This window comes from Acidaminobacter sp. (assembly GCF_030247605.1).
Taxonomy (GTDB): Bacteria; Bacillota; Clostridia; order Peptostreptococcales; family Acidaminobacteraceae; genus Acidaminobacter.
The window spans coordinates 57,672-288,357 of record NZ_JAOTSB010000002.1 but is presented as its reverse complement, the minus strand read 5'-3'; the positions used below and the strand labels follow the sequence as shown (position 1 = coordinate 288,357).

Here is a 230,686-nt window from a genome sequence, read left to right as displayed (position 1 = left end):
TTTTTCCGCCGCTCTGGAGAAACTCTTTAATTTTGCGATCATAACGAAGCTTTCCAATTGTTTGAAATCCATATTACCACTCCTCGACAGCTGCTGCGGTTGGATCTGTTTCGGGACGGGTTAAGAATGATCAATGCCCGTCATTTGCCACTCCGGAGCGCCATATTCCATTCTATTCTATCATATGAACAGGATTATGAAAGCCAAATTGAGGTATGTATACTATTGAAATGAACTGATTGTCAGCAAAAGTAACTGATGGGCGGGGGAGCTTCATGAAGAAAAAAATTATGGTGGTTGATGATGACCCCAATATCTTGAATTTGATGAAGATTTATCTTGAACAAGAGCGTTATCACGTCATCCCCATTATTGACAGCACAAAGGCAATTCAACTCTTTAAAATGGAAATGCCGGATGTGGTGCTCCTGGATATTATGATGCCTCAACTTAATGGCTTTGAATTGCTCGCGGAACTGAGAAAGCTCAGCAACGCGCCAATTATAATGCTCTCCGCCAAAGGAGAGACCGTTGACAAAGTCACGGGACTTGAACTTGGCGCTGATGATTATCTCGTCAAGCCGGTTGACCCTACCGAATTGATGGCCAGAATTAAAGCGGTGTTTCGTCGATACAGCGGAAACTCAGAAGACAGCAAAATTTTGGAGCTTCCTGATCTGATTATTGATTTGGGACGTTTTACGGTTACCTGCAAAGGCAAGCCGGTCGTTATGCCGCCTAAGGAACTGGAGCTGCTTTATCTTCTCGCTTCTCATCCAAATCAGGTTTTTACGAGAGAGCAGCTTCTGGACAGGGTTTGGGGCTTTGACTATGTTGGTGAGAGTCGAACCGTGGATGTCCATATCAAACGTCTCAGAGAAAAACTGCCTGAGCATGAAGCCTGGGAGATCAAAACCGTTTGGGGCGTGGGGTATAAGTTTTCAATCTGATCAGGTGGTGATTTTTTGAGGACCATATATTATCGACTGTCCATGCTCTATGTTCTTATACTTTTGATTTCTTTTGCTTTTATTGTTATTGGTGTCAATATTGCCATCAACAATCTGATGATCAGTCAGAAGCAGGAAATTTTGCTGGACAAAGCCATGACCTTTCAGCAGATTTATTCTGATGCTGCCTCGAGCGGCATCCTGGATGTGCAGAGACTGGAAATTGAAGTGCAGTCACTTGAAAATTACCTGGGCGCTCAAGTACTGCTGGTAGACCGTCAAGGCCGCGTGTTCATGTCAGATGCCAACGTGACGGATCTTATTGAGGAAGCTGAAATCAGCAGCTATGACCTGGAAATGATGTATTCCGGAGACGTCATCACAAAGCGCACTCAGCTCAGTCAGTTTGGACAGGATCAATACCTGTTGATTGGATATCCAATTTTTATAAATTTTGAAGTTGAATATGTTTTGTTTCTAATGGCATCCATCCCGGAAATCAGCATGACTGCGCAAGATGTTAATACTGCGGTTGCCATGGGTCTCGGATTAAGTGCCATTGTGGCGCTAGTCATGCTGTTTACTTTTTCCAGAGCTATGAGCAGAGAAATTAATGACTTAAACGAAATTGCCAGACATGTGACCAGCGGTAATTTTGACAAGCGCATTCAAAGTAAACGGCAGGATGAGATTGGTGAACTTGCACTTAGTTTGAACACCATGGCGGAAGCTCTAATGAAACTGGAGCATACGAAACAAAATTTCATTTCGAACCTGAGTCATGATCTGCGCTCTCCGCTGCAGTCCATTATTGGTTACACCAAAATATTGCTGGAGGGCAATTCAGAGCCTGACAAACAAGAAAAATATCTCACCATTGTTTTAAATGAGAGTGAACGATTGACAAAGCTGGTTAACGATATATTGGACTTGTCAAAAATGCAGAGTGGGCATTTGGAATTGGAACGAACCTATTTTGATCTGCATGCTTTAATTCTCAATGAACTTGATAAATTCGAAGGAAGAATTGAAAGTAAAAAGCTTCATGTCAATATAGAATTTATGGAGTCTGGCTGCCAGACCTATGCGGATTACGCCGGGATCCAAAGCGTGTTTCAAAACTTAATTGATAACGCAGTCAAGTTTGTGGACGTTAACGGGTCCTTGGAAATAAAAACAGAATTCCAGGAACATAAGGTCCTGGTCAGCATAAGAAATACCGGTGTCTTTTTATTGCCTGAAGAACTGAATGAAATTTGGCAGCGCTTCTCAAAACTCGACCGGGCAAGGAGCGAGCACAGAGATTCCTCCGGGTTGGGACTGGCTATCGTTCGTGAAATCATTAAAGTTCATGAGGAACGCATTGAAGTCTTCAGCACACCGGAGCTGGGTGTCGTTTTTCAGCTGACACTCCCGTTTGTGAGCTGGCAAATATAGCGTTTGCACCCGGCGAAATATAGAAAAATTAATCGTTTTGAAAATATTTTTTTAGAAACTGTTCATAAAATCTTCACAAATTTTGTCTAAACTTGAGCTATCAATAAGATTACTAGTGGTATAAGCAGCGTCAAAGCAATATTTTATCAAACAGGAAGGTGATAGTATGGATCAACAGGAATTTCAACCAACGTCTTCTGAACCTGAAACGCAGAACAATAAACGACCATCGGCAGAAACAAAGTCAAACAGCTTTGCAAAACTGCTGGTCATCATACTGATCATGGCGGTCGTCGGCGGCTTTTCCGCAGGTGCGGGAGCCATGTTTTTCAAGAATTATATTATGCCGGACGAGACGCAAACGCCTGTCCTGACCACACAGCCTGCGACTGAAAGTACAATTGCAGCGAGCGCGGGAGACAGCGCGGATATCGCGGGCATTGTCGAGGCGGTTGGTCCAAGTGTTATCAGTATTACAAGCACGGTAACCTACACGGATTTCTTCAACACGGAGCGCACAGCGCAATCTTCGGGCTCAGGCGTCATCTTTGCTGTGACGGCTGATTCCGTGGACATTTTGACCAATGAGCACGTGGTCTCGGATGCAAAAGAGGTCATGGTTCAACTGAAGCCGGACCAGTATTTCAAGGCTGAGATTATTGGCAAGGATAAATCCACGGATTTGGCGATCATCAGAATTCCTGCGGCGGACATTCCGGCTGAGGTTCTCAGCACAGTCAAAGCGGCCAAGTTTGGGGACTCTGATAATCTTAAAGTCGGTGAAGTTGCGATTGCCATAGGCAACCCGCTCGGTTATAACAGCACTGTCACTGTGGGGGTAATCAGCGCGGTTGACAGAGAGATCAAGGATAAAAATTCACTTAAACTCATTCAGACAGATGCCGCCATTAATCCCGGAAACAGCGGCGGCGCACTGGTCAATTCCAGGGGAGAAGTCATAGGAATCAACACGATCAAAATCGCGAACACTGAAGTTGAGGGCATTGGGTTTGCCATCCCAAGCAACTCGGCGGTACCAATTGTCAACGAACTGGCTTCCAAGGGATTTGTATCAAGACCTTATCTGGGCATTTATGGAATGGAAATCAACGCTGAAACGTCGAAGGCTTATGACATTCCAGTCGGGATTTATGTGCGGGGCGTTATTGAAAGCTCAGGCGCTGAATCTGCCGGGATCGCGGCTGAAGACGTCATCATTTCCGTGGATGACACGAGGATTGAGACCATGACGCAGCTCTCGGAGCTTCTGGCGCAGCATAAGGTTGGAGATAGGGTGACCGTCAGAGTCGTACGTGGCGGCAACACACTGGAGCTCGAAGTGACTTTGACGGATGCCAATTCCTGATAGACAATCCCAACCTGAACAGGCAAACAATTTCAGAACCGGACGAGACATCCTTGAGAGGTGTCTCGTTGTTTTTTGAAAATGACTGAGCAGTCAGGCAAACTCGTCAGTTTTTTTGAATTTTGCGGGCTTCAATTGGGTATGATATTTCACAAGTGAAAAAGTTTGAGTTTGGAGAGGATGCCACTTGAGGATTACATTGCTCGTCGACAATCAGACCCTGGTGGATCAGTATTTTCTTGCTGAGCCTGCCTTCTCAGCATGGATCGAGTCTGGCGACACTAAGCTGATGTTTGATACAGGCTATTCGGATGTGTTTCTGGAGAACGCGAGACGACTGAGGCTTGAAATTTCTGAATTGGATACTTTAGTGTTGTCACATGGCCATAGTGATCATACCTGGGGACTCCCGGCGCTGGCTGAGCATTTGCGGCTGAATAGGCGCAGGCCGGACCGCGTCAGGCTGATCGCTCATCCGGAGGCCTTTTATGAAAAAGGCCTGGACGGTGAGGTCTATGGCGTCAATTTTAATATTGAGGATTACAAGGATGTTTTCGACGTTGTTCTGACGAAGACAGCCGTCAGTTTGGGGGGCGGTCTGATGTATCTGGGTGAAATTCCAAGAAAAAATGAGTTTGAAGGCAAACTCGCCATTGGACAAACACGTCGCGGGCAAAGCTGGGAAAAGGATTATATTTTGGATGACACAGGATTATCCTATTTGGGAAAAGACGGACTTGTCATAATATCAGGTTGTTCCCACAGCGGAATTGTCAATATTGTCGAGCATGCCATGACTCTGAATGAAACGAGAAAAGTCATTGATGTGGTGGGCGGACTGCATCTTCAGAAGCCAACTACAGAGCAGCTGGAGGGCACTATGAGATTTTTTGAATCACTTGATCTGAAACAGCTTCATGCCAGTCATTGCACAGATCTCGCCTCAAAATGCAGATTGATGCAGACGCTTCCTTTAACGGAGATTGGTTCTGGAAGCGTACTGGAGTATTGCTGAGATTTTTGCGGAGTTTTAATGATGAATACAATCAGTGATTAAAAAGCCTGAAGGAGGTCTACGAAAATGAAAGGGTATCGGTACAGGTTTAACGGACATGGTTTTAATTTGATCAAGGTAATCTACCGAATAATAGGAACAGGTTTCGATCCCGTCTTTTTTGAAGACCGCGTCGATTTTGTGGACAAGGACAATGCGATCTTTGTGACTCTTTTCAACGATCCGGACTATATAAGGCTGGTGTTCAGATTTTCGGTGCCAAAGCTTGAAGGCGTGACGGAGGGTCAGCTTGAGACTCCGGAGGGTCATGTCAACATATGGACTTATCTGGGTGATAAAGTGGAAGATGCGGTTTTTCTATCAGAGATTGGTTTAGCCAACTATAACAGCCATCATAAGCTCTAGCCGGAATGTGAGTGCAGTGACACTTTAATGACCAAAAGAATAAAGCCCCTGAAGCATCTGCTTCAGGGGCTTTATTCTTTTGGTGCCCGAAGGCGGATTCGAACCGCCACGCCTCGCGGCGGCTGATTTTGAGTCAGCTATGTCTGCCGTTCCATCACTCGGGCGCAATCAGGTATAAATCATGACCTGCAAGACTTATAATAGCACAGAGTATACACTGAGTTCAAGGGTTAATTTTGAACAATTTAAATATTAAAAAACGGTACCCTATGGAATGTAGGGGGGTGTTTGTAATATAATCATCAAGTGAAGAAAGGATCTGGTGAAGGGTTTGAAGAAGATATTATTTTTGCTGATTGCGCTCGTCGCTCTGATGAGCCTTAAATGGCACTTTTATTATGAGATGATCCAGATGTCAGAAGGCAGTCTGCTGACCGTCATTCTGACTGTGATGATGACCTTATGGATATTTTTCGCCCTGGAAAAGGCGGGAAAACATAAAGGGGCATGGAGCTTTGTAGTGATCTATAGCGTCGTATCGGTCATATTTTTGGTTGATGTTGTCTACTTTAAACAATTCAACGCCAGAGCCACTGTCAAGATCCTCCAGAATGTTGGAGTGATTGGAGATATTGGTGACAGTATACTGGCCATTTTATCACCAAAGCATTTTATAGCTTTGATAGATATACCGCTCTGGGTTCTATTAACAGCCTTACTCCACAAACAAGGGGAACGCTTTTCGATTCGCTGGCGGCTGCTCGTGATATTGCCTGCAGTCATGGGTGTTCTGTTTTCGGTGCCGCAGCTCAGGATTGCTTATACAGAAAATATTGGTGCCAGAGAGTTTTTTACTTTTCATGTCGAGGATTTGGTCACCAGTGTCAGTGGAAAAGTGATGAATTTGCAGACGGACCAACTGGAGATTTTGAGCATGGTCGGGCAAAAAAACGCGATCTATCAAGATCTTGAAGCCCTGAAGGCACAAAAGCACTGGGGGATAGGGGAAGGCAGGAACTTAATCGTCATCCAGATTGAGTCCTTCCAAAATTTTGTAGTCAATAGAGACTATGAGGGGCAGGCATTAACGCCTTTTTTAAATTCGTTAATTGGAAATGATACGCTCTATTTTGATAATTATTACCAACAGCTTGGCATGGGAAATACTTCAGATGCTGAGTTCGCGACCAACAACGCCATTTATCCAACTGTTTATGGACAATCTTACGCGCTCTATCAGGAAAACACCTTCAGAGGTTTGCCATGGCAGCTCAGGGATCAGGGTTATACCGCGCTTGCGTTTCATGGGTACAAAGGTGATTTTTGGGGAAGGGATCTCGCATATCCAGGCCAGGGCTTCGAGAGGTTTTACAGTGAGAAGGACTTTACCATTACTGAACCACTTGGCTTCGGCTTGAATGATTTTGAGTTTTATGAGCAGTCCGTCGAACTTTTAAAGACTTATCAGCAGCCTTTTTACGGATTTTTTATCACTCTCAGCAACCATCATCCTTATCAGCTGCCTGCTGATCTTCAGGAAATTACGCTGAAGCCTGAGCACCAGGGCACTCTTTTTGGAGATTATCTTCAATCTGTGCGCTATACAGATAATGCGCTGGCTTATTTCTTTGAGATGCTAAAAGAAGCCGGCATGTACGAGAATTCTGTCATTGCGCTCTATGGCGATCACCACGGCCTGGTTATAACAGATCTGGAGTCCAAGACAATTTTGGATGATTATCTTGGAAAGCCTTATGAGTTTGACGAAATGCTTCATATTCCGCTGATTATCCATACGCCGGAATCAGGCGTCAGTGAAACGGTGAGCAACATTGGCACGCAAGTCGATTTTCTGCCTACAATCATGAACCTCATGGGGATCCCTAATGACAACTATCTGATTTTTGGCCAGGATCTCGTGAATACAACCGGGGGCATTGCGGCATTCCAGGCTTATACTGCTTATGGTTCCTTTATCAGCGAAGACTATGTCTTCGAAATGTCCAGGGATTACATCTTCAATAACTCGAGGGCGTGGAACCGTCAAACCGGGGAGCCGGTTGACATCAATCTTTGCTATTTGCAGTACAATAAGGTCAAGGAGGAATTTGAGGCATCCAAGTATATTCTGGACAATAACCTTCTCGCGGACGCGACAACCTACTTTGGTCATTTGGCTAAGTCTGACGGATCTGAAAATAAGGGCGGTGTTGAAACCATCGGCCAGGAAGTGGTCTTTGTGGGCGGTCCACCGGTAAACGGCGTTGAAGGGACCAATACAAAGGAAGCGCTGGACATGGCTTATGAGGCAGGAGATCGCGTGTTAGCGCTTGATTATTCATGGACTGAGGATGGAGAAATCGTCGCTATGGATAACCTCGGACAGTTTTCCTCACTTCTGGAACAGCCTCTTAAGGATGCCAGCAAGAAATCGTTCCTGGATGCAAAAATGAGCGGCGGTCTGACGCAGCTGGATCTTAAACGCTCTTTGAGCTGGCTCAGCCGGCATAAAGATGCCATGATGATCTCATTTTCTGATGACCGGTCCATTGATTTTTCAAAATATCTTTACGACAATTATCGCGATGCTTTAGGGCGTTTTGTCATTGTCGTGGACTCCTTTGAGAAGTATTATAGATTGGGTTATTTGAAAGTCGATAAGATCGCAATAGATGCTGATGCGCTTAAGAATGATCCGGAGGACTTGCTGCAGTTTGTCGAGAATAATCCTGTCTATATGGTCATTACCAGTGACGGCAGAATGAGTGAGGATAAGAAACAGGACATAGCGATCAGGACCAACCTCTTTGTGAGGGAGGGCAAGTCGCTGGTGCGTTACACGCCATCAAAATGATTAAACCAATGGGGGTGCGCTTTAAAGCGCATCCTTTTTATTGGTCCATAACCTTGCGACTGGGGGGGAGATGTGGTATTATGTTTGCATAATGTTATGAGGAGCGGTGAAATGGATCCAATAACCCATGGTGTCATTGGTCTCGCAATTTCCACTTTTTCAGGGACCACCCCAAGCCTGGACAATCCTGTTGCGATTGGCGCTGCAATTGGTGCTATGATTCCTGACTCAGACGTGGTCATTCGACTGTTTTCTGACGAAATGACTTATTTGAAGCATCATCGCGGATGGTCACATTCGCTGCCGGCGCTCACTATTTTCTCCGGTTTGATCACTTTAGGGCTTTCGGTCATGATGCCGGGTTCGCTGTCCTTTGAAGTGTTTTTCTGGACTCTGATGGGGGCATTATCCCACACGATTTTTGACATTCTCAATTCCTACGGCGCAATGCTGTTTAAGAAAAAGCGCAAGTTGAACTTACTGACGCTTTATGATCCGTTTATTACCTTGTTGGCGATTTATCTGATTTTCTCTGGGGAGAAATCACTTCTGCAGTACGCAGCGGTTGTGCTTTTGTTTGCAGTTTACCTCGCAATGCGGTGGAAGATGAAGCAGAGGGCACACCATCATGTGGCGACAGCAATCTCCCGGCAGTACGCTTTCAAGCGCGTTACAATTCTCCCGTCCTTGAAAGCGTTTTATAAATGGGATTTTGTCGCAGATACGAAGAGTCATCATATCGTTGGAAAATATAATCTCTTTACGAGAAAGCTTCAGATTATAGCAAAATACTATAAAAAGGACTCACAGCATCTCGGGACGTTCGATCAGTCGAATCTTGGACGCTATTTCAGAAGATTCAGCCCCAATATTCATCTTGAAGTGGTGGAGCATGACAACCATATAGAGTTGAAGGCAATTGATCTGAGATATTATATGAAGAACAGCTTTCTCCATCATGGCACGCTGTACCTCGACAGAAACGGCGAGATTGTGGAGTCCTATTTCCACCCGTATAAGCAAAACAAATGGATCCCGGTACTCGAGGGATAGTGGTAATGTTGACCGCAGCTTCGGCTGCGGTTTTTTATTTTGGCGGATGTAACGACTCTGCTTTAATTTTCACATTTGGATGTGAATCTTTTGGCGTCTTGGGTATGAATGCTTGGAACCAATTGAGGCAGTGTGGCGTCTAAAGCACTGAAAGCCTCGATCGAGGGAGGGATTCAAGTTGACATCCAATGACGCAGTATTGATCCAAAAGAGTAAGCAGGGCGACGTGCACAGCTTTGAACTGCTCATCTCCAAATATCAAGTCTACGCTTATAACATTGCCTGGAGAATGCTTGGCAATGAGGAAGACGCCAAGGACGCGACACAAGAGACGCTGATCAAGGTCTTCAAAGGTCTGGACAAATTTAAGGAAAACTCAGAGTTTTCAACCTGGCTTTACACCATTACCGTCAACACGTGCCGTGATCAGCTGAGAAAGCGCAAAAAGGTAATGACTTTATCCGTAGATGATACTGAAGAAAAAGTTTCAATTCAACTTGTTGCTGAAGAATCTGCTGATCCTGCCGTACGACTTGAGCAAAAAGAAGTGGCCGGTCAGCTGCTTTCTGCACTTGGAAAAATACCGGAGTTTCAAAAAACCGCAGTACTGCTCCGAGACGTTTACGGTTTTTCCTATGAAGAGATTGGTGCCATTGAGAATTGTTCTGTGGGTACCGTCAAATCAAGAATAAGCCGAGGGCGCCACGGTCTGCGTTCCATAATACTCAATGAACGAAGCAACAAGATTCAGGAAGGAGGGACGATCTGATGCTTAACACCTGTTCAATAGACCATTTGCACGATTATTTGGAAAGAGAAAACTATGAGATGGAACCCCGTGCTCTGGCTGAGGTCGAAGCCCATCTTGAACAGTGTTCGGATTGCCGTTCCTATCTTGAAGACTTAACGCTTCTTAAGGGGGAGCTGGCTGCCATGCCACTCAAAGCGCTGCCTGATGGATTTGAAGAAGAACTTCACGCCAGATTAGTTGAAGAAGCCAATGTGAAATTGGTTTCAAAGAGTTCAAGGATTTCTAACTTTACACACTCAACGTCATTCAAAGTACTTAGCGGGATCGCCGCTGTGCTGATCATTGCCATCGTCGTCGTAGGAACAGCCGGTAATCCGTTGAGAAATTTGCTTTCAAAAGCTAAATCTGAGGAAGCCTCCATTGATATGGCCATGGGCGGTGCCCCTGCACCCGCAGAAATGCCCGCTGCTTCCATGGACAGAGATGGGACGGTTGTCTTTGAAGAAAGCATGAATAACGCCAAAGGTTTTGGGGAAACCCAGTCAGCACCAGTGGAGCCCGGCGCTGCGCCCGGTTCATCGGACGTGTTTGATCCTTCGCTCTTTGGCAAAATGATCATTCGAAATGGTTCGGTGAGCCTGGAGGTCGAGGAGTTCGACACAGCCTACACCCAAATCGAAGAGATCGTGAAGGCCCTTGAGGGCTATATAGAGAGCGCAGATACCTACTCGACGCCTATTTATGACAACAACGGCCGTCGCGGCGATCTTCAGGGCGGAACCGTCAGCCTTCGAATTCCAAGCACCCGCTTTGACGCCGCCATGCAGCAGATCAAGACTTTGGGAACTGTAACACATTCCAATATTTCATCCTATGATGTGACAGAAAACTATGTGGATACCCAGAGCAGGATCAAGAACCTGGAAGCCAGAGAGCTCAGACTCAGAGAGCTGCTCCAGCGCGCGGAAGTCATTGAGGATATTATGGAAATTGATCTGCAGCTCGCCAACGTTCGCACAGAGATTGACAGTTTGAATGCGATTATCAAGAGTTATGACAAATCCCTCCAAATGTCGTCTATTCAGGTCAGTCTGAATGAGAAGCCGCTGAGCGAGAGTACCATTACAACGCTGGACGACAATCTGTTTGATAGAATGAGAGCCAACTTCATCCGCAGCATCAACGCGGTGGTTCAAATGTTTCAGACAATCCTGGTCGGTCTGGTGGCTATTCTGCCGTTTCTTTTGATCTTTGGTGCAGTGCTTTATCTGGTACTGAGATTTGTCAGGAAGTTTCTCAGAAATAGAAAGCAAAGTTTGTAAATGGTGATTATGCCCCCTTCGAAGGAAGGGGGTTTTTGTTTGGGATTTTATTAGCCGATGGTCATTTGTCCGGCAAAGAAGGGTGGAAGATTATGAAACCATCGGCTAAAGTTCTTTGAAAAGGCTTTTTGACGAATTTTCTGATACAATAGACTTTACAAGGCACTAAAGCAGGTTAAATGTTTCAAAAGCCATTGTGAAAAACGTTTCAGAGGAGTGGAAAGAATTTGAAAAAAATTATGATCATAGACGGGAATAGTCTGTTGAACCGCGCTTTTTTTGCGCTGCCGCCATTGACCAACAAAGACGGTGTTCCAACGAATGCGATCCATGGATTTTTATCCATGATTTATAAAATGTTTGAAACCTATGAACCGGAATACATGACCGTGGCCTTCGACCTCAAGGGGCCGACTTTCAGACATATTGCCTATGACCAGTACAAGGGAACGCGAAAAGGGATGCCTGAGGAACTCAGAGTTCAGGTGCCCATTTTGAAGGAAATCCTCGATGCCCTGAACATTCATAGAATGGAACTCGAAGGCTTCGAAGCGGACGATTTGATTGGCACGGTATCAAAGCGCTGCGGTGAGCGTGGCTTGAAGGTTCTGATTGTCACTGGGGACAAGGATGCTTTGCAGTTGGTGGACGACCAGATTGAGGTGCTGATTACGAAAAAGGGGATCAGTCAGATTGAGACTTATGACGCGGACGCGATCCTTAAAGAGTACAGTCTCACACCGCTGCAGCTCATTGATTTCAAAGGGCTTAGCGGGGACACGTCTGACAACATTCCCGGGATTCCGGGCGTTGGGCCAAAGACAGCCATAAAGTTGCTGGAGACCTATAAAAGTGTAGAAGCGGTTGTACAAAACTTTGAAGATATTGAAAACAAACGCCTTCGAGGGTTAGTTGAGACTTATGCGAACCAGGCGCTCATGAGCAAGTCGCTGGCGAGAATTGAGACTAATGTGCCGCTGGAATTTGAGGTGGACGAATTTGCACTGAGAGAGCCTAAACTCGAAGCTGCCAGAGCTTTGTTTTCCCTTTATGAACTGAAGTCGCTCATGGGCAGGCTGAAGACGGAATCTGACCATGTGGACAGTGCTTCACCTGCAATGGACTCAGAGGATGTCTCCTGGATTGAGGATTCCACGGCTTTAAGGGATCTCATGGATGAAGCGGCGAGGTCAGGCCAAGCTGCGATCTACAGTCTGATTGAGAAGATTCACGTCAGGGATCTGCGCTTCAGAGGCGTAGGTGTTGCGCTGAAGGATCGAGCTTGTTTTATTCCTGAAGAAGAAGGAAAAAATCTTGCATCTGAATTTCTGATGACAATGGGACCTCGCGGAGATATTGAAAAGTGGAGCTATGACTTGAAGAGAGAGTATTTATTGTCTTATCAGCTGGACTATGTGCTGGAAAATGGATGTATGGATATCGCCATTGCCCGTTATTTGATTGATCCATCCAGGACTAATGAAAGACTCTCTGCCATGGCATTCGAACGGTTAAAAATGAATATTCCAGATGACGAGTCCGTTTTTGGAAAAGGCGCCAAGTCTGTTGCCTTGTTTGAGGTTGAACTGCACCAGGCCGCGAAACTCGCTCAGAGTAATGCCAGAGCTATTTTTGATTTAGCAGTCCAAATGAGAGAAGAAATTTCAAGTGAAAATATGACACAGCTGTTTCACGAGGTCGAAATGCCTTTGGTTGAGGTTTTGGCCAGTATGGAATATGAAGGCTTCAATGTTGACCTAAAAGAGATTGAGGATATGGATCTGCTCATCACTGCAAAACTTGGACAGCTTGAGGCAGAGATCTATGAACTGGCCGGTGGCCCATTTAATATTCAGTCGCCTAAGCAGCTTGGCGAAATTTTGTTCGACCGCCTGGGTCTGCCAACGCAGAAAAAGACAAAGACGGGTTATTCGACGAGCCATGATGTATTGGAAAAACTAGAAAAGCATCATCCTATTATTGCCTTAATTATGGAATACAGAACTTACAGCAAGCTGAAAAGTACTTATATTGATGGACTGCGTCAAGTTATCAATCCAGAGACGGGAAGAATTCACTCCAGCCTGAATCAAACTGTGGCTATTACCGGGCGTCTCAGTTCCACAGAGCCTAATCTGCAAAATATTCCGGTTCGACTGCCACTTGGCAGACGTCTCAGAAAAGTTTTCCTGCCAAGCGCAGACCATATACTGGTAGACGCGGACTATTCGCAAATTGAGCTCAGGATTCTTGCACATTTTGCAAAGGATGCGCAGTTGATTCACGCTTTCAAAAACAATCTGGACATTCATACGCAGACTGCGGCTCAAGTTTTTGATTTAAAGCCGGAAGAGGTCACTAGTCTTGAGCGAAGCCGTGCAAAAGAAGTCAACTTTGGCATAGTCTATGGCATGAGTGATTACGGACTCTCGGAGAATCTCGGGATCACGAGAAAAGAAGCGCGACTGTATATTGATCAATATTTCGCCAAGTACCCCAATGTCAAAAAATATTTGGATGAGACCATTGAACAATGCAGAACCCATGGTTATGTGACGACCATTCTGAACAGGAAACGGTATATTCCTGACATTCACTCAAAGAACTTTAATCTGCGTTCTTTTGCAGAACGTACAGCCATGAATACACCTATTCAGGGAAGCGCTGCAGATATCATAAAGATCGCAATGGTTAAGGTTTATCAGGACCTGAAAAAAGGCGGGTACAAGTCCAGGCTGATCCTTCAGGTTCATGACGAACTTCTGATTGATTGTGTTCCTGAGGAGTTGGAAGCTGTTAAGGCTTTGTTGAAAAGTGATATGGAGTCAGCGGTCCAGCTTGAAGTTCCAATTGAAGTGGATATGAATTCGGGTTCAAACTGGTATGAAACAAAATAGTAATCCGGACTGAGAATATATGGGAAATTAGTGGCGCTTGAGGTGATGACCGTGAGAAAAATTGCGCTGACCGGTGGCATTGCCAGCGGAAAATCAACCGTAACCGTCAAACTGCGTGCTCGAGGGTATGTGGTTATTGACGCGGATGACATAGTCAGACAGCTGTATGGAAAAGGGAAGCCAATTTATAACGCCATAGTCGGCACGTTTGGCAATGAGATTCTGGATCCGTCAGGTGAAATTGACCGGAAGAAGCTCGGCGCTCTGGTTTTTTCGGATTCAAAGGCTCGCGAACTTCTGAACAGCGTGACGCATCCCATTGTGGAAGCAGAAATATCCAAAGACCTCCAGGAAAAGCGGCTTCAGGGTGAGAACATGATATTTGTAGATTCGCCGCTTTTGGTAGAAACGGGAAACTGTGAGCGATATGATACGGTGGTCCTTGTGTATGTGGATCCCCAAACACAGCTTCAGCGTCTGCAGTCCAGAAATCAACTCAGTCATGATGAAGCCGTTCTAAGGATTAAAAGTCAAATGTCTTTAGAGGAAAAGAAAGCATATGCGGACTATATTATAGATAACAATGGTACGCTCGAAATGCTGGATCAGCAGGTTGATCAGCTTCTCATGTGGCTGAGGCAGCCAGATTAGCTCATTTCAGAAGTAAATTATTTTCGGGAAATTCTGGTTGACTTTAATGTTTCATGGAGGTATAATAAATTTCGTCGGGTAAACTGGCGAATACGTGCGAGAGTGGCGAAACTGGCAGACGCACTATCTTGAGGGGGTAGCGGGCTAATGCTCGTGCGGGTTCAAATCCCGCCTCTCGCACCAAACGGACGATTTCGAATCGTCCTTTTTTTTACATTTTTTGCTGATAGTACAGCATGCCTCCCAGGCAGCCAAGCTTTGTCACCATCTTATAATTAGTCTAGTAGTACATTCTCAAAATAATTGTGCAAAGGTAAATGGATTATAAGCCTGAATTTTGCCAGCAGGTTTTACATTCTTTTGCACAGATATTTCAAATTTGATTAGATATCCGCGCACACCCGTGACTTCAGTCATGGGTAGTTCAATAGATCAGGTCAGGAGGACTTTTGATTATGAAGCACACTAAGATACTGCTGGTTATGCTGCTTTTAGGACTTATGATTTCAACAGCAGGCTGCACAAATCAGTCCGCCCAGACAAATCCTGAAGACCAGCAGAACACCTCTGAAAATGCAGCAACCGGCAGTGAATCGTCTGAAGAAGCAGAGACAGAGGCTGCACCGGGGACACAGTCAGAAAGTGAAGAGATTCATGATGATTTAGAAGCTTTCAATGATTTCAGTAATACTCTCGCTAAATCCGTGGGCATCAAAAATTTATATTATGAATATGAACTGCGTGTGGAAGGCGTCTCCAGGGAGTACTATTCTGCTTGGAAAAGCGACGATCAGGTTAGAATTGACACGTTTGATCATAAGCACAGCATATATGCGAATCTAAAGGATCAGTCCGCCTTTGTACTGGATCGGACATCTGGTATTTTATCACCTTCAGACTATGATGAGACGTTCTTCAGCGGCATGATGTCACCGGTGGCATTCAACGAGGCTTTGGAGCAGGATATGTTTGAACATGTTCACTATGAAGGCTCGGCACTGATGGACGGCAAACCGTGTGATGTTTATGAGGTTCATACAGCGGACCTGAACGTGACTTATTACTTGTGGAAAGACAACGGACTGACTGTGAAGATGATCGCCCAGATCACAGGATTTCCCAAATACGAGTATTATTTCAGAAGTCTGCAGCCGGAAGGCGCATCTGTCGAAGATCTGACACCTCCGAATGACGTGACATCAGCCAAAGAAACCGTTATACTTCCAACTCTGAAAGTCGGACAGTAGTATAGGACATCACAGACAAAGGGAAGACAACGCCTCAGACGTTGTCTTCCCTTTGCTTATTCAGTCGTAAGGCTAGGCGGTGGATCAAGGCATTTTCTTAAAGACGCAAAGGACTTGACCACATTTCAGAATCAACTTTCATTTTTCTTTATGACAACAACGTTATTATTTTATCAAAAATCACTGGTTCTATTCTATCACACCAAGATAATTTTGAATAAAGATGGCCAATATGCGACCTTTTGTTGTTAACTAATTAACGCTTGAAACGTTGAAAAATATTGAATTCAAGGACTTTCAGTTGACAGCGGCGCGAGATGTAGTAAAATTGTTTAGAGTACTAATTTTATTGATTGTATACTGTATATTTAACTCAAGGGGTGAAACCATGGGCATTTTTTCTTTCAAAGGCGGCATACATCCGCCACACGCAAAGAAATACACTGAACACAAGGCTGTTGAGCTCGCTGTCGAACCAACAACCGTTGCAATACCACTCAGACAGCATATAGGCGCACCTTGTGATGCGCTCGTACAAAAGGGCGACTATGTCAAAGTTGGTCAGAAAATTGGCGAACCAGCGTCATTTGTTTCCGCTGCAATTCATTCAAGTGTCTCCGGTACTGTGAAGGAATTGAAAGTCATGGACACACTCGGAGGAAAAGATTTATGTGTGGTCATTGAATCAGATGGCTTAAATGCAGTAGACGAAAGTATCAAGCCATATCCGCCGCTTGAATCACTGGAAGCCAAAGAGGTCATGGACATTATCAAGGGTGCCGGCATTGTCGGTATGGGTGGCGCAGGCTTTCCTACTCATGTCAAATTGTCGCCACCAAAAGAAAAAACAATCGATTACGTCATTTTGAATGGTGCGGAATGTGAGCCATTTTTGACGGCTGACCACAGACTGATGCTTGAGACGCCTGAGAAAGTTGTACTTGGACTGAGAGCGCTGATGAAGGTATTGGGCGTACCAAAAGGTTACATAGGCATTGAAGACAATAAGACGGATGCAATCGATTCCATCAAAAAGGCCGCAGCGTCTTATCCGGAAATTGAAATTGCTTCGCTCAAAACGAAATATCCTCAAGGCGCTGAAAAACAGTTGATCTTTGCCGTCACGGGAAGAGAAGTGCCTTCCGGCGGATTGCCAATGGATGCCGGCGCAGTGGTCAACAACGTCGCCACAGCGGCAGCGATTGCTGAAGCATTGACGACTGGCATGCCTTTGATAGACCGGATCTGTACTATTACCGGTTCTTGCATCAAAGAGCCAAAGAACCTCCGCATTAAAGTAGGCACTATGTTGACGGAAATTGTCGAGCAATGTGGCGGCTTCAGTGAAACGCCAGGGAAAATTGTTTTAGGCGGACCTATGATGGGAATCGCGACATCGACGCTCTCTATTCCCTCCACAAAGACAACCTCCGGTATATTGACCTTTAATGAAGCAGATTCGAAGACACCTGATCCATCAGCCTGCATAAAGTGCGGCAAGTGTGTCACCATTTGTCCTTCCTATCTCGAACCGGTTTACATTAGCGCCTACGCGCTGCTGGATCAATTTGACATGGCAGAGAAGTATGCTGCGCTCGATTGTATTGAGTGTGGTTCCTGCTCGTTCATTTGTCCGTCCAAAAGACCACTTCTCCAGTCCATCCGCTTGGCAAAGCGTGAGATACTGGCTAGAAGAAGAAAAGCATAGGGGGATCGGCAGATGGAACAACAATATAGAGTATCATCATCGCCGCACTTCAGAAGCAATGAATCTGTCAGCGGCATTATGCGGGATGTTGTCATAGCACTTTTGCCTGCGACAGCTGCGGGGATTTACTTCTTTGGTTTTAATGCGTTGATAACTGTGCTGCTGTCCGTTGGCGCGGCAGTAGCTACCGAGTTTTTTGTACAGCGTTACATGAGAAAAGTTCCAACCACAATTGGAGATTTCAGCGCAGTTGTCACAGGACTCCTGCTTGCACTGAACTTGCCTGCGTCTGTGCCTTGGTTCATACCGGTGGTTGGCTCAATTTTTGCGATTGCTATAGTTAAACAGGCATTTGGCGGTCTCGGTTTCAATTTCATGAACCCTGCACTGGCTGCGCGCGCCTTCCTGATGGCGAGCTGGCCAACGGACATGACGACTTGGGCAGTCCCAAGAGCGGCAGATGGCGTCACCGGACCTACGGCGCTCGGAATTTTGAAGGAAGCGCTTCCTGATCAGCTGCCATCCGTTATGAATGCATTGATCGGAAACATTGGCGGCTGTATTGGAGAGACCTCTGCGCTGCTTCTGATCTTGGGCGGACTCTACCTCGTATGGCGCGGTGTCATTGATATCAGAATTCCTGCAGTCTACATAGCAACGACGTTTGTTCTTCTGTTCATTTTCAACGGCTTTAATTTTCAGATCGCATTTCTTCACGTTTTGATTGGCGGACTCATGCTTGGCGCATTCTTCATGGCGACAGATTATTCCTCAACGCCTGTCAACTTTCGAGGGCAGATGATTTTTGCAGTTGGCGCAGGCCTTCTGACCGCTTTGATTCGTCAGTTTGGAGGCTATCCTGAGGGCGTTTCCTATTCAATTCTATTGATGAACGTTGCAACGCCACTGATCGAAAAATATTCGAAATCACGTGTATTCGGAGGTGGCAAGAAATGAAGGAAATAATGAAACTCGGCGCAATATTGCTGGCGATTTGCCTGGTTGCCGCCGTGGCGCTTGGTGTGACAAATGAAATGACCATCGGCAAAATTCTCGAGCAAAGAGAACTGACAAACCAGCTGGCACGTCAGGCTGTTTTGCCGGAAGCAACCAGTTTTGAACCGGTTGAAGCTGATCAACTGGCGGCTGTTCAAGGCAATGAACCAATGATTATGGAAGTTTTCACGGGATTAAAAGATGGCAATCTTGTGGGTTACGTGATTAAGACTGCGCCAACCGGTTTTGGCGGTACTGTTGAAGTAACCACCGGCATAAGTGCAGAGGGTACGGTGTCGGGCGTCAGAATAGGCACACACGCTGAAACGCCGGGTCTAGGCGCTAACGCGACACTTCCGTCTTTCTACGAACAATACAATGGCATGTCAGCCGCTCAAGAACTCGGAGTGTCTAAAACCGCTAAAAGCGATACGGAGATTATGGCGATCACCGGTTCGACGATTACATCGCGCGCAGTGACAGATGGCGTCAATTCATCTATCCGTGCGGCACTTACATTTGATCGGTAGAGGGGGGCGCATAAGATGAATCTTAAACATTTGACTAACGGGCTCATAAAAGAGAACCCCACATTTTATCAGCTTTTAGGTATGTGTCCAACACTGGCTGTAACCACAAGCGCTCAGAACGGACTTGGTATGGGCCTTGCGACCACCGCAGTTTTGGTTGGCTCCAACGCAATGATTTCAATCCTTAGAAAGATTATTCCCAATAAAATAAGGATTCCTGCTTTTGTCGTCGTCATTGCAGCCTTTGTAACCATTGTTGGTATGGTAATGGAGGGCTTTGTACCTGCGCTCTACAAATCCCTGGGACTATTTATTCCACTCATCGTTGTCAACTGTATCATTTTGGCGCGTGCAGAGTCTTTTGCCTTCAAGAACGGTGTCGGACCGTCTGTGTTGGACGGTGTGGGCATGGGTTTAGGTTTTACTTGGGCACTTGTCTTGCTGGGCATGATTCGAGAGTTGCTGGGAACTGGAATGATCTTTGGCATTTCTGTTTTGGGAGCGGCTTATAAACCTGCGATTATTATGATCCTGCCTCCCGGCGGGTTCCTGACGCTTGGCCTGGTACTTGCTGTCTACAGCGTCATCAAATCCAAAAAAGCGGCCGCAGGCCAATAGGAGGTGAAACGACATGGAAAATGCTAGTTTGTTTGTAATTCTAGTCAGCTCAATTCTCGTCAACAACTTTGTATTGTCTCGATTTTTGGGGATCTGCCCATTCCTTGGCGTTTCGAAGCAGGTAGACACTGCCATAGGCATGGGTCTAGCTGTTACCTTCGTTATGACCTTGTCGGGCATTTTCACCTATTTCATTCAGTATTTCGTATTGGTCCCATTGCATTTGGAATATCTTCAAACCATCGCGTTCATACTCGTCATTGCGTCGTTGGTTCAGTTCGTTGAAATTGTGCTTCAAAAAACAAGTCCGACCCTCTACCAGGCACTGGGTGTTTTTCTTCCATTGATTACGACAAACTGCGCTGTTCTGGGTCTTGCGCTGCTCAACATCCAGTACAAGCTGAACCTGATTCAAACCGTTGTTCACTCCGTTGGTGGAGCGCTGGGTTTCTCACTGGCGATTATACTCTTTGCCGGAATACGTGAAAAACAGGTCATTGCAGACGTGCCGCTTCCTTTCCAAGGATTCCCGATCGCTCTGATCACCGCAAGTCTGATGTCAATTGCTTTCCTGGGCTTCACGGGTCTGGTATAGAAAAGGGGTGTAGACTTTGAATGTAACCAACATAATAACTTCCGGCGCAACGCTGAGTGTTATGGGGCTGGCTTTTGGCGCCGCGCTCGCTTTTGCGTCTCAGAAATTCGCAGTTGAAGTGGATCCAAAGACAGTCCTGATCAGGGAAGCACTTCCTGGCGCAAACTGCGGCGGCTGTGGCTTTCCAGGCTGTGACCAGTTTGCCAATGCGGTCGCTTCCGGAAATGCTCCGGTCAATGGCTGCCCTGTCGGCGGCGCAAATTGCGCTTCAGCACTCGCTGAAATCATGGGCGTCAATGCTGAGGTCGGCGTGAAAAAAGTCGCTCATGTAATTTGTAAGGGCGGAGATGATAAGTGCCGTACGACCTTTAAATACGAGGGCATAACGGATTGCCGCGCTGCTGCCATGGTGGCCGGCGGTGGAAAATCCTGTGCTTTTGGATGTTTGGGTTATGGTACCTGTGAGCGGGTGTGTCCGTTTGATGCCATTCATATCATGAAGGATGGCTTAGCCGTGGTAGATCCTGAGAAGTGTACTGCCTGCGGCAAGTGCGTCGAAGCATGTCCAAAGACGGTAATTACTTATGTGCCATACGGGCAGCAAGTTATTGTCAATTGCAATAACAAGGAAAAGGGACCACAAGTTAAAAAGAATTGTGATGTGTCCTGCATTGCCTGCGGCATTTGTGAAAAGAATTGTCCGTTTGATGCAATCCACGTGACAAACAATCTGGCTTCCATTGACTACGAAAAGTGCACCAGCTGTATGATCTGTACGGAAAAGTGCCCGACCAAGTGTATTTCAGGTGATCTCTCTCAGCGCAAGAAGGCTGTGATTGAGCCGGAAAAATGTATTGGCTGTACGCTGTGCAAACGGGTATGTCCAACAGAAGCGATCACTGGCGAACTCAAAGAAGTTCATGTCGTGGATCCGGAAAAGTGCATAGGCTGTGGAGAATGTGTCAAAAAGTGTCCTAAGGATGCCATCAGAATGGTATAACTTTAATATTGCATAAAGCGCATAGAATGGTGTCTATGCGCTTTATTTTTTGTCATATTGAAAATGACCTTCAGCTTCAAAAGAGCCGTATCAATACTTTATGGAGAACCGGATCCCGGGTCTCACTTTTTGTCACTTCCTGCGCCTTGAATGGCCATGGATTAAATGCTAAACTGTAAAAAGCACGTGTGAGTTAGCACTGTGCATTGATGATGGTAAAATATGTAAAAACGTGATATGCTTTATTTGAGAGAATGTCGGAGGGAGTTACCTTGAAAAAAACTACACCCTTGCTCCTGATCTTTATACTCGTAGGTGTCATAGCAGGCGGGTTGATCGGAGACCTGTTCGGTAGGAGTATACCTTTACTTTCATACGGAAGGTCAATTGGTTTCGAACCCTTCACAGTGGATTTGGCAATTTTGAAATGGACAATGGGTTTGACCCTTCAGCTTAACGTCGCAGGCATTTTGGGGCTGCTGCTAGCCATGTTTTTGTTCAAGAGGTTTTAAGGATGAGAAGACTATTATTGGCATCAGAATCACCAAGAAGACGTGAATTGATTGGTTTGCTCGGGCGGGAAGTCGTCTGTGAGGGCGTGTCATTACCTGAACCAATGGGTGATTTTGAGACGCCGGAAGAAATCGTCATGGCGCTGTCCTTTGAGAAAGCCTGGAAAGCGTCTCAAAACTCAAAGTGGCACGACTATGTCATTATTGGCTCGGATACCATTGTCTGCCTGGACGGTAGAAAGCTTGGCAAGCCTGAAAATGAGGCAGAAGCTCATCAAATGCTGATGCTTCTCAGCGGGAGAACCCACCAGGTCTTTACCGGTCTCTGCCTGATCTGTCCGGAACTTGACTTTAAGATTGTCGATTATTCGGTGACTGAGGTTGAAATGGGACCATTCAGCGCCAAGAAGGCATGGTCCTATGTACATTCCGGTGAGGTTTTTGGAAAAGCCGGTGCTTATGCAATTCAAGGACTAGGGTCTTCCATGGTTAAAGCAATACATGGAGATTTTTTCACAGTTGTAGGTTTACCTGTTTATCTGCTGGGGCAGCTTCTCGAACATCATTCTCTCTAAATTATGGAGAGGAGCCGGTCCACGTGGTTATGAAGATTACCATGAAATCGATGCCAGAATGTGAACGTCCCAGAGAGAAAATGATCAAATCAGGAACAGCTGCCCTATCGAATGCAGAACTGATCGCAGCAGTCATTGGAAGTGGCAGCAGTCAGGATTCGGCGCTGACTCTGGCGCAGAGAATTTTATCTTTGGACCCAAAAGGGCTCAGTCATCTTGCAGCTGTAAATGTTGAAGAATTGTGCAGCTTACGCGGTATAGGCATTTCAAAGGCCAGTCAGATTATGGCCGCAGTTGAACTGGGAAAAAGAATTTATTCTGAGAAAGCGGCTGTCAAGGTGAAAATTGCAGGCCCTTCTGAACTCGCTGAGAAAATGATGGTGGATATGCGCCATCTGACTAAGGAAGTATTTAAAGTTGTCCTTTTAGATACAAAGAATCAAATTGTCTCAATTGAGGATATTTCTATAGGCAGTTTAAACGCTTCAATTGTTCACCCCAGGGAAGTATTTCAGCCCGCAATCAGAAAAAGCGCCAATGCGGTGGTTTTGATTCACAACCATCCCAGTGGTCATCCAGAACCAAGTCCTGAGGATAAACGGGTTACTGAACGTCTGATTGAAGCCGGACAGCTCATGGGGATTCAAGTTTTGGATCACATTGTCATAGGCGATTTGAATTACTACAGTTTTAAGGAGCACGATTTGATGTAGCATCTGGAAACTAACTGCATCAGACTTGGTGTCCTGTAAATACTAAAATGATTTTGGGAATTTACAGGACAAACAGGAAAATTAAGACATAACGGCGCCTGATCTCAGACGCTAAAATTAACCGACAGACAGGAGGAAGATCCGGGAAGACTTGTACCGTAATCCAGGCGGAGGTACCCGGATTCAAAGATTATGAAGTGGTTTGGTTTTATGACAAAAGATATTGGAATCGATTTAGGCACAGCTAATACACTGGTCTATGTGAAGGGTAAGGGCATTGTCCTGAGAGAGCCTTCTGTGGTAGCTATCCATTTGGACACGGGTGAAGTTTTGAGCGTTGGTCTCGAAGCTAAACAGATGATCGGCCGTACACCCGGGAGAATTGTGGCCATAAGGCCGTTAAGAGATGGCGTTATTGCTGATTTTGAAGTCACCCAGAAGATGATCCGCTACTTCATTCAGCAAGCCTATCCCAACAAGTCTATGCTTGCTGCGCCACGCATAATTATTGGTGTGCCGTGTGATGTGACTGAAGTTGAAAAACGCGCGGTCATTGAAGCGGCATTGGCAGCAGGGGCTAAAGACGCATTGATTATTGAAGAGCCCATGGCAGCTGCGATTGGGGCAGGTATGCCTGTCTCGGAGGCGACGGGGAGCCTGGTTGTCGACATTGGAGGAGGCACTACGGAAATCGCCGTTATTTCACTGGGTGGAATTGTTACCAGCCGTTCTATAAGAGTCGCTGGCGATGCCATGGATGAGTCGATTGCCCAGTACATCAGGAAGCATTATTCACTTATGATTGGAGAAAGAACGGCAGAAGAAATCAAAGTGGCCATAGGCTCGGTGGAACCGGTAGATGAAGAAGCGGTATTTGAAGTGACTGGCCGCAATCTCATGACTGGCCTTCCGCGCAGTATTTTTGTCAAGGGCTCTGAAATCAGAGAAGCCCTCAGGGAACCAACGAACGCCATTATGGATGCCATTAAATCAACACTTGAAAAAACACCGCCTGAGCTGTCGTCGGACATCATGCTCCAAGGGATCATGGTCACCGGTGGGGGCGCGCTGCTTAAAGGCATGGCACAAAGAATCAGACGGGAGACAGGCATGCCGGTTCATATCGCAGAAGAACCGCTTGACTGCGTCGCCAAAGGAACGGGAATGGCACTGGATCATTTTGACGAATTGAAATCAATCATGGTAAACGCAAAGAAATATCGCTGAATGGGTGACTCGGATGCATGCTTATCCAAAATGGAAGAAAATAATTATCATAATAGTCTCCATTCTGCTTCTGACCTTTATGGGTATTTCGGCCGGCGGGCGTTCCAGCGTCTCAGTTGTCGAGAATCTTGTGGCGGAAGTCGTCTATCCTATTCAAAAATTCTTTTATGGTATTAATCAGTCAATAGGCGACCGCATAGAGCCTATCGCCGAACTTTACAAAAATGCGCGTGAAAATGAAGCTTTGAAAGAAGAGGTTGAGTCACTGCGAGCACAAGTCGTCTCCTTGACACTGGATCAGAGAGAACTGATCGAGCTTAGGGAATTGAAGGGTGCCTTGAGGTACGTGGAGACAGAATCCATACAAAACTTCGTGTCCGCATCTGTATTGTCAAAGGATCCGGGTAACTGGTATGAAAATTTTGTCATTGACGCAGGTTCTGAGGATGGCGTCACAAAAAACAGCGCAGTGATCAATGGGAGTGGCCTGGTGGGTATGGTGTACGACGTTGGAACGAATTGGTCCAAAGTCGTGACACTTATCGACAAAAGAAGCACGATCAGCTTTTCCTCAGTGGGCATCATAGCGCCCTATGACGGACAAATTATTGGGAGTGCGGACCATATCCTTAGAGGGCAGATTTTTGATCCAACCGCGAAAATGTCACCGGGGGATTTGCTGGTTACCTCTGGGTTGGGAATCTTTCCAAAGGGCATCGTCATTGGCGAAATTAAAGAGCTGATTGATAATCGTGACGCCCTCCTGCCCGAAGTGGTCGTCGAACCGTTTGTTGACTTTCAATCCATAAAAAAAGTAATGGTAATTCCGTCTGTAACGGTTGATACGGAGGCGGAGAGCGAATGAAGGCGTTTTGGCTGGTCCTGTCCTCTCTCTTGGTTTATCTGATTCAAACGACCTTCATTCTCAACTTCAGGTTTTATGGTGTGACGGCGAATCTGCCGTTGATCTATGTCGTCATGGTAGCGCTGCTTTTTGGCAATCGCGCCGGCCTGGTTGCCGCTGCCTTGTCAGGTCTCTTTCTCGATGTACTATACGCCCATGCGGTTGGTGTCAATATCTTTATATTTTGCACCATTGCGATTCTGATCGATCTCTTTGATGAGGCGCTGTTCAAGGACAATTCTCTGACGCCGCTCATGCTGATCGTACTGGGAACCGTGGTATATCACGTGCTGTTTTTAGCGCATGCCTATTTTTTCAATTTGCCAATTTTTGTAGGCAAAGTCTTTGCTGTCATAGCAATTGAATCGGTCTTTAATGCTCTGATAGGTTTGCTTCTGTACAAATACGTCATTCGCCGATGGTTTGGCTACGAACTGAGATAAGGAGCTTTACATTATGAACAAACGTCTGGCTGACAGAAAAAACCACATAGGACTCTTCTTTCTGATTGTCTTTGGTCTGATGATTTTTAGACTTGCGACCATAACGATCGTTGAAGGAGACAGCTATCTTGAGAAGTCGGTCAACAATCGGCTGAAGAAAATCCCGGTTTATGCCAAGCGCGGCGAAATTTACGACAGAAACGATGTTTTGCTAGCCGGAAACGTACCTGCCTTTACTTTGGATATCATGGCAAGCAGCCTTGAAAAAACCGAATTGAATCGCGTTAGTGTCGATTTGATGACTATGCTGGATTCCAGAGGAGAAAGCCATCTTGAGTTTCCAATTCGAATTGAACAGGGAAACTACACTTTCCGCTATGATGATGACAGAGTCAAGTGGCTGCTGGACCGCGGTTATCCTGACTATTTCACAGCGAAAGCTGTCCTGGACGACTACAGGGTCAAGGAGCAGCTTTCAGAGACACTCAACGACCAAGAAGCTTATTCCATCATGATCCAGAAGGGGATCATTTTACCCATCTCCATTAGTAAGATGAAATTTTGGAATGAGATTGAAAAAGAAAATTTTTTGAAGATGTATAGCCTCGAGCAGGAGGTTACGGCTGAAGAAGCATTCAAACTCATCAGAGCCCGGAGAGAATTTGGCATTGATGAGTCTTACAGTGATGATGAAGCGTATAAGATCCTGATCGTCAGCCATGCGCTTAAGGAAAAAGGTTATCTCAAATACGAGCCTATCAAGATTGCCTCGAATATATCCAAGGCTTCTGCCATTCAGATCAGCGAGCGTGCCATGGATCTCCCTGGCGTGAATGTCGGCGTCGAGCCAATACGGTCGTATCCCTACAAGAATGTGGCCGCTCATATTCTGGGCTACATAGGCAAAATCTCAAGTGAAGCTGAAATTTCAAAGTATGTCAACGAAAACGCCTATGACAAAAATCAACTGATTGGAAAAGTAGGTATCGAGGGCAGGTATGAGCTTGACCTCCATGGACAAAACGGATACAGATACATTGAAGTGGACGCTCTCGGGAAAATGGTGCGTGAGCTGGATGATGGCTACTACGGCTTAAATGTTGAAAATTCAAGTGCAGGCAAGGACATTCATCTGTCCGCGGACATTGAACTGCAGCAAGTTCTTGAAACTGCTTTAAAACATGGCATTGAGCAGATCAAAATAGGCGGTACGTTTACCAGTCAATACGGCAATTACAATTACAGCGAGGCTTTTCCAAATGCCAAGACAGGGGCTGCCATTGCGGTAGATGTGACAAACGGAGAGGTTCTTGCCATGGCGAGCTATCCGGACTATGACCTCAATCTCTTCTCAACCGGGATCACGTATGACGACTGGGATCAACTCTCTCCCGAGAATCCAAATGATCCGTTATCACCCAGACCGCTGTTTAACATTGCGACCATGACAGGTGTTCAGCCTGGATCCGTTTACAAGATGTCGACCGGTTTCGCCGCCATTGAATATGGTTTGAATCCTTATCAGAAGCTTTACAGTGATGGGTATATTGAAATTGGCGGGACGAGTTTTGGCTGTTGGTATTGGAACGGTTATAGGGGAAAGCACGGCCTGACAGACTTTTTCAGAGGTCTTGAAACCTCCTGCAACTATTATTTCTATAATATTTCCAGTGCCTATGACCACAGAAATCAAACGCCGTTGAATTACACCATGTCGACATCGGATTTTCTCGAAAAGTCCAAGCTGCTCGGTTTTGATGAAAAGACCGGTCTTGAAATTGAAGAGGTCAGCTACGGGATTCCAAATCCGGAGCAAAAGAGAATCAGTTTGGAACGGACTTTGAAATCCAGGCTGAGAATGCTTTTGCCGGAGTATTTCCCTGCAACGCTGATCAATTCGGAGGAAAAAACCGAAACCATTTTAACAACTATTATTGGATGGTCACAGGAAAATCCTGGTCGCGGGACCATTATCACAAGATTAAAGGAAATGGGCGTTGATGGCAGTCTGGGGTCACCGGACCGGCTCGCTGACATAGTCAAGTTTGATTATTTCAATCAGATGAAATGGCATCAGGGTGATACCTTCAACCTTTCTATCGGTCAGGGTGACCATAAGTATACGGTTGCTCAGTTGGCAAGGTATATCATGATCATTGCAAATGATGGCTATCCTTACGAATTGTCCCTGGTTAAAAGTGTAGGGGACGAGGCGGTTGATAAAAATTCAGAGGTTGAGCGGATTGCGCTTAACAATCCAAAGACCTTTGAATATCTCAGAACGGCAATGCTGAAGGTCACACAGGGCGAAAACGGGACAGCCAAATCGATTTTCAGGGGTTTTCCTGTTGGCGTTGGCGCCAAAACCGGAACGGCACAAAACCAGGGTAAAATTCCACCGGTTGACGAAGTCGCCTATTTCAAGACTTATCTTAAGCGGATCGATTCATCTTTGTCGCAGTCCAGTGTAGGCGAGAAAACGGCAGCCATTTTGTCGGACCGAAATGAAGAAGTTGCCCAGCTCAGAAAGCAGATTACAGGCGCTTCAAAAGAGGATGCTCCCGAACTTGAGAGCAAACTCAGCAACCTGATCAGTCAGGGGTATCTGACGGAAGCCAGTGCCATGCGCGCTGCAATTAAAGCTTTGAGTGCTCGTGGGCTCACAGACGCTAAAATCAATGAGTTCCGCCAAGACTATGACAACTTTGCCTGGTTTGTGTCTTTCGCTCCTTATGACAATCCAAAAATCGCAGTCGTCGTCATGGTGCCTCAGGGTGGCCACGGGGGATATGCGGGACCAATTGCCAGGGAAGTCATTGGTGAGTACCTCGATATTGGACCTTTGAATGTTGGCACAACCTCTTCAGGCGGCGCGGAGCTGAATTCAAACTGATGGTCCTGTGAAGAATGAGAATGGATAATTGGTGATACTTCAACGAAAGAAGGTGGTTCAGTGAAGAAAAAAGTTGAATTCAAAGGCACCAGAGAAGGGATAATTCTCCAACTGGATTCTGAGTGCGATTTCGAAGAGTTGTTGGATGGACTTAAAGATAAGATCGAACAGGGAAAAAGTTTTTTTTCCGGCGCAACCGTCATTGGGATCGAAGGCAGAACATTAAACCGCAGAGAAAAAGAAGAAGCGGAAAAGGTTTTCAGCACCTCCGGGATTCAAGTTGCCCGTCTTGACTTTATAGAGCGATTGGGACATAATTCAAGTAGTGAAAAAGTCAAAACGGTCAGGGAAACCATTGAAAAATCTGAGCATCGATCTGATTCAGCAGTGAAGGAAAGCGTTGAAAAAGCGGTTGAAGCACCTTCTTCAGGCGGCAGTTCGGAAGGAGTGGCCCAGAGAAGTGATGATCAGGCTAAAATCGTTTTTGGAACCATGAGATCCGGCAGAAGCATTATTTATCCGGGACATGTGATCGTGGTTGGTGATGTCAATCCAGGCGCTGAGATCGTGGCGGAAGGGCATATAGTGGTGATGGGAACGCTGCGGGGTGTTGCTCACGCAGGCTCTGCAGGAGACAGCACAGCTACTATAACTGCTTTTAGGCTAAATCCTACGCAGCTGAGAATCAGCACGCTGATCACAAGACCGCCTGAAGGCGGACAGGCACCGGAACTGCCAGAAATAGCTAGAATCAGAGACGGCAATATTATGATTGAGCCGTATCTTTAAAAATTGGGGGACTGTTGAGATGGGTGAATGCATTGTAATAACATCCGGTAAGGGCGGTGTTGGCAAAACAACGACGACTGCCAATATTGGCGCCGGGTTATCATTGAGAGGAAAGAAAGTCGCGGTTATCGACGCGGATATTGGGCTTCGAAATCTTGACGTTGTTCTGGGCCTCGAAAACCGGATCGTTTATGATCTGGTGGATGTCGTTTCAGGCAATTGCAAGACGCGTCAGGCACTGATCAAAGATAAGCGATTTGAAAATCTCTATTTGTTGCCGGCAGCGCAGACCAAAGACAAGGATGCAGTTTCTCAGGCTCAGATGAAGGTTCTCTGTGAAGAACTTAAACAGGAATTTGACTACGTTCTGGTCGATTGTCCGGCAGGGATCGAGCAAGGCTTCAAGAACGCCATTGCCGGTGCGGATCGTGCCGTCGTGGTTACGACACCGGAGGTGTCTGCTGTAAGAGACGCGGACAGAATCATTGGCCTGTTGGAAGCGGCTGAATTAAGAAATCCAAAGCTGATTGTCAACCGGGTTCGCCATGACATGGTGAAGCGTGGAGACATGATGAATATTGAGGACATCACAGATATTCTGGCCATTGAGATTATCGGCGTCGTTCCGGATGATGAAAAGATTATCATCAGCACAAATCGGGGCGAGCCGGCAGTCGCTACACAGTCACTTTCCGGTCAGGCGTTCAGGAACATCTCAGCGCGCATAGACGGCGAAGAGGTTGCGTTTATCAATTTTGACCAGAATAACGGAATTTTTGACAAGTTGATCAAGTTGTTCAACTTCAGCAAGTAGAGGAGGGCTACTATGTTTGATCTTTTAAAATTCCTCAGTCGGCAGGAGTCGAGCAAAAATGTCGCAAAAGAGAGACTAAGACTTGTTTTGGTTCACGATCGCGCAAACTGTTCGCCGGAACTGCTCGATTTGATTAAAGAGGATTTAATCACCGCGCTGTCCAAACACATTGAAATTGACCAGGATGGCTTTGATATTCAAATAACTAAAACGGACGCCAGTACTAATGGACTGCCGGCACTTGTGGCGAATATTCCAATCAGGAGTATGAAGCGCAGCTGATCGGCAAAGTCGAGTGAAACAGCGTTGTCCGTAAACTGAGAGGAACTTTGACGGGCTGTATCTAAGCTTATGCTTAAGACTCAGCCTTTCTTTGCGAGGTGCGCCATGTTTAATCTAAAACTGTTTAAAAATATTGACTTTGGTCTCATCGCGGTGGTGCTCATGATTTTCGCGATTGGTTTGATCATGGTTGCCAGTGCTACGGATTTTCATCTGGATGGCATGAACCGCAATGTGTTGATCCAAAGTGCCGCCTTTTTCATTGGGATTATTCTGGCAGTTGTCGTGATGATGGTGGATTATAGGATCATGGGCGATTTGCAGCGGGTGTTTTATGTATTGTCCATTCTGATCATGCTCACGGTCTACATTCCGGGGCTGGGTGTCAGGCAGTACGGCGCACTCAGCTGGATTGACCTGAAGATCATGTATTTTCAGCCGGCTGAAATTGCGAAGCTGGGGTTTATACTTTCCTTTGCGAAATTTCTCGAAAAAAAAGGTGGCAGGATTTCCAGCGTCAAAGATATACTGGGGATCATTGTGTTCGTTCTGCCCTTTTTAGGCATTCTGTTAGTTCAGCCGGATTTGGGAATGGCTTTGGTGTTTGTATTTATCACCATCGGCATGGTCTATGTCGCTGGGATAGACTTTAAACTGGTGCTTGCGGGACTCGGTGCTATGATAGTCGGCGCGCCGCTGGCCTATCAGGTTATGAAACCCCATCAGCGCATTCGGATTGATGCCTATCTGCATCCTGAGGACCTGTCACTGCCCGGGAATTACCACGTCATGCAGTCAAAAATTACAATTGGTTCAGGGCAAATGTTTGGCAAAGGCCTGTTTGAAGGCGTTTATCATCGCTCGGACTATCTGCCGGTCAAGGAATCTGACTTTATCTTTGCTGTGCTTGGGGAAGAGCTCGGATTTGTCGGCGGCGGTATTGTCATTGGGCTCTATTTTGTTTTTTTGAACCGGCTTATGAAAATGGCCAAGAAATCCAAAGATTTTTATGGTGAGCTGGTGATCGTTGGCATCACGTTTATGTTTGCGTTCCAGATTATTGAGAACATAGGCATGACGATTGGTTTGATGCCGGTCACAGGGATTACGCTCCCCTTCTTGAGTTATGGAGGCAGTTCAGTTATGACCTCCATGATTGCGGTAGGTCTGGCTTTGAACGTCTACATGCGCAGAAAGCGCAGCAGCTTTAATCAATAGAAATCAGTCATTAACCATTATGAAATAACCAAGAGTTAAACGGAGGAATTATGATAATAGAAAAACTTGACGCCATTCTGGACCTTGTGGAAAAGCCCGCACGCTATATTGGCATGGAGATGCACAGCGTCATCAAACCTGACAATGAGGTAAACGTTCGATTTGCCTTTGCCTTTCCGGACACTTATGAGGTGGGGATGTCTCATCTGGGCCTTCATATTCTGTATCAATTAATTAATAAAGAGGCAGGATTGCAGTGTGAGCGTGTGTTCGCGCCTTGGCCGGACATGGAGGCCGTTATGCGCTCGGCTGACATCCCGCTGTATACCCTTGAGAGTTACCGGCCGCTTTCTGAAATGGATGTGGTGGGCTTTACCCTGCAATACGAATTGTCCTATACCAACATTCTCAATATGCTTGAACTGGGTGGCATCCCGGTTTTGAGCGCAGACCGGGGCAATCATGATCCTGTGGTGATTGCAGGTGGGCCTTGCGCCTTCAATCCCGAGCCGCTGGCGGACATCATAGACCTCTTTGTTATTGGAGAGGGCGAGGAAGTCACCCTTGAACTTCTCAGACTTTATGAATCCATAAAGCCGAACTTTGACCGCAATGCCTTCCTGAAGCAGGCGGCTCAAATTGAAGGCATTTATGTGCCATCCTTTTATCAGGTTCGTTATAACGAAGACGGTACACTGGCAGCGTTTGAGCCATTGGAACCTGGGGTACCTGCAAAAATCAGGAAGCGTCTGATGAAGGATCTGAATCAGTCTTATTTTCCGGATAAATTTATTGTGCCGTTTATTGATACCGTCCACGACCGGGCTATGGTAGAGCTGTTTCGTGGGTGTACCCGGGGCTGCAGATTCTGTCAGGCGGGCATGATTTACAGACCTATACGGGAGAGATCCGCGGATGAGGTTGTGCGCCTGTCTGAGACGCTGCTGTCGACGACGGGGTATGAGGAGCTTTCTCTGACGTCACTCAGTACGCTGGACCACAGTGAGATTCGTCCGACCATTGAAGCACTTTCCAAGTTGAACGAAGACGCTAAAATAGGCTTATCGCTGCCGTCTTTGAGACTGGATTCGTTTTCGGTTGAGGTCCTCAAAGAAATTCAAAAGGTTCGCAAAACAGGTCTGACCTTTGCACCGGAAGCCGGTTCACAGCGCATGCGCGACATCATCAACAAAAATGTAGACGAACAGGATCTCACTGAGACCATGCGTCAGATTTTCGAGCTTGGGTGGGATAAAGTCAAACTGTACTTTATGATAGGGCTTCCTTTCGAAACCATGGAGGATGTAGATGGCATAGCTGGTCTGGGCGATCTTGTGACATATGTTCACAAGCGCGTTTCCTCCGTTCATAAGAGTAAGGGCCTTTCAGTGACTGTATCTGCCTCTTGCTTCGTGCCCAAGCCGTTAACACCGTTCCAGTGGGAGCCCCAGGACAGCCTGGAGCAGTTTAAGGAGAAGCAGCGTTATCTGAAACAGCGCATCACAAATAAGAAAATTAAATTCAGCTACCACGACGCAGAGACGTCACGGGTCGAGGCTGTATTTGCAAGGGGTGACAGGAGAATTTCCAAAGGTTTGATCGAAGCCTGGAAAAACGGCGCGCGCTTTGATGGCTGGAATGACTATTTCAGTTATGAGCGCTGGACAGAAGCCTTTGAAAAGACCGGCATAGATATGGACTTCTATGCCACCCGAAAACGAAGCTATTCTGAGCTTCTGCCATGGGATCATATTGACGCTGGCGTTGACAAGCATTTTCTCGTTGCGGAGAATGAAAACGCCAAATCCGGAACGACCACACAGGATTGCCGTGATGGCTGCATAGGCTGCGGCGTCAACGTCTGCTGGGGAGGGCTTTGCTAATGGCGCTTTTGAGAATCGAATATACAAAAACAGGACTTCTCAGATACCTCGGTCATCTGGATATGGTTCGCCTATTTGAACGCGGATTGAGACGCGGCAAAGTACCTCTCTTATTTTCCCAAGGGTTTAATCCGCATCCCAAAATTGCATTTGCAGCGCCTCTCTCAGTAGGTTACAGCAGTGAGGCCGAGCTTGTGGAAATAGAGGTTGAAGAGGGCTGGGATGATCAGCAGCTCGAGACCGTGTTCCAAACGTGCTTCCCTGCAGAGGTCGCATACCGCAGACACCGTTTGGTGGCGCAGTCCAAGTCCCTGATGAGCTTGATGCGCCTTTCGGATTATCAGCTGACCTGGTCAGTGCCTGAAGCCTCTTGCCAAAGCGCCGTAGAGGCCATTGAAGGCCTTCCCGGCCTGGTCAGTTTGACGGCCATAAAAAAATCCAAAGGAAAAAAAGACAAAGAAATTGAGCTTAAGCCGATGGTTCACCAACTCAAACTCCTTGAAAAGGGTCAAACGACTGTCCGAAAAACTGTGACCGCTGCGGCAGCAGTGGAAGTCGCAGTTTGTGAACTTCGTCTGTTTGCCACTTTGGATGCCGGTTCAGAGTCCAACCTCAAGCCAGATCTGCTCATGGCGGCAATTGCCTCAAGTATTGGCCTCGAGGGCGAGGCGCCACTCCGTGTACACAGAACCGCGCTCTATGGAGAAGGCGGCAAAGCGCTGTTTGAAATGGAATAGGGCAACGAGATGAGAGAGGTTTATGTGGATTCTCATTTCTTGTTCAAGCGAACGGCTTTTGTAGAAGACGGCATCTTGCAGGCACTAGCTGTTGAGCCGCTGATCGCAGAGCCTCTTGAAGGTGCGATTTTTCTTGGGCGCATAACCGCCATAGTCGAATCCCTCGACGCTGCTTTCGTGGATCTTGGATTGGCACAGGATGCCTTTTTGCCGCTTCAGGACCTTCCGGAGCGACTGGACAGAAAGAGCCTGAAAAATGGATCCGAACTTCTGGTTCAGCTAAAAGCCGAGGGCGGGCGTTATAAAGGCCCCAAGATCACCGGAAAAATAGAGATTCAAGGGCGTTACCTGGTCTTGATGCCGGAATCCAAACAAAAATCAATTTCACGCAAACTTAAAGACAGCGTAAAGCGCGAGATCCTCATGGCGCAGGTGGACGCGGCAGTTGGTGAGCTTGGCTACATTGTCAGAACAGAAGGCGCGCTGACTCAGCCTGAATGGGTCGCCGAGGAAGCCGCACGACTCAGAAAAGACTGGGACAGACTGCAGCGATCCTATGTCACAGTGCGCAGTCCCAGATGTGTCGATCCGGGTCTAAGCGCTTCTCAAAAACTGCTTTTGAAGCATCTGTCCACACCGGATACAGCGCTCGTGTTTTCGAATCCGGAGGACGCGTTTGAGATGGAAGATTTTATGAAGAACTACAATCTTCAGGTAGACCTCGCTGCTTCTATCAAAGGGAAAAAACGCAATCCTTTCCTGTTCGAGGCGGCCCACCAGCTTGAAAGACAGATCCAGGCCCTTCTGGACAAGAAAGTAGAGCTGGGCGGCGCCTATATGATCCTTGAGGCCACAGAAGCATTTCACGCTGTAGATGTGAATGCGGGCAGCGCTGCAGGTGGGGCGCGGCAAACCATCGGCATCAAAAAGAAAATCAATCAGGAGGCTATTCTGGAATGTCTGAGGCAGCTTGAGCTCAGGAACATTGGCGGCATGGTGTTGATGGACCTGATTGACGCCGAGAGCGAAGCTGAGCGTCAATTCTACAACGCCTTCTTAAAAAAGACATTGCAGTCTGGATTTTCGGGCATTTTCGCAGCGGAAGTCAGTTCATTAGGTGTGTTGAGCATGACGCGGCGAAGAATGGGCAGTTCTCTGTCTGAACTGATTACGGCGCCTTGTGGCTGCTGTGGCCAGGGACGGGTTTTGTCTGCGCCGGCTCAGCTGGACTTGATGCTGAAAGAGGCTGTGAGAACAGGTGAGCGAAGTCCGGCGTTTAGAGTCAGTTCGGGTTTGGCAAAGTTGATTGTAACGCTGGAGCCGTTGATCGCTAAGGCAGAACGGGACTTCCAATTTGAGCTTCGATGGACGCTTGATGAGAGTCTGGATTTTTTATTAATTCAGTACAAAAAAGCCTTGTGAAATGAGTCAAGGTCGTATATAATTAGAACGATGTTCAGGCATCTAAGTTTCGTTGCCTGAAAACCGCACGGGAAAGGCTTGGAAATGCACTGGCTGAGTCTTCGCAAACACTGAGTTGTTGACGCGAATGCATAGCTTGGGCTGCCCGGTCCGGCGAGTTCTCTAAGAGGAGGTGCAAGTTCATGTACGCAATTATTGTAACTGGTGGCAAGCAATACAAAGTTCAGGAAGGTGATGTTTTCAACATCGAGAAACTGAACGTGGAAGCAGGCGAAACTGTTGAATTCAACGAAGTACTCGCGGTTTCCGGAGACGAAGGCGTTACAGTTGGCAACCCGGTTGTCGCTGGCGCAGTCGTTAAAGCGTCTGTCGTTGGAAATGGCAAAGGCAAGAAGATTACTATTTTCAAATACAAGCGCAAAAAAGACTACCGTAAGAAGCAAGGACATCGTCAGCCATATACGCGCGTTCTGATCGAAAAGATCAGTTTATAGGCCTTTAATTATGGTCACCGCACGTGTAGTCTGGTCAGGCAGCAGGCCGGTCTTGTTTGAGATCGAAGGGCATGCCGGACAGGCGGATTATGGACAGGACGTGGTTTGTGCTGCTGTTTCAGTTTTGGGTCAGACAGCGCTTGTCTCCCTGGATGAAATCGCCGGAATTCACGATCTGGATTTTACGGTGGATGAAGGGTATCTGCTTTGCCGTCTGCCGCTTCATTTATCAAAAGCGCAGATGAGCACAGCCCGAATTCTGATTGAAAGTATGGTTCTGGGGCTTCGCGGCGTCGCGGAAAGCGCCCCGGATTTTGTTAAGTTGTTCACTGAGGAGGTGGAATCTGATGCTTATTAAGTTTAATTTGCAATTGTTCGCGAGCAAAAAGGGTGTTGGTAGCTCGAAAAACGGTCGTGACAGTGCGTCCAAGAGACTCGGCGTCAAGAGAGCGGACGGCCAGACCGTGACAGCGGGCAGCATTCTCGTTCGTCAGCGCGGCACAAAAATTCACCCGGGCAACAATGTTGGCCGTGGTGGGGATGACACACTTTTCGCGAAAGTTGAAGGTGTCGTTAGATTCGAAAGAAAAGGCAAAGACAGAAAGCAAGTCAGCGTCTACGAGGCGTAATACATCAAGCGCATGTTCAATGTCCATCTCACTTTTGTAGATGGACATTTTTCATCTAAATGGTTCATTGTGAAAGCAGGGGTTTTAAATGTTTGTAGATAAGGCAGAAATATTCGTCAAAGCTGGAAAAGGCGGAGACGGCAGAGTAAGTTTCAGGAAAGAGAAGTATGTGCCTGCGGGCGGTCCTGACGGTGGAGACGGCGGGCGCGGTGGCAGTGTCATAGCCATTGTGGATGAAGGCATGCGCACCTTGATGGACTTTCGCTATCTGAAAAAATATATCGCGGAAAACGGCGAGAACGGCATGAAAAAGAAGATGTTTGGCAAAGATGCCAAGGATCTCGTTTTTAAAGTACCCCCCGGCACCGTTATTCGCGATGCTGAGACAGGCAGAGTCCTCGCTGATCTTTTGAAGGCGGGAGATAGTGCAGTCATTGCGCGCGCAGGACGCGGCGGAAGAGGCAACGTGCATTTTAAGACGGCAACGCGCCAGGCGCCAACGTTTGCTGAACAAGGGACGTACGGTGAAGAGCGTTCGGTGATTCTGGAGCTTAAGATGCTGGCAGACGTCGGTTTGGTTGGTTATCCAAACGTTGGGAAATCAACTTTCTTATCCGCGACGACCATGGCTAAGCCCAAAATTGCCAACTATCATTTTACAACCTTGACGCCAAATCTGGGTGTGGTTGAGGTCATCAAAGGCAAGAGCTTTGTTCTCGCTGATATTCCGGGCTTGATTGAAGGCGCCAGTGAAGGTGTCGGTCTTGGCCATGAATTTTTGCGCCATGTAGAGCGGACACGTCTCATCATTCATGTTGTGGATGTCTCCGGCACAGAAGGACGTGATCCGGTCGAGGACTTTGACAAGATCAATCTCGAACTCGAGCGTTACAGTAAACTTCTTACCGAGCGCATACAAGTAATCGCTGCTAACAAGATTGACCTTTTGTATGAGCGGGAGGGACTGGATGCGTTTGTCGAGGCAATGTCGTCCCGCGGCTATAAGGTGTTTCCAATCTCGGCTGCAACGGGCGAGGGCATCGACGCGCTGATGCATTATGTGACAGAGCAGCTGGACACCATTGAGCCGCCGGTGATCCACGAAATGGTGGATTCTCTTGCGGATGAGGCGGAGCTGGATCAAACCATCAGGTATAGAAGACACAATGAACTCTATGTGGTTGAAGGCCTGCCTATGGAAAGACTGGTCTATTCCACAGATTTTACTGATGTTGAATCACTTAGACGGTTCCAGGAAATTCTAAGGAAATCTGGTGTTATCGATGAACTTAGGAAAATGGGCGTTCAAGATGGCGACACGGTTCGTATCGAAACCGTAGAATTTGAATTCTATGACTAAGGCGGACAGAGCCTGTCCGAAAAACCTAGTTTGAAATGGAAAAGAGGAATATCATGTTAAAACCAAAACAGCGAAGCTATCTTAAAAGTCTTGCGAATCCTTTGAAACCGCTAGTGCACATTGGAAAGGAAGGCCTTTCCGAAAGCTTGCTCGCACAACTTGACGAGTGTCTGACCTCTCACGAACTCGTCAAGGTATCGGTACTTGAAAACAGCCAGCTTAGTGCAAAAGAAATTGCTTCAGAGGTCTGCGAAAAAACGCGTTCTGAATTTGTTCAGGCAATTGGAAACCGGTTTACACTTTACCGTAAGAATCATGAAGAACCGAAAATCCAATTGCCGAAATAAGGAGCTGTAGGCAATGGAGACGAAGGGCAAACGCATTGGACTTATGGGCGGGAGCTTTGATCCGATTCATTATGGGCATCTGGTACTCGCTGAAGAAATGAGGACCCGCTTATCACTGGATCAGGTGATATTTATTCCCGTGGGCCGAGCGCCCCATAAGCATGCTGATAAAATGACAATGCCGAGACAGCGCTATGAAATGGTGATGCTGGCAACTCTTGATCATCCCGATTTCGAAGTCTCTTCGATTGAGACTGACCGGGAAGGTGTCACCTACTCTCATGAAACAGTCTCTCAAATTGTCAGGGAAAGTTCGCCTGAGGATAAATTCTTCTTCATAGCAGGTGCAGATACCCTCATGGAGCTTGAGTCTTGGCGATCCGTTGAAACACTTTTAAAAATGGTGACATTCGTTGGCGCGGCGAGGCCAGGTACGGATCAGGCTGTACTTCTCCAGAAAATGGAACAGCTGCAGCAGCGGTATAGCGCCAGTGTAAAGATTGAAGAACTTCCTGAGCTTGACATATCCTCCACAGACCTGAGAAAGCGCATTGCTTTAGGGCAAAGTGTGAAATACCTGATGCCTGAAACCGTAGCACAATATATTGTTAAGCATCAATTATATCTCAAGGAGTCTTCACATGAAACCCTGTCAGATTGAGAGCCTGAGTCTCAGATTTCCAGAACTCCAGGAGGATTACACTTTCATCTGTGGAAAAATCAAGCAAAAGCGACTTGCTCATACTCTAGGTGTTTTGGAAACTGCCTGTGAATTGTCCCAGCTTTACGGCGGCAATCTATTGGCCGTTTCAAGAGCTGCGATCTATCATGATCTGTTCAAAGGCGTTCAAAAATCCGAACTATTAGAATTAGGGCGCAGTCTAGGGTATTCAGCATCAGACAGTGTGGATGAACTTCCGGAAATTGCACATGGGCCAATCGCGGCTCTTTGGCTTGACCGTGAAGGGATCATTTCCGATCCTGTCATTTTAGATGCAGTCCGCTATCATACTGTTGGACGGCGTGATATGACATTGGAAGAAAAAATAGTCTACCTGGCGGATGCCATTGAACCGGGACGCGATTATCCGGGCGTGTCGGCACTTCGCATGCTGTCAAAGGAATCATTGGATAAAGCGCTGCTAATGTCAGTCAGCCAGACTCTTGCATTTATTCTCGAATCCGGCAGCCCAATACATTTCCAAAGTGTGGAAATGAGAAACGCGTTATTGTTAACGCTGGAAAAGTGAGGTCATAGAATGGGATCCAATCTAAGCTTGGCGGAGGAAATTGGAAAGCTGATCGACGCCAAAAAAGGCGACGATATAGTGATTTTGGACCTTCGCGGCATCTCGTCAGTTGCGGATTACTTTGTAATCGCTTCAGGCAATTCAGACCGGCAAGTGGTGGCAATTGCAGACCATGTTGAAGATGAATTGGCCAAGAACGGGATCTATACAAAATATAAGGATGGCATGAAAACCGGACGCTGGGTCGTCATGGATTATCATGATATCCTGGTGCATATTTTTCACAAAGAAGAGAGAGAATATTATAATCTCGAACGTTTGTGGAATGATGCCAAAAAAATTGTATTGAAGGTTGACAGCCAAGGGTCAATTCATTACAATTAATCGTAATAACATATTAGAAGCTGTCAAAATCAGTAAGCATAACCTCTTTTTCAGAGAGCCGGTGGAAGGTGTGAATCGGCATAGAGCGCGCTGAACTCATTTGACGTTAATTGCTTCAGGCTGATCTGCCAAATATGGATCAATGAGTGGACATGAATGTCAATTAGGGTGGTACCGCGGGCGATAGCCCGTCCCTAAAGATCAAAGCAATGTCCACTTTTTATTTTTTGTTGAGGGAGGGTTATTGTTGAAGTATCAATTCGCTGAAATTGAAGAAAAATGGCAGCGCCAATGGGATCAAGATGATGCATTTAAAGTGGTCAACAATCCGGAGGCCAAAAAGTACTATGCGCTCGAAATGTTTCCCTATCCGTCCGGAAAACTTCACATGGGACACGTGCGCAACTATTCCATTGGTGATGTTGTCGCCAGATTCAAAAAAATGCAGGGGTATAACGTTCTGCATCCAATTGGCTGGGACGCTTTTGGTTTGCCTGCTGAGAACGCGGCGATCGCAAATCAGATTCACCCTGATATCTGGACGAAGAGCAACATAGCTGAAATGAAAAAGCAGCTCAAGCGCCTTGGACTCAGTTATGACTGGGACCGTGAAGTGACGACTTGTATGGAGGATTACTACAAGTGGACACAATGGCTTTTCGTCAAGTTTTTCGAACAGGATCTTGTTTATAAGAAGAAGTCGCCGGTTAACTGGTGTACCTCTTGTGAGACCGTTCTCGCAAACGAGCAGGTCGTAGGCGGCTTCTGCGAGCGCTGTGACAGTCCGGTCGTCAAGAAAAATCTGTCACAATGGTTCTACAGAATTACTAATTATGCAGACCGTCTTCTTGAGGATATTGAGACCCTTCACGGCTGGCCTGAAAAAGTTAAAACCATGCAAAAGAACTGGATTGGCAAGAGCATCGGCGCTGAAATTGATTTTGCAATTGATGGGTTTGATCAAAAACTCAAAGTTTTCACGACCCGACCGGACACGCTCTATGGATGTACTTATATGGTACTTGCACCTGAGCATCCCTATGTCGCTGAATTGACAGCCGGTACTGAATTTGAGACACCTATCCGGGAATTTGTCGATCGTCTGGCGCGCATATCAGAAATTGAAAGGACTTCGACTGAGGCGGTCAAGGAAGGCCTGTTTACAGGCCGATACGCGATTCATCCATTGACAGGCAGCCTGATTCCTATTTACGTTGCCAACTATGTTTTGGTGGAGTATGGCACAGGCGCAATCATGGCTGTTCCTGCCCATGATGAGCGGGATTACGACTTCGCAAAGAAATATGGTCTGGAGATCATCGAAGTCATACGTCCGACAGATGCTGAAGGGGAATACCAACAGACACTCTTTACCGGTAAGGGCGTAATGGTTAATTCAGGACCATTTGATGGCCTGACCATTGAGGAGGGGACTCAGAAAATTGTTGAGCGTTTGGTAGCTGAAGGCTCCGGCAATGCAACGACTAATTTTAGAATCAGGGACTGGCTCGTGTCGCGCCAGCGGTATTGGGGTTGTCCAATTCCTATGGTCAATTGTCCTGATTGCGGCATCGTTCCGGTTCCGGTTGAAGAACTTCCGGTCGTATTGCCAAGAGATGTCAAGTTTTCAGGGAAAGGTGAATCGCCTCTCTTAACGAGTGACACCTTCATGAATACCACTTGTCCAAAATGCGGCGGCCATGCGGTTCGCGAAACGGATACCATGGATACCTTCGTAGACTCTTCCTGGTATTTCTTGAGATATACAGATCCTCATAATGAGTCACTGCCTTTCTCCAAAGATGCTGCCAGCTACTGGATGGAAGTAGACCAGTATATTGGCGGCGTTGAGCACGCGATACTGCACTTGCTCTATTCCCGTTTCTTTACAAAAGTTATGTATGATCTGGGTTTGTCGCCTGTCGGTGAACCTTTCAAGAATCTGCTGACTCAAGGCATGGTTCTGAAAGATGGCGCTAAAATGTCAAAATCCAAAGGGAACGTCGTCAGTCCGGACGAAATTATAGCCAAATATGGCGCTGACACGGCACGACTCTTTATTCTCTTTGCTTCACCACCAGAAAAGGATCTTGAGTGGTCTGATGATGGTGTGGACGGCGCACACCGCTTCCTGAACAGGGTTTTCAGGGCGGTAACTGACGAAGAGGCAGTCAAGGGCAGCGGTGAAATCGTTCTGACCCATGAGGATGAAAAGACGCTCAATTATGTCATGAACCGCACCATCAAAAAAGTCTCTGAGGACATTGAAGATCGCTTCAATTTCAATACGGCAATCAGTGCTGTCATGGAGCTCGTCAATGAGATGTACCGCTACCGTGAAAGTGCCAAAGATCGCTGGAATGCGCCGCTTTATGGCGCTGCTGCTGAATCGCTGATCAAACTTTTGGCACCGTTTGCACCGCATCTCATGGAAGAGCTTTGGAATGGGCTGGGTAAAACTGGAAGTGTCCACGAAGTGTCCTGGCCAACCTATGATGCTAAAGCTTTGATTCTGGATGAGATAGAATTTGCTGTTCAGATTAATGGAAAAGTCAGGGAGCACTTGGTGGTTTCGAAAGACGCCACACAAGAAGAGATTCAAACAGCCGCCTTAGCTCTGGAAAAAATTTCAGAGGCACTTAGCGGAAAACAAATTGTTAAAGTTGTAGTCGTCCCTAAGAAACTTGTCAATATTGTGGTACGGTGATGACGATGAGTACAAAAATTAACCCAATCATACAGTCTTATATTCCACTGGTAAAAGGCATAGCTGCAACCTTTGGAAGCCGCTGCGAAGTGGTCCTGCACGATTTTACAGATCTGCAGCACTCCATAGTCGCTATTGAGAACGGCCATGTGACTGGCAGGAGCTCAGGCAGCCCTATGACTGAAGCATCACTCAAACTGGTTCAGAATGGTAAAGTTGATGAAGATATTGTCAACTACACCGGAAAGAGCGCAGATGGGCGTGTACTAAAGTCGACGACAGTATTTATCAAAGATGAGCATCTAAAAGTGATTGGTTGTTTCTGCATCAATTTTGACATTACTGAGCTCGTCGGAGCGCGTTCCGTTTTAAATGACATCATGAAAATATCTGAGGATTTTCAGGAGCGACAGAGTGATCCAAAGAACCTCAATGTGGTTAGTGTCGTCTTGACGGATCTGGTAAAAGAAACTTTAGACGAGGTTGGAAAACCTATTATCTACTTGTCCAAGGATGACAAGGTTATGATGGTGGATCGCCTGGATCAAAAGGGCGCATTTCTGATAAAAGGCGCAATTGATTATGTCGCCAACGTCCTGTGTGTTTCAAGATACACCATATATAATTACCTGGATGAAATCCGGGAAACAAAATAGGAGGCGTTATTATGAGCACAGTCATGAAACCCAAAGTTATTTCAACAGATAAAGCGCCAGGTGCAGTCGGACCTTATTCCCAAGGCATGAATGCAGGTCCGTTCATCTATGTTTCAGGCCAGCTGCCAATCAATCCGGCTACGGGTGAGCATTACAAGGAAATCGAGCAGGCTGCAAGACAGTCCCTTGAAAATTGCAAGGCTATCGTTGAAGCCGGTGGCGGTTCCCTCGAAACAATTGTAAAAGTTGAGATTTTTATCCGTGACATTTCGCTGTTCGCAAGAATGAATGCGGTATACGCAGAATTCTTTGGCGATCATAAACCGGCGAGAGCCGCAGTTGAAGTTTCCAAGCTGCCGCTTGACGCCGTGATTGAAATTCAAATGGTCGCCTTTACGGGGACTCACTCATAACAAATAGAGAATATTGAGCGTGAAAAGGCAGTGTCCGTAATACAGGACACTGCCTTTATTTTGGCTCTAAGTCAATAGTTGGGGTGGGGATTCTTCGAATCCCTGCTCCTTCGTTGTTTTGAGGGTATTATAGTTATGAAGTTAGATTTTAAGAATTCATGGCATGACAAAAAGAACCAGTGGTTACCGGAATGAGATTCAAGCTAAGAGCAAATGTGCAGAATCCTATTTCTAAAGCGGTCAAAGTCTCTCACACCATAGCTCACACGTTTCAGAACCTTGATCTTGTTGTTGAAACCTTCTGTGCAGCCATTTGTGTATCCATATTTGAAGGCGTTCAGAATCTCTTTGCTCCAGTTCCGAAAAGCAGTGATACAGGCGTTGAATTCTGGCAATTGCACTTGTTCGGCATATTGGATCCAGTCATAGAAGGCTTTTCTCTGGACAGAGTAACGTTCATGTTGGCAAATAGCGTAAAAGGCTTCCTTGAGCTTGTAGGCCTGTCTTAGGTCATCGCTATACAGCAGCATGATATCCAGTTGCTCTTTTTCATGGGGCTTCAACTTTTCAGTCCGCTTTAAAATCAGACTTCGGCTTCGCTTGAAGTATTTTCTCAATGCCGGGATCATCGTCTTTTGGATGCGCTTACGCACATTTTCAATGGCCCAGGAGACTTGTCTGATGAAGTGATACTTGTCGACAACAATGGAGGCATTGGGAAAAAACGTTCTGGCGAGATCCGCATAAGGTTTCCACATGTCACACACAAAGAAATGCACCTTCAAACGCTCATGCTTGGAATAACTCTTAAAATAGTCAATCAGGTGATTCTGCCTTCGGTCTGGAAGGATGTCCAGGATGGCTCTCTTTTTCGGATCCACAAGAATGCACTGGTACTTTTCGCTTCCGGCGTTGCCCTTGAATTCATCAATGGCCAGCACTTTGGGAAGGGAGCTTGGTCTGTCATACTGAATCATACGGAAGACCCTTGAAACGGTGTGTGCCGAGACATTTGCCTTGTCAGCAACAGCGGCCATTGGAGTGGCATTTCTAAGCTCGTGGACAATGTAAGCCGCTAGACGATTGGTCATTCTTCTGTACTTGGGAAGGAACTCGTAGGACTCATAGAACCGCTTGCCGCAGGAGCAGACATACCGACGCTTTCGAAGGAGCAGGATCGTGTTCTTGGTCATAAGGGGTAGGTCTTTTAGGACCTGGTTTCGATAGTCGTGTACCTTGGTGGTCACCTTGCCGCAGATGGGACAGGTAGACGGTCTGGGCTTTGTGGAGATTGATATTTTCACAGCGGTTTCAGAATGAGATATCTTATGGACAAAGCAATCTTTTAAATTCAAGAGTTTGCTGGTAAAATGAGAGTGCACTTATATCCAAGCCCCTTTCTAAATGATTGTCTCAGCAACAACATTTTAAGGAGCAAAAGATATAAGTGCATTATTTTTTTGAAAAAAATAATGCTGGGGAGGAATTACCCACCCCAACATTTATTATAGAGCCTTTATTTTATTTGCGTAAAAATGGAAAAATCTACTATTAACGTGGTTTAAAGGTCGACGCAGGACGGCGGGCGCGTGTTGTTTGGGTTAAAGCCGGATGGGTCGTAGCCTTCGAAGAGGGTCTGCGTTTGGTTTTCTTGTTTAACTTCGACATAATCAGACGCCATAGCATCAAAGAAAGAATCACTTTAATGCCGAGGAGGACCAGTGCTTTGGGAGATGTATCAAATCTGAACCAGCTGTTGTTAAAAAGTGTTGTTTCCCCCAACGCGGATTTGTCACTGATTTCATTCAAAGTGATCAGCGGCGCTTCAGTCAGCAATATGCCGTTTATAAAATATCTGATTGTGCCAATACGCTGGCCTTCCTTGACAGGCAATTCGAAATCCGGCATCATCTCAGTTTCGAAGGTGATCTCTTCAGGATTCAGCGTATTTGGAATCAACGCCTTTATATCATCCTCTGAATAAAGGGGAATTTTAACTTTCTTATTGCCGTTATATTCAAAGTAGCTGATCAACTCATTTTTGCTCGCAAAAGTGTGTGGGTTAAAATTTTCAAATCCGTAGTCGATTAAAGTTCTGGTGTCTAGATATAAAAAATTACCTTGTGCTTTGAGAATGACGGAGATTAAATTTTTGCCGTCTTTGGTGGCGCTGCTGATGAAGCATTGTTGCGCTGCATTTGTGTAGCCGGTTTTTAAACCTGTTACGGCATCATATTTGATGTTGATGGTCTGTCCGCGATAATCAATTTTATTGCCGGAACCGGTACCATATAAAAATCTGTTGCTGTTGGTAACATGCCTTTTCTCAGGCTGTTTATTGGTAGGTGGAATATCATAGCTTACTGTTTTCACAATCTCTCGAAGCTTTTCGTGTTTTATAGCTTCCAGTGCTATTCTCGACAGGTCATAAGCCGTTGTGACATGTTCCGGATCAGGGAGGCCATGCGGATTTGTAAAATGCGTATTCAGCGCACCAAGCTCTACTGCGCGTTGGTTCATTTTTTCAGCGAAAGCCTCAATGCTGCCTGAATCATAAATAGCGAGGGCCTCCGCAACATCATTCGCTGAAGCCAGCAATAGGGCGTATAGCAATTGTTCAACGGTCAGGGTCTCTCCCTCGATTATGTAAATGCGGCTGCCAGTGGCCATGGGTGATTTTGCATCTATGGTCACGGTCTCATTCAGCTCGTGATTTTCCAGAATCAGCAGCGCAGTCATCAATTTTGTGGTGCTGGCTGGAAACATCAATTCATGACCGTTTTTCTCAAACAGCGTCTGATGACTGTCACTGTCTATGAGGATTGCAGATTGAGCGTTAATTTCTCCAGGGGATAAGGCAAAAGCTGCAGTGCTGGCGAAGAGTACAGTCAAACTGCAAAATAAGGTCAACACAGTAATTTTAAGTTTTTTAATGGTCATAGGACACCGTCCCTTGTGTTTTCTTAAAAAGTATTATAACATGGATTTGCTCATAGAAAAATAACAAAATATACCATATAAAGAAAATGGAGGGTTAAATGAGATCGATCACAGGTTTATTTTTATTGACTGTCCTTGCGGTACCTGCAGCAGTTTACCAGATCGGAGAGCTGACTTCCTTTGAACTGAAATCTCTGGCGGCCGACACAACTGCCAATAGTGTCACTGAGACCACTAAGGACGGGGTTATAGGCTTCTCAGAGAGACATGATCCTTCGAGGTTAACCCTCCAACCAATAAATAATCAGCAAGAAATGGAGGCTGAGAAGAATTACGTCCGGGGTGAACAAAAAGTTGAAAAATTAAGCCCGTTGGAATCTGCTGACAAGAACAACTTGGCACTAACGCCGCTTCAGAGAATTAATACAATGTCTTTGGAGACATGGATGGAGATCAAAGGTATTGGCCAGGTCACCGCTGAAAGGATCCTCAAGTTCAAAAATGAAAATAAGGGTTTTGCATCACTGGATACACTGCTTGAAGTCAAAGGGATTGGACCATCAAAATATGCGGCGATTCTGGAATGGCTTGAGCGACAAAATGAAACACCGGATTGACTCTGCTTTTGGTTTGGTTCAATTGTCTATTATGGTCAGACAACTTGAATACATCGAGAAATTGAATGTGTATTGTAGCCGTTAGTTTGATATAATTAACAGGATAACGCAATAAATGACTGGAGGTGGCTGCCATGGAAGCCAAACGTTTAACACAACTCAGCAACAGCTCTGGCTGAGCGGCCAAAATTGGGCCGGAAACCCTGGCACAAGTTTTGTGCCATTTACCAAAATTCGAAAGCGACCGCCTGCTTGTCGGTCTTGATACGTCAGATGACGCTGCTGTTTACAAGTTGAATGAGGAAACGGCATTAATTCAGACACTTGATTTTTTCACACCAATAGTGGATGATCCCTATCAATTTGGTCAGATCGCGGCTGCAAATGCGCTCAGTGATGTCTACGCCATGGGCGGCGTACCGCTGATCGCGCTAAATATCGTGGCCTTCCCCAATTGTCTGCCTATTGAAGTGCTCGGTGAGATCCTTCGAGGTGGTGCAGATAAGGTTAAAGAAGCAGGTGCTTTACTTGTAGGGGGACACTCCATAGAGGACAACGAGCCCAAATACGGCCTGTCTGTGACTGGGACTGTCCATCCTGAAAAGGTACTCGCCAATTCTACAGCCAAACCTGGAGATGTTCTCATACTGACCAAACCTGTTGGATTGGGGATATTAAATACATGCATTAAGGAAGAATTGCTGGATCAGTATTTGGTGGAAGAGGCCATCCGTGTCATGGCGAATCTCAACAAAGTCGCTGCAGAATTGATGATTGAGACAGGTGCAAATGCCTGTACGGATATTACCGGATTTGGATTGATAGGTCATGCGCTTGAAATGGCGGAGGGCAGCAAAGTCAGTATTGAACTTGACAGCCATATTGTCCCCGTCATGGAAGGTGCTCTTGAAAATGCCCGAATGGGTCTTGTTCCGGCGGGTACCTACAAAAATAGGGACTATGCCGGCAAACGAGTCAGGATTGATCCTACCATTTCAGAAGCTATGATAGACGTGCTTTTTGACCCTCAGACCTCAGGCGGACTTTTAATATCTCTGGAGCCTGAACGCGCTCAAATTTTGGAAACTCTGTACGGCGAAAAGCTTCAAACGGCCTTTGCAAGAGTAGGCAGGGTTACAGAACGTCAAGACGTCGCACTCATTGTCCGACCGTAAGTTATTGAGAAAATTGGCCGACCGGGCCATAGTTGAGGTGTCTGTTGTGAGAAAGAATTTATTGCGTGCAATTCCGAAAGTGGATGAACTTATAGCGAACGAGCAGGTTCAAGAGCTGCTTGAGTTTGTGCCTCGCAATCTGGTACTGGAGGTAATCCGGGAGGCTCTGTCAGAGCTCAGACAATTGCTTGTCAGCGTCGAGGAAGATGCGCTGCCGGAGAGTCTGGATTTGTCTGCTCTGATTAAAACCATATCAGAGGAAGTAGACAAGCGAAATGGCTATCATTTAAAACGCGTCATCAACGCCACAGGGGTTGTCATTCATACCAACCTTGGAAGATCCCTGCTGGCCCCTTCTATTGCTCAGCACTTAACAGAGGTGAGCTGCTATTACTCTACTCTGGAATACGATCTGGAGACCGGGAAACGCGGCACGCGCTATTCACATGTCGAGTCGCTGCTGTGCGAACTGACTGGTGCGGAGGCGGCTCTCGTCGTCAACAATAACGCAGCTGCCGTCATGCTGGTGCTGTCGACATTATGTGCCGGCAAAGAAGTTGTAGTATCCAGAGGACAGCTTGTCGAGATTGGCGGGGCCTTTAGAGTTCCAGATGTCATGAGGGCCAGCGGGGCTGAACTGATTGAAGTCGGGACAACCAACAAGACCCATCTGAGAGATTATGCCGCAGCCATTGGAGAGCGAACGGCAGCGGTATTAAAAGTGCATACCAGCAATTACAGAATTCTCGGATTTACTAGTGAAGTTGAGATGGAGGCACTTTCCGGTTTATGTCACGAAAAGAACATCCCGCTGATCGAAGATCTTGGAAGCGGTTCATTGATCGATTTTTCACAATTTGGGTTGATGAAAGAGCCTACCGTCATAGAAAGTATGAGCGCTGGCGCGGATGTAGTAACCTTCAGCGGTGATAAAATGCTCGGAGGTCCACAAGCAGGCATTATTCTCGGGCGAAAGAACTGGATTGACGCCATGAAGAAAAACCAATTGACCAGAGCTTTGCGCGTGGATAAAATGACACTCTGCGCGTTGGAAGCGACATTAAAACTTTATAGAGATCCGGAAGCTGTCCGCCGTGAAATTCCTACTGTTCGCATGCTGACGGAACAGCAGGCAGATATTTTACCAAGAGCAACTGAATTGCAGATGCAGATTGAAGCGCTGGGAACAGCCTATGAGGCGGCCTTGTATGAAACCGCCAGTGAAGTGGGCGGTGGTTCGCTGCCCCTTGAAAAGCTCCCAACCTGGGCTGTTTCTGTCAAGCATGCAGAACAGTCCACCCAGCGGCTGACTGAGGCGCTAAGGGCCAGACGTCTGCCGATTGTTGCACGTGTTACGGAGGATCGATTGATCTTCGATCTCAGAACCGTTCAAGTCGGCGAGGCAGAAGAAATTGTTAGGGCGCTTCGAGAGCTGATGTAAAGGAGAATCATAATGGCACATGTCATCATAGGCACCGCCGGTCATATTGACCATGGGAAAACGAGTCTGATCAGAGCTTTGACAGGTATTGAAACAGACCGTTTTGAAGAAGAAAAGAGAAGAGGCATCACTATAGATCTTGGTTTCGCCTATTTTGACCTGCCAAGTGGCCGCCGCGCAGGCATCGTGGATGTGCCGGGCCATGAGCGATTTATACGCAACATGCTGGCAGGTGCCAGCGGCGTGGATTTGGTCCTGCTCGTTATTTCCGCGGAAGAAGGTGTGATGCCGCAGACTCAGGAGCATTTGGACATCCTGTCCTTACTGGATGTCAAAAAAGGTATTGTTGTTTTGACCAAATCAGATCTTGTGGATCCGGATTGGCTTGATATGGTCCGGGAGGAAATCAGAGAGAAACTGAAGGGCAGTTTTCTGGAAAAGGCGCCTATGATGAGCGTCTCATCAGTTACCCGTCAAGGGCTGCCCGAATTGGTTGACTTGATTGATCAGATGCTTGAGCAGATAGAACCAAAAAAAATTCAGGAAACCTTGAGGCTGCCTATTGATCGCGTGTTTACCATGACCGGATTTGGCACGGTGGTCACTGGAACTCTGGTAGAGGGTATTCTCAAGGAAGGAGATCCGGTCGAAATTTATCCTAACGGAAAAATGAGCCGGGTTCGAATGATTCAGGTGCATGGTGAAGCTGTCAAGGAAGCTTTTGCAGGACAACGTGTCGCTGTGAATCTGGCGGGGCTGACCAAGGCGGAAATTCACAGAGGTGATGTGCTGGCTAAGCCGGGCAGCCTTAGAACAACTCACATCATTGACGCAGCAATGAAGCTGCTGGAATCAACAGAGCGCACTGTTCATCACTGGATGCGCGTGAGACTGTATCAGGGGACTAAGGAAGTCTTGTGCAGAGTGGCTCTCCTCGACAGAGAAGTGTTGAATCCCGGAGAATCGTGCTTTGTTCAGCTGCACCTCGAGGAAGAAGTTGCATTTAAGTATGGCGATCATGTGGTGATCAGATTCTATTCCCCGCTGGAGACTATCGGCGGGGGCATTATTTTGGATCCTAACGCGCACAGGCACAAGCGATTCAAAGAGGAAGTCCTGGATCAGCTGGCGCTGAGGAGTCTTGGGGACAGCCGCCAGATTATTTCGGACCTCATTTTCAGAGAAAGCGCTTTGTGTCCGGATATGGCGGGGCTGACAGTCTCATCTGGCCTGCCGCCCGCGGAGGTGGCCTCATTAATCGAAACGCTGCTGAGTGAGGCAGAGATCCTTCAAGTGGGGGATTCTAAATTCGTTCACGCTGCGTTTATCGAAGAACGTGGAGAGGCGCTGATACGATTATTGAACGAGTACCACCTGAAAAATCCGCTTAGAGCCGGGATTTCCAAGGAAGAAATTCGAAGCAAGCTTTTTGCCGGCATGAAAGGCCGCTTGTTTGATGACATCTTGAATCTTTATCTTCAAAAAGAGATGATCAAGGTCAATGGAAGTACGGTTATGCTGACAGGCTTTGAAATTGAACTTTCGGGTGCGCAAAATGCCAAAGCTGAAGCGCTGCTCAGACTCTATAAAGAAAGTGGCTATAATGTGCCAAATTTACCGGACGCCCTTGCGCAGTGTCAGTTCAACAATAAGGACAAGGATTTGGTAGAACTGATCTTTGAACAAGGCAAGTTGGTGAAAATCAATGATGCGATTGTACTGGAACGCGCGTATTTTGACGAGGCCAAAGATCGCCTGGAGTCACATTTTAAAAGTAATGAAACGTTGAATTTAGGCGATTTCAGGGATTTGCTGCAAACATCGAGAAAAGTTGCCGTTCCGCTGCTTGAATATTTTGATGCGAACAGAATTACGGTTCGGGATGGCGATGTGCGTCGTCTGCGCAGGACAAACGGGTAGAGATCATGAATACCAAAACGGGGATGGTGGCATATGGACGAAAAATTACTGGTCGTGGATGATGAGCCAATTCTTTTGAAAGGTTTGAAATTCAGCCTTGAACAGGATGGTTACCAGGTGGAAGTAGCCGTAGATGGAAACGAAGCCTATGATAAGATTTTGGAGAACGACTACGATCTGATCGTGCTTGATCTGATGCTTCCAGGCATAGATGGACTCGAAGTTTGTAAACGCGTCAGAGAGACTTCCATGGTGCCTATCATAATGTTGACAGCGAAGGGCGAAGATTCAAGCAAGGTTTTGGGACTTGAGTACGGCGCAGATGATTATCTGACAAAGCCATTCAATATTCTTGAACTTAAGGCGAGAATCAGGGCGATCCTTCGCCGCGCCAGCTTTGCAGATCAAAATGTTACGACGAGCCAGCTGAATGTCGGGGATTTCAGCATTAATACCCTGGGCAGAAAAGTGTCCATTCAAGGCAGAGAGATTAATCTGACTGCCAAGGAATTCGATCTGCTGCTGTTGTTAATCCTTCAAAGGGATAAAATTTTCTCGAGAGAAGAGCTCCTCGAAAAAATTTGGGGCTATGAGTACTTCGGGGATGTTCGTACGGTGGATGTTCATATTAGAAGACTCAGAGAGAAGATCGAGGACAATTCCTCTGCACCTCGTTATATTATGACGAAATGGGGAGTCGGCTATTATTTTAACGAAGACTAGACGCTTTATCAGCATCCGGTGGAAGCTCGTCTTCACTTACCTGATTCTGATGTTCATAACTATGCTTCTGGCCATTTCCTTCATTGGGAGCACACTCCGGACCACCTATATACGCGACAGGAACATTAGTCTGCTGACACAAGTGAACATTCTGTCCAACCAAATAACACCAAATTTCTATGGCATACAATTGGAAAATACCCGTACTTACTTGCAGGATCTGATCAAGGGCTATAGTCTCGACATCAATGCGAGAATTTTGCTTCTGGATAATAATGGAACGGTTTTGATTGACTCTTATGACGCCATGCTGGGTCAAAATTTTAATGCCTTGACCGAGGTTAAATCAGCGCTGGAAGGTTACGATTCAAATCAAGTCTATAGTCTGCCAAGTGGTGAAAACGTCATGTATGTCGGTGTGCCAATCTCTGACCGGAATGAAGTGATGGGGGTTGTTCTGGCATCGTCGTCTATTGATGATTTGCTTCAAAATGTCAATTTGACACTCAAGCGCGTCGCGCTTCTGTCCGGCATTGGACTCCTGTTTACGGGAATGGTGGCGTTTCTGTTTGCCCAGGTCATTGCGTCGCCAATCGAAAAGATGATTCAATTGGTACGTTCATTTTCCAGGGGCAATTTTGGCGTCTCTATCAAAATTGAAGCCAACGACGAGATTGGGCAGCTGGCTGAATCGTTCAATGACATGGCATCAAAAATCAATCAGGTGGATGAGCAGCGCAGAAAATTTGTATCCAACGTCTCTCACGAACTGAGAACGCCGTTGACCTCAATGAAAATCATTTCTGAAACATTGCTGCATCAACCTTCCTGGGATGAAAGCGTGTATAGGGAATTTATGCAGGATATTGATGGCGAGGTATCCCGTCTCAACCGAATTGTGGACAGTTTGCTCTATCTGGTGGATCTCGAACGGGATGAGCTAGTGCTGGAAACTCAGATCACCTATCTGAATTATGTGGTTCAAAATGTGGTCAGAAATTTAAAGCCTCTGGCGGATCAAAAGCATATTCACATTGACGTTGAGGAACGGGATCGCCTGCAGTTTCACATGGACCAGGGGAAGATTCAGCAGTGTCTGATCAACCTTGTAAGTAATGCCATCAAATACACACCGGAGAATGGAAAAATCAGGATTTCTATTTACAGAGAAACCACCGATGCCTGCATTACAATTACAGATACGGGTATAGGCATTCCTGAAAAAGATCTCAGTCACATCTTTGACAGATTTTACAGGGTAGATAGAGCAAGGGCGAGAACGACTGGCGGAAGCGGTCTTGGCCTTTCTATTGCCAAGCAGATCGTGACGCTTCATGGTGGAGATATTCAGGTCTCAAGCGCCATCAATACCGGTTCAACCTTTACGGTTCGGCTTCCTATCAGGTATTCGGGGGTAGGCGCATGAAAAAAATAATGATTTTAACCCTGCTGATCTTTGCTGGTCTGGCTGGCGTCTTCAGCTTATATCAGTTTTTTTCCAACTCAGCTATTGCACAAACGGAATTGCCGCCTGAACTCGCTATTGACCCGAAACCGACAGACATGAAAGTCAGGGTAAACCTCTATTTTCCATTTGATAACAAACTGAGAATTGAGGAGCGCATTGTAACGGTGACACAAGAACGGCTTGAAGAGGCCATAGCAAAAGAGCTACAGAAAGGACCCAAAAATCTCGCCTATACCAATCTGTTCAGCGGAGAGGTTCGCATTTTGGATGTTCGCGTCAGCAACAACATTGCTTACGTTAATTTATCCGAAGCGTTTCTGGAACAAAGCTATGTTGGCAATGAGAAAAGCGAACTTTTTGTCTGGTCCATTGTCAACTCGTTCTCAGACGTTGATGAAGTCTACCGCGTCCAAATCTTGATTGAAGGCAGACGCAGGGATGTCCAGGTTGGGAACTCAAACCTTTATCAGCTGCTGACAAGGAATACTTCATTTATATATGAGGATCGCAGATATCCGTCCAACAGTGTTATAGAATTCATTGAAGCAGTGTCTGACCGCCGCTATGATCTGGCATATACCTATTTAACTGAGGAGAGTCAGGAAACTTATAACTACGAAGACTTCAAGTTGGCTGTAGAAAGCCATTTCGAGACCTTCAGCGGATTCAGGAGGACGATCCATTTTACACAGGGATTTTCGGATTCCTGGATTGTCTATGTCAAGTATGACAGCGCAGACAGAACAGACGAGGAAAACACCACCAGCAGATTTGACCTTTGGGAGGTCGTTCAAGTTGGTGAGGATTGGAAGATTATCTTTAATAAATAGACTGGCTCGCGGACGACTTTGACGAGCGGTTACAATAAAGCCTTGCTTTAATGAATAAAAAGAAGAGGAAGTCAGTGCGTTAGGCCTAAAGGCCAAGCACCGACTTCCTCTTCTTTTAAAAAAATTTTTGGCGGGAGTACGTGGGAATCGAACCCACCCGAGAAGCTCTGAACTCCTCACACTGGTTTTGAAGACCAGAGGACACACCAGCACCCATCTACTCCCAGGATAGGCACGAAATAAATTATATCACAGGGATCATATCCCGGCAAGGTTAATTATGGCTTTTTCTTCTTGCTTGTCATCTTGGACTCTTCGCCCTTCAGAAGCTTGCGAATGTTTGAATGATGTCTGAAGACGACCAAGATCCCCATCAAAAGAGAGGCAATTTGGTAAACCGGTGAAGGTTCAGTGAAATAGACCAGGATAGGGAATAAAACAGCCGAAATAATGGAAGCCAGTGACATGTAGCGTGATATAAAAAGAATGGTGAATTGAAGTGTGATTAAAATGATGCCGATCAAAGGCGCTGTGCCAAAGATCATACCTGCAGACGTTGCGACACCCTTGCCGCCCTTAAACTTAAGTGTGGCGGGGTAGCAGTGGCCAATGACAGCAAATAGTGATGCGACTGCGGCAGCTTCCTGGCCGGCGAGAGCGTTTCCGATTAATGCAGGAACAAGCCCTTTCAAGAAATCCCCTATAAAGGCGACGATACCAGCTTTTTTTCCGAGGACGCGGTAGACGTTTGTAGCGCCTGTATTGCCGCTGCCATAGTTTCGAATGTCGATATGCCCCATCATTTTGCTGGCAAGATAGGAGCAAGGTATGCAGCCGAACGCATAACCGAGTAATGCAAACCCTATGAGTGATATTCCCGATAGGGTAAATAGGCTTTCTGTAGCCATAGGACACCTCCTGACTCCGTCAATTTTAACACATTCAGCTCCTGTACTCCAGATGAAAATGTGAAGGAACACCATTATTATCCGGCAAAATTTAAGTTGGGATTCAGTGCTTCAAAGTAAGCAAGTGAATGAGGCAACAGGATTAGGGTATCATTATTTTATCCGGCGATCAGGCTGGATCTTCATTTAAAAGAGGGCGGGCGTGAGAATATGGAATTCATCATGGAGAGAAAATTAAGAATTGGCATCAGTGCCTGTATGTATGGTTCAAAAGTGCGTTACAACAACAAGGGCTGGGATATGCTGGAACCTCTTGGGAGAGAACGCAGCGATTTCATCTGGCACCCCGTTTGTCCGGAAGTGCTGGCGGGACTGGGTGTGCCAAGAGATGCCATCCGCATCTCCGGTCCTAGCGGAAGTGATGTTTGGACCCACCAGGCCAAAGTGGTTTCCTCAGGTGGGAAAGAAATCAGCAAAGCACTGATGAACAGCAGTGAATTTTGTATAAAGCTTCTGAAAGAGGCTAAAGTGGATGCGTTCATTTACATGGAAGGCAGTCCGTCCTGCGGGGTTTACAGAACCACACTCAGGGATAAACGATTGGGCAAGCCGCCGGGTGTGTTTGGTCACAAACTGCTCGAGGAAGCTTTTTTCCTGATTCCTGCAGCGGATCTGCAAAGTCCTCTGAGGTGGTGGGACTGGCGCAGGCGTCTGTATGCTTTTGCATGGTTGAAAGATGCTCCGCTGGAAAACAAAGCGGATTTATATGCGATCTGGCACAGAATGAAATTTGTATGCCAAGAGGTCGATCAGGTCAATGCGAGGGCATTCGGACACCAAATTGCGAAGTTGGAAGATTCACTATCCAAGGAGAGATTGGAAGGCCTTCGCTTTGATATTCTCATGATGCTGCGCAAGCCATCTACACCAGCCAGAATTAAGAACATGTTATGGAAAAACTATACCCATGTCCGTAAGAAACTTGGATATGACATTGAGGGAATTTTGAAGCCGGAGGATGAGCGTGGGATAACCAAACTGGCAGAGGAGTTAATTCTCATGGAGCGGATCGCTTATGAAAATGATGTTCTCATGGGAACGACGCCAATCAGCAATCGTGGCCGCAAAGGACGCTGATTGGATAACCGAGATTTGTTTTGACTTAAGTTGCAAGGTATTCAAGGAAAAGTGAAGGTGAAAGGGGGGAAGGCTGGTGCCGCTGTGAGCGTAAACTCATTGGAGGGTGTCGGCCTGACGCTTTGAAAGGATTACTTCTGCTTTACAGAGATTTTCGTTTGGAAGATCAAACCGCCCTTTTCAAGGCGCTTGAGGAAACTGATGAATTGGCGATTTTGTGGATCTATGATGAAAAGGAAGAAGGAATCCCGTGGGCGCTGAGGGCGACCAGTCATGGTTTGCGGACCAGGCTGACGGCGTTTTGGCATTTTAATGAGTTGCTGAAGACCATAGGCCATCAAGCGTTTCTGGTTGTGGGTACCTATAAAGAAGTGCTGGCGGCTCTGAGGCAGCAGGTGTATCCTTATGACGCCATCTATTTCAACCGTTTCTATGATCACGCAGGAAAAGCAATCGAGGCAGAAGCTGCAGCGACTGGCGCAAGGGTGTGCCCACACGAGGATATCATGATCTTTCGTCCCTCAGAGATTTTAAAAAAGGATGGGACCTCATATCAGATGTTTACGCCTTACTACAGACAATGGCTGGATCGGTTTATCCGTACTCCGGTTTCAGGTGAGAAACCCGAACTGCAGATTCGGGCAAAATCTGCCGGCGTGACGAGTGCGTCGTTGACTCATGTCTTGGAACCGGTGTCGGAAATTGATCTGGAACCTGAACATCCAGTTCTAAAGGGCGGGTACAGCCTCATGAAATCGAAGTGGCGCACTTTTCTGGAGGATCGCCTGATAAAGTATTCTGAACACCGCGATTTTCCGACGCTGCAGGGAACCTCCGGCATGTCGGTTTACCTCAATACAGGCATGCTCTCCCCCCGTCAATTTGTGTCTGAGCTCATTCAGTACCCGGGGCACGAACCTCTGCTCAGGCAGTATGTTTGGCGTGAGTTTTATATGCAGCTTTTAAGTCACCACCCTCATGTGCTGGATTCAGCTATGAGACCGGAATATGCCGGGGTACGCTGGGAAACGAACCCTGATTATTTTGAGGCATGGCGTCAGGGGCAAACCGGGGTGCCTATTGTGGATGCCGCAATGCGCTGTCTGAATCATGAAGGCAGGATGCATAACCGTTTGAGGATGGTGGCTGCCTCTTATCTCGTCAAAGATCTTCACGTCAATTGGCAGCTTGGGGAGCAGTACTTTTTCGAACAACTGGCAGACTCTGAACCAGCACTGAATAATGGCGGATGGCAGTGGAGCGCTTCAACCGGGACTGACGCCCAACCCTATTTCAGGGTATTCAACCCATGGCAGCAGTCCTTGCGTTATGATGAAGCCGCGACGTTCATGAAAATGTGGCTGCCTGAGGTTCGGAGCGCACCTGCGGCACTGTTTCACAAACCTGATGGTCTTGCGGTTTTTGGCTATCCCAGGGTGATTGCAGATCACGGGGCATCGGTGAGAATGACGAAAGCCCTCTATCAGGAGGCCAGGCAAGGGTATTTTAGTAATAAGGAAGATAAATAGCAGAGGAAGCACATGGAGATTACGACAATTGGGAATAATGCCAATTGTCGTAATCTCCATTTCGTTTCGCTGCAAACGCGCTGTATTGATGACAAACCAAAATTTTAAAGCCTGAAACACCTCCGGTGTTCACAAATTGTTTACATTTGAGTTGTTGCAAGGCTTCAGAGGACAGGATATAATTCATCTGAGTATTACCAATTAGAGGTGGATTATATGAACGCATTATGGATTGCGGGGCTAGACGTGGGATCAACGACCTGTAAGATGGTTGTGATGGATGAGAACCGTAAGATCCGATATCAAGAGTACAGACGCCACATGTCTGATATTAAAGGCACGGTTAAAACTATGGTCACTGAGGTGTTTGACACCTTTGGAGATCTGGAGTTAAAGTTCAAGGTCACGGGTTCCAGCGGATTGCTGATCAGTGACCTTCTTGGCATTCCCTTCGTTCAGGAAGTCATTGCCGGCACCAAAGCAATTGAGGTGCTGTATCCTAAGACGGACGTCGCAATTGAACTCGGCGGAGAAGACGCCAAAATTACTTATTTTGGCACATCCTTGGAACAGCGCATGAATGGCGTATGCGCCGGCGGAACCGGTGCCTTTGTAGATCAGATGGCCTCGCTGCTGAGTACGGATGCATCAGGCCTGAATGATTTGGCGAAAAAGTACAAGGTCATTTATCCTATAGCCTCACGTTGTGGCGTTTTTGCTAAAACGGACATACAGCCTTTGCTCAACGAAGGGACACCAAAGGAAGACATTGCGGTTTCGGTGCTTCAGGCGGTGGTCAACCAAACCATAAGCGGACTGGCGTGCGGCAAGCCTATCAGGGGGAATGTCGCTTTTCTTGGTGGCCCGCTCTATTTCCTTTCCGAACTTAGACGCCGGTTTGTGGAAACTCTGGGCCTTAAGCCTCACGAGATTATCTTTCCGGATCATGCCCATTATATGGTGGCTATTGGTGCCGCTTTGGAAGCGGAAGCGGTTGAATCGACGCTGCATATGGGCGCGTTGATTAATAAACTCCCGGAATTCGAAATGAAGGACGAGGAGCAGATCCCTGAACTTGAGCCTTTATTTAAAGACACTTCGGACCTCGAAGCCTTTAGGGCGAGACACAGACAGGCTACCGTGGAAAGAGCCGACCTCAGCGCAGCCAGAGGACCAATTTTCCTTGGCATTGACGCCGGATCCACCACGACAAAAGTCGTTGCAATAGATGACGATCACAGGCTTCTGTTCACACATTATGGTTCAAATGGCGGCAGCCCTCTTAAATCCACCATCAGCGCACTTAAAACCCTTTACAGCAAGATGCCGGCAGCTGCCTATATAGGCGCTGCCACCGTCACGGGCTATGGAGAGCACCTGATTCGAGAAGCAATCAGGGTGGACCATGGCGAGATCGAAACTGTGGCACATTATAAAGCAGCGGATCATTTTCTGCCAGGGGTTCAGTTTGTCATTGACATAGGCGGACAGGATATGAAAAGCATGCGGATCAAAGATGGCTTTATTGAGAGCATCATGCTGAACGAGGCTTGTTCTTCGGGCTGCGGTTCGTTCATTGAAACTTTCGCAGGCTCTTTGGGACATCCTGTAACCGAGTTTTCTGTCGCAGGCATGCAAGCCTCTCATCCGGTGGACCTTGGGACACGCTGCACGGTCTTCATGAACTCCAGAGTCAAGCAGGCTCAAAAAGAGGGTGCAAGCGTGGGTGATATCTCGGCGGGCATTTCCTATTCCGTCGTCAAAAACGCGCTTTATAAAGTGATCCGTCTCAGAAATCCGGAAGAGATGGGTGAGAAAGTTGTCGTTCAAGGTGGTACCTTCTACAACGAAGCGGTACTAAGAGCCTTTGAAAGAATTGTGGGCAGAGAGGTTATTCGTCCAGATATCAGCGGAATGATGGGCGCTTTTGGTGCGGCGCTGATCAGCGCAAGGAATTATATTCCCGAAACGGTCTCCTCGCTTCTGCCACTTGAGAAACTGGAGAACTTTACCTTCAAAACATCTACAGCGCGCTGCCAGACCTGCGGCAACCATTGCCTTCTCACTATAAATCAGTTTGAAGGCGGCAACCGCTTTGTCTCCGGCAACCGCTGCGAGAGAGGCCTTGGCGAACACAAGAAACTTCAAGCGCCGCCGAATATTTATCAGTATAAATATGACCGAGTGTTTGATTATAAATCGCTTCCGGCTGAGTCTGCGGTTAGGGGAACCATCGGCATACCCAGAGTATTGAATATGTATGAGGACTACCCATTTTGGCACACCTTCTTCACGAAGCTTGGCTTCCGGGTGGTCATCTCCGGGCGTTCCTCACATGATTTGTTCCAAAAGGGCATGGAGACCATACCTTCTGAGTCTGTGTGTTATCCGGCGAAGCTGGTTCACGGCCACATTGCCGACTTGATCAATAAGGGTGTGGATCATATCTTCTATCCGTCGATTCCTTACGATATCAAGGAAGTAGACGCAGCGGAGAATCACTTCAATTGTCCTATTGTCACCTCATATCCTGAGACCATTCGCGTCAACATGGATGAGATTCGGCAAAATAAAATCCATTACATGAATCCGTTCCTGCCGTTAAATGATGAAGCCAGGCTGAAGAAGATTATGGCGCCGTATATGGCCAAACAGTTTTCTTTAAAGAGCGGGGAGGTCCACAAGGCGATCGGCGCGGCTTATGAAGCGCTTGGGGCGTACAAGGCAGACGTCCGCGCGATGGGTGAGGAAATCCTGGCCTACCTCAAGTCCACAGGGACAAAAGGGGTTGTTCTCGCCGGGCGGCCATATCACATTGACCCGGAGGTCAACCACGGTATTCCAAACGTGTTTGCCAATTATGGCCTCGCAGTGCTTTCTGAGGACGCAATAGCCCATCTCCACGAGGGAGACCGGACGCTGCGGGTGCTGGATCAGTGGCGCTATCACAGCCGTCTCTACAATGCCGCTCACTTCGTGGCAGGGCAGAAGAATCTTGAACTCGTTCAGCTCAATTCCTTTGGGTGCGGTCTGGATGCGGTAACGACAGATCAGGTTCAGGAGATTCTCAAACGTCACGACAAACTGTATACGTTGATCAAAATTGATGAAATAAACAATCTGGGTGCGGCGCGTATCCGGATTCGCTCGCTGCTGGCGGTTATGAAGGAGCGGGATAAGGTCGATTACGAGCCAAAGCTGCTTTACGCCGCAGATGAAAAAATGCCGTTTACCAAAGAAATGAGGGCGACTCACACAATTTTAGCACCTCAGATGTCACCGATTCACTTTGACATGATGGAGCACGCCTTTGCGCGTCATGGCTACAAACTGGAGATTTTGCCTTCGGTGGATACCGAAGCGATCAATGAGGGTCTGAAGTACGTCCACAATGACGCCTGTTATCCGTCCATTCTCACTATTGGTCAGATCATGTCTGCGTTGAAATCCGGGCGTTACGACCTTGCAAAGACCGCGGTGATCATCTCTCAAACCGGTGGCGGGTGCCGGGCTTCGAACTACATTGGCTTTATCCGAAAAGCCCTGAAGGATGCGGACATGTCCCACATTCCGGTCATTTCACTAAACTTTGGCGGCCTCGAAAAGTCAGAAGGTTTCAAGATGACGCTGCCGCTGATCCGGCGCCTGATTCTGGGCATGCTGTACGGAGACGTGCTCAGCCGCGTGCTTTACAGAGTCCGGCCTTACGAGAAGGTCAAGGGCTCGGCGAACGCGCTCTATCAGAAATGGTCCAAAATTTGCAGTCAAAATGTTGAGGACGGTCGCCTGTCGACCTTCAAAAAAAATGTCACTCAGCTGGTCCGGGAATTCGATACGCTGGAAATTGTCGACACGCCTAAGCCGCGGGTTGGCATAGTTGGCGAAATTCTCGTCAAGTACCACCCGACTGCCAACAACAACATTATTGAGTTTCTGGAAACAGAAGGCGCAGAGGTTGTAGTTCCGGACCTCGCGGACTTCTTCCTCTACAGCAGCTACAACAACGTCATCAAGCACAATCTGCTGGCGGCCTCCTATTTCAAGAAGATGGCGGGTAATATTGCCGTCCAGTACATTGAGTCTTTCAGAGGTGTCATCAAGGACGCACTCAACACGAGCAAGCGCTTTGAAGCGCCTAAATCCATCCTGCACAAGGCAAAGGGCGCCTCGCGAATTTTGTCCCTGGGTCATCAGACCGGGGAAGGCTGGTTCCTGACAGCGGAAATGGTGGAACTCCTTGAGTCCGACGTTTCGAATATAGCTTGTCTGCAGCCGTTCGCCTGCCTCCCGAATCACATTACGGGCAAGGGCATGATCCGGGAGCTGAAGCTCAACTTCCCGAACGCGAATATCGCTGCGATCGACTATGATCCCGGCGCCAGTGAAGTCAACCAGATCAACCGCCTGAAGCTCATGCTGGCCAACGCGAAGAAGAATTTGGAAGCTGCCGCTAAGGCTGCCACCAAAGAGTAATAAAGACATTTTGCCGATGGTTTCTTTCCCCAATCCCTAAACAAAGCTGCTTAGAGCCACAAGTTTACGGGTAGAAAGGAAAAGCGATTATAAGGCATGAAACAGGAGGGTACTGGTTTCGAAGGGGTCGTTTTTCGACTTTCTTTGATGGCGACGAACCTTCCAGATTTTAAAAGCCCGGACGGGGTAGCCTGTCCGGGCTTTTCAATACTGATTTTTGAGACAATTTCTATAAATGCGGATCGGAGGAAACTTATGAGTTTCAGAATTTTGACAGAACAAACGGGGATCTTTGAAAGCGCCGTCAGCATAGGAGTACTAAAAATGGAATCCGGCTTTGCCTTCATTGATTCCGGGGTGGAGGACAGTGCGGTCAAAAAAGCGCTGCAAAGTATCGGTGACGGCTGGGGTGCCTTCAAGGCGATTCTCAACACCCACGCCCATGCGGATCACATTGGCGGCAATGCCTGGTCCATCCGAAACCGCGGCGTCAAGACCTATGGGCCTGAGGGTGAAGCCCACTATATTGAACATCCGGATCTCGAGCCCCACTTTCTCTTTGGGTGCGCGCCTATTCCTGAGCTTATGAACAAATTTTATTGTGCCAAGGCTTCTGACGTGCATCACCGCTTGCGACCCGGGTCTTTTGAGCTCGAAGACAGAAAGCTCAACCTGATCGACCTGAAAGGTCACAGTCCGGGGATGCTGGGCGTGATCACGGAAGAAGGGCTGTTTCACGTTGCGGATGCCATTATGCCCGAATCACTCGTCACCAAGCATAAGCTGATGTTTGTCCATAACCTGGGAGAGCACCTGGAAACTCTGGAACGGGTAGCCGGTCTGGCAGCCAGCGGTTATCTGCTGTCCCACGGTGGGTATCTCGAGAAGGTGGATACCCTTATTGACCTGAACCGTTCGGTTCTGCTGGAGGTCAACGACCTTATCTTTACCCTTGCTGCGGAGGGCGCTGAGGACACGACGATTCACGCCGGCCTGTGTCAGCGCCTGGGCATGGTAGAAAATCCTGGCCAGTACTACCTGAACCACACAGCGGTGAGGGCGCACCTGAAATACTTAAAGGATCTAGGTAAACTGGATCTGATCTGGGATCAGGGGCGACTCCTTTGGGTGCCGGTCAGCGCTTAAACTGCGGATTAAGATCTAAAAATTCACGACTGAGCCAATGATACATGACTTAGCTTCTCATCCTGCTAAACCTCAATAAGCCCGCGCTGCTGAGCCAGAGCGCTTGCGGCCGCTTCAAGGGCTTGATCAAGCAATTCGACTCTTGGCCCGCCGCCTTGCGCCACAGCGGTATTACCGCCGCCTCGTCCTTCCAGGAGCGCGATTGCGGGCTTGAAGACCTCTCGGATGTCCAGCTTTGGAAGGTTGTCGCCCCTGGCGCAGAGAAGCTGCGCCTGGCTGCCGTCACTGCCCGTGCTTGCCAGGATAACGACCGCGCCTGGCAAGGCTTTCAGCACGCCTGCGGATAAGACGCGAAGATCAGACATATCTTTACCCTGCAGGACCCGGATGAGTTGTTGTTCGCCGGAATGCTCAATGTCAGAGACCAGACGCTCGGTTTCAAACTCCAGCAGTGCGGATTTTGCCTGCCGGAGTTCTTTTTCAAGCTTCGACTGGTTGGACAGCAGCTTTTCGACACCTTTGACAACGTCGGAAACCGGCGTGGCGAGGCTTTGACTCAGCTGAGTCAGTGCCGCATTTTTCCTCAGCATATCTCTGATTGCCCGTTCACCGGCGACAAATTCAACGCGGGTACCGGCTTTATAGTTCTCATATCGTGTGATCATAAGGCAGCCTATGGCGGCTGTCGTGTCAGGGTGGGTACCGCCGCAAGGGGAGTAGTCCAGATCCCCGATCCTGATCACACGAATGTTGTCCTCTACTTTTGGAATTTTTCTAAGGGGCAGACTTTGAAGCGTCGCCTCATCAGGATAAAGCGCTTCTATTGAGAGGGCTGCCCTGATGGCGTCGTTGGCCATGAAAACTGCGCGTTCCAGCACTTCCTGATCGACCTTCTTGTCGAGATCTATGGAAGTATAGGACTCACTCATATGGAAGCCAATTGTGGCAGCCTCACAGAGCTCCAGAAGACAGGCGGACAGGAGATGCTGTGCGGCGTGCTGCTGGGTATGGTCCGCGCGCCGTTCGGGGTCAACGCTGGCCTTCGCAGGTCCGGATGACAATGCTTTGTCGACGATATGCAGCACCTCTTTGTCCGGGCTGGTCACGACATTGATGACGACCGCGTCGCCAATGCGGCCTGTGTCACCGGGCTGGCCGCCCCCCTCGGGATAAAAGGGAGTTTGGTCCAGAATTATAGCAAACCCTTCCGGGTGTGGATCGCACTTCATGATCTGGACATCACATGCCAGGCAATTTGGGTCTTCCAAATAGATGAGACGTGTCATTTAAACAGTCACTCCTTCGTTAATTTAAATTAGTGGGGTAATGTTCTATGGGGGGCTGGGGAAAAGTCACCATCGGCTAAAAGCACTGGCTTTGACTGAGGGCATATCATGGACAATTTTCCTGTTAAAGACTATAATATCATAGAATTCACCGTTTAAGGCAATCTGAAAGTGAGGGCAAAATAATGCAGACTAATTTAGCCGTGTGGCAGGACTGGCGCGAGGCGACAGAGGCGCTCCTGTTTTACAGTATGGAACCGCAATTTGCTGAAATCATTGTGAAGGCGGACAAAGCGTATCGCGGGGAAGAGGATCAGGATACGCACGCTGACCAATTTGAGAGTTATCTTTTATATGATTACAGAGTCGACGGTTTGAGCTTTGCGGACCGGTATGCCGCGGCGGATCGTCCATTCTCGGGATTTTTCAAGGCCATTGCACACAATTATTTCAGCGGCTTTGAGGTCATGCGCCATGATGCCCATGTTTTTCTCAAGGATGTTTTCACCAAGCGAGACTTTAAACTGCTGAATCCTGAAGTTCTGGAGGGGGAGAGCTTTCTGGTCGGGCGAGCTATTGGTTTTGCCGATGGTTACATTCTGGCCCCCGACTTCGAACTCTACACCAAGGAAACCATGGAAGCCTTTAAAAGGGCAATTCTGGAACGTCACGCCGCTGAGAGACAGAACGAAGCGCTCGAAACCTTCCTGGAAAACAATGCGCTGCTCATGATGCGGTATCTGGATATTCTGGAAACCATCATGGAAGCGGAGCAGTCTGAGGAAGAAACTTATCTGGTACACCAGTCGACCTATCTGCATCAGAACTCTGTGAAGATCAGGGAAGTCCTGGAAGCCTCACCGGACTGTGAAATTGCCCTTGATGAACCTGAGGATCTCATTTTCAGGCTGATGTATGAAGGCGATATTATGGCGGAGATCGTCCTGATGAAAAACAAGGTGGTTTTGGAATGCGTGGAGGAAACCGCTCTCAGCCGGTCCAGAAAGTGGTTTGAAGCTCAGCTGGGTGAACTGGTCGTTCACTTTGCGGATGAGGTGCTGACGCTGGATGATTTGCTCGAATCTTAGTTCTAGCTAAGTCCAGGCGAACTGAAGGTGATTGGAAGCTTGCGGGCGAAAGCTGGACTGTGGTTTGACCGCTGGACTGAGCAGTAAGGTAATAGAGACTATTGACAGGTGACGGGGGTGAACCGCATGGAAAGTACATTAAGAGCCGTCTATGCATCCATGGGGGGCCTCGATCAGGCAATGCACCAGCGGCACAGGGATCAAACCGGCAGCTTTTATACGCCTTTTGAGGTGGCAAGTGAAACTGTCCTTATAGCAGCAGTACGTAGGCTGTGCTGCGTTTTCAGCGCTGATCCGGATGAGGTGAGGCGCTGTCTTGAAAAGCCGGGATCAGACCCGCAGCGGTCAGAGCAGTATTTTGAAGCCATGCATACCTGGCATGTGGTGGATCCCGCCGGCGGAGATGGTGTCTTTGCCATTGCCTGGCTGAGTCTTCTTGAAACTTTATGCCGCAGCCTCGAAAAGGACCCACAGCTTTTGGCTAAAGCCGCAGAGAGGGTCCATCTCTTCGATCTCCAGCCCGAGCCGGTGGCGCACTATAAAGACATGGTGGCGTCATACTTCAAGCTGGACCGGGAGAAGCTTGGAAGTTACACCGGCAATGTCCTGGATACGGCATCTCTGCTTCAAGGTCCTCCGGTGGCTGAAGTTCTGGCGCTCGGCGGCTATGATCTCGTTGTGGGCAATCCGCCTTATATTGGCGAAAAGAATCATAAAGACTTGTTTGATGAAGCGAAGCGGTATCCCTTTGGGGCGGCGCATTATGAAAAAAATATGGACTTCTTCTATTATTTCATTCATTTGGGTATGGCACTCCTGGCAGAAGGCGGGATCTTAGGCTTCATCACGACGGGGTATTTTTTCACTGCAGATGGCGCATCAGGGCTCAGAACGGCTATGTCTCAAAATGGCAGTTTTGTGGATCTGGCTCGTTTTGAAGGCGGTTCTCTCTTCAAGGACGCAGCAGGACAGAGTAACGTGATCTTCCATTACAGACGTGGCGTTCAGGAACGCTGCCGTTACGTGGAAGTTCCTGCCAAGCCAAAGACACTGGACGTCACAGAGCGCTGGCGACAGTCTTCTTCTATGATCTGGCTGAATCGGAGTCAAATTGTCAGTCGCTTTGGTAACTTTTACTTTTCCATGCACCCCGGTGAGCCCCTCGCCATAGAAGAAATGGAAGCAGCGTGCAGCAAGACCTTTGGGGACGTCTTTCAAGTCCGCCAGGGAATTGTCAGCGGCTTTGACCGGGCGCCGGATGAGGGCGTCTTTGTCCTCACGCCTGAAGAAGCTCTATCCCTGGAGATTGAAGAAGCTCTGCTGGTGCCTTTTTATAAGAATAGTCAAGTCAAGCGCGGCAAAGTTGATTTGGAAGCTCGTTTCGTCCTGCTGTACATTCCTCAGGAAATTGAGGAATTTGAAACGCATTATCCCAATGCTTATAGGCATCTAAGCCGTTTTAGGGGCAAACTTTCAAAGCGGAGGGAAGTCGTAAATGGGGTCCGCCCTTGGTATGCTCTCCAGTGGCCCAGGACAGCCACGCTGTTTGAAGGACCCAAAATTGTGGCGCCCCACAGAGCCCTCAACAATGCCTTTGCTTATACGGATCAGCCATTTTATGGAAGTGCGGACCTTTATTATTTGACGCCTTTAGTTGGGTTGGAAGAGGTTAAACCGGACAAACAGATTAGCAACAGCGGCTTAAGCCAGGAGGACCTGCTTGCGGTGAGCCTCATTCTGATCACAGAGGTCTATGAATTCTGGCTCAGTGTCAGAGGAAAGCGCAAGGGAGATGTTCTTGAACTGTATGCAACCCCCCTCAGACAAATGCCGCTTCCGCCTCTGGAAGGTTGCGACGCGTCCTATTTGAGGTTGAAAACTTTGGCAGTGGACCATTACCGGCGTTTTGGGCACCTCTGTAATGAAGACTTGAGAGCGGAAGCAAGTGGCGTGGTCTTCGACTGGCTTGGTTTATCAGAGGTTGCCAGGAACACGATTAAAGATTATTTTGAAGCGAAACGAACGTAAACCAATGCAGAAACGGAGGGTACACAATGAATAGAGCGATTGGCATTTTTGCGCATCCTGATGATGAGGCAATTATAATTGGAGGCACCTTGATTCAACTGGCTGAGATGGGTTGGGAGACCCATTTGATCTGCGCGACTAAAGGCGAGGCGAGTACAGCATATGACCGAGACTATGTGAAAAAGGAAGATTTGGGTCCGGTCAGAGAGCAGGAGCTGCTCAGAGCGGCGGAGCTTATGGGTGTTGCGAAAGTTCATTTTCTCGACTATATGGACGCGACTTTGGTGGATCAGGACGAGATCGAAGCCGTTGAAAAACTGGCCGCTCATCTGAACGCCCTGCAGCCTGAATTGATCTACACCTTTGAAGTCAACGGCATCTCACATCATCCAGATCACAAGACGGTTCACCGATGGATGATGAAACTTCTCCATGAGGGTAAACTCAATTACGCGCCGCAGGCGGTTTATCTGGCCACAGTGGACAACAGGGCAGGGCGGCTCAAAAATGGGCTTCTTATGGGCAGTCCAATTGAAGAGATCACAACCATCATTGATATTGAGCGGGTTGCGGATCAAAAGGCAAAAGCGATTCTTGCACACAGGACTCAAATGAAAATGTTGATCAACAATGGACTGATTGTGGATGGTGCGCTGCAGCGAAATCATAGGCATGAGTACTTCATTAAACTGGATGGGTCTGGACAGCCGGTTCAATTGAAGGAGAAGGAGACACAGCTTCCGGCAACTCGCTGATTGCATAGTTGTGATCGATACGGTGTTAAAGCGGGTACCAGTGTTGCGATACAATTTTCGTTAAATTGTGTTGATCCTGTATTGTTTGGAGTGTTATAATCCACCTTGTACCCTACCGGAACAATTTCTAAAAGGTAGGGCACAGTCAACGTGAGGGAGGAACGACACTTGAAAAAACTATCTACTAAAACCGTGGTTCTGATAGGTCTGCTGGCAGCGTTGGTAGCGATTGGTACCCTGCTGATCCAGATTCCAATTCCAAAAGGTTATATCCATATTGGAGACAGCCTTGTTTACCTGAGTGGCATTGTACTCGGTCCGGTCTATGGCGCGTTTGCAGCGGGCATAGGCTCCATGATTGCTGATTTCCTGAGCGGCTACACCATTTATGCGCCTGCGACGCTGTTGATTAAGGCGCTGGACGCTTTTTTGGCGGGTTGGATCTTCAAGGCTTTTTATCATAGAGGACAGTCGCTGGCCCGCTTGACCGGTGCATACATTGTCGCGTTTATTGCCGGCGGCGTCTGCATGATTGGCGGATATCTGGTTTATGAATATTTTCTTTACGGCTTTGCCCAAGCTGTGGCTGGTGTGCCCTACAACATGACGCAGGCTATCGGCGGCGGCATTGTTGGTTATCCGCTGTTGATCGCATTTAAGAAGGCAAATCTTTTGAAGCCTTTGAACCTGGATGAAATTGACACGTATTCGGACAAAGACAGAAAGTAAGCTGTGTGTGTTTTATAGAGGAAGGGAGCTGGCCCTGTGGGGTTCGGCTCCTTTTTATGTGGCTGGTTATGGCGTGTGATTGTAACAAAAATATTACCGTCCGCGTCCCCAACTTCAGGGTGGGGACAATAGGCCACAAGCCGCGCGGACGGTAATATTAAAATTGTTAAACTATGTATTTATTTTCTCGAGAGATTGACACTATTTTACATTAAATGTAATAATAGTATTGTACGATATCAATCTTTTGAGGAGAAGTGACTATGCGCCGTCCTTCAATCATAGCCTGGGTCGGGCTTGCAATTGGAATTACAGCGGCTTCGGGGCGCTTGGAGATTTGGCTTGCCGCTTTGATTGCGACGGGCTTTGCGTGGATTGCTTCGGAAAGCGGCAGACCTAAGGCTTTAATTCTTGTGCTCCTTATGTTTACGTTTGGTTATAGTCCCATGTTGAACCGTCAAACTATACCCAGGATGGAAATGCCGCTTCGTGTTGTGGCAGTCGGTTATGTTGACCGGTACAGCGCGCTGAGCGAAGAAAAGTTGGTTTTTCATGTCGTTGGGCATTTAAGCAGTGACGAATCAGAGCAAGGACAGGAGGTCATCCGGCTTCCGGAAACCTTTGCTGCTGTGTTTAAACCGCTGGAACAGATGAAGATTGGCGGATATTACCGACTGACTATGACGCTGAACTCTGCGTCGCTGCCCAGAAATCCGGGGATGTTCAATTACAGGCAGTTTCTGGATTCGAGAGGCATTGCCTATCAAGGGGAAGTGGTGGGCGCAGAGGCTCTGGATCACAGCCCCCACAGGGTCGCTTCGTTTAGGGAAAAGGTGCGGCAGCGGATCCTGGATGTCCTGCTGAACCGGCTAGGCGCTGAGGAAGGGCAGTTGGCCGCAGCCATGATTCTTGGAGATACAGCAGACTTGGATCCCGAACTTCTGGAAATTTACAGACAAACTGGGACAGCACACATTCTTGCAGTATCCGGTCTTCATTTTGGTATCTTGTTTACAGGTGCTGAAATACTGCTGGAACGGACCAAACTGCCTTATATTTTGAGAAAATTGAGTCTCGTTGTGCTGCTGCTGCTTTTTCTTGGACTTGTTGGACTTCGCAGTTCAGCAATGCGGGCAGCAGGCATGCTGATCCTGGCGGGTGGGCTTCAGACCTTAGGGAGACAGTATGACCGGTTGAGTGGGCTGGCACTGACGGGAATGGGGATACTCGTGTTTCGTCCCGTACTGCTCTTTGATGTGGGCTATCAGATGTCCATGGCCGCTGTATTTGGTATTGCGGTGGTGCTGCCTGTGCTGGCCAAACCGGACCGGAAAGGGAATCCTGTCAAAGGCTTCCTCAACGCTTTGGCACTGAGTTTCTCGGTACTCGTCGCCACTGCGCTGCCCGCGGCATGGCATTTCAATACGCTGTCGCTGATTTCAGTCATTGTCAATTTGCCCGTCGTTTTTCTCACTGGGTTGGCTTTACCGCTGGCTTTCTTGACCCTTCCGCTGTCACCGCTTCCGGTGCTGCCGGCGCTGACTGGATGGATGTCAAGTCAGGGGCTGCGGCTGATTGAGGCGGTGGTTCGTTTCGCAGAAGGTATGACTGCGCATCCGTCAATCCCGGCTGCGACACCCGGTGTGTTTAAGAGTGCGGGTGTTGCGGCTATTCTGATTGTGTTGGCTATGAGAAAGTCACGCCGAGAGTTCTTTGACTATGGTAGGGTCAGAATATTGGGATCCATAGGTTTATTAGCTTTGATTCTCTTTGGGCTGCCATTTGAAGCTTGGCTGCAGCCGGTGGACAGGATTCGTTTCTTTGATGTTGGCCAGGGAGATGCAGCACTGATACAGACGCGGGCAGGTGAGAACATTTTAATTGATTCGGGTGACGGCAGGGCGTTTAGGGAGATGGATCAACTGCTGCTTAAATCCGGCGTCTCTACCTTATCCCTTATGGTGCTGACGCATCCCCACATGGACCATATAGGGGGCGCGGAGGCTGTGCTTGAACGTCTGAAAGTGGGCAGCCTGGTCCTTTCCGGAGCCGTCCGGCCGGAGTCTTATGGCAGTTTGACAGAGGTCGCGTCACGTAGAGGCGTCGAGATCTTCTACGTCCACACCGGTGACCGGATAGGACTCAAGGGTAGTCACCTTGAGGTGTTGTCTCCGCCGGAAGACGCAGTGGACATGGGAGCCAACGAAGCCTCAATTGTCATGACCTATGTCACCGGCGAACTGTCTTTTCTGTTTACAGGAGATATCACTGCAAGGCAGGAGTATGCTATAATAGATAGGATTCCTTCGCTGAAAACCATATTGAAAGTGGCGCATCACGGTTCAAAGACTTCAAGCTCGGAGGCTTTCATTTCAGCGCTGAAGCCCGGGATGGCTGTGATCTCGGTGGGCAGGAACAGTTTTGGCCACCCTGGCAGGATCACCCTTGATACCCTGTTTGAAAACAAGTTTATCACCTACAGGACAGACCTCAGCGGCTGTATTGAGGTGAAAACGGATGGGGAATCCGTTTGGTCCAGGCAGTGGCTGAAAAATTAATTTTGACAGGATAAGATTTAAGACACAAAGTCGCAGCCTATTGCTGCTATTTGGTAAAATTCGAGATGGCGTAAAGTGTGAGGTGTTCATTTGGCATACAAAGAATTTTATGATGATTTGAAAAGCAACGCACTAAAGCCGTTGTATCTTTTCTGGGGACCTGAGACTTTTCTCATGGACAGCATGCTGGCTCACGCAAAGAAATCACTTGTTGATCCTGCTGCTGAGCCTTTTAACTTCCAAGTGGAGAATGCGGACCAGCTCAGCGCAGAAGAAATGGTTGAAAAAATGGAGACGCTGCCGTTCCTGTCAGAACGCCGGCTGATTATTTTCAAAAATTCTGGTTTCTTTGCGAAGAAAGCGACTTTCACTACTTCGGGTGAAGCAGCGTTAAAGACTTGTTTCGACAATCCTTCTTCTTCAACCGTTGCAATTTTTATTTGTGAACCTTCGCCGGACAAGCGCCTGAAGTGGAGCGAGCGACTGGGGAAGCACGGCCGTGTGGTCTCCTTTGAACGACTGGATGAAACAGAGTTCAGAAAATGGATTGCCCAACGGCTAAAAAAGGGCGGTGTCGAATCGGACGACAGAACCCGCCAGTATTTAGTTGAAAGGCTGGCCTATTTGGAATACAGAGCGGAAATCTCGCTTCAGGAAATTGATCAGCATTTGGAAGTGCTAATTTCCTTATGTGCAGAGAAGGGACAGCTGACCAAGGACGCCATTCTCAAAGTGGTGCCTCAGAATCTGGAGGCCAGCAGTTTTAAGCTTGTGGATGCTGCCATTGCTCAGGATCTTCCAAGAGCCTTGGCTATGCTGGAGTCGCTCCGGTCAGATGGCGAGTCGGAAGTCATGCTGCTTGGGACACTGTATAAAGCCCTGACGCAGATGCATTTAATCCGTTTAATGTCGAACACGGGCTATAGCGAGGCGGACATAGCCAAGCGTATGTCACTGCACGCCTTCCGAGCGAAAATCATGGCAAAGCAGGCGAGAAGTTTTGATGTGGATTTGCTCAGCGGATATATAATTGAAGCGGCGCGTCTTGATCACTGGATTAAGACAGGCAGGATCAACGCCTGGATCGCCTTTGAAGCACTGCTGACGTCAATCTCAGTGCGTCGGCCGCTCAGGCCTTTTGGGACTTAGCGTCATTCCAGGGTTCCCTCAGCAGTACGCTTATTAACTGCATTCTCCATTCCTCAGGAACAAAAAATAAAAAAGCGTATGATCTCTTGATAAGATCATACGCTTATTTGACAAGTTGATTTCTCAACGGCTCAACTTATTTGAAAGTGAACACTTTCTTGGGGAACGTGACGGCGTTTAAGAAAGTTTATCCAGCGATCATGTCTTTGAGGCGCTTATTGAGACGGGAAATCTTTCTTGAAGCCGCATTCTTATGAATGGTACCTTTAGAAGCAGCCTGGGAAAGCTTTTTCTCAACGAAAGTCAACTTTTCCTGAGCGAGTGCCTTATTGCCAGCTGCAATTGCCTCGAGGAAACGCTTCTCTGCGGTCTTAAGAGCAGATTTGCGGGACTTGTTCAAAAGCGTCTTCTTTTTGATTACTGAAATTCTTTTCTCGGCAGATTTTATATTTGCCATTTACTTTCACCTCCCACTTAGATGTTCAACAAAAGTATTCTATCATGTCGAATTATAAAAAGCAACGATAATTACAAGCATTTTACATAAACCTGACAACACCTTAGCACATTCTCGTTGTGAAGGGGTGGCCGCTGTGTTATAATTGACTGGAATTTCACGGTTCAGCGACACTTTGAACAGCACTAAATAGGAGGAATAAAATTCATGTCGAAACACTTGAATCGACAGGACAAAATAAGGAACTTCAGCATCATTGCGCACATTGACCACGGCAAGTCAACTCTGGCAGATCGTTTGATCCAGACCACCGGACTTCTGACTCAACGTGAAATGAAGGACCAAATCCTGGACACTATGGACCTGGAGCGGGAGCGTGGCATTACCATCAAGCTGCAAACCACGCGTCTTGTTTATAAAGCTAAAGATGGCGAAGAATACATTTTGAACTTGATCGATACCCCGGGCCATGTGGATTTCACTTATGAAGTCTCCAGAAGCCTTGCTGCATGCGAAGGTGCAGTTCTGGTGGTTGACGCATCCCAAGGGGTTGAAGCGCAGACATTGGCAAACGTTCACCTCGCGGACATGCAGGGACTCGAAATCGTGCCGGTTCTCAATAAAATTGACTTGCCGAGCGCGAGACCGGATGAAATCAAACATGAGATTGAGGAGGTCATAGGCATCCTCGCAGAGGACGCGCCGCTGATTTCTGCCAAAGACGGCCTGAATATTGAAGATGTCCTCGAAGCTGTGGTACATAAAGTGCCGGCACCGAACGGAGACGAGGAAGGTCCGTTGAAAGCGCTGATCTTCGACTCTTATTATGACTCCTATCGGGGTGCGGTGGCAATAGTACGAATCAAAGAGGGTCAGGTCAAAAAAGGGACAAAAATTATGATGATGGCTGCGAAAAAGGTTTTCGAGGTCGTCGAGGTAGGCATCTTTATTCCTAGCGCTGCACCTGTCGAGGTTCTCAAGGCAGGAGATGTCGGCTATATAACGGCAAGCATTAAGAACGTCATAGACTGTCGAGTGGGCGATACCATTACGGAAGCGGAACGGCCTGCGCCAGAGCCGCTCCCGGGTTACAAAAAGGCTCAGCCTATGGTCTACTGCGGTATTTATCCGGCAGAAGGCGAAAGCTATGATGTAATTCGCGACGCCCTTGAAAAGCTTCAGCTCAATGATGCGGCGCTGACCTTCGAACCTGAAACTTCAGTAGCCCTCGGCTTTGGATTCCGCTGCGGCTTTCTAGGGCTTCTGCACCTTGAAATTATCCAGCAGCGTCTCGAACGGGAATTCGACCTGGATTTGATTGCGACGTCGCCAAGTGTTATTTATAGAATTACCAAAACGGACGGCGAGGTGGTCATGGTTCAGAATCCAACGAATCTGCCGGATCGCCAGTCCATTTTGACCATGGAAGAACCTATTGTGGACGCGCATATTTTCTGTCCGACTGAATACGTAGGCAACATTATGGAGCTGTGCCAGAATCGAAGAGGCGTCATGCTCTCCATGGATTATTTGGATGCTAAGCGCGTCAGGCTCCATTACGAGCTCCCGCTGAACGAAGTCATTTATGATTTCTTTGATGCTTTGAAATCCAAGACCCGCGGTTATGGGTCGCTGGATTATGAATTTAAGGAATACCGTGAGTCGGATCTGGTCAAACTGGACGTCCTGCTCAACAAAGATTTGATTGACGCGTTTTCTATGATTGTGCATTCTTCAAAAGCCGTATCGAGAGGCCGTGTTATTTGTGAGAAGCTTAAGGAAGTCATTCCGCGCCACCAGTTCGCGGTGCCTATTCAGGCGTCCATCGGCAGCAATATCATTGCCAGGGAGACCATTAGCGCGCTGAGAAAAGACGTGCTGGCAAAGTGCTACGGCGGCGACATTTCTCGTAAGAAAAAGCTGCTTGAGAAGCAAAAGGAAGGCAAGAAGAAGATGCGTCAGCTGGGTTCCGTGGAAGTGCCTCAGCAGGCATTCCTCGAGGTTCTCAAATACGACGACAGCAAATAACCATAGATAGCCATAATTAACCATAACTTTTTTATGCGGCTTTTCTCCGGGATGGACCGGGGAAGAGCCGCGTTCGTGTTTTGGGAAAACGCAGTGCAGGTCACTGCCAGTCATTGAAATGGAGGCGCCAAATGAGTCTGGGATTATATGTACACATTCCGTTCTGCAGGAGCAAATGCTACTATTGCGATTTTTGCTCCATGCCGGATTTGAGCCGGCGAGTGGATTATTTGGATGCCCTCGAGAAGGAAGTGCAGCTTCATGCAGCCCGTTATGGCCGACTGATGCCTGAAACCATTTTTATTGGCGGCGGAACACCTACACTGCTGGAGGACCAGGATTGGCACAGGCTCTCCAGGCTGTTTGAACGCTTTTTTGATTTGTCCTCGCTTTCTGAATGGAGCGTTGAAGGCAATCCGGAATCCGTCAATTTAGCTTTGTCAAAGACTCTTAAAAGTATTGGTGTCAACCGCTTCAGTATGGGCGTTCAAAGTATGGACTTCAGCCTGCTGAGGGCCATAGGCCGCATCCATTCGCCGGAAGAGGTCACGACAGCTTTTAACGCCTTGCGCCAAACGGGATTCGACAATATCAACCTGGATCTGATGACAGGACTGCCCGGACAGACTTTGTCCGCCATAGACGAGACGCTGAGTTGGTTGAAACAATTTGATCCGGAGCATGTGTCAGCTTATGGTTTGAAGATTGAAGAGGGGACGCCTTTTGACAGAATGGAGCGCCAGGGTCTTCTGAAGCTGCCGGAGGAAACTCTGGAACGGGAGATGGACCATAGGATCCGTGAAGTTCTGAGAGAACGGGGTTATCAGCATTACGAAATTTCAAACTATGCGAAGCCGGGAAGAGCGTGCCGGCATAATTTAAACTATTGGAACTGCGGTTCCTATGCGGCAATTGGACTGTCTGCCCATGGATATCTGAATGGTGTGCGCTATGAAAACACCTCGGATCTCAACCGATATATTCATGATTTGAGCCATGAAACGCTGCCCGTTATTTCAGAGGAAGCCATCAGCCCTCAGGAGGACGAAAAAGAGTGGATCATGCTGCGCCTGAGACTTTCTGAGGGGATCCCCTATTCGCAGTATCAGGCGAGATACGGAAAATCCTTTTTAAATGAAAAGAAGACCGCCATTGAAAAACTAAAAGGGACAGGCTGGATTGACCTTCAGAAGGAGCACCTGAGACTGACAGAGGCAGGCCTGGATTTTGCCAATGCTGTTATTGTAGAATTTTTTGAATGAATTTTACAAACAGTAATAGGGTCGGGTAATGGGCAGGCATATGGTTAGTCCATGACACCTTATGTGATGACTTTGGACAATATGGATGTTAGGGGACCTGAGTAAGCTGAGGCTTCCCTTTACATCCATTTTTAGGTTCTGCACCCTTCAAGATTTCCTTTTCGTTTTCCTTTTTCTGCGTTTTTCAGAGAAACTCTTGACAGGTGAAGGAGGCGGTGGTATTCTAAATTTGATCGAGTTAGCACTCGTCAAACATGAGTGCTAACAACAAGGATGTGAAGGCATGCAAATCAACGATCGCAAGCTGCGGATCCTGAAGCTCATAATTGATGACTTCATCGATACCGCTCAGCCCGTAGGCTCCAGAACAATAGCCAAGAAGTTCCCGGTAGGCATCAGTTCCGCGACCATAAGAAATGAAATGGCGGACCTGGAAGAACTGGGGTACTTACTTCAACCTCACACATCGGCCGGGCGCATTCCTTCCGAGGAAGGGTACAGGCTCTATGTCGACCGTTTGCTGACAGACGGCCCCATTGACAAGGATCAGATGGATCTCATCAAAGGGCTTCTTCACGGCAACCTGATCGAGGTTGAGGACGTCGTCAGACAGGCTGCTCAGTTGCTGAGTCAATTGACCGGCATGGTTTCTGTCATTTCACTGCCGCAATTCAAGAAGAGCCGGCTGACGAATTTCAGGCTGGTCAAAATCATCCATTCGAAAGTGTTGATGATTCTTGTGGCGGATTCAGGGGTTTTTAAATCTATCCCAATCGATTTTGTAGATGTTGAGCAAAATGAGTTGGATACCCTTTCGGATCTTATCCGTGAGCGTTTCAACGAGCGCCACATTGAAGAGATCGACATCAGGAAGATGGGCGCTCTCATGGTGGAATACCCTGAGTACCGCCGAGTACTCGAGTATCTTCTTCCCATTGTCAGGGAGACATTCAGGGAATTCGACCGATTTGAGTATGTCATTGAAGGCAAAGACAGAATTTATGCCATGCAGGACTTTGAAGAGCGACAGAAAGCCAAATCGCTTTCAGAGGCCCTCGAACAAAACAAAATTGTGGAACGTCTGATTGGAGTTCTCGAGCATGAAGGCATTTCCGTCAGAATTGGTTCGGAAATTGGTCTGGAGGCTTTTTCCAGCTGCAGTGTCGTGTCGACCCCTTACCGCGTCAATAATGTGGCAGCCGGCAAGATCGCGCTTTTAGGACCGACCCGCATGGATTACGGCCACGCCATGACCATGGTGAACTATATCAGGGAAACTTTATCCGAGCTTTTTTCCGGCATCCACTTATAAGACAGGCAGGTGTAAAGATTGAAAAAACAAACACACAAAGAGCAGACAGCAAATGAACAGGAAACGATTCTTGAGACAGCTCCTCAGGGGACAAAGGAAAATGAGGTGGCCGATGGTCACCTGGAAACACCCGAGCCCCCGACAAACGACGCAGACAAGGAAATTAAACGTCTGACGGAGGAATTGGCCGCCAAAGGTGATGCGTTCCTGCGTCTGACCGCTGAATATCAAAACTACAGAAGACGCGTTGAAAAAGAGAAGCAGGAGCTGATCAAATTCGGCAACGAAAAACTTGTCGTCGATCTCCTGAAAGTCCTGGACAATTTCGACAGAGCTTTAAGCGCGGTGGATTACGACTGCGAAGAGAACAAAAATCTGATCAGCGGCATAGAAATGATTCGCAAAAGCTTGAGTGATCTTTTGAAGGACTATGGTGTGGCTACCATTGAGGCTGTCGGACAACTCTTTGACCCGGTCATGCATCACGCGGTCATGACAGAGGCTGCTGAAGGCATAGCGCCGGATACGGTTCTTGATGAGTTCCAAAAAGGCTATACCCTGAACCAAAAGGTGATTCGTCCGTCTATGGTCAAGGTATCTTCTCATTAAAAGCTATTGACTTTTTTAAGGCAATTGACTTTGGTTCAAATGAATCTGTCCGCACAACCATTATGAAAACACAATCAAACTGACTTTATATTAGGAGGAAATCAGAATGGCAAAAGTTATCGGTATTGACCTTGGCACCACCAATTCCTGCGTCTCTGTTCTCGAGGGCGGAGAGCCAGTTGTAATTCCTAACGCTGAAGGCAATAGAACCACACCTTCCGTGGTCGCATTCACCAAAAGCGGTGAGCGACTCGTCGGAGAAACCGCAAAGCGTCAGGCTATTACAAATCCTGAGAGAACCATTGCTTCAATCAAGCGCAACATGGGCAGAGATTTCCATGTCGAAATTGACGGGAAAAATTATACGCCACAGGATATCTCCGCTATGATTCTACAGAAGCTCAAAGCAGACGCTGAAGCTTATCTTGGTGAAAAAGTCACCGAAGCCGTCATCACAGTTCCGGCATACTTCTCAGACGCCCAGCGTCAGGCGACTAAAGACGCTGGCAGAATCGCCGGTCTCGACGTCAAGCGGATCATCAACGAGCCAACAGCTGCGTCACTTTCCTATGGTCTCGATAAAACAGACAAGCAACAGAAAATTCTCGTCTTCGACCTTGGCGGCGGTACCTTTGACGTCTCCGTCCTGGAAATTGGAGACGGCGTGTTTGAAGTTCTCGCGACTAACGGCAACAACCACCTTGGCGGTGATGACTTTGACGAAGTAGTCGTCAACTTCCTTGCTGACAGCTTCAAGAAAGAAAACGGCATTGACCTCATTAAGGATAGAATGGCTCATCAGCGCTTGAAAGAAGCGGCTGAAAAAGCAAAGAAAGAGCTTTCGACTGTTCAAACTACGAATATCAATCTGCCGTTCATCACTGCGACAGCAGATGGTCCGCTTCACCTCAATATGGATTTGACACGCGCAAAATTTGACCAGTTGACAGAGCATCTAGTGAATTTGACCATTGAGCCGCTCAAGAAAGCCCTCGCTGACGCGAATCTTCAGGCTGGAGAGCTCGATCAGGTTATCCTCGTCGGCGGATCTACCAGAACGCCAGCGGTGCAGGCTGTGGTCAAGAAATACACTAACAAAGAGCCGCATAAAGGTATTAACCCGGATGAGTGCGTCGCCCTTGGCGCTGCTATTCAGGCAGGTGTTCTTTCCGGCGAAGTTCACGATGTCCTTCTCCTCGATGTCACCCCACTTTCTCTCGGCATTGAAACCCTCGGCGGCGTCTTCACCAAGCTGATCGAGAGAAATACCACTATTCCTACTAAAAAGAGCCAAATTTTCTCCACAGCAGCTGACAACCAGACTGCGGTTGATATTCACGTTCTCCAGGGCGAGCGTCCTATGTCCAAGGATAACGTCACCCTTGGCCGCTTCCAGCTGGACGGTATTCCTCCAGCAAGACGCGGCGTGCCGCAGATCGAAGTCACCTTTGACATTGACGCCAACGGCATTGTACATGTTGGCGCTAAAGATCTTGGCACAGGCAAGACTCAGCACATCACGATCACAGCGACGACCAATTTGAACGAGGAAGAAATTCAGAAAAAGGTCAGAGAAGCAGAGATGTTTGCAGAAGAAGACCTCAAAGTCAAAGAACTCGCGGAAGTCAGAAACAATGCGGACAACATGATCTATGAATCTGAAAAAGCCCTTGCTGAAATTGGAGACGGTGCAACAGAAGCTGAGAAAACGGATCTCAAAGAAAAAATTGAAGCTGCGAAAAAGTCCCTGGAAGGCAGCGACGCAGAGGCCATTAAGGCTGCGGTTGAAGCACTGACCAACGCGTTCCATCCGATTGCGCAAAAAATGTATGAGAAAGCCTCACAAGAAGCTCAGACTAATGCCGGCGCAAATGACTCGACATCCCATCCAACGGTCGACGACACAGTCGTCGACGCCGATTACGAAGTCGTGGATTAATAATAGAAAGAGATGTCTAACGGGTGCCCAGCGAGATCTAAAACACGGATCTTGCTGGGCGCCCTGCAAAACTTAATCTGCATAGGCATCTTCTCGATCCATCGAAAGAAAGGCGGTAGGGATTTTGGATAAAAGGGATTATTACGAGGTTCTAGGCGTCGCCAGAGGTGCCTCTGAGGATGAAATAAAAAAAGCGTTTCGTAAACTGGCGATGAAGTATCATCCCGACAAAAACCCGGATAATAAAGAATCTGAAGCGAAATTTAAAGAGATCAACGAGGCTTATGAAGTTCTCAGCGATACTGAAAAGCGCAATCTTTATGATCAATTCGGGCATGCCGGCGTAAACCAGAATACAGGCGGATATGGCGGCGCAGGCGGCTTTGGCGATTTTGGCGGTTTTGAGGACATTTTGAATGAGATGTTTGGCGGCGGGTTTGGCGGTTTCCGTTCAAGCGGACGACGTGCGGGTCCGACCAAAGGCGCAGATCTTAGAGTGGACATGACGCTGACCTTTGTCGAGGCAGCTTTTGGCGTTGATAAAAAGATTGAGTTTTATCGTACTGAGGACTGCCATACCTGTGGCGGCACAGGTGCGGAGGAAGGCTCGAAAGTCAATACATGTTCTCAGTGCGGCGGCGCCGGTGAAGTTAAATATTCCCAGCGCAGCCTATTTGGCGAGACTATTTCAGTGCGCCCTTGCCAGGCTTGCGGCGGCACGGGCAAAACCATAGAGAAGCCGTGCCACACCTGTAAGGGTAAAGGAAAAGTTAAGAAAAAACGCACTATTGATGTCAAAATTCCAGCAGGTGTTTCAACCGGCAATCAGATGACGCTTAGAGAAGAGGGCGATTTGGGCGCCAAAGGCGGTCCAAGAGGGGATGTTTACGTCGTCCTCAAGGTGCTTGCCCACGACATCTTTAAGCGGGATGGCAACGATATCTTCTGCGACATAGAGATCTCCTACACTCAGGCAGTGCTTGGAGACGAGGTCACAGTGCCAACACTTGACGGAAAAGTGTCCTATAAAATACCGGAAGGTACCCCAAGCGGAAAAACCTTCCGACTTAAAGGCAAGGGCGTTCCTGTTCTCAATGGTTATGGCCGTGGCGACCAGTATGTTCGCGTCATAGTTAAGATTCCGACAAAACTCAGCGACAAGCAGAAAGAAGCGCTCAAAGCCTTTGCGGAGTCTATGGGTGAAAAGTTTGAAGCGGAAAAAACGGATCAGCCCAAAGGTGAAAAAAAGTTTTTTGAGAAGGTCAAAGAAGCCTTTAATAATTGAACCATAGTTGTTTTGCTGTGCGCAGACCTGAAGCGGCATTCGTTCCCGTGAAACGAATGCCGCTTCAGGTCTGCTTTGCTGTAAATTCAGAAGGAAGATGTGATATAATTTCAGCAGGATTCACAACAGTTTGTATTAGACCGTATTGGAGGAGAAACCATGAACTGGTTTGAAGTAAAAGTCAAAACAACCTCAATGGCTGTGGACGCAGTCACAAATTTATTATATGAGCTGGGCGCTCAGGGCATTGTCGTCGAGGACCCCAACGATCCTATTTTCAATGAAGGTTATGAAGGGGACTGGGATTATTTTGACCGAAGCGAAATTAAATTTGAGTTTGAAGGCGCGCTTGTCAAAGCCTATATGGAAATGGAGGCGCCGGAAGCGCTCATCCCTGTGATTCAGGCCCAAGTCGCTGACCTTTCGACCTTTGGGCTGGATCCCGGACTTGGAGAAGTTGAAATTAAAGAAGTCAGAGAGTCTGACTGGGCAAACGAATGGAAAAAATATTACCATCCCGTACGTATTGGCAGACATTTGATCATCAAGCCGTCCTGGGAGCAAGTCCTTGACGCTGAGCCTCTCGACTTGGTGATCGAGCTGGATCCTGGCGGTGCCTTCGGGTCCGGGACACATGAGACCACAACTATGTGTGCGGAACTTCTGGAAGAAAATCTTGTGCAGGGCAGCAAAGTCTACGATATTGGCTGTGGCAGCGGTATTCTGGCTATAGTGGCTGCGAAACTCGGCGCCGGGGAGGTCGTAGCGGCAGATATTGACCCCGCAGCAGTGGAAGTCACGAGAGAAAACGTCGAGGCCAATCAAGTTACTGATGTGATCCAGGTCTGTGAAGGTGACCTGATGCAGGTCGTCGATTCGCCGGCGGACCTCGTGGTGACAAATATCATTGCGGATGTTGTCGCCTCCCTTGCGGACAGCATGAAATCCTATTTGAATCCAGGGGCAGTCTGGATCAGTTCAGGAATATTGGATAAAAAGCTGTCAATTGTCCTTGAAGCCATGTCTAAAAATGGGTACGAAGTCTTGGAAGTGCGTGAGAGAGGAGAATGGCGAGCACTTCTGGTGCGCGCCGGCGGACATGCATAGACTATTTGTCGACCAAGTCATTATGGAATGCCCGTGTACAGTGCGAGTTGTGTCACAGGAGGAAGTGCATCACGCGTTGAGGGTGCTGAGGCTGAGTGTAGGTGACCACATTGAGCTGACGGATGCAGACGGTGGTGAATATATAGCTGAAATAAAGACGGCGCTTTTGAATCAGACTGAAGACAGTGTCATGGAAGTTTTATGTCTCAAGAAGATTGAAATCCACAGGGAATCTCCTGTAGAGGTTACGCTTTTTCAAGGGCTTCCCAAACACGACAAACTGGAGTTCATTATACAGAAAGCAGTAGAGCTTGGGGCGGTCAGAATTGTACCCGTGGAGTGTGAGCGCTGCGTTGCCAGAATAAGGGATGCAAAGGATGCAGCCAAGAAAACAGAGCGTTGGAACCGGATTGCCCACGAAGCAGCAAAGCAGTCCAAGCGGGCTCTGGAGCCGGAGGTCTTAGAGCCTGTCAAGCTGAAGGCAATCCAAGAGTTAACATCTCAGGATGGACTCAAGCTCCTGGCTTATGAAGGGGCAGCATTGAAACCGCTGATGGAACATTTGGAGGAAGCCCGGCGGCGTGATGATCTGCAGTGTCGTGTGGCGATCATGATTGGGCCGGAAGGCGGTCTGACTGAAAAAGAAGTACATGAACTGAGTGAGATGGGATTTATAACTATCGGCCTCGGTCCTAGGATCCTTAGGACAGAGACTGCGGGCCTGGCACTGCTGAGTATTATTCAGTATGTACTCGGGGATATGGGAGGAAGGTAACACGTGTCAAGAACAGTAGCATTTTCAACACTGGGATGCAAAGTCAATCAATACGAATCGGACGCTATGGCGAAGCTGTTCAGAGATCGCGGCTACGACATTGTCCATGAGAATGACCCAGCGGATGTATACGTCATCAATACCTGTACCGTCACGAACCTGGGCGACCGGAAATCCAGGTCTATAGCCAGACGGGCGAGGCGGCAGAATCCCATGGCGGTCATTGCTGTGGTCGGCTGCTATGCTCAGGTGGCAGCGGATGAGGTCATGCGGATTGAAGGGGTCAACCTGGTGCTCGGCACCAACGAGCGCATGAAGATTGTGGATTATATTGAGGATCTTGGTCCTTGGGACAAAGTCAGCGCCGTTGGCGACATCATGGAGGTCGCTGAGTTTGAAGAGCTTGAAATTGACGAGCATGGCGACCGGACCAGGGCGTTTATCAAAATTCAGGAAGGCTGCAACCAGTACTGCAGTTATTGCATTATCCCCTATGCCCGAGGCAGAATACGCAGCCGCAGTATCGATCATATCGAATCTGAGGTCACAAGGCTTGTCGGGCACGGATTCAGCGAGTTTGTCCTGACGGGAATTCATATCGCGTCCTACGGCAGAGAAGTTGAGCAATCTCAGGCGGAGGCGCAGGCCCTGAGTCTGATTGATGTCATTGAGCGCGTGGACGCAATAGAAGGCGTCAAGCGTCTCAGGTTGGGTTCGATAGAACCCATGCTGATGACAGCGGAATTTGTCGAGCGTCTCAGCCGGTTAAAATCTATATGCCCTCATTTCCACTTATCTTTGCAAAGCGGTTCAGATCCTGTCTTAAAACGCATGAACCGTAAATATACCGCCTCGGATTTTATGGAGGTTGTAGAGCGTTTGAAAACCAAGTTCGACAGGCCGTCCCTGACCACAGACATCATAGTCGGTTTTCCGGGGGAAACTGAAGAGATGTTCCGGGACACCATAACCCTGGCTTCACAGGTCGGCTTTGCAAAGATTCACGTCTTTCAGTATTCTGCCAAAACGGGGACACCTGCTGCGACCATGAAGGATCAAGTGGATCACGCAGTTCGTCATGAACGCAGCGAGCGGCTGATTGCGCTTCAGGACCAGCTTGAGTCCGACTATAACAGACAATGGCTGGGCAGTGTCAAAGAAGTATTGTTTGAAGGGGTTCCTGAACTGGGTATAAAAGAAATCGAAGGCCTGACGCCGGATTATCTCAGAGTCAAAGTTGAGGCTGGCCCTGGCTATATTGGAAAGATTGCCAAGGTTAAACTTGAGGCGTTGACAGAGCACGGTTTTATGGGATCTTTAATGGATGAGGAGGCATAGTATGCAGAATTGTTTGTTTTGTAAAATTGCTGGTGGTGAAATCCCATCTAATAAAGCGTATGAAGATGAGCAGGTCATTGTCTTTCACGACATATCGCCTGTCGCGCCGGTGCACGTTTTGATCGTTCCCAAAAAGCATCTGGCTTCGACAAATGAACTCAGTGAAGCTGAGTCCGGATTGATTGCCCATGTCTTTAAAGTGGCTGTACAGGTCGCTTCAGAGCTGGGGCTTAAAGAAAACGGATACAGGATCGTCAACAATTGCGGAAAAGATGGCGGGCAGACTGTGGATCATCTCCATTTCCATCTTTTAGGCGGTCGCTATCTGGACTGGCCTCCGGGTTGATAAAAACGGTACAATACGAAATACAGTTGCTTTTTGAATGCTCCTAATGTATAATGTCCTAGTATTCTGTTATTATTCCTCTGTAACGACAGCGGTGCTGTCACCAGAATGCAAGTTTGACACGGGGGGAGGGAATAGCTGTGGCAGGAATTAAAGTTGGAGCTACCGAAACAATAGATAGTGCACTTAGACGTTTTAAGAAAGAGACGTCAAAAGCTGGCGTCCTTGCGGAAGTCAAAAAGAGAAAACATTACGAAAAGCCAAGCGTACAACGCAAGAAGAAGTCCGAGGCTGCGAGAAGAAAGAGCAAGAGCAAATCTTTCTAGTCGCTCTCCTTGGAAGTCAGGGGTGAGTTGAATGAGCTTGAAAGATTTGTTGATGCAGGACCTCAAGACTGCCATGCAGGAAAAGGACGTTCTTAGGAAAACGACCGTCACTATGCTTCGCGCAGCAGTCAAACAGGTTGAAGTCGATCAACGCGTAGAACTTCTTGATCAGGATATTGTGGAAATCGTCGCCAAGCAAATCAAACAGAAACGAGCGGCCATTGAAGAATTCGCTAAAGGCGGCCGTCAGGATCTGGTGGATGAAGCTTTGGCTGAAATCCATATCTTAGAAGCCTACCTTCCGGAACAGCTTACAGAGGAGCAAATCAAAGCCATGGTTTTGGAGGCGATCGCTGAAACAGGCGCATCTTCTCCTAAAGACATGGGAAAAGTCATGGCCATCATGACACCCAAGACGAAAGGTCTGGCAGACGGGAAACTGGTTGCCACACTCGTCAAGGAACAATTAAATCAGTAATAACGAGGCCGCTGATTCAGCGGCCTTTTTTTTATGTTACAACTATATTACGGTCCCCAATTTGAGATTGGGGACGCGGACCGTAATAATTATTTCAGACGGATTTTTGCATCCTTTTGACGCCTAAACCAATGGATTGTGTTAAAATCAAAGGTAGGATGTTTTAACGTTTCAGAAAGGGCGGATCAATCGATTGGAGACACATGAACGAAGAATAAGTGTAGATAATTTGGAAGTTCTTTATAAATTGTTTGGGAACCTGGACGAAAACTTGATGCGCATTGAAAATGCCTTTAAAGTCAAGCTTGCCTCCAGGGACGGCGAAGTCATCATCATTGGAGAAGATCAAACGGTTCATGTCGTGGAAAAACTGATTGAGGTTCTGATTGGCGCCATAAAGGCCGGCGAAGTGCTGGATGCCCAGAAACTGGACTATTTCATGACTATGTTCAGAGAAGGTGAGGGCGACAAACTGCCCGGACTTTCAGACGCCATCCTCGTGGTCACCTCAAAGGGAAAGTTCGTCAAGCCCAAGACCCTGGGTCAGCAGAAATACGTCAAAGCCATTCAGAAGCACGACGTCACCTTTGGCATTGGTCCGGCAGGTACTGGTAAGACCTATCTGGCGGTAGCTATGGCGGTCAAGGCTTTTAAAAATGACGAAGTCTCCAGGATTGTCATCACTCGACCTGCAGTAGAGGCAGGGGAAAGCCTTGGATTTTTGCCCGGGGATCTGCAGATGAAAGTCGATCCCTATTTGAGGCCGCTATATGACGCGCTTTATGATATTCTTGGGACAGAGACCTATTTGAAATATAAAGAACGCGGTTTGATTGAAGTCGCACCGCTGGCCTATATGCGCGGAAGAACGCTGGACAACAGCTTCATCATTCTGGACGAAGCACAGAATACAACCATTGAACAAATGAAAATGTTTCTGACACGCTTTGGCTTTGGCTCAAAAGTGGTAGTCAATGGAGACATTACCCAGATCGATTTGCCTTCCGGAAAAAAGTCGGGGCTGGTCCATGCTGCCGAGGTGCTAAAATCCGTTGAAGAAATTTCCATGGTCGAATTCACGGATCGCGACGTCGTCAGACATACGCTGGTGCGGCGCATAATTCAGGAATACGACAAATATGAAAAGCGGATTCAGTATAAAGAAGAAGCCAAAAAGGAAGCCAAACAGGAAGCCAAACAGAATGCAAGGTTTAAAAAGAGCCGGGAGTCACAAGACGGACGCAGCCAGGGAAGAGGATAAAATTCTGATAGGGGGCAATGGAGATGGTGCATATCAATTTTCAGGACCGGCAGGACCGTAAATCTGTACCTGAATCGCTGGTCGCCAAATTGACTGAGGTCATTGAAATGGCACTCGAATATGAAAATCTTGAAGATTATGAGTGCGAGGTCGATCTTACATTAGTTGATGACGCTGAGATTCATCAGCTCAACCTTGAGCACAGAAGGATCGACAAAGTCACGGATGTCCTCTCATTCCCTCAGTACGACGCCATAAAAGATATGGAGGACCTTCCTGATCCCATGTATTTGGGAGACATTGTCATTAGCGTCGAGCGCGCGCTGGCTCAGGCAAATGATTATAAGCACAGCTTTGAACGTGAAATGTGTTTTTTGACAGCCCATAGCATGCTTCACCTCTTTGGTTATGACCACGAAACGGACGAAGACCAAAAACAGATGCGCGCACTGGAAGAGTCAATCCTCGAAGAACTTGGCATTACCCGTGAGGTGTAGTCATGTGGCGGGCCGTGGAGCGACTGAGTGACAATGTGCTTCCAAACAACTTTTCGGTGAGAAAAAAGAGGTCTGGCAAACTGGTTACGCTATCGTTATGGGTGTGTGTGATTGCAGCACTTGTGGGCTGTACGCCCGGGTCATCTGTTGCTGAGCCTGAAGCCGAGGTCCAGGAGCCTGTAGAAGTATCAGTCCCGGAACCGGAGCCTGAACCTGAGCCTGTCGTCGAGCTGCCATCTGAAGACAGCCAGACCTGGACGGCGCGCTGGCTTATAGACCGTCCTGTCTTTGTGATGATGGATAATCACGCGGGCGCCAGGCCTCAGTCAGGTTTAAAAGAGGCACTCTTCGTATACGAGATGCTGGCCGAGGGCAACATTACCCGCTACGAGGCCGTTTTTACCGGTACGGGTGACTATGAAGTCGGGCCCATCAGAAGTGCAAGACCCTACTTCATAAACAGGGCACTTGAGTATGACGGCCTCTATGTCCATGTTGGGGGATCCCCTCAAGCCTTTAATGACCTGTCCAAACTAAAAGTAGCGGATATTGACGGCTTATCTGCAGGGCGAAATATTTTCTGGAGAAGAAGTCACAAGAAAATACCGCATAATATGTACTCAACCCTGAACGCGATTCGAAAAGATGCTGACAGGAAAAAATACCGGGTCGAGCCGGAGTTTGATGTTCCAATCTATGCGAAGACCGCAGCGCCGCCTTCTGAAGATCAGGCCGGTTCTGTCAGGCTGGTATACAGACAGGGCAGCAGCGGCTATGCATCAGGGTATCTCTATGATGAGGCATTAAAAGCCTATAGCCGCCAGGTCAATGGCGCGCCTCATGTGGATGAACTGGATAATACACCGCTCATGGTGACGAATGTCATTATTCAAACTGTCAGAACGAAAACTGTGGACAATGAAGGCCGGTTGGTTATGGATGACGTTGGTTCAGGCCAAGGCTGGTATATGAGTATGGGTGCCCGAATTCCAATTCAATGGGAAAAAGCGGACCGACGCGCTCAAACAATCTATAAAACCGAAGAGGGCACGGCTATACAGCTGAATCCGGGTGTAACTTGGATTCAGGTTATACCTCAGTGGCTGGAGCCGGTCTGGAATGAGGGGGCATAAAATGGAGATCACTTATGAAAAACTCATTGAGATGGCATATGAAGCAATGCAATTTGCCTATACACCCTATTCGAAGTTCAATGTGGGTGCAGCGCTCCTGGCGAGCACCGGTGATGTCTATACGGGCTGCAACATTGAAAGCGCCTCCTATGGGGCTACCAACTGCGCAGAGCGTACAGCGCTGTTTAAAGCAGTTTCAGAGGGCTGCAGGTCCTTTAAGGCGATTGCGATTGTCAGCGAATCAAAGCTGCCAACCTATCCCTGTGGCATCTGTCGCCAAATGCTGATGGAATTTGGCGATCTCGATGTGATCCTGGATCGTGGGGGAAGCCTCGTCGTTCACAGGCTGTCTGAGCTGCTTCCACATTCTTTTACACAGGCAGACTTGCAAATATAAGAGGTCTTTCACTTAAGTTTTACCATTTATGTCAGGAGGAACTTAGTTGTCATTCAAATCAGGATTTGTTTCAATTATAGGCAGACCAAATGTTGGGAAATCAACACTTCTTAACGCGATTACCGGCGAAAAAATCGCCATTATGTCAGATAAGCCGCAGACGACCCGCAATAGAATTCAAGCGATTTACACGACGAAGGATAGCCAGATCATTTTTGTGGACACCCCCGGCATGACAAGAGCCAAAAATAAGCTGGGCGATTTCATGATCAAAACCGCGCTGGATACCTTGAAGGAAGTCGACGCCATCATTTTTATGGTGGATGACTCACTGTCCCTAGGACCGTCAGACAAGTTTATTCTCGAGCATCTCCAGAACGTCAAAACGCCTGTGATTCTCGCCATCAACAAAGTCGACAAAATCATGCCCGAGCAATATGCCATCATTACAAAAATTTACAGTGAGTACAGTTTTATTAAGGATATTGTCAGTCTGTCGGCACTCCAGGGTGCAAACATCAATGTCGTCATCGATAAAGTGATTGGGTATCTTCCGGAAGGACCTATGTATTATCCGGGAGACATGATTACGGATCAGCCTGAGCGTGCAATCGTCGCAGAGATTATTCGCGAAAAGCTGCTCCACTATCTGGATCAGGAAGTGCCCCATGGGGTCGCAGTTGAAATTGAGGCTATGAAGAATCGTGAAAACAGCGACATGGTGGATATTAGAGCGGTCATTGTCTGTGAGCGCGAAAGTCATAAAGGGATCATCATCGGTAAAGGCGGACGAAAATTAAAGGGCGTGGGAAAAAGCGCCAGAGAGGAAATTGAGCGCCTTTTGGGATCCAAAGTATTTCTGGAGCTCTGGGTTAAGGTTCGTCCTGGCTGGCGGGACAATGACTTGATGCTCAAGAACTTTGGCTACAAAGAATAACCCCAATTGGATAATGGTTTATAATTGAATAACTTATAAAGTAACAAAGCTCGGGGGTGACGTATGGCAAATCTTCAGGAGATCGAACAAGAGGAATTGATAAAACAGCTGGTAGAGCTCCTCGAGCTTGGGGCTTATGAGGCTGTACGAACATTAGATGAAAAGCTGCACTATGCAGACCGGGCTGAAATTCTCGAGGAACTCAGCGAGGAACACAGACAGGCTTATTTTGAATTGCTGGACTTTGAGGATGCTTCTGAAGTCCTTGAGGAAGTTGGCTCCGAACTATTCTCTGAATTGATCGAGGGCATGGATGAAGATAAGAGGTCTCGCGTCATAGACAATATGGCCCAGGACGACATTGTCGACAAACTTTCGGGACTGACTGAAGAAAAACAAGAAGAGCTGCTGTCCTATATGGATGAGGAGATTGCCTCCGAGGTTGAGACTCTCTTGGAATATGATGAGGACTCCGCCGGCGGCCGGATGACTAAGGATTACGTTACGCTTACCACTGAAATGACCATAGACGAAGCGATCACTTACCTCAGGCATCATGCACCCGGCGCTGAAACCATTTATTATGTCTTTGTGACGAATGAGGAAGGCGTCCTGACGGGGGTCATATCCCTGCGTCAGCTCATTGTGGCCGCTCCGGACATGAAAATCAGCGAGATCATGAATGACAATGTCATCTCAGTCTATGATGATGAGGATCAGGAAGAGGTTGCAAGACTCTTTTCCAAATATGACTTCATGGTAATGCCAGTCGTAGACAAGGAAGAGAAACTCAAGGGCATCATTACCGTCGACGACATTCTCGACGTCATTGAGGAAGAAGCCACAGAGGATATCTATAAATTTGCGGGCTCTTCGGATCTGGAGATCTACGAAGAAGACGACGCGTCCTGGCTTCGGGTCGTGCGCTCTGTGCGCTCCCGACTGCCCTGGCTGGTCATCACTATCTTTGGAGGACTATTGTCAGCAAACGTCGTGGCGCGATATCAGGGCACACTGGACGCCCATTCCGCCCTGGCTATGTTTATGCCGCTATTGGCAGGTATGGGCGGTAATGTTGGCACCCAATCCTCGACTATTACGGTCAGAAGCATCGCCATAGGCTATGTGGAAGGCAAAGAAGCCGTTAGGACCTTTCTCCTGGAAGTGGCGACGGGTTTTATTGTGGGACTTGTCTGCAGCTTGATCGTTGGGATCGCAGCTTCCCTGACAAATGGCAGCCTGATGATCAGCCTGATCGTTGGGATCGCTATGTTCTCCAATATTCTGACAGCCGCAGCCATTGGAACTCTGGTGCCTATGGTTTTTAAAAAGCTCGGCGTCGATCCTGCTGTGGCCTCAGCGCCATTTATCTCAACGACCGTTGACATTACGGGTCTCACCATATATTTTTCACTTGCGACGCTACTCATTGGAAAGTGGATGGTCTGATATGCTGTTAACGACAAAAGCCATAGTCTTGTCCAAGCGAAAGCTGGAGGACAATGATGCTCTGGTCACTTTGATGACAGAGCGATCCGGAAAGCTGAAAGCTATTGCAAAGGGTGCAAAATCCTCAAGATCCATGATTGCCGCGACGACACAGCCTTTTACACTGGGAGAATTTGTTCTGGATGTGGGGGCGTCCTGGAACCGCGTCAGAAGCGTGGAGGTCCTTGAATCTTTTCGCCACATCCAAGAAGATCTGATGCTGATGGGGTATGGCGCGTATTTTCTCGAAACGGCCTCGCAGCTGCTTCAGGAGGGTGAAGAAAACAGAGGGTTGTTTCAGTTGCTTTCGGAGGTTTTGATAGGGTTGAATGCCTATGACCATCGGCAAAAAAGAAAAAAAGAAGCGTCTGAGATTGGAACTGACCTTTCAAGCGCGGAAACGGCTGAGCAGTTCATGCCGCTGGATCTGGAATGGGTGAAAATAGTCTATGAACTAAAACTTCTCGCGACTATGGGCTTTGATATTGAACTGAAACACTGTGTCCGCTGCGGTGCGGAGGGGGCACATGTCGACTTCAGCGTTCCTGAGGGTGGCGCAGTCTGCAGCAACTGCCTGGTGGAAGGTGATGACCGGATTGGGCGAATGCTGTATAACATTATGGATTATGTCAGTAAACAAAGCATTGACGTATTGATGGGGACAAAAATAAATCGTTTATACGTCAGCAAATTGGATATCTTATGTATGAGATTTATGAGGCAGCATTTGGGGTATCAAGACTTTAAGAGCTTGGAATTCCTGAAAGCCATACGAAAAGTTTGAGGAGAGTGATCAAATGAGCACAGTTACAATTGAAATGGTCGATGAGGTCCGCAACAGAACGGATGCGGATTACAAACTTGCCAAAGAAGCCCTCGAAATATGCAATGGAGATGTACTAGAAGCTGTGATCTACATTGAATCACTGAAATCTACGGGTGAAAAGCAGCGCAGTGAGTTCATAAGCCGCGGTACAGATTTGATCGAAAAACTGAGAGAGCTCGTCAGCAAAGGTGTCATCACTCGAATTCTCGTGGTTAAAAACGAAAATCAAGTCATGAATATACCGGTACTTGCAGGCGGTGTGGCCGCGCTGGTATTCACCACAGCTACCATTGCGGGTATTCTGGCGGCAGTTGCGACAGGCTGTCACATTAAAGTCGTCAAGGAAAATGGCGAGGTTCTCGATCTCAATGACATGACTGAGGAATCCTTTAAGAATTTTATTGACGCGACAGAGAAAACGGTTCAGAACGTAAAAGATAAACTGAAGAAATCCGGTGACTCTGAAGTCGGTGCTGATTCGGAGGATGAGTTCGCTCATGACCCTGACGGGGTTACCATATTAATGGATGAAGAGGAAATTAAGTCCTACGAAAAAGAGGACGATCATTACTATGGCGAAGGTCATTTTATGGAAGACGGTGCGGTTGAAGAAGAACATAAGGGCCATAAAAACGCGCATCACAAGTAGTATCATCTTTTGAAGCGACTATACTCAGACATCTTGAAACAAGATTTTTGAATGAGTCACTTCATTATCAGCTTTAACATTGTTTCTGAAAATGGATTAAAGTGCGGATATTCCGGCTGGACAAGCTTGGGAAGCCTGTGGTACAATCCATTTAAATTCAAATGGATGCAGAGAAGAAGAAAAGTAAAAGGTGAGGACATTCAAGAGAGCCGGCGGCAGGTGTGAGTCCGGTATGAAATCCCTTTGAAGGCGCTTTGGAGCATCGTCTCAAAGTGGGCATTTTGCCAACTAGGGTGGAACCGCGGAAGATAGACTCTTTCGTCCCTAACCGGGATGAGAGGGTCTTTTTTTGCTAGGATGAAAAGTCCGGTGGTATGACGCGGATCTGAACTTCAAAGCAACAACTTTATTAGGGTTTCTGATTAGTATTCTTTCATTACAGTACAGGAGGGTTTCTGATGTCAAAAGTCACTATGGAAAAAATTGTTTCATTATCCAAAACCCGCGGCTTTGTCTTTCCGGGCTCTGAAATTTATGGTGGTTTGGCTAACACTTGGGATTATGGTCCTTTGGGCGTCGAGCTCAAGAATAATGTCAAGAAGGCCTGGTGGAAGAAGTTTGTTCAAGAATCCAAGTATAACGTTGGCCTGGATGCGGCAATTTTGATGAATCCGGCCACTTGGGTGGCATCAGGCCACGTGGGCGGATTCGCTGATCCTTTGATGGACTGTAAGGCATGTAAAGCACGTTTTCGGGCAGACAAGCTCATTGAAGATCATTTCATGGCCATAGGTCATGAAGGTGTTGTAGACGGCTGGCCTAAAGAGAAGATGGAAGCTTATATTCAGGAGCATGGCATTAAGTGTCCGGAGTGCGGCAAGAAGGATTTCACCGGTATTCGTCAGTTTAATCTCATGTTCAAAACTTTCCAGGGCGTTACTGAAGATTCCAGTACACAGATTTTTCTGCGACCTGAAACGGCTCAGGGGATTTTTGTGAACTTTAAAAACGTTCAGCGGGCGTCCAGAAAGAAAGTGCCTTTTGGTATTGCTCAGGTCGGCAAGTCCTTTAGAAACGAAATCACACCGGGCAACTTTACGTTCAGGACGCGGGAGTTTGAGCAAATGGAACTCGAATTTTTCTGCGCCCCAGGTGAGGATCTGGAATGGTTCAATTATTGGAAGCAATTTTGCCTGGATTGGCTGAAAAACCTGAATATGAAAGAGACCTCCGTTCGTTCCCGGGATCACGCTAAAGAGGAGCTCTCCCACTATTCGAACGCCACAACGGATATTGAATTCTTGTTTCCTTTTGGATGGGGAGAGCTTTGGGGGATCGCCGACAGAACGGATTTCGACCTTAAAGCGCACATGACCCATTCAGGCGAAGACCTTCGCTATATTGACCCAATGACAAATGAAAAATATGTGCCTTATTGTATCGAGCCTTCTCTTGGCGCTGATCGCGTTACGCTGGCATTTCTTGTGGATGCCTATGAAGAGGAGACACTCGAGGATGGCTCTGACCGTGTGGTCATGAAATTCCATCCTGCGCTTGCACCTATCAAGGCTGCGATTTTCCCGCTCGCGAAGAAACTGAATGACGAAGCGATTAAAGTCTTTGAAATGCTATCAAAGCACTTTATGGTGGATTACGACGATTCTGGCAGCATAGGCAAGCGTTATCGCAGACATGATGAGATTGGAACACCGTTTTGCATTACTTTTGACTTCGACTCACTTGAAGATGGCCAAGTCACTGTCAGAGACAGAGATACAATGACACAGAAAAGAGTCCCGATTAATGAATTGGTGGAACTGATCCGTCAGAGCCAGGAATTCTAAGAAATAAGATTAATCAAGAGAGGAAATTAGTGACGGCAAAAAGTCGGTTCATGACTTTTGCTGCACTAATTTCTTCTTTCTTTTTTGGGGATTTTATTTATGTCAATGTATGGGAAAAAAACAACAATATTATAAAAAATACGATGCAATCCCTTATAAAGTGTAGTAGAATAGTCTCAACGCGTTAAATAGTGCATCACATTAAAGTGAAAGCGGGTGATTAATATAGAGCTTAAAAATCGTCACTATGAAATACTTGAGATTGTTAAGACGCAGGGGCCTATAACCAGTGAACACATTGCGAGTCTTCTAAATGTCACGCGATCTGCGATTCGTGCGGATTTAAATCTGCTGACCATGTCGGGGATGCTGGAAGCCAAACCAAAGGTTGGGTATATGTATATAGGCAGTGTTGAAAGGCAAAAAATTGCGGACTACCTGAACGCAGTCCGGGTAGGAGATTTGAAATCAAGGCCGGTGGCAATCACGGATACCACCTCTGTGTATGATGCTGTGGTCACAATGTTCCTGGAAGATGTAGGCTCAATTTTTATCACAAATGAAGCCAAATATCTCTCAGGCGTAATTTCCAGGAAAGATTTACTTAAGGCCGCTATAGGCGGAAGTGATATTCATCAGATCCCTGTGGGTATCATCATGACGAGGATGCCTAATGTTGTAACAGTAGCGCCGGCGGACCCGGTTGTCGAAGCAGCGAGAAAAATCATGGAGCATGAGATCGATGCGCTGCCAGTCGTTGAAGAAATATTTAAGGACGGCCAGATTTTGTACAGGATTGTCGGCAGGTTCTCAAAAACCAACATTACAAAGCTCTTCGTAGATATTGGCAACAAACTTGGGGGGGGATTGGATTGAGTAAGAAATATCACGTCTATGTCATCTCTGACTCACTTGGCGAAACTGGCGAAATGATGGCGCGCGCCGCGGCTGAGCAGTTTGGTGGAAATGAGTATGAGATTAAGCGCTATCCCTTTATCTCCAATGAAGAGCAAATTATGGAGATTGTAGAAGAAGCGTCAGCGCACCGTTCTGTCATCTTGATTACGACAGTGCTCGCACACCTGAGAGACAAGCTGGTAGAGGAATGCAAAAAACTTGATATTCCTACTGTGGATCTTCTGCTTCCTCTCGTGGATGTTTTTTCGAAATTTCTGGGAGTTGAACCGGCAGGAGAGCCGGGACTTGTTCACAGGCTGGATGAGCGTTACTTCAAAAAAGTTGAAGCTGTCGAATTCGCGGTAAAATATGATGACGGGAAGGATCCGAGAGGTGTTAAAAAAGCGGATCTAGTTTTGATAGGGATCAGCAGAACGTCGAAAACGCCTCTGAGCATGTATCTGGCACACAAAAATATCAAGGTCGCCAATATCCCGCTGGTGCCCGAGGTTCCGGTACCGGATGAACTTTATGAAGTACCCACCAACAGAATCATAGGATTAACCACCAATCCGTATAAATTAAATGAAATCCGTCAGGAACGCTTAAAAGCACTGGGCCTCGACAGCCACGCCTCTTATGCGGATTTGGGCCGTATACTTGAGGAGCTGGAGTATTCGGACAAACTGATGAAAAAGCTTGGTTGCCCTGTAATCGACGTTTCAAGCAAAGCGGTAGAAGAAACTGCGAATATCATCGTTGAGATTATGAAAAAAAATATGCTGATATGAGGTGAGCAAATTGAAAAAATGGGTTTATTTCTTTGAGGAAGGCAATGCGGAAATGAAGTCACTCTTAGGTGGCAAAGGCGCTAATCTGGCGGAGATGAAACGCATTGGTCTGCCGGTGCCAAATGGTTTTACCATCACGACTGAGGCGTGCAATGCCTATTATGAAACCGGAAAATCATTGGGTGAGGACGTCAAGGCTCAGATTTTTGAATACTTAAATAAACTTGAAGCCATAACGGGCAAGACTTTTGGCAACGCTGAAAACCCGCTTCTGGTGTCCGTTCGTTCCGGTTCGGTCTTCTCTATGCCAGGTATGATGGATACTATTCTGAACCTGGGTCTAAATGATGAGACTGTCGAGGGGTTGGCGGCGTTGACAGAGAACCCTAGATTCGCTTACGACAGTTATCGCAGATTTATTCAAATGTTCAGCGATGTTGTGCTGAAGGTCGCCAAATACAATTTTGAGCATGCTTTAGATGCAGCCAAGCGCGACAAAGGACTTACTTATGACACTGAGTTGACGGTGGATCACTTAAAAGCCTTAGTCAAGACTTACAAGGATATTGTTCAAAAGGAAACCAGAAAACCGTTTCCACAGGAACCGGAAAGTCAACTGATCATGGCGGTCAACAGTGTTTTCGAATCCTGGGACAATCCTCGTGCCAATATCTATAGAAATTTGAATGATATCCCGCATAATCTTGGCACAGCTGTCAACATTCAAGAGATGGTTTTTGGCAATATGGGTGAGACCTCTGGAACAGGCGTCGCTTTTACGCGCAATCCTTCTACCGGTGATCCTGCCTTCTTTGGCGAATTTTTGCTCAACGCTCAGGGTGAGGATGTCGTGGCTGGCATACGCACACCTAGACCCATTTCTGAATTGAAAGATGTCATGCCTGAGGTATATAAGCAATTCAGAGAGATTTCGACAAAATTGGAACAGCATTATAAAGACATGCAGGATATCGAGTTTACCATTGAGCGCGGAACGCTGTTCATGCTGCAGACAAGAAATGGCAAGCGGACGGCGCCGGCGGCTGTCAATATTGCAGTTGACTTCGTGGAAGAGGGACTCATTGACGAAGAGACTGCGATTATGCGGCTCCAACCGGAACAAATCGATCAGCTTCTTCACCCGACCTTTGATGATGTGGATCTGGCCAACGCCAGAGAAATCGCCAAAGGTTTGCCAGCCTCTCCTGGCGCGGCTTGCGGGCAAGTGTTCTTCAGCGCAGAGGACGTCGTTGCAGCTCAAGCAAAAGGTATTCCAGCGGTTTTGGTGAGACAGGAAACCTCACCTGAGGATATTGAAGGCATGGTAAGCTGTGTCGGAATTCTGACTTCCCGTGGGGGTATGACTTCCCACGCTGCTGTCGTGGCACGCGGCATGGGTAAATGCTGTGTCGCAGGCTGCGGCGAGATCAAAGTGGAGGAGTACGCAAAACAATTTCATGTGGACGGTTTGGTTGTCAAGGAAGGAGATTACATCTCGCTGGATGGCAATAATGGGCGAGTCTTTCTTGGAAAGATCAAGACAAAGGAAGTTGGGCTGACCGGAAACTTTGGAAAGCTCATGGGTTGGGCAGACAAGCACAGGGTTCTCAAGGTCAGAACTAACGCTGATAATCCCAGAGACTCAAAAGTCGCGGTTAAGTTCGGAGCTGAAGGGATTGGCCTTTGCAGGACGGAGCATATGTTCTTCGAAGAGGAGCGTATTCCTGTAGTTCGACGCATGATCATTTCAAAGTCCTTTGAGGAACGAAAGGAAGCACTGGAACATCTTCTGCCATTCCAGAAGGCCGACTTTATTGGCATCTTCGAGGCAATGGGTGAGCGGCCGGTGACGATCCGCCTTCTGGATCCTCCGCTGCATGAATTTCTGCCTCACGAAGACAAGGACATTGAAGCGCTGGCGAAGGACATGAAGATATCGGCATCTGAGCTGAAATCTATTGTCAATGATTTGAAAGAGTTTAATCCAATGCTGGGTCATAGGGGCTGCCGTCTGGCGATCACCTATCCTGAAATCTATGAAATGCAAGTCAGAGCAATTTTCGAAGCTGTGGCGGATGTGGTTAAGCGCCTGGGGTTGAAAGTCAAACCAGAGGTCATGATCCCGCTGGTAGGATTCGAAAAGGAACTGGAAATACTTGATTTGCTTGTAAGAACGACAGCTGACAAGGTTTTGGAGGAACAAGACATTGAGGTTGATTATAAGGTAGGCACTATGATTGAAGTGCCGCGGGCAGCGCTGCTTGCGGATGACATTGCCAAACATGCCGAATTCTTCTCCTTTGGTACCAATGACTTGACGCAAATGACCCTTGGATTTTCCAGAGATGATGCCGGAAAATTCTTGCCGGAATATCGTCATAAGGAGATCTTTGAAAAAGATCCTTTCCAAACCATTGATCAAAAAGGTGTCGGCAAGCTTATGAAGATGGCGATAGAGCTCGGCCGTCAGACTCGTCCGGAGATCAAACTAGGCATTTGCGGCGAACATGGCGGAGAACCAAAATCTGTTGAATTTTGCCATGAAATTGGTCTTGAGTATGTTTCGTGTTCGCCTTATCGTGTTCCGATCGCCAAGCTGGCTGCTGCCCAGGCTGCCATTAAAGCCAAAAGCGGCGAAAGTAAAACGGGGATCAATCTTTAGAGAAGAAATGGCTGGGTTTGGTGACCATCGGCCATAGGCTAAAAGAATAAAGAGAGGAAGAAGGTGCTTTGTGAAGTTCAGTTTGACTTCGTAAAGGCCATTCTGCCTCTCTTTTTTGACGATCGATAAAGAAATACTAAAAAAGATTTTGGAAATAAAGGATTCTTGGACTTCTTCAGCGAATTAATAGCGAGCGTCATAAATGGAGGTGCGGTTCATGTCCATTAGAGAACGGACAGAAGCGATTGAACGGCTGGTACTTTCTGAGCATGCAATGCATGCTTCGGACTCTCTCGGGAGATTGGTTCCTGAAGACCAGTGCGCTATAAGAACGGTTTATCAGCGTGACCGCGACAGGATCCTGCATTCTAAAGCGTTCAGACGCCTGAAGCATAAGACACAAGTATTTCTGTCACCTGAGGGGGATCATTATAGAACGCGGCTGACGCATACCCTGGATGTGTCACAGATCGCGCGCACCATAGCCAGGGCACTTCGTCTTAATGAAGACCTCACTGAAGCGATTGCTCTAGGCCACGATTTGGGGCATACGCCCTTCGGTCACTGCGGTGAAATGGAACTGGACCAGATCCATCCGGGTGGATTCGACCACAACGAGCAGAGTCTGAGGGTTGTGGATCTCTTGGAAATCAGGTCGGATGGAAGGCGGGGCCTGAATCTTACTCATGAAGTACGTGATGGGATTCTCAGCCACAGCGGGGGAAAAAAACCACAGACCCTGGAAGGGCACGCGGTGTCGTTCAGCGACCGGATCGCCTATATCAATCACGACATAGACGACGCACTGCGGGCTGGGGTTTTGGAGCTTGCAGAGCTCCCTGAGGTGTTTCTGAAAACACTGGGCAAGACTCATAGTCAAAGGATCAATACGCTGATCGTAGATATAGTCAATCACAGCAGAGGTTCGGACCAGCTTTCATTCAGTCCGGAAATTGCCGAGGCATTCATAGGGCTTAGGCAATTCATGTTTGACCATGTGTACCTCAATTTAGATGCTAAAAAAGAGGAAAAGAAAGCACGCGTAGTGCTCAGAATGTTGTATGAGTATTATAGCAGCCAGCCTTCAGAGATGCCTCGGGAATACTTCGAGCTTTATCAGGGGAAGGAAGGCACTGAAGCAGTAAAAGATTATGTTTCAGGCATGACGGATCGCTATGCGGTACAGTTATACCAAAAACTTTTTGTCCCGGACTTTTGGACTTAACTCAGCCTGGTTGGAACAAAATTCAGGCGCATTTTGTATTGAATGGAGATCTTATGCAACAGGATTCTTTCAGACTGGAAAAACATTTTTCAAAACGAAAAAAAATTGAAGGAAATTGCCATTAAACGTTGAATTCTTATTATCGTGAAAGTTAAGCATAATATCATGCCAGGGACTTGGGGCTGCGTATCCTGCAACTGGATCAAGAAACATCCGGAGCATTATAAATATTGACAACAGGTCCTTACTCAGGATTTTTTCATTAGAAAAGTGGGTACAATATGTCTAAGTATACAAATGAAGTCGCTGAAGCACTTCTGGAACGCGTGGATATAGTCGACCTTGTAGGGCGCTATGTTGAGTTGAAGCGGACTGGCAGAAACCATAAGGGGTTATGTCCGTTTCACAATGAAAAGACGCCGAGCTTTGTCGTCACTGAGGAAAAGCATCGATATCACTGTTTTGGCTGCGGTGCGGGCGGGGATGCCATTGCCTTCTACATGGCCATGGAAAACCTGGACTTTATTGATGCGGTTGAAGCCTTGGCCGAACGCTATGGCTTGGATCTGGATCGATATAAAGTACAGAATTCTGCTCAAGAGCAGGAATCAGCAATACTGAAAAAGGCCTTATATCAAGTTAACAGAGAGGCTGCCATATTTTACTTGAGAAAGCTGAAGGAAGATTCTGCTGCACAGGCTTATTTGAATAAGCGGGGCATTGAACCACTGACTGCCAGACGGTTTGGACTGGGTTTCGCACCAGACGCGTGGCAAGCCCTGACAGATTATATGGAGCCTAAGCAGCACCCTCTCTTACTGCAAGTTGGTTTGGTGGATCGTCGAAAAAATGGAAACGGTTATTATGATAAATTCAGGAATCGGCTGATTTTTCCTATCCAGGATCAGCGCCAAAATATCATTGGTTTTGGTGGCCGGGCTATTGGAGACGATATGCCAAAGTATCTCAATTCGCCTGAGTCGGTAATTTTCAGCAAGGGCACAGCGTTTTACGGAATCCTTCAGGCGAAGGAAGCTCTGGGAAAACTACGCAGTGTCATTGTGGTAGAAGGGTATATGGATGTTATAATGCTTCATCAAGCCGGGATCACCAATGCTGTGGCTACGCTGGGAACAGCCCTGACGGAAGCGCATGCCCGGGTCCTAGACCGCTATGTGGATGAAGTGACATTGTGTTTTGATGGGGATGAAGCCGGAAGAAAAGCCGCTCTCAGAGGTGTGGGTATTTTGAAGGCCATGAAGGCGAAGCTAAGGGTGCTCACACTTCCGGTTGGCCAGGACCCGGATGATTTTGTCAGAAAAAATGGTGCCGAGGCTTTTCAGAAAATGGTTCAGGAAGCTGACCCTGCGACGACATTCTTAATTCAGGCAGCCAAGCACAAATATAACCTGAATACACCTAATGAAAAACTGGAGTATTTAAAAAATGTCGCAATGATCATAAGGGGACTCGACAGCGAGGTCGAAAAAAGTTATTATATAGATTACGTGGCAAAAGATCAGTCGTATGACTCAAACGCCATTTATAGGGAAGTTTACGGCTTTTCCAAAGCTCGACCTCAATTCGAAGCTAAGAAGCAGATTGAGAAAGTCGCCATTGATCCCACGCAATATAATGCAATTTTTGAGTTGGAGAAAAAAATTCTTGAAATTGCGCTGAGAAATAAATCCGCATTTGATCTTATCTGTACAGATGTGGATTTGGATCAGCTTGAGAATTCGGAAGTAAAGGATCTTATCAAACGTCTGGAGTTATATTACAGGGTCTATGACACTGTAGGGCATGATGAGATCGTAGAGATGTTTGATCTTGATACGGCCATAAGACTGGACCAAATGGCAAGAAACAGCATTGTGGGTGAAAATCTCGCGCGTGAAGCCATGGTGACCAGGATCCATTATAAATTGGCGAAATTGGATGCTCAAATAGCAGAGCTCAGAGCTGAGAGAGAGAAACTTGAACAACCATCGGCAAACGCACTTAGCGTGTCGGAGGTCTCACATCTCAAACTCGTTTTGATCAGAAAGGAAATGGAATTGAAAAAGATGAAAACAGAAGCGGTCAAGGAAAGAGATTCCTTGAGAGGAGGGACGTCGATTGGCTAAGATAGATCCGCAGCATCTTGATACCGTCAAAGAGCTGGCGAATAAGGGGAAAGTGAAAGGCAATCTTACTTATTCAGAAATCGAAGACGGCTTATCGGAACTCGACATCGACAAGGATCAGATTGAAGATATTTATGACTCGTTGGCTTCCATGGGCATTGAAGTCATTGGCGAAAAGGATTTGCTGGATGATGAGCCTCTGATTGAAGAGGACGAGAACGCGGAAGAGGTAGAAGTTGATGTTGAGGACTTATCCCTTCCCAAAGGCATCAGCATTGACGACCCGGTTCGGATGTATCTCAAGGAAATTGGAAAAGTGCCGCTTTTGTCAGGAGATGAAGAGATTGAACTGGCGAAGCGCATGGAGGAAGGCGACGACGAGGCGAAGAAAAAGCTTTGCGAGGCAAACCTCAGACTGGTTGTCAGCATTGCAAAGCGTTATGTCGGGCGTGGCATGCTGTTTCTCGATCTGATTCAGGAAGGCAACTTAGGACTGATTAAAGCAGTCGAGAAGTTTGACTGGAGAAAAGGTTACAAGTTCTCAACTTACGCCACTTGGTGGATTCGTCAGGCTATTACCCGCGCCATTGCGGATCAGGCCAGAACCATACGAATTCCGGTTCATATGGTGGAGACCATCAACAAACTGATCAGAGTGTCCAGACAGCTTCTTCAGGATCTCGGACGGGATCCTAAGCCGGAGGAAATTGCAGCTGAAATGGACATGAGTGTTGAAAAGGTCAGAGAAATTTTGAAGATCGCTCAAGAGCCAGTATCCCTTGAGACTCCAATTGGTGAAGAGGAAGACAGCCATTTGGGAGACTTCATACCTGACAATGATGCGCCTGCGCCTGCTGATGCAGCGGCATTTTCTATGCTGAAAGAACAGCTCATGGAGGTTCTTGAGACTCTGACGCCAAGGGAGCAAAAGGTCCTGAAACTCAGATTTGGGCTTGAGGACGGCCGTGCGCGTACTCTGGAAGAAGTTGGCAAGCAATTTGACGTGACCAGGGAGCGGATTCGTCAGATTGAAGCGAAAGCGCTTAGAAAGCTGAAGCACCCTAGCCGCAGCAAAAAACTCAAAGATTATTTGGAGTAAATCAGAAGCGGTCGTCATCAGAGGGTTTGATAAAGTTGTCATTAATTTGAAAAACCGGGAGAGACCCGGTTCTGTGAAAGGAAATTGGTGCAGCATAAGCCGAAGCCGGCTTACTTGTGACGCCAATTTCCTTTCGTCGATTAGAGGAGGCAAGACTGTGAAACCAAGATTGACCCCAAGACTGCGGACAGTTGCTGCAATGGTCCCTCAAGGGGCTCGAGTGGCGGACATTGGAAGCGACCATGCTTATGTACCGGTAGAGCTGATTCGGACAGGTCGAGCCGTAAAGGTCATAGCCAGTGATGTTCATGCGGGTCCGGTTGAAAATGCAAAAGGTGTTGTCGCTGCAGCGAACCTGGAGGATGTGATCGAGATCCGACTGGGTTCCGGCTTTGACGTCTATCAGATGGGAGAGGTCAATTCTGCAGTTTTGGCAGGCATGGGGGGATTTTTAATCCGAGACCTGATTATTGAAGCGCTGCCTTTGGTAAAATCGCTGGAATGTTTAGTGCTGCAGCCTATGGTCGCCATTCGCGAGCTTAGGGTGTGGCTGCTCCAAAATGGATTCGAGATTCTGGATGAGCAAGTCGCTCAAGAAGGACAGAAATTTTACGAGATTTTTTCGGTCCATTATACAGGACGATGCCTTGAAACCGTTGATTTTAAAACTGCAGAAATGGGTTGTCAAATGTTCAGGGCTGAAGATGAGATTTCCATGAACTATTTGGCGCAAAGAATACAAAAGACAGAAAATGTCATCCGTGCTCTGGCGCAGGCCAAGGATGCTGAGGCGACCGAGCTTCATGCCTTTGAAGCGCGCCTGAAGCTGTTGAAGGAGGCACAGGCATGCTTGTCAATTCAAAGAAAATAGTCAAGCTCATAGAAGAGCGATATCCGCCGTCGCTGGCAGCGGCTTGGGATAATGTTGGTTTCCAAGTGGGTAATCCGAACAGCGCCGTCAATAAAATCCTGGTTGCACTGGAAATTACACCTGCTGTGGTTCAGGAAGCCATAGATGTCAATGCTGATTTGATAGTATGTCACCATCCGCTTATTTTTGAGCCGCTGAAACGTTTGACAGAGAGCAGCCCCGTGGAGGTCGTGATTAGAAAACTGACTGCCGCAAGAATTGGCGTCTACGTCGCACATACAAACGCAGACGCGGCGCCCGGCGGCTCCGTGGATGCGCTTCTTGAGTCACTCGAACTGGAACGCGTTGAAACCATGGGGGACGTCTTTAGCGAACCCTTGTATAAACTGGCGGTTTATGTGCCTGTAAACCACGTTCAAATCGTTTCGCAGGCTATGTTTGAAAGCGGCGCAGGCCGTCTGGGTTCCTATGCGGAGTGCAGTTTCAGTTATCCTGGAACAGGCACTTTTTTGCCGATGGATGGCGCTCAGCCCGCCATCGGTTCAGTCGGTGTTCGTGAACGCGTCGAAGAAACCAAGATCGAAGTACTGGTGCGCCAGGATCAAGTCAGAGAGACACTTAAAGCCATGCTGGACGCGCATCCGTATGAGGTGCCGGCATATGATTTGTGGCCTTTGAAGGCACCGGAGCAAGTCTTTGGTTTTGGAGCCGTGGCAGTGGCAGCTTCTGATGCCAGTCAGAATCTTAATTTGGCTCAATGGGCGTCTAAGGTCAAAGCCGCTTTGAACGCGCCGGGGACACGCATGGTTGGAGCTCCGGAAGCACCGGTTCACCGAATCGCGGTAGTGCCTGGAGCCGGGGCGTCCTTCTATAAGGAAGCCGCAGCGGCAGGCTGTGACCTGCTTATTACGGGTGATGTGAAGTATCATGATGCACAAGGCGCATTGGCGCTCGGTGTTCATCTGATTGATGCAGGACATTGTGAGACAGAGCTGCCGTTTATCAGCCGCATGGCAGCCCAACTAAAGGAAGACATGGAGCAGAAGGGGTATGAAGCCAGGGTTGTAGTCTCTGAAACGCGGATTAATCCTTTTTCCATTGCTTTTTAGCGTAATACAGCCTATAATAGACAAGTGAGTAAACCAGACAATCGCGTGCGAAAGTACGAGGAAAGTCCGAGCTCCATAGAGCAGGGTGCTGGGTAATCCCCAGTGGAGGCGACTCCAAGGAAAGTGCAATAGAAAGATACCGCCTCAGCAGGCAGGCTTCGGCCGCTGCTGCGGTAAGGGTGGAATGGTGAGGTAAGAGCTCACCAGCGTTCAGGTGACTGGACGGCTCTGTAAACCCCGCCTGGAGCAAGACCAAGTACGGGATGAGAAGGGAGTTGCTCGCTCCCCCCGGTTGGTAGGTCGCTTGAGCCCTCCGGCAACGATGGGCCTAGATAGATGATTGTCAAATACAGAACTCGGCTTATAGGTTTACTCACACAACTCAAATACATTAAAGCCCGTTGCCAGAAATGGCAACGGGCTTTTTTGACGTGCAACCCATAAATGAAGTTGAAATGCAGAGTCATTAAGTCACAAACAATTATTTTCGCTGAGGATCCAATAGGTTACAGTTTTCCTGCCATCCGCCCCACAGCAGCCTCGATCTGTCGATCCCGTCCCGGCCTAGACCAGTCGATGATTTCCTCATTGAGGACCTTGGCGCCTTGTTTTTCCACAAGGTTTTTGAAGCCGCTCATAGCCTGATTGCCACCCATAGCATGAAGTGGGAAAGCATGGGTGATCAGAAGAGCGACTTTTTTTTGATTGAGGGCCTTTGACGGAAGTGCATTTAAATAGGCCGCCATTTCTGCTGCCAGCGCGAAGCCTTCCGTGTGAGAGCCGAGCACGAGTGTCTCAAAGCTGTCAAAGTCTGGTTTGTCCTCAATCCGAACCAGCACTACAGGTCTTCCGGCCTTTGAAAGGCTGGCTTTGAGTTGTTCAGCCACTTGAAGCGTGTGACCGGTTTTGGAGTGAACAATGATGCCAATGGTCATGATTCTTACCCCCAGAAATTAAAATTCTACATGATAAGCGTACGCTTTTTGAGGGCATGATGCAATGACAATTCTACGCTAAGCTAACCTTATTTTCAGCGTCCTTCAAGAGTCTCTTTTGGCAGAGCTGGAGCACTCTTTATTCGGTGCGCACCGTTATAGACATTAAAACGATTTCCTCTGGTGAAGCCCACAACCGTCATGCCGCGTTCCTTAGCTGCCTGAATAGCCCCGTAGGTTGGCGCAGATCGAGAGATGACAGCGGATATGCCGGCATTGGCGCATTTTCCAATAATTTCAGAGGAAATTCTGCCGCTGAAGAAGATCATTTTGTCTTTTAATGAGACCCCTTCAAGCAGCGCTTTACCCACTACTTTGTCCAGCGCGTTGTGTCGGCCTATGTCATCAAAGAAGGACAGCCGGGCAGAAGCTGAGGCTAAACTGCAGGCGTGGACGCCACCAGTGGACATAAAGACTTCCGAACTTGTGGTAAAGGCACGCATTGTGCTCAGAATAAATTCCGGGTCAATTACCTCAGAACCAAGTGCGTCAGGATCTATCCTTGAAACAGGCGGCTGGCCCTGAAAGAGTCTGGCGCCGCTGGTGGCTATGGTGCGTGTGCCTTTGACAGAGTCGCGATCTGGAATGACAACAAAAGCCTCGGCGTTTTCAGGATCCAGTATGAGTTCCGAAAGATCCTCAGGGCTATCGATTAAACGTTCGCTGTAAAGAAATCCGACCACCAACTCTTTCAGTGAAGCGGGACTGCAGAGCAATTTAGCCCAGGAAACCCCGTTGACGTGCAGATGAAGGGTATATTCGCTGACCACTTCATCCTGGTAGGCCTCCCAGTGACCTTCCTCAAAGCGCAGCATAGGCGTCGTTTTTTTCAATTTTAACCGCTCCTTTGGAAAGTATTGTTCAGACAGCTTTTCAAGCTGTTCAGGTGTGTTCAGATTGTCGAACAGACTCCAATCCGGCGTGTACTCGCGGGTTTTCGACTCATCAATATAGCAGACCTCATGGCGTTCTAAAAATTTAAATATATTTCTTTGTCCTGAGGCGACAAAGGCTTCAATTCCGGAAAGCAAAGAGACGTGATAGAAACCGTGAAAAGGTTCAATCCAGTCGCCAAATCGGGTGACGCAGGCTTTTTCATCCTTGAGAGAGGACATCATATGACGCGTAAATGCCGGCGAGAAAGAGGGCATATCACATGCCATCAGATAGATATAATCACTTCTGGACGCCAGAAGACCTGCGTGAATCCCCGCCAGGGGGCCAACACCGGACATGCTGTCCGATACAATGCGGACAGGGCGGCCTGCATAAAGCTCAGGCCGCCCTGTTACCACGACTATGTCGTCAAAGACTTCGGTCAGCTGCCTGAAAATCAGATCTGTCAGGCGAGTATCACCCACACAGAGCGTCTGTTTGTCAAATCCCATGCGGGAGCTTTGTCCACCCGCAAGTAAGACAGCCGTTCCGAAACGTTTCAAAGAGTTCACCTCGTTAAGTGGTACTAGTACAACATTCTTGAAATATCTATGCAAAAGAACGTAAAACCTGCTGGCAAAATTCAGGCTTATAATTCATTTTTTATTGCACAGTTATTTCCGGAATGTACTACTAGACGGTTTGGATTTTCTCAACGCTGACCGCGCAGACTTTCAGTTCAGGCATGCTTGAGATCTCATCCAGCGCTGAAGCGTTAGTCAGAATATTCGCGGCTGTTTCTGCGAAGTGGAAAGGCATAAAGACCACTTGATCCTGGATGGTATCCGTTACCTTGGCTTTAACCTCGAGCTCGCCCCTTCGAGACGCAACTTTGACGAGTTCCCCATCTTCAATCCCCAGTTTGAGGGCAGTGTTCGGTGAGATCTCAATGAAGCCCTCAGAGGCAATGGCATGCAGGCCTTCCACACGCTTTGTCATGGTTCTGGTGTGATAATGGTACAGGATTCGACCGGTTGTCAGTATAAATGGATAAGCCTCATCCTGGAGTTCAGCAGAATCAACATGATGTACCGGTACAAAAAGTCCCTTTCCACGGGGGAACTTATCTTTGTGGAGGTACTGGGTACCTGGATGTTCCGGTGTCGGACATGGCCACTGCAAACCTTTGTGCTCGATGCGGTCATAAGTGATGCCGCCATAAAGCTGCGTCGCCTTGGAGATTTCTTTCATGACATCCTCTGGTTTTTCATAAGGTGCATCCATTCCAAGGCGCTTCATAATTTCAACAAAGACTTCCCAATCTGCTTTTGCTTCACCAGGTGCCTGAACTGCTTTTCTGACACGCTGAACCCGGCGCTCAGTGTTTGTGAATGTCCCGTCTTTTTCTGCAAAGCAGGCAACCGGCAGCACAACGTCAGCAAGGGCAGTTGTCTCAGTTGGGAAGATATCCTGAACTATGAGGCAGTCCAGGTGTTCGAGACTCTCACGGATATGATTGGTATCCGGGTCAGAGACCATAGGGTTTTCACCCATGATGTACATCAGTTTGATTTCTCCGCTGTGGGCGGCCTGCATCATTTTTGTGAGCGGCATACCGCGCTTGTAGGAGAGCTTTGCACCCCATAGGGATTCAAATTTTTGAATGACTTCAGGGTTAGTTACCTTCTGATAGCCAGGGAAATCATCCGGAAGACCACCCATGTCACAGGCGCCCTGAACGTTATTTTGGCCGCGAAGCGGGTTGACGCCGCTGTGTGCTTTGCCTAGGTTGCCGCACATCATGGCGAGGTTGGAGACCGTCATGACATGACCGGTTCCGGTACTATGCTGAGTAATACCCATTGCGTAGAAGATGGAAGCGCGATTCGCGTGGGCATACAGCCTTGCTGCTTTTCGGATCAGATCTGCATCAACGCCACAGATTTCAGACGCTTTTTCAGGGGTGTAGGCCTGAATGACGTCGATCAGATCAGAAAGACCTGTAGTGCGCTCTTCGACAAACTCGGCATCATAAAGGCCTTCGTTATAGATGACATTCATCATGCCGTTCAGGAGGGCGACGTTGGTGCCCGGTTTTAACTGAAGGAAGACGTCCGCGTGCCTGGCGAGCTCAATGCGTCTTGGATCAGCAACAATCAATTTTGCGCCGTTTTTGACGGCTTGAAGAATTTGAGCACCAATTACCGGGTGATTTTCTGTTGTGTTTGAGCCGGTGACAAACGCAAGATCAATTTTTGGTATTTCCGGGATGCTGTTTGTCATAGCGCCGCTTCCGAGTGTAGTCGCAAGACCTGCGACTGTAGAAGCATGTCAGAGTCGGGCGCAGTGGTCGAGGTTGTTGGTGCCGACACCTGCGCGGAACAATTTTTGCATCAGATAGTTTTCTTCATTGGTGCATCTTGCAGAAACCAGGCCTGCCAAAGTATCCGCACCATAAACATCTCTGGTTTGCTTGATTTTGCCTGCGACAAAATCAAGTGCTTCATCCCACTCAACTTCTGTCAGGACACCATGCTTTTTAAGCATAGGCTTTCTTAAACGGTCCGGGTGGTCGATAAAGCTATATCCAAATTTTCCTTTAACGCAGAGCAGCCCCATGTTGGAATGGTCATTGACCGGCTCGACATCTACAACCTTGTTGTCCTTAACGATCAGATTCATTTGGCAGCCAACGCCGCAATAGGAACAAGTCGTCTGGACTTTTTTTGCCTCCCAGTTTCTGAAGCGCTCCTTGCTCTTTGGCATCAAGGCGCCGACGGGACAAACGGAAACGCAGTTGCCGCAAGAGACGCAGACAGACTTATCCATACCTTCCTCGAAAGGATGGGTGATATGTGTGTGGAAGCCGCGTTCGCTAAAACCAATTGCGGAAGTGTTTTGAAGTTCATCACAGACGCGGACGCATTTTCCGCACAAGATGCATTTGTTTTGGTCGTTGTAGAAGAATTTGTTCGATTGATCCACTTCGCTGACGCGTTTAGCGCCTTTGAAGGCGTCAATGTCGACCTCATAGCGATAAGTATAATCTTGAAGTTTACACTGACCGGCTTTGTCACAAACGACGCAGTCGTTGGGATGGTTTGCCCAGATCAGTTCCAGGACAGATTTTCTGGCGTCGATGACAGCGGGGGTTTCTGTGTTGATGACCATGCCGTCAGCAGCCGGTGTGGTGCAGGAAGCCACCAGGCTTCTTGCGCCTTCAACCTCGACGACGCACATCCTGCATGCGCCGTTTGGCACAAGGCGTTTATCATTGCAAAAAGTCGGTACAAACAGGCCGGCTTCTTCAGCCACCTGTAAAATGGTCTTTGGCAAATCTACATGTATGGTATTCCCGTTCAGGGTCACCTGAGCCATGTATTCGTCCTCCTTACGATCTAAATTCGAGCGGGCAGATTTTAAAAAGCACCCGCGTTATTTCTTGATAATCGCGTTGAACGGACACTTGCTCATGCAGGCGCCGCATTTGATGCACGCATCCGGGTCAATGTGGTGCAGACCTTTGACTTCTCCGGTGATACAGCCAACAGGACAAACCTTCTTACAGAGGGTACATCCCTTGCAGGCATCCGTAATGACATAGGTCAACAGTGCCTGGCAGACGCCGGCCGGACAGGTTTTGCCCACAATGTGGGCTTCGTATTCCGTCCTGAAGTAACGCAGGGTTGAAAGTACCGGGTTGGGCGCCGTCTGTCCAAGTCCGCAAAGGGATGAAGACTTGATATTTTTGGCAAGGCGCTCAAGTTTATCAATGTCTTCCATTTCGCCTTTGCCTTCAGTGATCCGGTCGAGAATTTCCAGCATGCGTCGGGTGCCTTCCCGGCAAGGGACGCATTTACCGCAGGATTCATCCACGGTGAAGTCCAGGAAGAAGCGGGCGATGTCCACCATGCAGTTATCCTCGTCCATGACGATCATGCCGCCGGAGCCCATCATGGATCCAAGGGAGATCAGGTTGTCATAGTCGATTGGGATATCCAGGTGATCAGCAGTGATACAGCCGCCGGAAGGCCCGCCGGTCTGAACTGCTTTGAATTTTTTGCCCTTTGGAATACCGCCGCCAATATCTTCAATGACGTGACGAAGTTTTGTGCCCATCTCGATTTCAATTAAGCCTGAATTGTTGATTTTGCCGCCGAGAGCAAATACTTTCGTCCCTTTGGATTTCTCAGTGCCCATGCTGGCGTACCATTCAGGTCCTTTGAGGATGATCTGAGGAACATTGGCAAAGGTCTCCACGTTGTTGATAACCGTTGGTTTTCCAAAGATGCCTTTGTGTGCGGGGAATGGCGGCTTTGGCCGAGGCATGCCGCGTTCGCCCTCTATAGAGGCGATCAGTGCTGTTTCTTCACCGCAGACAAACGCACCCGCGCCAAGGCGGATTTCCATGTCGAACGAAAAGTCTGTACCGAAAATGTTCCGGCCAAGCAGTCCATGCTCTTTAGCCTGCTCAATGGCAATTTTCAAGCGTTTGACTGCAATTGGATACTCCGCGCGAATGTAGACATATCCTTTTTCAGCGCCTGTCGCATAACCTGCAATAGCCATGGCTTCAATCAGGCAGTGGGGGTCGCCCTCCAGTATGGAACGGTCCATAAAGGCACCTGGATCGCCTTCGTCCGCGTTGCAGCCAATGTATTTAATAGGGCCTTCAGTTTTGGCCGCGAATTCCCACTTGATACCGGTAGGGAAGCCGCCGCCGCCACGTCCTCTGAGACCGGATTTTTTAACTGCATCCAAGACGTCTGCGGGCTGCATTTCAGTCAAAACCTTACCCAAGGCTTTGTAGCCGTCATAAGCTATGTATTCTTCAATGACTTCAGGATTGATGACGCCGCAGTTTTTCAGCGCGACCCTGTGCTGCATTTTATAGAAGGTGACTTCGCTGAAAGAAGTAGCGAGCTGGTGTTCCGGTGGCGCCAGCTTGTCGCGATAAAGCAATGATGTGACGACACGACCCTTCATCAGGTGCTCAGAAACAATGGTGTCGACATCTTCAATCTTAACTCTGGAATAAAAAGAGCCCTCAGGGTGTACGATACAGATTGGACCTTCTTCACAAAGTCCGAAACAGCCTGTTCTCACCACCATTACTTCCTGATCCAGGCCTTGCTCTGCGACCAGTTCCTTAAAACGCTCCTCAATCTTGTCGGAGCTTGAGGACGTACATCCTGTACCGCCGCAGATGAGGACGTGCGATCTGAACAAACTCATTGGCATAAGCCTCCTGTCATGGTTTTACTTTTTATTGCTGCCGATGGTGGATGCTTCGACAACCTGATGCTGCACCAAATGTGATTTAACGATCTGTCTTGCCTTTTCTTCAGTCATTTGAATGTAAGTGGTTTTTGGATGACCTTCCTGAAAAATTTCAACTACAGGTTCAAGTTTGCAGTCACCAAGACACCCGGTTTGAACCACTCTGATATTTTCCAGTCCTTGTTGGTCAATTTCGTCCAAAATAGTCAATAGAACCTGACGCGCTCCGGCTGCCATACCACAGTCATCCATAGCGACTGAAACCGTATAGCTGCCTTTTAAGGTGCGAAGATTGATCCGTCGATACACTTCCTGTTGTACTTTTTCAAGTTCAGCTAAAGACTTCAAGCGGAAACCTCCTCTGATGTTTTACTATATTTCTCTAAAATACCTTGAATATCACCTTCAACAAGGCGGCCGTAGACTGCGTTGTTGACAGTGAGAACCGGCGCCAGTCCGCAAGCGCCAATACAGCGGGTCGCTTCGACTGAATACCGGCCATCCGGTGATGTTTCACCGACTTTGACGCCGAGCCGTGTCACAATCTGGTCAAGGAGCTTTTGTGCACCTTTGACATAGCAGGCAGTGCCCAAACAGACAGCAATGAGATAATCACCTTTTGGTTCCAAGGTAAATTGCGAATAAAACGTGACCACACCATAAATTTCAGCGAGTGGAATGTTCAGTTCATCCGAAATTACTTTTTGTACTTCATAAGGGATCGCGCCAAAAATGACCTGGGCTTCATTCAGTATTGGCATTAAAGGTCCTTGGATATGCCTGTAATGCTCAATGACGGTATGCAGCTTCTGAAAATTTTCTTCAGTTAAAATGTTTTTAGCCATGAAGCAGCCTCCTGACTTCTTTTTTTCGCTGATTTGATTTTATCTCATTTTATCGATTATGAATATATCAAACTTTTATAATTGTTGAAATTTTATGACAAAAAGTTTTTACTTAGCTATAATCGTTGCAAATACCTGCTTAATAGTCGGAATTACAATGGTCGAAATTTTAGTATATTATTTAGCGATTTCATTGATGTGAAATATATGTGAAAATTTCAACAAAGTATTAGACGCAAAAAACAAGTGGTCCTGGTAATTTTGTCAAGAGTGGCTTGAAGAGACTCCTGAGATATGTTACGCTGTACAGGAACTGAATGGGTGATGGTGTTCGCCGTGAAATGCCTTTTGAGCTGATGACACCTGTCGAAAAATGCGACAGGGTCTTTTTTGTTTTTGAATGTTAAATTTTAGGGGGCTATGTTATGGCAACTGGTCTTGCAATAATTACTCTGCTGGGCTTATTGATGAATACACTGTTTGTAAAAATGAGGCTCCCGGGACTTCTGGGCATGCTGGTCCTGGGCATAGTCATTGGACCTTATGGCTTGGATTGGATCGATGCGGAACTTATGGCCGCATCCGCGGACTTTAGAAAAATAGCGCTAATTATCATTCTCTTGAGAGCGGGTCTCGGGATCAGCCGTGAATCCCTTAACAAGGTAGGTTACGCCGCGATTAGATTAAGCATTATCCCGGGCGTTATGGAAGGACTCGCTATTTCATTAATAGCAGTGCCTTTGCTTGGATTTACCTGGATTCAAGGTGGGATTCTCGGATTTATACTCGCCGCGGTTTCGCCTGCGGTGATCGTCCCCATGATGATTCAGCTTTCTGAGCGTGGGGTAGGTACAGGTCAAAATATTCCGACGCTTATTCTGGCGGCGGCATCAGTGGATGATGTTGTGGCGATCACCATTTTTTCAGCCTTTCTGGGGATGTATAGCGGCGCACATGTCAATATTGGCATTCAATTAGCCTGGATCCCTGTTTCCATACTCCTGGGCATAGGTGTCGGAATCTTAAGCGGCATAGTTCTGGTTAAAGTATTCGAACGCTATCACATAAGGGATACAAAAAAAGTGCTGGTGATCTTGGGGATTGCCATTATGCTGACTGCTTTGGAGACGGCAATGAAAAACCGTCTTGAAATTGCGGCTTTGCTGGGTGTCATGACCATCGGCTTCATTCTTTTGGAAAAGAGGCCCGTCGTTGCCCACCGACTGTCTGCAAAATTCGGGAAAATATGGGTTTTCGCTGAAATCTTATTATTCGTCTTAGTTGGCGCTCAAGTTGATCCGGGTGTCGCTGTGGACGCAGGCGCTAATGGGCTGCTGATTCTGGCAGCTGGGTTGACGGCCAGGAGTATTGGTGTTTGGATTTCCACAGTGGGCACATCGTTAAATGCAAAGGAACGATTTTTTTGCGTCGTGGCCTATTGGCCAAAGGCGACTGTCCAGGCGGCAATTGGTGCGATCCCTCTGTCACTGGGTGTCGAGGGCGGCGAAGTGATCATGGCGGTTGCTGTTCTTTCCATCCTGGTCACAGCACCACTAGGTGCTCTAGGGATTCGAATCAGTGCGCCGCGACTCTTATCGCAGTCTGAACCACCTGCAGAGGGGATCGTATAGACTTTTACAGGCATTAACTTCCGTAATGGCCATTTTGTAATGTTTCTTGTGCTGGGACATTGGTCAACGGCGTGATATAATGACGATACACAGCCTGCGTCCTTCCAGACTCAGGCAGAGCACCCAATAAGACTAAGCGGGGTAGGCCAACTATATGAAGTTCGAAAAAATCGCATTGGTATACAACTCCTATTCAGGCATGTTGAAACCTTCCTGGAAGCTGGAGCCTTTGATTGAATATCTGAATACAGCTTCTGAAATAATCACCATAGATGTCGCGGGGGATCTCGATATTGAAGATGAGGTCATTCAAGCGTGTCAAGATGGCGCAGAGCTTATCATTGCCTGTGGTGGTGACGGCACGGTGCACAGTTGTGCCAATGGGATCATGCAGAGCGGCTCTGAGGCGGTACTAAGTGTGCTGCCATTCGGAACCGTCAACGATTTTGCTTCAGTGCTTGGTATGAATGACAAGATAGATCAGTTTATCGAAATTCTGGAGCAAGGCATTACAAAAAAAATTGACGTTGGGATCTGTAATGGTCTCTATTTTATCAATGTCGTCGCAGTGGGGGCTTTTACAGATGTGGGGTACGCTGTACCAAGACCGCTCAAGAAAATTTTCGGACGGTTGGCTTATTTGATTTACGGCATTAAAGACAGTTTGAAATATTTGAAAGAATCTCACAGGGTTCATTTGGAGATCAACGGTGACGCTATTGAGAGAGACATCACCTTGTTTACGATTACGAATTCGAACTCTGTGGGCGGCTTTAGAAATTATGCTAGGCCAATTGAACTGGATGATGGCAATTTATATTTGATGTTAATGAAAAAATCCACATTTAAGCAAGCGGTAAAAATTGTTATGACCTATCTCAGTACACAAAAATTCGCCGGAGAAACCATAGAATACTACCCAATTAAGCATTTTAAAGCCAGCTCTGTGGATCTAATGAAAATTGATATAGACGGTGAAGAGGGTGGACGGCTGCCCATTGAAATCAAGATCTTGGAGAAAAAGCTCAATGTACTAATCCCAAAAGATTAATTAGGATATTAATGGGTATAATGACTTCTGAGTTTAGATTAAGACTTAAGGAGGAGACCTATGCTCAAAGAATTTAAAGCTTTCGTATTAAGAGGCAATGTAGTTGATCTTGCAGTTGCAGTCGTCATTGGCGGCGCATTTGGAAAGATTGTCACCTCGCTGGTCAATGATTTGATTATGCCGCTGATTGGTATGATCTTGGGCGGCGTCAGCTTCACAAACTTAAAGTATGTGATAACACCGGCCTCTGAAGGTGTTGAGGAAGCGGCAATCCGCTATGGCGCCTTTATTCAGTCCATTGTGGATTTTGTGATCATTGCCTTCGCAATTTTCATGGTTATTAAGCTGCTCAACCGTATGAGAAAGAAGCAAGAAGAAGCACCGGCTGCGCCGCCTGAACCGCCTCGTCAGGAAGTACTTCTCGAGGAGATTCGAGATCTGCTTAAAAAATAACACAGCGCATAAAGTGGTAAAAAACAAGAAAAGAAGGTGTCATTTAGGTGGTTGGTTCAACTGCCTTCCTGCACCTTCTTCTACTTTATAAGGGTGGTCGAGAAAATGACAATTGCAGGCTTTATCAGGAAGAAAAAAGTTATTCTGGATGTGGATACAGGGATAGACGACGCTATTGCCATCATGCTGGCTTTGGCTTCGCCTGAACTGGAGGTTCTGGGGATTACGACAGTTTCGGGAAACATAGACCTTGAGTCCGCGACTAAAAATACTTTAAAAGTCTTGAAGCTCATAGGCCGGGAAGACATTCCCGTCTATAAGGGCGCGGTAAAACCACTTTGGAGGTCAATCAGGTATGCGAAAGAAGTCCATGGTGACTGCGGTCTGGCAGGGCAATTGAATGACCTTGAGCCGGGTGAGGCACAGAGTCTCTCCGCGGGCGACTTTATCAAAGCTCAGATTGAGCGGTATCCTGGAGAAATAACCTTGATCATGACCGGCCCGGAGACCAACCTTGGATTACTTCTAATGCAGGAACGGAATTTAGCGCTGAATCTCAAGGAGATAATTGTCATGGGTGGCGTTGCGAATGGCCGAGGGAATGAATCTCCGGTGGCAGAATTTAATATAGCCATAGATCCGGAGGCGGCTGACCTCGTCTTCCATAGCGGTGCACCTTTGACCATGGTAGGGCTGGATGTTACACGAAAAGCGCTGCTTAGAAGATCTGATATTGATGCATTAAAGGCATCGGAAGCAGTGAAGCGCTTTGTCGATCTGGTGACCTTGGAATATCGTCAAAGGTTTGCTGCTGTCAACGGCTTTGAAGCCTGCCTGATGCACGATCCGCTTGCTGTCGCAGTCGCAGTCGATCCATCACTCGTCAAATGCGTTCACCGCTATGTCGGGATCGAGACTGAGAGTCGTTATTGTGACGGTCAAACGGTTTGCGATTTCGATGATAGATGGGGCAAAACACCTAATGCTGAGGTTTGTGTCGAACTTGACCTTGAAAGGTTTTTGGACTTGCTGACGAACAGACTGAATCGCTATTAGACGACAAACTGAATGAAAAATTTCATTTATTCTAAAAAAAGCTTTGACTTTTTGATCTTAAGGCTTTAAAATACAGATTAAGTAGAATTCATATTAAATCAGTCGGAAATACAATGACGAAGGAAAGTAGTGTTGACAGGTCTTTTCAGAGAGAGGGTGCTGGTGGGAATCCCTCATGACAGTCAGTGTGAAGTGCCCTTCTGAGTTACGCACCGAAGCCCAGTAGGCTGCGTCGGGATCTCCCGTTACAGAGATCGGACATGTTTTAGTGTCCCAGAGAACCAATTAGAGTGGAACCGTGGAGTTAACTCCGCCTCTATGCATAGTGTGCATAAGGCGGAGTTTTTTGTATTTTACAAATGAGGGGAGTTTTATTAATGATTTATAATTCGTTATTGGATATGATCGGTCATACTCCTGTTGTCAAATTAAGTACGCTGGCGGCGGAAAACGGCGCTGAGGTTTATGTGAAGTTGGAAGGCAAGAATCCTGGTGGAAGCATAAAAGACAGGGCTGCGCTCGGAATGATCGAAGACGCAGAAGCTAAAGGCGTTCTAAAGCCGGGGATGACTATTGTCGAACCTACCAGCGGCAACACCGGAATTGCCATTGCAATGATTGGTGCTTTGAAAGGTTACCGTGTCGTCATCATCATGCCGGAAACCATGAGTATTGAGAGAAGAATAATCATGAAAGCCTATGGCGCAGAGATTATTCTCACAGAGGGCTCCAAAGGGATGAAAGGGGCTATCGAAAAAGCGGTCGCTTTGAGAGAAGAAGACCAGACAGTATATATTCCCAGCCAATTCTCAAATCCTGCGAATGCCGAAATGCACTATAAAACTACAGCCCAGGAAATATTGAATGATTTTGAGCGGCTGGATGTGTTTGTGGCTGGCGTCGGAACCGGTGGGACCATTAGCGGTGTGGGGAAGCGCTTAAAAGAGGAGCGCCCTGGAACCAGAATTGTGGGCGTGGAACCTGCAAAATCCCCAGTTATAAGCGGCGGTCAACCGGGTCCTCATAAAATTCAGGGCATTGGTGCCGGATTTGTGACAGAGTTATATAATCAAAACGTAGTCGATCAAATTATGACGATCGAAGATGAGGAAGCATTTGAGTTTGCCAATCGACTCGCTAGAGAAGAAGGTCTATTTTTGGGAATCTCAGCTTCGGCAAATGTGGCAGCTGCGATAAAGATTGCAGCAGAACTTGGACCAGACGCGAAAGTCCTGACCGTAGCGCCGGACAGTGGTGACAAATACCTATCTATGAATGTATTTCAGGGGTGATGAGACATGTTTAGAAAAATTAAGTCCTATCTAGATACAGTAAGGGACCGGGATCCGGCTGCGCGTTCCTATTTGGAAGTCATTTTCCTTTATCCGAGTGTCCATGCGGTTGGGTTATATCGAATTGCCAATTGGCTGTTCCGTCATAAAAGATTTTTTTCGGCGAGGTTCATATCGCAGTTTGCTAGATTTATTACCGGCATTGAAATCCATCCGGGAGCGACCATCGGCAAAGGCCTTTTTATTGATCATGGTATGGGTGTCGTTATTGGTGAAACCACTGAGATAGGGAATTATGTTACCTTGTACCAGGGCGTGACTCTGGGGGGGACGGGAAAAGATAAAGGGAAGAGGCACCCGACTATTGGTGATGATGTCGTTATTGGCTCAGGCGCGAAAATATTGGGACCAATCACCGTGTCTTCCGGAAGTAAAATTGGAGCCAATTCAGTCGTGCTGCACAATGTAGAGTCTTTCTCCACCGCGGTGGGCATTCCGGCCAGAATGGTGCGCAAAGGCCAGGTTATTGAGATAGACAAATATAAAGAGGCGCATATTTACAATCATATGGTAATCTAATTTATACGGTGTTCAAAACAAATGAGCTGCTGTAAACTGATTTTCAGGTTTACAGCAGCTCATTTTTAGTTTCAATTATTGAAGGTTTTTATTTCAGAAAGTTCGAGTCTGACCAGCCGACCGCGGTCATAAAAAAGGCTTTTTCCACTGGAGAGTTTGTTGTGGTCATCAGACAATTTTAACGGGATTTGCAGGCGGTAGTGCATGCCGACCTGTTGAGCGGCATAGATCGGGCTCAATGTCCCGCGATGAAGTTCTATCAACTGTTTTGAAAGATAGAGCCCAAACCCGGCACCTTCGGACTTTTTAGCAAACTCAGAATTCATCTGGTGATACTTAAGAAACGCATTTTGCACAGAAGCTTTAGGTATTCCAATACTATTGTCAACGTAATCAAGCACGATGGTCTCATCATCGCAGAACAAGACCAGGAGAATTTTAGGTTTTCCCGTATTGAACTTGATTGAATTTGAGATCAAATTCAAAAGGATTCGATCCAGTTCGTAGGGGTCAATAGTGGCTTCCAGTGTTTTAAGGTGCGCGTCTAGATGTATTTCCAGTTCTATTGGATCCAGGACTTCGGTTACCCATTTTATGAGTTCGCCGAGTTCGAAAACCAGGTCAACCCGTTTGAGATCCAGCGTATAGTCCTTATTTTCCAATTGATTGGCGTCGATAAGATTGTTGATGACGCGAAGCAATCTCATGCTATTGTTTTTAGCGATACTGGTATATTTGACAAACTTGTCATCCGGCAAGTCGCGGGATTTAACCAAGGCACTCCGTTCCACTGCGTTGACAGCGTTCAGAATGAGGCTGATGGGGGTTCGGAGCTCGTGTGACAAACTAATGTAATATTCATTTTTATAGCGTTCCTCATCGATCAGCGCAGTCCATAGTTCTTCGTTGGCGTGATTGAGCTGATTCAGTTCAGCTGCTTGTTTTTCGACATTCCGTTCGAGATGATAGCTTCTATAGGAGAACGCGAATGTTGCAGCAGCAGAAATGAGAAAGAAATAGTTGAAGAGTGAGAGTACATCTTGTTCCTCTGAGCGAGCGGCAGGCAGAGAGATCCATTTTTCAATGTTTGCCTGCAAATCGCCAGATTTCTTTTGGTTTTGAAGAAAATTATTCAATTCAAATTGCAGAAGGATGTGATTGGGATTGACGATAAAACTATTTTCTTCGAGAAATAGAGTCGCTTCTAAGGGTTGAAACTGAGATAACTGCCTTTCGTTAAAAAGTAACTTTCCCAAATCCGACGGCAGAAGGACAGCATCAAATTGATCTGCCAATAGCCCATCCAGTGCAGCATCATGATTTGGCAAGGCGATCAGAGCATTGTTCGTCGCCATATTGCTCAGATACCTTGCCAAAGTATCGCTGCTTCTATAGCCGATACTGAGTCTCCCTGAATCCTCGCGGAACAAATCCTGATATTTTTTCGAATCCATCAAGTTTTGATCCACGAACAGCTTGTAATTTCTTATATAAAAGGGGGTGGTTGATCTGGCATAGTCAGGTGCTTTTACTCGACCGCTGCTGTAATAGATGTCATAATCTTGTTCGAACATAACTTCCAATTGATCATAGGTTACCAAATCAAGAATCAGTTCATAGCCGGCGGCTTCTGAAAATAAGCGCAGCAAATCAACGGCTAACCCGTCAGGTAAGCCGTTGCGATTGATAAACATTATAGGGTAATCATCACTTAAGCCAACCACTTTCAAAGGTTTCAAAACTGAGGGCTCAGAAGGTTCAGATGCTGTTTGAGACAGCGACTGAGCAGCAGCAGTATTTAAAACATCCTTTTTAAGAATTGAATCAGCCCAGGATCTCTCAGAGTTGATGGTGGCAAAAATGATGAGGAATATCAAAAAGCGTGTGAGGATTCTCAATCTGCCCCTCACTTCCTCTCTTACTCTTATTCCTCTTCACGTGGCTGCTAATACAGCAGTCTTGGCAATAGCTGATCCAGCATCAAAATGGCGTCGCTTGGGGTCTGCCCATTTTGAAGCGTCAGATGTACCTGAGCCTGGAGCAGAAGAGAAAGCTCGTCGTAATTCGCTACCTTTGGCCTTGGTTTGGACTGGTTAAAATAGTCAAACATGTCATCCAGAAAAGGCATGCGCTCCAGAACTTCTTCATCCGAGTACAGTGCAACTCTGGACGGAATGTAATTATACTTCAAATTCATGAGCTTTTCATTTTCGTATGTCGTCAGGAATTTGATCCATTCGACAGCTTCTTTCTTGTGTTTGGAGTCTTTTGATACCATGTACATCCAACCGCCAAAGGCACCATAGGAGTCTTGGCCGGACTTTAAGCTGGGAAGCGGTGCGACTGCAATTTTATCTTTTAGCTCCGGAGCCTCAGAAAGCTTGCGCCAACCCGTTGGCCAATCTCGCATGAAGATCAGGTTGCCTTCAATAAAGGCAGCCCGAAGATCACCACTTGAATAATTCAGGGCCTCAGTCGAAACAATCTTGTCAGTGTGGATCATGGACTGCATAAGGGTAAGTGTTTCATTCACCCCTTGAGCTTCAAAGCGGTATGGCGTTTGTGCGGTATCTATGTCATACCCGCCTGACCACAGAATTTCGAAGAAGCTGCAGGTTAAACCTTCAAAGTTTTTCCATGACGCAGCGAAGCCATTCAATTCAGGTTCTTTGACTTTTATGGCTAAAGCCGTTTCGCTCAATTCTTTGTAGGTTTTAGGAACCCGAAAATCATACTTTTCCAATAAATCTTTTCGATAAAACAAGACACCGGAATCAATTCTATAAGGAATGCCGTAGAGCATTCCGTCTACGGTAGCAGCGTCAATGGCACTGCTTAGGTATCCCTCAAGCTCATCTTCACTAAAAAACGGATCTAAATTTGCTACCCATTCAGATTTAACAAATATTGACGGCCAAGTGACATCCGCATCAAAAACATCGATGGCGTCTTGCTGAGTAGACAGCTTATTGCTGATTATTTCGTATTTGTCATTTGTGTCATCCGGAAGCTGCACATAATTGATTTTAATTCGGGGATGGTCTTTCTCAAAGGCAGCAATGACTTCCTCCATGACCCCAAGTTTGTCAGGGTGAGCATAAAATTGAAGCGTCACGGTGCGGTTCAAATAATAATAAAGATTAACCGAAATTGCTGAGACAAAAATTAAGGCCAAAAGGATGATGTGATTTCTTTTCATGAATTTGCGACGCTCCTAGGGCAAGATTGGTTTTCGATCCAGCGGGCTTGACAATACAATGGTAGTCCGGGTATTTCCTAATTGTTGAATGCGATCGAGCAATTTTTCGAGCTCAATGGTGTCAGAGAGAAATACTTTGATAGTCATGCAATCTTCACCAGTCAAATGATGACATTCTACAATTGCAGGATCATTTTTAACAAGATGCAGAAATGCCTTGTGCTGATTGACCATCATTTGAACATTAATGATTGCGAAAACGCGTTTCCCCAACAGTTTAGGATCGACGACTGCGGCATAACCTTGAATAATACCAGACTCTTCAAGGCGTTTGACCCGTTCGCTGACAGCTGGTGGAGACAGTGCGACGAGATTGCCGAGTTCCTTCATGGAAATGCGGCCGTCAGTCTGCAAAATTTCAAGAATTTTAATGTCAGTTGAGTCCATGTTGTGCCTCCTTAAAAAACGAAGGAATATTTGAAATTACCTAATTAATAAAAGTCATCACTATATTATCACTTTTCAAATCAAATGTACATTAGGCAAATCGGGTGATAATATCTAGTAGAAGAGTGTTTTTGATTTTGTTGAGGAGGCAATAATGTTATGACCCCCGTTAAAATAACTGAAACTGTTTTGAGAGACGGACATCAATCCCTCATAGCGACGCGCATGAAAACAAGTGAAATGGAGCCCATTCTAGAAAAAATGGATTCTGTAGGCTATCACGCCATGGAAGTTTGGGGTGGAGCAACTTTTGACGCCTCCCTTCGATTCCTCAACGAGAATCCTTGGGACCGCTTGAGACTGATTCGAAAGCGCGTCAAAAATACGAAGCTTCAAATGTTGCTTCGAGGTCAGAATCTGCTTGGGTACAAAAATTATCCGGATGATGTTGTCAAAGAGTTTGTAAAACTTGCCGTATTTAATGGCATTGACATCATTCGAACCTTTGATGCGCTCAACGACTTGAGAAATATCGAAACCGCGATCCTTGCCACCAAGGCAGAAGGCGCTCATGCACAAGCAGCAATTTCATTTACAGTTTCACCTGTACACACCATCGAGTCCTTTATCGTGTTGGCTAAGGATATGGTTTCAATGGGCGCAGATTCCATTTGTATCAAGGATATGAGCGGATTGTTGACACCCTACACAGCATTTGATCTTGTCAAGGGTTTGAAAAGCAGTGTGAACGTTCCAATTGAAGTCCATTCCCACTGTACAAGTGGTTTGGCGGATATGACTTACATGAAGGCTATTGAAGCAGGTGTTGATATAATTGATACCGCAATCTCACCATTTGCTCTTGGAACATCCCAACCTGCGACAGAGGCCATGGTTGCCATGCTGAATGAAACTGAACGCAAGACAGGCCTTGATCTCAAGATCCTGAATGACGTTGCGGAGCACTTTGCTCCAATGCGCGAAAAAGCGCTTGAAACTGGCCTGATGGATCCTAAAATTTTGGGCATGGACATAAATACTTTAGTTTACCAGGTACCGGGTGGCATGCTGTCCAATCTAGTGTCACAACTGAAACTACAAAATGCGCTTGATAAATATAATGATGTTTTGAAAGAAGTCCCTCGTGTCAGAGAGGATTTGGGATATCCGCCGCTGGTGACACCGACGAGCCAGATTATTGGTACTCAGGCTGTGTTGAATGTCATCACGGGAGAGCGCTATAAAATGGTGCCAAATGAGGTCAAAGCCTATGTCAAAGGCATGTATGGCAGACCGGCAGTGCCTATCAAGGACGAGATCATTCGTAAGATCATAGGGAATGAAGAAGTGATTACCTGCAGACCGGCAGATTTGCTTGAGCCTGTTTTGGAAGCCAAAGAAAAAGAAATTGGTATGTATATGGAAAGTCCTGAAGATGTATTGACCTATGTCCTCTTTCCTCAGGTCGCCTTGGATTTCTTCAAGCTTCGCATGGCAGAGAAATATAGCATTGACAATACCCTGGTCGACAGTGAACAAAATGTCTATCCTATCTAATTAAGAAGTAAAAAGGAAATTGGTGCATCTTAAGTCGGATTCCCCGACTCCCTGTTGCTTTCAATTTCCTTTTTTATTTTTTTGAAACATCATAATTCACCGATTCGTTTAATTGGACATTTTTACTGAAGCGTTTCACAGGACTTAAGTGTATAATGAAGACAGGAGGTGAGCCTTGTGATTGAATTTCATCCTCAAGCTCTTTCATTTCTAAAGACTGCGGGCAAGAAGGCGCTGGTCGTATACAGAACGACTGAAGGCAGCTGCTGAGCTATTCACGATCTGACCCTGGTCAGGGTCGGAGGATTGCGTCAAGGTGAAGCAGAACTGTTTGAAGCAATTGAAACTGAGGGGATAACCGTTTGGTTTGATACAACCCTTGAGCTCTCGGATCATGTTATAATCAAAATGGCTGATTACGCGTCAGATTTGCCGGATCGCGATTTGGTCGCAGAAGGCGTGTTTTAGAAATTTATTGAAAGCATGGGGGAGCATATGGCAGGAGAGAAAAAAGTGGAACTGACGCCGCAGGAAAAGAAGGCAAGGCGTGCACAGTCAAGGGCACGGGAAAGCCAGGCGCGCCGTGCAGAGCGTGAATCAATGGCTATGGAGAGATGGGCTGTGATGCGGCAAAAGGGGATGCGTCATTATGTCATCAAACAGGGACTGATCACCTGGACACTGATGACCAGCCTGATCTATATATTGCTTCTGGGTGTGTCTTTAAAATTTAAATTTACTTCAGAGATCCTGATTCAATTGGGTGCGGCTGTATTCTTTTTTGCAATTGGCGGAATATTGTTCGGTACAGCCACCTGGTATCTTTCTGAATCGAGGTATAAGCGGCATTTGGCAGAAAAGGAACGTCTTAGAGCACAAAAAAAAGGAAAAAAATAATTGCGAAATCACTGGGAAACTGTTGTTATGGCAGTCATTTATGACGCCGTGATGACAGTTTCTTTTATTTTATAACAATAAAGGAAAATTATGGTTGACGAAATAACAAATTATGGTAATATTAAGTAGACGAATATTGAAAGGAGTGGACTCATGGTAGTATGCCTTTACTATCCAGAGGAGGATTACCTTGCAGCAATAGAGCAGGCTTGTCTTTCATCCGGACTGGTTTCTTGGAGGATTAGACTGTTCTCAGAGGAAAGGCTATGGCGTTTAGCTGTACAGGCTGAAGATTTTTCTGGTATAGCCGCAGGGCCCCGCACCTCTCTGAATAACGCTGAGCTAGCAAAAGGCGTCAAAGTCCTTGTTCTGACAGATGCCTTCATTCCTGCCGAAAACGAGTTCTCAATTTATGAGCCCATCGATGCGTTGAACAGAGCAATTCAGAAACAGATGGGCACAATTAAAGCCATGGGTGAATCCGGAGGACTTCACTTCATTTTTTCATTTCAGTCATGTTATCAGCAGCGTCAAGCCTTTGAAGGGTTTAAAGCGCAGCTTTACCATCTGGATCCTTTAGCAGTTGTCATTGATTTGACAACTATTGCGAATATTTCAGGAAAAGTCGACGAAACTTTGACGGAATGGTTATGGGAAGGGGAAGATGCAGTTTTCAGTGAAGGTGGCTGCTACAGTCTGTGTCATAGACCTCAGGACGTCAGTGCACTTTTCTTGCCGCAGTGGCAGGATAAGCTGACGAATGCAGTCATGGGTATGCCTCACTCAATGTGGTTCTGGTGTGGGACGGATTGGAGAGAAATGCTTATAAAACTCATCCCGTTTGTGAAGAGTACCATTTGGATCTGTGACCACCCAAGAGAAGTAGAATCGGCCGTGGCATGGACTGAAATGATCAAAAACCGGCAATTCGGTATTGGAGGCTACTTGATCTCTAGCAGGGGAAGCCGCCATCCATCTGCTATACATTTGGAAGGTGCGTTTGATGGTCAATTTGAAACCCTGACGGACTGTGTTGGCAATATTGTGGCAGGAGGGCGAAGATAATTTATCTGTTAGGGGAGCATGAGGATCTATTGTATGATTCGCTTTGCGCAGAATTAGCGGCTGTGTTGAGTGAGAATCTTGAAGATACCGGTGATTTGAAACAAAAAATTGAAGTGTTTGTACGAAGCAACGAATCCTTAAGCCACTTGAGCACAATGGAAAAGATCGGCTTGGCACAAAGTTGGCTTTGGCGCATTCAGGGTTATGATTTTCTGGATTCATATTTGAAGGATCCCTGAGGTAACCGAAATCATGGTTAACGGACCCTCGAAAATTTTTGTTGAAAGAAAAAATACCATGGAATGCCTCAGCATCTCGGTTTCGAACGAAAGGCTGCGTCAGCTGATTCAGAAAATGGTGTCAGAAGTAGACCGACGCGTCAATTACAGAGATCCCATTGTAGACGCAAGACTGAGAGACGGCGCTCGGCTGAATGTCGTTATGCAGCCCGTTGGATTGGATGGTCCTTATATGACCATTAGAAAATTCAGAAAAGACTTGTTGACGCTGGAAGCGTTAAAGGACAGAGGGATGATGGATGAGCGCGTTATGTCATTTCTGGTGGGCGCTGTTAAAGCCAGGCAGAATTTAATGATCAGCGGAGGCACAAGCTCAGGAAAAACGACGCTTTTAAATTGTCTGAGCCGTTGTATTCCAAAAGGAGAGCGGGTTATATCAATAGAGGACAGCGCTGAACTCAATTTGAACAGTATCGATAATCTTGTACGCCTTGAAACGCGTCCGTCTGCTGCAGGTGAAGCTCTGGAAGTAACTATGTCTGATCTGATTCGTACGGCGCTGAGAATGCGGCCTGATAGAATGGTCGTCGGAGAGATCAGGGGTGCTGAAGCTTTGGATATGCTGCAGGCTCTTAACACTGGTCACGATGGCTCCATGTCTACAGGTCACTCAAATTCTGGAGCTGATATGCTTGACCGAATAGAGGCCATGGCTATGATGGCAAGTCATGGAACTGCTGAAGGGATCCGGCGGCAAATTGGGTCAGGCATCCACTGGATCATTCATTTGAAAAAGGACGCAGATGGCTCAAGAAGAATTCAGGAAATAATTCAGGTGCTGGGATATCGTCAAGGCAGGCTCGATTTTGAAACGGTGATCACAGAAGGCTGCCGAGTCTTGAAGACAGACGTCTTCGATCGCGTATCGAGCTATGCTTAAATACTTTAAGCTGATTCAGCCGGTATGGTACCGCGTGACGCCATCCGTACGTCGAATCCGATTGTGGCTCATATTGGCAATCGATACTATCCTTTCCACATGGATTTTATTTGAAAATCCTGGTTTCTTTGTATTTGTGCTGTTAATCAAGCTTCCGGCAATGAATTATCAGGCACAAATGGCAGCTGTCCAAACAAAAGATGAGTTCCTATCTGATTTCGCACGTTTTCTGTCTTTAATCGCTTCAACGACGTCGACTGGCAAATCTCTTCAAAGAGCTTTTGACCAAACAGTGGATGAGTTTTCCACCGCTTGTGAACCCCTCGCCTTCGAACTGAAAAAACTCAGCCGATTGATGCAGTTGGGCACACCGCTGACATCAGGCCTAGGTCGCCTGGCTCGACAATTTGATCTTGAGGAAGCGACAGATCTTTCGCGACAGCTCCTTCACGCAGAAAGCTGCGGACATGATATGACCATTGTCCTAAAGCGTTCATCGGTTTGGATTGGCGGACATATTCTCCATAAACAGCAACTCATACGAAAAATGACGGATCAGGTCCTAGAGTTCAGGCTGACATCGAAGATGCCGCTGCTAGTGCTGTTTTTGCTCAATGCGACATATGCGGACTATCTGAGTTTACTCTATACAACACCTGGCGGCAGAGTTCTGATGATGACAGCAGCTCTGGCGCTGGAAGGCGGAACTATTCTATTTGAACGAACCAGATTGATTCAACTGAAGACCAAGGGGTTGATCTGAATCATTAAGTCGGTTCTAAGGCGACATGGTCGGAAAGCACTGCTTAAATGGAACGAAATGACAGAAACATACGCTTGTTATGGCATAAGTATTAAGAGAGCGAGTTTGATGAAAGAAGCAGGGTTGTTGATGCCGGCATTTTTAGTTTTGATCCTGGGAGTGCGTCAGGCTTTATCCTTGTCTTTGATTAATACAGTACTGTGCGTATTGATGGGATTACTTATGGTGCCGTTGATCATTATCAAAGGGTTGAGCGAAAGAAAGTTAACCAGAAGCAGACAATTGGACAGAGCTTTGTTTTCAATGTCTTATAGGTATGGTCTGCTTATTCAAAGTGGACATAGTCTAAGGAAAGCACTAATAATGGCCATGGAAAGTGATAGTTTAATCTGGAGGGCATTTCCTGTCTGGCACGAAACCCGCATTAGACTGCAGAATGGGGGGGATTATGAATTGGCATTGTTACGGCTTCTGACCTTCAATCATTCAGGCACAAAAAGTTGGGCAAGGTGTTGCCTCTATGGTGAAAGAAAATCAGAAGCAGATCTAATCGGGTTGCTTCACGACTGGATGGATGATTTTAAAATGATCGCGGAGCAGACAGAAGCTGCAAGTCATGTTAAAGGACAATTAGGAATGATGATGCCAGCGCTGCTTCAATTTGGTGTGTTGATGCTATTGCTGATCAGTCCAATTTTTTTGGGAGGGATAAACACATGAAAAAGAATTTTGAAAGATTACAAATGGCTGTCATGGATACACGTGGGTTGGGCACAGTCGAACTCGTCGTTCTCGTGGTTGTGCTTATTGGTCTGGCATTGTTGTTCAGAACTCAGATTACTGAAATTATGACGAATATCCTGGATAACATAGATACGGAAAATATCACCATTCAAACTCGTTTGATTGTGGAAGGCATTCACCTATGATGCTGCAGAATGGTTTTGAAGGGCAGGAGAGAATCTACAGATTAGGAATCACTTTGCCGGACATCAATATGTTTGAGCTGAATGTCCTGACCCATTATCCGGAGCGTCCCTACCTGATCCCGTTACTGCGGGAAAAGGATGATGATGTTCAATTGGTTTACGCGTTTCACAGTCATATGACGCTTGAACAATGGCTTCGCAGAACAGCGGTCGATTATCATGATTTATTATCGATACTGGAAGAAACCGTCCAAATCTTGGCTCAGGCAGCGAAGCACTATCTTAGACTGGATCATTTCTGCATATCACCTTCACAAATCTGTTATCACACAGTTAAAAAACGTATAGAATTAATTTATATGCCAACGCGGAATACTGAACCAAGCTTTGAAGAAAAATGGCAGCAGTTCTTGAACAGTTTAGTGCCTATAGCTGCTTTGAGTTTGAAACCGGAAGGCTTTGAGGCGTTTAAGTCATTGTCTGAATCGACGGTGCATAGATATGAGCGACAGACTGCGCTTGTAAATGTAATTCGTCACTGGTTTGCTTCAAACTCAAAGCCAGTTGAATCGGAGATGGCGGATCGCGACGACCTTCATCCATACTCAAACAAACCTTTAAACGTCATAAATTCAGGATATGAGACATCACAACCGCTCGTTGTCGAACAATCAGTGCAAACAGCTAAGGTAAAAGCAGGAGGCAAAATTCATCAGATTGTGAAACCAAAGGTGATAGACTCCAGTCACAGCAATGGTGGCCTGATCGAGTATTTTAAACGATTATGTAAACGGGAAGAAAAATCAATACCAGAAAAGACGGTTTTCTCAAGAGCTGAGATTGGTGAGGAAAGCCATAATCTGATTCGTCACGGCGTTTCAACGCATAGTAAAATATCAATGTACAGACCTGATTTCGAAGGCACAACATTATTGTCTGAACAGGAGAAGCTGCAGGGAAAACTTGTTCTTCAAAATCAACAAGCCTGCAAGATTTTTGAACTTTCGAAGCCAGTAACGCGTATTGGAAGAAACACAGCACTTTGTGATGTGATTATTGATGATGACATAACCATCGGCAGACTTCACGCAGAAGTGCACCACTTGGACCAAGGGTATTTTTTAAAGGATCTGGACTCTTTGAACGGTACCTATCTTAATGAGCAAAGACTGGATAGTCAAACCCTGTACAAATTGAAAGGGAACGACCGCCTCAGGCTGTCTGAGCAGGAAATCCTCTTTGTTTGATTAAATAACCGCGTCTTCAGGGGTAATAGTTCTTGAATTTACCGGGGACTAGTAGTACATTCCCCAAAATAACTGTGCAATATAACAATGGATTATAAGCCTGAAATTTGCCAACAGGTTGAATGTTCTTTTGCACAGAAATTTCAAAACCACTGTACTAGTCCGTTTTCAGAAGCACTCCTTGCACAAAAGGAAGCGCTATTGAGGAACGGACTTTTTTGCGTGGGGTTTAAATACACATCGACATGTGATGAAAGTCAATCCATAGTTGTTGAATTATCATTTTGAGGGTATAATTTAATTAAAAATGAACAGGAGTTTATCATATGCAGGTCTTAAAAGAGCAAGTTAGAAGACGCATAGTGTCTTCTGCCCAGGCGGAATTTCTTAAAAAGGGCTATGGGCAAGCGTCTATGAGAATAGTTGCAGAGAGCTCTGAGATCACCGTAGGAAATATATACAGGTATTTCAGCTCAAAACAGTCGTTGTTTGAAGACGTGGTCAGTCCTGCTTACCAGGTTCTGAAATCACTGCTTGAATCAGTTCAGATCCATGAGGAAATGCCTTTGCCATCAGAAGACTATATACGATTTCGAGAACAGTTCGTCCGTGAAATCGCCACTGCCATTGAGGCATACCGTGATGAAATTCTGATTCTGTTCAATGGGTCGGAGGGTACGGTTTTTTCTGATGCCATGAATGAGTTGTCCGGAATAATTTTCTCCGTGCTTGAAAAGTATGTTCTCGAAACCATTGCCAGTCGCAACTCGGTTCAAAATCTTAAAGCCCTGGGCCGCTTAATTTCAAAAGGCATAGTTGAAGCTATCAAAGATCTTGTGGCCAGAACTGTGATTTTTGAACGAGATGCTGTTGAGAACGAGCTCAGGATGATTATAGATTTTTATTTCAGAGATTTGGTGACCAGGTTTGACTAATCAGTTTCAGACGTCCGCTGAAGGTTCTCCGGTAACTATTTCATTACTGATTTGCAGCCGTAGTATTAGAAAGAAGGGATGTTGGCATGTTTAAGCTAAGAGTCGTTCCATTAATGCTGACCCTCCTGATGGGGTTGATGGGCACTGCGTGCAATAAGATTGAAATATCGACATCTGAGCCTGTTAAACAGCCCGTTGAAGTGGTTGAAGTTCATTCGGAAAACCATGCACTGAAGCAGATGTACACTGGTCGAATCAGTGCAGATTCAACAGAGTCGCTTAGTTTTATGTCTTCAGGTAAAATAGCTGAATTAACTGTCAAAACAGGAGATTCTGTCAAGAAAGGCCAATTGTTGGCGAGACTGGACAATCAGGCTCAAAGCAGCGGTGTCAGCAGCAGTGCAGCCGGGATCAAAGCTGCTGAAGAGGTCGCTTCAAAAGCCCGAATTTCACTGGAGCACCTTGAAAAAACCTTGGAGGATTTCAAAGCACTCTATGATCAAGGCGCTATTTCCAGGGCGGAGCTGGAGGGGGTTGAGCTGCAGGTTTCAGTGACAAAAGCTGAACTCAAAGCGGCTGAAGCACAGGTACAGCAAGCAAGGGCGGGATTAAGCCTGAGCGATAGCTATTTGAAGGATACCAAGCTCTATGCGCCGAGAAGCGGCGTCGTTTTCGAAGTGTTTTATAAAAAGGGCGATCTGGTTTCAGCCGGTTATCCTGTCCTGATGCTGGAGGGTCAAGATGCAACTGCTGTGTTTGGCATGTCATCCGAGACTTTGATGAAGGACGAATTTGAGCGTGAGGTGGAGGTGGTCTATGACAATCACACTTTCAATGCATCAATCTCAAACATTGGAAAGCTTCCTGATCCCGCAACCCAAACCTATGAGGTTGAGGTGACGCTGCCAGCCGGCAAATATCTGATTGGAGCCATGGCGGAAATCTTCGTGCGCCAAGGTGAAATCAAAGCTGTCAAGCTCCCAATTGATATTGTGCTTTCCGGGGAAAATGATTTTGTTTACATAGTGGAAGAAGGTAGGGCAATTAAGAAAAATGTGGTCATCCGGGCAGTACAGAACAACGAGTTGTATGTTGAGGGCCTTGATGATGGTGATCAGGTCATTGTAAAAGGCATGAAGCTTGTGAATCCGCTGGATGATGTTGAGATCGTCAGCGTCACGAGGTGACCGGGATGAGAAGATGGATAGAAGCTGCGATACTGAACAGAAAAATTACTCTTTTTGTGCTGGTGCTCCTCATAGCGGCTGGCGCATATAACTTTTATATTAGTCCCAGACAAGAGTATCCTGAGATCAATGCGCCTGTCGCAATGATTTCGGTCATTTACCCTGGCGCGTCACCATCAGAAGTGGAAGACCGCGTAACCTCAAAGATTGTCAGTGAAGTTGAAGAAATTGAAGGTTATGACTATGCCTATACCTATTCCTTCAATAGTGCGTCCGTCACTTTTTTAAGATTGATTTACGGAACAGAGGTACAGACGGCTTGGAACGATCTGGAAGACAGAATGGATATACTGCAGTCGGAACTTCCACCGGAATGTCAAGCAATTCAGACCAATACGGATCTCGTGGAAACAGCGGGATTAATGGTCACGCTTTCGGGTGAAAACTATACTTATAATGAACTCAATGATCTGGCGCTTCAGCTTAAAGATGAGTTAAAGAGCATCCAGGGCGTGAAACGGTTCGAAATAATGGGCAAGCAGGAACGCGAAGTCGTTGTTGAGGTGAATTACAAGAAACTAAATGCGGTCGGGATCTCCATGAGAGAGCTTTTTGGCATGCTTCAGGCACAAAACGTTGAAATTCCTTCAGGTCAAATTGAGCAGCAGGGCACAAGCGTTAATTTAAGGACCTCCGGACGTTTGACCAGTCTTGATCAAATTCGTTCCCTTAACATAGGTGTTTCACCACAGTCGGGTCAAACAATTTTTCTCAGTGAAATTGCGGAGGTTTCTTTTCAGGATGCAGACACATCCTACAAGATTCTGCAGAATGGTGAAAATGCGATTCTGCTGACGGGATATTTTCAAAAGAATGAAAATGTCGTCTTGGTCGGCGATGAGGTCGACCAGGTAATCAGTCGTTTTCAGGAATCGCTGCCAAGCGATCTCAAGATTGAGCGCGTCCTTGATCAGCCGGAAAATGTCAGAAAGTCTGTCAATGACTTTATGATGAATCTGCTGCAGGGTGTCGTCTTTGTTTTGGTGGTTGTGCTTCTTGGAATGGGCTTGAAAAATGCCTTGATCGTTTCAACCGCTATTCCAGCCTCAATAATGATTTCGTTTATTTTTATGGGGTATCTGGGCATTGAGCTTCACCAGATTTCAATTGCTGCATTGATCGTGGCGCTGGGGATGCTTGTGGACAATGCTATTGTGATCATTGACTCCATTCAGGTAAAACTCGATGTGGGGTTTGATCGCGCTGAGGCCTGCGTTAGCGGAGCCAGAGAGGTTGCGGTTCCTGTGCTGACGTCGACACTGACGACCATCGGCGCATTCTTGCCCTTTATGTTGCTGCCTTCAATCGCGGGTGAATACATTGCCAGTCTGCCGAGCATCATCATGATTTCGTTGTCGGTGTCCTATTTGGTCGCTATTTTGATAATACCTCCGCTGGCTTATATGTTTCTGGGTCCGTCCAAAACATCTGGCAGGGGGAAGGGTGTGATCAGACTTTTTTTTGAAAGGGCGCTGCTGGCGGCTTTCAGATTCAGAGTACTGACGTTAATACTGGTATTGGCAACGCTGGGGTTCACGATTTATGCCGGTCTCTCACTGAATTTGAAATTTTTCCCTTACGCTGACACGGATAAAATATATATTGATGTGCGCTCAGAAAATGCGTCTTCCATTGAAACAACAGAAGCGCTCGTCAAGGATGTACATCAGATTTTAAGCGCTGAGCGGCTGATCCTTTCCAATACGACAGCTGTGGGCGGCGGCCTTCCAAAGTTCTACAATACGCTGCCAATCGTCCCGAACTCTAATGACAAAGCGCAAATGATGCTCAGAGTGGACATGGAGGCCTTGGCGTCTGGAAATAGTGGAATGACTCTGGAAACTTACGCAGCAGAGCTTCAGCAAAAATTGGACCACGTCGTGACAGGGGGACGGGTATCCGTTAAATTATTGGAGCAGGCGGAACCTATTGGGGCGCCGGTGCAGCTCAGGCTGCTGGGAAGTGATCTGGATCAGCTTGGAGAGGCCGCTGAAAAGCTTCAAAAGTTGATTTCTCAGGTGGAGGGTACGGCAAAAGTTGACACTGATTTTGAAAACCGCGTTTTCGAATATGTGGTTAAGCCTGATCTGGAGCTCGCCGGCAGCCTGGGCATGACCCAATATGACCTTCAAAGTGAGATTAGTCTGGCGCTCAGAGGTCAGGCCGCGACTACCATTCGACTTGACGATGGGGATTATGATATCGTATTAAAAAGTAATGTGGCCAGTTTGGATGATCTCAGAAATTTGAAGATCAAAGCGGCGGCATCTGACCTGAAAGTGCCTCTGGAAACTGTTTCAGAGATCGCTTTGGCCAGCGAATATGCTGTCATCAAATCCTACAAGGGCGATTTGGCGACTGTCGTCATGTCCGACATAGCACCAGGTTACAATGCGGTGGATATTCAAAAGGCCATTGTCGAGCAGATTGATCCGGCAGATTACCCCGGGATTGCGTTTAAGTTTGACGGCGAAAACGAAAAGATCGTCGAGAACTTTGGTAATATTGGTTCATCGGCTGTTCTCGCGGTGATGCTGGTCTATTCTGTTCTGCTCTTTCAATTCAGATCCTTCACACAACCGCTGATTATTCTCCTCACCATACCCCTGTCTGCGATTGGATCTTTCTTAGGGTTATATTTCCTAGGCTTTGAGCTGTCCTTTGTAGCAATGCTTGGAATTGTGAGTTTGCTCGGCATAGTCGTCAACAACGCAATTGTACTGATTGACTTCATCAATGCTGAGCGCTCGGAGGGAAAATCAGTAAAAACTGCTTGTGTTGATGCGGTCGAAAAAAGGTTTCGTCCTATTATGCTGACTACAATCACAACAGTCATTGGTCTGGTACCGCTGGCACTTTCCGGAAGCGCCTTATTTGTGCCCATGTCGGTAGCTCTGATGTCAGGATTGATGGTTTCAACTTTGCTGACTCTGATAATTATTCCGATGGTTTATTTGTGGACTCATCGGGATAATGACCCGATTGTTTGAATATGATCAACAACAGTTGGATTTCGAAGCACCAGGGTGGTACTTTAGCCATGTACAGGTTATAATATCAGTACAACCCCACAAAAAAAAATGAGGTGATCCTTTGAATCATGACATTAAGGAAATTTTAATCAGCCAGGAAGCGCTTGCTGCGAGAGTGCAGGAGCTTGGACAAGAGATCTCTGAAAAGTATAAAGGCAAAGAGCTGTTGATGATTGGTGTCTTGAAAGGTGCAAATGTATTCATGAGCGATTTGATGCGAGCAGTGAGTGTTCCAATCCAGATCGACTTTATTGCCGCCAGCAGCTATGGCAGCTCGACGGAAAGTTCGGGCGTCGTTCGGATCGTCAAAGACTTGGATTACAGTATTGAGGGTAAGCATGTCATGATTGTAGAGGATATAATTGATACCGGGTTAACCCTGAAGTATCTTTATGACAATTTTTCTGCCCGCAAACCGTCCAGTCTGTCTATCATCTCACTTCTGGACAAACCTGAGAGACGAAAAGCAGACATTAAAGTCGATTATACCGGCTTTATTATTCCTGATGAATTTATTGTTGGTTATGGTATAGATTATGCTGAAAAGTATCGCAATTTGCCATTTGTAGCGACTCTGAAACCAGAGGTCTATTCAAAGTGAAGCCAAAGCTCGTCGTAATATTTGGCGGTCCTAGACCTGGAAAGAACACGGATCAGGCACTGGATCTGCTTTTAGCAGGTATGGATCTTGATCGTTTCGAGTTGTTGCGCTTTGATCTGAGAAAAATGAAAATCCATCCCTGCACAGGCTGCTATCAGTGCGCAGATACGGGACGCTGTGTTTTCGAGGACGACATGGCGTTCGTTTTGAAGTCAGTGGATGAGGCAGATGGTGTCATACTGGCAACGCCTTTTTATTTCAATTCAGTGAGTGCCTTGACGAAAACAATGATCGACCGTTTTCAAGTTAAATGGACCAGGAAATTCATGCTGAAGGAACAGGTCGTTTCTAAATCTAAAAAAGGTTTACTTCTGGTGACTGCAGGTGCCGTTCAGAAAAAAAATGAAAGTGACGGTGCAAAGCTTGTCGCGGAGTTATTCTTTAAATCAATCAAAGCCTCTTTTGAAGCTTTTGTTTTTATTGAGGGGACGGATGAGAAGCCTGTAATGGAACAGCAGGAACGACATGGAGAGATCAAGACCAGAGGAGCGGAATTTGCCAATGTTATTCTAAGCGCTGCCCAAAATGAAGTATAATAAGCGGTCGCATTCAGATTTGACAAAATAGACATAATCCATGATAATGTTATGTATAGTGTATACAAAATAGGAGGTTTATTAATGTCTAAAGGATATGTACCAGTAGGATTATCGAACCGTCACGTTCATTTGAGCAAAGAACATATTGACATTCTCTTCGGTGAAGGTTATGAGCTGACTGTCTTCAAGGATCTTTCCCAGCCAGGCCAATTTGCTTGCCATGAAAAGATCGAGGTTGTAGGGCCTAAGGGATCATTTACTATGCGCGTCCTGGGACCTGCCAGAAACGAAACTCAAATTGAAGTTTCACTGGCAGATGGATTTACACTTGGCGTTGTACCGCCAGTCAGAGATTCAAGTGACCTTGCTGACAGCCCGGGCGCTAAGATCGTTGGACCAAAAGGCGAAGTGTTTATTGATAAAGGCATCATCGCTGCAGCACGCCATATTCACATGCACACGAGTGATGCTGAGCAATTTGGCGTCCAGGACAAGGATATTGTTTCTGTTAAAGTTGAGGGAAAGCGTGGTTTAGTTTTTGACAACGTGCTTGTAAGAGTTCATAAGAGTTATGCACTCGAAATGCACCTTGATATTGATGAGGGCAATGCTGCCGGCATTAAAAACGGAGACAAACTGATTGTACTTTAAGGAGGACTGACCGTGAATCTTGCAGGCTACATTGATCACACGATCTTAAAAGCTGATGCAACACGTGAACAAGTTCTGCAGGTCTGTGAAGAAGCGAAGACGCATGGCTTCTGGTCAGTCTGTGTCAATCCTTATTATGTCTCAGCTGCGGCTGAGGCATTAAAAGACTCTGCTGTCAAAGTGTGCTCAGTCATAGGTTTTCCGCTTGGCGCCAGTGTGACTGCCGTCAAAGCTGCTGAGACCCGTCAAGCGATCGCAGATGGCGCATGTGAAATAGACATGGTGATCAATATAGCTGCTCTGAAAAACGGGGATGATAACGTTGTCAGGCAGGATATTGAAGGCGTCGTCGCCGCACTTGAAGGAAAAGCGATTCTGAAGGTCATTCTTGAAACATGTCTCTTGACCAGAGAAGAAAAAATTCGTGCATGCAGACTGTCCAAAGCTGCCGGCGCTCATTTTGTCAAGACATCCACCGGTTTCAGTTCCGGTGGTGCGACTGCTGAGGATATCGAGCTTATGAGAAGTATTGTGGGTTCTCAAATGGGCGTCAAAGCCTCCGGTGGAATCAGGAGCAGAGAAATCGCGCTGGAAATGATTGGCGCCGGTGCAAACAGGATTGGCGCAAGTGCTTCGGTGGCTATTGTCTTGAATGAAGACAGCAATGCAGCCTATTGATTTCATAATTCTTAAGGAAGATCGCATGATTGTCATGCGATCTTTTTTAAAACTTAATGCTTTTTTTATTGAATCGACATGATTACCATATTACAATGGCTTCAAGGGAGTGAAAACCATGTACCAATCATATTCGGGATTTACAGGGCTGCTCATAATATTGACCATTGTTTTTGTCGTGTTTTGGCTGATTTTTGCAGCAGGCAGTTTTTTGCTCGGGACACCAATAGGCTTGGCAATCTTGGCTTTGCTTATAGTGAGACATTACTGGAGGAGAAGTCAATATCTTAAAGCCATGCATCAGGCCGAAGCGGAGTGGCAACAAGCAAACGGAAGTTCGAGTTTTGGACCTTTCGGAGCCAGCGGCAGCTATAATGCCAGTGAAACTGGGGAGCCCGGCAAGCGGTCTGCGGAACAACATGCAGAACCTACTGTGGGTACGGGGGTAGACCGATCGGAATACAGTGCTGCAGAGGATGTACATTTTAAAGAAATTGATGAATAGTGTTTCGAAACTTGAAGGATCATAAAAAAGTTGACATCTATAAATCGGTAAGTTTACAAAGGTTGTCGCGACGCAGCGGCAGCCTTTTTACATTTTCTGAGATAAACGTCACATCCTTTTAAGGGGAAGAGGTTGCCGACTTGACTACTTTATGTTATCTTCTTATTAACAACTTATTTTAGCCGCTAAAGAAAGTGGGGGATAACTTGGAAATCACATTGCCTTTGACACAGGATCAGATTAAGTGGGTCAATCGATTGACAATTCTGCAAATCATTCAGAAATTCGGTGAAATTTCCAAATCAGACATAGCCAGATATTCAGGCCTGTCTCCCGCGACAATTTCGATTTTATCTGAAGCGTTGAAATCTGACGGACTGATTGATGAAAAGGGTACAGGTGAGTCAACTGGGGGCAGACGTCCCACGGTACTTACATTGAATGAAAAGCATCATTACATGATAGGTATCTATGTCTCCAAATATGGGATCTCTTCCTGCGGAATGACAATGAGTGGCGGGATCCTGACAGAGGATGATTTATCTATGTTTGGGGATCGTTCCGGAAGCAGAATTCTGGATAATGTCACCCGAGTCATTCAGGAAATCATGCGCCATCTTTCAAACCGCCGGTGTCTTGGCATTGGCATCGCTGTCGAAGCGGAACCCTACGCTCTGGACAGCTTTTTGCTCGGCAGTAATGTCCTGATTCGTAAACAGGAATGGCAAGATCGCATTCTCACACTTGGCTGTGAAACTATTCGAATTGAAACTAAATCTAATGCCGTTGCAGTCAGTGAAAAACTATATGGTAAAGCTAAGGACGCCTTCAGCTTCTTTGTTCTGGATATTGGAGAGCAGATTACCTCTGCCTACTATTATCAGGATGCCATAGTCAAGGGGTTCAATCAGGGTGCGGGGAACATTGCTCATGTCCGGGTCAGTAACCGGGGCATTAAATGTAAATGCGGAAAATCGGGATGCTTCAATGCCGTTGCATCTACTATTGGCATTGAAGAGCGGTTTTTGATCAAACTTAAAGAGGGCAGCACTTCCAAGCTTGTCGAGGATTTGAAGGGGGATCTGACTGCGGTCACGGCCAAGCAGATCTATGATTATGCGGTTCAGGGCGACAGGTTGAGCCTCTCAGTCATTCGTGAAACAGGAGGCTATATTGGGACCGTGCTCTCCTATGTAATCAATGCCATCAATCCGGAGATGGTGTTGATTACCGGCATGTACAACGCCAATAGCATCATGAACCGAGAAATCAACAAATCTTTGAACAAATTAAGCGCACACCGAAATTTAAATCGCGTCTATGTGGGTGAGGGCGGCATGTACCGCTTTACGCCGGCTTTAGGCGCCGCAGCCCTGATCGCTCATGATAATTTGCGGCTTAGTTTTCGTGGACAGCAGTAGAGGGTTTGCCTAATAATACGATTAGTTATACCCGCTCATGAATTTTATTCGAATAATCGAAACAAAAAAGGACAGCCCAACTCAGTCCCGAGTTACGGCTGTCCTTTTATTTCTGAAGCTGATTTATTTCACTTCTAGAATTTCAGTTGATTAAGCAGTGGCTGGATATCTGTAGGTTTTCGTTCCACTGCAGCAAGATGGTCTGTTTTAATATGGTCTAGCCTGTCATAATAGGCTGGCTTGTCCTCTTTGTAAAGTATGCCGATAGGGATGCCGTCATCTCCCCACTTCAGAGATTCTGAGAATGCGGCGACTTTATCGTAGGGATCATAAGACTCAGGAACAGCATAAACACGGTCTTTGAACCACTGATAAGTGTTGACTTTATTGAACGTGACGCAAGGCTGAAGAATGTCTATAAGTGCATAGCCCCGATGGTTTAACGCAGCCATCAAAATTTCCTTCATAAATGGTTGGTCGCCTGCATTTGCTCTGGCAACAAAGGAACAGCCCAGCGAAATTGCGAGAGTGACCGGATTAAGTGGATCAACTCTCACGCCTTCAATCTGCAGGGTAGTCTTCTGTCCGAGCGGCGTCGTTGGCGCAGCTTGACCCTTTGTCAAACCATAAACTTGATTATCATGGATTAAATGGGTGATGTCCATGTTTTTCCGTATTGCATGAATAAAGTGATTGCCACCTTCTGCCAGCGCATCACCATCACCTGTATTGACGACCAGTTTCAGCTTAGAATTGGCCACATGCGCCCCAAATGCTGCAGGCAATGCTCTGCCGTGAAGCCCGTTAAATCCGTTCGCGTGGATATAATGAGGAAGTTTTGCGGCTTGTCCAATACCTGAGACGATCAGAAGATCTTCCGGAGCGAGGCCCAGCTCTTCAAAAGCGGCCTTCATGCTGCTGAGGATCCCAAAGTTCCCACAACCCGGGCACCAGGTGTTTTCTTTATGATTGTCAAATGGGGAAGTCTTCACTTTTGTATCATCTCCTCATAAGCCTTCAGGATATACCCGGGGCTGAATTGTCTTCCGTCATATTTCAAGATGGAATGGTGAATAGGATAGGCAAGTTCTCTGGATATCAATTGCCTGAGTTGGCCCTGGTAATTTCCCTCAACGTTTATGAGGCGGGCACCCCTCTCAATAAGTTTTGTAAGTGTCTTAGTTGGCAACGGGTATAGATCTCCAAATATCAAAGCGCCAACAGATCTGCCTTGCCCTGTGAGATTGTCGACGGCGGCTGCAACAACTCCGGCTGTGGAGCCCCAGCAAATCAGAATGTCTTTGGCTTCAGGATCACCAATCAGTCGTGGCTCCTCAATTTCTTTGATAATTTCATTGAGCTTAGACATTCGTCTGTCATTCATAGCAGCTCTGTTGCTGGCACTTTCCGTAACACTGCCATTTTCGTCGTGTTCATGGCTGTCATTCATGACTATTTGTGAGGTCATTCCCGGTACGACCCGGTCTTGTACCAAGGTTCTAAGGTCGTGATGACGATAGTCTTCTCTGACTTCTTTAACGAGATGAAGATCAATCTTCAATGCCTTAAGATCCGGTTCTCTGACCGTAGATGTAGAGTCCGCCAGATATTGATCAGAAAGAAGAATGACGGGGACTCTGTATTTATCAGAGAGGTTGAAAGCTCTAAACGTTTTATAGAAGGCATCCTCAATAGAGTTGAAGCTTAAGATAATTCTAGGGAATTCACCTTGTGAGGCATCCAGCACAAAATTGAGGTCGCTTTGCTCAGTTCTAGTCGCCATGCCTGTAGCAGGACCAGGCCGCTGGACATCCAGCATGACCACTGGTACTTCAGCAACTGCTGCGAAACCCAGGCCTTCCACCATGAGCGAGAATCCGCCGCCACTGGTGGATGTCATGCTTCTGAGGCCATTTGACGCTGCGCTTATGATGCTGTTGATAGCAGCAATTTCGTCTTCAGCTTGTTCAACAACTAAAGGATAGCGGGTTTCATACTGAGTCAGATAGCTCATGACACCTGTGGAGGGTGCCATAGGATAGGCGGAATAAAATCCGACGCCCGCGGCCAGAGCACCCAGTGCAACCGCTTGATTGCCAGACATGACAAGGTGATCCTCATTGGTCTTAGGTATGGAGATCAAAACACAGTGTGTCGCCTCATATGCCATTCTTGCAGTTTTGGTGTTCGCGTCAATGATTGCTTCTGTCCAGCGCTTGTCCACAAGATGGTTCAGAGTACTTTCTTCCAGGCCAATGGCTTTGACAATCGCCCCCAAAGCCACCATGGAATACCCTTTGGTATTTCCGGTTTCTTTTAAAATTTCCTTGAAATTAAGACGTGTTACCTGATGACGACATGGCTCAGGCAGTACCACATCAGCGTCGCAAATGATCAATCCGTTTTCTGTTAATCTGTCATAATGCTCTTTAATGATTTCTGAAGTCAATGCTACTATGACGTCGAGCGCATCATCATGACAGTGTACTGGCTGATCTGAGAGTGTCACGTGGGTAAAGTTAGTGCCGCCCCGAATTCTGGACATATAGTCCTTGTATGAATGGAAATGGAAGCCCTTTTTAGTCAACAGCCGGGTCAAAAATTGGTCAATGGTATTGATCCCGTGTCCTGCGGAACCGCCAATTAAAATGTTGATTCGCATTTAATCACCTCGTTGTGTAATGTCAAATCACTTTAAATCGCGTCAACGATATTCTTTTACCCAATACTGTTTAAAAACAAACAAAATGGGAAATTAATCAAGTATAATCGAACAGCATAGGAGGATTTCGTAATGGAATTTGTATTTGCAGGCAAGAGTCAAAAATTGGCGGGTGCACCTGTTAAGGTTGGTCAGGCAGCAATGGATTTCACAGCAATCAAAAGAGACCTTACCAATTATGAGTTTTTTAAGGAGACTGAAGGGAAGGTCGTCGTGATCAGTTCTGTACCATCCCTTGACACAGGTGTCTGTGAGTTTCAGACAACCAAATTTAATGAGGAAGCCAGTGAACTGTCAGAAGATGTGGCCATTGTAACAATTAGCTGTGATTTGCCATTTGCTCAAAAGCGCTTCTGCGGTACACATGGCATCGACCGCATAGAGGTGGTCTCAGACCATAGAACTCTATCTTTTGGTAACGCGTATGGCTTCACAATTGAGGACGTGCGCCTGCTGGCCAGAGGTGTCGCGGTCATTGACAAGGACCGGGTAATCCGCTATGTGGAATATGTTCCGGCTGCAAGTCAGCATCCGGATTATGAAAAGGCCATTGAAGCTATTAAAGCTTTGGTATAAGGACTCCTATGAATTTTTAAGTTAAAAAAAAGGCAGCGGTTGAGTTTTCGGTTTAAGAAAACGTCACTGCTGCCTTTTTTAATAGGCCGATAGAATCAAATTTTAATCTCAGTCCATTTTTTTTGTTTAATTTTCAAATACATAACTGCACAGAAGAGGGTGTAAGAGATAAGTTCAGCATACCAAGCGCCTTTGAGATCGAAGCCCAAGACTCTGACCAGCATAAAGGCAATTGGAACATTAATGAGCCATACTCTGAAAAACGAGAGCTGCATGACTGTTCTGGTGTTGCCTGAGCCCCTCAGAACCCCTGACATGACCAGCAAAGCATTAAGAAAAGGCTGAAGCAACGCGCTGAGAATGAGAACCGGGATAATAGTCTCGATAACACCGGGATCACTCGTAAATAACCTTGGCCAGAAATTCAAAAATGTGAGGAACATAGTCCCCATGAATACACCCCAGGCAAGACCCAAAAATGTCGATTGCCTTCCGGTAGTGTAGGCCAAGTCGGGATTTTTTTCACCAAGGGCTTTTCCTGTTAAAGTTGCTGCCGCTATTGAGATCCCAACCGCTGGCATGTAAGAAATGGACTCAAGGTTGATCAAAATTCTGTATGCAGCTTCGGAAGTAGTGTCTAAGGTTGAAATTATCACATTGACCGCTAAAAAGCTGGCTTGAATCAAGGCTTGCTCAGCAGCGCTAGGCAGACTGATTTTGAGCAGCGGTTCAAATAAGGCTTTGGTAGGCAGCATGTCACAGAGTCGAAGATGCACTTTCTTTTTAAAATCAAACAAAATGATGGTATACAAAGTTACGGACAGCCAGCGTGCTGAAAGGGTTGCAATGGCTGCGCCTTCAATTCCGAGAGGCGAAAAGAAAAAGAGTCCTTTAATGAGCACAAAATTACCGGCAATATTGAAGAGATTGGCTATCAATGTTATTTTCATTGGAGTACTTGTATTGCCTGAGCCACGGAGTATCGCGGCGAAGGAAAAAGACAGGAACATGGGCAGGATGCTGAGACCAACCCATTTAAAGTACTTTGCTATGTAAACATTAACTGCTTCGGAGGTTTGAAAGATGGAGAATATTTGGTCTTTGAACACATAGCACAAAAGTGTTACCAGCAGCCCAAGAGCCAGGTTTAGAAATACTAATTCACTGGCGGTTTTGTTGAGTTTGGTGTAATTCGCCTCTCCGTAACTTCGCGCGATTAAGGCGGTACCTCCGGTATTGAAAGCAGTAAAAACAAAAATGAGCGTGAAGATGATTTGATTGACAAAACCAGAGGCCGATAAAGCCGCATTTCCTATCATCCAACTGATCATAAGCGTATCAGCTATCCCCAGCAGCGTATCGAAGCTCATATCGATAATAGCCGGCAAAGATAATGACAATATGCTTTTTATGGCAGTCTTTTTAGTCGTCATCATTCATGCCCCCGATGTCATAAGTCTAGCATATTTCATGGAACAGAACAATTGGGATTAGCAGACTGACTAAGCATTCTAAATAAATATTTTTTTATGGTGTTTTGGAGTTTAAAGTGTATCGATTTGCCAGTCAATCGGTGAGACGCCGTGTGCCGTCAGGAAGGAATTTGCTTTGCTGAAAGGTCTGCTCCCAAAGAAACCCCGATAGGCAGAAAGGGGACTTGGGTGAGGCGATTCCAATATCATGTGCTTTGGATTGGTCAACATTCCTTTTTTTAACTGTGCCGGTCTGCCCCAAAGAAATATGACAATTGGCCGTTCTTGAGCGTTTATGATCCGGATAATAGCATCCGTAAACTGCTCCCAGCCTTTACTTTGGTGAGAATTTGCCTGGTGTGCCCGAACAGTCAGTACCGTATTAAGAAGCAGCACGCCTTGGTCAGCCCATTTTTTAAGGTAGCCATGATTCGGAATGTCGCATCCAAGATCCTCATTGAGTTCTTTATATATGTTCTGAAGTGATGGTGGAATTTTTTGCCCGGGAAGGACTGAAAAGCTGAGGCCGTGGGCTTGATGGAGATCATGGTAGGGATCCTGTCCCAGCAGAAGCACTTTGACATCCTTTAATGGAGTGAAATGAAGCGCGTTGAAAATATCGTGCATGGGAGGGAAAATCTGCTGGGTCGTATATTCCTGAATAAGAAATTGCCTCAAGGCCTTATAGTAAGGCTTTTCAAATTCCTCCGATAGTACTTCCTGCCAGTCGTTTTTCAGTATTGTCGCCATCTGAAAAAGTCCCCCTTTGCATTTAATGAGAAAAGACGACCTTCTTAGAGAAGATCGTCTTTCAGTGGTGCGAGAGATGGGAGTCGAACCCACACAGGCTAAGCGCCCATAAGAGCCTGAATCTTACGCGTCTGCCAATTCCGCCACCCTCGCGCGGCACTATTACAGTATATTCGAAAAACGACCTTTTGAAAAGAGGTTTTTTTATTTTTTTTGTAAGAACAATTCGCGCCTTAATTATCTGACAAAAAAGGCTAATTAGATGCCCCATCATTCAGTCCGTCAGGATAGATTGGAATAGAGACGGAAGGGTTAAATGAATGTAGATCTTTCGAGATAATGGATAATAAATTTTCTATGTTCAGAAAAAATTCTCGATTCTTTGCTGTCATAAGGCTTCCAATGACTTATAATGAAGTAGAGATCCATATTAGGAGGGGACACTATGCGTTATTTCAGCCTGAAAACGCCTTATTATTTAAGCGCGACTTTGACTTTCAAACCCTCGCAGTCTTTTGTTCTAGGTATACTGATCGGGATCATTATTATTGCGGTTATATTGATGGTTCGCCAATATATTATTGTAACGTCAAAACTCAGAAAAATTGAATCTAAGCGGGAGAACTTCAGGAACCACTTCTATCAATTTCTTGATTTGTTTCCAGTTGGAATACTTGGCCTCAGTCAAACCGGTGAAATTTTGATCAGAAATTATTCGGTTAAACTGCTGACAGGTATTGAAACTCAAGGTTTGAGAGAAGTAAAAGACATGAACTGTTTTACTGAGGCACAAATAGAATGGCTGATCCACCAGATTCAACAGCCGGGGCCCAATAGGGAGATGCAGGTGCAGATCAAGACTACAACGGGTATCAAAATACTGCTGATCAGTGTGAATGTACCTTCTGAGCGCGATCCGGATCTGCCTGCCGCCTATGTTTTAATACAGGATCAAACACGGGAAAAGTCGATGGGCGCATTGCTGCAGCAACAAGACAAGATTGAGAAGATGAATCAGTTGTCAGCGGGTGTCGTTCATGAGTTGAAGAATCCGCTCATTTCCATCAAAGGCTACATCCAGATGCTGGATCAACGTCTGGACGATCCGAGTTTTGTCAAGCTAGCCATGTCGGTTTTGCCTGCTGAAATTGATCGTCTTATTACTATGGTTGAAACCATGCTGAATTATGCCAAGCCAAACGCCTTGAAAAAAGAAATCTTTAATTTAAAAAAATTGGTAGAGGATGTCAGTCGATTTTTTAAGATAGAAATGTCATCTCACCGCATTCAGTTAAAGACTGAACTCACAGATACGCTGGTGTTCTCCAGTATCAATGGCATTCGGCAAGTGCTGGTCAATGTTTTGTTCAATGCGGTTGAAGCGATGCCGGCTGGAGGCATCATAGATATAAGCTCAAAGCAGGAAAGTGGCTTTATTATGCTGCTGGTTCAAGACAATGGCAGTGGAATGACTCAGGATCAGTTGGAACATCTGCTCGAGCCATACTATACGACAAAAGAAAGTGGATCTGGTATGGGGATCCCCGTTTCAAATCAGATTCTCTCGGAACTTGGAGGGCAACTCAGATTTGAAAGTGTATTAGGTGCAGGAACGACTGTAATTATTGAAATCCCATTGGTACAAGCGGAAGAGGGAATATAGTGAACCTTAGGAAGTTAGTCATTCTGCTTTTAATGGCGGTTGTCTTGGCCGGCATCTGCTTTTCAATCTATTCAGGAGGCAGTATCTGCGTGATCAGAAATATCACTGGGTTGCCATGCCCGGGATGTGGTATGACGAGGGCGCTGATTGCACTGTCAAAATTGGAATTCACGAAGGCAGTCGGACTCCACCCCCTTAGTCTGATGATGCTGCCTTTTGGAGGGTTGTTGGCTCTCAGCCCCTTCAACCGTTCTCTGAGGAGGCTTATAGGAAACAAGGTCTTCTGGCAGCTGCTGATCGCTATTTTTTTAGTGGTATATATAGTGCGGATGTTCCTGATGTTTCCTCATATTGAGCCTATGACGTTACTTGAAAATGCCTATTTGCTTAGAATATTCACGAAAAATTAAATGCAGCATGAACGGCCTGGAGTTCATTGGTTTATGCTGCGGACGCAGCTTTAAGGAGTGACAGCAAATTGAAAATAAGCAGTTTTTTGAAACTGGTAGAAATACAGACAAAAGTGGCCAGTGTATTTCCGTTTTTGTTTGGAACACTATATGGCATCTGGCTCCGCGGGTCATTTCGCTGGCAGCCGGCAGCTATAATGTTCCTGTCTTTGCTATGCATAGATATGGCAACCACCGCTGTCAACAATTACATGGATTTCAAACGCGCGATCCGAAGAGAAGGTTATGGTTACGAGGAACATAATGCCATTGTAAAAGATCAGGTCGAAATTGACCGAGTTAAAATGGTTATTATCACATTGCTGGGATTGGGTTTAATTTTGGGCTTGATTCTTGTGTGGATGACCGATTGGATCGTACTTGCTGTCGGTGTCATTTCGGCTGGAATTGGTGTTTTATATTCCTATGGTCCTGTTCCCATTTCGAGAACGCCGCTGGGTGAAGTGTTTTCAGGTGGGTTTATGGGGATCTTGATTCCATTTTTGGCGTTTTATATTCAATTTCCTATTGGAACTTTAATTGAGGTGGGCTGGTTGGCGGATTGGATGACCATCGGCATAGATTACCGCCTTTTACTGAGGCTGATCGTTGTAAGTTTGCCCTTCGCGGTAGGTATTGCCAATATCATGCTTGCCAACAACATTTGTGATTTGGAGGATGACTTGGAGAACCGCAGGTATACAATGGTGGCTTATATTGGGCGGACGCATGCGATCGCGCTTTATCAGCACTTAGTGGTGGCCGCGTATGGTGTAATGGTGATTTCAATTGCCGTGGGCTGGCTGCCGGTTTTTTCTGTGATTGCCGTGGCTACTGGCCTGCCGGTATACAAACTAACTCGTGACTTTTGTGAGCGTCCTGATAAAAAGGAGACGTTTATAAACGCGGTAAAAAGCTTTGTACTGATCGCGGCTGGGATGGTTCTTTCAATGGGCATTGCAGTGACCTATGCCTATTATTCTTAGAGGCAGACTCAAGCTGCGCTTTTATAGACAAAGTGAACTTGACATTAATGATGGGCAAAGTGGTGGTTAAATGGAACGCTGGAAAATAAATCTCTACGCATTATGGCTGACGCAAGTGCTGTCATTGACAAGTTTTGGCCTTGGTATGCCGTTTCTCCCATTTTACATCCAGGAGATTACACCTATGAGTCCGGAGACAGTGAAGTGGTACACAGGGCTTCTCAATGCGCTCCCAGCCTTGACAATGGCCGTGATGTCGCCCATTTGGGGCATGGTTTCTGATCGATATGGCAGAAAGATGATGCTTCTGAGAGCTATGGGCGGAGGCGTCATGATCATAGGTTTGATCGGCATGGTCACAGCAATGTGGCAAATTGTTGTGTTAAGAGGGCTTCAAGGGATTTTCACAGGGACCGTCACTGCAGCGCTGGCATTTGTGGCGAGCAATACACCAACGAAAAATCTTTCTTACGCAATAGGTTTTTTGTCGTCCTCAACATTTCTGGGCTATGCCATAGGTCCAATTATTGGTGGGGTGGTAGCGGAGTGGTTTGGATACAGAGTCAGTTTTTTTGTGGGTGCCGGTCTCATGCTGGTCGCCTTTTTGATGGTCTTGTTTATTATCAATGAAGATCCAAACAGTTATGGGCGGGTCAGAGAAAAGCAAAAGGCGGACTTGCCTTGGTACAAGATTTTTACGCCAGTGATCATGGTGCTGCTGGTTGTTCTTTTGATCAATCGCGTTACGCGAACGGTCTTTACACCTTATATACCAATCTATGTTTCAGAGGTTATACCAGCCGGGAAAAGCCCTGCGCAATGGACAGGTTATATTAACGGATTAGCCGGATTTTCCACTGCAATGGCTGCGATTATCATCAGCAGAATAGCCGACCGCTATGACAAGCGACGTCTGATGTTTGTTTTGGCGGCCATCACTTTAGGACTATCCTTTTTAGTGCTGAGGACGAGTTCGATTATGTCGTTCACTCTGTTATATGGGGTAATGTTTTTTACCCTTGGGGGAATAGAACCCATAGCTATGTCCATGACAGCTGAGCTGACGCCGGCAGATCGCCGGGGAACCTTATTTGGATTCCAGGGGCTGCTTGGGAGCATTGGCATGGTTCTGTCGCCCATGTTTGGCGCCTGGATCTCTGTGGCCTATGGCGTACGCGCCATTTTATGGATCATTCCTGTCATGTTGATCTTCAATATTGTCATATTTATGGTCAGGGGAAATTATGCCAGACGCAGACATCATGTTGAGGAAGATCATAACCAGTCCCTCTAAAGTGAACTGTTTCAAGACTGAATTAGGTTGGGGAAGTGAATTTTAAAAATGCTGCGACGCTTTTTAATTCCATACCGTGGCTTGCCACGGGAAATTTACGTTATTTTTTTCTCGCGGATGATCAACGCGGCGGGGCTATTTATTTTTCCGCTGTTTACGCTGATCCTGACCAGCAAGATTGGTCTTTCAGCCTCTGATGCAGGAATTTGGCTGACACTTATGGGCGTTGTCATTGTACCGGCCAATTTGCTAGGCGGCAAACTGACTGACTGGGTGGGAAGAAAGCCTATGATCCTTCTCGGGCAGTCAATTGGCGGGATTCTTTTTATGATCTGTGGTTTTTTGGAACCGGGAATGACACAGATTTATATGATTTTGAGCGCCTGCTTTTTCTTTGGACTTTCCGATCCGGCAAACTTATCCATAATTGCTGATTTGACGACCAAAGATCAGCGTGAAGCGGCCTATGCGTTGTCTTATATGGGATTTAATCTTGGATTTGCAATTGGACCGACAATTGGAGGCCTTCTTTTTAATCGCTTCTACGCATGGATTTTTTGGGGTGATGCACTGACGTTATTTGTTTCAGTGGCGCTGGTGCAGTTTTTTATCAGGGAGACTTATCAAAAGAATAAGATTGTTTCAGGTCACAGAAGCCTGCCGCAGGCGGACGAAAAGATGGAAGAACCTGGTCCGGATACCATGGAAGCGGCGGTGAGCGGCTCTGTTCTAAAAGTACTGACAGAGCGTCCAATTTTGCTGGTGTTTTCATTGATTTTATTATTTTACAATTTTTCCTACGCTCAGTGGCATTATCTGCTGCCCATTCAACTGGAGGACCTTTTTCCAATGAAAGGAGCATCAACTTTTGGACTTTTGGCAAGTCTGAACGGACTTGTAGTTCTGATTTGCACACCACTTTTGACGTCAGGCCTTAGTCGGTACCCGGCGCTGCGGCGGGTCGCGCTTGGCGGCATGTTCTATCTGGTCGGCTTTGGCACCTTTGCCTTTGCTGACAGCCGGTTCCTGTTTGCACTGGGCTGTATCATCTTCACACTGGGGGAAATCACGATTACCATCAGCTATATGCCATACGTGGCAAACCGAACGCCAGTGAGTCACAGGGGCAGAATGAACGCTGTACTGCCGCTGCTTATGGGTGTTGGATACACTGCGGGACCGGTCGTCATGAGCCGCGGATTGTTGGTTTTCGCGCCCCAGACAGGCTGGCTGATGATTTCAGGGGTGTTGACAATGGCTGTTGCGTGTATGATCGTACTAGATCGTTACGATTCCAGGGTGGGTGTGCGTGACGTGGCATGAAATCAAAAAAAGGTTTGATGACTGCAGCGAAAGAAATAAATGCTGCGGACATCAAACCCTTATTTTTGTATCCAACAATGTTTGAAATGATAACGTTAGCAGGGGAGATTTGCTATTCCTCACCCAGCTGCTTACGCTTGGCTTGAATCTGCGTCTTCCACGCGTGAAGTCCCAGTGACAGGCCTATGACACCGTATGCGACGAAAACCCTGAAATATTCCCCGATTTGAGCGTTTCCAAAGAGATTCTTGCCCGCAAAAGGGGAGATGATAAACATCAGGTGAAACAGCGTCGTTCCTAAAATTGCTTGGCCGATGGTTGCTTTATTGACCGATGCGCCGCCAATCAGAATCGATGCAACGGCAAACATGCCAACCTGTTCGTGGGAGCCATAGGTATTGAGGGTACCGATATTTTGAAGGAAAATCAGCTGACCCCAGGCTGCAAGTACCGTGGAGATCATAATGGAAATAATCCTAACTCTGTCGACGTTGATGCCCGAAACCTTGGCAACGTGCATGTCTTGGCCAACGGTTCGAAAATCCTGACCTAGTTTGGTTCGAACAATAAACAGGTTAAAGGCACAGAGCATAAGAATGGAGAAGATGGTCGCCACCGGAAACTTGATCATAGCCACAAGGCTTTTTGAATTTAAAACGACGACCGAGAAAACAATGCCTGTCAATGAAAGGACAGTGTACATCAGATACTTAGGCAGCCTGACACGCTCGATCTCATCTTTCCTGACGCGGAAGACCTTAAATAGGCTGAAAACAGCAGTGATTACTGAGAAGCCTGCAAGGGCAGGGAAGAATCGTGTCTTGTAAATGCCGTCAAGGGCGTAGAGAATACCGTCTTTGAGGTCGATTGTATTCTTTATGCCGACGCCGCCGGAAAGCACTAAAACCGGATTGTCCATTGGGATGAGGGTACCGATCAGGAACAGGAAGAGAAATTGATAGAGACCCATAGCGAAAAATCCCAAGATCATTGACGTGATCATTTCCTGGCCCTTTGTCTTGTTAAGGATTTTGCCTGTTAACCAGCCGAAGAGCAGTGCGAAGGGTACGCTGATCAGCGCGGCCAATAGAAACCCTTTCATCCCGGTAATCTGCCAGTGTGTGACTGCGATCAGCGCAATCTGGCCCGCCATAGCACCTATGACGATACCAAAATTGAGGCCCATCCCTGCCAGTACCGGAATAATCAGAGATAATACAAGGAATGAGTTTCTTGCAATCCGGAGCACCAACTCGTTCATGACAAACGCAGCCGGTTGCTTAGCCAGAATCAGTCCAAAAAAGCAAATAACCACAAATATGATGGTGACAATATTGTCAAAGGCGATCTGCTTGAGGTTCAAGGTTGGCTTCCTGATAACCGAGGTTTTCACATCTTCTAAAAGTGGCTTATTCTGATCCGTCATGCTAATCACCTCCGTTTGAGACTTTTGTCAAGGAATAGAGAATGATGCCATTCTGAACTATAATTCTGGCAATCTCTGACAAGTTGCCCTCTGTGACAATTTTATTCGCAACAGGGAGGGAAACGGTCAGCAGCCCTTGGAAGAGAAAGGTACCGATGATGACATGCATTAAAGTGGCCTTGTGTGAAGATGCTCCTCCTATCAGAATCGCAGCGACTGCTGCAAAGCCCATCATCATAGGCGCTTGATAAAGCTGGAAGAAACCATAACTCTGGGAATAGACTATTATGCCCACGGCCCCGAGAATGGTTGAAAGCATGGTGCCAATAATTCTTGCGCGATCGACTTGAATGCCGGTCGCAGCCGCGAATTTTGGATTAATGCCTGCAGCACTCATCATAACACCCGTCCGGGTTCTCAGGAATAAAAACATCAATAGGCACATAGCCAGGAAAAACAGGAGCAGCCCTGTTGGAACCATAACACCAAAAATTTTGAAATCCAGAAAGTTATTCAACAACTTGTCGTATTTTCCAGTCAGTGTGATGGTCGTTCTGAGTCCGTCACCGATAGGCCATTTGATTTCAGGGCTATGGAACGGCAGCAGAAGCCAGGCAATGTTCATAAGCGATACTGCAGAGAATCCTACATAGGTAGCGACTAACATTTCTGATCCTTTAACGCGATTGAGCATCAGACCGTATAAGTATCCTATGACGGCAGCAATGGGAAGGGAGACCAGAATTGCTATTATAAAACCATTGATCCCAATGAGGTTCATCTCAATGCTGACCAATCCGCCCAGCAGTCCGCAGACTATGCCGAGAGGCAGCCCGAAATTGAGGCCTATGCCGCTATGTATTCCTGGGACCATGGCGAGTACGAGTACGCCGTTCATTCCGGTTCTGACTAAAGTATCCGATACCAGCGAATTAAGCGGAAGCTTGAGGAAGTAGGCTGATACCAATAGGGCCAGAAAGAATGATAAAATGATCAAACGGGGAAGTCCAAACTGATGGATAAATCTTTGAAACCGCTCTTTCATCTTATAGCTTCCCCCTTTTCAATGACTTTGCCATAATCACCGGACATCATCAGGCCAAAATTCGCATCGCTGTCATTTGGCGCGAGGACACCTTCAATTTTTCCTTCCGTTACAATAGCAATTCGATCGCAGATCGATCTAAGCTCAGCCAGCTCGCTGGAAGTCATAACAATAGTCATTCCGTGGTCGCGGTTCAACTTGATCAAAGTATCCAGCACCAATTTTTTGGCGCCTATATCGATCCCTCTGGTCGGTTCGGAAACAAAAAGAATTTCGGGATTTAAGGTCAGGGCCCGAGCAATGCAAACTTTTTGCTGGTTGCCGCCGCTCAGTCTTCTGGATGGTTGTTCCGGTCCGGTACAACGAATATCAAGATCCTTAATCATTCGGTTGGCGTGGTCTCGGATTTCGCCGGTATTTTTTTGTGTGACCGGCCCGTATTTTTTTATGTACCGTTTGTGAATATGCATGGAAGAGATGACAATATTGTCTTCGATTGAGCTGTCAAGCAGCAATCCTACGCCGCGACGGTCCTCTGAAACGAATGCGATCCCCTTCTTTAAAATTACTTCAGGCTGACTGGAGGGGAGAGCTTCACCTTTAAAAAGAACTGTTCCGGTTGAAGGATATAGGCCCATAATACCATTGGCTATGCCAATTTTTCCTTGTCCGGCCAGTCCCCCAAGACCAAGAATTTCACCTTTGTGGACTTCCAAGCTGACGCCTTTGACTTGTTCGCCTGGCATTTGAACTTTGAAGTCTTTAATTTCCATCAAAATCTCAGGCGTTTTGGTAACGTCTCGATTCTCAGAGTGCATAGCCTCGATTTCGCGACCTACCATCATGGCAGCAATTTCCATAACGTTGGTGTGCGCTGCTTCTAGTGCTGCAACCTGTTCGCCGTCTCGGAGAATGGTGATGTCTCTGGCTATGGCCATAACTTCCTCCAGGCGGTGGGTAATGAACAGGATGGCAATACCTGCCTCGCAAATTCGCCTCATTGCTGCCAGAAGCGTATCCGCTTCACTTTCAGTCAAGACTGCAGTTGGCTCATCGAAAACCAGGAGTCTAACATTTTTCTTGTCAATTTCACGGGCAATTTCAATGAACTGCATGTAGCCTACCGGCATGCCGGAAACACCCTGACGTTCGTTAATGTCGACGCCGAGAGTATCGATAGCTTGACGGGCATCCGCGTTCATGGCTTTTCTGTCTAAGGTTTTCATGGATTTTCCAAACAAAGCGCTGACGACATTGCTTTTTAGAATTTCTCTGTTGAGTTTGATATTCTCAGTGACAGTAAATCCGGGAATGAGCATGAATTCCTGGTGGACCATGCCTATACCGTGTTCCATGGCATCTTTTGGTGACTTGATCTGAACTTCTTTGCCATCGATCATAATCTTGCCGCCATACCCACCTGTACTATGTATGACTGGCATACCGAAAAGGATGTTCATAAGAGTTGATTTGCCGGCGCCATTTTCACCGAGCAGGGCGTGAACCTCACCTGCGCGGGCATTGATCGTGACACCTTTTAGCACTTTGTTGCCGAAGTAGTCTTTTTGAATATCTTGCATCGAAAGGACATATGGTTCGCTCAAGCTGTACCTCCCCTGATTGTGTCATTTGCATTTAGTACCCTGTAGTTTTATGATTCTGATTCGCGTATACAGACACTTTTCATTTAAAACCGGAGGCGCCTTTTAGTGGCAGCCTCCGGTGCGCTGTAGAACTTTTGCTTCATTAAGAACTTAACAGGGTTCTATTAGAAGGTAATGTAGTCGGAAAGAACCATGAAGAAGTTTTCAAAGGTATTGCCTGTACTTTCATTTGTGAAAGTATCGAGTTGAATTGGAGAACCAGCAATCTTAGTAAAGACTTCTTCTACCTTTGCTTTGTCAACTTTGTCAGTTGTTTCGCCATTGAGGTATGCAATAGCATATTCAACGCCGCCTTCAACAAACATCATGTTGACTGGGATCGGCCATGTTGAGAATTTGCCTGTACCGCCGCCTTCAGCGATTTTAGCTGTGATTTCGCCAACGAGGAAGTCTATGTCGCCTTTTTTGTCTTCAGGAATCTCGATGCCAAGAGCACCTGGATAGCCGTGGTAAGGTGATGGACAGCATTGCTGCGGATAAAGGGCGCCGCCCTCGAGGACAGCTTTGATCAAAGGCTCCTGCATAGAGCAGTTTGTGCTGAAGAATGCGGTATCAGTGCCGTATTCCTGAATCTTTCTTGGAACGTCTTCGAGAATAAACTGTTGAGCGCCTGGAACGCCAGCGTCACCGGTAGGGTCCGGAGCAGTCGCGTCTACAAAAGTGATGCCAAGTCGCTCGCACTCAGATTTAAATATGTCTCTGCGCATAGCGAGAAGCTGATAAGACATGTGACGTGGGAAGGAATAGTGCACGAATGTCTTCGCGCCCATATTTTGAGCTTGCTCAATGATCGTATAGCCCATGCCGAGCTCGTCAGCCTGGAAGACGACGTCAGCTTTGCTGGCGATCATGTCTGGGTCTTCACCAGGTACGCCAGCGACGAAAAGAATGTCATCCCGGATTTCGCGAACTTTGTCAATGGCAGCAGAAGTGCCAGGGACAGCCTGAACGATGACGATGGCCTTGACTTCAGGATCAGAAGCCATAGAAAGAACGTTCGCGATAGTCGTTTCTGTTTCTTTCATGAAGTTGTCCGGGTAAGTTTGAAGAATAATCATATCGCCATATTTTTCTTTCATTTTCTCAGCGGCGCGATATTCTTCTTCACCTTGGGAAACTGTGCCTGTCATGATGCCGATCTTATAAGCTGGTGCTTCAGGTGTGGCTGGTGTTTCGCCACCAGCAGGTGCAGCTGGAGCAGGTTCTTCTGTAGGTCCGCAAGCGGCGAGACTGAAAATCATAACCGCAAGCATCAGCAGTGCCAATATTCTCTTTGACATATGTATCCCCCTTTTACAATCTTGGTCAGCAGCGCTCTGACCTAATAAAAATTCTACATGAATTTACCAAATCCTTCAATGATGCAAAAAAAATCAAAATGAATATATTCATTTTTAATGTATAAAATAACAGACCGGAATTGTTTATACGTTTAAGAATTCAGAAATTTCAACGGTTTCAATCAATTTAATTGAAATCTCATTTCAAATCACTTTCATTTGTTAAGAAAACTTCATATATCTTAAGATGCTTTTGGAGCAGAATTTAATAAAGCCGTTGAGCAAAAAAAGACCCCCTTAGGCTGCCAGGGGATCTTCAGAAAATTCTATATGAATTTGTATGTTAATCAGCACTGTATTAAAAAGGTGAGACTTAAGTCAACGTAAAGGCCTAGACATTGAAGCGGAACAGGATCACGTCGCCGTCCTTAACTTCATACTCTTTGCCTTCAAGGCGGACCAAGCCTTTTTCCTTAGCATGTGCCATAGTACCGACATGTATTAAATCATCATAAGCAATAGTTTCTGCGCGAATGAAGCCACGTTCAATATCAGAGTGGATTTTCCCGGCTGCCTGTGGGGCTTTTGTTCCGCGACGGATCGTCCAAGCTCTAACTTCCTGCGGTCCGGCAGTCAGAAAGCTGATCAAATCGAGCAGGTGATAGCAAGCGTGGACAAGCTTGTCGAGCCCGGCTTCGTCAAGTCCGAGGTCATTTAGAAATGCAATGCGGTCCTCCTCGTCGAGTTCAGCAATTTCCTGCTCGATTTTGGCGCAAATAACGACAACCTCTGCTTTCTCCGTTTCAGCGTGCTCTCTGACAGCAGCGACATATGGGTTGTCTACACCGCTCATCAAATCATCTTCAGAGACGTTGGCAACATAAATAATAGGCTTATAAGTCAGAAGGTTGAAGCTCTTTGCAAGGCGATCCTCTTCATCATCCAGATCCAGAGTTCTCGCACTTTGGCCGGATTCAAGCACCCCATTGATTCGTTCGAGAAGGTCGAGTTCTGCCTGAAGTGACTTGTCCGCCTTCAAACCCTTTCTTGTCTTGTCGATGCGGCGCTCGATCATTTCAAGATCTGAATAAATCAATTCCAAATTGATAGTTTCTATATCGCTGAGGGGCGCAATTTTGCCTTCCACGTGTACGACATTGTCATCTATAAAACAGCGGACGACGTGAACAATTGCAGCAACCTCACGAATGTGGCCCAGGAATTTGTTGCCGAGACCTTCACCTTTGCTGGCGCCTCTAACAAGTCCTGCGATGTCGTAGAACTCTATAGCGGTCGGAACCACTCTTTGAGAGTTATATAGCCCTTGAAGGACACCAAGTCTCTTGTCCGGAACGGCAACGACGCCGACGTTTGGTTCGATAGTACAGAAAGGATAGTTCGCAGACTCCGCGCCTGCCTTTGTGATCGCGTTGAACAATGTGCTTTTTCCAACGTTGGGAAGCCCAACAATGCCTAATTTCATCTAATCCTACCTCGCTTATTTTTCAGGTGCCGCACCAACGGTCAGCGTCACTCATATTGACCCACCTGAAGATTATAATAGAAAACCAGACAACATGCAATTCTAAAGAAGGAAAAGACTAAGGACAAATGAGCCGAGCAAATGATAATAAAAATCATTTGCAACAAAGAAAGGTTTTTGATATACTGACTTTGGCTTGATTTTACCGCGGCAATCCAAAATCTGGAGGTAAAGCATGGCTAGACCCATGGGACCAAAATTCAAAGAATGCAGACGGCTTGGACTAAACGTCCACGGCCACCCCAAAGCAATGGACCGCTATAAGCAGGGCATGGCGCGGGACGATCGCAAACTGTCAAAATACGGGGAGCAGCTCCTCGAAAAGCAACGTCTCAAAGCTTACTACGGCGTTATGGAAAAACAAATGACACACTATGTCCGGCGCGCATTTAAGAGTCGCGACATACCTGGCAATTATTTAGTACGAGCCCTTGAAACTCGTCTGGACAATCTGGTTTATCGTGCCGGATTTGCCACAACACTGAGACAGGCACGACAAATGGTCGTACATGGCCATATTTCTGTCGATGGAAGAAAACTGGATATTCCGAGTTTTCCTGTAAATGTGGGGGATGTCATAGCACTGCGGTCTGAGTCGCAAGTTTTCCAGAATAATTACGATTCAGCTTTGGGTACTGTGCCCTACATTGGACGGCTAGAGGCACAGCGTTCCGTTGTCCTGGTTAGAATGCCGGAGCGCTTCGAAGTCCCTGTTGTGATCAACGATGCGCTGATAGTTGAATTCTACTCCAAACAGCACTGATTGGTGATGTTTGCCGATGGTAACGTGTCCAACAATTCAATTTATTATAAAAATAGCAGGGAAACCTGCTGTTTTTTTTAAAAAAAGGTATAATAGAAACAACTACAATGTCATAACACAGGTGATTACATGATAGAAGAGGTTAAATACATCCAATTGGCCCAAGGAGTCAGGCTTGTGCTGATCAGGTCAGGCAAATTCAAGACTGACTTGGTGAGTGTTTATTTGAAACGTCCGCTGGACAAGGCAGAGGCGACTTACAATACATTGCTTGCAAGGGTTATGGAACGCGGGACTGAACAATATCCAACCACACAGTCCTTTAATGCGCATCTTGATAACTTATACGGCGCAATGCTTTATTCTGATGTCACCAAAATTGGAGAGCTGCATATACTCCAGTTTAAGACTCAATTGCCCAGGAGTTCCTGGATTCTGGACATGAATTCATTAAAAGAAGCCATTGGCATTTTAAAAGAAGTGATCTTCGAACCCGCCTTGGAAGAAGGTGCTTTTATTAAGGCCTATGTCGACCAGGAAATCGAGAATCTGAAACAGGAAATTGAAAGCCGGACTAACGACAAAGCCACTTACGCCATGGATCGAATGGTGGAGCATATGTGTCCCGACGAGCCTTACAGTGCGTATACTTACGGAGATGTTTCTTTTCTTGAAGATATGGACGCTGTTAAACTCTACCATCATTATTTAAAAGTTCTCAAGGAAGCGGAAATTGACATAGTTGTGTTCGGCGATTTTGAATTTGACAAGGCTTTGACGGAATGCAAAGAAGCGTTTGCGTTTTCAGGCGCAAGGACGTCTTTGGAAGTAACCTCTCCTTGGCGTTCAGAACTCGGCAAAGTGAAAGAAATTATTGAACGAACTGATGTCAATCAAGCAAAGTTAGTTATTGGATACCGCTCGGTCATTAGCGGCGACCATCCTCTCTATTATCCGGCCATGTTGTTCAGCACCGTATTGGGCGGGACTCCGAGCAGCCGTTTGTTTAACCGGGTCAGGGAAAAAGAAAGCCTTTGTTATTACATTCAGTCCAAATTTGACAGGTTCAAGGGCATGCTCATGGTTATGGCCGGGATAGACAAGACGTCCGGTACAAAAGTCACAGAACTGACAGATGAAATCCTCCGGGATTTAATTGAAGGCCGTGTCACTCAGGAGGAACTGGAGATTGCTAAAAAATCAATAGTTTCAGGCCTTAGGTCCATTACGGACTTCCCGAACAGTTATAGCAATTTTCTGTTTTCCCAACTTCTGTCACATGAGGAATTGGATATTGAAAGAATTATCGACAAGGTCAATCAGGTTAGCGTTGATCAGATGACCGAAGCAGGCAGGACCTTTGTCAAAGACACATGGTATATGTTGACAGGGGAGGAAGACCAATGAACAAATGGACAAGTTATTCAGACCCTCTATTAAATGAAACTATTCTAAAACACAAAATGGATTGCGGACTGGAGGTCTATTTGCTAGTCAAGCCCGGATTCGCAAAAAAGTTTGCTTACTTCGGCACACGATATGGCGCTTTCTTTAATGAAATTATCCTCGAGGGGAAACGCGTCACATTTCCGCTTGGCGCGGCCCACTTTCTCGAGCACAAGATCTTTGAAGATAAGGAAAAGAACGTATTCGACGCTTTCTCGGAGCTTGGTGCTTCCGTCAACGCTTACACCAACTATACTTCTACGGTCTATCATTTTTCCACCAGCGAAAATTTCGAGCCCAGTCTCGAAAAACTTCTTGAATTTGTTCAAAGAACTCATCTGACAGACGAAAATGTCGAGAAGGAAAAAGGGATCATTCTCCAAGAGATTGCCTCTTATGAAGATGATCCGGGCTTCAGAACCTTGGTTAATTTATTGAAGAATTTATATTTGGAGCACCCTGTCAGGGAAGATATTGCCGGAACGCCTGAATCAGTCTCTGCGACAACGAAAGAAGAGCTTGAACTGGCGTACAGCACTTTTTATGTGCCGGAAAACATGGTTCTTTTCGTTGCGGGCGATCTTGATCCGGATCGTGTATTGGAAATTGTAGAGCAAAATTTAGATGATGCCTTCAAACAACGAAAGAGCCAATTTGAGCTGGTGATGCCACACGAGCCTGCCGGTTGTCAAAAGGAACGAGTTGAACTTGAAATGTCTGTCCCGGCGCCACTTTTTGAAATGGCTTATAAGCATCCTCCGTTTCCTTATGGCGCTCAGGAAACACTCAAACATACCATGGAGATCAAAGTATTGCTGGATGCGCAATTTGGTCGCGGCTCCATTTTTTACAACAAGATGTATGAAAGTGGTATATTCAATCCGACTTTGTCCATAGATTTTACGCAGGGTCAGGGTTATACTTACACTATTTTCGGTGGCGAATCCCAGCGATTCGAAGAAGCTATTGAAGCGTTTCGCGCTGAAATTGCGAGAATTCTGGAGGAAGGGCCTGACCGTGACGCGTTTGAGCGCATCCGCAGAAAAATGACCGGGAAGTTCATCAGTGCTTCGAACTCGCTTCAGTATTTGTCCAGTGCTTTCATGCATTATTACATGAAGGGACATCATCTGTTCGATTATCTTAAAACCATTCATGAGATCCAAGTGAATGAGGCTTTTAAAACCTTTCAAAGCATATTTTCAAATCCGGATGAAGTCATCTCGATTATCAAACCAAGAGGAGAGAAATCATAGTGAATCCAGTTGCATTTGAAGTTTTTGGCATAGGCATACGCTGGTATGGCATTTTGATAGCCGCTGCCATGTTGATAGGTTCCGTCTACACCATTCGCGAGGGCAAGAAACTCGGGTATTCAGAGGATCATCTTTTGGATTTGATTTTGGTGGTTTTGGTGAGTGCCATAGTAGGGGCAAGACTTTGGTATGTGGCTTTCAACTTATCTTATTATCTTTCAGATCCATCAGAAATTATCAACTTGAGAGGCGGCGGTCTTGCTATACACGGCGGTGTGGTATTTGGCATTATTGCCGGATATTTTGTCACCCGCTGGAGACGCCTCGACTTTTTTAAGATGGCTGATGTCATAGCACCGGTTTTAGCCCTTGGTCAGGCAATTGGCAGGTGGGGAAACTTCGCCAACCAGGAAGCCCACGGCGGTCCGACAGCTTTGCCGTGGGGAATTATGATTGATGGTGTAAAGGTTCATCCTACTTTTTTATATGAGTCTTTGTGGAACCTGGCGCTCTTTGCATTTCTGATGACTTACAAAAAAAGAAAGCCTTTTGACGGCGCACTGATGTTCCTGTACCTGATTGTTTATTCGGTTGGACGCTTTTGGATTGAGGGGCTTCGAACAGACAGTTTGATGGTCGGTCCGTTCAGAACAGCTCAAGTGACGAGCTTGATCATGATTGCTGTTGGCGCAGCTGCCTGGCGCTGGAGATCGAATCGCAGCAAGTCTTAACGAAATGGTTTTTTTTACAGTCTCAAGTAAGAAACAAATAATTTCTAGTCAATTTCAGATTGTGTGTAAACGAGTTTTGAAAAACTTAAAGGCGCTCCTATGGGCGCTTTTTTTATTGCCATAATTGATGGAAGGATGTGTTGGCAGCGGATATTGGAAGTGGGTGTCAGACACCGCCTTCTTCACAATTGACAACGTCTGCGGCTTCCATCTGCTACTGACTTTTTTGCTGGAAATAATTATGCGTTATTTTCAAAATTTTGTGTGAAAGCAGTAGAAATGTTGATGTAAATAATGTAAAATGGAATCAATAAGTGGGTAAAAGTGGGTCAAAGTGGTATAAAGTGTAATAGTTGATCCTGAAGTGTTATAGAAAAGGGGGCGGGGCCATGTTTATCGGTGAATTCACACATGCTTTGGATGCCAAAGGCCGCGTCAGCATCCCTTCAAAATTCAGAGAATCTTTGGGTGATCTGTTCTATATCACAAAAGGCCTGGACAATTGCCTCTTTGTATTTCCTGAAGAAGAATGGAAACTTTTTGAAGAAAAATTGAAAGCACTTCCAATGACGAATAAGAACGCAAGGGCGTTCGTCAGACTGTTTTTCTCGGGTGCTTCCGAATGCGAGCTGGACAAGCAGGGCCGCATACTGATTCCGCAGACATTGAGAGAACATGCAGCTATAGAACGTGAAGCCGTTATCATTGGCACTGGGACTCGCATTGAGATCTGGAGCCAGGACGGCTGGAACGGCTACATTGATCCTGAAAATATCGATTATGATGAGATCGCAGAACATATGGCTGAACTTGGAATATAACAGGAGAAGGAGGTATGACCGTGGCGTTTGAACATGTCAGCGTACTATTGGAAGCTTGCATTGACGCACTTGAGATCCGGGAGAACGGAGACTACGTGGACTGTACACTCGGCGGCGGCGGTCACTCCGAAGCCATTTTGGAGAAATTGCCGGAAGGCAGGCTGGCGGGCATCGATCAGGATCGTGATGCATTAGCTGCTGCAACGTCAAGGTTAAAGCGTTTTGGAGATCATTTTTATCCGGTTCACAGCAATTTTGTTCACATTAAGAATGTGATAGAAGATCTTGGATGGCCTGGTGTAGACGGTATATTGATTGACCTGGGCGTTTCCTCCTACCAGCTGGATGAAGCAGAGCGTGGGTTTTCTTATATGAACGAAGGTCTCCTCGATATGAGAATGGATCAAACACAGTCGCTGACAGCGGAAGAGGTCATCAATACATATTCTGAGAAGTCTCTTTACGAAGTTATTAGAGATTACGGTGAAGAGAAATGGGCTTCAAGAATTGCAAAATTCATTGTTGAAGCCAGGAGACAAGCGCCAATCAAAAAAACCTCCGAACTGGTTTCCATCATAAAAGCGGCCATACCCTCCAAAGCCAGACAGGATGGTCCGCATCCCGCAAAAAGAACTTTTCAGGCGATTCGCATTGAAGTCAATGATGAGCTTGGAATTATTGAAAAGACCATCAGAGACGGAGTAGAAACTTTGAAACCGGGTGGCAGGATGGCGATCATCACCTTTCATTCACTTGAGGATCGCATTGTCAAGCAGACATTTAAGGATTTATCAACAGCGTGCATATGCCCGCCTGAATTTCCTGTCTGTGTCTGCAATCGAAAAGCCATAGTCAAAACCATCACTCGAAAACCAATTCTGCCTTCTGAAGAAGAGCTTGAATATAATCCTAGAGCGAGAAGCGCAAAACTTAGAATAGCAGAAAAATTGTAAGGTGCAGGGGGTCATGACCATGTCAGCAGCAAGAACTATGACAGACTTTCAAAATTATGATGATTATCGCGCTTACATATTAAGAAAAAATGTAGAAGATGCTGCTGACCGACACGAAGAGAAAGCATCGAGAAAAAAGCAGCGCAGAAGACTCTCCATGTCTTTGAGAATTATTGCTTTTTCAGCGCTGCTCTTTATCATGCTCTCAGTGGTCGTCATCCGTTATGCGGATGTCTATGAAGCGAAATATGACATACATGCTATGCAGTCTGAGATCAAGCAGATCAACCAAGAGATTGAAGAAATCAGAGCCTCCATGGACAGTACAGTCTCGCTGGAAAATGTTGAGAGGGTTGCGGTACAAGAACTTAAAATGCAATATCCACAACCGGAACAAATCGTTTATTTGACATCTAACTGGAAATACTCCCTTGACAGCGCCGCCAAAAGTGATTATGTTGTAGAGGATGGAAATACAACAGGTTCCATGAACTGACCTCCACTGGACTGCGAATGATATTGCAGTCAGTACATCCAGAGAGTTATGGCACCTTGTAGACCTGTGGAAGGAAGGCTTCTATGACGAAACCAAATAAGATGCATCGACTTCGTTTATGGGCTGCCTATCTTATAGTCAGCCTTATTTTATTCGGGCTGATTGGAAGATTGGCATACATACAAGTCATAAATAATGAATTCTATCTTTCAAAAGCACTCAGCCATCAAATCCGGGATATTCCTCTTCCGGCACTTCGCGGTGACATCTTGGACCGCAATGGCATGAAACTGGCTTTCTCCATGAGCACCTTTACGGTATGGGCGAGGCCGGCAGATGTTGATGACCCTGAAGCACACGGAGAGGCTTTATCGACTATCCTGGACGAATCGGCGGCTGGTATTTCTGCAAGAATCAGCAATCCCGAAAGTACTTTGGTACGCGTCGCGAAGGGATTGACCAAGTCAAAAGCCGACTTGGTCCGAAACAAAGGCCTAAAAGGTGTTTGGGTGACTGAGTCGAGCAAGCGGGTTTATCCTTATGGCAACTTCGCCGCTCATATTATTGGTCATTCGACTGAGGATGGCGATGGCTTGTCCGGTATAGAGCAAATGTTGGACGAAGCGCTGTCAGGTCTTGACGGTAAGATTGTCTCTCATACAGATGCCGCCGGCAGAACACTCCCGGTAGGGGATGAAAAAGTATACGAGCCAGAAGATGGCTATAATGTAGTTCTGACGCTCGACGAAGTAATTCAACACTTTACTGAGAAAGCGGTGGATGGTGGTCTTAAGGACTTTGGTGCCAAGCGCATTATGGCGGTTGTCATGGATCCAATGACCGGAGAGGTTCTGGCTATGACAACGAAGCCGGATTACGATCCCAATACACCCCGGGAGCTGACTTCCTTTTTCACAGCGGAGGAAATTGCCGCAATGGATAATGACGCTATGTTTCAGGCGTGGAATCAGATCTGGCGAAACCCAATTGTCAGCGATACTTACGAGCCGGGATCTACCTTTAAATTACTGACAGCTGCGGCTGGACTGGAAGAAGATAAAGTAAGTGTGAATTCAACTTTCAATGACAAAGGCTATATTATTGTCAACGGTGTCAGAATCAACTGCTTGAGAAGCAATAACCCTCACGGGCTACAGACGCTGACTCAGGGTCTTGAAAACTCTTGCAACCCTGTGTTTATTGAAATTGGTCAAAGACTTGGCACCGAGACCTTTTTCAATTACGTTGAGGATTTTGGATTCACAGAAAAAACGGGGATCCTGCTTCCGGCTGAAGGCAATGCGCTCGTTCAGGCAGAAGAGAGGATTGGCCCCGTTGAGCTTGCCACCATGTCCTTTGGCCACGGCGTCTCTACGACACCTATTCAAGTGGCAACGGCAGTTTCCGCGATCGTCAATGGCGGCAATTTGATGCAGCCGTTGATAGTCAAATCCTTATCTGATGATGAGGGAAATGTCGTGGAGTCATTTGAGCCTAAAGTCAGACGTCAAGTGATTTCAAAAGAAACTTCGGATGAAATGCGAAAAATGATGGAATCTGTCGTCCTCAAAGGTTCAGGAAAGAAGGCTTACATTCCGGGTATTGGCGTGGGCGGCAAAACAGGTACAACAGAGAAACTGGTTGACGGCCGTTATTCCAAGGACCTTGCTTATGCTTCTTTTGTTGGATTCGCACCTGTTGATGACCCCAAAGTTGTGGTTTTGGTGATCGTTGATGAGCCTAAAGATATCAACTTTGGCAGTGTTGTTGCGGCACCGATCGCACACAACATATTGCTGGATACTTTGAGATATATGAAGGTGGAGCCTGAAATCCTGGATGCTGCTAAAATGGTCACAGTCCCTGATTTGACCGGAAAGACATTCAAGCAGGCGCAAGCAATTCTCGACGCATCTGAATTGTTGCTCAATACTGTGCCAATTGATCTGGATGATCCTGAAGCGATTGTTCAAATGCAGTATCCTGCTGCGGGAGAAAAAATTCGTCAACACTCGATTGTAATCTTGTCTTTTGATACGACGCATTAAAAAATAGTATTAAAAATGCTATAATAAGAAGGCAATTTGTTGTATACTAAATTGCCTTTTTGTTTTATCGATTTTCAGGACAGGATGTGGATACAGTTGAATTTGGAATGTTTGTTGGAGGGACTCTCCTGTGAGTGTCTTAAAGGACAACTGAATGTTGAAATAAACGGTATACAAACAGACTCCAGAAGTATAGGCCCTGGAAACCTGTTTATTGCGATGGAAGGAATTACCACAGATGGCCATCGTTTTTTGAGCCAGGCAGCAAGTCAGGGGGCTATCGCGGCGCTCGTAGAAAAATCCAAAGAGGCGCTGAACCTTGACCTCGAATCGTCCGGATTTCATTGTGTCGTTCGGGTTGAAAGCTTGAGCCGTAATCTTGCGCTCTTGGGTTCGCGCTTCTATGAGAATCCCTCGGAAGCTATGACTGTGATTGGCATTACTGGAACGAATGGCAAAACCTCGGTTGCTCAGATGCTTGCGGATGCCCTGGAGAGTCTAGGGAAGCGGGTGGGAGTTTTTGGAACCATCGGCAACCGTATTGGGGATCAGACTTTTGAAACACAGAACACCACTCCCGAGCCGGTAGCGCTCCAGCGGCTGTTTCGTAATGCTGTGAATGCCGGCGCATCGCATCTGATAATGGAAGTGTCCTCCCATGGGCTCGAACTGGGGCGTGTAGACCACACACATTTTAAATGCGCTGTATTCACGAATTTGACGGAAGATCATTTGGACTTTCATGGTGATATGGAGTCTTATTTTCAAGCGAAACTGAGACTCTTTGAGATGAATCAAGGCATCGCGGTCGTCAATTGGGAGGACGCCTATGGAAAGCGTCTGGTTGAGCGTCTGCGTGCATCCGGGAAACAGGTAGTCACTTATGGTCTGTCTCGGGTTTGTGATTTTCGGGCGGATGAGATCGCCTGGACGCCGCTTGGCACTGAATTTATTCTGAACATGCCAGAGGATGAATCTAAGGTATGCGTTCCCGGACTCGGACGAATCCAGGTTTTTAATGCTTTAGCAGTTTTTGCGACATTGTCGGTGCTTGGCTTTCAAACGGATGCCGTCATTCGCTCATCCGGAAGTTTGAAAGCGGTACCGGGCAGAATGGAGCGCATTGATGGAATTTGGCCTTTTGATGTTTTTGTCGATTTTGCCCACACCCCCGACGCACTCAGGAATGTTCTTGAGATCGCCAGGGAAATGACTAAGGGCAAACTTCGCGTTCTGTTCGGCTGCGGCGGCGACAGAGACCGGATTAAGCGTCCAGTTATGGGGCAGCTTGCAGCGACTCTGGCGGATGAAGTTTTTCTGACCAGCGACAATCCCAGGACAGAAAGCGCTGAGTCAATATTGGCGGAGGTTTTGGCGGGAATTCCGGAAACTGTAATGGGCAAGGTGCTGGTTGAGGTCGACCGCCATTTAGCGATTCAGACTGCGGTTCGCCGTTTGGAAGAAGGTGATGTTCTGATTCTGGCAGGAAAGGGGCATGAACCCTATCAAATAATCGGAACGACCAAACACCATTTTGACGACAGAGAAGAAGCACTTGAGGCACTTAAAGCAGTAATGGCGTCCAAAGTGATTTAGATATAAGTGGAACAACAATAGCTGCATACTAGAATTTGTGGAGGCGTTTTATGATTCAGTCATTTTTGCTGGTGAGTATCATAACACTGGCAGTTGGAATAGGGCTCGGGTTTGCGCTGATCCCTCTTTTGAGAAAGATGAAATTTGGGCAGAGTATCCGAGAGGAAGGGCCAAAGGCGCATTTGGCTAAATCCGGGACACCCACCATGGGTGGATTGATTTTCATGACAGCAGTCGTAGGGGTTATACTGATGCGAGGCAGGTTTGGACAGGAGGCTATGTTGTTTTTACTTCTGTTTGGGGGCCTTGGTGTCGTTGGTTTTGCGGATGATTATCTTAAAATTATTCGTAAAAAGAATTTGGGACTCCGTGCATGGCAAAAACTCGTCGGACAATTCGCAGTTGCAGTGGCTGGTGCTTGGTATGCCGGCACTGCTTTTGGAACCGGAATTATAATTCCGGGAACTGGTCAGGTGCTGGATCTTGGAGTCATCTACTTTCCTTTTATAGTATTTGTAATCCTGGCACTTTCAAATGGGATCAATCTTACGGATGGATTGGACGGATTAGCCGGATCTGTGACAATGCTGACAGCTTTGACAATCGCGGTGATGTCCTACCGCATGGGCGCTTTCGAAAATGGCATGCTGGCTTCTATTTTGGCTGGCGGTTTGCTGGCATTTCTCTTTTTCAATCGATATCCTGCCAAGGTTTTTATGGGTGATGTGGGTTCGCTGGCTCTCGGCGGCGCTATAACCGCATTGTCTCTTTCAACTGGGACTGTACTATGGATCCTGATTTTTGGCGTGATTTATGTCATTGAGACATTCAGTGTCGTGTTGCAGGTAGGGTCATACAAACTCAGACATAAGCGCTTGTTTAAAATGGCCCCAATACATCACCATTTTGAATTGTCGGGCTGGCACGAAACAAAAGTAGTGGTTGTGTTTAATGTGGTGACCGTATTAGGCTGTATACTCAGTCTGTGGCTGCTGCGTTTATAAAAAGGGGGGAACTGGAGTGACAGAAGAAAAGAGAGCCTTAGTCGTTGGACTTGCCAAGTCAGGGATTCCGGCTGTAAAGGCGCTGAATCAGTCGGGCTATGCTGTAGATTTAAATGACTTGAAGACGTCAGAAGCCTTCGAAAATATATTGCCTACTTTGGCTGGATGTTATAGAGACACTCTATTTGGCAGACACCCGGAGATAGAAAAAATCTCCTGCTATGATCTGATCCTCGTCAGTCCCGGCGTGCCTATGGATTTGCCCTTTATTGCAGCAGCAAAATCAGCTGGGATTGAAATCATTGGTGAACTCGAACTAGGTTTCAGACTTGCAAAGGGAAAGTTTTTCGCCATCACAGGTACGAACGGAAAAACTACTACGACGGCATTGACTGGAGAAATTTTCAAAGCAGCAGGCAGGCATGCCATTGTGGCCGGCAATATTGGTCAATCTGTGGTTGAACTTGCATCAATTTCAACAGATGAAACCAACTGGATTACCGAGGTCAGCAGTTTTCAGCTTGAAACGGTTCAAGCCTTTCATCCGTCTATCTCAGCCATCTTAAATGTGACACCGGATCATTTAAATAGACACAAGACAATGGAAAATTATACAGATGCCAAATGCAGAATTTTTGAAAATGCTGGTGCGGATGATGTGGTTCTTCTAAATGCAGACAATCCTGAAACCTTTGCGCTGATGGAACGCGCGGCGAAAACCGGCGCCAGGGTCACTTTGTTCAGCAGAAAGGCGGAGGTGGAAGACGGGGTATACTGTGATCCGGCTTCCGGTGAAATAATTCTGGCGGATGCAAAACAGGGTTTAAAAGAAAGGCTTATGGATCATAGGGAGATCTTTATCCCAGGCAGCCACAATCTCGAAAATGCTTTAGCAGCTGCTGGAATTGCTTATTTCGCTGGGATCAAGCCTGAAGTGATCGCTTCTGTGCTCAAGTCTTTTCAAGGTGTAGAGCACCGGATAGAATTTGTTCGTGAGATTAACAGCGTTTATTACTACAACGATTCCAAAGGGACTAATCCTGATGCGTCCATTAAAGCGGTTGAAGCAATGACACGTCCTACAGTTCTCATTGCGGGCGGAATGGATAAAGGCAGTACGTTTGATGAGTTGATTGAAGCCTTTGGCGGTCGAATTATAAAACTTATCGTGCTTGGTGAAACGGCTGCGTTTATTGAAGAAACCGCGCAAAGGCTTGGCTTTGATAACGTGGCCAGGGCCGCGACTATGGATGAGGCTGTGGTCCTTGCGGCAGCCTGTGTGCCTGAGGGTGGTGCGGTACTGCTGTCGCCTGCTTGTGCGAGTTGGGATATGTATGAGAACTTTGAAAGACGAGGAGAGCACTTTAAGCGCTGTGTCAATGAATTGAGGTGAAGATCGTGAAAAATGAAACTCAAGGCATAGATTATGCTTTGCTGGTAGTGGTGATGCTTTTAGTATTTACGGGTGTCATGATGGTCTTCAGCTCAAGCTTTTATTACGCCATGGCTAAATGGGAAAACAAGTACCTCTTTTTAGAAAAGCATTTGGTCTGGGCGGGCGCTGGTGTTGTCGCAATGATTTTCTTCTCCCTGATTGATTACAAACTTTATAGGAAAATTGCGTTTATACTCTTTGTCCTCAGTTTTATCTTTTTGGGACTTTTGTTTACGCCGCTCGGGAAAGAAGTTAACGGCGCAGTCAGGTGGGTGGACATAGGCCCGCTGACATTTATGCCGAGTGAATTCGCAAAAATGGCCGCGATCCTCTACATGGCTGGATTTCTTGAGAACCGACAGCGAAAGATCCATAAGTTTTCATCGGGGTTGTTACCGGTTCTAATTATAGTGGGTGCCTATTTCGTTTTGATTTATAAGCAGCCTAATCTCAGCAATGCCATAACGATCAGCGGGATCCTCATGGCCATGGCCTTTGTTGCAGGCGTCAATATATTTCAGCTTATGACTCTTGGCGCAGCCGGTGGGGTTGGAATCTATGCAGCTATATTATCCAGCGAATGGCGCGCCAGACGCTTCCTGACCTTTCTCGATCCGTTTAAAGATACTTTTGGAGACGGCTGGCAGGTCATTCAATCTCTTTATGCGCTGGGCTCCGGCGGTCTGTTTGGTGTCGGGCTCGGACAGAGTACTTTAAACAAACTATATATCCCGGAGCCGCAAAACGACTTTATCTTCGCAACGGTTGGCGAGGAGCTGGGATTTGTCGGTTCGTCCCTTCTGATTTTGCTTTTTTTATTTCTGATCTATAGATGCATCCGAATTGCCATGAATGCGCCGGATCAGTATGGTATGTTTCTCGCGACTGGCATTACGGCTATGCTTGCAATCCACACCATTATCAATGTGGCGGTTGTGACGTCATCCATGCCTGTAACAGGACTTCAGCTGCCTTTCATAAGTTATGGCGGCAACTTTCTGCTGATGCTCATGATTGCCATGGGGATCATGCTGAATATTTCAAAACAGTCAAAATCCATTCAAACGAAGCAAAGGGAGTCCTGAATATGCGAATTGTAGTTACCGGCGGTGGTACCGGTGGCCATATTTATCCGGCACTGGCGGTTATTGAAGCTTTTCAGAAGGCGGATCCCGACCTTCAGGTGCTTTATATTGGATCAAAGCGCGGTCTTGAAAAGGACATTGTAGAAAAGGCTGGATTCCACTTTGTGGGATTGGATGTCAAAGGCTTTCAGAAAAAAACGCCCGGAGATGTCTTCGAAACGACGTATAAGGCAGCCGGTGCTCTTCTTAAGGCTTATGGGCTGATCAAAAAATTCAATCCGGATCTCGTATTCGGAACCGGAGGCTATGTGAGCGGACCAGTTGTTTTGGCCGGCGCGCTTTCAGGGAGCTTTACAGCGATTCATGAGCAAAATGTTCATCCGGGAAAGACAATCCGAATGCTTGAAAAAAGAGTAAAAAGGACTTATATAAGTTTTTCTGAGACACTCTCATCACTTAAACATCCCGAGAAAGCACTCCTGACCGGAAATCCGGTACGGGAACAGTTTAAGCATCTGGATAAGGCTGAGTGCCGGTCAAAGATTGGAATAGATGACGAATTTGTGGTACTTTCATTTGGCGGCAGCGGCGGCGCAAAAAAACTGAACGAGACCATGATGCTGGTGATGAATCAATATAGACAGCAGCCCAGAGTCAGGTTTATTCATATCACCGGAAAAGCCCACTATGAACGATATATGAAGCTGCTTGAGCAGAATGAGTTCAAATTGGTCAATCATCTGAAGGTCGTGCCATATCTATATGATCTGCCGCAGTATTTGGCGGCGGCAGACCTTGTCATTAGCCGGGCGGGAGCAACGACAATTGCAGAGCTGTGCGCGGTTTCGACGCCTTCGATTTTAATTCCATCACCAAATGTCAGTGAAAACCATCAGGAATATAACGCAAGATCCCTGGAACGCGCCGGGGTCAGCGTTTTACTCCCGGAACGGCATTTGAGTGATACGAGAATTGTCAGTATGATCAACGACTGGATCAATCATCCGGAAAAATTGGAGAAAATGAAGTCGAAATTCGCGGCGATCCAGCACGAGGACGCTGCCGCGGCTATTGTAAAGGACATCGTTCAGGTGTTGTCAGCGAGGTGATGTAAGGCATGAACATGGAAGCGTCAATGAATTCTCCATCTAAATCCATTACAGTTGTCGTTGTGATCTTAGCGGCATGCATGGCTCTATTTACAGTCAGCCTGTTCATGACTGATTTTTTTCGCTTGAAGACACTGATTTATACTCCAAATGTTTACATGACCGAGGAGATCCTCGTTGAGCAAATGGGCCTTACCAAGGGTAAAAATTTAGTGTTTTTAATGTCTGAGCACAGCTTAGAGCAACAGCTGGTGACGCATCCGTTTATTGAGAAAGCTGAAGTCAGTAAAATTTTTCCGTCTGGTATTGAACTGACTCTGACCTACAGAACCCCTTTCCTGAGTATCTACAACAGCGGATTTTATATCCTTCTGGATGAGTCCCTGCGGGTGCTGGGTGTTGATGAGGCCCCGCCTGAAGCGGTCGGTGTCTCGGGATTTCGTTTCAAAGAGTTTAAGATTGGCGAGAAAATCAAAGTGGAAAATCAGTCGATTTTGGAGCGCACTGTGGATTTGGTATTTTTGATGAAAAAATCTCACCTGACCTTTACAAATATGATAGAGTATGAAGATGGAAGTGTCCTGATCCAAACAGAAGATGGTATAAAAGGAAGCTTTGGCGAAGTTGAAAATGTAGAACGCAGGTTTAATAATTTTGTGGTGATTTACGAAAATCTAAAAGAGAACGGCACGACGACTGGGCTGATCGATGTCAGTACGGAAGGCCTTCCAACATTTAAACCGTTTGATCAATAGGAGGTCAACCCGCGTGAAAATCGGAAAAGATCAGTTGATGATTGGTTTGATCTGTATTGTTCTAGGCATTTTTGTGGCTATACAGTTTAAAACAGTACAAAAAAATGTGCTCCAGGGCTTAAGTCCAATCCAAAAGTCAACACAGCTTGTGACGGAGCTGACAAAGTTAAAAAATGAGCGGGATTTGCTTCAGAGCGAGGTTGATACATTAGAAGCCCGGTTGAGGGAGATCGAAGAAACGGAATCCAAGGGCAGTGTCCTCATTAAAAATCTAAATGAAGATTTAAACAAGTATAAGGCATTATCAGGCCTTGTGGACGTTGCAGGCCAAGGGATTGAGATTTTGATTGACAATCCTCAGAGATCCATTGATTCTGCTTACGAGTCAAATCTGGTTTATGATTATGAATTGATCTTATCCATGGTCAATGAATTGAATGCAGCAGGCGCTGAAGCTTTAAGCATCAATGACCAAAGGGTTCTAAGCACGACTGAAATCAGAGCTGCAGGAGAGAATATCAACGTCAACAAAATACCGCAGAATCTTCCGCTCGTCATTCGAGCGATCGGGAACAGCGTGACGCTTGAGAATGCCATCACCAACAGAATGGGTATCGTTTCTGAGCTTAGAGACCGCAAATATGTGGTTGAAGTGAAGCGGATGGAGAAAGTCACTATTTCGAAATACGCCGGCGCAGTTGAATTTCGCTACGCCAACATTGTTCAGCAGTAGAGCGGATGGGGGAAGTCCGGTGAAAGTGAATCGCAGTAAAGCAATAATTATGATGCTGATGATCACGCTTGGAATTCTGGTCGCACTTCAGCTGAAGGTCACAAACCTCGGAGTTAAATATGTTCAGATCTCTGATCTGGACGGTCTTCAAAGGACCATCGAAAAGGAAAAAGCTGAGATAGTTCGGTTGGCAGCGCTCAAAAATCAGCTGCTTGAAAAATCTGAACAATATGAAGCCGCTCAAGATCCGAATGTCTCCTTTGAATCGGTGCTGATGGAAGAAATCCGGCTTTATAAAGCCTTTTCAGGGTATGCGGAACTGGCTGGCCCCGGTGTTGTGATTATTGTCTCGGATGGTGAAAGAGACTTGCAGGAAGGTGAGGATCCCAATACACTCATAGTTCATGACTATGACATCAGAGCGCTGATTGATGATTTAAGAAACGCCGGTGCTGAAGCCATAGCCATTAACAACCAGAGAATCCTGCTTGGGAAGACGGAACTTTATTGCACAGGTCCTACCATTCTCATCAACAACCAGGTTTTCGCACAGCCGTATATTATTACTGCCATAGGCAACAGGGACAGGTTGATTGAAGTGGCGGAAGGGCCAAATGGATATGCCGGGCTGCTTCGACAGATTGGACTTTATGTAGAAGTCAATTCCAGCATCAATGTCAAAATTCCGGCTTATGCCGCATATAAAAATCCCTTGTATTTAAACCTGTTGGAGGAAATCAAACCATGATCATAGCTGTTATTGGCATTATTGTTGGACTCGGTATAGGTTATTTGATACCACTGTCAGTTACGACCAGCTTTGCAATTTATTTTTCAGTCGCCATTCTGGCAGCGATCGACTCCGTGTTTGGTGCCATTCGAACATCAAGGGATGGAACCTTCGACATGGTAATCTTTGTCAGCGGTTTTTTCACGAATGCCATACTCGCGGCTTTTCTTGCCTATATAGGCGATAATTTGGGCGTGCCAATTTATTATGCTGCCGTATTTGCCTTCGGTGTGCGTTTGTTTAATAACCTGGCGATCATACGCAGGGATATTATTACAAGTTATCGGCAGAAAATGACAAAAAATACGTGAAAAAGGTATCAAATTTGATTAAAGATATTCTTATGTACAATATGTTGTGGTATTATTAAACTAATATTTAGCGAAAACACAAGATGAATGACATAGAATAGACGAGGGGGCTAAATAGTGTTGGAATTTGATATCGATATGGAACAATTTGCCCAGATTAAGGTCGTCGGCGTCGGCGGCGGCGGCAGCAATGCTGTCAACCGTATGATTGAGGCTAGTCTGAAGGGTGTTCAGTTTATCGCCATCAATACGGATAAGCAAGCTCTTTATAATTCAAGAGCAGAATATAAAATTCAGATTGGTGAAAAGCTGACCAGAGGCCTTGGTGCTGGCGCAAATCCTGAAATTGGCAGCAAAGCGGCTGAAGAGAGCCGTGATGATGTGTATCAAGCGCTCCAAGGGGCGGATATGGTTTTTATCACTGCCGGCATGGGTGGCGGCACCGGTACAGGGGCGGCACCAATCATAGCTGAAATCGCAAAAGAAATGGGGATTTTAACGGTTGGCGTTGTCACCAAACCGTTTACATTTGAAGGAAAGCGCCGCATGACCCACGCTGAGCGGGGCATTGATGAGCTCAGAAAACGTGTGGATACCTTGGTCACAATTCCGAATGACAGACTCCTCGAGGTTGTGGATAAGCGGACTTCCATTGTCGAAGCGTTCAAAATTGCTGATGACGTACTTAAACAAGGTGTTCAAGGTATCACGGATTTGATAGCGATTCCCGGCCTTGTCAATCTCGATTTCGCTGACGTTAAAACGATCATGTTTGAGCGCGGTCTCGCGCACATGGGCGTTGGTCGCGCCAGCGGCGACAACAGAGCTGTTGAGGCAGCCAAACAGGCGATTCACAGCCCGCTCCTGGAAACGACGATCAACGGCGCGAAGAGCGTACTTTTGAACATTACGGGCGGTCCTAGCCTGGGACTTTTGGAAATTAATGAAGCGGCTGAAATTGTCGCCAGAGAAGCGGATGAAGATGCGAACATTATCTTTGGCGCTGTGATTGATGAAACCATCAAGGATGAAATTAGAATAACGGTTATTGCTACAGGCTTTGAAGATGTCATAAAAAAAGCGGCTCAGGATGTCAAGCCAGAACCGGCTGTCGTCCAGGAAGAAGCACCTGCGGTATCAGAAGCTCCAGCGGTCCAGGAAGCTGCAGCACCGGTTCAGAACGTAGTGAAGAGCGCCGGCGGCAATGAATCCGGAGAATTTGAAATTCCACCATTTTTAAGAAAAAGAAGGTAACGAGTCGACTGAAAACCATTGAGCCTTCAGTCTGGGACCACCTGTTCTCAGGTGGTCTTTTGTTAGTAGGGGGGAGAGCGAACTTGAATTGTCCATATTGTGGTGACAGTGAAACCAAGGTCATTGATACACGCCCTGCGGATGAGGGCGCGTCGATCCGGAGAAGACGCGAGTGCACCCAATGCAGGAACCGCTTTACAACCTATGAAAAAATCGAAGAAGTTCCTCTTGTCGTCGTCAAAAAAGACACGACCAGGGAATCCTTCAACCGAAACAAACTTCTTGGCGGCATTATCAGGGCCTGTGAAAAACGACCTGTGTCCATGGAGCAGATTGAACATTTGGTGGATTGGATTGAAAAGAAACTCCAGAATACTCTGGATCGGGAAGTGTCATCACAAGCTATCGGGGAGCTGGTGATGCTCAAACTGAAGGAGTTGGACGAAGTGGCTTATGTCCGGTTTGCTTCGGTCTACAGACAGTTCAAAGACATAAATACCTTTGTAGACGAATTAACCAAACTCTTAAATGAAAAAAAGCGCCCCGGGCAGTGAGGAATAAAAATGCCAAATCTAACGTTTAAATCATTGGAAAAATTTCCGGAGCTGATAGCTGGTATGACGACGCGCCTTGGCGGTGTCAGCGAAGGAATTTTTGAAAGCAACAATATGGGGATTTTAGCAAGCGAACCCGACGACAAGGCTATCGTGAACATGAGAGCCATGATCCGCGCATTGCCGGTTCGCCCGTGGAAAGTAGCGGTAACCAGACAGGTTCACGGAACCCGGTATGCTGCATTGGGAAAGGAGCCGCCTGAATCGACCTTTGAGCCGGACTTTTCTGTTTTTCCGGAAACGGACATTCTGATGACCAATGAACCAGGCGTGCTGCTGATTACCTTTTACGGGGATTGTGTACCAATCCTGGTTTACGATCCGCAGCATAAAGCTGTCGGTCTCTGCCACAGCGGATGGAAAGGCACTTCTTTGCGCGCCGCTGAGGCGCTGGTCAAGGGTATGATCAAGGAATACGGAAGCCGTCCGGAAGCCTTAAATGCCGTTGTCATGCCAGCTGCAGGTGTATGCTGCTATGAAGTCGGCTTTGATGTTTCCAGCCTTTTTGAAGCTTATCCGGAGCATTTAGTGCCTTTTGCCAACAAGCATAAGATTGACTTAAAAGGGATCAATGCGGAAATTCTGACTTCTTGCGGGATCCCTGCAGAGGCCATAGAAGTATCTCCGCTATGTACACTATGTGACGACAGATTCTTTTCCAATAGAAGAGACGGCGGCCATACCGGCAGGATGGCCGCGTTCGCATGCCTCAAAGAGCACAATGAGGTGATCGTGTGAGCAAAGATCGTGGACATATCATTTCCAAAGTTGAAGCGGGTTCCATTGCTGAGGAATTGGAAATTGAGGCAGGCGACCGCCTGCTGACCATTAATGGCAAAGAAATCAGAGATGTCCTGGATTTTTTGTTTTACTCGGGTGATGATGAGATTGAAATTGAAGTCATGAAACCTGATGGCGAGGTCTGGGCGCTCGAAATAGAAAAGGACTTTTATGAGGAGATTGGCATTGAATTTGGGAATCCAATTCTGGATGATGCCAAGCATTGTCATAATAACTGTATCTTCTGTTTTATCGATCAGCTGCCAAAAGGCATGCGCCAGTCCCTGTATTTCAAGGATGACGATTCCAGGCTCTCTTTTTTGCAGGGGAACTATGTCACGCTGACGAATGTCAAAGACCAGGATCTCGACAGAATGATAGAATATCAGCTGAGTCCGGTGAACGTTTCCATCCATACTACCAATCCGGAGCTTAGAAAACAAATGCTGAACAACCGGTTTGCGGGGGATATTTTAAGCAGACTGAAAAAGCTGACAGACAACAGAATAGAAGTCAATGGACAGATTGTTCTGGTTCCAGGTGTTAACGATGGTGCGGAGCTCGACAGGACACTGAGTGATCTTTCGAAAATTGGTCCCAACCTGGTCAGCGTCGCGGCGGTGCCGGTCGGCATGACAAAGTTCAGAGAAGGCTTGGCGCTGTTAACGCTCTACGATCAGAAGTCGGCTTCCGACCTTATAGATCAGGTGACTCAGTGGCAGGTCAAATTTCTGGAGCAAAGAGGCAATAGATTTATTCATTTATCAGACGAGTTCTATCTGACGGCAAAGCGAGAAGTGCCGACTTATGAAGCCTATGAGGGCTTCAGACAACTCGAAAATGGCGTCGGTTTAATCCGGAAGTTTGGCACCGAGGTCTCAAGTGCCCTTGAGCAGGTGCCGTCAATGCCCAACAAAGAAAGTGCAAATGCGTTGTTGCCGATGGTCACGGTAGATCTGGTAACCGGTACTTTAGCCGGTGATTTTATGGCCAGCTTGGCAGAAGCCATTATGAAGAGACTGCCCAATTTAGAACTCAGAGTTCACCCCATAGTCAATCGTTTTTTTGGCGACACCATTACGGTGGCGGGACTGGTGACCGGAGCGGATCTCTTTGAAACGCTGAAGTCCAAGCAGAATCTCAATTGGGTGCTGATGCCGGAAGCCATGCTGAAGTCGGAAGAAACGGTATTTTTGGACGACTGGACTGTGGCAGACTTGAGTGAAAAGCTTGAAGCCGAAGTGATACCTGTCAAAGTGGAAGGGCAAGCATTGATCGATCAGCTGATCGATCTGATTCAGAAGGCATCCACCTAAGCCTTGTGGAAACAAAAATTCAGGAGTGAACAGAATGAGAAAGCCAATTGTTGCTGTCGTTGGTCGACCTAACGTAGGCAAGTCAACATTTTTTAATAAGGTAGCTGGAAAGAGAATTTCCATTGTCGAAGATACACCAGGCGTCACCAGAGACAGAATTTACGTCGACGCCGAGTGGCTCAACTACCGATTCACCATGATCGATACTGGGGGCATTGAGCCGGATTCGAAAGACATCATTTTATCGCAGATGCGCGAGCAGGCTCAGATCGCCATTGATACTGCAGACGTCATACTCTTTATGATCGACGGTAAAGCCTCCTATACCACGGGGGATGAAGAGATTGCCCTCATGCTTCAACGGGCAGGAAAACCTGTCATTCTGACAGTCAACAAAGTGGACAATGCGCTGCCAAATGAGTTCTACTATGATTATTACAATTTGGGATTAGGCGAACCGTTCCTCATTTCAGCCATCAACGTTTTAGGACTCGGAGATCTGTTGGATGAGATCGTCAAGCATTTTCCGAAACCATCGGAAGAAGAAGGCGAAGATGAAACGATCCACGTTGCGGTCATTGGAAAGCCGAATGCTGGAAAATCTTCACTGATCAACAGTATTTTGGGCGAACAGCGCGTCATTGTCAGTGAAATTGCCGGTACGACCCGGGATGCCATTGATACGCCTTTTGAATACGGCAAAGATCAGTATGTCTTTATCGACACCGCCGGCATCCGCAGAAAAAGCCGCGTCAATGAAAGCATTGAGAAATACAGTATTTTGAGAGCGTTGACTGCGATTGAGCGGGCGGATGTCTGTCTTTTAGTTCTGGATGCAACTGAAGGTGTAACGGAACAGGACAAAAAAATTGCCGGGTATGCTCATGAAGCCGGCAAAGGCGTCGTTATTGTCGTTAATAAGTGGGATCTGATTGAGAAGGACAACTATACGTTTAACCAGTTCGAGAAATTGGTGCGAAATGAGCTGGCTTACATGCAGTACGCACCGATCCTTTTCGTTTCAGCGGTCACGAAACAGAGGCTGTTCAAGTTGCTAGACACAATCAAGCACGTTTCAACCGAGTGCGCCAAGCGCATTTCGACCGGCATGCTGAATGACGTCCTCAACGAGGCTGTTATGCTGACTCAGCCGCCATCAGATAAAGGCAAGCGCCTGAAGATCTATTATATGACTCAGGCCTCAGTCAAGCCTCCGACTTTCATCTTGTTTGTGAACGACCAGGAGCTGGCCCATTTTTCTTATGTCCGCTATATTGAAAACTTCCTGAGAAAGAATTTTGACTTTATTGGAACGCCAATACGTTTTATCGTCAGGGAGAAGAAGGAAGTGAAATCTTGAAGATTGCGGTTTTAGGAACCGGCAGCTGGGGCACAGCGCTGGTCAAAGTGCTGCTTGACAATGGTCAGGAAGTAGCGTTTTGGGGTCGCGACCCTCAGCAGATCGAATCCATAGGTAAAACAAAGCACAACGCGAAGTACCTTAAGGGCGTTGAGCTCAGTGGCAATATGACGGTGACAGCGGATTTGAAACAGGCGATTGCGGGGGCTGAAATTATAGTGATCGCCGTCGCCTCTCAGGCAGTCCGAAGTTTGCTTACACAAATTGACGCAAAACTGGTATCCAAGGACACCATTTTTGTCAATGTGTCTAAGGGTATTGAGCTCGGGACACATCAGCGGATCTCTGAAATTGTTTTGTCTTTCTTTCCAAACAATAAGTACGTGGTGCTTTCAGGACCTTCTCATGCAGAGGAGGTCTCCGCCGGAATTCCCACTACCCTGGTGTCTTCTTCGACCAGCAGAGCTGCTGCAGAGCAGGTGCAGGACGTGTTTTCGAGCGGACTGCTTCGCGTTTACACGAATCCTGATGTCGTCGGTGTAGAGCTCGGCGGCGCACTTAAAAATATTATTGCGCTAGGCGCCGGGATCAGTGATGGACTTGGGTTTGGAGACAATTCCAAAGCAGCGCTGATGACCCGGGGCATTGCTGAAATTGCCCGGCTCGGGCGTTCGCTCGGCGCCAGCAGCGCTACTTTTCAAGGACTTAGCGGCATTGGTGACTTGATTGTCACTTGTACCAGCTTGCACAGCAGAAACAGAAGATTTGGCATGCTGATTGGACAGGGCATTGCTGTTGACCTGGCACTGAAGGAGATCAACATGGTCGTCGAAGGCTACTATACCATCCATTCCGCCTATGAACTCTCTCAGATTGAAGGGGTGGAAATGCCTATCACCAGAGAGCTGTACAGAATCCTTTATGAAGGTGAAGATGCCAGAGACTCCGTGAAACGCCTAATGCTGAGAGGTAAAAAGCACGAACTGGAAGAGGCAGCTGAAGCCCTGAAAATTTGGGATGTTCCAGGCTTATAGAACTGTAAAACTTTACAGACCTGCTCACTTCTTTTACAATAGGAATGAGATATAGTATGGATCAAGGAGGGACATGGCATGCTTGATCAATTGACTGCGCTGCTAATTTCATTGCTTATGCTGTCCGTGATGGGCTACCTGATGTCTGCCCTTAAGGAAACAATGGACTTTAAAAGGGCAGTTGTGCGCTTTAAAAGCCGCAAGGTCACTCAAAGCCTGATTGATCAGTACGATGTGAAAATCTTTAAACTTGGCGGCAGACGCGTCAATATTGGAGATGAAGTCAAAATTGTGCTTGAGAATGAAGAGCAATTAAAAGGCTGTGTTCTCGGTGCAAGAAAAAAACTGAACTCGCTGGCGTTGATCACCGAGCTTGATGAAATCGTCGAGCTGAACATCAGGCAAATTAGAAAGCTGAAAATCGTGACCAAATATGGCCGTTTGTTTTGATACAGACAAAACAAAATAAGATGTTCAAGAACAGGAGAGGGTGAAATGAGAATCAAACATTATGGGCGGTTTTTTATGTCCATGCTGATTCTGGTGCTGGCCCTGTCTGCGGTTGGGATGATGATTTACCGCACCTGGTTCCTTAAAGAAACTGCGTATGAAGTGACTTATGACACACTTGACATTGACAAAACCTACGCTTCTGTAATTTTCAGGAGGGAAACCCTGGTAAGAAGCAACGTTGGTGGCAGTGCAGCATATGCGGCTGAGGACGGATCGAGGATAAAACGCGGTGAAAAAATCATGGAAATTCAGAGTGATGGACAGACCGCCGCAGCATCAGTCGAAGAAGCGCCACTGACCTCAATAAAAATTGACGAAATGCTGACCGGTGACATTGACAATCTCAATAAAGAAATTGAACAACTTGAAGATACGATCCATGAGGAAGCCGCCCTGCAAAACTTTGAACGCGTCGCGGAACTCCGCAAGGATTTGATGCTGAAGCTCGATAAGAAGGTCAAATTACTTGATGATAAGAGCCTTTTGCGAAAAGGCGCCTCCTCCTTTAAACAGGCTTATGTTGGATCTCTGGAAGCGGTTGAGGGTGAGCTGGTTGAGTTTTTCAGCCAGGATGCAGGCATTGTATCCTACGAGACAGACGGCCTGGAGCAGACGCTGACTATTGAAAATCTATACACTCTAGATTATGGTAAATTGATGAGCGAGACGCCGCCGGTGATGAAGGATTTGACCACAGAGCTGGTCGTGCCCGGCAGTATCGTTTACAGACTGATTGATCCTTCCGCCTGGTTTATTGCAGCGCTGATTGAGAAGGAAGAAATTGACCTTTATGAAAAAGACAAAGTGCTGGATGTTGAATTTGATGGGACTAAGATCGTTGGGTCCGTTGCGGATGCGTTTGAGAGCGGCGGAAAAGGGATCCTGGTGATCAAAATTAACGAGCTTCATCCGGCTTTTTATACGAAGCGTTATGTAGATGTTCGGATTGTAAGAGAGAATTTTCAAGGTCTTAAAGTATTGAAATCATCAATAGTTACGCTCGAAGGCACAACTGGTGTATTCGTTCTCGACATTGATCACCGGGCGATCTTCAGGCCGGTTAAAATCCTGGGCTATAACGAGGACTATGCCGTTGTCAAGGATGGGTATCTGACATCGACCGCTGAGAGCGGCTCTGAACGTGTCAAGACACTTGAAGTTCGCAATTTGGTGTTGATAGATCCAACCGGCGTCAAGTCCGGTGACAAATTTGAACAGAGGTGAAAGTAATGATGACAACGGAGAAGCTGCAGAATCATTTGAAGCATGTCGAGTCCCGGATTCGCGAGGCAGCGATCCGATCCGGCAGGGCACCAGATGCTATTCAGCTGGTCGCCGTCACAAAGACTCAAAGCGTTGAGACTTTGGAGAAGGCTTATGCGGCCGGTGTAAGAACCGTAGGCGAAAACCGGGTCCAGGAACTTTTAGCCAAATGGCCGAGCTTCGAAGATCGCTTTGAGTGGCATATTATTGGTCATTTACAATCGAATAAGGTTAAATACATTATTGATAAAGTCGCCCTCATCCACTCCGTTGACAGTCTAAAGCTCGCTCAGGAAATTTCAAGGCAGGCCATCAAAATTGGCAAAGTCATGCCAGTATTGATCCAGGTGAATCCGGCTGAGGAAGAGACAAAATTTGGGCTTTCAAGCAGTGAAGTCGAGTTGCTGGTCAGGGAAGCGGCCTTGCTGCCCGGAATCAAAATTCAGGGACTTATGACCATTGCGCCTTTTGTTGAAGATGAGGGGCTGCTCAGACAGGTTTTCAGCGAAATGCGACAGATCTTTGACCATTTGAAAGAAGTGTCTATACAAGGTGTTGAGATGAAGTACCTTTCCATGGGGATGACTCATGATTTTGAGATTGCCATTGAAGAAGGTGCGACAATGGTGCGTATTGGATCAGGTTTATTTGGTGAAAGACAGTAGAAGAGGGCTGAAATTCCTTTTGTGGCAATAAGTGACTTAAAATGACCATCGGCAAAGAACAGCACTGCAATTTGAGAAAGGGGCGCTAACCCATGGCAGAAAAATTTATTGACAAAGTCAGAAGCATGATGGGATTTGAGACTTCTCAGGATGAGGAAGTGTATGAGGAAGACTTTGCGGAGGATGATGACGTGTACGATCGCAGTTACGCCGGAGCACCAGGAACTTATGCGAATCCGAATAAGGTCGTCAATCTTCACAAAAACCAGAGCATGAAAGTCGTGTTGTATCAGCCGAGAGATTTTGAAGATACACGTGCTGTCATTGACAGCCTTAAGACAAAAAAACCGGTCATATTGAACATTGAAGAGCTCGACCCTGAGCTTGCCAGGAAAATTTTTGATTTTTGCAGCGGCGCGCTTTATGCCATTGATGGGCACATCCAGAAGGTATCCAGGGGCATCTTTATCCTGGCGCCCAGCAATGTGGACATTTCTGGGGATGTACGCGGCGAACTGGAAAACAAAGGCGTTTTCGCCTGGTCGACACGAAAAGACAGCTTCTAAAAGCAGGAGGATTTAAATGTATTTGTTTAAGACAACCATGATCTATTTTTTGAATCTGGTGGTATTTTTAATCCTGATTCGAGCAGTGCTGAGCTGGTTTATCAGAGATTTGAGAAATCCCATTGCTGCATTTGTGTACCAGGTGACGGAGCCTCTGCTCTCGCCATTCAGACAGATCGTTCAGCGGCTTGGCTATAACGGCATGATCGATTTTTCGCCTATTCTGTTGATTATAACGGTTCAGTTGCTGTCTAATTTCATTATTGGCTTATGATGGACCGGGTGAAGTGGCTGGAGGGTGCGAGAGAAGATACGACGCGCGCGCAAATGGCAAAAGTCTATGACCAGCTGTCTCAGTGTCAGCGGCAGAACAGACCTGTTTTCACGGATTTTGTCAATCCGGTGGTCCAGGATTTGTGCAGATCCCACTTTGCCGCTACAAAAGACAAAGATTTGCCTGAGATGCGCTTTGAAGGCGGACATCCCGGATTCGAATCCTGTGTGATAGGATTTTATCCACAGGGTGATTCTTTTGAACTGCATCCGGTGCCTATGGTGCTGCTCGAGATCAGCGCGCTTGAAGTGACAGCGGCTTGGTCCCACAGAGATCTGCTTGGCAGTCTTCTTGGGCTGGGACTCGCCAGGGAGAAGTTTGGCGACCTTAGAAACGGGGAGAAGGCCGCTTTTGTGTTCGTGCTTGAAAAACTGGCACCTTTTGTCATAAACACACTGGCGCGCGTCTCAAGAGATCCGGTCAGCGTCAGAGAAGTACCCTGGACAGAATTTCCGTCAGAGGATGCGGGCGGTGAGCTGCTGTTCAGGACGGTGAAGTCAACCCGGCTCGATGCTGTTATTGCAGCGGGTTTTGACCTGTCAAGGAGTCAGGCGCAAAAGCTCGTGGAGGCAGAGCGTGTGAAGGTGAACCACAGACCTGAGAACAGGCCTGACAAATCCGTTCCGGACGACGCTGTGATTTCTGTGAGAGGGTATGGACGTTTAGTGCTGGCGGCGAACCTTGGGAGCTCGAAAAAGGACAGGACCAAGATGCAGCTCAAGCGTTTTTGTTGAGGACTGCTTTTGTCAGCCTTTGTCACTTGAAATACAATGAGCGCAAAGGTTCGCATGCGGTTTCAACAAATGTGGTTGACGCTCAAAAGAAATTGTAATATAATTTTGCAGTGTATACAGCGTTGAAGGGAAGAGTATTTCAGATCATGCGTCTCAAGAGAGCCGGTAAAGGGTGGAAACCGGTGGCCATGCTGAAGGAAAATCGCCCCAGAGCTTCCGCGTGAGCTTGTGATCAGGTTAGCGGCGGACGTACAAACCGCGTTAAGGTTTTTTGAGTGGTGTCTCTTTATTTACGGAGACTCAAGCTGGGTGGTACCGCGATTGATGATCGTCCCTGGGCATGTTTGCTCAGGTTTTTTTTGTTTCTTAAGTCCGGCTGATTGTCGGAACTACTTGAATAGGGGTGTAGATGCGTGGGTTATCCTGAATTGTCGAAGAAACCAGTTTCCGAAACGGAGCAAGTATTACGAGGTCATTGGGACCAGATTGATTTGCTGCATCAAAGTGTCAACAGTCGTGAAGGCAGACCAGGCTTTGTCTTTTATGATGGACCGCCAACCGCAAATGGACGTCCCGGCATTCACCACGTCCTCGCGCGTGCGTTGAAAGATTCTATTTGCCGCTATAAAACCATGCAAGGCTATCAAGTCAAGCGAAAAGCCGGCTGGGATACGCATGGTCTTCCGGTGGAGATTGAGGTTGAAAAACGTCTGAACCTCAATAACAAGTTGGAAATCGAGTCTTATGGCATTGAAAACTTCAACCATCAGTGCCGTGAATCTGTTTTTGAATATGAAAGTGTGTGGCGGGATCAGACCGAGCGCATGGCATATTTGATCGATCTTGAAAATCCGTATATTACCCTCGACAATGATTATATTGAAACCGAGTGGTGGATCCTGGACCAGTTCTTTAAACAAGGCTATATCTATGAAGGCCACAAAATTCTTCCTTACTGCGCTCGCTGCGGTACCGGCCTGGCTTCCCACGAGGTCGCGCAAGGTTATCAGGAAATCAAGACCGCCACGGTCTATGTCAAATTTAAGCGTAAAGACGCGGACGAGTACTTCCTCGTTTGGACGACGACACCTTGGACACTGGCTTCCAATGTGGCTTTAACTGTCAGTGCCAAAGAAGTTTATGTCAAAGTCAGACAAAATGATGAGATCTACTACGTCGCTAAGGCACTGGCGCCCGCTGTACTTGGCAAAGAGTATGAAGTTCTGGAGGAAATTGACGGCAAGTCCCTTGAGTATGTCGAATACGAGCAGCTCATGCCGTTCGTCAAAGCAGATAAGAAAGCGTTTTACGTCACTTTGGCAGATTATGTCACGACCGATGATGGTACGGGCATAGTTCATACCGCACCTGCATTTGGCGAGGACGACTATAATACCGGCGTCCGTTACAACTTGCCGGTTCTGCAGCCCGTCAACGAGGACGGAAAATATACCGAAACACCTTGGGAAGGCAAATTTGTCATGGACGCGGATCCGGAGATTATCGAGTGGCTCAAGGAGACCGGGAAGCTTTACAAGCGCCAAACCATGGCCCATAACTATCCGCACTGCTGGCGCTGCAAAACGCCGCTCCTGTATTATGCAAAGCCAAGCTGGTATATTGAAATGACGAAATTCCGAGATCAACTGATCGAGAATAACAATTCCGTCAACTGGCACCCTTCCTATGTGGGTGAAAAGCGTTTTGGAAACTGGCTGGAGAATGTCAATGACTGGGCGATCTCCCGCAGCCGTTATTGGGGGACGCCGCTCAATATTTGGAGATGTGATGAGTGTGGCCATACGACTTCAGTAGCATCGAGACAAGAGCTGGTGGATCGAGCGAAGGAAGAAATTGGACTCGACATAGAGCTTCACCGTCCATATGTCGATGGTATTCACCTGACCTGCGACAAGTGCAGCAGCAATATGACGCGGGTTACTGATGTCATAGACTGCTGGTTTGACAGCGGTGCAATGCCGTTTGCCCAACACCACTGGCCTTTTGAGAACAAGGAGAATTTCGATCAGCTTTTCCCTGCGGATTTCATCTGCGAAGGTATTGATCAGACCCGTGGATGGTTCTATTCGCTGCTTGCCATTTCTACTTTTGTCATGGGCAAGGCGCCATACAAGAACGTCTTGGTCAACGACCTGATTCTGGATAAGGAAGGCAAGAAAATGTCCAAATCCAGGGGCAATATTGTAGATTCCTTCAAGCTGTTTGATCAATACGGCGCTGACGTTGTCCGCTGGTATCTCTATTTTGTATCCCCGGCCTGGACGCCAACCAAATTTGACGAAGAGGGTGTTCGTGAGGTTGAAAGCAAGTTCTTCCGAACCATTAAAAACGTCTACAATTTCTTCAGCCTCTATGCGAACACGGATAAGGTCGATGCGACAGCTCAATTTGTCGCGCCTGCAGACCGCCCTGAGCTCGACCGCTGGGTGCTTTCAAAACTGAATCGTTTGGTAAATGAAACCACCGAAGCCCTCGAAGCTTTTGACACAACGAAAGCAGTCAGAAAGATTCAGGAGTTTGTCAATGAAGACTTGTCAAACTGGTATATCCGCCGCTCCAGACGTCGTTTCTGGGAGACGGAAATGTCCGAAGACAAAATTGCAGTTTACAACACGACTTATGAGACACTCATCACAGTCTGCAAACTGGCTGCGCCTTTCGCGCCATACGTAACCGAAGAGATTTACCGCAGCCTGACAGGTGAAATGTCTGTACATCTGGCTATGTTCCCGGCTGCTGACGAAGCGCTGATCGATGAGCGAGTTGAACAGAGAATGGACTTGATTCGCGACTTGGTGACATTGGGCCGAGGCGCGCGTGAATCCGTCAAAATTAAAGTGCGTCAGCCAATTCAACGCGTTTATGTGGACGGACGTTATGAAGCTCTGATTTCAGATCTTTCTGATCTGATCGAAGAGGAGCTTAATGTCAAGGAAGTGGTCTTTGCTGAAGACCTGGGTCTTTACATGAACTTCTCACTGAAGCCAAACTTTAAAGTGCTGGGTCCTATTTTGGGCAGCAAAATGGGGGCTTTCTCAAAAGCGCTTCAAAATGTCAGCCCGCAAACAGCAGCCCCAGTCCTGAACAGCGGCGGAACTTTTGACATTGATCTGGAAGGGGAATCCTTCACGCTGGATCAGGAAAATGTTCTCGTCAACATTTCAGCTAAAGACGGCTTTACTGTGGGTATGGACAATAACCTGTTCATGATCCTCGACACCACCCTGACTGACGAACTGATTCTCGAAGGCTATGCCCGAGAGTTGATTTCAAGAGTTCAGCAGATGCGTAAAGCAAATGATTTCAACGTTCTTGATGAAATTAAAATTTTCTATGAATGTGACGATCGCTTTGATGCCGGCATTATGGCACATCAGGCGTACATCAAAGGAGAGACTCTCGCAGTCGAGCTGATCCGCGGTCAGCAGGCACCTTATGAGGATTATGTCTTGAATGATTGTGATGTCAGGCTGTATGTCGAAAAGGTCTAAAGCGCACACTGTCGGTTTGATCCGGCAACCTCAGTTATAGCAGGATCTACAAAAGTCAAGGCAGGGACTAGTACCCTGTAAATTCTAAAACTATAACATACAACTGCGGTAAAATTTCGAAGTGCAAGGCGGAGGAAGCAGCGATACTAGGCAGTATCGCGGATAACGACAACGCAGCAATGCGGAATTTTAACCTGTTGAATGTCGAGTTTTAGTGTTTACAGGGTACTTTGCGCCGTTCGGCGCTCGTCCCTGTCTCTGTCTTATTTATCAATGGTTCTTCACCATCAGGTGAGCATTCAACTCGAATAGGAGGTGGCAGGCACATGCGGGATCAGCAAAATGAAGTTTTCAGTTTTGAATTCGACGAGGCTCAGGACGAGCGGCTGGACCTTTATCTGAGCCGTATGACCGGCGCCACGTCCAGGACCTATCTGCAAAAATTGATCAAGGAAGGCCATGTGACCGTCAATGGCAAAGCAGTCACAGTTAAAAAGGAAAAGCTCAAGTTGGGTGATGTCATCACTCTTGAGCTGCCTCCGGCCGAACCTCTTGAGATCGAAGCGGAAAACATTCCCCTGGACATAGTCTATGAAGACGAGGCGCTCTTGGTCGTCAATAAGGCCAGCGGGATGGTGGTTCATCCTGCGCCGGGCAGCACTACGGGTACCTTGGTGCATGCGCTTTTATACCACTGCAGCGGGCGGCTTTCCGGCATCAATGGCGTCGCCAGGCCGGGCATTGTCCACCGTCTGGATAAAGATACCTCTGGACTCATGATGGTTGCGAAGACTGATCTGGCCCATCATGCACTGGCGGAGGAGCTCAAGAATCAGAAGTCCATTCGACGCTATCTGGCTCTTGTAATAGGCAATTTTCATCAGGATGAAGGCAGAATTGAGGCGCCTGTAGGACGTGACCCCAAGAACCGCCTGAGAATGGCTGTCGTCACCGGTGGGAAGCCTGCTGTGACCCATTTCAAAGTCATTCAGAGATTCCGGCATTACACGCTGGTGGAATGCCGGCTTGAAACCGGCAGGACACATCAGATCCGCGTCCATATGAAATCCATAGGGCATCCAATAGCCGGGGACCCTCTTTATGGCACTAAGACAACACTGTTTCCACTGGATGGCCAATATCTGCACGCCAAGACCCTTGGCCTGACACACCCGGTGACACATGAACTGATGACGTTTGATTCGGAGCTGCCTGAACGGTTTAAGGCCGCCCTGGAGAAGATTGAAAGGCGGGATCATTCTGGAATTTAAAGCGAGCATTATGGACGCACAGGCCATCTCACGGGCAGTCACGAGACTTTCTCATGAAATCATAGAGCGCAATAAAGGTATTGAAGACGTTGTCATCATTGGCATCAGATCCAGAGGAGAGCCGCTGGCAAGGCGGATTGCCGCCAAGATCGAAGCCATTGAAGGCACCACCGTTCGTACGGGCGCACTGGATATCACTAAGTACAGGGATGATCTGCCGGCTGAAGCTGCCGGTCGGGGTGGTGCAGGCAGTGATATCAATTTTGAGATTACCGGTCTCAACGTCGTATTGGTGGATGATGTCATTTATACAGGACGCACGGTTCGCGCAGCGCTGGATGCACTTATGGACTTTGGCAGACCCAAGACCATACAACTCGCTGTATTGGTAGACCGAGGTCATAGAGAGCTGCCAATTCGAGCGGATTATGTCGGAAAAAACGTACCGACCTCAAACCGTGAAATCGTCAAGGTGAGATTGACGGAACAGGATGAAAAAGATGAAGTCAGCATTTACGAACGCTGATGCCTAAATGAACTTTTTAACAAAAGAATACGAGGAGGTCTGTGTCTTTGCACCGACCTCCTCGTATTCTTTCAAATCTTATAGGGCATTATACCTGCAGACGTTTGATGACCGTTTCGTCCGGTGTGACGTACAGAGTCTTGTTGTGCACGTAGATAACCATGCCTGGTTTAGCGCCTGACGGCTTTGAAACGTGGCGGATCTCGGTGTAATCCACAGGGACTTGTCCGCTGAGACGCGCCTTTGAATGCCATGCAGCCAGCAGTGCCGCCTCGAAGAGTGTCTCCTCACCAACCGGCTTTCCCTGGGTGCGTATGACGACATGTGATCCGGGAACAGACTTGGTATGGAACCATAAATCCTTATTGGAGGCTGTCTTTAAAGTCAATTCGTCATTTTGAACATTGTTGCGTCCGACAAGGATCTCAAAGCCTTCAGTACTCTTGTACTGCAGTGGCGCTGATTTTGGGCGTTTATCCTTTTTGCGGCCTTTGCTTTTCATGTAGCCTTCTTCTGAAAGCTCCAGCCTTATGGCATCAAGATTGGCTGCATCAGTGGATTGCTCAATCTGAAGGAGAACGCTTTCAAGGTATTCCATTTCACGCTCGGTCTGCTCCAGCTGAGTCAGGATTTCTGTCTGGCCGTTTTTCAGTTTGGTGTATTTTCTGAAGCAGCGCTGGGCATTTTCAACAGGTGTCAACCGCACATCCATAGGCACATGAAGTTCAGGCGCCCCTTCTTCAAAAAAGTTTTCCACAATGGCTTCATGATCACCCTTTGAAAGCCGGTACACGTTCGCGAGGATCAGCTCGCCAAATTGTCGTTGTCTCTCTGCGTCCTCCGCTTGCTCAAGGTCGTTTTCCAAGTGGCTCTTCTTGTTGATGACGCGCTCCAGACGGTTTTCCACCATTTTTTTCATGGCTGCGGCCTTTTGATCCAGCCGGTCCTGAAGATCACGCTCTTCGAACATACGATTGACGCACAGAGATGGCTCCATGACCGGAGATAAAAGCTCGGAAACTTCAAGTCTTAAAAGCGGCGCCGCTGTCAGGTCCAGCGGCTTGCCTGTCTCATCCAGAATCAGCCTTGTCTCAAGGGTATTGGTTGTCAGCAGATGTTTGAGCCGTCTCAGTACTGCCTCTACTGCGTCACGGGAAGCAGCGTCCAAACGGTCTGCAGGAAGCTCCGCGTCGACACCCGCTTCAAGACAGAGCTGATGGCACAGCGCCGGTGAGAAGCCCTGAAAGGTACTTAACAACCATTGCTTAAGAGTAGAAGCTGGTTTTGCAGCGACTACCCCGGCTTGTTCGCCGTTAAAGGCGTCCTGAGGGAATTTAAAGTCCAAAAGTGGTGGTTCTGTGTCTCGAAGGTCCATTTTTCCACCCGGTGGAAGCTGATAAACAATGCCGGGATAAATCTGCCGCACCCTGGATACCGCACTTGAGATGCGTTTTACCGCATCCACGACGACCAATGAATCTGCCTGATAAAAAATCAGATTGGAATGGCGCCCCATGATTTCCGCGCAAAGAATGCGCTCCACCCGGTTGCCGAGCTCATCATAAGTGTCAAAGACGAAGTCCAGAATCCGTTCCAACCCGCGCTGGCGAATGTCAATTAGCCTTGCGCCGGTCAAGTGCTTTCGCAGCAGCATGCAGAACATAGGGGGCTGCTGCGGGTTTTCAGGCTTTGCGTGTGTCAACGAAACATAAGGCATCGAAGCTGAAGCAGTGAGCTTTAGCCGATGGTTGCTTCGATCACTCCGGATTCCCAGAATCAAGGTGTCGCTTTCGGGCTGATAAATCTTGTCAACCCGACCGCCAATTAATTTTTCTTGCAGCTCTGCGGCCAGCGCCGCCATAAAAATGCCATCATAGGCCATGGAGATCCCTCCTGAAATACAATAAGTATAGCATGCACGCCGCAAATTATAAAGAAATCGGGTTCAGTCTATGTTAGAATAAATAAGGAACTGCTTTTGTGAAGGAGGCAATTATTTTGAAATGGACTAAATGGCATGGCGCCGGCAACGATTTTCTGATTGGCGACTGGTCTGAAAATTATACAGAAGCTCAGTGGCAAGCCCTGATCGCCAAAATTTCCCACCGTCATTTCGGCGTAGGCGCAGACGGGGTCATGCTGGTGGCGCCTGCAGAAGATAAAAACTTCGCTGCAAGAATGATTTATTATAATTCTGACGGTTCCAGGGCTGCCATGTGCGGCAATGGAATCCGCTGCTTTTCAGCACATCTCCATAGAACAGGCAGAGCTCGGGAAGGACTTTTCACTGTTTTAACGGATGACGGTCCTAAAGAAGTGGCGCTGCGTGTTGCAGATGAAGGCTATCAAGTCAAAATTTCCATGGGCGCGGCTATATTTGCTGCAGATCAAATTCCCGTTCTTTCAGTACAAGGCTCTATGTTGGACGAGAACCTCGAAGTGCTGGGTAAAACTTTTAAAGTGACAGCCCTTAAGGTCGGTGTGCCTCATTTGGTTGTCGAAATGGAGGACTTTGACGAAACGAGGATTCGACGCTTTGGACCCGCACTTGAAAATCATCCGGCTTTTCCACAAAAAATAAACGTCAATTTTGTCAGACAGCTTAGTGACTCAGCCATTGAAGTTGTGACCTGGGAACGCGGCGCCGGACTGACTATGGCTTGCGGAACCGGCGCTTGCGCCTCGTTTTTCGCTCTATATCACGCCGGAAGATTGACGCGCAGCGCCAGTGTGAAGGTACCCGGCGGCACTCTGGATATCTATGCAGATGATCGGGAAGAGATTTTCATGACGGGTCCCGCCGTTGCAGTCGCAGAAGTTGAAACTCTGGCGGCGTTTTAAATTATTAGAGAAGGCAGGAGACGGACTATGACCTATTCAATGACAGGATACGGCCGCGGTGAAGCAAGCAGCGACAGAATTAAAATTGTGGTTGAAATAAAATCTGTCAATCATAGATATTCTGAGATTGTCGCGAAAATCCCAAAGAAAATGAATCCTTTTGAAGAGCGCATCAAAACCATGATCAAAGACCAGGTCCAGCGCGGGAGAATTGAGCTTTATGTCAATTACGAAGAGCAGGTCGGCGCAGATTATTCCATATTGCCGAATGATGCGGTTCTGGATCAGTATTACGCGGCGCTTAAGCACCTGAAAGACCGTTATGCGCTTAGAGATGATGTGACACTTTCTTTGATGTCCAGACACCCTGAAGCGTTTAGAGTCGAGTATGTGGAAGTGGATGGGGAGGCCATCTGGTCAGTCCTGGAAAAAGCGGCTGCAGCTGCAATTGGTCAAATGATTGAAATGAGGAAGACCGAAGGCGCGAAGCTGGTAGTGGATATTCTTGAAAGAATCAGCCAAATGAAATCAAGACTCGAAAAGATCGAAAGTCAGTCACCTCAGATTGTTGAAGCATATCGTCAAAAGATGAGGGATCGACTTACTGATTTGCTTGGGGATATGGGGATTCAGATTGATGAGGCGAGAATCGCCCATGAAATCGCCATTTTTGCGGATAAAACTAATGTGACTGAAGAAATCGTCAGATTGAAATCTCACTTTGATCAAATTGCTGATATCATTGACCAAGGCGGCGCTGCCGGGAGGAAACTCGATTTTCTCGTACAGGAAATGAATCGGGAGGTCAACACCATCGGCTCAAAATCGCCTGATTTTGAGATCAGCAACGACGTCATTGAGTTGAAAAGTGAGCTTGAGAAAATCAGAGAACAGATCCAGAATATTGAGTAACTTGCTGATTTAGAATCGATCTGAAGGGGAGTCGCATTAAGAATGAAAAGAAAAGGGTTGCTCTTGGTTGTTTCCGGGCCGTCCGGCGTTGGAAAGGGAACCATCTGCAAGGCATTAATGAAGCTTCGTGAGGACATAAAGCTGTCCATTTCCATGACCACGAGGGCACCTAGACCGGGTGAAGAAGAAGGCATCAATTACTTTTTTACAAATAGGGACGCTTTTATCAGATTGATTCAGCAGGGTGAGCTGCTCGAATACGCCAAAGTCTATGACAATTATTATGGGACGCCAAAAGCTTTCGTCATGGAACAGCTGGATCAAGGCGTGGACGTACTGCTGGAAATAGACATTCAAGGCGCACTGAAGGTGAAAGAGCAATATCCGGAAGGTGTATTTGTCTTTATTTTGCCGCCGACTATGGAAGAATTGAAAAACCGGATTGTCGGGCGCGGGACAGAAAGCGCCGAAGCCATTGACAAGCGATTCACCGCCGCCTACAATGAGATAGACTTAATGGAAAACTACAATTATTTTATTTTCAATGACCGTGTAGATCTCGCCACAGCGCGGTTGATCTCGATCATTGAAGCTGAACGCCTCAGAATCAGGCCTCAGTCTGTGAAAGAACTGATTCGTGAAATCAAGGAGGAATCGAAGTGTTAAAACCACCCATTAATGAACTGATCGATATCGCAGGAAGCCGCTACGCATTGGTTGTGCTGACTTCTAGGCGCGCACGCCAGATTATCGACGGCGCAGAAGTTAAAATTGATGACAAGTCCATTAAAAAGCCTATGAGTATTGCTACCCAGGAACTATATGAGCACAAGCTGGAAATCATCGATTTCGACAAAGAGGATTAGTCAAATGAGTGGCGTGTTGACGGGCAAGAACATTGTCTTGGGCGTCACAGGCGGGATTGCTGCCTATAAGTCAGCGGATCTGGTCAGCAGATTGAAGAAGCTGGACGCCAATGTTTATGTGGTGATGACGGCGCATGCTAAGGCTTTTGTATCGCCCCTCACCTTTCAGTCTCTGTCCCAGAATTATGTGGTCGAGGACATGTTCGAAGCCCCCAGGACCTGGGATGTCGAGCATATTGCCCTCGCGAAGCTCGCAGACCTCTATGTGATCGCCCCAGCATCTGCGAACGTTCTCGCGAAAATGGCCGCCGGAATTGCAGATGATTTTTTGACGACGACGATTCTGGCGACTCAGGCGCCCATTCTCGTTGCGCCTGCTATGAACACACAAATGTATCTGAGTCCGCTGACACAGCGAAACATGAAAACGCTTCAAGATTTGGGCGTTGGCTTTGTTGCGCCCGGCAGCGGAAGGTTGGCTTGCGGGGATGAAGGCATTGGAAAGATGGCTGAGCCGCAGCAGATTGTGGACGAAATTGTCAAACTGCTCGCTATTGAATCTGAAAGTGACCTGCCGCGGCTGCTGGAAGGCAAACGTGTACTGATCACAGCAGGTCCAACCCGTGAGGCTTTGGATCCGGTGCGCTATCTGACAAATCACTCCACCGGGAAAATGGGTTATGCCATTGCGGAAGCTGCAGCGGCCATGGGCGCGGAAACGAAACTGGTTTCCGGACCGGTCGAGTTGTCAGCGCCTGAAGGCGTTCAGCGTGTGAAGGTCGAATCTGCCCGGGACATGTTTGAGGCAGTCATGTGCGACCTTAACTATGACATTATCATCATGACAGCCGCAGTTGCGGATTACCGGCCAAAGACCACTCAAACCCAGAAAATTAAGAAGGTTGAGGGAGATTTAACGCTGGAACTGACGCGAAATCCCGACATCCTTTTTGAGGTGGGAAAAGTTAAGACCCACCAAGTCCTCATTGGTTTTGCGGCAGAAACTGAGCATGTCATAGAACACGCCGCTGCAAAGCTTCGAAAAAAGAACCTGGACATGATCGTGGCGAATGATGTGACAGTTGCAGGCGCGGGATTCGGAAGCGACACCAACGTCGTGACGTTTATCACATCTGACGGCGTCCAGACTGCATTTGATCAAATGGAGAAATCCGAAGTGGCAAAGGCCATCTTGAAAAAGGCGGCTGATCTATTGTCTGAGGCAGATCCAGTCGGGACGAGTTAAAGCAAGGCAACCCAATAGACCATCCGGGGGTAGAGGCATCTACTCCTGTTTCTTTATGATGCTGTGGAGGTGTTTCAAGTGCGTGAGCAACAATTGAACCAGAAGCAGCCCGAATTGCTGGCAGATGTGATTGTGCTGAAAATGACGCGTTCTCTGGATCAGCTGTTTACCTACAGGATTCCTCAGGCTCTTGCCTGCGAGGTGGTCATAGGAAGCAAAGTCGTAGTTCCCTTTGGCGCCGGTGATGCGACTCATGAAGCCGTTGTTGTTCAAAAACGAACGCCAGAGGATAAAGATCAACTGGATAAATTGAAAGCTGTACAAAGCGTCTGTGACATGACGGCTGCGCTGGATGAACCCCGCGTAAAACTGGCACTCTGGATCCGTGAGCATTATTTGACCAATTACGCTCAGGCGGCCTCTTTGCTGCTCCCAAGCGGGACTGTGATCAAACGGGACTATAAACTCACTGCAGAACAAAACGCTGATCCGCAGGATCTGAAAAATCTCAGTGATGCAGAGCGGCAATTCGTGGATGCGCTCAGCGCCAAGCCGCTGATGCAGAGCGAGTTGAGCGACACTCAGGCAGCTTTGATGAAGCGGTGTTTTAAAAAAAACGTGATTCAGCGGGAAGAGCATTTGACTACCGCAGTAAGAGAACGCTATAACCGGTTTTTCAGTCTCACCAAGCCTGGAGAAGTCAGCGCCTGGCTGGAGCAAATTCCAAAAAACCAGACAGTAAAGCGCGCTGTCCTCGAAATGCTCAGAGATTATGGTCGGGTAGAAGAATCCCGGCTCAAAAAAGAAGTTAAAGCCACTGCGGCAGGACTTAAAAAGCTTGAGGAAGAAGGACGGATTCAGTCCGAAACTGAGGAAGCCTTTTCTTTTCCGGCTTATTATGATTCAGGGAAAAGAAATGCTTTCGTTGCTTTTTCCAATGAGCAGAAAGCGGCATATGATGTGATCAGCAGCAGTGTGATGAATAATGAACCCAGCTCATTTCTGCTTCATGGTGTCACTGGCAGCGGAAAGACCGAGGTTTATATGGAACTTGCGGATTTATCCATTTCTCAGGGCCGCCAGGTCATAATTTTGGTGCCTGAAATTTCGCTCACACCGCAGCTGGTAGACCGTTTCAGAAGGCGGTTTGGTGATCGCATCGCCATTTTACACAGCCGAATGAATGCATCTCAGCGATTTGACCAATGGCGCGCCATAGGCAGAGGTGACTATGATATTGTCATAGGGCCCAGGTCGGCGCTGTTTGCCCCTTGCAAGACCATCGGCCTCATTGTGGTGGATGAGGCCCATGACAGCTCCTATAAGTCTGATCAGGCGCCTAAATACCACGCAGTGGAGGTGGCGAAGACCCTCAGCGGACTTCACGGTGCGCCGCTGATCCTGGGCTCTGCCACGCCGGGCATCGAGCAGTACCATGAGGCGAGATGCGGCCAGCATCAGCTGGTGGAAATGCATAAGCGTTTTAGTCAGGTGCCGCTGCCTAAGGTGGAGATTGTCGACATGCGTCTTGAGCTGATGTCAGGCAACCGTTCCATGTTCAGCAGACAGCTCGAGACTGCCATAACAGAAACCCTCGAGCGAGGCCAGCAAATCATGCTGCTCCTGAACCGGAAAGGCTATCATACTTTCATTTCTTGTCGAAGCTGCGGCTATGCCTTGAAATGTCCGAATTGTGATGTCAGCCTGATCTTTCACAAAGGGCAGAATCACGCCCGGTGCAGTTACTGCCATTATCGATCGTCAATTCCGACTGTGTGTCCGGAGTGTGGCAGCCGTTATTTTAAATTTTATGGGAGCGGTACAGAAAAGGTTGAAGAGGCATTTGCAGAAACCTTTCCCAACGTTGCGACTGCCAGAATGGACAGTGAATCCCTGTCAAAAAAGGGCGCTCTTGAAGAAATCCTGACGGATTTTGAATCCGGAAAAACCAGGGTCTTGATTGGTACACAGTTGATTTCAAAGGGGCTGGATTTTGCGAATGTGGGACTTGTGGGTGTCATTCTGGCAGATGTGACCCTTAATCTTCCGGATTTTCAGGCATCTGAAAGAACTTTTCAGCTAATGACACAGGTCAGCGGCAGATCAGGCAGGGCAGAAACCCAGGGCAGAGTTGTGGTTCAAACCTATGTTCCTGAACACTTTGCCATTGTCAGGGCAGCAGAGCATGATTATATTGGCTTCTATGAAGAGGAGATGGGCCTGCGAAAAGCCTTTGGGTATCCGCCCTATTTACAAATGGCCAATATCATCCTTTCCGGCTTTAAGCCGGAGGCCGTCGAAAAAAGTGCAATGTCTTTAAATGACTGGTTCATATCAAAAATACCATCAGAACTATTAAAAAAAGGTGACCTGGAAATACTCGGTCCCCATCCTGCAGTCTACGGCAAAATTAAAAATAGATATCGATGGCAAATTATAATAAAATATAGGGAAGAGATGCTTAAATTGCTGGAAAAAATTCTTCGAAGTCTTCCGGTGGACCGCCAGGATGTGAGAACCACTGTGGACATCAAAGCGATCAGCGTCTTGTAACTATTGGGAAGCAGTCAATTTAAGACTGTATTGGCGCAAAAGTAAGGAGGATTATATTAGAATGGCTATCAGAAATATTCGGACTGAAGGTGATGAGGTCCTTAGAAAACGGTCAAAGGAAGTTGCGGTTATAGATCAAAAAATCAAGGATCTGGTTGAAGATATGATCGATACCATGTATCATGCGGAAGGCGTAGGTTTGGCGGCGCCGCAGGTGGGGATCCTAAAGAGGATCGCTGTCATAGATGTTTATGATGAAACAGGTGTCAAAGTACTGATCAATCCTAAGATCATCCGGGAGGAAGGCGAGCAGTTCGAAGTGGAGGGCTGTCTGAGTGTGCCTGAGCGTGCCGGATCTGTGCGCAGACCAGCAAAAGTCTGGGTGGAGGCTCTCAATGAAAATGGCCAGACCTATGTCGTTGAAGGTGAAGAACTTTTAGCCAGGGCACTTTGTCATGAGATAGACCACCTGGACGGTGTTTTGTTCATTGACAAACTCATTGAGGAGGCGTAACGATCAGCATGAAAATTGTGTTTATGGGTACGCCCGAGTTTGCAGTGCCCTGTCTTGAGGCATGTATCAGCTTTGAAGGCGCTGAAGTCTCCGCAGTGTTTACACAGCCGGACAGACCAAGCGGCAGAGGGAACAAGCTGACGCCGCCACCCATCAAAGTGGCTGCGGAGCGTTCCGGCATTCCTGTCTATCAGCCTGAAAGAATTAAAAGCAGTGAAGCCATGGAATCTCTAAAAATACTGCAGCCTGACTTGATCGTCGTCGTTGCCTATGGACAAATTCTTTCTCAGGAAATTCTGGAATTGCCCGTTCATGGCTGCATCAATGTTCATGCTTCGCTGCTGCCCAGACTCAGAGGTGCTTCTCCCATTCAGTGGTCTATTGTCAGCGGTGAGACAGAGACCGGTGTCACGACTATGAAAATGAGTGCCGGATTGGATGAAGGCGATATGCTGCTTAAGGAAGCTGTGGAACTGACTGCATCAGTGACCGGGGGAGAACTTCACGATCAATTGATGTCCATAGGTGCAGATGTTCTTACCAAAACACTGGAAGCCATACGGGACAACGGTTTGAGTCCGGAACCGCAAATTCATGAAATTGCAACCTATGCACCTAAGATCGACAAGAAAATGGCTGAAATCGACTGGGAGAGGACTGCGGATGAAATTAGCGCTCAGGTCCGGGGCTTTGATCCTTGGCCGGCGGCCGTGACTTCCTATGGCGAGATCCGCCTGAAATTATTTAAGCCTGTCGTGGTCAGGCTCAGCCGGGATGATAACTCAACTGTGGCCAAACCCGGCACTATACTCGACGTTGGCAAGGACTGCTTTACTGTGAAGGCAGGACAAGATGCTGTCAGATTCTATGAAATCCAAGCGCCTGGTTCAAGGAGAATGAAGGTGTCAGACTATTTGCTCGGACACCGTCTGGGCATAGGTGACTGTTTGAATGGCTAAGGCAGAACTTGGGCAATTAAGGTGCCTGAACAGACGCATCTCCCTGAAGTACCGCATATATTGCTTTTAAATTAGTTGGACTACTTTAGAATACTTTTCAATCCTTTAGGAGGTTGTCAAAATGAGTGGTTATATGGGAACCGCCGGTTCACTTGGATTTTTGCTCCTGATTCCCGTTTATATTTTTGCTATGATTGCACAAGTCCAGGTTAAAACCACCTTTACTAAATTTGCACGCGTTGGATCTTACCGGCGCATGAAGGGTGTCGAGGTCGCAAGAGCCATACTGGATCGGAATGGTCTGCAGGACGTCATTGTAGAGCCAGTTGCGGGCTCGCTGACGGATCATTACGATCCTAGAAACAACAGGATCCGTCTGTCTCAAACGGTCTACGGCAGTGACAGCATTGCGGCAATCAGCGTTGCGGCACACGAAGTGGGTCACGCCATCCAGTACGCCACGGGATACAAACCTATTCGGATCAGAAATGCCTTTTTGCCGGTAGCAAATCTTGGCAGTGGTGTTCTTCCCATTTTGATTATGGCTGGGTTTTTCTTCAGAATCGTGCCACTGGTGGATCTTGGTATTCTGTTTTACCTTTTCGCCGTCCTTTTTCACATTGTCACACTGCCTATTGAGTTTAATGCCAGTTCAAGAGCAATTGCTGAGTTGGTGGATGGCCATTATATCCTGGATGAAGAAATATCCAATTCCAAAAAAGTTCTTGGCGCAGCGGCCAGAACCTATGTCGCCAGCGCTGCGGTATCTGTCATGGAACTTGTGCGTCTGCTTCTGATACGGGATCGCATGTCCAGGGACTGATTTCAATATTGATTTAAAAGGAAATTTAGTTTTCGGATTGCCGCAGAGCAGGCTTTACGTCAGTTCAGCCTGCCGCGACAATTTGGAGCCTCGAAACGGAGTAGATCATCATGCCATCCCCCCAAAAAACAAAATATCCGAGTGCCAGTCAAAAACTCACAAGCCGGCAAGCTGCCGTAGAACTGCTCATGGATATTGAGCATAAAGCCTTGTTGTCCAGCGACGCGGTGTATAATCTGTCAAAGCAGCGCGTTTTGTCACCTGAAGACCGACGCCTTGCAGTCAGGTTGATTTATGGTGTTTTGGAACAGAAACTGTTTTTGGATTATAGGCTTCAGCAAGTCTCGAAGACAAAGCTCTCAAAACTCGACCCAACCATTCATATGATCTTGAGGGTGTCTCTCTATCAGCTTATATTTATGGACCGAATCCCGGAGTCTGCGGTTGTCAACGAGGCTGTCAAAATGTCCAAAAAAAAGGGTCAGCACCTCAGCGGCTTTGTCAACGGTGTCCTCAGAAACTTTCAGCGATCCAGGGAATCTCTTAGACTGCCTGAACGGGCTGAAGATGAAATAAACTATTTATCCATCACAACCTCTCACCCTGAGTGGCTTGTAAAGCGCTGGATCTCCAAATTCGGGACGCAGTTCAGCGAAGCGCTGATGCTGGCCAACAATCTTACACCGCCTCTGACTGCCCGCGTAAACCTGCTAAAGTCAACACCTGATAATGTCAGAACAAAGCTTGAAAGGGACGGCATAGCTTCAGAGATCAGCCGTTTCCTGGATTATGCGCTGATAGTGCATTCTGGTCAGGACCTGGTTATTCAGGAATGGCCTGTTTTTATTGAAGGGGAACTTTATGTTCAGGACATAGCTTCCATGATGGTCACAGAAGTGTTGGACCCTCAGCCTGGAGAACGCATCTTGGATATGTGCGCCGCCCCCGGAAGCAAAACAACACATATGGCAGAGAAAATGAACAATCTGGGCACCATTATTGCCCGGGATGTTTCAGATAAAAAGCTTGAAAAAATCAGAGAAAACGCAAGCCGGCTGGGGATTTCCATAATTCGTCCCGAAGTGGCCGACGGATTAATTCTGGATGCCGACGCGGTGGAGGCCTTTGATCGTGTATTACTGGACGCGCCATGTTCAGGTCTGGGCATTATTCGCAGAAAGCCGGAAATTCGTTTCAGACGGCAGCCTGAGGATCTGGCGGCACTCGTGAAACTGCAGACAAAGCTGCTTGAGAATGGTTCGCGTTATGTTAAACAGGGCGGTATACTGGTTTACAGCACGTGTTCGGTAGATCCGGATGAAAATGAAGGGGTCGTTACAGCCTTCCTGGCATCCAACCCGCATTATAAGCTGGCAGATACACCGTGGTCAGATGAAGATGGATTAATCAGACTCTACCCGAGCGTCCATCAAACAGATGGTTTCTTTATCGCTAAAATGGTTAGAGTCTAATATAAAGAGGTGGTTCAAGTGAAAGCAGCAGGAATAACCCATATTGGAAATATAAGAACGAACAATGAAGATGCCTATTATCTCAACGAACAGCATAACCTGATTGCTGTTGCGGATGGTATGGGCGGTCACAAAGCGGGAGAGATCGCAAGCGGTATTGCAATAGAGGCCATAGCGTCCCTTATAGCCATAAAAGAACAAAATGCAATTATGCCGGCTGAAGTGTTCCGAAAAGTTTTTTCTGAGGCCAACCAGCGCATCTGGGACAAGGCCCATGAAACTGAGGACTGTAAAGGGATGGGTACAACTCTGACTGCGGTATGGATCGTGGAGGACCTGGCCTATGTCGCACACATAGGCGATTCCCGCGCTTATTTGATCCATGAGGGAAAGATTCGTCAAGTGACGAGGGACCATACCTTAGTGGAGGAGCTCATTAAAAATGGCTCCATTGACCGCGAGTCTGCCCTCAGCCATCCACAAAAGAATGTGCTCATGAAAGCGGTGGGTGCGGATGACAGCGTGTCTCCGGACCTCCATGAGATTGAAGTTTACGAGGGTGACATTCTTTTACTATGTTCAGATGGATTGACTCATTATCTAAAAGATTATGAAATTGGAGATTTACTCACCAAGGAGGCAACACTGGAGGCATCTGTAAACCTTATGACTGAGCTTGCACTCGAACGCGGCGGCGCTGACAATATAACCGCCGCAGCCATCAGGATTGAAAAACTGGGAGGTGATCGCTAGTGGATCGTATCATCGGACGTATTTTGAAGAATAGGTATGAGATTCTGGATAAAATTGGCGACGGCGGCATGGCACTCGTATATCGCGCTAAAGATACCTTGCTTGATCGTGATGTCGCTATTAAAATTCTGCGGCCTGAATTCGTCTCAGATGAGGAATTTATCCGGAAATTTGACAAAGAAAGCAAAGCAGCTGCCAGTTTAAGCCATCCGTCCATAGTTAGTGTCTACGATGTCGGCCATGAAGACGACCTTCGCTATATTGTCATGGAATATGTAAAAGGCGTTACTTTGAAACGGTACATCAAGGAATACGAAGGCTTCTTTGAAAACAGAGAAATTATCCGCGTTGGGAAGCAGATAGCAAGAGCCCTTGAAAACGCCCATGCGAACCACATAGTCCACCGCGACATCAAGCCTCACAATATCCTGATCGGGACGGACAGGACAGTCAAAGTCGCGGATTTTGGCATAGCCAGAGCCATCACCTCATCGACCATCATCAACACAACAGACATGATGGGGTCAGTGCATTACGCTTCACCGGAGCAGTCCAGGGGTGGCTTTGTGGATGAGAAATCCGACATCTATTCTCTTGGCATCCTGATGTATGAAATGGCGGCCAAAAGACTTCCGTTTGAGGGCGAATCCGCTGTTGCAGTGGCGCTGAAACACCTGAAAGAAGAAGTTCGGCCACCTTCGGACTTTAATCCGGGACTCAGTGTTGGTCTTGAAGGCGTGATTCTAAAAGCCATTCAGAAAAATCCGGAATTCAGATATGCCAATGTGACGGAAATGTTGAACGACTTGGATGAAGTTCTCCTCAGACCGGATCATATTGTCATGATTGAAGGCGCTGACGAAGATGCCAAAACTATGATGATCCCCAAAATTGATGAGGATCTGCTGTTTGATGAAACCCGTTCACTTGAAAATACGAATCCAACGCGGTTTGCTCAGCGCAGAGCCACTGAAGAGGTGGAGGCGGTTCAGCCAGGCGCGGAGAAGGCAGACAAAAAAAGGCTGTTCATAACCATAGCACTTGCCTTAATCGCTGCCGTCATCTTCATAGGCGCAGGCTTCATCATGAAAAATTTGCTTGAGGAGAGCCAGCCAACTGCAGTTCCAAATGTGACCGGACTGGATCTGGAAGTTGCGCTGCAGCTCCTGGAGGATCATGGCTTTAAAGGTGAAGTCGGAGACAAAATTTACTCCGGATCTTATGCCCCTAATGAAGTCATTTCACAGTCCCACGAAGAAGGGACGCTTCTGAAGCCGGGTTATACTATTTCACTTACTCTAAGCCTCGGCACTGAACTTTATGAGGTGCCTAATCTGGTTCAAAAGCCCCTTGCAGAAGTCGAAATCCTGATAGTCAATGCCGGATTCAAGGTAGGGGATGTAGAGGAAATTGAGAATGAGGCGCCTGAAGGCACCGTCATCAGTCAATCACCATTTGCAGGCCTCAAAGAGCCAAAAAATACGTCAATCGATTTGTTTGTCAGCAAAGGCAAAGTGCCTGGAAAGAGCATCATGCCTACCATAGTTGGCAGTGCCCTGGAAAGCGCAAGGATGACCCTGGAACAATACGGCATCACGGTAGGAGACGTCTCCTATGACTTCAGTGATACTTTTGCCGCGAATCTGGTTATGTCCCAGAGTATTGAAGGCGGACGTGAAGTACAGCCGACCGACCGGGTCAACCTCGTAGTCAGCAAAGGCAAAGATCCAAATTCAACACCGCAGCCTGTCGAGAAAACGCTGACCATTCCTTTGGATTACGAAAAAGATGAATTTGAGGTCAAAGTGGTATTGGTCAAAGACGGCGCATCTGAAATAGTTTACCAGAAGACGCACAGCAAGTCAGAAGAGCGGGTTTCCGTGACCATCAGCGGTACAGGTACTGTTGGCATCAACATATATTTTGACGATGTTCTGGTCAGCTCCAATGAAGAGGTATTCAATTAATGGGGGAAAAACTGTCTGAAGGTCGGATTGTCAAAGGGATCGCCGGATTTTACTACGTTCAGGATCACACTGGAATTCTCGAATGCAAGGCACGTGGAAAGTTTAAAAAAATGGGACTGGTCCCTATGGTGGGGGACCGCGTCCTCTTCTCCAAACAGAATGGGTCTATTGAGGACATCCTGCCTAGAACTTCCGAACTTCTGCGGCCGCCGGTGTCAAACGTCGATCAGGCGGTCATAGTGTTCGCGGTTCGTTTTCCGGACCCAAACATGGTTCTGCTGGACAAGATGACAGTTTTGGCTGTCAAGGAAGGGCTCGATGTGGTTCTCGTCTTCAACAAAGTGGATCTGGATGACGAAGCGTCCCAACTGACTATGAATCTGGAGGAGATCTACGGGCCCACCGGCTTCAAAATACTGACCACCTGCTCGCTCACCGGGTATCATATTGACGAGCTGAGGGCAATGCTCAGCGACAAAGTCTCAGTGTTCGCCGGGCCATCCGGTGTGGGCAAATCTTCGCTGCTGAACGCCATTGAGCCGGGACTTGCACTCAAGACCGGTGCTGTCAGCGAAAAGATCCAGAGAGGAAAGCACACCACGCGTCATAGTGAGCTTCTGGAACTGGAAACCGGGGGTTTTGTCGTTGACACACCTGGCTTTACTTCTCTTGAGCTCAGGGATCTGGAAGATGATATTCTCTCATCCTGCTTTCCGGATTTTGAACATTTGCCGGGCAATTGCCGCTTTGATGACTGCCTTCACCTTGAAGAACCGGACTGCAGGGTTCGGGAAGCCGTTCGAACCGGCAAACTTTCTGAGTCCCGATACAACTCATACGCCCATATCATGAATGAAATCAGGCAATCTAGGAGGTACTAAACTTGAAATTATCACCGTCCATTCTGTCCGCGGATTTTGGAAATCTGCAGGAAGAAGTAATGAAAATTGAACGCAGCGGCTGCGACTATCTTCATGTCGATGTCATGGATGGCCATTTTGTGCCTAATTTGACCATCGGCCCACTGGTCCTGGAGGCTTTGAAAGGGCGAACAAACCTGGTCAAGGATGTCCACCTGATGATCGAGCATCCGGAACGGTATATCGAAGCCTTCGCCAAAGCCGGGGCGGATATCCTGACGGTGCACCAGGAAGCAACAGTTCACCTTCACAGGACGATCCAGCTGATAAAGTCCCTGGGGGTCAAGGCAGGGGTGTCGCTGAACCCTGCAACGCCGGTGTCTGTTCTGGAGGATCTGCTGCCGGAGCTCGATTTGGTGCTGATCATGTCTGTCAACCCGGGATTTGGCGGACAGGCGTTTATTCCCCAAGCTCTGGAAAAGATCGCAAAGCTGAGGGCTATGGTCGTCGAGCGCGGCTTAAATCTGGAGATCGAGGTAGACGGGGGCATCAAGGCTGATAATGTGGCCGAGGTGGTCAAAGCGGGCGCAGACGTTATTGTGGCCGGTTCCGCGCTGTTTGGGGCTCCGGATTTTGAGGCGGAGGTTCAGAAATTCCGGGATGCGGTCCAATGAAAATCGCGATTGTTACCGGAGGGCTGATTGAGGATTTAAGCTGGCTGAAAGCTCAGCTGAGCCGCTATGACCTCCTCCTGGCGGTGGACAGGGGACTGGAAGCCACTGAAGCCTTAGGGCTCACTCCGGATCTGATCATTGGAGATTTTGACTCCTATAGAGGGGATCAGGCCATTGAGACCCGCTATCCGGAGGCTGAGATTCTGACTTTTTCGTCCGTCAAGGACTGGACGGATACTGAGCTGGCACTTCAAAAAGCTGTTGAGCTCAGCTGTTCAAGTGAAAAGGAAGCTATCATTGACCTCTATGGGGCCTTTGGGAACCGAATGGATCACACTTATGCCAATTTGATGCTGCTTGGCAGTTTGGAACAAAAAAGTCCCCGGATTCGCGCGCTCGATCCTGACAATGAAGTCGAGCGGCTGTTTCCTGGGACCTATAGAGTGGCGCGAAAAGACGGATTCAATGTTTCGGTGCTGTCCTTGGATGAAACGGCAGAAGTGACACTGCGCGGATTTGAGTATGACGGTGAGAAACTGATCCTCCGGCGCGCAGGGACCTTGGGTGTCAGCAACCGACTGAAGGAAAATGAGGGTTTTGTGACACTTCACAGCGGAAAAGTTTTTTTGATGCAGTGCAGGGACAGGGCATAAGAAAAGCCCGAACTTCATACTCTGAAGTCGGGCTCATTTCTCATTTTTCACTTTTTGGCCTTGCCTTTTAATAAAGCAAAAAAGTCCGCCACAGCAAATTGGGGCAGACTTTAAGGCAGATCCAATTAGATAGCGCGAACAACATTACCTGAACGCAGGCATCTTGTACAGACCATCAGTCTCTTTGGTGAACCGTCAACGACCGCTTTCACGCGTCTGAGGTTCGGCGCCCAAGTTCTTCTTGTATGGTTGTTGGCATGGCTGACATTATTGCCGCTGACCTTGCCTTTTCCGCACACTTCGCATACTCTTGCCATTGTTACACCTCCCTAAAACAAATAACACATAAGCAAATTTATTCTAACAGATCATTTCTGTGTTTGCAAGTTAATCTTGAAGGAAATTAGGGTATAATGGCACAGATAAGGTTGTCACACTACTCTAATCATAGTAAAATCAATATGGATTGTTAAAGGGGAGGAACCAATATGACCATAAAAGTAGAAAACGCACATGGTGCAGTTTTCATTAATAACGACGTCATTGCCACGATTGCGGGCGCGGCAGCCATTGAATGCTACGGCCTGGTGGGTATGGCATCGCGCAACACTACAGGCGGGATTGCCAATCTGCTGAAAAAAGAAAATCTCTCTAAGGGTGTTCGGATTCATTCAGAGGAAGACGGCATCGTGATCGATCTGTTTGTCATCGTTCAATTTGGAACCAAAATTTCCGTGGTCGCCCAAAACATAATCGAACGCGTGAAGTACAGTGTCGAGAACCAAACGGGCCTCAAAGTCCTGAAAGTGAATCTGAATATTGAAGGGGTCAGGGTTCAAGCCTGATTTTGGGAGGGATGACCTTTGGATATTATGAAAATTGACGGTGTGCTGCTGTCCAAGATGTTCAAGCAGGCTGCCGCAACATTGAATAAAAACAAGAACCTGGTCGATTCTCTGAACGTCTTTCCGGTTCCTGACGGAGACACAGGCACCAATATGTCGCTGACCATGAATGCCGCGCTGAGCGAAATTGCGAAGCACGAAGGTGAGGTCTCAGTTGAGATCGTCGCCAAAGCCATGTCGAAGGGCTCTCTGATGGGTGCCAGAGGAAACTCGGGCGTCATTCTGTCCCAAATTTTCAGGGGCTTTGCAAAGGGCTGTCAGGATAAACAGACTCTGAACTCCATTGACTTTGCCCATGCCCTCAAGGATGCCTCAGATACTGCCTATAAGGCCGTCATGAAACCTGTTGAGGGGACGATCCTCACCGTGATTCGAAAGACAGCGGAGCATGGTATGGATTATACGGAACAGGCAGTACCTGTCCAGGAGCTCCTGGAAAATCTGATCAAGCGCTCTGAGGAAACTCTGGAGCGGACGCCGGATTACCTTCCTGTCTTAAAAGCGGCAGGCGTTGTGGATGCCGGCGGCAAAGGCCTGGTTTTTATTCTCCTTGGATTTTTGGATGCCATCCTTGGCAAGGAAGTGGAAATTCAGGTCGAAAGAAGCGAAAACGTGCTGAAGGCGGCCGGCGCTGCGCTGGAACCGGAAATGATCACCTTTAGCTATTGTACTGAGTTTATTATCGAGACACTCCGGGATGATGTGCCGGTTCTGCGCTCTGAAATTCAGAAGTTGGGCGACAGCATGGTCTTTGTTCAGGATGAGTCGCTGGTAAAGGTCCACATTCACACGGACAATCCCGGTATGGCTCTTGAAAAAGCATTGAAATATGGACCGTTGATCACGGTTAAAATTGAAAATATGCGGGAGCAGCATTCCAATCTGACTCATGGTGCCGGTCTGGGAACGGGATCAGACAGTGCAGATGGCGTAGTGGCGAATGCAGCGCAGGGTTCTGTGGAGACGCAGCCATCGGCAAAAGCTCAAGAAGCTCAGGATAAGAAAGCCTACGGGATTATAGCGGTCGCTATGGGCGAAGGCTTCAGCAAGATTTTCAGAGATCTTGGCGTTGATGTGATCGTCGAAGGCGGTCAGACCATGAACCCAAGCACGGAGGATTTTCTCAAAGCGGCGCAGGAATGTCACGCCGAGCACTTGATCATTCTTCCGAACAACAGCAATATCATCCTGGCGGCCAATCAGGCCAAAGAGGTTTCCAGCCTGCCTATGACGGTCATTCCTTCAAAGTCGATTCCTCAGGGCATCGCGACGCTGATTGAATTCGATTCGGAGAAGGCGCCTGAAGACAATGAATCGGCTATGTCGAAAGCCATTGACAATGTCAAGACCCTTCAAGTGACTTATTCAGTCAGGGATACTCAGTATGGCGACATCGAGATCAAAAAGGATGATATCCTGGGTGTGGGTGACGGGAAGATCGTTTCCGTGGGCCAGAATATTGAAGCGGTAGCGCTGGACGCCCTTGAGAAACTACTGGATGAGGACGCGTCCATAGTGACGGTTTACTATGGGGCCGAGGTCGCTGAAGCGGACGCGGAAGTTCTAATTGAAAAAATTGGCGCACAGCACGGGGACCTGGATCTGGAACTTCATCACGGCGGACAGCCTTTGTACTATTATGTCATTTCAGTGGAGTAATGCCGTCAAGAGACCGGTTCAAGCCGGTCTCTTGTAATTATTTGCAAGAAATTGGGTGATTCCTCGAGGAATCAGTAAACTCAGGCGAGGTGACATGGCAGACATGCATACCCATTCGGACTTGACCAGGGTGAAAGGGATTGGCATCAAAAAGAAAACTGCCCTTGCCCGCCTTGGGATCAACAGCCTCAAAGATATGCTCTTTCACTATCCCAGAGGCTATGCGGATAAATCCAACAGACGCCGCGTACACGAGGTTGCAGAAGGGGATGCTGCAACGCTCAGCGGTATCGTAAAATCCATTCAGACCACGAGATCAAATGGCGGCAGGGTCATGACACGGTTTCAAATGCTGGAGGACATGACGCCCTTTGAATTACTGTTTTTCAATGCGGCTTATCTCGAGAAGCAATATTCAGCCGGCGAAACGCTGACTGCCTTTGGCCAGGTCCATAAAAGCGGCAGGCAGGTGACGCTTATTCATCCTGAGATCTTCAGAGAGAGCGACCAGCTTGAACAGCAGCTGGTGATCATGCCGCTGTATCCGCTGACAGAAGGCATTACCCAGCGGGATATGGCCGCGCTGATACGGGAGGCACTGGACACCGTGCTGCCTGAACTCGAGGAAACGCTGCCGGAATCTGTACTGAGGCGCCACAGGATGCCGGGGCTGAAAGCGTCACTCCGTGAACTTCATTTTCCAACGGACAGAGCGAGATATAAAGCGGCAAAATACAGGCTAGTCTTCGAAGAACTGTGGTCGCTCCAGCTGAATCTCGCACTTCTGAGGGTGGACGCCAAGCGTGGCAAGGGCATTGCATTCAGAACAGAGCATGTTCTGGATCACTATATGCGGGTCTTGCCTTTTAGGCTGACTGAGGCGCAGCACAGTGCAATAATGGATATTTACACGGACATGTCAAAAGACAAAGTCATGTATCGCCTTCTGCAGGGGGATGTTGGCTCCGGTAAAACTGCAGTGGCTTTTGCTGCTATGGCGCTTGCCGCCCGGAATGGCTATCAGAGCGTTTTGATGGCACCGACGGAACTGCTTGCCGCCCAGCACTTTGAAGCCATGAAAAGGCTTTTTCCGGAATCTGTTGACCGTATGGCGCTTCTAACCTCCGCGTCGAAGCACAAGAAAAAACTGCGGGAAGGGATGTCCGTCGGGGCGACTGACTGGATCATTGGCACCCATGCACTGCTCGAGGAAGAGGTGGTGTTTGACCGCCTCGGTCTGGTGATTACGGATGAGCAGCATCGCTTTGGCGTTCGCCAGCGAAACCGCCTTGAGGAAAAAGGCTTAAGTCCTGATGTTTTGATTATGACCGCGACCCCGATTCCGCGAACCTTGTCGCTGGTGCTTTACGGAGATGTGGATGTCTCCTTGCTGCAGGAGCTTCCGGCAGGCAGAAAGCCTATTGAGACGATCTACGTCCAGAAAAAGCAGTTTCAGAGACTGTGCCTGAAAGTGGACCAGCTGATCGAGACCGGACGCCAGGCTTATATGGTCTGTCCCCTTGTGGAGGACAGTGAGGGCAGCGCTGGACTGCAGTCCGCCCAGTCCCTTTTCGAAGACCTCCGTTCAGGGGCATTCAGGCATCGTCGTGTAGGCCTGGTACATGGTAAAATGAAGTCTTCAGAAAAAAACCAAGTGATGACTGCTTTTGCCGATGGTCACCTTGACCTGCTCGTCTCAACCACTGTCATTGAGGTCGGTATAAACGTACCCAATGCTTCCGTCATGGTCGTTATGGACTGCGACAGATTTGGCCTAAGCCAGCTGCACCAGCTCAGAGGACGGGTCGGCAGAGGCGAACATGCCTCTTATTGCTATCTTGTTGCAGATCGACCTGGAGAAGTGGCTAAACAGCGGATCAAAAAAATGGTGGAGACTCAGGATGGCTTTGAAATCGCGGATTGGGATCTGAAACTTCGTGGACCGGGGGAATTTTTCGGAACGCGGCAGCACGGACTTCCACCGCTAAAGCTCGCGGATCTGTCCCGTCATCTCGACATATTGGCCCTTTGTCAGAAGGAAGTGGTCGACTTGCTGCAAAGAGAGAACACCAAGCAGTTGGAACAGGATGAAATTGAACTTTTAAGGCGCCGACGTCATGAAGTCTTTGAAAGCTTTTCGATTTAGATTATACTAATAAGAGAGCTGACATTTCAAAAAAATGACATTTGGTATGAAAAGCGCCTTTTTTATGATAGAATTCGATAAGAAGGTGGAAATATGAGGGTCATCGCCGGTTCGAAAAGAGGATTGAAGCTGGAAGCGCTTGAAGGCCTTGAAACCAGACCTACAACAGATCGCGTCAAAGAGGCGCTGTTCAACCTGATTCAATTTGAAATCCAGGGCTCAAAAGTACTGGACCTGTTTGGCGGGTCAGGCGCGCTGGGCATAGAATCGCTGAGTCGTGGTGCGGAACATGTCGTTTTCGTGGATCAGAGCCGAGCGAGCGCTCGCGTCATAGCACGAAATTTGGAACGGGCAAAGTTTCAGGATGCCGCCAAAATTCTGACACAGGATTGGATGGCCGCTTTGTCTCAACTTGAAAATTCTGAGTTTGACCTTGTCTTTGTGGATCCACCTTACAACGCAGCTTTGGAAACGCTGGTGCTTGAAAAGCTTGACCTATTTAATCTGTTGTCTGAGGATGCCATTGTCGTCATTGAGCACCCTGCTTCCAGAGCGCTGCCGGAGACTGTCAGCGGCTACAGCTTTTTAAAGTCAAGACATTATGGCATCACAGCGCTATCCTTATACAGGAGGCACATGAATGACAATAGCAATTTACCCGGGTAGCTTTGATCCCATTACAAACGGACATTTGGATGTCATCGAACGTGCTTCCAGGCTTTTTGATGAGGTCGTCGTAGGCGTACTCAGCAACAGCAGCAAAAGCCCCATGTTTACAGCAGAGGAGCGCGTTTCTCTGATTGAGGAAGCAGTTAAGCCCTTTGGCAATGTTCGGGTTGCGCATTTTCAAGGGTTGTTGGTAGATTATGTGAAGTCCAACCAAATAGATGTGATTATTAAAGGGTTGAGAGCCATTTCGGATTTCGAAGCGGAATTTCAGATGGCGGCAATGAACAGACATCTTGGAGAGGGCACAGAAACCGTCTTTTTAATGACGGACGTCCACTATTCTTATTTGAGCTCCAGTTTGGTCAAGGAAGTCTTCAGGTTTAACGGTGACATTAAGGGGTTAGTCCCTGACCATGTTTTGGCATATATGCAGCATAGATTGAGATAAGGAGGAGTACACCCATGTCGTCCAATCATCTTGAATTAAAAGTTTTGGATCTTCTTGAAGAATTTGAAAACAAAATTGAAAATGCCACCAATGTACCTCTGACGGGAAAAATAATGGCAGACCGGGAAGAATTACTCGAAATTCTAAGGGAAATCCACATTTTGCTTCCGGAGGAGTACCAGCATGTCAAGTGGATTAAATCTCAAAAAAATCAAATTCTCGAGGAAGCCCAGAGAAGCGCGGATGCGTTGCTCGCTAATGCGCAGCGTGAAGAGCGAAGAGCCATTGACAGTATTCGCGAAGAGGAAGAGCGGCTGCTGGATGAGGCAGAGCTGAAGCGCAAGCTGATGATCGACGAGCATGAGATTGTACGCCAGGCCAGGGAGAAAGCGGACAAAATTGTTCAGGAAGCGACACAGTTTTCGTCTAACATGAAAGAGGATGCTTTTGAGTATGTCCACGACATGATGAGTAGGGCTACCAGCGAAGTCAATGATGTCCTGGATACTCTGCGCAAAAATTTAAGAGAACTCGAAGATTATAAATAGACATATGCTTTGGCAAGATCGCTTCTGAAATTTTTGCTGCGTGGCGTCAATTGTGAACTGCTGCACCCCAGGCAAAATCTATGAATTAAAAAAGGGAAAATGGTCAAGTGAAAAACGGTTTACCGGTTTTTCGCTTGATTTCATTTTCCCTTTTTTGTGCAGCACATCTTATGAATGTTTGAGTCTTTCATGATGCCTGCTGAAAGCTATTTAACATAGACGGGTGGCCGCGTCAAATCCTGGGCATAAACATTTCGACCGCACAGTATTTCTCTAAGGTCGGTCGCTCTTATGTCAAACAGGAGTTGTGGTCCAGTGACGGGATCTTTCAGATCTTGGGGGCGGATGCGGGTCAAAAGCGGCAGCCCCGCTGTTTTTTTAGCCTGATTCAACAGGTGTCGGCCGCGTTCATTAAAGGCCAAAATACGAAGATAGGCAGGCAGAGTTTCGCGGTTTTGACCAATCATAGTCGTGGGAATGTCCAGCAATATCTTGACAAGCACTCTTTCAATACGGCTTCTGGTATGCCGTTTGCTCTTTATGGCCGTCACCAGGGTTTCGTAGTCCACAGCGCTTTTAACTGCTGAAAGTATCCTTTCCGGCAGCCCGTCCTCCATGTCATGAATCTGTGACAGGGTGTCCGGTGTGTGGAGAAGCAGTCTGTATTTCAGCAGCTCATATCTTGTGCCTTGTTCAGGGAAATTGCCGGATGCTTTCTCCAAAGCGGTCAGTGTTTGAGCCGGCACTGTCTTTTCAACTGTTGAAAGTGGTGCGCCGGCTAAAAGAGCGCTGCGGATCGCAGACGCACTTGAGTATATTTTTTGAGGGTTCTCCTGTTCCAGTGACAAGTCGTGATAGCCATGTCCAGCCCTTTGGAGCGTAAACGGGGAGAGTGAAGCGCCAAGTGCCTCAATGGCTTTCATGTACTCGATCCCGAGAATATCATTGGGTGTGGATGCTGATTGGAGACCGGAATCCGTCAGCAATTTGGCTTTAAGAGCAGGGTAACTGAGTTCGGGATGTGACTTTCTGGCAGTTTTCCAGCGTACATCAAGATGAGACAGATCTTTGACTGAGTCTCTCAGCGTCTCAAGTGAACCGCACTCGCTGCCGAAGCTCAGCATGTCTACCAACCCCAGTTGGTTGAGGAGATGAACACCAGCAGTGGCAAAGTACTCAGCACTTGATACTGCGAACAGAGCAGGCAGCTCAATAATCAAGTCTGCGCCACCCTCAACAGCGGCAGAGGCTCTGGACCATTTGTCCAGAAGCGCCGGCTCGCCGCGCTGAACGAAAGATCCGCTCATGACTGCGACGACCGCTTCTGCGTTCAGAAGCCGCTTAGTCTCAGCAATATGATAGTGGTGTCCGAGATGAAAGGGATTGTATTCAGTGATCATGCCTGCAACTTTGGGTGCCATGAGAACCTCCCTGGACAATATTGAAATATCTTTGTGAAAAAAATAATGCATTATGTATACAAATTGTGTTTCTGACTTGTAATATTTCTAATTTAATTTATAATAATAACGAGTGAAGTTCAATCGATTTTAATTGGGAGGTCTATCATGAACGTTTTGGTTATTAACTGTGGTTCATCTTCATTGAAGTATCAGCTGATGAATATGCAGGATGAAACTCTTCTTGCAAAAGGTCTTGTTGAGAGAATTGGCATTGAAGGTTCTGTTCTTAAGCACGAAAAAGAGGGCAGAGACAAAGAAGTAATTATGGTTCCAATGAAAAATCACAAAGATGCACTTAACGAAGTTCTTAAGGCACTTGTCGATGAGAACTATGGCGCGGTCAAGTCTTTGGACGAAATTGATGCCGTAGGACACCGCGTCGTTCATGCAGGCGAAAAGTACAGCGGCTCAGTCCTGATCACAGAAGATGTCATGGCTGCGCTCGAAGAATGTATCGACCTCGCGCCGCTCCATAACCCACCGAACATCATGGGCGTCGAAGCTATCCAGGAGCTGATCCCAACGGTTCCAAACGTTGGCGTTTTCGATACAGCTTTCCATCAGACAATGCCGCCGCAAGCTTATATCTACCCAATTCCTTATGAGTATTACGAAAAGTATAAAGTTCGCCGCTATGGTTTCCACGGCACAAGCCACCGTTATGTCGCAGAAAGAGCAGCTGACATGATGGGCAAGCCAATTACAGAACTCAGACTGATCAGCTGCCACCTTGGCAACGGCGCCAGTGTTACAGCCATCAAGAACGGCAAATCCGTTGCGACAAGCATGGGCTTCACACCGCTTGAAGGCTTGATCATGGGAACGCGCTGCGGCGATATTGACCCTGCAATCATCACATTCCTCATGGAAAAAGAAAATCTCGACATTGAAGGCATCAACAACGTCCTCAATAAAAAATCAGGCGTCCTCGGCATTTCCGGCGTCAGCAGCGACTTCAGAGACATTGAAAATGCTGCCAAAGACGGCAATGAGCGCGCAGCTCTGGCCCTCGAAACTTTTGACGATCGCGTCAGACAATATATCGCAGCTTATGCGGCCGAAATGGGCGGCGTGGATGCAGTGATCTTTACTGCGGGTCTTGGTGAGAACTCTATCACAAACCGCGCGGACATCTGCAAAAACCTCGAATTCATGGGCCTAAAAGTCAGCGACGAGCGCAACAACGTTCGCGGCAAAGAAACTTTCATCAATACTGACGATTCCAAAATCAAAGTTCTCGTCATCCCTACCAACGAAGAGCTGATGATCGCACGCGACACAGTTGAAATCGTCAAAGGGCTGTAGGTTTCAGATCTTTAAATCATACATGGCAAGGTTTTGGACGCGAACCTGAAAAGGTTCGCGTCTTCTTATGATTTGAATTTCGTTTAAGATTTTTCCGAAATTTGGTGTACAAAGCACAGCTGTTAGGTGTATAATAACTAAGCCGTGGGCCGGTCGGCAAGTGGCAAGTAATTATGCTTGACAAAAGAACTGGCCGCTTATATAATTATCATGTTGTAAACTAGAGGTGTCATATGGTTCTCAATCTCACAAATGTGATCAGCGGAAAGCTGAGCCAAATGCCTTTTGAAATGACGCTTACTCTGGATCTATCCGACTTTGAGGTTTTCGGTGCGGAAGGTGTTTCACCTTTTCAAGTCAAAGGAATGGTAGAGCGCAGAGGCGTGGAGCTGGAAATTGATGTCCACTATTCAGGCACATTTAATTTTTCATGCAACCGCTGTTTGAATCCGGTCGAATTGAAGTTTGAACGGGATCTGACAAAGCAAATCATTCGGCAGGGCGGCGAATTCATTGAAGAGGATGAGCAGTCTCTTTTCATTGAAGACTACAATGTCGACATAGAACGGCTTGTGGTCGACGAAATCCACCTCTCAATGCCAATTCAAGTCTTGTGCGATCCTTCGTGCAAGGGCATTTGTCCGAATTGCGGAAAGTCGCTGAATGAGGATGAATGTACATGTTCCGAGGACAGGGTCGACCCTAGACTCGAGAGCCTCAAGAACTTTTTTAGTCAGAATTAAGGAGGTGTGATCAATGGCAGTACCTAAGCGTAAGATTTCCAAAGCAAGACGTGATAAGAGAAGAGCCTCGAACATTAAGATGGACGCTCCGAACATCATTGAGTGCCCACAGTGCCATGAGCCTAACGTACCGCATCGTGTCTGTGGCTCTTGTGGTTACTATAAAGGCATAGAAGTGGTATCCGTTAAGTAAGACAGTACTATTCAATTGAATACGCAAACAGTATTCAGAGCAGGTTGATCTCAGCCTGCTTTTTGCATGTCCAAAAGGTGGTCTGCCGGAACTCGAATATTTATGTTATAATAGGACCAGGCGCTAAAAGCTACAGCAAATGGAGTGATTCCCCTATGGCCAGATATAAAAAACAGGAGCGTTTGAACCGTCTGACTGAGATTCTGACCCAGGATCCGTTTTTGACGGATGAGGAGCTCAGCGAAGAGTTGGGCGTCAGCATTCAGACCATCCGTCTGGACCGCATGCAGCTGAACATCCCTGAACTGAGAGAGCGCGTCCGTAAGGTTGCGACTGATAATTATGATAAAGTAAAAACCCTTGGGCGCGGTGAAATCGTGGGTGAACTGATCGACCTGGAACTCAACAAGCGTGGCATTTCTGTCCTTGAAACAGATGAAACCCTCGCCTTTGAAAAAACCAAGATCGTCAAAGGCCATTACATTTTTGCCATGGCAGAGTCTTTAGCTATGGCAGTGATTGATGCCCATGTCGCTTTAACCGGCGTAGCCAACATTAAATACCGTGTACCGGTCATCGCCGGTCAGAAACTGGTGGCTAAGGCGGAGCTGGTCAGAGTCAGAGGCAGTGAGTATTTTATTCACATCAACATCACCAGCAATCAAGATCAAGTATTCAGGGGCAAGTTCATCCTTGTTGCCCTGGACGGGAGTGTGATTTAAGTATGACAATCCGGATTGGAATAGATGCCATGGGCGGTGACCATGCGCCTGAAGCTGTCGTTAAAGGTGCTGTAGAAGCCCTCTCCATGATCAGTGCAGATCTCGTGCTGATTGGCATGGAAGACCAGATCAAGGCACAGCTCGCTTCTTTAAAATATGATGCGAATCGGTTGATCATCCATCATGCCAGCGAGGTAATCGAGAACGAAGATAAACCCGTCAGAGCCATAAAGAGCAAAAAAGATGCCTCCATGGTCGTCGGGTTTGAAATGCTTAAAAATGGCAGCATCGACGCGCTCCTTTCTGCAGGCAATACGGGTGCGCTCTTAGCGGGCGGGCTTTTAAAAGTCGGCAGAATCAAAGGCCTTGACAGGCCGGCGCTCTGTCTGCCATATCCGACATCGAAAGGCTTCAGCGTTCTGATTGACGCGGGTTCCAACGCAGACTGCAAGCCCCATAACCTCTATGAGTTCGCCGTCATGGGTACCATTTATGCCCGTGATGTCCTGGGCATTGAAAATCCTACAGTGGGTATAGCGAACATCGGCACAGAGGAAGGAAAGGGCAACATTCTTGTTGTCGATGCCTATCCAATCCTGAAAGCCAGTGATCTCAACTTTATTGGCAATATTGAAGCCAGGGATATTCCGGATGGGGTGTGTGATGTCATTGTCTGTGACGGCTTTACCGGAAATATTATCCTGAAGCTGTCCGAGGGCGTCGCGTCGAGTTTCAGCGGCATGCTGAAAGCTCAGCTGATGAAAACCAAGAAGAACATGCTGCTCGGCATGCTGCTTAAGGGTGTCTTTACGGAGCTCAAGAAGAAGCTGGATTACACCGAATATGGCGGAGCACCGTTCCTTGGGACGGAAGGCCTCATAGTCAAAGCCCACGGCAGCTCGAACGCGAAGGCTATCAAAAATGCCATACGCTACGCTGAGGTCTGCGTCAAGAGCCAAGTAGTGGAGCGGATCCGAGAAGAGCTTGGCAGGAAAGATCTCGAGGCGGCAAGACAATCTGCGTCTCCTGAAACCCAGGAAAGCTGATCAGGAAGCAGGGGACGTACATAGGCTTAAGCGTAATTTAAGAATTGCTGGATCTGTTGAAAACACAGGCCGGAACAGGCACGTTAATGTGAGTGCCTGTTTTTTTTCGCCCAGGGACTTGCCATATGCCGTTGTATCGTATATATTAGTAGCAGATACTAATACGAGAAATAAATAACAAGTTTTAACATCTGGAGATGATATTTTGATCAACCGAAAGAGTCGCATTCTCGGAACCGGCATGGCCCTCCCTGAACGCATTGTGACCAATTTTGATATGGAAAAGATCGTCGAAACCTCGGATGAGTGGATTCGCACCCGCACGGGCATCTCTGAGAGACGCTTTGCCGATGGTAACGAGACCAACTCCTCACTCTCAATCCAAGCCGCAGAGATGGCACTTAAAAATGCCGGCATAACCGCAGATCAAATCGATCTGATCATTGTCGCGACTATTACACCGGATATGGTGTTTCCGGCAACCGCCTGCATAGTACAGGACAAAATTGGGGCGACTAAAGCAGCGGCCTTTGATCTTGAAGCCGCCTGTTCCGGATTCTTATACGGTCTTGCTATTGCAGACCGGTTTATCGCTTCCGGCATGTATAAGCACGCTTTAGTCATTGGTACCGAGATCATGTCAAAAATCATAGACTTTAAGGACCGCAATACCTGTGTTCTCTTTGGAGACGGTTCGGGCGCAGTTGTCGTAGGACCTTCTGAAGATGAAAACCGCGGCCTCTTGGGATTTGACCTGGGATCTGACGGATCTGGCGGGAAATATCTGTATATGCCTGCCGGCGGCACAGAAAAGCCTGCGACGCTTGAAACTGTTGAAGCCCGTGAGCATTTCCTCAAGATGGAGGGCAAGGAAGTTTTCAAATTTGCCGTGCGCGTCATGGAAAACGCATCGCTCAGAGCTATTGAAAATTCAGGGGTTTCATTTGAAGAAATCGATTTCCTGGTCCCGCACCAGGCGAATGAACGCATTATTTTAGCTGCGTCAAAGCGACTTCAGCTGCCTATGGAAAAAGTTCAGGTCAATCTTGATAAATATGGCAATATGTCAGCGGCGTCCATCCCTGTCGCGCTTCATGAAGCGGTCACACAAGGCAAACTCAGCGAAGGGGATCATGTGGTCATGGTCGGCTTCGGCGGCGGTCTCACTTGGGGCGCCTGTGTCATGCAGTGGTAGGAGGCAGAAAGATGAGTAAAATTGGAATAGTATTTCCGGGCCAAGGTGCCCAATATGTAGGTATGGGCAAAGAATTCGCCGCTCAGTTCGATAGTGCAAAAGCGATCTTCGATCTGGCCGGAAAAAGTCTCGATATGGATATGAGCGCCCTTTGCTTTGACAGCAGTGAAGAAGCACTTCAGAAGACTGAAAATACACAGCCTTCCATTTTGACAGTCAGCTATGCCATCTATACCGCTGTCAAGGAAGTCTTGGGTCTTGAGCCTGATGCTTTTTCCGGACTTTCTTTAGGGGAATACACCGCGCTGGTCGCTGCGGATGCCATGGCCTTTGAAGACGCGGTGCGGATTGTCAGAAAGCGCGGACAGTTCATGCAGGAAGAAGTGCCTCTTGGAATAGGCGGCATGGCAGCACTCCTGGGCGTAGAGCGCGAGGATGTTCTGAAAGTGTGTGAAGAAGCCTCAGTTTTTGGCATCTGCGAACCTGCAAACTTCAACTGCCCTAAGCAAGTAGTGGTTGCAGGCGAGCTTGAAGCCGTCAAAAAGGCAATTGAAATTTCCAAGAATTATGGCGCCAAAAAAGCGGTTTTGCTTCCGGTATCAGCTCCATTCCACACGAGCATGCTTCTTGGAGCCGGGGAAAAGTTGAGACAGGAAATGCAGAAATATGACTTTAAAGCGCCGTCTCATCCGGTCTACTCCAATGTGACGGGTGACCGTCTGGATGCCGGCACGGATGTCAGGGAGAACCTCGTCAAACAGGTCTTCAACTCCGTTCTTTGGGAAGATTGTGTCGCTGCAATGGTCAGAGACGGAATCACGACCTTCATTGAAGTCGGTCCCGGCAATGCGCTGACAAAGTTTATCCGAAAAATTGACAAAGACGTTGATGTTTATAATGTTGAAAAGCCGGAAGACCTTGAGGCGCTCAGAGAGAAATTGAAGGAGGCAGCCCATGTTTAAGGATCAAGTGGTACTTGTTACAGGCGGAACACGCGGTATTGGCCGAGCGATCAGCCTTGAATTCGCACACAAGGGCGCTAAACTCGTCGTCAATTATACGTCCAGTGAAGAAAAAGCCAAAGCGCTGGTGGAAGAGCTGGCGGCTGTAGGTTGTGAAGCTATTGCCGTCCAGGCGGACGTTTCCAAAGCTGAAGATGCTGAAAGGCTTACCGCTGAAGCAGTCAAGAAGTTTGGCAAAATTGATGTTCTCGTCAATAACGCCGGAATTACGAGAGATAATCTCATCATCCGCATGAAAGAATCTGATTGGGATGAGGTCATGAATGTCAATTTGAAAGGCGCTTTCCTAATGAGTAAGGCAGTTGGAAAGCTTATGTTAAAGGCAAGAAATGGTGTTATGGTCAATCTGACTTCCGTTGTCGGCATCATGGGCAACGCCGGACAGTCCAATTACAGCGCCAGCAAAGCCGGCGTCATAGGGCTCACAAAATCCCTTGCCAGAGAGTTTGCTCCCCGGGGTGTAAGAGTGAACGCCGTGGCACCGGGTTACATTCTGACCGACATGACGAGTGTTCTCAGCGAGGACGCGACTTCACACTTTACTTCACAGATTCCCCTCGGACGTGCAGGAACACCTGAGGACGTCGCTAAGGTTGTAAGCTTCCTGTGCTCACAGGACAGCGCTTATTTAACTGGTCAAGTCATTCATGTCGACGGCGGCATGTTGATTTAATAGACATTTGCTGATATAGTCTATTCACGTAGGGTTAAATTAAAAACAAACAAAAAAAGATAAGGACAGGTGGACATTATGTTTGAAAAAATTAAAGAGATTATCATTGATCAGCTAGGCCTTGACGAAGATGTTGTCATTACGGAATCAACTTCTCTGATGGCAGATCTGGAAGCGGACTCTCTTGATGCCGTTGAAATCATCATGGCATTTGAAGACGAATTCGGCATTGAAATTCCAGACGAAGATGCTGAAAACTTCAAGAACATTGGTGACATTTACCACTTCATTCAGTCAAAAAAAGCTGAATAACCAAGAACTTGAGGGGCACTTGCTGCCCCTTTTTCAATAGGTACCATTCTCGGGAGGGAAGCTGTTTGAATAAGAGAGTTGTTGTAACGGGTGCTGGCGCGGTCACACCTATCGGCATAGGCCGTGAGACGTATTGGAAAGCTTTAAGGGAAGGCGTTTGCGGCATTAAGCCTATTGCCTCTTTTGACGCGTCTGAGTATACAACGCAGGTTGCTGCGGAAATTAAAGATTTTGTACCTGAGAACTACATACCTAAGAAGGAAGCAAAGCGTATGGACCGCTTCACGCAGTTTGCAGTGGCTGCAGCCAAAATGGCAGTTGAAGACGGCGGGCTCGATCTTGAGACTGTCGACGCTGATCGCTTTGGCTGTGTTGTCGGTTCGGGTATTGGCGGTCTCTTGACTATGGAAGAAGAGCATGCCAAGATGCTTGAAAAAGGTCCTGGACGTGTGAGTCCATTCCTGATTCCAATGATGATTGGCAATATGGCAGCAGGGGCTGTTTCTATGGCGCTGAATGCCAAAGGGCCAAACTATTGTGTCGTCACGGCTTGTGCGTCAGGCACAAACGCTGTTGGAGAAGGCTTCAGGCTGATTCAGCGCGGTGATGCGGATCTCGTCCTCGCAGGCGGAACAGAAGCCTCTATAACGCCGTTTGGCATTGCTGGTTTCTGCAGCATGAAGGCCATGTCGACACGAAATGATGATCCTAAAACAGCCAGCCGTCCGTTTGACGTGGACCGTGACGGCTTTGTCATGGGCGAAGGCTCAGGAATTCTGCTGCTCGAATCTCTGGACCATGCCCTTGCCAGAGGCGCGAACATTCTGGGCGAAGTTGTTGGTTTTGGCATGAGCGCAGATGCTTATCACATTACCAGCCCGGCTCCAGGTGGTGAGGGTGCAGCCAGATCCATGAAGAGCGCTTTGGCGGATGCGGGCATTGAACCTTCTGCGATTGCCTATATCAACGCTCATGGTACATCCACGCCATACAATGACAGGTTTGAGTCCATGGCGATCAAATCCGTCTTTGGGGAGCACGCGAAGAATCTTTGCGTGTCCTCCACAAAATCCATGACGGGTCACCTTCTTGGCGCTTCCGGCGCTATTGAAGCGGTTGCCTGCCTGTTGGCGGTCAAAGAAGATTATATGCACGGCACTTATGGCATTCAGAACATCGATCCTGAAATTGGACTTGAAGTCCTTGCCAACCAGGGCCGCGCTGCGGAAGTGGAGTATGCGCTGTCGAATTCCCTCGGATTTGGCGGACATAACGCAACGCTCATCCTCAAAAAGTATAAAGGTTAATTGCCTCGTTTCAAGAGGTCTCAAAAAAACCCGCAGGTTATGAAAAAAACCGGCGGGTTTTTTCTAATGAGTTGTGTTTTCCGTATAAAACCTATAAAATAACTCTGATAGGGATCTGGAAAAGCGCTTTTTAAGCACATTCTATGAAGTGAGTTTAGAAAGCGTTTTGCCGCTGAAAGGGCTGTATAACAATGGATTATGGACAATTTGAAAGTGTCATTGGCTACCGGTTTAGGCAGCGCAAACTGCTGACTGAAGCTTTGACGCATAGTTCTTATTCGAATGAACGCAGAGGTGAGAACGTACAAAATAATGAACGGCTTGAGTTTTTAGGGGATGCAGTGCTCAGCATTGCGATCAGCGAGCGTTTATTCAAGCAATATACTGATCTGCCGGAGGGAGAACTGACGAAAATACGCTCGAAGATAGTCTGTGAGGCAACGCTCAGCGACTGCGCCAAGACCTTAAAGCTTGGTGAGGCAATGCGTTTTGGACGCGGTGAGGAAATGACCGGAGGACGCGGCAGGGCATCAATTCTTGCTGATGCTTTTGAAGCGCTGATTGCAGCGATCTATCTGGACGGCGGTATGGAAGCATCCTCTGACTTTGTTTACCGCCAAATGGATCGGGCTATTAAAGATGCCATAAGCGGAAAAGTGTTCCTCGACTATAAAACGCACTTGCAGGAGCTGATTCAGACCCAGCGGGACAACCGAATCCGGTATGAAATTATCCGTGAGGAAGGTCCGGACCACTGTAAAGTATTTCATACCCAGGTGCTGCTCAATGAGGAAATCGTTGGAGCGGGTCAGGGACGAAGCAAGAAGGAAGCGGAGCAGGAAGCCGCCCGGGCAGCCATTGCCTCACTGGAGTTGTCAGGCTCATGATTATTCCGGTGTTTATTCCGCACCTTGGGTGCCCAAATCAATGCGTGTTCTGCAATCAGAAAACCATAACCGGTTTGGGGGAACATCTGACTACTGTTGAGACTGCCAGAACAGAGATTGAAGCCTGGCTGGCGCGGTCTGACGCGGAGGGGTCAAACGAGCTCGCCTTTTATGGGGGCAGTTTTACTGCAATTCCCTACGCTGAGCAGATCGCGTATCTGGAGCTCGCAGAAGAATACAGACAAAAAGGCCTGATCCAGACGATCCGGATATCAACCCGTCCGGACGCAATTGATCCGGACCACCTCAAATTACTTAAAGCCTATGGCGTCCGCCGGATTGAACTCGGCGCCCAGTCGTTTGACGACCGGGTGCTTTCCATGTCCCAAAGAGGACACAGTGCTGTGGAAATTGAACGTGCTGCCAAGGGGATTCATGAAGCGGGCATTGATCTTGGCCTTCAACTGATGGTCGGACTTCCTGGGGATTCTCCTGAAACGGACCTTAAAGGTATTTCAGAAGCATTCAGACTCTATGCGACGACCCTCAGAATTTATCCTGCCCTGGTACTGAAAGGCACAAGCCTTGAAAAACTGCTGTTACAGGGTGCCTATGTGCCATTGTCACTGGATGAGGCCGTAGAACGCGTTGCTTTGATGATGGATGCCGTTGATGAGAAAAACTCAGAGATGACTCAGCCCAAACTTGAACTGATTCGTGTAGGTCTCCAGGAAAACGAGATGCTCAGCGGTTCCGGAGAGGTTCTGGCAGGACCTCATCACCCGGCATTCAGAAGTTTGGTGGATACCTTCAGATTTAAAACACGTCTGGATCAGGATGCTCATCGCTGCAACTGGAGAGGCAAAAATCTGGAAGTTCATGTCAGGGGAAAGGACCTCAGCAGTTTTGTGGGGCACCAGAGGCGCAATCTGATTTACTTAAAGAACCATTATGGCGTGAGCACACTCAGGGTCGTCAGGGACGAGTCCGTCCCCGCCATGAGGTATATCATCACTATTATGGAAAGTGACGGGAGGTGACGGCATGTACCTTAAAAAAATAGAATTGAAGGGGTTCAAGTCGTTTGCGGACCGGACCACCATTGATTTGATGCAGGGGCTGACCTGCGTCGTTGGGCCAAATGGCAGCGGCAAGAGCAATATCACAGATGCCATACGGTGGGTGCTCGGTGAACAAAAGGTTAAAACCCTTCGAGGCTCGAAAATGGAGGATGTCATTTTCAATGGCACACACCGGCGCTCTGCCCTGGGCGTCGCAGAGGTCTCGCTTCATTTTTCGAATGAAGACCGCAGATTCCCCATAGATTTCAGCGAGATTGTTCTGTCCCGCAGACTTTACAGATCCGGCGAAAGCGAGTATTTGATCAATGATGCGCCCTGCAGGTTAAAAGACGTTCGCGAGCTTTTCATGGATACAGGGGTGGGGACAGAAGGCTACTCACTCATTGGACAGGGACGGATCGATTCCATTATCAGCGGCAGCTCGGAAGACCGACGCATGATTTTTGAAGAGGCGGCCGGTATTGTCAAATATAAGCAAAAGAAAAGAGAAGCGCTCAAGAAGCTCGATAATACTGAACTAAACCTTATGCGCCTAGAGGATCTCAGCATGGATCTGAAATCGAGGCTTGGTCCGCTGGAACTGGAAAGTGAAAAGGCTAAAAGTTATATTGCTTTGAGTGAAGCGCTTCGTGAAATTGAGGTTGCTGTATTTCTGGCGGATTATGACAAGCTGACCGTGAAACTTGACAAAGTACTGGCTGACTACGACCGTGTGTCTGATGAGAAAACCTCCGAGGAGGCAGCGCTCTCAGAAAAAAGGCTGCGCCTTGAGGCTCTTGAGGCGAAGCTTGGCAGCATGGACCTCCAGTGGCAAAACCTTGAAGAGGATCGCTTGAAATTTAACAATGAAGACAAGGCGCTGGATGGAGATTTAGCACTATGGGATGAAAAACTCAGAAACGCTGAAATTGAATACGGCAGACTACATGAGACCCTGGACCAGGAAAAAGGCGAGCAGGCTGCTCTGGAGGTTGAGTATCAGGCTCTGGTCGCAGCGGACAGTCAAATTGCTGAAAAACTGAAGGAGTTAAAAGCCATTCTGAATGAGCGTCAGGTATCTATGGAAACCTTGACCGGGGCGTTAGCAGCGCTTGAGTCAGTGGAATCCAGCGCTCGCAGTGAAGCAATAGCTCTGATTTCCAAATCAGAACGGGCGGCGTCTGAGATTCGCGTCAAGCGCGATTATATGGCTCATCTCGAGCAGCGTATACAGGAGCTGGGGTCTGAGGCTGCCGGAGCAAAGGCTCAGTTAGAGGCCATTTCACAAAGAATTGGTGAAACGGTCGTCCAAAGAGAACATGCCATGAAGCGTAAAAATGCCATGCTCGATAAGTTAGAGGCACAGTCTGCTGTGCGCCAGGCTTCTGCACAAGAAGTGAAAACGCTGGAGGACAAAAAGCGCCAGGAAGAAAATCGCAGACACAAACTGGTGGCGGAGCAGGAAGCCCTCGAGAATCTGGAACGTAATTACGAAGGCTATGACCTGAGTGTCAAGCGGTTGATGCAGGACTTGAAAAAAGATGCTTCGGGCAATGCCTTACAAGGCGTTCTGGGCGTCCTGGCAGAACAGATCCAGGTTAGCAAGGGGTATGAGACGGCTATTGAGGTCGCCCTTGGCAGAGGCGCTCAAAATGTCATCTGCGACAATGAGCAGACGGCGAAGCGGCTGATCGAACGGTTAAAAACAAAGCAACTGGGACGTGTGACTTTTTTGCCCCTCGACTTGATTGGAAAGCCATCAGCGCAATTTGGAAATTTGTCAGAGTTGAAGGGCTTTGTCGGTATGGCTGACAGCCTGGTGACTGCACCTGACACTATTCAGGCGGCTGTAAGGCATTTGATAGGCCGTACTGCAATTTTTGAAAGCTATGATGAAGCTGTTTCTGCCTTCAGAAAGACTGGTGGGAAATGGCGCCTGGTGACGAAAGCCGGAGAAGTTTTCAGTCCCAGCGGCAGTATTACAGGCGGTT

Annotated in this window: 213 protein-coding genes, 4 tRNA genes, 1 other RNA gene, 1 riboswitch and 2 other annotated features (2 of these 221 only partly in view); of the genes, 188 read left to right on the top strand and 30 right to left on the bottom strand. The window is 47.2% G+C overall.

Annotated elements, in window-relative coordinates; genetic code table 11:
- A protein-coding gene (locus OEL90_RS01360) for a selenium metabolism-associated LysR family transcriptional regulator (RefSeq protein ID WP_291400605.1) crosses the window boundary here: on the bottom strand, positions 1-72 show its 5' end (the start). The gene continues 825 nt to the left of window position 1, outside the view; only the first 72 of its 897 coding nucleotides appear in the window; it begins with the start codon at positions 70-72; its stop codon lies off the left edge, out of view.
- 203 nt (positions 73-275) lie between these two features.
- Here OEL90_RS01360 and OEL90_RS01355 point away from each other — a divergent pair, with 203 nt between their 5' ends.
- The 5 genes from OEL90_RS01355 (at position 276) to OEL90_RS01335 (ending at position 5,173) form a co-directional block, all read left to right on the top strand.
- Positions 276-950 carry a response regulator transcription factor gene (locus tag OEL90_RS01355; RefSeq protein WP_291400603.1) on the top strand — a complete coding sequence of 225 codons (675 nt, stop codon included), beginning with the start codon at positions 276-278 and terminating at the stop codon, positions 948-950.
- Between the two features lie 15 nt (positions 951-965).
- Positions 966-2,387: a sensor histidine kinase gene (locus OEL90_RS01350; protein ID WP_291400601.1), complete on the top strand. Its 1,422-nt coding sequence runs from the start codon at positions 966-968 to the stop codon at positions 2,385-2,387.
- Between the two features lie 166 nt (positions 2,388-2,553).
- Positions 2,554-3,753, top strand: coding sequence for a S1C family serine protease (locus OEL90_RS01345; RefSeq protein WP_291400599.1), 1,200 nt, complete (start codon positions 2,554-2,556; stop codon positions 3,751-3,753).
- Positions 3,754-3,940: 187 nt separating this feature from the next.
- Positions 3,941-4,768, top strand: a complete 828-nt coding sequence (locus OEL90_RS01340) for an MBL fold metallo-hydrolase (protein ID WP_291400597.1) — start codon at positions 3,941-3,943, stop codon at positions 4,766-4,768.
- A gap of 66 nt (positions 4,769-4,834) precedes the next feature.
- The gene (locus OEL90_RS01335; RefSeq protein ID WP_291400595.1) at positions 4,835-5,173 is read left to right on the top strand and encodes a hypothetical protein; all 339 of its coding nucleotides are present in this window, start codon (positions 4,835-4,837) and stop codon (positions 5,171-5,173) included.
- 80 nt (positions 5,174-5,253) lie between these two features.
- Here OEL90_RS01335 and OEL90_RS01330 read toward each other — a convergent pair.
- Positions 5,254-5,337, bottom strand: a tRNA-Leu gene (locus OEL90_RS01330).
- Between the two features lie 167 nt (positions 5,338-5,504).
- On the opposite strand from OEL90_RS01330, the gene OEL90_RS01325 reads away from it, so the two are divergent.
- The 39 genes from OEL90_RS01325 (at position 5,505) to OEL90_RS01135 (ending at position 44,047) form a co-directional block, all read left to right on the top strand.
- Positions 5,505-8,027, top strand: coding sequence for a sulfatase-like hydrolase/transferase (locus OEL90_RS01325; protein WP_291400594.1), 2,523 nt, complete (start codon positions 5,505-5,507; stop codon positions 8,025-8,027).
- Positions 8,028-8,138: 111 nt separating this feature from the next.
- Positions 8,139-9,080: a metal-dependent hydrolase gene (locus OEL90_RS01320; protein WP_291400592.1), complete on the top strand. Its 942-nt coding sequence runs from the start codon at positions 8,139-8,141 to the stop codon at positions 9,078-9,080.
- A 178-nt stretch (positions 9,081-9,258) separates the two neighbouring features.
- Positions 9,259-9,849: an RNA polymerase sigma factor gene (locus OEL90_RS01315; protein ID WP_300686779.1), complete on the top strand. Its 591-nt coding sequence runs from the start codon at positions 9,259-9,261 to the stop codon at positions 9,847-9,849.
- Complete coding sequence (locus OEL90_RS01310; protein ID WP_291401063.1) at positions 9,849-11,153, top strand: DUF4349 domain-containing protein; 1,305 nt, start codon at positions 9,849-9,851, stop codon at positions 11,151-11,153. The genes OEL90_RS01315 and OEL90_RS01310 overlap by 1 nt, the downstream gene beginning before the upstream one ends.
- A gap of 227 nt (positions 11,154-11,380) precedes the next feature.
- A complete protein-coding gene (gene polA, locus OEL90_RS01305; RefSeq protein ID WP_300686776.1) occupies positions 11,381-14,050 on the top strand; it encodes a DNA polymerase I in 2,670 nt (889 codons plus the stop codon).
- Positions 14,051-14,101: 51 nt separating this feature from the next.
- Entirely contained in the window at positions 14,102-14,701 is a 600-nt protein-coding gene (gene coaE / locus OEL90_RS01300; protein WP_291401066.1) for a dephospho-CoA kinase, read from the top strand.
- 96 nt (positions 14,702-14,797) lie between these two features.
- Positions 14,798-14,884: transfer RNA gene (locus OEL90_RS01295), tRNA-Leu, on the top strand.
- Between the two features lie 272 nt (positions 14,885-15,156).
- Positions 15,157-15,948: a hypothetical protein gene (locus tag OEL90_RS01290; protein WP_300686773.1), complete on the top strand. Its 792-nt coding sequence runs from the start codon at positions 15,157-15,159 to the stop codon at positions 15,946-15,948.
- 388 nt (positions 15,949-16,336) lie between these two features.
- Positions 16,337-17,656: an electron transport complex subunit RsxC gene (gene rsxC, locus OEL90_RS01285; RefSeq protein ID WP_291401070.1), complete on the top strand. Its 1,320-nt coding sequence runs from the start codon at positions 16,337-16,339 to the stop codon at positions 17,654-17,656.
- 12 nt (positions 17,657-17,668) lie between these two features.
- Positions 17,669-18,613, top strand: a complete 945-nt coding sequence (locus OEL90_RS01280) for an RnfABCDGE type electron transport complex subunit D (RefSeq protein WP_291401072.1) — start codon at positions 17,669-17,671, stop codon at positions 18,611-18,613.
- Positions 18,610-19,182, top strand: a complete 573-nt coding sequence (locus OEL90_RS01275) for an RnfABCDGE type electron transport complex subunit G (RefSeq protein ID WP_291401074.1) — start codon at positions 18,610-18,612, stop codon at positions 19,180-19,182. The genes OEL90_RS01280 and OEL90_RS01275 overlap by 4 nt, the downstream gene beginning before the upstream one ends.
- Positions 19,183-19,197: 15 nt before the next feature.
- Positions 19,198-19,800 (top strand): electron transport complex subunit RsxE, encoded by a 603-nt coding sequence (gene rsxE / locus OEL90_RS01270; protein WP_291401076.1) that lies wholly within the window; start codon positions 19,198-19,200, stop codon positions 19,798-19,800.
- 13 nt (positions 19,801-19,813) lie between these two features.
- A complete protein-coding gene (gene rsxA, locus OEL90_RS01265) occupies positions 19,814-20,395 on the top strand; it encodes an electron transport complex subunit RsxA (RefSeq protein WP_291401078.1) in 582 nt (193 codons plus the stop codon).
- Positions 20,396-20,411: 16 nt separating this feature from the next.
- On the top strand, positions 20,412-21,395 hold the full coding sequence (locus tag OEL90_RS01260; RefSeq protein ID WP_300686766.1) for an RnfABCDGE type electron transport complex subunit B: 984 nt from the start codon (positions 20,412-20,414) through the stop codon (positions 21,393-21,395).
- A 272-nt stretch (positions 21,396-21,667) separates the two neighbouring features.
- Complete coding sequence (locus tag OEL90_RS01255; protein WP_291401082.1) at positions 21,668-21,907, top strand: DUF4321 domain-containing protein; 240 nt, start codon at positions 21,668-21,670, stop codon at positions 21,905-21,907.
- 2 nt (positions 21,908-21,909) lie between these two features.
- Positions 21,910-22,482, top strand: coding sequence for a Maf family protein (locus OEL90_RS01250; RefSeq protein ID WP_300686763.1), 573 nt, complete (start codon positions 21,910-21,912; stop codon positions 22,480-22,482).
- A 29-nt stretch (positions 22,483-22,511) separates the two neighbouring features.
- Positions 22,512-23,195: a RadC family protein gene (radC, locus tag OEL90_RS01245; RefSeq protein ID WP_291401255.1), complete on the top strand. Its 684-nt coding sequence runs from the start codon at positions 22,512-22,514 to the stop codon at positions 23,193-23,195.
- 210 nt (positions 23,196-23,405) lie between these two features.
- Positions 23,406-24,422, top strand: a complete 1,017-nt coding sequence (locus tag OEL90_RS01240) for a rod shape-determining protein (RefSeq protein ID WP_291401085.1) — start codon at positions 23,406-23,408, stop codon at positions 24,420-24,422.
- A gap of 13 nt (positions 24,423-24,435) precedes the next feature.
- Positions 24,436-25,287, top strand: coding sequence for a rod shape-determining protein MreC (gene mreC, locus OEL90_RS01235; RefSeq protein WP_291401087.1), 852 nt, complete (start codon positions 24,436-24,438; stop codon positions 25,285-25,287).
- Complete coding sequence (mreD, locus tag OEL90_RS01230) at positions 25,284-25,769, top strand: rod shape-determining protein MreD (protein WP_291401088.1); 486 nt, start codon at positions 25,284-25,286, stop codon at positions 25,767-25,769. The genes mreC and mreD overlap by 4 nt, the downstream gene beginning before the upstream one ends.
- Before the next feature lie 13 nt (positions 25,770-25,782).
- On the top strand, positions 25,783-28,662 hold the full coding sequence (locus OEL90_RS01225) for a penicillin-binding transpeptidase domain-containing protein (RefSeq protein ID WP_291401091.1): 2,880 nt from the start codon (positions 25,783-25,785) through the stop codon (positions 28,660-28,662).
- A gap of 60 nt (positions 28,663-28,722) precedes the next feature.
- Complete coding sequence (gene minC, locus OEL90_RS01220; RefSeq protein ID WP_300686757.1) at positions 28,723-29,451, top strand: septum site-determining protein MinC; 729 nt, start codon at positions 28,723-28,725, stop codon at positions 29,449-29,451.
- A gap of 19 nt (positions 29,452-29,470) precedes the next feature.
- Positions 29,471-30,265, top strand: a complete 795-nt coding sequence (gene minD, locus OEL90_RS01215) for a septum site-determining protein MinD (RefSeq protein ID WP_291401094.1) — start codon at positions 29,471-29,473, stop codon at positions 30,263-30,265.
- A 12-nt stretch (positions 30,266-30,277) separates the two neighbouring features.
- Entirely contained in the window at positions 30,278-30,547 is a 270-nt protein-coding gene (minE, locus tag OEL90_RS01210) for a cell division topological specificity factor MinE (protein WP_300686754.1), read from the top strand.
- A 105-nt stretch (positions 30,548-30,652) separates the two neighbouring features.
- Positions 30,653-31,765, top strand: a complete 1,113-nt coding sequence (rodA, locus tag OEL90_RS01205) for a rod shape-determining protein RodA (protein ID WP_300686752.1) — start codon at positions 30,653-30,655, stop codon at positions 31,763-31,765.
- Between the two features lie 50 nt (positions 31,766-31,815).
- Positions 31,816-33,648 carry a TIGR03960 family B12-binding radical SAM protein gene (locus OEL90_RS01200; protein ID WP_300686751.1) on the top strand — a complete coding sequence of 611 codons (1,833 nt, stop codon included), beginning with the start codon at positions 31,816-31,818 and terminating at the stop codon, positions 33,646-33,648.
- On the top strand, positions 33,648-34,385 hold the full coding sequence (locus tag OEL90_RS01195) for a TIGR03936 family radical SAM-associated protein (protein ID WP_300686748.1): 738 nt from the start codon (positions 33,648-33,650) through the stop codon (positions 34,383-34,385). The genes OEL90_RS01200 and OEL90_RS01195 overlap by 1 nt, the downstream gene beginning before the upstream one ends.
- A gap of 39 nt (positions 34,386-34,424) precedes the next feature.
- A complete protein-coding gene (locus tag OEL90_RS01190) occupies positions 34,425-35,807 on the top strand; it encodes a ribonuclease E/G (RefSeq protein WP_300686746.1) in 1,383 nt (460 codons plus the stop codon).
- Between the two features lie 182 nt (positions 35,808-35,989).
- The gene (gene rplU / locus OEL90_RS01185) at positions 35,990-36,301 is read left to right on the top strand and encodes a 50S ribosomal protein L21 (RefSeq protein ID WP_291401108.1); all 312 of its coding nucleotides are present in this window, start codon (positions 35,990-35,992) and stop codon (positions 36,299-36,301) included.
- 10 nt (positions 36,302-36,311) lie between these two features.
- On the top strand, positions 36,312-36,659 hold the full coding sequence (locus OEL90_RS01180) for a ribosomal-processing cysteine protease Prp (protein ID WP_291401109.1): 348 nt from the start codon (positions 36,312-36,314) through the stop codon (positions 36,657-36,659).
- Complete coding sequence (rpmA, locus tag OEL90_RS01175; RefSeq protein WP_291401111.1) at positions 36,649-36,930, top strand: 50S ribosomal protein L27; 282 nt, start codon at positions 36,649-36,651, stop codon at positions 36,928-36,930. The genes OEL90_RS01180 and rpmA overlap by 11 nt, the downstream gene beginning before the upstream one ends.
- A gap of 88 nt (positions 36,931-37,018) precedes the next feature.
- Complete coding sequence (gene obgE, locus OEL90_RS01170; protein WP_300686742.1) at positions 37,019-38,290, top strand: GTPase ObgE; 1,272 nt, start codon at positions 37,019-37,021, stop codon at positions 38,288-38,290.
- Positions 38,291-38,343: 53 nt separating this feature from the next.
- Entirely contained in the window at positions 38,344-38,637 is a 294-nt protein-coding gene (yhbY, locus tag OEL90_RS01165) for a ribosome assembly RNA-binding protein YhbY (RefSeq protein ID WP_300686740.1), read from the top strand.
- A 13-nt stretch (positions 38,638-38,650) separates the two neighbouring features.
- Positions 38,651-39,298, top strand: coding sequence for a nicotinate-nucleotide adenylyltransferase (gene nadD, locus OEL90_RS01160; RefSeq protein ID WP_291401117.1), 648 nt, complete (start codon positions 38,651-38,653; stop codon positions 39,296-39,298).
- The gene (gene yqeK, locus OEL90_RS01155; RefSeq protein WP_300686738.1) at positions 39,279-39,887 is read left to right on the top strand and encodes a bis(5'-nucleosyl)-tetraphosphatase (symmetrical) YqeK; all 609 of its coding nucleotides are present in this window, start codon (positions 39,279-39,281) and stop codon (positions 39,885-39,887) included. The genes nadD and yqeK overlap by 20 nt, the downstream gene beginning before the upstream one ends.
- 9 nt (positions 39,888-39,896) lie before the next feature.
- Positions 39,897-40,271 carry a ribosome silencing factor gene (gene rsfS, locus OEL90_RS01150; RefSeq protein ID WP_291401121.1) on the top strand — a complete coding sequence of 125 codons (375 nt, stop codon included), beginning with the start codon at positions 39,897-39,899 and terminating at the stop codon, positions 40,269-40,271.
- Between the two features lie 244 nt (positions 40,272-40,515).
- A complete protein-coding gene (gene leuS, locus OEL90_RS01145) occupies positions 40,516-42,978 on the top strand; it encodes a leucine--tRNA ligase (RefSeq protein ID WP_334305963.1) in 2,463 nt (820 codons plus the stop codon).
- A gap of 5 nt (positions 42,979-42,983) precedes the next feature.
- The gene (locus OEL90_RS01140; protein WP_291401125.1) at positions 42,984-43,634 is read left to right on the top strand and encodes a helix-turn-helix transcriptional regulator; all 651 of its coding nucleotides are present in this window, start codon (positions 42,984-42,986) and stop codon (positions 43,632-43,634) included.
- A gap of 11 nt (positions 43,635-43,645) precedes the next feature.
- Positions 43,646-44,047, top strand: coding sequence for a Rid family detoxifying hydrolase (locus OEL90_RS01135; protein WP_331488090.1), 402 nt, complete (start codon positions 43,646-43,648; stop codon positions 44,045-44,047).
- A gap of 203 nt (positions 44,048-44,250) precedes the next feature.
- Here OEL90_RS01135 and OEL90_RS01130 read toward each other — a convergent pair whose 3' ends face one another.
- A complete protein-coding gene (locus tag OEL90_RS01130) occupies positions 44,251-45,429 on the bottom strand; it encodes an ISL3 family transposase (protein WP_300686732.1) in 1,179 nt (392 codons plus the stop codon).
- A 169-nt stretch (positions 45,430-45,598) separates the two neighbouring features.
- A complete protein-coding gene (locus tag OEL90_RS01125) occupies positions 45,599-46,987 on the bottom strand; it encodes a D-alanyl-D-alanine carboxypeptidase family protein (protein WP_300686730.1) in 1,389 nt (462 codons plus the stop codon).
- Between the two features lie 98 nt (positions 46,988-47,085).
- On the opposite strand from OEL90_RS01125, the gene OEL90_RS01120 reads away from it, so the two are divergent.
- From OEL90_RS01120 to OEL90_RS01090, 7 genes are all read left to right on the top strand, one after another.
- Complete coding sequence (locus OEL90_RS01120; RefSeq protein ID WP_291401129.1) at positions 47,086-47,604, top strand: ComEA family DNA-binding protein; 519 nt, start codon at positions 47,086-47,088, stop codon at positions 47,602-47,604.
- A gap of 134 nt (positions 47,605-47,738) precedes the next feature.
- Positions 47,739-48,779, top strand: a complete 1,041-nt coding sequence (selD, locus tag OEL90_RS01115; protein WP_291401131.1) for a selenide, water dikinase SelD — start codon at positions 47,739-47,741, stop codon at positions 48,777-48,779.
- A 46-nt stretch (positions 48,780-48,825) separates the two neighbouring features.
- A complete protein-coding gene (selA, locus tag OEL90_RS01110; protein ID WP_291401133.1) occupies positions 48,826-50,220 on the top strand; it encodes an L-seryl-tRNA(Sec) selenium transferase in 1,395 nt (464 codons plus the stop codon).
- A gap of 12 nt (positions 50,221-50,232) precedes the next feature.
- Positions 50,233-52,140: a selenocysteine-specific translation elongation factor gene (gene selB / locus OEL90_RS01105; RefSeq protein ID WP_291401135.1), complete on the top strand. Its 1,908-nt coding sequence runs from the start codon at positions 50,233-50,235 to the stop codon at positions 52,138-52,140.
- A gap of 33 nt (positions 52,141-52,173) precedes the next feature.
- Positions 52,174-52,863, top strand: coding sequence for a response regulator transcription factor (locus tag OEL90_RS01100; RefSeq protein WP_291401136.1), 690 nt, complete (start codon positions 52,174-52,176; stop codon positions 52,861-52,863).
- A 61-nt stretch (positions 52,864-52,924) separates the two neighbouring features.
- The gene (locus OEL90_RS01095) at positions 52,925-54,289 is read left to right on the top strand and encodes a sensor histidine kinase (protein ID WP_291401137.1); all 1,365 of its coding nucleotides are present in this window, start codon (positions 52,925-52,927) and stop codon (positions 54,287-54,289) included.
- Positions 54,286-55,161: a GerMN domain-containing protein gene (locus OEL90_RS01090; RefSeq protein ID WP_291401138.1), complete on the top strand. Its 876-nt coding sequence runs from the start codon at positions 54,286-54,288 to the stop codon at positions 55,159-55,161. Before OEL90_RS01095 ends, OEL90_RS01090 begins: the two co-directional genes overlap by 4 nt.
- 128 nt (positions 55,162-55,289) lie before the next feature.
- Here OEL90_RS01090 and OEL90_RS01085 read toward each other — a convergent pair.
- Both OEL90_RS01085 and plsY read right to left on the bottom strand, forming a co-directional pair.
- A tRNA-Sec gene (locus OEL90_RS01085) sits at positions 55,290-55,386 on the bottom strand.
- A 53-nt stretch (positions 55,387-55,439) separates the two neighbouring features.
- A complete protein-coding gene (gene plsY / locus OEL90_RS01080) occupies positions 55,440-56,069 on the bottom strand; it encodes a glycerol-3-phosphate 1-O-acyltransferase PlsY (protein ID WP_291401141.1) in 630 nt (209 codons plus the stop codon).
- A gap of 210 nt (positions 56,070-56,279) precedes the next feature.
- On the opposite strand from plsY, the gene OEL90_RS01075 reads away from it, so the two are divergent.
- The 4 genes from OEL90_RS01075 (at position 56,280) to OEL90_RS01060 (ending at position 64,354) form a co-directional block, all read left to right on the top strand.
- Positions 56,280-57,206: a DUF523 domain-containing protein gene (locus OEL90_RS01075; RefSeq protein WP_291401143.1), complete on the top strand. Its 927-nt coding sequence runs from the start codon at positions 56,280-56,282 to the stop codon at positions 57,204-57,206.
- 122 nt (positions 57,207-57,328) lie between these two features.
- Complete coding sequence (locus tag OEL90_RS01070; protein WP_291401144.1) at positions 57,329-58,735, top strand: cryptochrome/photolyase family protein; 1,407 nt, start codon at positions 57,329-57,331, stop codon at positions 58,733-58,735.
- A 216-nt stretch (positions 58,736-58,951) separates the two neighbouring features.
- Positions 58,952-63,208: a 2-hydroxyacyl-CoA dehydratase gene (locus OEL90_RS01065; protein WP_300686723.1), complete on the top strand. Its 4,257-nt coding sequence runs from the start codon at positions 58,952-58,954 to the stop codon at positions 63,206-63,208.
- A gap of 255 nt (positions 63,209-63,463) precedes the next feature.
- On the top strand, positions 63,464-64,354 hold the full coding sequence (locus OEL90_RS01060) for an MBL fold metallo-hydrolase (RefSeq protein WP_300686721.1): 891 nt from the start codon (positions 63,464-63,466) through the stop codon (positions 64,352-64,354).
- 65 nt (positions 64,355-64,419) lie between these two features.
- On the opposite strand, the gene OEL90_RS01055 is transcribed toward OEL90_RS01060, so the two are convergent.
- A complete protein-coding gene (locus OEL90_RS01055; RefSeq protein ID WP_300686718.1) occupies positions 64,420-65,640 on the bottom strand; it encodes a DHHA1 domain-containing protein in 1,221 nt (406 codons plus the stop codon).
- Between the two features lie 185 nt (positions 65,641-65,825).
- Between OEL90_RS01055 and OEL90_RS01050 the strand changes: the two genes are divergently transcribed.
- The 6 genes from OEL90_RS01050 to holA all read left to right on the top strand — a co-directional run bounded on the left by OEL90_RS01050 (position 65,826) and on the right by holA (position 73,947).
- The gene (locus OEL90_RS01050; RefSeq protein WP_291401153.1) at positions 65,826-66,728 is read left to right on the top strand and encodes a hypothetical protein; all 903 of its coding nucleotides are present in this window, start codon (positions 65,826-65,828) and stop codon (positions 66,726-66,728) included.
- A 126-nt stretch (positions 66,729-66,854) separates the two neighbouring features.
- On the top strand, positions 66,855-68,756 hold the full coding sequence (locus OEL90_RS01045) for an Eco57I restriction-modification methylase domain-containing protein (protein WP_300686715.1): 1,902 nt from the start codon (positions 66,855-66,857) through the stop codon (positions 68,754-68,756).
- Between the two features lie 26 nt (positions 68,757-68,782).
- Entirely contained in the window at positions 68,783-69,511 is a 729-nt protein-coding gene (locus tag OEL90_RS01040; protein WP_291401158.1) for a PIG-L deacetylase family protein, read from the top strand.
- 168 nt (positions 69,512-69,679) lie between these two features.
- The gene (locus tag OEL90_RS01035) at positions 69,680-70,240 is read left to right on the top strand and encodes an ECF transporter S component (protein ID WP_291401160.1); all 561 of its coding nucleotides are present in this window, start codon (positions 69,680-69,682) and stop codon (positions 70,238-70,240) included.
- Between the two features lie 263 nt (positions 70,241-70,503).
- The gene (locus OEL90_RS01030) at positions 70,504-72,798 is read left to right on the top strand and encodes a DNA internalization-related competence protein ComEC/Rec2 (RefSeq protein ID WP_300686712.1); all 2,295 of its coding nucleotides are present in this window, start codon (positions 70,504-70,506) and stop codon (positions 72,796-72,798) included.
- A gap of 90 nt (positions 72,799-72,888) precedes the next feature.
- Positions 72,889-73,947 (top strand): DNA polymerase III subunit delta, encoded by a 1,059-nt coding sequence (gene holA / locus OEL90_RS01025; protein WP_300686709.1) that lies wholly within the window; start codon positions 72,889-72,891, stop codon positions 73,945-73,947.
- Between the two features lie 187 nt (positions 73,948-74,134).
- On the opposite strand, the gene rpsT is transcribed toward holA, so the two are convergent.
- Positions 74,135-74,404, bottom strand: coding sequence for a 30S ribosomal protein S20 (rpsT, locus tag OEL90_RS01020; RefSeq protein WP_291401165.1), 270 nt, complete (start codon positions 74,402-74,404; stop codon positions 74,135-74,137).
- A gap of 207 nt (positions 74,405-74,611) precedes the next feature.
- On the opposite strand from rpsT, the gene lepA reads away from it, so the two are divergent.
- The 30 genes from lepA to rnpB all read left to right on the top strand — a co-directional run bounded on the left by lepA (position 74,612) and on the right by rnpB (position 107,401).
- Positions 74,612-76,432 (top strand): translation elongation factor 4, encoded by a 1,821-nt coding sequence (gene lepA / locus OEL90_RS01015; RefSeq protein WP_291401167.1) that lies wholly within the window; start codon positions 74,612-74,614, stop codon positions 76,430-76,432.
- A 131-nt stretch (positions 76,433-76,563) separates the two neighbouring features.
- Complete coding sequence (gene hemW, locus OEL90_RS01010) at positions 76,564-77,694, top strand: radical SAM family heme chaperone HemW (protein ID WP_291401168.1); 1,131 nt, start codon at positions 76,564-76,566, stop codon at positions 77,692-77,694.
- 283 nt (positions 77,695-77,977) lie between these two features.
- A complete protein-coding gene (gene hrcA, locus OEL90_RS01005; RefSeq protein ID WP_291401169.1) occupies positions 77,978-79,006 on the top strand; it encodes a heat-inducible transcriptional repressor HrcA in 1,029 nt (342 codons plus the stop codon).
- Positions 79,007-79,024: 18 nt separating this feature from the next.
- Positions 79,025-79,615, top strand: coding sequence for a nucleotide exchange factor GrpE (gene grpE, locus OEL90_RS01000; protein ID WP_291401170.1), 591 nt, complete (start codon positions 79,025-79,027; stop codon positions 79,613-79,615).
- Between the two features lie 106 nt (positions 79,616-79,721).
- On the top strand, positions 79,722-81,554 hold the full coding sequence (gene dnaK, locus OEL90_RS00995; protein WP_291401171.1) for a molecular chaperone DnaK: 1,833 nt from the start codon (positions 79,722-79,724) through the stop codon (positions 81,552-81,554).
- Positions 81,555-81,675: 121 nt separating this feature from the next.
- A complete protein-coding gene (gene dnaJ, locus OEL90_RS00990; protein WP_300686901.1) occupies positions 81,676-82,839 on the top strand; it encodes a molecular chaperone DnaJ in 1,164 nt (387 codons plus the stop codon).
- A 159-nt stretch (positions 82,840-82,998) separates the two neighbouring features.
- On the top strand, positions 82,999-83,946 hold the full coding sequence (prmA, locus tag OEL90_RS00985; protein ID WP_300686702.1) for a 50S ribosomal protein L11 methyltransferase: 948 nt from the start codon (positions 82,999-83,001) through the stop codon (positions 83,944-83,946).
- Entirely contained in the window at positions 83,870-84,721 is an 852-nt protein-coding gene (locus OEL90_RS00980; protein ID WP_307730767.1) for a 16S rRNA (uracil(1498)-N(3))-methyltransferase, read from the top strand. Before prmA ends, OEL90_RS00980 begins: the two co-directional genes overlap by 77 nt.
- A 3-nt stretch (positions 84,722-84,724) precedes the next feature.
- Positions 84,725-86,059, top strand: coding sequence for a tRNA (N(6)-L-threonylcarbamoyladenosine(37)-C(2))-methylthiotransferase MtaB (mtaB, locus tag OEL90_RS00975; protein WP_291401173.1), 1,335 nt, complete (start codon positions 84,725-84,727; stop codon positions 86,057-86,059).
- A 1-nt stretch (position 86,060) separates the two neighbouring features.
- The gene (locus tag OEL90_RS00970; RefSeq protein WP_291401174.1) at positions 86,061-86,405 is read left to right on the top strand and encodes a histidine triad nucleotide-binding protein; all 345 of its coding nucleotides are present in this window, start codon (positions 86,061-86,063) and stop codon (positions 86,403-86,405) included.
- 140 nt (positions 86,406-86,545) lie between these two features.
- Positions 86,546-86,731 (top strand): 30S ribosomal protein S21, encoded by a 186-nt coding sequence (rpsU, locus tag OEL90_RS00965; RefSeq protein WP_291401175.1) that lies wholly within the window; start codon positions 86,546-86,548, stop codon positions 86,729-86,731.
- Between the two features lie 31 nt (positions 86,732-86,762).
- Positions 86,763-87,209, top strand: a complete 447-nt coding sequence (locus OEL90_RS00960; protein WP_291401176.1) for a GatB/YqeY domain-containing protein — start codon at positions 86,763-86,765, stop codon at positions 87,207-87,209.
- Between the two features lie 193 nt (positions 87,210-87,402).
- Positions 87,403-88,470 (top strand): PhoH family protein, encoded by a 1,068-nt coding sequence (locus tag OEL90_RS00955; RefSeq protein WP_291401177.1) that lies wholly within the window; start codon positions 87,403-87,405, stop codon positions 88,468-88,470.
- Between the two features lie 23 nt (positions 88,471-88,493).
- Positions 88,494-88,967, top strand: a complete 474-nt coding sequence (gene ybeY / locus OEL90_RS00950) for an rRNA maturation RNase YbeY (RefSeq protein ID WP_291401178.1) — start codon at positions 88,494-88,496, stop codon at positions 88,965-88,967.
- 14 nt (positions 88,968-88,981) lie between these two features.
- A complete protein-coding gene (locus OEL90_RS00945; protein WP_300686697.1) occupies positions 88,982-90,100 on the top strand; it encodes a DUF3048 domain-containing protein in 1,119 nt (372 codons plus the stop codon).
- A gap of 1 nt (position 90,101) precedes the next feature.
- On the top strand, positions 90,102-90,497 hold the full coding sequence (locus OEL90_RS00940; protein ID WP_307730765.1) for a cytidine deaminase: 396 nt from the start codon (positions 90,102-90,104) through the stop codon (positions 90,495-90,497).
- A gap of 46 nt (positions 90,498-90,543) precedes the next feature.
- Positions 90,544-91,434, top strand: a complete 891-nt coding sequence (era, locus tag OEL90_RS00935; protein ID WP_291401180.1) for a GTPase Era — start codon at positions 90,544-90,546, stop codon at positions 91,432-91,434.
- A 63-nt stretch (positions 91,435-91,497) separates the two neighbouring features.
- Positions 91,498-92,883: a magnesium transporter gene (gene mgtE / locus OEL90_RS00930; RefSeq protein ID WP_291401181.1), complete on the top strand. Its 1,386-nt coding sequence runs from the start codon at positions 91,498-91,500 to the stop codon at positions 92,881-92,883.
- A gap of 1 nt (position 92,884) precedes the next feature.
- On the top strand, positions 92,885-93,706 hold the full coding sequence (gene recO, locus OEL90_RS00925) for a DNA repair protein RecO (RefSeq protein WP_300686692.1): 822 nt from the start codon (positions 92,885-92,887) through the stop codon (positions 93,704-93,706).
- Positions 93,707-93,719: 13 nt separating this feature from the next.
- Positions 93,720-94,397 (top strand): DUF4342 domain-containing protein, encoded by a 678-nt coding sequence (locus OEL90_RS00920; RefSeq protein ID WP_291401183.1) that lies wholly within the window; start codon positions 93,720-93,722, stop codon positions 94,395-94,397.
- A 458-nt stretch (positions 94,398-94,855) separates the two neighbouring features.
- Positions 94,856-96,241 (top strand): glycine--tRNA ligase, encoded by a 1,386-nt coding sequence (locus tag OEL90_RS00915; protein ID WP_330583717.1) that lies wholly within the window; start codon positions 94,856-94,858, stop codon positions 96,239-96,241.
- Positions 96,242-96,457: 216 nt separating this feature from the next.
- A complete protein-coding gene (locus OEL90_RS00910) occupies positions 96,458-97,117 on the top strand; it encodes a helix-turn-helix transcriptional regulator (RefSeq protein ID WP_300686689.1) in 660 nt (219 codons plus the stop codon).
- Positions 97,114-97,929, top strand: coding sequence for a pyruvate, water dikinase regulatory protein (locus OEL90_RS00905; protein ID WP_291401185.1), 816 nt, complete (start codon positions 97,114-97,116; stop codon positions 97,927-97,929). Before OEL90_RS00910 ends, OEL90_RS00905 begins: the two co-directional genes overlap by 4 nt.
- Positions 97,930-97,939: 10 nt before the next feature.
- Positions 97,940-100,591, top strand: a complete 2,652-nt coding sequence (ppdK, locus tag OEL90_RS00900) for a pyruvate, phosphate dikinase (protein WP_307730764.1) — start codon at positions 97,940-97,942, stop codon at positions 100,589-100,591.
- 217 nt (positions 100,592-100,808) lie between these two features.
- Complete coding sequence (locus OEL90_RS00895; RefSeq protein ID WP_291401187.1) at positions 100,809-101,816, top strand: deoxyguanosinetriphosphate triphosphohydrolase; 1,008 nt, start codon at positions 100,809-100,811, stop codon at positions 101,814-101,816.
- 281 nt (positions 101,817-102,097) lie between these two features.
- Complete coding sequence (gene dnaG, locus OEL90_RS00890; protein ID WP_291401188.1) at positions 102,098-103,942, top strand: DNA primase; 1,845 nt, start codon at positions 102,098-102,100, stop codon at positions 103,940-103,942.
- Positions 103,935-105,041 (top strand): RNA polymerase sigma factor RpoD, encoded by a 1,107-nt coding sequence (rpoD, locus tag OEL90_RS00885; RefSeq protein ID WP_291401189.1) that lies wholly within the window; start codon positions 103,935-103,937, stop codon positions 105,039-105,041. Before dnaG ends, rpoD begins: the two co-directional genes overlap by 8 nt.
- A gap of 157 nt (positions 105,042-105,198) precedes the next feature.
- Entirely contained in the window at positions 105,199-105,912 is a 714-nt protein-coding gene (locus tag OEL90_RS00880) for a tRNA (adenine(22)-N(1))-methyltransferase (protein WP_291401190.1), read from the top strand.
- Positions 105,888-107,021, top strand: coding sequence for a Nif3-like dinuclear metal center hexameric protein (locus tag OEL90_RS00875; RefSeq protein WP_291401191.1), 1,134 nt, complete (start codon positions 105,888-105,890; stop codon positions 107,019-107,021). The genes OEL90_RS00880 and OEL90_RS00875 overlap by 25 nt, the downstream gene beginning before the upstream one ends.
- Positions 107,022-107,046: 25 nt before the next feature.
- Positions 107,047-107,401: RNase P RNA component class A (rnpB, locus tag OEL90_RS00870), an RNA gene on the top strand.
- A gap of 126 nt (positions 107,402-107,527) precedes the next feature.
- On the opposite strand, the gene OEL90_RS00865 is transcribed toward rnpB, so the two are convergent.
- From OEL90_RS00865 to OEL90_RS00840, 6 genes are all read right to left on the bottom strand, one after another.
- A complete protein-coding gene (locus OEL90_RS00865) occupies positions 107,528-107,956 on the bottom strand; it encodes a flavodoxin family protein (RefSeq protein ID WP_291401192.1) in 429 nt (142 codons plus the stop codon).
- A gap of 95 nt (positions 107,957-108,051) precedes the next feature.
- Entirely contained in the window at positions 108,052-109,455 is a 1,404-nt protein-coding gene (gene fdhD, locus OEL90_RS00860; RefSeq protein ID WP_291401193.1) for a formate dehydrogenase accessory sulfurtransferase FdhD, read from the bottom strand.
- A gap of 130 nt (positions 109,456-109,585) precedes the next feature.
- Positions 109,586-112,270, bottom strand: coding sequence for a formate dehydrogenase subunit alpha (gene fdhF / locus OEL90_RS00855; RefSeq protein ID WP_300686684.1), 2,685 nt, complete (start codon positions 112,268-112,270; stop codon positions 109,586-109,588).
- 57 nt (positions 112,271-112,327) lie between these two features.
- Entirely contained in the window at positions 112,328-114,121 is a 1,794-nt protein-coding gene (nuoF, locus tag OEL90_RS00850; protein ID WP_334296986.1) for an NADH-quinone oxidoreductase subunit NuoF, read from the bottom strand.
- 30 nt (positions 114,122-114,151) lie between these two features.
- A complete protein-coding gene (locus OEL90_RS00845) occupies positions 114,152-114,520 on the bottom strand; it encodes a (2Fe-2S) ferredoxin domain-containing protein (RefSeq protein WP_300686682.1) in 369 nt (122 codons plus the stop codon).
- On the bottom strand, positions 114,517-115,017 hold the full coding sequence (locus tag OEL90_RS00840; protein ID WP_291401199.1) for a complex I 24 kDa subunit family protein: 501 nt from the start codon (positions 115,015-115,017) through the stop codon (positions 114,517-114,519). Before OEL90_RS00840 ends, OEL90_RS00845 begins: the two co-directional genes overlap by 4 nt.
- Before the next feature lie 311 nt (positions 115,018-115,328).
- Positions 115,329-115,390: riboswitch (Fluoride riboswitch) on the top strand.
- Positions 115,391-115,442: 52 nt separating this feature from the next.
- On the opposite strand from OEL90_RS00840, the gene OEL90_RS00835 reads away from it, so the two are divergent.
- The 6 genes from OEL90_RS00835 (at position 115,443) to epsC (ending at position 121,079) form a co-directional block, all read left to right on the top strand.
- Positions 115,443-116,648: a cation:proton antiporter gene (locus OEL90_RS00835; protein WP_291401201.1), complete on the top strand. Its 1,206-nt coding sequence runs from the start codon at positions 115,443-115,445 to the stop codon at positions 116,646-116,648.
- Between the two features lie 154 nt (positions 116,649-116,802).
- Complete coding sequence (locus OEL90_RS00830) at positions 116,803-117,699, top strand: diacylglycerol/lipid kinase family protein (protein ID WP_291401203.1); 897 nt, start codon at positions 116,803-116,805, stop codon at positions 117,697-117,699.
- Positions 117,700-117,759: 60 nt separating this feature from the next.
- Entirely contained in the window at positions 117,760-118,152 is a 393-nt protein-coding gene (gene mscL / locus OEL90_RS00825; protein ID WP_291401205.1) for a large-conductance mechanosensitive channel protein MscL, read from the top strand.
- 105 nt (positions 118,153-118,257) lie between these two features.
- Positions 118,258-119,208: a nucleoside hydrolase gene (locus tag OEL90_RS00820; RefSeq protein WP_291401207.1), complete on the top strand. Its 951-nt coding sequence runs from the start codon at positions 118,258-118,260 to the stop codon at positions 119,206-119,208.
- Between the two features lie 104 nt (positions 119,209-119,312).
- Positions 119,313-119,529: a binding site (T-box leader), on the top strand.
- Between the two features lie 56 nt (positions 119,530-119,585).
- The gene (cysK, locus tag OEL90_RS00815) at positions 119,586-120,500 is read left to right on the top strand and encodes a cysteine synthase A (protein ID WP_300686675.1); all 915 of its coding nucleotides are present in this window, start codon (positions 119,586-119,588) and stop codon (positions 120,498-120,500) included.
- 6 nt (positions 120,501-120,506) lie between these two features.
- The gene (gene epsC, locus OEL90_RS00810) at positions 120,507-121,079 is read left to right on the top strand and encodes a serine O-acetyltransferase EpsC (RefSeq protein WP_291401211.1); all 573 of its coding nucleotides are present in this window, start codon (positions 120,507-120,509) and stop codon (positions 121,077-121,079) included.
- Positions 121,080-121,150: 71 nt separating this feature from the next.
- Here epsC and OEL90_RS00805 read toward each other — a convergent pair whose 3' ends face one another.
- The 3 genes from OEL90_RS00805 to OEL90_RS00795 form a co-directional block, all read right to left on the bottom strand.
- The gene (locus OEL90_RS00805; RefSeq protein ID WP_300686673.1) at positions 121,151-122,956 is read right to left on the bottom strand and encodes a sensor histidine kinase; all 1,806 of its coding nucleotides are present in this window, start codon (positions 122,954-122,956) and stop codon (positions 121,151-121,153) included.
- Between the two features lie 68 nt (positions 122,957-123,024).
- Positions 123,025-124,278, bottom strand: a complete 1,254-nt coding sequence (locus tag OEL90_RS00800; RefSeq protein ID WP_300686672.1) for an ABC transporter substrate-binding protein — start codon at positions 124,276-124,278, stop codon at positions 123,025-123,027.
- A gap of 15 nt (positions 124,279-124,293) precedes the next feature.
- Positions 124,294-124,725 carry an Lrp/AsnC family transcriptional regulator gene (locus tag OEL90_RS00795; protein WP_291401217.1) on the bottom strand — a complete coding sequence of 144 codons (432 nt, stop codon included), beginning with the start codon at positions 124,723-124,725 and terminating at the stop codon, positions 124,294-124,296.
- Between the two features lie 159 nt (positions 124,726-124,884).
- On the opposite strand from OEL90_RS00795, the gene OEL90_RS00790 reads away from it, so the two are divergent.
- The 19 genes from OEL90_RS00790 to OEL90_RS00700 all read left to right on the top strand — a co-directional run bounded on the left by OEL90_RS00790 (position 124,885) and on the right by OEL90_RS00700 (position 142,031).
- Positions 124,885-126,282 (top strand): oxaloacetate decarboxylase subunit alpha, encoded by a 1,398-nt coding sequence (locus tag OEL90_RS00790; protein WP_291401219.1) that lies wholly within the window; start codon positions 124,885-124,887, stop codon positions 126,280-126,282.
- Between the two features lie 306 nt (positions 126,283-126,588).
- The gene (locus OEL90_RS00785) at positions 126,589-126,750 is read left to right on the top strand and encodes a hypothetical protein (protein WP_291401221.1); all 162 of its coding nucleotides are present in this window, start codon (positions 126,589-126,591) and stop codon (positions 126,748-126,750) included.
- A 27-nt stretch (positions 126,751-126,777) separates the two neighbouring features.
- Positions 126,778-127,179, top strand: a complete 402-nt coding sequence (locus OEL90_RS00780) for a hypothetical protein (protein ID WP_291401223.1) — start codon at positions 126,778-126,780, stop codon at positions 127,177-127,179.
- A gap of 153 nt (positions 127,180-127,332) precedes the next feature.
- Positions 127,333-128,244 carry a hypothetical protein gene (locus tag OEL90_RS00775; protein WP_291401225.1) on the top strand — a complete coding sequence of 304 codons (912 nt, stop codon included), beginning with the start codon at positions 127,333-127,335 and terminating at the stop codon, positions 128,242-128,244.
- Between the two features lie 29 nt (positions 128,245-128,273).
- A complete protein-coding gene (locus OEL90_RS00770; RefSeq protein WP_291401227.1) occupies positions 128,274-128,483 on the top strand; it encodes a hypothetical protein in 210 nt (69 codons plus the stop codon).
- Positions 128,476-129,423, top strand: a complete 948-nt coding sequence (locus tag OEL90_RS00765; RefSeq protein ID WP_308207472.1) for a CpaF family protein — start codon at positions 128,476-128,478, stop codon at positions 129,421-129,423. The genes OEL90_RS00770 and OEL90_RS00765 overlap by 8 nt, the downstream gene beginning before the upstream one ends.
- Positions 129,416-130,186 carry a type II secretion system F family protein gene (locus tag OEL90_RS00760; protein WP_291401229.1) on the top strand — a complete coding sequence of 257 codons (771 nt, stop codon included), beginning with the start codon at positions 129,416-129,418 and terminating at the stop codon, positions 130,184-130,186. Before OEL90_RS00765 ends, OEL90_RS00760 begins: the two co-directional genes overlap by 8 nt.
- A gap of 105 nt (positions 130,187-130,291) precedes the next feature.
- Entirely contained in the window at positions 130,292-130,906 is a 615-nt protein-coding gene (locus OEL90_RS00755; RefSeq protein WP_300686664.1) for a hypothetical protein, read from the top strand.
- On the top strand, positions 130,903-131,115 hold the full coding sequence (locus OEL90_RS00750) for a Flp1 family type IVb pilin (RefSeq protein ID WP_291401233.1): 213 nt from the start codon (positions 130,903-130,905) through the stop codon (positions 131,113-131,115). The genes OEL90_RS00755 and OEL90_RS00750 overlap by 4 nt, the downstream gene beginning before the upstream one ends.
- A complete protein-coding gene (locus OEL90_RS00745) occupies positions 131,112-132,362 on the top strand; it encodes an FHA domain-containing protein (protein WP_300686661.1) in 1,251 nt (416 codons plus the stop codon). Before OEL90_RS00750 ends, OEL90_RS00745 begins: the two co-directional genes overlap by 4 nt.
- A gap of 326 nt (positions 132,363-132,688) precedes the next feature.
- Positions 132,689-133,297 carry a TetR/AcrR family transcriptional regulator gene (locus OEL90_RS00740; RefSeq protein ID WP_300686659.1) on the top strand — a complete coding sequence of 203 codons (609 nt, stop codon included), beginning with the start codon at positions 132,689-132,691 and terminating at the stop codon, positions 133,295-133,297.
- 86 nt (positions 133,298-133,383) lie between these two features.
- Positions 133,384-134,484 carry an efflux RND transporter periplasmic adaptor subunit gene (locus tag OEL90_RS00735; RefSeq protein ID WP_300686657.1) on the top strand — a complete coding sequence of 367 codons (1,101 nt, stop codon included), beginning with the start codon at positions 133,384-133,386 and terminating at the stop codon, positions 134,482-134,484.
- Positions 134,485-134,489: 5 nt separating this feature from the next.
- The gene (locus OEL90_RS00730) at positions 134,490-137,534 is read left to right on the top strand and encodes an efflux RND transporter permease subunit (protein ID WP_300686655.1); all 3,045 of its coding nucleotides are present in this window, start codon (positions 134,490-134,492) and stop codon (positions 137,532-137,534) included.
- Positions 137,535-137,637: 103 nt separating this feature from the next.
- The gene (gene hpt / locus OEL90_RS00725) at positions 137,638-138,177 is read left to right on the top strand and encodes a hypoxanthine phosphoribosyltransferase (protein ID WP_291401243.1); all 540 of its coding nucleotides are present in this window, start codon (positions 137,638-137,640) and stop codon (positions 138,175-138,177) included.
- Entirely contained in the window at positions 138,174-138,773 is a 600-nt protein-coding gene (locus OEL90_RS00720; protein WP_291401245.1) for a flavodoxin family protein, read from the top strand. The genes hpt and OEL90_RS00720 overlap by 4 nt, the downstream gene beginning before the upstream one ends.
- A gap of 84 nt (positions 138,774-138,857) precedes the next feature.
- Complete coding sequence (locus OEL90_RS00715) at positions 138,858-139,427, top strand: phosphate propanoyltransferase (RefSeq protein ID WP_291401247.1); 570 nt, start codon at positions 138,858-138,860, stop codon at positions 139,425-139,427.
- A 12-nt stretch (positions 139,428-139,439) separates the two neighbouring features.
- Positions 139,440-140,105, top strand: a complete 666-nt coding sequence (gene deoC / locus OEL90_RS00710) for a deoxyribose-phosphate aldolase (RefSeq protein WP_291401249.1) — start codon at positions 139,440-139,442, stop codon at positions 140,103-140,105.
- 118 nt (positions 140,106-140,223) lie between these two features.
- A complete protein-coding gene (locus tag OEL90_RS00705; protein WP_291401251.1) occupies positions 140,224-140,610 on the top strand; it encodes a hypothetical protein in 387 nt (128 codons plus the stop codon).
- Positions 140,611-140,816: 206 nt separating this feature from the next.
- Positions 140,817-142,031 (top strand): ROK family transcriptional regulator, encoded by a 1,215-nt coding sequence (locus tag OEL90_RS00700; protein ID WP_291401253.1) that lies wholly within the window; start codon positions 140,817-140,819, stop codon positions 142,029-142,031.
- Between the two features lie 134 nt (positions 142,032-142,165).
- Here the strand turns inward: OEL90_RS00700 and OEL90_RS00695 are convergent, their stop codons facing one another.
- Complete coding sequence (locus tag OEL90_RS00695; protein ID WP_291402896.1) at positions 142,166-143,023, bottom strand: thiamine pyrophosphate-dependent enzyme; 858 nt, start codon at positions 143,021-143,023, stop codon at positions 142,166-142,168.
- Positions 143,020-144,693, bottom strand: coding sequence for a 2-oxoacid:acceptor oxidoreductase subunit alpha (locus OEL90_RS00690; RefSeq protein WP_300686643.1), 1,674 nt, complete (start codon positions 144,691-144,693; stop codon positions 143,020-143,022). Before OEL90_RS00690 ends, OEL90_RS00695 begins: the two co-directional genes overlap by 4 nt.
- 132 nt (positions 144,694-144,825) lie before the next feature.
- Between OEL90_RS00690 and tpx the strand changes: the two genes are divergently transcribed.
- Positions 144,826-145,329, top strand: a complete 504-nt coding sequence (gene tpx, locus OEL90_RS00685; RefSeq protein WP_291402900.1) for a thiol peroxidase — start codon at positions 144,826-144,828, stop codon at positions 145,327-145,329.
- Positions 145,330-145,424: 95 nt separating this feature from the next.
- Here the strand turns inward: tpx and OEL90_RS00680 are convergent, their stop codons facing one another.
- The 3 genes from OEL90_RS00680 to OEL90_RS00670 all read right to left on the bottom strand — a co-directional run bounded on the left by OEL90_RS00680 (position 145,425) and on the right by OEL90_RS00670 (position 147,704).
- A complete protein-coding gene (locus tag OEL90_RS00680; RefSeq protein WP_291402902.1) occupies positions 145,425-146,765 on the bottom strand; it encodes an MATE family efflux transporter in 1,341 nt (446 codons plus the stop codon).
- 108 nt (positions 146,766-146,873) lie between these two features.
- Entirely contained in the window at positions 146,874-147,551 is a 678-nt protein-coding gene (locus tag OEL90_RS00675; RefSeq protein WP_291402904.1) for a uracil-DNA glycosylase, read from the bottom strand.
- A 65-nt stretch (positions 147,552-147,616) separates the two neighbouring features.
- A tRNA-Leu gene (locus tag OEL90_RS00670) sits at positions 147,617-147,704 on the bottom strand.
- A gap of 292 nt (positions 147,705-147,996) precedes the next feature.
- On the opposite strand from OEL90_RS00670, the gene OEL90_RS00665 reads away from it, so the two are divergent.
- The 5 genes from OEL90_RS00665 (at position 147,997) to OEL90_RS00645 (ending at position 153,266) form a co-directional block, all read left to right on the top strand.
- Complete coding sequence (locus tag OEL90_RS00665) at positions 147,997-149,214, top strand: sensor histidine kinase (RefSeq protein ID WP_300686637.1); 1,218 nt, start codon at positions 147,997-147,999, stop codon at positions 149,212-149,214.
- An 89-nt stretch (positions 149,215-149,303) separates the two neighbouring features.
- Positions 149,304-149,624 carry a DUF2752 domain-containing protein gene (locus OEL90_RS00660; protein WP_291402908.1) on the top strand — a complete coding sequence of 107 codons (321 nt, stop codon included), beginning with the start codon at positions 149,304-149,306 and terminating at the stop codon, positions 149,622-149,624.
- Positions 149,625-149,692: 68 nt separating this feature from the next.
- A complete protein-coding gene (locus OEL90_RS00655; RefSeq protein WP_300686634.1) occupies positions 149,693-150,649 on the top strand; it encodes a 1,4-dihydroxy-2-naphthoate polyprenyltransferase in 957 nt (318 codons plus the stop codon).
- A 70-nt stretch (positions 150,650-150,719) separates the two neighbouring features.
- Positions 150,720-151,943 (top strand): MFS transporter, encoded by a 1,224-nt coding sequence (locus OEL90_RS00650; protein ID WP_291402911.1) that lies wholly within the window; start codon positions 150,720-150,722, stop codon positions 151,941-151,943.
- A gap of 48 nt (positions 151,944-151,991) precedes the next feature.
- Positions 151,992-153,266: an MFS transporter gene (locus OEL90_RS00645; RefSeq protein ID WP_291402913.1), complete on the top strand. Its 1,275-nt coding sequence runs from the start codon at positions 151,992-151,994 to the stop codon at positions 153,264-153,266.
- A gap of 112 nt (positions 153,267-153,378) precedes the next feature.
- Here OEL90_RS00645 and OEL90_RS00640 read toward each other — a convergent pair whose 3' ends face one another.
- From OEL90_RS00640 to ychF, 5 genes are all read right to left on the bottom strand, one after another.
- Positions 153,379-154,692, bottom strand: coding sequence for an ABC transporter permease subunit (locus OEL90_RS00640; protein ID WP_291402916.1), 1,314 nt, complete (start codon positions 154,690-154,692; stop codon positions 153,379-153,381).
- 1 nt (position 154,693) lies between these two features.
- On the bottom strand, positions 154,694-155,737 hold the full coding sequence (locus tag OEL90_RS00635) for an ABC transporter permease subunit (protein WP_291402917.1): 1,044 nt from the start codon (positions 155,735-155,737) through the stop codon (positions 154,694-154,696).
- The gene (locus OEL90_RS00630; protein WP_291402919.1) at positions 155,734-157,341 is read right to left on the bottom strand and encodes a sugar ABC transporter ATP-binding protein; all 1,608 of its coding nucleotides are present in this window, start codon (positions 157,339-157,341) and stop codon (positions 155,734-155,736) included. The genes OEL90_RS00635 and OEL90_RS00630 overlap by 4 nt, the downstream gene beginning before the upstream one ends.
- Positions 157,342-157,505: 164 nt before the next feature.
- A complete protein-coding gene (locus tag OEL90_RS00625) occupies positions 157,506-158,681 on the bottom strand; it encodes a DUF3798 domain-containing protein (protein ID WP_291402921.1) in 1,176 nt (391 codons plus the stop codon).
- A 391-nt stretch (positions 158,682-159,072) separates the two neighbouring features.
- A complete protein-coding gene (ychF, locus tag OEL90_RS00620; protein ID WP_291402923.1) occupies positions 159,073-160,164 on the bottom strand; it encodes a redox-regulated ATPase YchF in 1,092 nt (363 codons plus the stop codon).
- 235 nt (positions 160,165-160,399) lie between these two features.
- Here ychF and rpsD point away from each other — a divergent pair, with 235 nt between their 5' ends.
- The 32 genes from rpsD (at position 160,400) to pyrR (ending at position 193,298) form a co-directional block, all read left to right on the top strand.
- Positions 160,400-160,987 (top strand): 30S ribosomal protein S4, encoded by a 588-nt coding sequence (rpsD, locus tag OEL90_RS00615; protein WP_300686626.1) that lies wholly within the window; start codon positions 160,400-160,402, stop codon positions 160,985-160,987.
- 129 nt (positions 160,988-161,116) lie between these two features.
- Positions 161,117-162,394 carry an EF-P 5-aminopentanol modification-associated protein YfmF gene (gene yfmF, locus OEL90_RS00610; RefSeq protein WP_414635010.1) on the top strand — a complete coding sequence of 426 codons (1,278 nt, stop codon included), beginning with the start codon at positions 161,117-161,119 and terminating at the stop codon, positions 162,392-162,394.
- Positions 162,391-163,689 carry an EF-P 5-aminopentanol modification-associated protein YfmH gene (gene yfmH / locus OEL90_RS00605; RefSeq protein WP_291402929.1) on the top strand — a complete coding sequence of 433 codons (1,299 nt, stop codon included), beginning with the start codon at positions 162,391-162,393 and terminating at the stop codon, positions 163,687-163,689. Before yfmF ends, yfmH begins: the two co-directional genes overlap by 4 nt.
- Positions 163,689-164,420, top strand: coding sequence for a prolipoprotein diacylglyceryl transferase (gene lgt / locus OEL90_RS00600; RefSeq protein ID WP_291402931.1), 732 nt, complete (start codon positions 163,689-163,691; stop codon positions 164,418-164,420). Before yfmH ends, lgt begins: the two co-directional genes overlap by 1 nt.
- A gap of 389 nt (positions 164,421-164,809) precedes the next feature.
- On the top strand, positions 164,810-165,241 hold the full coding sequence (mraZ, locus tag OEL90_RS00595) for a division/cell wall cluster transcriptional repressor MraZ (protein WP_291402933.1): 432 nt from the start codon (positions 164,810-164,812) through the stop codon (positions 165,239-165,241).
- Positions 165,242-165,261: 20 nt separating this feature from the next.
- Positions 165,262-166,194, top strand: coding sequence for a 16S rRNA (cytosine(1402)-N(4))-methyltransferase RsmH (rsmH, locus tag OEL90_RS00590; protein WP_300686621.1), 933 nt, complete (start codon positions 165,262-165,264; stop codon positions 166,192-166,194).
- Positions 166,195-166,213: 19 nt separating this feature from the next.
- Positions 166,214-166,690 (top strand): hypothetical protein, encoded by a 477-nt coding sequence (locus tag OEL90_RS00585; protein ID WP_291402937.1) that lies wholly within the window; start codon positions 166,214-166,216, stop codon positions 166,688-166,690.
- An 83-nt stretch (positions 166,691-166,773) separates the two neighbouring features.
- Positions 166,774-168,738 (top strand): penicillin-binding transpeptidase domain-containing protein, encoded by a 1,965-nt coding sequence (locus OEL90_RS00580; protein ID WP_300686618.1) that lies wholly within the window; start codon positions 166,774-166,776, stop codon positions 168,736-168,738.
- A 96-nt stretch (positions 168,739-168,834) separates the two neighbouring features.
- Positions 168,835-170,334 (top strand): UDP-N-acetylmuramoyl-L-alanyl-D-glutamate--2,6-diaminopimelate ligase, encoded by a 1,500-nt coding sequence (locus tag OEL90_RS00575; RefSeq protein WP_291402939.1) that lies wholly within the window; start codon positions 168,835-168,837, stop codon positions 170,332-170,334.
- A gap of 50 nt (positions 170,335-170,384) precedes the next feature.
- A complete protein-coding gene (gene mraY / locus OEL90_RS00570) occupies positions 170,385-171,338 on the top strand; it encodes a phospho-N-acetylmuramoyl-pentapeptide-transferase (protein ID WP_291402940.1) in 954 nt (317 codons plus the stop codon).
- A 16-nt stretch (positions 171,339-171,354) separates the two neighbouring features.
- Positions 171,355-172,731, top strand: a complete 1,377-nt coding sequence (gene murD, locus OEL90_RS00565) for a UDP-N-acetylmuramoyl-L-alanine--D-glutamate ligase (protein ID WP_300686615.1) — start codon at positions 171,355-171,357, stop codon at positions 172,729-172,731.
- 5 nt (positions 172,732-172,736) lie between these two features.
- Entirely contained in the window at positions 172,737-173,858 is a 1,122-nt protein-coding gene (ftsW, locus tag OEL90_RS00560; RefSeq protein ID WP_291402942.1) for a putative lipid II flippase FtsW, read from the top strand.
- A gap of 2 nt (positions 173,859-173,860) precedes the next feature.
- Positions 173,861-174,967 carry an undecaprenyldiphospho-muramoylpentapeptide beta-N-acetylglucosaminyltransferase gene (gene murG, locus OEL90_RS00555; RefSeq protein ID WP_291402943.1) on the top strand — a complete coding sequence of 369 codons (1,107 nt, stop codon included), beginning with the start codon at positions 173,861-173,863 and terminating at the stop codon, positions 174,965-174,967.
- An 8-nt stretch (positions 174,968-174,975) separates the two neighbouring features.
- Entirely contained in the window at positions 174,976-175,722 is a 747-nt protein-coding gene (locus tag OEL90_RS00550) for a cell division protein FtsQ/DivIB (protein WP_291402944.1), read from the top strand.
- Positions 175,723-175,735: 13 nt separating this feature from the next.
- Complete coding sequence (locus tag OEL90_RS00545; RefSeq protein ID WP_291402946.1) at positions 175,736-176,455, top strand: DUF881 domain-containing protein; 720 nt, start codon at positions 175,736-175,738, stop codon at positions 176,453-176,455.
- Between the two features lie 19 nt (positions 176,456-176,474).
- Positions 176,475-177,203, top strand: coding sequence for a DUF881 domain-containing protein (locus OEL90_RS00540; protein ID WP_291402948.1), 729 nt, complete (start codon positions 176,475-176,477; stop codon positions 177,201-177,203).
- Positions 177,200-177,556 carry a small basic family protein gene (locus tag OEL90_RS00535; protein WP_291402950.1) on the top strand — a complete coding sequence of 119 codons (357 nt, stop codon included), beginning with the start codon at positions 177,200-177,202 and terminating at the stop codon, positions 177,554-177,556. Before OEL90_RS00540 ends, OEL90_RS00535 begins: the two co-directional genes overlap by 4 nt.
- Positions 177,557-177,673: 117 nt before the next feature.
- Positions 177,674-178,810 carry a cell division protein FtsZ gene (gene ftsZ, locus OEL90_RS00530; protein ID WP_291402952.1) on the top strand — a complete coding sequence of 379 codons (1,137 nt, stop codon included), beginning with the start codon at positions 177,674-177,676 and terminating at the stop codon, positions 178,808-178,810.
- An 83-nt stretch (positions 178,811-178,893) separates the two neighbouring features.
- Positions 178,894-179,364, top strand: a complete 471-nt coding sequence (gene nrdR / locus OEL90_RS00525; protein WP_291402953.1) for a transcriptional regulator NrdR — start codon at positions 178,894-178,896, stop codon at positions 179,362-179,364.
- A gap of 9 nt (positions 179,365-179,373) precedes the next feature.
- Positions 179,374-180,162, top strand: coding sequence for a polyphenol oxidase family protein (locus OEL90_RS00520; protein WP_291402955.1), 789 nt, complete (start codon positions 179,374-179,376; stop codon positions 180,160-180,162).
- Positions 180,159-181,520 carry a DUF512 domain-containing protein gene (locus OEL90_RS00515; protein WP_291402958.1) on the top strand — a complete coding sequence of 454 codons (1,362 nt, stop codon included), beginning with the start codon at positions 180,159-180,161 and terminating at the stop codon, positions 181,518-181,520. The genes OEL90_RS00520 and OEL90_RS00515 overlap by 4 nt, the downstream gene beginning before the upstream one ends.
- 34 nt (positions 181,521-181,554) lie before the next feature.
- The gene (gene der, locus OEL90_RS00510) at positions 181,555-182,880 is read left to right on the top strand and encodes a ribosome biogenesis GTPase Der (protein ID WP_291402960.1); all 1,326 of its coding nucleotides are present in this window, start codon (positions 181,555-181,557) and stop codon (positions 182,878-182,880) included.
- The gene (locus OEL90_RS00505; RefSeq protein ID WP_307730760.1) at positions 182,877-183,914 is read left to right on the top strand and encodes an NAD(P)H-dependent glycerol-3-phosphate dehydrogenase; all 1,038 of its coding nucleotides are present in this window, start codon (positions 182,877-182,879) and stop codon (positions 183,912-183,914) included. Before der ends, OEL90_RS00505 begins: the two co-directional genes overlap by 4 nt.
- A 78-nt stretch (positions 183,915-183,992) precedes the next feature.
- A complete protein-coding gene (locus tag OEL90_RS00500) occupies positions 183,993-184,364 on the top strand; it encodes a hypothetical protein (protein ID WP_291402962.1) in 372 nt (123 codons plus the stop codon).
- A 45-nt stretch (positions 184,365-184,409) separates the two neighbouring features.
- A complete protein-coding gene (locus tag OEL90_RS00495; protein ID WP_291402963.1) occupies positions 184,410-185,651 on the top strand; it encodes an HlyD family efflux transporter periplasmic adaptor subunit in 1,242 nt (413 codons plus the stop codon).
- A 5-nt stretch (positions 185,652-185,656) separates the two neighbouring features.
- Positions 185,657-186,355 (top strand): YggS family pyridoxal phosphate-dependent enzyme, encoded by a 699-nt coding sequence (locus OEL90_RS00490; protein WP_307730759.1) that lies wholly within the window; start codon positions 185,657-185,659, stop codon positions 186,353-186,355.
- 92 nt (positions 186,356-186,447) lie between these two features.
- Positions 186,448-186,921, top strand: a complete 474-nt coding sequence (locus OEL90_RS00485; protein ID WP_291402966.1) for a cell division protein SepF — start codon at positions 186,448-186,450, stop codon at positions 186,919-186,921.
- A 16-nt stretch (positions 186,922-186,937) separates the two neighbouring features.
- Complete coding sequence (locus OEL90_RS00480; RefSeq protein WP_291402968.1) at positions 186,938-187,195, top strand: YggT family protein; 258 nt, start codon at positions 186,938-186,940, stop codon at positions 187,193-187,195.
- An 8-nt stretch (positions 187,196-187,203) separates the two neighbouring features.
- Positions 187,204-187,989 carry a YlmH/Sll1252 family protein gene (locus tag OEL90_RS00475; protein WP_291402970.1) on the top strand — a complete coding sequence of 262 codons (786 nt, stop codon included), beginning with the start codon at positions 187,204-187,206 and terminating at the stop codon, positions 187,987-187,989.
- Between the two features lie 113 nt (positions 187,990-188,102).
- Positions 188,103-188,328: a binding site (T-box leader), on the top strand.
- Positions 188,329-188,402: 74 nt separating this feature from the next.
- Positions 188,403-191,501, top strand: a complete 3,099-nt coding sequence (gene ileS, locus OEL90_RS00470; RefSeq protein ID WP_300686605.1) for an isoleucine--tRNA ligase — start codon at positions 188,403-188,405, stop codon at positions 191,499-191,501.
- Between the two features lie 326 nt (positions 191,502-191,827).
- The gene (locus tag OEL90_RS00465) at positions 191,828-192,772 is read left to right on the top strand and encodes an RluA family pseudouridine synthase (protein WP_291402973.1); all 945 of its coding nucleotides are present in this window, start codon (positions 191,828-191,830) and stop codon (positions 192,770-192,772) included.
- Positions 192,773-192,782: 10 nt separating this feature from the next.
- Positions 192,783-193,298, top strand: coding sequence for a bifunctional pyr operon transcriptional regulator/uracil phosphoribosyltransferase PyrR (pyrR, locus tag OEL90_RS00460; protein ID WP_414635011.1), 516 nt, complete (start codon positions 192,783-192,785; stop codon positions 193,296-193,298).
- Positions 193,299-193,386: 88 nt separating this feature from the next.
- On the opposite strand, the gene OEL90_RS00455 is transcribed toward pyrR, so the two are convergent.
- On the bottom strand, positions 193,387-195,180 hold the full coding sequence (locus OEL90_RS00455; RefSeq protein ID WP_291402975.1) for an Rqc2 family fibronectin-binding protein: 1,794 nt from the start codon (positions 195,178-195,180) through the stop codon (positions 193,387-193,389).
- A 116-nt stretch (positions 195,181-195,296) separates the two neighbouring features.
- Between OEL90_RS00455 and dapF the strand changes: the two genes are divergently transcribed.
- The 15 genes from dapF (at position 195,297) to OEL90_RS00380 (ending at position 210,391) form a co-directional block, all read left to right on the top strand.
- On the top strand, positions 195,297-196,139 hold the full coding sequence (dapF, locus tag OEL90_RS00450) for a diaminopimelate epimerase (protein WP_291402977.1): 843 nt from the start codon (positions 195,297-195,299) through the stop codon (positions 196,137-196,139).
- A 27-nt stretch (positions 196,140-196,166) separates the two neighbouring features.
- The gene (locus OEL90_RS00445) at positions 196,167-197,051 is read left to right on the top strand and encodes a YicC/YloC family endoribonuclease (protein WP_291402980.1); all 885 of its coding nucleotides are present in this window, start codon (positions 196,167-196,169) and stop codon (positions 197,049-197,051) included.
- Between the two features lie 42 nt (positions 197,052-197,093).
- Positions 197,094-197,717, top strand: a complete 624-nt coding sequence (gmk, locus tag OEL90_RS00440; RefSeq protein ID WP_291402982.1) for a guanylate kinase — start codon at positions 197,094-197,096, stop codon at positions 197,715-197,717.
- Complete coding sequence (rpoZ, locus tag OEL90_RS00435; RefSeq protein ID WP_291402983.1) at positions 197,711-197,917, top strand: DNA-directed RNA polymerase subunit omega; 207 nt, start codon at positions 197,711-197,713, stop codon at positions 197,915-197,917. The genes gmk and rpoZ overlap by 7 nt, the downstream gene beginning before the upstream one ends.
- 13 nt (positions 197,918-197,930) lie before the next feature.
- Positions 197,931-199,163, top strand: coding sequence for a bifunctional phosphopantothenoylcysteine decarboxylase/phosphopantothenate--cysteine ligase CoaBC (coaBC, locus tag OEL90_RS00430; RefSeq protein WP_291403033.1), 1,233 nt, complete (start codon positions 197,931-197,933; stop codon positions 199,161-199,163).
- 78 nt (positions 199,164-199,241) lie between these two features.
- Positions 199,242-201,716 (top strand): primosomal protein N', encoded by a 2,475-nt coding sequence (gene priA / locus OEL90_RS00425; protein ID WP_300686600.1) that lies wholly within the window; start codon positions 199,242-199,244, stop codon positions 201,714-201,716.
- 61 nt (positions 201,717-201,777) lie between these two features.
- Positions 201,778-202,230, top strand: a complete 453-nt coding sequence (gene def, locus OEL90_RS00420) for a peptide deformylase (protein WP_291402988.1) — start codon at positions 201,778-201,780, stop codon at positions 202,228-202,230.
- Between the two features lie 8 nt (positions 202,231-202,238).
- Positions 202,239-203,189, top strand: a complete 951-nt coding sequence (gene fmt, locus OEL90_RS00415; protein WP_291402990.1) for a methionyl-tRNA formyltransferase — start codon at positions 202,239-202,241, stop codon at positions 203,187-203,189.
- A gap of 121 nt (positions 203,190-203,310) precedes the next feature.
- Positions 203,311-204,012, top strand: coding sequence for a zinc metallopeptidase (locus OEL90_RS00410; RefSeq protein WP_291402991.1), 702 nt, complete (start codon positions 203,311-203,313; stop codon positions 204,010-204,012).
- A 110-nt stretch (positions 204,013-204,122) separates the two neighbouring features.
- Complete coding sequence (gene rsmB, locus OEL90_RS00405) at positions 204,123-205,484, top strand: 16S rRNA (cytosine(967)-C(5))-methyltransferase RsmB (RefSeq protein WP_291402993.1); 1,362 nt, start codon at positions 204,123-204,125, stop codon at positions 205,482-205,484.
- Between the two features lie 18 nt (positions 205,485-205,502).
- Entirely contained in the window at positions 205,503-206,237 is a 735-nt protein-coding gene (locus OEL90_RS00400) for a Stp1/IreP family PP2C-type Ser/Thr phosphatase (RefSeq protein ID WP_291402996.1), read from the top strand.
- Entirely contained in the window at positions 206,237-208,204 is a 1,968-nt protein-coding gene (gene pknB / locus OEL90_RS00395; RefSeq protein ID WP_300686595.1) for a Stk1 family PASTA domain-containing Ser/Thr kinase, read from the top strand. Before OEL90_RS00400 ends, pknB begins: the two co-directional genes overlap by 1 nt.
- Entirely contained in the window at positions 208,204-209,085 is an 882-nt protein-coding gene (gene rsgA, locus OEL90_RS00390; RefSeq protein ID WP_291403000.1) for a ribosome small subunit-dependent GTPase A, read from the top strand. The genes pknB and rsgA overlap by 1 nt, the downstream gene beginning before the upstream one ends.
- Before the next feature lie 2 nt (positions 209,086-209,087).
- Positions 209,088-209,738 carry a ribulose-phosphate 3-epimerase gene (gene rpe / locus OEL90_RS00385; protein ID WP_300686588.1) on the top strand — a complete coding sequence of 217 codons (651 nt, stop codon included), beginning with the start codon at positions 209,088-209,090 and terminating at the stop codon, positions 209,736-209,738.
- Positions 209,735-210,391: a thiamine diphosphokinase gene (locus tag OEL90_RS00380; protein WP_291403004.1), complete on the top strand. Its 657-nt coding sequence runs from the start codon at positions 209,735-209,737 to the stop codon at positions 210,389-210,391. The genes rpe and OEL90_RS00380 overlap by 4 nt, the downstream gene beginning before the upstream one ends.
- Before the next feature lie 125 nt (positions 210,392-210,516).
- Here OEL90_RS00380 and rpmB read toward each other — a convergent pair whose 3' ends face one another.
- Positions 210,517-210,708 (bottom strand): 50S ribosomal protein L28, encoded by a 192-nt coding sequence (gene rpmB / locus OEL90_RS00375; RefSeq protein ID WP_291403007.1) that lies wholly within the window; start codon positions 210,706-210,708, stop codon positions 210,517-210,519.
- Between the two features lie 171 nt (positions 210,709-210,879).
- Here rpmB and OEL90_RS00370 point away from each other — a divergent pair, with 171 nt between their 5' ends.
- The 6 genes from OEL90_RS00370 (at position 210,880) to OEL90_RS00345 (ending at position 216,766) form a co-directional block, all read left to right on the top strand.
- Positions 210,880-211,236, top strand: a complete 357-nt coding sequence (locus OEL90_RS00370; protein ID WP_291403009.1) for an Asp23/Gls24 family envelope stress response protein — start codon at positions 210,880-210,882, stop codon at positions 211,234-211,236.
- 27 nt (positions 211,237-211,263) lie between these two features.
- Positions 211,264-212,955, top strand: a complete 1,692-nt coding sequence (locus OEL90_RS00365) for a DAK2 domain-containing protein (RefSeq protein WP_291403035.1) — start codon at positions 211,264-211,266, stop codon at positions 212,953-212,955.
- Positions 212,956-213,049: 94 nt separating this feature from the next.
- The gene (recG, locus tag OEL90_RS00360) at positions 213,050-215,101 is read left to right on the top strand and encodes an ATP-dependent DNA helicase RecG (protein WP_300686540.1); all 2,052 of its coding nucleotides are present in this window, start codon (positions 213,050-213,052) and stop codon (positions 215,099-215,101) included.
- Between the two features lie 93 nt (positions 215,102-215,194).
- Positions 215,195-215,767, top strand: a complete 573-nt coding sequence (gene rsmD, locus OEL90_RS00355) for a 16S rRNA (guanine(966)-N(2))-methyltransferase RsmD (RefSeq protein ID WP_291403013.1) — start codon at positions 215,195-215,197, stop codon at positions 215,765-215,767.
- On the top strand, positions 215,742-216,218 hold the full coding sequence (coaD, locus tag OEL90_RS00350) for a pantetheine-phosphate adenylyltransferase (protein WP_291403015.1): 477 nt from the start codon (positions 215,742-215,744) through the stop codon (positions 216,216-216,218). The genes rsmD and coaD overlap by 26 nt, the downstream gene beginning before the upstream one ends.
- Before the next feature lie 14 nt (positions 216,219-216,232).
- Entirely contained in the window at positions 216,233-216,766 is a 534-nt protein-coding gene (locus tag OEL90_RS00345) for a hypothetical protein (RefSeq protein WP_291403017.1), read from the top strand.
- Between the two features lie 206 nt (positions 216,767-216,972).
- Here OEL90_RS00345 and OEL90_RS00340 read toward each other — a convergent pair whose 3' ends face one another.
- A complete protein-coding gene (locus OEL90_RS00340; RefSeq protein ID WP_300686535.1) occupies positions 216,973-218,187 on the bottom strand; it encodes a nucleotidyltransferase in 1,215 nt (404 codons plus the stop codon).
- A 147-nt stretch (positions 218,188-218,334) separates the two neighbouring features.
- On the opposite strand from OEL90_RS00340, the gene OEL90_RS00335 reads away from it, so the two are divergent.
- The 13 genes from OEL90_RS00335 to smc all read left to right on the top strand — a co-directional run.
- On the top strand, positions 218,335-219,534 hold the full coding sequence (locus OEL90_RS00335) for an acetate/propionate family kinase (protein ID WP_291403021.1): 1,200 nt from the start codon (positions 218,335-218,337) through the stop codon (positions 219,532-219,534).
- A gap of 233 nt (positions 219,535-219,767) precedes the next feature.
- Complete coding sequence (locus OEL90_RS00330) at positions 219,768-220,277, top strand: YceD family protein (RefSeq protein ID WP_291403023.1); 510 nt, start codon at positions 219,768-219,770, stop codon at positions 220,275-220,277.
- A gap of 13 nt (positions 220,278-220,290) precedes the next feature.
- Positions 220,291-220,470, top strand: a complete 180-nt coding sequence (rpmF, locus tag OEL90_RS00325) for a 50S ribosomal protein L32 (RefSeq protein WP_291403025.1) — start codon at positions 220,291-220,293, stop codon at positions 220,468-220,470.
- Between the two features lie 155 nt (positions 220,471-220,625).
- The gene (fapR, locus tag OEL90_RS00320; protein WP_300686530.1) at positions 220,626-221,192 is read left to right on the top strand and encodes a transcription factor FapR; all 567 of its coding nucleotides are present in this window, start codon (positions 220,626-220,628) and stop codon (positions 221,190-221,192) included.
- Positions 221,193-221,200: 8 nt separating this feature from the next.
- Positions 221,201-222,238, top strand: coding sequence for a phosphate acyltransferase PlsX (plsX, locus tag OEL90_RS00315; protein WP_291400484.1), 1,038 nt, complete (start codon positions 221,201-221,203; stop codon positions 222,236-222,238).
- Positions 222,239-222,443: 205 nt separating this feature from the next.
- Complete coding sequence (locus tag OEL90_RS00310) at positions 222,444-223,433, top strand: beta-ketoacyl-ACP synthase III (protein WP_300686527.1); 990 nt, start codon at positions 222,444-222,446, stop codon at positions 223,431-223,433.
- A gap of 11 nt (positions 223,434-223,444) precedes the next feature.
- Positions 223,445-224,395, top strand: coding sequence for an ACP S-malonyltransferase (gene fabD, locus OEL90_RS00305; protein WP_300686525.1), 951 nt, complete (start codon positions 223,445-223,447; stop codon positions 224,393-224,395).
- On the top strand, positions 224,388-225,128 hold the full coding sequence (gene fabG / locus OEL90_RS00300) for a 3-oxoacyl-[acyl-carrier-protein] reductase (protein ID WP_291400377.1): 741 nt from the start codon (positions 224,388-224,390) through the stop codon (positions 225,126-225,128). Before fabD ends, fabG begins: the two co-directional genes overlap by 8 nt.
- A gap of 78 nt (positions 225,129-225,206) precedes the next feature.
- Positions 225,207-225,440, top strand: a complete 234-nt coding sequence (acpP, locus tag OEL90_RS00295; protein WP_291400379.1) for an acyl carrier protein — start codon at positions 225,207-225,209, stop codon at positions 225,438-225,440.
- A 65-nt stretch (positions 225,441-225,505) separates the two neighbouring features.
- The gene (gene fabF, locus OEL90_RS00290; RefSeq protein WP_300686522.1) at positions 225,506-226,747 is read left to right on the top strand and encodes a beta-ketoacyl-ACP synthase II; all 1,242 of its coding nucleotides are present in this window, start codon (positions 225,506-225,508) and stop codon (positions 226,745-226,747) included.
- A 191-nt stretch (positions 226,748-226,938) separates the two neighbouring features.
- Entirely contained in the window at positions 226,939-227,634 is a 696-nt protein-coding gene (rnc, locus tag OEL90_RS00285; RefSeq protein WP_291400383.1) for a ribonuclease III, read from the top strand.
- Positions 227,631-228,674 carry an elongator complex protein 3 gene (locus tag OEL90_RS00280; protein WP_300686519.1) on the top strand — a complete coding sequence of 348 codons (1,044 nt, stop codon included), beginning with the start codon at positions 227,631-227,633 and terminating at the stop codon, positions 228,672-228,674. The genes rnc and OEL90_RS00280 overlap by 4 nt, the downstream gene beginning before the upstream one ends.
- Before the next feature lie 4 nt (positions 228,675-228,678).
- A protein-coding gene (gene smc, locus OEL90_RS00275) for a chromosome segregation protein SMC (RefSeq protein ID WP_291400387.1) crosses the window boundary here: on the top strand, positions 228,679-230,686 show its 5' portion. Its footprint extends 1,562 nt past the window's final position; the window shows 2,008 of its 3,570 coding nt (coding positions 1-2,008); its start codon is at positions 228,679-228,681; its stop codon lies beyond the right edge, outside the window.

Excerpts from the sequence above, each read along its gene's own strand:
- OEL90_RS01355 (WP_291400603.1), top strand. The coding sequence starts at position 276 with ATGAAGAAAAAAATTATGGTGGTTGATGATGACCCCAATATCTTGAAT.
- OEL90_RS01345 (WP_291400599.1), top strand. The coding sequence starts at position 2,554 with ATGGATCAACAGGAATTTCAACCAACGTCTTCTGAACCTGAAACGCAG.
- OEL90_RS01335 (WP_291400595.1), top strand. The coding sequence starts at position 4,835 with ATGAAAGGGTATCGGTACAGGTTTAACGGACATGGTTTTAATTTGATC.
- OEL90_RS01320 (WP_291400592.1), top strand. The coding sequence starts at position 8,139 with ATGGATCCAATAACCCATGGTGTCATTGGTCTCGCAATTTCCACTTTT.
- OEL90_RS01310 (WP_291401063.1), top strand. The coding sequence starts at position 9,849 with ATGCTTAACACCTGTTCAATAGACCATTTGCACGATTATTTGGAAAGA.
- OEL90_RS01290 (WP_300686773.1), top strand. The coding sequence starts at position 15,157 with ATGAAGCACACTAAGATACTGCTGGTTATGCTGCTTTTAGGACTTATG.
- rsxC (WP_291401070.1), top strand. The coding sequence starts at position 16,337 with ATGGGCATTTTTTCTTTCAAAGGCGGCATACATCCGCCACACGCAAAG.
- OEL90_RS01280 (WP_291401072.1), top strand. The coding sequence starts at position 17,669 with ATGGAACAACAATATAGAGTATCATCATCGCCGCACTTCAGAAGCAAT.
- OEL90_RS01275 (WP_291401074.1), top strand. The coding sequence starts at position 18,610 with ATGAAGGAAATAATGAAACTCGGCGCAATATTGCTGGCGATTTGCCTG.
- rsxE (WP_291401076.1), top strand. The coding sequence starts at position 19,198 with ATGAATCTTAAACATTTGACTAACGGGCTCATAAAAGAGAACCCCACA.
- rsxA (WP_291401078.1), top strand. The coding sequence starts at position 19,814 with ATGGAAAATGCTAGTTTGTTTGTAATTCTAGTCAGCTCAATTCTCGTC.
- OEL90_RS01250 (WP_300686763.1), top strand. The coding sequence starts at position 21,910 with ATGAGAAGACTATTATTGGCATCAGAATCACCAAGAAGACGTGAATTG.
- radC (WP_291401255.1), top strand. The coding sequence starts at position 22,512 with ATGAAGATTACCATGAAATCGATGCCAGAATGTGAACGTCCCAGAGAG.
- OEL90_RS01240 (WP_291401085.1), top strand. The coding sequence starts at position 23,406 with ATGACAAAAGATATTGGAATCGATTTAGGCACAGCTAATACACTGGTC.
- mreC (WP_291401087.1), top strand. The coding sequence starts at position 24,436 with ATGCATGCTTATCCAAAATGGAAGAAAATAATTATCATAATAGTCTCC.
- mreD (WP_291401088.1), top strand. The coding sequence starts at position 25,284 with ATGAAGGCGTTTTGGCTGGTCCTGTCCTCTCTCTTGGTTTATCTGATT.
- OEL90_RS01225 (WP_291401091.1), top strand. The coding sequence starts at position 25,783 with ATGAACAAACGTCTGGCTGACAGAAAAAACCACATAGGACTCTTCTTT.
- minD (WP_291401094.1), top strand. The coding sequence starts at position 29,471 with ATGGGTGAATGCATTGTAATAACATCCGGTAAGGGCGGTGTTGGCAAA.
- minE (WP_300686754.1), top strand. The coding sequence starts at position 30,278 with ATGTTTGATCTTTTAAAATTCCTCAGTCGGCAGGAGTCGAGCAAAAAT.
- rodA (WP_300686752.1), top strand. The coding sequence starts at position 30,653 with ATGTTTAATCTAAAACTGTTTAAAAATATTGACTTTGGTCTCATCGCG.
- OEL90_RS01200 (WP_300686751.1), top strand. The coding sequence starts at position 31,816 with ATGATAATAGAAAAACTTGACGCCATTCTGGACCTTGTGGAAAAGCCC.
- OEL90_RS01195 (WP_300686748.1), top strand. The coding sequence starts at position 33,648 with ATGGCGCTTTTGAGAATCGAATATACAAAAACAGGACTTCTCAGATAC.
- rplU (WP_291401108.1), top strand. The coding sequence starts at position 35,990 with ATGTACGCAATTATTGTAACTGGTGGCAAGCAATACAAAGTTCAGGAA.
- OEL90_RS01180 (WP_291401109.1), top strand. The coding sequence starts at position 36,312 with ATGGTCACCGCACGTGTAGTCTGGTCAGGCAGCAGGCCGGTCTTGTTT.
- rpmA (WP_291401111.1), top strand. The coding sequence starts at position 36,649 with ATGCTTATTAAGTTTAATTTGCAATTGTTCGCGAGCAAAAAGGGTGTT.
- obgE (WP_300686742.1), top strand. The coding sequence starts at position 37,019 with ATGTTTGTAGATAAGGCAGAAATATTCGTCAAAGCTGGAAAAGGCGGA.
- yhbY (WP_300686740.1), top strand. The coding sequence starts at position 38,344 with ATGTTAAAACCAAAACAGCGAAGCTATCTTAAAAGTCTTGCGAATCCT.
- nadD (WP_291401117.1), top strand. The coding sequence starts at position 38,651 with ATGGAGACGAAGGGCAAACGCATTGGACTTATGGGCGGGAGCTTTGAT.
- yqeK (WP_300686738.1), top strand. The coding sequence starts at position 39,279 with ATGAAACCCTGTCAGATTGAGAGCCTGAGTCTCAGATTTCCAGAACTC.
- rsfS (WP_291401121.1), top strand. The coding sequence starts at position 39,897 with ATGGGATCCAATCTAAGCTTGGCGGAGGAAATTGGAAAGCTGATCGAC.
- OEL90_RS01140 (WP_291401125.1), top strand. The coding sequence starts at position 42,984 with ATGAGTACAAAAATTAACCCAATCATACAGTCTTATATTCCACTGGTA.
- OEL90_RS01135 (WP_331488090.1), top strand. The coding sequence starts at position 43,646 with ATGAGCACAGTCATGAAACCCAAAGTTATTTCAACAGATAAAGCGCCA.
- OEL90_RS01125 (WP_300686730.1), bottom strand. The coding sequence starts at position 46,987 with ATGACCATTAAAAAACTTAAAATTACTGTGTTGACCTTATTTTGCAGT.
- OEL90_RS01120 (WP_291401129.1), top strand. The coding sequence starts at position 47,086 with ATGAGATCGATCACAGGTTTATTTTTATTGACTGTCCTTGCGGTACCT.
- selB (WP_291401135.1), top strand. The coding sequence starts at position 50,233 with ATGGCACATGTCATCATAGGCACCGCCGGTCATATTGACCATGGGAAA.
- OEL90_RS01100 (WP_291401136.1), top strand. The coding sequence starts at position 52,174 with ATGGACGAAAAATTACTGGTCGTGGATGATGAGCCAATTCTTTTGAAA.
- OEL90_RS01095 (WP_291401137.1), top strand. The coding sequence starts at position 52,925 with ATGCTTCTGGCCATTTCCTTCATTGGGAGCACACTCCGGACCACCTAT.
- OEL90_RS01090 (WP_291401138.1), top strand. The coding sequence starts at position 54,286 with ATGAAAAAAATAATGATTTTAACCCTGCTGATCTTTGCTGGTCTGGCT.
- plsY (WP_291401141.1), bottom strand. The coding sequence starts at position 56,069 with ATGGCTACAGAAAGCCTATTTACCCTATCGGGAATATCACTCATAGGG.
- OEL90_RS01075 (WP_291401143.1), top strand. The coding sequence starts at position 56,280 with ATGGAATTCATCATGGAGAGAAAATTAAGAATTGGCATCAGTGCCTGT.
- OEL90_RS01065 (WP_300686723.1), top strand. The coding sequence starts at position 58,952 with ATGAACGCATTATGGATTGCGGGGCTAGACGTGGGATCAACGACCTGT.
- OEL90_RS01060 (WP_300686721.1), top strand. The coding sequence starts at position 63,464 with ATGAGTTTCAGAATTTTGACAGAACAAACGGGGATCTTTGAAAGCGCC.
- OEL90_RS01055 (WP_300686718.1), bottom strand. The coding sequence starts at position 65,640 with ATGACACGTCTCATCTATTTGGAAGACCCAAATTGCCTGGCATGTGAT.
- OEL90_RS01050 (WP_291401153.1), top strand. The coding sequence starts at position 65,826 with ATGCAGACTAATTTAGCCGTGTGGCAGGACTGGCGCGAGGCGACAGAG.
- OEL90_RS01045 (WP_300686715.1), top strand. The coding sequence starts at position 66,855 with ATGGAAAGTACATTAAGAGCCGTCTATGCATCCATGGGGGGCCTCGAT.
- OEL90_RS01040 (WP_291401158.1), top strand. The coding sequence starts at position 68,783 with ATGAATAGAGCGATTGGCATTTTTGCGCATCCTGATGATGAGGCAATT.
- OEL90_RS01030 (WP_300686712.1), top strand. The coding sequence starts at position 70,504 with ATGCGCCGTCCTTCAATCATAGCCTGGGTCGGGCTTGCAATTGGAATT.
- rpsT (WP_291401165.1), bottom strand. The coding sequence starts at position 74,404 with ATGGCAAATATAAAATCTGCCGAGAAAAGAATTTCAGTAATCAAAAAG.
- lepA (WP_291401167.1), top strand. The coding sequence starts at position 74,612 with ATGTCGAAACACTTGAATCGACAGGACAAAATAAGGAACTTCAGCATC.
- hemW (WP_291401168.1), top strand. The coding sequence starts at position 76,564 with ATGAGTCTGGGATTATATGTACACATTCCGTTCTGCAGGAGCAAATGC.
- hrcA (WP_291401169.1), top strand. The coding sequence starts at position 77,978 with ATGCAAATCAACGATCGCAAGCTGCGGATCCTGAAGCTCATAATTGAT.
- dnaK (WP_291401171.1), top strand. The coding sequence starts at position 79,722 with ATGGCAAAAGTTATCGGTATTGACCTTGGCACCACCAATTCCTGCGTC.
- prmA (WP_300686702.1), top strand. The coding sequence starts at position 82,999 with ATGAACTGGTTTGAAGTAAAAGTCAAAACAACCTCAATGGCTGTGGAC.
- OEL90_RS00980 (WP_307730767.1), top strand. The coding sequence starts at position 83,870 with ATGGGTACGAAGTCTTGGAAGTGCGTGAGAGAGGAGAATGGCGAGCAC.
- OEL90_RS00970 (WP_291401174.1), top strand. The coding sequence starts at position 86,061 with ATGCAGAATTGTTTGTTTTGTAAAATTGCTGGTGGTGAAATCCCATCT.
- OEL90_RS00960 (WP_291401176.1), top strand. The coding sequence starts at position 86,763 with ATGAGCTTGAAAGATTTGTTGATGCAGGACCTCAAGACTGCCATGCAG.
- ybeY (WP_291401178.1), top strand. The coding sequence starts at position 88,494 with ATGGTGCATATCAATTTTCAGGACCGGCAGGACCGTAAATCTGTACCT.
- OEL90_RS00940 (WP_307730765.1), top strand. The coding sequence starts at position 90,102 with ATGGAGATCACTTATGAAAAACTCATTGAGATGGCATATGAAGCAATG.
- mgtE (WP_291401181.1), top strand. The coding sequence starts at position 91,498 with ATGGCAAATCTTCAGGAGATCGAACAAGAGGAATTGATAAAACAGCTG.
- recO (WP_300686692.1), top strand. The coding sequence starts at position 92,885 with ATGCTGTTAACGACAAAAGCCATAGTCTTGTCCAAGCGAAAGCTGGAG.
- OEL90_RS00920 (WP_291401183.1), top strand. The coding sequence starts at position 93,720 with ATGAGCACAGTTACAATTGAAATGGTCGATGAGGTCCGCAACAGAACG.
- OEL90_RS00915 (WP_330583717.1), top strand. The coding sequence starts at position 94,856 with ATGTCAAAAGTCACTATGGAAAAAATTGTTTCATTATCCAAAACCCGC.
- OEL90_RS00895 (WP_291401187.1), top strand. The coding sequence starts at position 100,809 with ATGTCCATTAGAGAACGGACAGAAGCGATTGAACGGCTGGTACTTTCT.
- dnaG (WP_291401188.1), top strand. The coding sequence starts at position 102,098 with ATGTCTAAGTATACAAATGAAGTCGCTGAAGCACTTCTGGAACGCGTG.
- OEL90_RS00875 (WP_291401191.1), top strand. The coding sequence starts at position 105,888 with ATGCTTGTCAATTCAAAGAAAATAGTCAAGCTCATAGAAGAGCGATAT.
- OEL90_RS00865 (WP_291401192.1), bottom strand. The coding sequence starts at position 107,956 with ATGACCATTGGCATCATTGTTCACTCCAAAACCGGTCACACGCTTCAA.
- OEL90_RS00840 (WP_291401199.1), bottom strand. The coding sequence starts at position 115,017 with ATGGCTAAAAACATTTTAACTGAAGAAAATTTTCAGAAGCTGCATACC.
- OEL90_RS00835 (WP_291401201.1), top strand. The coding sequence starts at position 115,443 with ATGGCAACTGGTCTTGCAATAATTACTCTGCTGGGCTTATTGATGAAT.
- OEL90_RS00830 (WP_291401203.1), top strand. The coding sequence starts at position 116,803 with ATGAAGTTCGAAAAAATCGCATTGGTATACAACTCCTATTCAGGCATG.
- mscL (WP_291401205.1), top strand. The coding sequence starts at position 117,760 with ATGCTCAAAGAATTTAAAGCTTTCGTATTAAGAGGCAATGTAGTTGAT.
- OEL90_RS00820 (WP_291401207.1), top strand. The coding sequence starts at position 118,258 with ATGACAATTGCAGGCTTTATCAGGAAGAAAAAAGTTATTCTGGATGTG.
- cysK (WP_300686675.1), top strand. The coding sequence starts at position 119,586 with ATGATTTATAATTCGTTATTGGATATGATCGGTCATACTCCTGTTGTC.
- epsC (WP_291401211.1), top strand. The coding sequence starts at position 120,507 with ATGTTTAGAAAAATTAAGTCCTATCTAGATACAGTAAGGGACCGGGAT.
- OEL90_RS00800 (WP_300686672.1), bottom strand. The coding sequence starts at position 124,278 with ATGAAAAGAAATCACATCATCCTTTTGGCCTTAATTTTTGTCTCAGCA.
- OEL90_RS00795 (WP_291401217.1), bottom strand. The coding sequence starts at position 124,725 with ATGGACTCAACTGACATTAAAATTCTTGAAATTTTGCAGACTGACGGC.
- OEL90_RS00790 (WP_291401219.1), top strand. The coding sequence starts at position 124,885 with ATGACCCCCGTTAAAATAACTGAAACTGTTTTGAGAGACGGACATCAA.
- OEL90_RS00780 (WP_291401223.1), top strand. The coding sequence starts at position 126,778 with ATGGCAGGAGAGAAAAAAGTGGAACTGACGCCGCAGGAAAAGAAGGCA.
- OEL90_RS00775 (WP_291401225.1), top strand. The coding sequence starts at position 127,333 with ATGGTAGTATGCCTTTACTATCCAGAGGAGGATTACCTTGCAGCAATA.
- OEL90_RS00760 (WP_291401229.1), top strand. The coding sequence starts at position 129,416 with ATGCTTAAATACTTTAAGCTGATTCAGCCGGTATGGTACCGCGTGACG.
- OEL90_RS00750 (WP_291401233.1), top strand. The coding sequence starts at position 130,903 with ATGAAAAAGAATTTTGAAAGATTACAAATGGCTGTCATGGATACACGT.
- OEL90_RS00745 (WP_300686661.1), top strand. The coding sequence starts at position 131,112 with ATGATGCTGCAGAATGGTTTTGAAGGGCAGGAGAGAATCTACAGATTA.
- OEL90_RS00740 (WP_300686659.1), top strand. The coding sequence starts at position 132,689 with ATGCAGGTCTTAAAAGAGCAAGTTAGAAGACGCATAGTGTCTTCTGCC.
- OEL90_RS00735 (WP_300686657.1), top strand. The coding sequence starts at position 133,384 with ATGTTTAAGCTAAGAGTCGTTCCATTAATGCTGACCCTCCTGATGGGG.
- OEL90_RS00730 (WP_300686655.1), top strand. The coding sequence starts at position 134,490 with ATGAGAAGATGGATAGAAGCTGCGATACTGAACAGAAAAATTACTCTT.
- OEL90_RS00715 (WP_291401247.1), top strand. The coding sequence starts at position 138,858 with ATGTCTAAAGGATATGTACCAGTAGGATTATCGAACCGTCACGTTCAT.
- OEL90_RS00705 (WP_291401251.1), top strand. The coding sequence starts at position 140,224 with ATGTACCAATCATATTCGGGATTTACAGGGCTGCTCATAATATTGACC.
- OEL90_RS00690 (WP_300686643.1), bottom strand. The coding sequence starts at position 144,693 with ATGCGAATCAACATTTTAATTGGCGGTTCCGCAGGACACGGGATCAAT.
- tpx (WP_291402900.1), top strand. The coding sequence starts at position 144,826 with ATGGAATTTGTATTTGCAGGCAAGAGTCAAAAATTGGCGGGTGCACCT.
- OEL90_RS00680 (WP_291402902.1), bottom strand. The coding sequence starts at position 146,765 with ATGATGACGACTAAAAAGACTGCCATAAAAAGCATATTGTCATTATCT.
- OEL90_RS00675 (WP_291402904.1), bottom strand. The coding sequence starts at position 147,551 with ATGGCGACAATACTGAAAAACGACTGGCAGGAAGTACTATCGGAGGAA.
- OEL90_RS00665 (WP_300686637.1), top strand. The coding sequence starts at position 147,997 with ATGCGTTATTTCAGCCTGAAAACGCCTTATTATTTAAGCGCGACTTTG.
- OEL90_RS00650 (WP_291402911.1), top strand. The coding sequence starts at position 150,720 with ATGGAACGCTGGAAAATAAATCTCTACGCATTATGGCTGACGCAAGTG.
- OEL90_RS00645 (WP_291402913.1), top strand. The coding sequence starts at position 151,992 with ATGCTGCGACGCTTTTTAATTCCATACCGTGGCTTGCCACGGGAAATT.
- OEL90_RS00640 (WP_291402916.1), bottom strand. The coding sequence starts at position 154,692 with ATGACGGATCAGAATAAGCCACTTTTAGAAGATGTGAAAACCTCGGTT.
- OEL90_RS00635 (WP_291402917.1), bottom strand. The coding sequence starts at position 155,737 with ATGAAAGAGCGGTTTCAAAGATTTATCCATCAGTTTGGACTTCCCCGT.
- OEL90_RS00625 (WP_291402921.1), bottom strand. The coding sequence starts at position 158,681 with ATGTCAAAGAGAATATTGGCACTGCTGATGCTTGCGGTTATGATTTTC.
- ychF (WP_291402923.1), bottom strand. The coding sequence starts at position 160,164 with ATGAAATTAGGCATTGTTGGGCTTCCCAACGTTGGAAAAAGCACATTG.
- rpsD (WP_300686626.1), top strand. The coding sequence starts at position 160,400 with ATGGCTAGACCCATGGGACCAAAATTCAAAGAATGCAGACGGCTTGGA.
- yfmF (WP_414635010.1), top strand. The coding sequence starts at position 161,117 with ATGATAGAAGAGGTTAAATACATCCAATTGGCCCAAGGAGTCAGGCTT.
- yfmH (WP_291402929.1), top strand. The coding sequence starts at position 162,391 with ATGAACAAATGGACAAGTTATTCAGACCCTCTATTAAATGAAACTATT.
- mraZ (WP_291402933.1), top strand. The coding sequence starts at position 164,810 with ATGTTTATCGGTGAATTCACACATGCTTTGGATGCCAAAGGCCGCGTC.
- OEL90_RS00585 (WP_291402937.1), top strand. The coding sequence starts at position 166,214 with ATGTCAGCAGCAAGAACTATGACAGACTTTCAAAATTATGATGATTAT.
- OEL90_RS00580 (WP_300686618.1), top strand. The coding sequence starts at position 166,774 with ATGACGAAACCAAATAAGATGCATCGACTTCGTTTATGGGCTGCCTAT.
- mraY (WP_291402940.1), top strand. The coding sequence starts at position 170,385 with ATGATTCAGTCATTTTTGCTGGTGAGTATCATAACACTGGCAGTTGGA.
- murG (WP_291402943.1), top strand. The coding sequence starts at position 173,861 with ATGCGAATTGTAGTTACCGGCGGTGGTACCGGTGGCCATATTTATCCG.
- OEL90_RS00550 (WP_291402944.1), top strand. The coding sequence starts at position 174,976 with ATGAACATGGAAGCGTCAATGAATTCTCCATCTAAATCCATTACAGTT.
- OEL90_RS00535 (WP_291402950.1), top strand. The coding sequence starts at position 177,200 with ATGATCATAGCTGTTATTGGCATTATTGTTGGACTCGGTATAGGTTAT.
- OEL90_RS00520 (WP_291402955.1), top strand. The coding sequence starts at position 179,374 with ATGCCAAATCTAACGTTTAAATCATTGGAAAAATTTCCGGAGCTGATA.
- der (WP_291402960.1), top strand. The coding sequence starts at position 181,555 with ATGAGAAAGCCAATTGTTGCTGTCGTTGGTCGACCTAACGTAGGCAAG.
- OEL90_RS00500 (WP_291402962.1), top strand. The coding sequence starts at position 183,993 with ATGCTTGATCAATTGACTGCGCTGCTAATTTCATTGCTTATGCTGTCC.
- OEL90_RS00495 (WP_291402963.1), top strand. The coding sequence starts at position 184,410 with ATGAGAATCAAACATTATGGGCGGTTTTTTATGTCCATGCTGATTCTG.
- OEL90_RS00490 (WP_307730759.1), top strand. The coding sequence starts at position 185,657 with ATGATGACAACGGAGAAGCTGCAGAATCATTTGAAGCATGTCGAGTCC.
- OEL90_RS00485 (WP_291402966.1), top strand. The coding sequence starts at position 186,448 with ATGGCAGAAAAATTTATTGACAAAGTCAGAAGCATGATGGGATTTGAG.
- OEL90_RS00480 (WP_291402968.1), top strand. The coding sequence starts at position 186,938 with ATGTATTTGTTTAAGACAACCATGATCTATTTTTTGAATCTGGTGGTA.
- OEL90_RS00465 (WP_291402973.1), top strand. The coding sequence starts at position 191,828 with ATGCGGGATCAGCAAAATGAAGTTTTCAGTTTTGAATTCGACGAGGCT.
- pyrR (WP_414635011.1), top strand. The coding sequence starts at position 192,783 with ATGGACGCACAGGCCATCTCACGGGCAGTCACGAGACTTTCTCATGAA.
- OEL90_RS00455 (WP_291402975.1), bottom strand. The coding sequence starts at position 195,180 with ATGGCCTATGATGGCATTTTTATGGCGGCGCTGGCCGCAGAGCTGCAA.
- OEL90_RS00445 (WP_291402980.1), top strand. The coding sequence starts at position 196,167 with ATGACCTATTCAATGACAGGATACGGCCGCGGTGAAGCAAGCAGCGAC.
- gmk (WP_291402982.1), top strand. The coding sequence starts at position 197,094 with ATGAAAAGAAAAGGGTTGCTCTTGGTTGTTTCCGGGCCGTCCGGCGTT.
- def (WP_291402988.1), top strand. The coding sequence starts at position 201,778 with ATGGCTATCAGAAATATTCGGACTGAAGGTGATGAGGTCCTTAGAAAA.
- fmt (WP_291402990.1), top strand. The coding sequence starts at position 202,239 with ATGAAAATTGTGTTTATGGGTACGCCCGAGTTTGCAGTGCCCTGTCTT.
- OEL90_RS00410 (WP_291402991.1), top strand. The coding sequence starts at position 203,311 with ATGAGTGGTTATATGGGAACCGCCGGTTCACTTGGATTTTTGCTCCTG.
- rsmB (WP_291402993.1), top strand. The coding sequence starts at position 204,123 with ATGCCATCCCCCCAAAAAACAAAATATCCGAGTGCCAGTCAAAAACTC.
- rsgA (WP_291403000.1), top strand. The coding sequence starts at position 208,204 with ATGGGGGAAAAACTGTCTGAAGGTCGGATTGTCAAAGGGATCGCCGGA.
- OEL90_RS00380 (WP_291403004.1), top strand. The coding sequence starts at position 209,735 with ATGAAAATCGCGATTGTTACCGGAGGGCTGATTGAGGATTTAAGCTGG.
- rpmB (WP_291403007.1), bottom strand. The coding sequence starts at position 210,708 with ATGGCAAGAGTATGCGAAGTGTGCGGAAAAGGCAAGGTCAGCGGCAAT.
- OEL90_RS00370 (WP_291403009.1), top strand. The coding sequence starts at position 210,880 with ATGACCATAAAAGTAGAAAACGCACATGGTGCAGTTTTCATTAATAAC.
- OEL90_RS00365 (WP_291403035.1), top strand. The coding sequence starts at position 211,264 with ATGAAAATTGACGGTGTGCTGCTGTCCAAGATGTTCAAGCAGGCTGCC.
- recG (WP_300686540.1), top strand. The coding sequence starts at position 213,050 with ATGGCAGACATGCATACCCATTCGGACTTGACCAGGGTGAAAGGGATT.
- rsmD (WP_291403013.1), top strand. The coding sequence starts at position 215,195 with ATGAGGGTCATCGCCGGTTCGAAAAGAGGATTGAAGCTGGAAGCGCTT.
- coaD (WP_291403015.1), top strand. The coding sequence starts at position 215,742 with ATGACAATAGCAATTTACCCGGGTAGCTTTGATCCCATTACAAACGGA.
- OEL90_RS00345 (WP_291403017.1), top strand. The coding sequence starts at position 216,233 with ATGTCGTCCAATCATCTTGAATTAAAAGTTTTGGATCTTCTTGAAGAA.
- OEL90_RS00340 (WP_300686535.1), bottom strand. The coding sequence starts at position 218,187 with ATGGCACCCAAAGTTGCAGGCATGATCACTGAATACAATCCCTTTCAT.
- OEL90_RS00335 (WP_291403021.1), top strand. The coding sequence starts at position 218,335 with ATGAACGTTTTGGTTATTAACTGTGGTTCATCTTCATTGAAGTATCAG.
- OEL90_RS00330 (WP_291403023.1), top strand. The coding sequence starts at position 219,768 with ATGGTTCTCAATCTCACAAATGTGATCAGCGGAAAGCTGAGCCAAATG.
- rpmF (WP_291403025.1), top strand. The coding sequence starts at position 220,291 with ATGGCAGTACCTAAGCGTAAGATTTCCAAAGCAAGACGTGATAAGAGA.
- fapR (WP_300686530.1), top strand. The coding sequence starts at position 220,626 with ATGGCCAGATATAAAAAACAGGAGCGTTTGAACCGTCTGACTGAGATT.
- fabD (WP_300686525.1), top strand. The coding sequence starts at position 223,445 with ATGAGTAAAATTGGAATAGTATTTCCGGGCCAAGGTGCCCAATATGTA.
- fabG (WP_291400377.1), top strand. The coding sequence starts at position 224,388 with ATGTTTAAGGATCAAGTGGTACTTGTTACAGGCGGAACACGCGGTATT.
- acpP (WP_291400379.1), top strand. The coding sequence starts at position 225,207 with ATGTTTGAAAAAATTAAAGAGATTATCATTGATCAGCTAGGCCTTGAC.
- rnc (WP_291400383.1), top strand. The coding sequence starts at position 226,939 with ATGGATTATGGACAATTTGAAAGTGTCATTGGCTACCGGTTTAGGCAG.
- OEL90_RS00280 (WP_300686519.1), top strand. The coding sequence starts at position 227,631 with ATGATTATTCCGGTGTTTATTCCGCACCTTGGGTGCCCAAATCAATGC.